The organism is Ensifer sp. Root31 (assembly GCF_001424825.1).
In the GTDB taxonomy this organism is placed as follows: domain Bacteria; phylum Pseudomonadota; class Alphaproteobacteria; order Rhizobiales; family Rhizobiaceae; genus Ensifer; species Ensifer canadensis.
Genome location: NZ_LMCO01000012.1, coordinates 172114 through 402799 on the forward strand (window position 1 = coordinate 172114; position 230686 = coordinate 402799).

General features: G+C 60.6%; 198 protein-coding genes, 1 tRNA gene and 7 pseudogenes (2 of these 206 running past the window's edge). 110 read left to right on the top strand and 96 right to left on the bottom strand.

What is annotated here, in order from left to right; translation table 11 throughout:
- Positions 1–1017, top strand: the 3' portion of a protein-coding gene (locus ASD00_RS12770; RefSeq protein WP_057206931.1) for an amidohydrolase. Its footprint begins 510 nt before the window's first position; 1017 of the gene's 1527 nt are visible here — the last part of the coding sequence; the start codon falls outside the window, past its left edge; it ends in the stop codon at positions 1015–1017.
- Between the two features lie 345 nt (positions 1018–1362).
- On the opposite strand, the gene ASD00_RS12775 is transcribed toward ASD00_RS12770, so the two are convergent.
- From ASD00_RS12775 to ASD00_RS12810, 8 genes are all read right to left on the bottom strand, one after another.
- Positions 1363–1707, bottom strand: a complete 345-nt coding sequence (locus tag ASD00_RS12775; protein ID WP_057206933.1) for a RidA family protein — start codon at positions 1705–1707, stop codon at positions 1363–1365.
- Complete coding sequence (locus ASD00_RS12780) at positions 1704–3221, bottom strand: NAD(P)/FAD-dependent oxidoreductase (protein ID WP_057206935.1); 1518 nt, start codon at positions 3219–3221, stop codon at positions 1704–1706. The genes ASD00_RS12775 and ASD00_RS12780 overlap by 4 nt, the downstream gene beginning before the upstream one ends.
- Positions 3218–3523: a (2Fe-2S)-binding protein gene (locus tag ASD00_RS12785; protein WP_057206937.1), complete on the bottom strand. Its 306-nt coding sequence runs from the start codon at positions 3521–3523 to the stop codon at positions 3218–3220. Before ASD00_RS12785 ends, ASD00_RS12780 begins: the two co-directional genes overlap by 4 nt.
- Entirely contained in the window at positions 3504–4628 is a 1125-nt protein-coding gene (locus tag ASD00_RS12790) for an FAD-dependent oxidoreductase (RefSeq protein WP_057206939.1), read from the bottom strand. The genes ASD00_RS12785 and ASD00_RS12790 overlap by 20 nt, the downstream gene beginning before the upstream one ends.
- 65 nt (positions 4629–4693) lie before the next feature.
- The gene (locus ASD00_RS12795; protein ID WP_057206940.1) at positions 4694–5527 is read right to left on the bottom strand and encodes a lysine/arginine/ornithine ABC transporter substrate-binding protein; all 834 of its coding nucleotides are present in this window, start codon (positions 5525–5527) and stop codon (positions 4694–4696) included.
- 86 nt (positions 5528–5613) lie between these two features.
- Positions 5614–6405, bottom strand: coding sequence for an ATP-binding cassette domain-containing protein (locus tag ASD00_RS12800; protein ID WP_057206942.1), 792 nt, complete (start codon positions 6403–6405; stop codon positions 5614–5616).
- A complete protein-coding gene (locus ASD00_RS12805; protein WP_057206945.1) occupies positions 6398–7135 on the bottom strand; it encodes an ABC transporter permease in 738 nt (245 codons plus the stop codon). The genes ASD00_RS12800 and ASD00_RS12805 overlap by 8 nt, the downstream gene beginning before the upstream one ends.
- On the bottom strand, positions 7135–7830 hold the full coding sequence (locus ASD00_RS12810) for an ABC transporter permease subunit (protein WP_057206947.1): 696 nt from the start codon (positions 7828–7830) through the stop codon (positions 7135–7137). Before ASD00_RS12810 ends, ASD00_RS12805 begins: the two co-directional genes overlap by 1 nt.
- A gap of 259 nt (positions 7831–8089) precedes the next feature.
- Between ASD00_RS12810 and ASD00_RS12815 the strand changes: the two genes are divergently transcribed.
- Entirely contained in the window at positions 8090–8992 is a 903-nt protein-coding gene (locus tag ASD00_RS12815) for a LysR substrate-binding domain-containing protein (RefSeq protein WP_057207308.1), read from the top strand.
- Positions 8993–9066: 74 nt separating this feature from the next.
- Here ASD00_RS12815 and ASD00_RS12820 read toward each other — a convergent pair whose 3' ends face one another.
- Positions 9067–9882: a nickel-binding protein gene (locus tag ASD00_RS12820; protein ID WP_057206949.1), complete on the bottom strand. Its 816-nt coding sequence runs from the start codon at positions 9880–9882 to the stop codon at positions 9067–9069.
- Between the two features lie 371 nt (positions 9883–10253).
- Here ASD00_RS12820 and ASD00_RS38685 point away from each other — a divergent pair, with 371 nt between their 5' ends.
- The 3 genes from ASD00_RS38685 (at position 10254) to ASD00_RS12835 (ending at position 12346) form a co-directional block, all read left to right on the top strand.
- On the top strand, positions 10254–11330 hold the full coding sequence (locus ASD00_RS38685; protein WP_162249724.1) for a LysR substrate-binding domain-containing protein: 1077 nt from the start codon (positions 10254–10256) through the stop codon (positions 11328–11330).
- A gap of 102 nt (positions 11331–11432) precedes the next feature.
- Positions 11433–11903 carry a BA14K family protein gene (locus ASD00_RS38690; protein WP_082523535.1) on the top strand — a complete coding sequence of 157 codons (471 nt, stop codon included), beginning with the start codon at positions 11433–11435 and terminating at the stop codon, positions 11901–11903.
- A 370-nt stretch (positions 11904–12273) separates the two neighbouring features.
- A tRNA-OTHER gene (locus tag ASD00_RS12835) sits at positions 12274–12346 on the top strand.
- 541 nt (positions 12347–12887) lie between these two features.
- On the opposite strand, the gene ASD00_RS12840 is transcribed toward ASD00_RS12835, so the two are convergent.
- A complete protein-coding gene (locus ASD00_RS12840; RefSeq protein ID WP_244496042.1) occupies positions 12888–13823 on the bottom strand; it encodes an AraC family transcriptional regulator in 936 nt (311 codons plus the stop codon).
- 201 nt (positions 13824–14024) lie between these two features.
- Between ASD00_RS12840 and ASD00_RS12845 the strand changes: the two genes are divergently transcribed.
- The 4 genes from ASD00_RS12845 to ASD00_RS12860 all read left to right on the top strand — a co-directional run bounded on the left by ASD00_RS12845 (position 14025) and on the right by ASD00_RS12860 (position 18111).
- The gene (locus ASD00_RS12845; protein ID WP_113567855.1) at positions 14025–14825 is read left to right on the top strand and encodes a DUF2092 domain-containing protein; all 801 of its coding nucleotides are present in this window, start codon (positions 14025–14027) and stop codon (positions 14823–14825) included.
- Between the two features lie 11 nt (positions 14826–14836).
- Positions 14837–15148, top strand: coding sequence for a hypothetical protein (locus ASD00_RS12850; protein ID WP_244496043.1), 312 nt, complete (start codon positions 14837–14839; stop codon positions 15146–15148).
- 364 nt (positions 15149–15512) lie between these two features.
- Positions 15513–17546 carry a mechanosensitive ion channel domain-containing protein gene (locus ASD00_RS42480; protein WP_057206959.1) on the top strand — a complete coding sequence of 678 codons (2034 nt, stop codon included), beginning with the start codon at positions 15513–15515 and terminating at the stop codon, positions 17544–17546.
- A 112-nt stretch (positions 17547–17658) separates the two neighbouring features.
- Positions 17659–18111, top strand: coding sequence for a DUF2721 domain-containing protein (locus ASD00_RS12860; RefSeq protein WP_025430469.1), 453 nt, complete (start codon positions 17659–17661; stop codon positions 18109–18111).
- A gap of 58 nt (positions 18112–18169) precedes the next feature.
- Here the strand turns inward: ASD00_RS12860 and ASD00_RS12865 are convergent, their stop codons facing one another.
- The gene (locus ASD00_RS12865; RefSeq protein ID WP_057206962.1) at positions 18170–19180 is read right to left on the bottom strand and encodes an AraC family transcriptional regulator; all 1011 of its coding nucleotides are present in this window, start codon (positions 19178–19180) and stop codon (positions 18170–18172) included.
- Between the two features lie 140 nt (positions 19181–19320).
- On the opposite strand from ASD00_RS12865, the gene ASD00_RS12870 reads away from it, so the two are divergent.
- From ASD00_RS12870 to ASD00_RS12885, 4 genes are all read left to right on the top strand, one after another.
- On the top strand, positions 19321–19845 hold the full coding sequence (locus ASD00_RS12870) for a hypothetical protein (protein ID WP_063963253.1): 525 nt from the start codon (positions 19321–19323) through the stop codon (positions 19843–19845).
- 162 nt (positions 19846–20007) lie between these two features.
- Positions 20008–21441, top strand: coding sequence for a DUF1254 domain-containing protein (locus tag ASD00_RS12875; protein ID WP_057206965.1), 1434 nt, complete (start codon positions 20008–20010; stop codon positions 21439–21441).
- A gap of 300 nt (positions 21442–21741) precedes the next feature.
- A complete protein-coding gene (locus ASD00_RS12880) occupies positions 21742–22533 on the top strand; it encodes a hypothetical protein (protein ID WP_057206967.1) in 792 nt (263 codons plus the stop codon).
- Positions 22534–22732: 199 nt separating this feature from the next.
- The gene (locus ASD00_RS12885; protein ID WP_156585570.1) at positions 22733–23494 is read left to right on the top strand and encodes a transporter; all 762 of its coding nucleotides are present in this window, start codon (positions 22733–22735) and stop codon (positions 23492–23494) included.
- A 212-nt stretch (positions 23495–23706) separates the two neighbouring features.
- On the opposite strand, the gene ASD00_RS12890 is transcribed toward ASD00_RS12885, so the two are convergent.
- The 3 genes from ASD00_RS12890 to ASD00_RS12900 are packed head-to-tail and all read right to left on the bottom strand — an operon-like array spanning position 23707 to position 26655.
- Positions 23707–24378 (bottom strand): ABC transporter ATP-binding protein, encoded by a 672-nt coding sequence (locus tag ASD00_RS12890; protein ID WP_057206971.1) that lies wholly within the window; start codon positions 24376–24378, stop codon positions 23707–23709.
- Positions 24375–25616 (bottom strand): ABC transporter permease, encoded by a 1242-nt coding sequence (locus ASD00_RS12895; RefSeq protein WP_025430462.1) that lies wholly within the window; start codon positions 25614–25616, stop codon positions 24375–24377. Before ASD00_RS12895 ends, ASD00_RS12890 begins: the two co-directional genes overlap by 4 nt.
- A 7-nt stretch (positions 25617–25623) precedes the next feature.
- Positions 25624–26655 carry an efflux RND transporter periplasmic adaptor subunit gene (locus tag ASD00_RS12900; protein ID WP_057206973.1) on the bottom strand — a complete coding sequence of 344 codons (1032 nt, stop codon included), beginning with the start codon at positions 26653–26655 and terminating at the stop codon, positions 25624–25626.
- 119 nt (positions 26656–26774) lie between these two features.
- On the opposite strand from ASD00_RS12900, the gene ASD00_RS12905 reads away from it, so the two are divergent.
- Positions 26775–27461: a TetR/AcrR family transcriptional regulator gene (locus ASD00_RS12905; protein ID WP_057206974.1), complete on the top strand. Its 687-nt coding sequence runs from the start codon at positions 26775–26777 to the stop codon at positions 27459–27461.
- 187 nt (positions 27462–27648) lie between these two features.
- Positions 27649–28248: a dihydrofolate reductase family protein gene (locus tag ASD00_RS12910; protein ID WP_244496053.1), complete on the top strand. Its 600-nt coding sequence runs from the start codon at positions 27649–27651 to the stop codon at positions 28246–28248.
- Between the two features lie 257 nt (positions 28249–28505).
- On the opposite strand, the gene ASD00_RS12920 is transcribed toward ASD00_RS12910, so the two are convergent.
- Both ASD00_RS12920 and ASD00_RS12925 read right to left on the bottom strand, forming a co-directional pair.
- Positions 28506–28919, bottom strand: a complete 414-nt coding sequence (locus tag ASD00_RS12920) for a helix-turn-helix transcriptional regulator (RefSeq protein ID WP_082523536.1) — start codon at positions 28917–28919, stop codon at positions 28506–28508.
- Positions 28920–29187: 268 nt separating this feature from the next.
- Positions 29188–29850 carry a response regulator transcription factor gene (locus ASD00_RS12925; RefSeq protein ID WP_057206980.1) on the bottom strand — a complete coding sequence of 221 codons (663 nt, stop codon included), beginning with the start codon at positions 29848–29850 and terminating at the stop codon, positions 29188–29190.
- 426 nt (positions 29851–30276) lie between these two features.
- Here ASD00_RS12925 and ASD00_RS12930 point away from each other — a divergent pair, with 426 nt between their 5' ends.
- From ASD00_RS12930 to ligD, 5 genes are all read left to right on the top strand, one after another.
- On the top strand, positions 30277–37521 hold the full coding sequence (locus ASD00_RS12930) for a peroxidase family protein (RefSeq protein WP_057206982.1): 7245 nt from the start codon (positions 30277–30279) through the stop codon (positions 37519–37521).
- A 70-nt stretch (positions 37522–37591) separates the two neighbouring features.
- Positions 37592–39343 (top strand): type I secretion system permease/ATPase, encoded by a 1752-nt coding sequence (locus ASD00_RS12935; protein WP_057206984.1) that lies wholly within the window; start codon positions 37592–37594, stop codon positions 39341–39343.
- Positions 39340–41838 carry a cadherin-like domain-containing protein gene (locus tag ASD00_RS12940; protein WP_057206986.1) on the top strand — a complete coding sequence of 833 codons (2499 nt, stop codon included), beginning with the start codon at positions 39340–39342 and terminating at the stop codon, positions 41836–41838. Before ASD00_RS12935 ends, ASD00_RS12940 begins: the two co-directional genes overlap by 4 nt.
- A gap of 109 nt (positions 41839–41947) precedes the next feature.
- Positions 41948–43189 (top strand): HlyD family type I secretion periplasmic adaptor subunit, encoded by a 1242-nt coding sequence (locus tag ASD00_RS12945; protein ID WP_244494270.1) that lies wholly within the window; start codon positions 41948–41950, stop codon positions 43187–43189.
- 496 nt (positions 43190–43685) lie between these two features.
- Positions 43686–46340: a DNA ligase D gene (gene ligD / locus ASD00_RS12950; RefSeq protein ID WP_057206990.1), complete on the top strand. Its 2655-nt coding sequence runs from the start codon at positions 43686–43688 to the stop codon at positions 46338–46340.
- Between the two features lie 91 nt (positions 46341–46431).
- Here ligD and ASD00_RS12955 read toward each other — a convergent pair whose 3' ends face one another.
- Together ASD00_RS12955 and ASD00_RS12960 are read right to left on the bottom strand one after the other, a co-directional pair.
- The gene (locus ASD00_RS12955; protein WP_057206992.1) at positions 46432–47238 is read right to left on the bottom strand and encodes a Ku protein; all 807 of its coding nucleotides are present in this window, start codon (positions 47236–47238) and stop codon (positions 46432–46434) included.
- Between the two features lie 15 nt (positions 47239–47253).
- Positions 47254–48153, bottom strand: coding sequence for a Ku protein (locus ASD00_RS12960; protein ID WP_057206994.1), 900 nt, complete (start codon positions 48151–48153; stop codon positions 47254–47256).
- A 269-nt stretch (positions 48154–48422) separates the two neighbouring features.
- On the opposite strand from ASD00_RS12960, the gene xth reads away from it, so the two are divergent.
- Positions 48423–49193 (top strand): exodeoxyribonuclease III, encoded by a 771-nt coding sequence (gene xth / locus ASD00_RS12965; RefSeq protein ID WP_057207311.1) that lies wholly within the window; start codon positions 48423–48425, stop codon positions 49191–49193.
- A gap of 100 nt (positions 49194–49293) precedes the next feature.
- Here xth and ASD00_RS12970 read toward each other — a convergent pair whose 3' ends face one another.
- Positions 49294–49521 (bottom strand): hypothetical protein, encoded by a 228-nt coding sequence (locus ASD00_RS12970; RefSeq protein WP_057207312.1) that lies wholly within the window; start codon positions 49519–49521, stop codon positions 49294–49296.
- 423 nt (positions 49522–49944) lie between these two features.
- Here ASD00_RS12970 and ASD00_RS12975 point away from each other — a divergent pair, with 423 nt between their 5' ends.
- The 3 genes from ASD00_RS12975 to ASD00_RS12985 all read left to right on the top strand — a co-directional run bounded on the left by ASD00_RS12975 (position 49945) and on the right by ASD00_RS12985 (position 53555).
- The gene (locus tag ASD00_RS12975) at positions 49945–50445 is read left to right on the top strand and encodes a hypothetical protein (protein WP_200951453.1); all 501 of its coding nucleotides are present in this window, start codon (positions 49945–49947) and stop codon (positions 50443–50445) included.
- A gap of 32 nt (positions 50446–50477) precedes the next feature.
- Positions 50478–51041 carry an OmpA family protein gene (locus ASD00_RS12980; RefSeq protein WP_244496044.1) on the top strand — a complete coding sequence of 188 codons (564 nt, stop codon included), beginning with the start codon at positions 50478–50480 and terminating at the stop codon, positions 51039–51041.
- A 540-nt stretch (positions 51042–51581) separates the two neighbouring features.
- Complete coding sequence (locus ASD00_RS12985; protein WP_057206998.1) at positions 51582–53555, top strand: TetM/TetW/TetO/TetS family tetracycline resistance ribosomal protection protein; 1974 nt, start codon at positions 51582–51584, stop codon at positions 53553–53555.
- A 44-nt stretch (positions 53556–53599) separates the two neighbouring features.
- Here ASD00_RS12985 and ASD00_RS12990 read toward each other — a convergent pair whose 3' ends face one another.
- From ASD00_RS12990 to ASD00_RS13000, 3 genes are all read right to left on the bottom strand, one after another.
- Positions 53600–54178, bottom strand: a complete 579-nt coding sequence (locus tag ASD00_RS12990) for an Isoquinoline 1-oxidoreductase subunit (RefSeq protein ID WP_225968653.1) — start codon at positions 54176–54178, stop codon at positions 53600–53602.
- Positions 54179–54254: 76 nt separating this feature from the next.
- Positions 54255–56408, bottom strand: coding sequence for a xanthine dehydrogenase family protein molybdopterin-binding subunit (locus ASD00_RS12995; protein WP_057207001.1), 2154 nt, complete (start codon positions 56406–56408; stop codon positions 54255–54257).
- 3 nt (positions 56409–56411) lie between these two features.
- The gene (locus tag ASD00_RS13000; RefSeq protein ID WP_025430442.1) at positions 56412–56870 is read right to left on the bottom strand and encodes a (2Fe-2S)-binding protein; all 459 of its coding nucleotides are present in this window, start codon (positions 56868–56870) and stop codon (positions 56412–56414) included.
- A gap of 237 nt (positions 56871–57107) precedes the next feature.
- Here ASD00_RS13000 and ASD00_RS13005 point away from each other — a divergent pair, with 237 nt between their 5' ends.
- The 7 genes from ASD00_RS13005 (at position 57108) to fabI (ending at position 67698) form a co-directional block, all read left to right on the top strand.
- Positions 57108–58805, top strand: a complete 1698-nt coding sequence (locus ASD00_RS13005; protein ID WP_057207314.1) for a SulP family inorganic anion transporter — start codon at positions 57108–57110, stop codon at positions 58803–58805.
- A 965-nt stretch (positions 58806–59770) separates the two neighbouring features.
- Positions 59771–61150, top strand: a complete 1380-nt coding sequence (locus ASD00_RS13010; protein ID WP_057207003.1) for a DUF3300 domain-containing protein — start codon at positions 59771–59773, stop codon at positions 61148–61150.
- Between the two features lie 21 nt (positions 61151–61171).
- Positions 61172–62131, top strand: coding sequence for a DUF2950 domain-containing protein (locus ASD00_RS13015; protein WP_057207005.1), 960 nt, complete (start codon positions 61172–61174; stop codon positions 62129–62131).
- Between the two features lie 247 nt (positions 62132–62378).
- Positions 62379–64622: a DUF3141 domain-containing protein gene (locus ASD00_RS13020; protein WP_057207007.1), complete on the top strand. Its 2244-nt coding sequence runs from the start codon at positions 62379–62381 to the stop codon at positions 64620–64622.
- A gap of 10 nt (positions 64623–64632) precedes the next feature.
- The gene (locus ASD00_RS13025) at positions 64633–65589 is read left to right on the top strand and encodes a phosphate acetyltransferase (RefSeq protein WP_057207009.1); all 957 of its coding nucleotides are present in this window, start codon (positions 64633–64635) and stop codon (positions 65587–65589) included.
- A 3-nt stretch (positions 65590–65592) separates the two neighbouring features.
- Positions 65593–66771 carry an acetate/propionate family kinase gene (locus ASD00_RS13030; protein WP_025430436.1) on the top strand — a complete coding sequence of 393 codons (1179 nt, stop codon included), beginning with the start codon at positions 65593–65595 and terminating at the stop codon, positions 66769–66771.
- 141 nt (positions 66772–66912) lie between these two features.
- Entirely contained in the window at positions 66913–67698 is a 786-nt protein-coding gene (fabI, locus tag ASD00_RS13035; RefSeq protein WP_025430435.1) for an enoyl-ACP reductase FabI, read from the top strand.
- A 46-nt stretch (positions 67699–67744) separates the two neighbouring features.
- On the opposite strand, the gene ASD00_RS13040 is transcribed toward fabI, so the two are convergent.
- The 3 genes from ASD00_RS13040 to ASD00_RS13050 all read right to left on the bottom strand — a co-directional run bounded on the left by ASD00_RS13040 (position 67745) and on the right by ASD00_RS13050 (position 70742).
- The gene (locus tag ASD00_RS13040; protein WP_025430434.1) at positions 67745–68149 is read right to left on the bottom strand and encodes a response regulator; all 405 of its coding nucleotides are present in this window, start codon (positions 68147–68149) and stop codon (positions 67745–67747) included.
- 73 nt (positions 68150–68222) lie between these two features.
- On the bottom strand, positions 68223–68855 hold the full coding sequence (locus ASD00_RS13045) for a response regulator transcription factor (RefSeq protein ID WP_057207011.1): 633 nt from the start codon (positions 68853–68855) through the stop codon (positions 68223–68225).
- A 3-nt stretch (positions 68856–68858) separates the two neighbouring features.
- Positions 68859–70742, bottom strand: coding sequence for a sensor histidine kinase (locus tag ASD00_RS13050; RefSeq protein WP_057207012.1), 1884 nt, complete (start codon positions 70740–70742; stop codon positions 68859–68861).
- 336 nt (positions 70743–71078) lie between these two features.
- Here ASD00_RS13050 and ASD00_RS13055 point away from each other — a divergent pair, with 336 nt between their 5' ends.
- The 3 genes from ASD00_RS13055 to ASD00_RS13065 all read left to right on the top strand — a co-directional run bounded on the left by ASD00_RS13055 (position 71079) and on the right by ASD00_RS13065 (position 76411).
- Positions 71079–72743 (top strand): arylsulfatase, encoded by a 1665-nt coding sequence (locus ASD00_RS13055; RefSeq protein ID WP_057207015.1) that lies wholly within the window; start codon positions 71079–71081, stop codon positions 72741–72743.
- Between the two features lie 85 nt (positions 72744–72828).
- The gene (locus ASD00_RS13060) at positions 72829–73842 is read left to right on the top strand and encodes an HAD family hydrolase (protein WP_057207017.1); all 1014 of its coding nucleotides are present in this window, start codon (positions 72829–72831) and stop codon (positions 73840–73842) included.
- Positions 73843–74209: 367 nt separating this feature from the next.
- Complete coding sequence (locus tag ASD00_RS13065) at positions 74210–76411, top strand: tetratricopeptide repeat protein (RefSeq protein WP_156585574.1); 2202 nt, start codon at positions 74210–74212, stop codon at positions 76409–76411.
- Positions 76412–76538: 127 nt separating this feature from the next.
- Here the strand turns inward: ASD00_RS13065 and ASD00_RS13070 are convergent, their stop codons facing one another.
- Positions 76539–76988 carry a group III truncated hemoglobin gene (locus ASD00_RS13070; protein ID WP_057207019.1) on the bottom strand — a complete coding sequence of 150 codons (450 nt, stop codon included), beginning with the start codon at positions 76986–76988 and terminating at the stop codon, positions 76539–76541.
- Between the two features lie 296 nt (positions 76989–77284).
- On the opposite strand from ASD00_RS13070, the gene ASD00_RS13075 reads away from it, so the two are divergent.
- Together ASD00_RS13075 and ASD00_RS13080 are read left to right on the top strand one after the other, a co-directional pair.
- Entirely contained in the window at positions 77285–77491 is a 207-nt protein-coding gene (locus ASD00_RS13075; protein WP_128090348.1) for a hypothetical protein, read from the top strand.
- Between the two features lie 145 nt (positions 77492–77636).
- On the top strand, positions 77637–77966 hold the full coding sequence (locus ASD00_RS13080) for a DUF6522 family protein (RefSeq protein ID WP_057207022.1): 330 nt from the start codon (positions 77637–77639) through the stop codon (positions 77964–77966).
- Positions 77967–78007: 41 nt separating this feature from the next.
- On the opposite strand, the gene ASD00_RS13085 is transcribed toward ASD00_RS13080, so the two are convergent.
- The 7 genes from ASD00_RS13085 to ASD00_RS13115 are packed head-to-tail and all read right to left on the bottom strand — an operon-like array spanning position 78008 to position 86859.
- Positions 78008–79012: an FAD:protein FMN transferase gene (locus tag ASD00_RS13085; protein ID WP_025430425.1), complete on the bottom strand. Its 1005-nt coding sequence runs from the start codon at positions 79010–79012 to the stop codon at positions 78008–78010.
- Positions 79005–79529 (bottom strand): nitrous oxide reductase accessory protein NosL, encoded by a 525-nt coding sequence (locus ASD00_RS13090; RefSeq protein WP_234907795.1) that lies wholly within the window; start codon positions 79527–79529, stop codon positions 79005–79007. Before ASD00_RS13090 ends, ASD00_RS13085 begins: the two co-directional genes overlap by 8 nt.
- Before the next feature lie 26 nt (positions 79530–79555).
- Positions 79556–80383 carry an ABC transporter permease gene (locus ASD00_RS13095; RefSeq protein WP_057207023.1) on the bottom strand — a complete coding sequence of 276 codons (828 nt, stop codon included), beginning with the start codon at positions 80381–80383 and terminating at the stop codon, positions 79556–79558.
- The gene (locus ASD00_RS13100; protein ID WP_025430422.1) at positions 80380–81291 is read right to left on the bottom strand and encodes an ABC transporter ATP-binding protein; all 912 of its coding nucleotides are present in this window, start codon (positions 81289–81291) and stop codon (positions 80380–80382) included. Before ASD00_RS13100 ends, ASD00_RS13095 begins: the two co-directional genes overlap by 4 nt.
- Complete coding sequence (locus ASD00_RS13105; protein ID WP_025430421.1) at positions 81288–82658, bottom strand: nitrous oxide reductase family maturation protein NosD; 1371 nt, start codon at positions 82656–82658, stop codon at positions 81288–81290. Before ASD00_RS13105 ends, ASD00_RS13100 begins: the two co-directional genes overlap by 4 nt.
- On the bottom strand, positions 82658–84577 hold the full coding sequence (gene nosZ / locus ASD00_RS13110; protein WP_025430420.1) for a TAT-dependent nitrous-oxide reductase: 1920 nt from the start codon (positions 84575–84577) through the stop codon (positions 82658–82660). The genes ASD00_RS13105 and nosZ overlap by 1 nt, the downstream gene beginning before the upstream one ends.
- A 23-nt stretch (positions 84578–84600) precedes the next feature.
- The gene (locus ASD00_RS13115; protein ID WP_057207025.1) at positions 84601–86859 is read right to left on the bottom strand and encodes a NosR/NirI family protein; all 2259 of its coding nucleotides are present in this window, start codon (positions 86857–86859) and stop codon (positions 84601–84603) included.
- Positions 86860–87056: 197 nt separating this feature from the next.
- Here ASD00_RS13115 and ASD00_RS13120 point away from each other — a divergent pair, with 197 nt between their 5' ends.
- From ASD00_RS13120 to ASD00_RS13145, 6 genes and pseudogenes are all read left to right on the top strand, one after another.
- Positions 87057–87917, top strand: coding sequence for a ferritin family protein (locus tag ASD00_RS13120; RefSeq protein ID WP_225906217.1), 861 nt, complete (start codon positions 87057–87059; stop codon positions 87915–87917).
- Between the two features lie 98 nt (positions 87918–88015).
- Positions 88016–88687, top strand: a complete 672-nt coding sequence (gene ric / locus ASD00_RS13125; protein WP_348272065.1) for an iron-sulfur cluster repair di-iron protein — start codon at positions 88016–88018, stop codon at positions 88685–88687.
- Between the two features lie 688 nt (positions 88688–89375).
- A complete protein-coding gene (locus ASD00_RS13130; protein ID WP_025430416.1) occupies positions 89376–90524 on the top strand; it encodes a mandelate racemase family protein in 1149 nt (382 codons plus the stop codon).
- An 18-nt stretch (positions 90525–90542) separates the two neighbouring features.
- Entirely contained in the window at positions 90543–91172 is a 630-nt protein-coding gene (locus ASD00_RS13135) for an SGNH/GDSL hydrolase family protein (RefSeq protein WP_025430415.1), read from the top strand.
- An 88-nt stretch (positions 91173–91260) separates the two neighbouring features.
- Complete coding sequence (locus tag ASD00_RS13140) at positions 91261–92859, top strand: ABC transporter substrate-binding protein (protein WP_057207030.1); 1599 nt, start codon at positions 91261–91263, stop codon at positions 92857–92859.
- A gap of 382 nt (positions 92860–93241) precedes the next feature.
- Positions 93242–93590, top strand: a pseudogene (locus tag ASD00_RS13145) (VOC family protein).
- Between the two features lie 306 nt (positions 93591–93896).
- Here the strand turns inward: ASD00_RS13145 and ASD00_RS13150 are convergent.
- The 9 genes from ASD00_RS13150 to ASD00_RS13190 all read right to left on the bottom strand — a co-directional run bounded on the left by ASD00_RS13150 (position 93897) and on the right by ASD00_RS13190 (position 101863).
- Complete coding sequence (locus ASD00_RS13150; protein ID WP_057207032.1) at positions 93897–94658, bottom strand: ABC transporter ATP-binding protein; 762 nt, start codon at positions 94656–94658, stop codon at positions 93897–93899.
- Positions 94658–95494 (bottom strand): ABC transporter ATP-binding protein, encoded by an 837-nt coding sequence (locus ASD00_RS13155; RefSeq protein ID WP_025430412.1) that lies wholly within the window; start codon positions 95492–95494, stop codon positions 94658–94660. The genes ASD00_RS13150 and ASD00_RS13155 overlap by 1 nt, the downstream gene beginning before the upstream one ends.
- Positions 95495–95498: 4 nt before the next feature.
- Positions 95499–96386 (bottom strand): ABC transporter permease, encoded by an 888-nt coding sequence (locus ASD00_RS13160; RefSeq protein ID WP_025430411.1) that lies wholly within the window; start codon positions 96384–96386, stop codon positions 95499–95501.
- Complete coding sequence (locus ASD00_RS13165; protein ID WP_025430410.1) at positions 96386–97408, bottom strand: ABC transporter permease; 1023 nt, start codon at positions 97406–97408, stop codon at positions 96386–96388. Before ASD00_RS13165 ends, ASD00_RS13160 begins: the two co-directional genes overlap by 1 nt.
- A gap of 109 nt (positions 97409–97517) precedes the next feature.
- The gene (locus ASD00_RS13170) at positions 97518–97832 is read right to left on the bottom strand and encodes a cupin domain-containing protein (RefSeq protein WP_057207316.1); all 315 of its coding nucleotides are present in this window, start codon (positions 97830–97832) and stop codon (positions 97518–97520) included.
- A gap of 62 nt (positions 97833–97894) precedes the next feature.
- Positions 97895–98644: a FadR/GntR family transcriptional regulator gene (locus tag ASD00_RS13175; RefSeq protein WP_057207033.1), complete on the bottom strand. Its 750-nt coding sequence runs from the start codon at positions 98642–98644 to the stop codon at positions 97895–97897.
- A gap of 83 nt (positions 98645–98727) precedes the next feature.
- On the bottom strand, positions 98728–99465 hold the full coding sequence (locus tag ASD00_RS13180) for a FadR/GntR family transcriptional regulator (RefSeq protein WP_057207317.1): 738 nt from the start codon (positions 99463–99465) through the stop codon (positions 98728–98730).
- Between the two features lie 82 nt (positions 99466–99547).
- Entirely contained in the window at positions 99548–101065 is a 1518-nt protein-coding gene (locus ASD00_RS13185) for an aldehyde dehydrogenase (NADP(+)) (RefSeq protein WP_057207036.1), read from the bottom strand.
- 3 nt (positions 101066–101068) lie between these two features.
- Positions 101069–101863 carry an NAD(P)-dependent oxidoreductase gene (locus ASD00_RS13190; RefSeq protein WP_057207038.1) on the bottom strand — a complete coding sequence of 265 codons (795 nt, stop codon included), beginning with the start codon at positions 101861–101863 and terminating at the stop codon, positions 101069–101071.
- Between the two features lie 248 nt (positions 101864–102111).
- Between ASD00_RS13190 and kduI the strand changes: the two genes are divergently transcribed.
- The 4 genes from kduI (at position 102112) to ASD00_RS13210 (ending at position 105855) form a co-directional block, all read left to right on the top strand.
- Positions 102112–102936 (top strand): 5-dehydro-4-deoxy-D-glucuronate isomerase, encoded by an 825-nt coding sequence (gene kduI, locus ASD00_RS13195; protein ID WP_057207039.1) that lies wholly within the window; start codon positions 102112–102114, stop codon positions 102934–102936.
- Positions 102933–103676 carry a 2-dehydro-3-deoxy-D-gluconate 5-dehydrogenase KduD gene (kduD, locus tag ASD00_RS13200; RefSeq protein ID WP_057207041.1) on the top strand — a complete coding sequence of 248 codons (744 nt, stop codon included), beginning with the start codon at positions 102933–102935 and terminating at the stop codon, positions 103674–103676. The genes kduI and kduD overlap by 4 nt, the downstream gene beginning before the upstream one ends.
- A 107-nt stretch (positions 103677–103783) precedes the next feature.
- Positions 103784–104695, top strand: coding sequence for a 5-dehydro-4-deoxyglucarate dehydratase (kdgD, locus tag ASD00_RS13205; RefSeq protein ID WP_057207043.1), 912 nt, complete (start codon positions 103784–103786; stop codon positions 104693–104695).
- A 23-nt stretch (positions 104696–104718) separates the two neighbouring features.
- Positions 104719–105855 (top strand): mandelate racemase/muconate lactonizing enzyme family protein, encoded by a 1137-nt coding sequence (locus ASD00_RS13210; protein ID WP_057207045.1) that lies wholly within the window; start codon positions 104719–104721, stop codon positions 105853–105855.
- A gap of 138 nt (positions 105856–105993) precedes the next feature.
- On the opposite strand, the gene ASD00_RS13215 is transcribed toward ASD00_RS13210, so the two are convergent.
- On the bottom strand, positions 105994–106920 hold the full coding sequence (locus ASD00_RS13215; protein WP_025430400.1) for a helix-turn-helix domain-containing protein: 927 nt from the start codon (positions 106918–106920) through the stop codon (positions 105994–105996).
- A gap of 202 nt (positions 106921–107122) precedes the next feature.
- Here ASD00_RS13215 and ASD00_RS13220 point away from each other — a divergent pair, with 202 nt between their 5' ends.
- The 6 genes from ASD00_RS13220 (at position 107123) to ASD00_RS13245 (ending at position 114034) form a co-directional block, all read left to right on the top strand.
- Entirely contained in the window at positions 107123–108004 is an 882-nt protein-coding gene (locus tag ASD00_RS13220) for a sugar ABC transporter permease (protein WP_025430399.1), read from the top strand.
- Positions 108005–108010: 6 nt separating this feature from the next.
- On the top strand, positions 108011–108895 hold the full coding sequence (locus ASD00_RS13225) for a carbohydrate ABC transporter permease (protein ID WP_057207047.1): 885 nt from the start codon (positions 108011–108013) through the stop codon (positions 108893–108895).
- 2 nt (positions 108896–108897) lie between these two features.
- A complete protein-coding gene (gene ugpC, locus ASD00_RS13230) occupies positions 108898–109992 on the top strand; it encodes a sn-glycerol-3-phosphate ABC transporter ATP-binding protein UgpC (RefSeq protein ID WP_025430397.1) in 1095 nt (364 codons plus the stop codon).
- Positions 109993–110032: 40 nt separating this feature from the next.
- Entirely contained in the window at positions 110033–111298 is a 1266-nt protein-coding gene (locus ASD00_RS13235) for an ABC transporter substrate-binding protein (RefSeq protein WP_057207048.1), read from the top strand.
- Between the two features lie 73 nt (positions 111299–111371).
- Positions 111372–112937: a glycoside hydrolase family 28 protein gene (locus ASD00_RS13240; protein WP_057207050.1), complete on the top strand. Its 1566-nt coding sequence runs from the start codon at positions 111372–111374 to the stop codon at positions 112935–112937.
- Positions 112934–114034 (top strand): glycoside hydrolase family 88 protein, encoded by a 1101-nt coding sequence (locus tag ASD00_RS13245; RefSeq protein ID WP_057207052.1) that lies wholly within the window; start codon positions 112934–112936, stop codon positions 114032–114034. The genes ASD00_RS13240 and ASD00_RS13245 overlap by 4 nt, the downstream gene beginning before the upstream one ends.
- Before the next feature lie 10 nt (positions 114035–114044).
- Here the strand turns inward: ASD00_RS13245 and ASD00_RS13250 are convergent, their stop codons facing one another.
- Positions 114045–115061, bottom strand: a complete 1017-nt coding sequence (locus tag ASD00_RS13250) for a LacI family DNA-binding transcriptional regulator (RefSeq protein ID WP_057207054.1) — start codon at positions 115059–115061, stop codon at positions 114045–114047.
- Positions 115062–115197: 136 nt separating this feature from the next.
- On the opposite strand from ASD00_RS13250, the gene ASD00_RS13255 reads away from it, so the two are divergent.
- The 6 genes from ASD00_RS13255 to ASD00_RS13280 all read left to right on the top strand — a co-directional run bounded on the left by ASD00_RS13255 (position 115198) and on the right by ASD00_RS13280 (position 121525).
- Complete coding sequence (locus ASD00_RS13255; protein ID WP_082523539.1) at positions 115198–116232, top strand: Gfo/Idh/MocA family oxidoreductase; 1035 nt, start codon at positions 115198–115200, stop codon at positions 116230–116232.
- Between the two features lie 9 nt (positions 116233–116241).
- Positions 116242–117144: a sugar phosphate isomerase/epimerase gene (locus tag ASD00_RS13260; protein ID WP_057207058.1), complete on the top strand. Its 903-nt coding sequence runs from the start codon at positions 116242–116244 to the stop codon at positions 117142–117144.
- Between the two features lie 59 nt (positions 117145–117203).
- A complete protein-coding gene (locus ASD00_RS13265; RefSeq protein WP_057207060.1) occupies positions 117204–118436 on the top strand; it encodes a sugar ABC transporter substrate-binding protein in 1233 nt (410 codons plus the stop codon).
- A gap of 295 nt (positions 118437–118731) precedes the next feature.
- The gene (locus ASD00_RS13270; protein WP_057207062.1) at positions 118732–119634 is read left to right on the top strand and encodes a sugar ABC transporter permease; all 903 of its coding nucleotides are present in this window, start codon (positions 118732–118734) and stop codon (positions 119632–119634) included.
- A complete protein-coding gene (locus ASD00_RS13275; RefSeq protein ID WP_025430388.1) occupies positions 119631–120458 on the top strand; it encodes a carbohydrate ABC transporter permease in 828 nt (275 codons plus the stop codon). Before ASD00_RS13270 ends, ASD00_RS13275 begins: the two co-directional genes overlap by 4 nt.
- Positions 120455–121525, top strand: coding sequence for an ABC transporter ATP-binding protein (locus tag ASD00_RS13280; RefSeq protein ID WP_057207065.1), 1071 nt, complete (start codon positions 120455–120457; stop codon positions 121523–121525). Before ASD00_RS13275 ends, ASD00_RS13280 begins: the two co-directional genes overlap by 4 nt.
- A gap of 76 nt (positions 121526–121601) precedes the next feature.
- Here the strand turns inward: ASD00_RS13280 and ASD00_RS13285 are convergent, their stop codons facing one another.
- The 6 genes from ASD00_RS13285 to ASD00_RS13310 all read right to left on the bottom strand — a co-directional run bounded on the left by ASD00_RS13285 (position 121602) and on the right by ASD00_RS13310 (position 128472).
- Positions 121602–122483: a dihydrodipicolinate synthase family protein gene (locus ASD00_RS13285; RefSeq protein WP_057207066.1), complete on the bottom strand. Its 882-nt coding sequence runs from the start codon at positions 122481–122483 to the stop codon at positions 121602–121604.
- A gap of 27 nt (positions 122484–122510) precedes the next feature.
- Positions 122511–124130, bottom strand: coding sequence for an ABC transporter ATP-binding protein (locus ASD00_RS13290; RefSeq protein WP_057207068.1), 1620 nt, complete (start codon positions 124128–124130; stop codon positions 122511–122513).
- Entirely contained in the window at positions 124123–125046 is a 924-nt protein-coding gene (locus ASD00_RS13295; protein ID WP_057207070.1) for an ABC transporter permease, read from the bottom strand. The genes ASD00_RS13290 and ASD00_RS13295 overlap by 8 nt, the downstream gene beginning before the upstream one ends.
- Before the next feature lie 11 nt (positions 125047–125057).
- Positions 125058–125969 carry an ABC transporter permease gene (locus tag ASD00_RS13300; protein WP_057207071.1) on the bottom strand — a complete coding sequence of 304 codons (912 nt, stop codon included), beginning with the start codon at positions 125967–125969 and terminating at the stop codon, positions 125058–125060.
- A gap of 91 nt (positions 125970–126060) precedes the next feature.
- Positions 126061–127560, bottom strand: coding sequence for an ABC transporter substrate-binding protein (locus ASD00_RS13305; RefSeq protein WP_057207073.1), 1500 nt, complete (start codon positions 127558–127560; stop codon positions 126061–126063).
- A gap of 27 nt (positions 127561–127587) precedes the next feature.
- The gene (locus tag ASD00_RS13310) at positions 127588–128472 is read right to left on the bottom strand and encodes a DMT family transporter (protein WP_057207075.1); all 885 of its coding nucleotides are present in this window, start codon (positions 128470–128472) and stop codon (positions 127588–127590) included.
- 237 nt (positions 128473–128709) lie between these two features.
- Between ASD00_RS13310 and ASD00_RS13315 the strand changes: the two genes are divergently transcribed.
- From ASD00_RS13315 to ASD00_RS13325, 3 genes are read left to right on the top strand one after another with little or no spacing between them, the layout of a single operon-like run.
- On the top strand, positions 128710–129906 hold the full coding sequence (locus ASD00_RS13315) for an exo-alpha-sialidase (protein WP_057207077.1): 1197 nt from the start codon (positions 128710–128712) through the stop codon (positions 129904–129906).
- Positions 129903–130859, top strand: a complete 957-nt coding sequence (pdxA, locus tag ASD00_RS13320; RefSeq protein WP_057207080.1) for a 4-hydroxythreonine-4-phosphate dehydrogenase PdxA — start codon at positions 129903–129905, stop codon at positions 130857–130859. Before ASD00_RS13315 ends, pdxA begins: the two co-directional genes overlap by 4 nt.
- A 7-nt stretch (positions 130860–130866) precedes the next feature.
- On the top strand, positions 130867–131982 hold the full coding sequence (locus ASD00_RS13325) for an iron-containing alcohol dehydrogenase (protein ID WP_057207082.1): 1116 nt from the start codon (positions 130867–130869) through the stop codon (positions 131980–131982).
- A 178-nt stretch (positions 131983–132160) separates the two neighbouring features.
- On the opposite strand, the gene ASD00_RS13330 is transcribed toward ASD00_RS13325, so the two are convergent.
- From ASD00_RS13330 to ASD00_RS13380, 11 genes are all read right to left on the bottom strand, one after another.
- Positions 132161–132862 carry a FadR/GntR family transcriptional regulator gene (locus ASD00_RS13330; protein WP_057207083.1) on the bottom strand — a complete coding sequence of 234 codons (702 nt, stop codon included), beginning with the start codon at positions 132860–132862 and terminating at the stop codon, positions 132161–132163.
- 2 nt (positions 132863–132864) lie between these two features.
- Positions 132865–133893 (bottom strand): four-carbon acid sugar kinase family protein, encoded by a 1029-nt coding sequence (locus ASD00_RS13335; protein WP_057207085.1) that lies wholly within the window; start codon positions 133891–133893, stop codon positions 132865–132867.
- 293 nt (positions 133894–134186) lie between these two features.
- Positions 134187–135533: an adenylate/guanylate cyclase domain-containing protein gene (locus ASD00_RS13340; RefSeq protein WP_057207087.1), complete on the bottom strand. Its 1347-nt coding sequence runs from the start codon at positions 135531–135533 to the stop codon at positions 134187–134189.
- Positions 135534–135733: 200 nt separating this feature from the next.
- Positions 135734–136648 (bottom strand): LysR family transcriptional regulator, encoded by a 915-nt coding sequence (locus ASD00_RS13345; protein WP_025430374.1) that lies wholly within the window; start codon positions 136646–136648, stop codon positions 135734–135736.
- A 70-nt stretch (positions 136649–136718) separates the two neighbouring features.
- Complete coding sequence (locus ASD00_RS13350) at positions 136719–138263, bottom strand: ABC transporter ATP-binding protein (protein ID WP_057207089.1); 1545 nt, start codon at positions 138261–138263, stop codon at positions 136719–136721.
- Positions 138264–138268: 5 nt separating this feature from the next.
- Positions 138269–139201: an ABC transporter permease gene (locus ASD00_RS13355; RefSeq protein ID WP_057207091.1), complete on the bottom strand. Its 933-nt coding sequence runs from the start codon at positions 139199–139201 to the stop codon at positions 138269–138271.
- Positions 139202–139252: 51 nt separating this feature from the next.
- Positions 139253–140347, bottom strand: coding sequence for an ABC transporter permease (locus ASD00_RS13360; RefSeq protein ID WP_057207093.1), 1095 nt, complete (start codon positions 140345–140347; stop codon positions 139253–139255).
- A 76-nt stretch (positions 140348–140423) separates the two neighbouring features.
- A complete protein-coding gene (locus tag ASD00_RS13365; protein ID WP_057207318.1) occupies positions 140424–141350 on the bottom strand; it encodes a BMP family protein in 927 nt (308 codons plus the stop codon).
- A gap of 118 nt (positions 141351–141468) precedes the next feature.
- Positions 141469–142641: an amidohydrolase family protein gene (locus ASD00_RS13370; RefSeq protein ID WP_057207319.1), complete on the bottom strand. Its 1173-nt coding sequence runs from the start codon at positions 142639–142641 to the stop codon at positions 141469–141471.
- A 314-nt stretch (positions 142642–142955) separates the two neighbouring features.
- Positions 142956–143756, bottom strand: a complete 801-nt coding sequence (locus ASD00_RS13375; RefSeq protein WP_025430369.1) for an aldolase — start codon at positions 143754–143756, stop codon at positions 142956–142958.
- Positions 143757–144083: 327 nt separating this feature from the next.
- Positions 144084–144980 (bottom strand): LysR substrate-binding domain-containing protein, encoded by an 897-nt coding sequence (locus ASD00_RS13380; RefSeq protein ID WP_057207095.1) that lies wholly within the window; start codon positions 144978–144980, stop codon positions 144084–144086.
- Between the two features lie 160 nt (positions 144981–145140).
- Between ASD00_RS13380 and ASD00_RS13385 the strand changes: the two genes are divergently transcribed.
- The 10 genes from ASD00_RS13385 (at position 145141) to ASD00_RS13430 (ending at position 156640) form a co-directional block, all read left to right on the top strand.
- Positions 145141–146532, top strand: coding sequence for a nucleobase:cation symporter-2 family protein (locus ASD00_RS13385; RefSeq protein ID WP_057207097.1), 1392 nt, complete (start codon positions 145141–145143; stop codon positions 146530–146532).
- Between the two features lie 73 nt (positions 146533–146605).
- Positions 146606–147469, top strand: a complete 864-nt coding sequence (locus tag ASD00_RS13390; RefSeq protein ID WP_057207099.1) for a xanthine dehydrogenase family protein subunit M — start codon at positions 146606–146608, stop codon at positions 147467–147469.
- Complete coding sequence (locus tag ASD00_RS13395; protein ID WP_025430365.1) at positions 147466–147948, top strand: (2Fe-2S)-binding protein; 483 nt, start codon at positions 147466–147468, stop codon at positions 147946–147948. Before ASD00_RS13390 ends, ASD00_RS13395 begins: the two co-directional genes overlap by 4 nt.
- Positions 147945–150251: a xanthine dehydrogenase family protein molybdopterin-binding subunit gene (locus ASD00_RS13400; RefSeq protein WP_057207101.1), complete on the top strand. Its 2307-nt coding sequence runs from the start codon at positions 147945–147947 to the stop codon at positions 150249–150251. The genes ASD00_RS13395 and ASD00_RS13400 overlap by 4 nt, the downstream gene beginning before the upstream one ends.
- On the top strand, positions 150248–151393 hold the full coding sequence (locus ASD00_RS13405) for a GTP-binding protein (protein WP_057207103.1): 1146 nt from the start codon (positions 150248–150250) through the stop codon (positions 151391–151393). Before ASD00_RS13400 ends, ASD00_RS13405 begins: the two co-directional genes overlap by 4 nt.
- Before the next feature lie 400 nt (positions 151394–151793).
- Positions 151794–152717, top strand: a complete 924-nt coding sequence (locus tag ASD00_RS13410; RefSeq protein ID WP_025430362.1) for an amidohydrolase family protein — start codon at positions 151794–151796, stop codon at positions 152715–152717.
- Positions 152718–152735: 18 nt separating this feature from the next.
- Positions 152736–153680, top strand: a complete 945-nt coding sequence (locus ASD00_RS13415; RefSeq protein ID WP_057207105.1) for an amidohydrolase family protein — start codon at positions 152736–152738, stop codon at positions 153678–153680.
- 61 nt (positions 153681–153741) lie between these two features.
- A complete protein-coding gene (locus ASD00_RS13420; protein ID WP_057207320.1) occupies positions 153742–155115 on the top strand; it encodes a UbiD family decarboxylase in 1374 nt (457 codons plus the stop codon).
- A 3-nt stretch (positions 155116–155118) separates the two neighbouring features.
- A complete protein-coding gene (locus tag ASD00_RS13425; protein ID WP_057207107.1) occupies positions 155119–155706 on the top strand; it encodes a UbiX family flavin prenyltransferase in 588 nt (195 codons plus the stop codon).
- 1 nt (position 155707) lies between these two features.
- On the top strand, positions 155708–156640 hold the full coding sequence (locus tag ASD00_RS13430; RefSeq protein WP_057207109.1) for an XdhC family protein: 933 nt from the start codon (positions 155708–155710) through the stop codon (positions 156638–156640).
- A 44-nt stretch (positions 156641–156684) separates the two neighbouring features.
- On the opposite strand, the gene ASD00_RS13435 is transcribed toward ASD00_RS13430, so the two are convergent.
- Complete coding sequence (locus ASD00_RS13435) at positions 156685–157689, bottom strand: substrate-binding domain-containing protein (RefSeq protein WP_025430357.1); 1005 nt, start codon at positions 157687–157689, stop codon at positions 156685–156687.
- A 133-nt stretch (positions 157690–157822) separates the two neighbouring features.
- Here ASD00_RS13435 and ASD00_RS13440 point away from each other — a divergent pair, with 133 nt between their 5' ends.
- The 3 genes from ASD00_RS13440 to ASD00_RS13450 are packed head-to-tail and all read left to right on the top strand — an operon-like array spanning position 157823 to position 161288.
- On the top strand, positions 157823–159187 hold the full coding sequence (locus ASD00_RS13440) for a uracil-xanthine permease family protein (RefSeq protein ID WP_057207111.1): 1365 nt from the start codon (positions 157823–157825) through the stop codon (positions 159185–159187).
- Positions 159184–160584, top strand: coding sequence for an amidohydrolase (locus ASD00_RS13445; protein ID WP_057207113.1), 1401 nt, complete (start codon positions 159184–159186; stop codon positions 160582–160584). Before ASD00_RS13440 ends, ASD00_RS13445 begins: the two co-directional genes overlap by 4 nt.
- Positions 160581–161288, top strand: coding sequence for a sulfite exporter TauE/SafE family protein (locus ASD00_RS13450; RefSeq protein ID WP_057207115.1), 708 nt, complete (start codon positions 160581–160583; stop codon positions 161286–161288). Before ASD00_RS13445 ends, ASD00_RS13450 begins: the two co-directional genes overlap by 4 nt.
- A gap of 446 nt (positions 161289–161734) precedes the next feature.
- On the opposite strand, the gene ASD00_RS13455 is transcribed toward ASD00_RS13450, so the two are convergent.
- From ASD00_RS13455 to ASD00_RS13480, 7 genes are all read right to left on the bottom strand, one after another.
- Complete coding sequence (locus ASD00_RS13455) at positions 161735–162439, bottom strand: GntR family transcriptional regulator (RefSeq protein WP_025430353.1); 705 nt, start codon at positions 162437–162439, stop codon at positions 161735–161737.
- Between the two features lie 188 nt (positions 162440–162627).
- Entirely contained in the window at positions 162628–163824 is a 1197-nt protein-coding gene (locus tag ASD00_RS13460; RefSeq protein ID WP_057207117.1) for a cyanate transporter, read from the bottom strand.
- Between the two features lie 138 nt (positions 163825–163962).
- Complete coding sequence (locus ASD00_RS39955; RefSeq protein ID WP_156408056.1) at positions 163963–164100, bottom strand: hypothetical protein; 138 nt, start codon at positions 164098–164100, stop codon at positions 163963–163965.
- Positions 164097–165836, bottom strand: coding sequence for an ABC transporter ATP-binding protein (locus ASD00_RS13465; RefSeq protein ID WP_057207119.1), 1740 nt, complete (start codon positions 165834–165836; stop codon positions 164097–164099). The genes ASD00_RS39955 and ASD00_RS13465 overlap by 4 nt, the downstream gene beginning before the upstream one ends.
- A 1-nt stretch (position 165837) precedes the next feature.
- Positions 165838–166734, bottom strand: a complete 897-nt coding sequence (locus tag ASD00_RS13470; RefSeq protein WP_057207120.1) for an ABC transporter permease — start codon at positions 166732–166734, stop codon at positions 165838–165840.
- Entirely contained in the window at positions 166734–167699 is a 966-nt protein-coding gene (locus tag ASD00_RS13475) for an ABC transporter permease (RefSeq protein WP_057207122.1), read from the bottom strand. The genes ASD00_RS13470 and ASD00_RS13475 overlap by 1 nt, the downstream gene beginning before the upstream one ends.
- A 160-nt stretch (positions 167700–167859) precedes the next feature.
- Positions 167860–169434, bottom strand: coding sequence for an ABC transporter substrate-binding protein (locus ASD00_RS13480; protein ID WP_057207124.1), 1575 nt, complete (start codon positions 169432–169434; stop codon positions 167860–167862).
- Between the two features lie 164 nt (positions 169435–169598).
- Here ASD00_RS13480 and ASD00_RS13485 point away from each other — a divergent pair, with 164 nt between their 5' ends.
- From ASD00_RS13485 to ASD00_RS13535, 11 genes are all read left to right on the top strand, one after another.
- Positions 169599–170975 (top strand): amidohydrolase family protein, encoded by a 1377-nt coding sequence (locus ASD00_RS13485; RefSeq protein ID WP_057207321.1) that lies wholly within the window; start codon positions 169599–169601, stop codon positions 170973–170975.
- 26 nt (positions 170976–171001) lie between these two features.
- Positions 171002–172198, top strand: coding sequence for an amidohydrolase (locus tag ASD00_RS13490; protein ID WP_057207125.1), 1197 nt, complete (start codon positions 171002–171004; stop codon positions 172196–172198).
- A gap of 213 nt (positions 172199–172411) precedes the next feature.
- Entirely contained in the window at positions 172412–173128 is a 717-nt protein-coding gene (locus tag ASD00_RS13495) for a GntR family transcriptional regulator (protein WP_057207126.1), read from the top strand.
- Positions 173129–173888: 760 nt separating this feature from the next.
- Positions 173889–174530, top strand: a complete 642-nt coding sequence (locus tag ASD00_RS13500) for a flavin reductase family protein (protein ID WP_057207127.1) — start codon at positions 173889–173891, stop codon at positions 174528–174530.
- A 14-nt stretch (positions 174531–174544) separates the two neighbouring features.
- Entirely contained in the window at positions 174545–175360 is an 816-nt protein-coding gene (locus ASD00_RS13505) for an aspartate/glutamate racemase family protein (RefSeq protein WP_082523568.1), read from the top strand.
- Between the two features lie 102 nt (positions 175361–175462).
- Positions 175463–176860: an amidohydrolase family protein gene (locus ASD00_RS13510; protein WP_244496045.1), complete on the top strand. Its 1398-nt coding sequence runs from the start codon at positions 175463–175465 to the stop codon at positions 176858–176860.
- Between the two features lie 553 nt (positions 176861–177413).
- Entirely contained in the window at positions 177414–178991 is a 1578-nt protein-coding gene (locus ASD00_RS13515) for a nickel ABC transporter substrate-binding protein (RefSeq protein ID WP_025430341.1), read from the top strand.
- Between the two features lie 12 nt (positions 178992–179003).
- Positions 179004–179939 carry an ABC transporter permease gene (locus ASD00_RS13520; protein WP_025430340.1) on the top strand — a complete coding sequence of 312 codons (936 nt, stop codon included), beginning with the start codon at positions 179004–179006 and terminating at the stop codon, positions 179937–179939.
- Positions 179930–180838, top strand: a complete 909-nt coding sequence (locus ASD00_RS13525) for an ABC transporter permease (protein ID WP_025430339.1) — start codon at positions 179930–179932, stop codon at positions 180836–180838. The genes ASD00_RS13520 and ASD00_RS13525 overlap by 10 nt, the downstream gene beginning before the upstream one ends.
- The gene (locus ASD00_RS13530; RefSeq protein ID WP_057207128.1) at positions 180831–181826 is read left to right on the top strand and encodes an ABC transporter ATP-binding protein; all 996 of its coding nucleotides are present in this window, start codon (positions 180831–180833) and stop codon (positions 181824–181826) included. The genes ASD00_RS13525 and ASD00_RS13530 overlap by 8 nt, the downstream gene beginning before the upstream one ends.
- Positions 181823–182839 (top strand): ABC transporter ATP-binding protein, encoded by a 1017-nt coding sequence (locus ASD00_RS13535; protein ID WP_057207129.1) that lies wholly within the window; start codon positions 181823–181825, stop codon positions 182837–182839. Before ASD00_RS13530 ends, ASD00_RS13535 begins: the two co-directional genes overlap by 4 nt.
- A 178-nt stretch (positions 182840–183017) precedes the next feature.
- On the opposite strand, the gene ASD00_RS13540 is transcribed toward ASD00_RS13535, so the two are convergent.
- Complete coding sequence (locus ASD00_RS13540) at positions 183018–183950, bottom strand: LysR family transcriptional regulator (protein WP_057207130.1); 933 nt, start codon at positions 183948–183950, stop codon at positions 183018–183020.
- 91 nt (positions 183951–184041) lie between these two features.
- Here ASD00_RS13540 and speB point away from each other — a divergent pair, with 91 nt between their 5' ends.
- The 5 genes from speB to betA all read left to right on the top strand — a co-directional run bounded on the left by speB (position 184042) and on the right by betA (position 190007).
- Positions 184042–185013 (top strand): agmatinase, encoded by a 972-nt coding sequence (gene speB / locus ASD00_RS13545; protein WP_057207131.1) that lies wholly within the window; start codon positions 184042–184044, stop codon positions 185011–185013.
- A 27-nt stretch (positions 185014–185040) separates the two neighbouring features.
- Positions 185041–186549, top strand: coding sequence for an aldehyde dehydrogenase family protein (locus ASD00_RS13550; protein ID WP_057207132.1), 1509 nt, complete (start codon positions 185041–185043; stop codon positions 186547–186549).
- 120 nt (positions 186550–186669) lie between these two features.
- Positions 186670–186840 carry a hypothetical protein gene (locus ASD00_RS40925; protein ID WP_107027011.1) on the top strand — a complete coding sequence of 57 codons (171 nt, stop codon included), beginning with the start codon at positions 186670–186672 and terminating at the stop codon, positions 186838–186840.
- Between the two features lies 1 nt (position 186841).
- Positions 186842–188305 (top strand): cytosine permease, encoded by a 1464-nt coding sequence (locus tag ASD00_RS13555; protein WP_082523542.1) that lies wholly within the window; start codon positions 186842–186844, stop codon positions 188303–188305.
- A 16-nt stretch (positions 188306–188321) separates the two neighbouring features.
- On the top strand, positions 188322–190007 hold the full coding sequence (gene betA, locus ASD00_RS13560; protein ID WP_057207133.1) for a choline dehydrogenase: 1686 nt from the start codon (positions 188322–188324) through the stop codon (positions 190005–190007).
- A 132-nt stretch (positions 190008–190139) separates the two neighbouring features.
- Here betA and ASD00_RS13565 read toward each other — a convergent pair whose 3' ends face one another.
- Positions 190140–191624, bottom strand: a complete 1485-nt coding sequence (locus tag ASD00_RS13565; protein ID WP_057207134.1) for a PLP-dependent aminotransferase family protein — start codon at positions 191622–191624, stop codon at positions 190140–190142.
- Between the two features lie 223 nt (positions 191625–191847).
- On the opposite strand from ASD00_RS13565, the gene ASD00_RS13570 reads away from it, so the two are divergent.
- From ASD00_RS13570 to ASD00_RS13595, 6 genes are all read left to right on the top strand, one after another.
- Entirely contained in the window at positions 191848–192966 is a 1119-nt protein-coding gene (locus ASD00_RS13570; RefSeq protein ID WP_057207135.1) for an ABC transporter substrate-binding protein, read from the top strand.
- 71 nt (positions 192967–193037) lie between these two features.
- A complete protein-coding gene (locus ASD00_RS13575) occupies positions 193038–193922 on the top strand; it encodes an ABC transporter permease subunit (RefSeq protein WP_025430329.1) in 885 nt (294 codons plus the stop codon).
- Positions 193919–194707, top strand: a complete 789-nt coding sequence (locus tag ASD00_RS13580; RefSeq protein ID WP_057207136.1) for an ABC transporter permease subunit — start codon at positions 193919–193921, stop codon at positions 194705–194707. Before ASD00_RS13575 ends, ASD00_RS13580 begins: the two co-directional genes overlap by 4 nt.
- Positions 194708–194709: 2 nt before the next feature.
- Positions 194710–195768: an ABC transporter ATP-binding protein gene (locus tag ASD00_RS13585; RefSeq protein WP_057207137.1), complete on the top strand. Its 1059-nt coding sequence runs from the start codon at positions 194710–194712 to the stop codon at positions 195766–195768.
- A 63-nt stretch (positions 195769–195831) separates the two neighbouring features.
- Entirely contained in the window at positions 195832–196854 is a 1023-nt protein-coding gene (locus tag ASD00_RS13590) for a TIM barrel protein (RefSeq protein ID WP_082523543.1), read from the top strand.
- On the top strand, positions 196851–197642 hold the full coding sequence (locus ASD00_RS13595) for an inositol monophosphatase family protein (RefSeq protein WP_057207139.1): 792 nt from the start codon (positions 196851–196853) through the stop codon (positions 197640–197642). The genes ASD00_RS13590 and ASD00_RS13595 overlap by 4 nt, the downstream gene beginning before the upstream one ends.
- 125 nt (positions 197643–197767) lie before the next feature.
- Here ASD00_RS13595 and ASD00_RS13600 read toward each other — a convergent pair whose 3' ends face one another.
- Together ASD00_RS13600 and ASD00_RS13605 are read right to left on the bottom strand one after the other, a co-directional pair.
- Positions 197768–198142, bottom strand: a complete 375-nt coding sequence (locus ASD00_RS13600) for a VOC family protein (RefSeq protein WP_057207140.1) — start codon at positions 198140–198142, stop codon at positions 197768–197770.
- 319 nt (positions 198143–198461) lie between these two features.
- Complete coding sequence (locus ASD00_RS13605) at positions 198462–199166, bottom strand: SDR family oxidoreductase (protein ID WP_057207323.1); 705 nt, start codon at positions 199164–199166, stop codon at positions 198462–198464.
- A 107-nt stretch (positions 199167–199273) separates the two neighbouring features.
- On the opposite strand from ASD00_RS13605, the gene gcvA reads away from it, so the two are divergent.
- On the top strand, positions 199274–200173 hold the full coding sequence (gcvA, locus tag ASD00_RS13610) for a transcriptional regulator GcvA (protein WP_057207141.1): 900 nt from the start codon (positions 199274–199276) through the stop codon (positions 200171–200173).
- A 234-nt stretch (positions 200174–200407) separates the two neighbouring features.
- Here the strand turns inward: gcvA and ASD00_RS13615 are convergent, their stop codons facing one another.
- The 4 genes from ASD00_RS13615 to ASD00_RS13630 all read right to left on the bottom strand — a co-directional run bounded on the left by ASD00_RS13615 (position 200408) and on the right by ASD00_RS13630 (position 202652).
- Positions 200408–201277 (bottom strand): DMT family transporter, encoded by an 870-nt coding sequence (locus tag ASD00_RS13615; protein WP_051509330.1) that lies wholly within the window; start codon positions 201275–201277, stop codon positions 200408–200410.
- Between the two features lie 321 nt (positions 201278–201598).
- A complete protein-coding gene (locus tag ASD00_RS39965; protein ID WP_057216906.1) occupies positions 201599–201790 on the bottom strand; it encodes a hypothetical protein in 192 nt (63 codons plus the stop codon).
- A 187-nt stretch (positions 201791–201977) separates the two neighbouring features.
- Positions 201978–202223 carry a DUF982 domain-containing protein gene (locus ASD00_RS13625; protein ID WP_025430319.1) on the bottom strand — a complete coding sequence of 82 codons (246 nt, stop codon included), beginning with the start codon at positions 202221–202223 and terminating at the stop codon, positions 201978–201980.
- 126 nt (positions 202224–202349) lie between these two features.
- Complete coding sequence (locus ASD00_RS13630; protein WP_057207143.1) at positions 202350–202652, bottom strand: DUF982 domain-containing protein; 303 nt, start codon at positions 202650–202652, stop codon at positions 202350–202352.
- Between the two features lie 653 nt (positions 202653–203305).
- Between ASD00_RS13630 and ASD00_RS39970 the strand changes: the two genes are divergently transcribed.
- Positions 203306–204037, top strand: coding sequence for a hypothetical protein (locus ASD00_RS39970; protein WP_156585547.1), 732 nt, complete (start codon positions 203306–203308; stop codon positions 204035–204037).
- 99 nt (positions 204038–204136) lie between these two features.
- Entirely contained in the window at positions 204137–204487 is a 351-nt protein-coding gene (locus ASD00_RS13640; protein ID WP_057207145.1) for a hypothetical protein, read from the top strand.
- A gap of 55 nt (positions 204488–204542) precedes the next feature.
- Here ASD00_RS13640 and ASD00_RS13645 read toward each other — a convergent pair whose 3' ends face one another.
- Positions 204543–204911 carry a hypothetical protein gene (locus tag ASD00_RS13645; RefSeq protein ID WP_057207146.1) on the bottom strand — a complete coding sequence of 123 codons (369 nt, stop codon included), beginning with the start codon at positions 204909–204911 and terminating at the stop codon, positions 204543–204545.
- 428 nt (positions 204912–205339) lie between these two features.
- The gene (locus ASD00_RS13650) at positions 205340–205804 is read right to left on the bottom strand and encodes a MarR family winged helix-turn-helix transcriptional regulator (protein ID WP_057207147.1); all 465 of its coding nucleotides are present in this window, start codon (positions 205802–205804) and stop codon (positions 205340–205342) included.
- 74 nt (positions 205805–205878) lie between these two features.
- Between ASD00_RS13650 and ASD00_RS13655 the strand changes: the two genes are divergently transcribed.
- On the top strand, positions 205879–206751 hold the full coding sequence (locus ASD00_RS13655) for an SDR family NAD(P)-dependent oxidoreductase (protein ID WP_057207148.1): 873 nt from the start codon (positions 205879–205881) through the stop codon (positions 206749–206751).
- A gap of 139 nt (positions 206752–206890) precedes the next feature.
- Here the strand turns inward: ASD00_RS13655 and ASD00_RS13660 are convergent, their stop codons facing one another.
- Positions 206891–207853 carry a LysR family transcriptional regulator gene (locus ASD00_RS13660; protein WP_057207149.1) on the bottom strand — a complete coding sequence of 321 codons (963 nt, stop codon included), beginning with the start codon at positions 207851–207853 and terminating at the stop codon, positions 206891–206893.
- Between the two features lie 139 nt (positions 207854–207992).
- Between ASD00_RS13660 and ASD00_RS13665 the strand changes: the two genes are divergently transcribed.
- Both ASD00_RS13665 and ASD00_RS13670 read left to right on the top strand, forming a co-directional pair.
- Positions 207993–208595: an NAD(P)H-dependent oxidoreductase gene (locus ASD00_RS13665; protein ID WP_025430311.1), complete on the top strand. Its 603-nt coding sequence runs from the start codon at positions 207993–207995 to the stop codon at positions 208593–208595.
- 61 nt (positions 208596–208656) lie between these two features.
- A complete protein-coding gene (locus ASD00_RS13670) occupies positions 208657–209484 on the top strand; it encodes an NmrA family NAD(P)-binding protein (RefSeq protein ID WP_057207150.1) in 828 nt (275 codons plus the stop codon).
- Positions 209485–209686: 202 nt separating this feature from the next.
- Here ASD00_RS13670 and ASD00_RS13675 read toward each other — a convergent pair whose 3' ends face one another.
- The 4 genes and pseudogenes from ASD00_RS13675 to ASD00_RS38715 all read right to left on the bottom strand — a co-directional run.
- Complete coding sequence (locus tag ASD00_RS13675; RefSeq protein ID WP_057207151.1) at positions 209687–210361, bottom strand: YoaK family protein; 675 nt, start codon at positions 210359–210361, stop codon at positions 209687–209689.
- Positions 210362–210617: 256 nt separating this feature from the next.
- Positions 210618–211016: pseudogene (locus ASD00_RS41175) on the bottom strand (isochorismatase family protein); the annotation flags it as partial.
- A gap of 51 nt (positions 211017–211067) precedes the next feature.
- Positions 211068–211649 (bottom strand): annotated as a pseudogene (locus tag ASD00_RS41180) (hydrolase); the annotation flags it as partial.
- Positions 211615–211854: pseudogene (locus ASD00_RS38715) on the bottom strand (hydrolase); the annotation flags it as partial. The pseudogenes ASD00_RS41180 and ASD00_RS38715, both read right to left, overlap by 35 nt.
- 162 nt (positions 211855–212016) lie before the next feature.
- On the opposite strand from ASD00_RS38715, the pseudogene ASD00_RS13690 reads away from it, so the two are divergent.
- Positions 212017–212325: pseudogene (locus ASD00_RS13690) on the top strand (LysR family transcriptional regulator); the annotation flags it as partial.
- 354 nt (positions 212326–212679) lie between these two features.
- Here the strand turns inward: ASD00_RS13690 and ASD00_RS40930 are convergent.
- The 9 genes and pseudogenes from ASD00_RS40930 to ASD00_RS13725 form a co-directional block, all read right to left on the bottom strand.
- Positions 212680–212853: pseudogene (locus ASD00_RS40930) on the bottom strand (hypothetical protein); the annotation flags it as partial.
- Positions 212854–213052: 199 nt separating this feature from the next.
- Positions 213053–213202, bottom strand: a pseudogene (locus ASD00_RS41640) (helix-turn-helix domain-containing protein); the annotation flags it as partial.
- A gap of 194 nt (positions 213203–213396) precedes the next feature.
- Positions 213397–214086, bottom strand: a complete 690-nt coding sequence (locus ASD00_RS13695; protein ID WP_244496046.1) for a helix-turn-helix domain-containing protein — start codon at positions 214084–214086, stop codon at positions 213397–213399.
- Positions 214087–214390: 304 nt separating this feature from the next.
- A complete protein-coding gene (locus tag ASD00_RS13700; RefSeq protein ID WP_082523547.1) occupies positions 214391–216238 on the bottom strand; it encodes a patatin-like phospholipase family protein in 1848 nt (615 codons plus the stop codon).
- 359 nt (positions 216239–216597) lie between these two features.
- Positions 216598–217788 carry a serine hydrolase gene (locus ASD00_RS13705; RefSeq protein ID WP_057207155.1) on the bottom strand — a complete coding sequence of 397 codons (1191 nt, stop codon included), beginning with the start codon at positions 217786–217788 and terminating at the stop codon, positions 216598–216600.
- A gap of 28 nt (positions 217789–217816) precedes the next feature.
- Positions 217817–218737 (bottom strand): MurR/RpiR family transcriptional regulator, encoded by a 921-nt coding sequence (locus ASD00_RS13710; RefSeq protein ID WP_239637612.1) that lies wholly within the window; start codon positions 218735–218737, stop codon positions 217817–217819.
- A 5-nt stretch (positions 218738–218742) separates the two neighbouring features.
- Positions 218743–220203, bottom strand: a complete 1461-nt coding sequence (locus ASD00_RS13715) for an amidase (RefSeq protein WP_057207156.1) — start codon at positions 220201–220203, stop codon at positions 218743–218745.
- Positions 220190–221845, bottom strand: coding sequence for an ABC transporter ATP-binding protein (locus ASD00_RS13720; protein ID WP_156585549.1), 1656 nt, complete (start codon positions 221843–221845; stop codon positions 220190–220192). The genes ASD00_RS13715 and ASD00_RS13720 overlap by 14 nt, the downstream gene beginning before the upstream one ends.
- On the bottom strand, positions 221842–222447 hold the full coding sequence (locus tag ASD00_RS13725) for an ABC transporter permease (RefSeq protein WP_244496047.1): 606 nt from the start codon (positions 222445–222447) through the stop codon (positions 221842–221844). Before ASD00_RS13725 ends, ASD00_RS13720 begins: the two co-directional genes overlap by 4 nt.
- A gap of 437 nt (positions 222448–222884) precedes the next feature.
- Here ASD00_RS13725 and ASD00_RS13730 point away from each other — a divergent pair, with 437 nt between their 5' ends.
- The 6 genes from ASD00_RS13730 (at position 222885) to ASD00_RS13755 (ending at position 229130) form a co-directional block, all read left to right on the top strand.
- On the top strand, positions 222885–223511 hold the full coding sequence (locus tag ASD00_RS13730) for a cupin domain-containing protein (RefSeq protein WP_057207158.1): 627 nt from the start codon (positions 222885–222887) through the stop codon (positions 223509–223511).
- A gap of 386 nt (positions 223512–223897) precedes the next feature.
- Positions 223898–225484: an ABC transporter substrate-binding protein gene (locus ASD00_RS13735; RefSeq protein WP_057207159.1), complete on the top strand. Its 1587-nt coding sequence runs from the start codon at positions 223898–223900 to the stop codon at positions 225482–225484.
- Positions 225485–225571: 87 nt separating this feature from the next.
- Positions 225572–226621 carry an ABC transporter permease gene (locus ASD00_RS13740; protein ID WP_057207160.1) on the top strand — a complete coding sequence of 350 codons (1050 nt, stop codon included), beginning with the start codon at positions 225572–225574 and terminating at the stop codon, positions 226619–226621.
- 9 nt (positions 226622–226630) lie between these two features.
- Positions 226631–227533 (top strand): ABC transporter permease, encoded by a 903-nt coding sequence (locus tag ASD00_RS13745; RefSeq protein ID WP_057207161.1) that lies wholly within the window; start codon positions 226631–226633, stop codon positions 227531–227533.
- Entirely contained in the window at positions 227530–228381 is an 852-nt protein-coding gene (locus ASD00_RS13750; protein WP_057207162.1) for an ABC transporter ATP-binding protein, read from the top strand. Before ASD00_RS13745 ends, ASD00_RS13750 begins: the two co-directional genes overlap by 4 nt.
- Complete coding sequence (locus tag ASD00_RS13755) at positions 228378–229130, top strand: ABC transporter ATP-binding protein (protein WP_057207163.1); 753 nt, start codon at positions 228378–228380, stop codon at positions 229128–229130. The genes ASD00_RS13750 and ASD00_RS13755 overlap by 4 nt, the downstream gene beginning before the upstream one ends.
- Before the next feature lie 276 nt (positions 229131–229406).
- Here the strand turns inward: ASD00_RS13755 and ASD00_RS39985 are convergent, their stop codons facing one another.
- Complete coding sequence (locus tag ASD00_RS39985; protein WP_156585553.1) at positions 229407–229781, bottom strand: hypothetical protein; 375 nt, start codon at positions 229779–229781, stop codon at positions 229407–229409.
- 21 nt (positions 229782–229802) lie between these two features.
- Between ASD00_RS39985 and ASD00_RS13760 the strand changes: the two genes are divergently transcribed.
- Positions 229803–230000: a hypothetical protein gene (locus ASD00_RS13760; RefSeq protein WP_156408447.1), complete on the top strand. Its 198-nt coding sequence runs from the start codon at positions 229803–229805 to the stop codon at positions 229998–230000.
- On the opposite strand, the gene ASD00_RS42485 is transcribed toward ASD00_RS13760, so the two are convergent.
- On the bottom strand, positions 229980–230372 hold the full coding sequence (locus ASD00_RS42485) for a hypothetical protein (RefSeq protein ID WP_348272064.1): 393 nt from the start codon (positions 230370–230372) through the stop codon (positions 229980–229982). The two genes, ASD00_RS13760 and ASD00_RS42485, sit on opposite strands and share 21 nt — an antisense overlap.
- Positions 230305–230686, bottom strand: the final stretch of a protein-coding gene (locus ASD00_RS13765) for a LacI family DNA-binding transcriptional regulator (protein WP_057207324.1). The gene runs 641 nt beyond the window's last position; only the last 382 of its 1023 coding nucleotides appear in the window; its start codon lies beyond the right edge, outside the window — the gene reads right to left on this strand; the stop codon is at positions 230305–230307. Before ASD00_RS13765 ends, ASD00_RS42485 begins: the two co-directional genes overlap by 68 nt.

Consider the following 230686-nt stretch of genomic DNA (forward strand, 5'->3'; position numbering starts at 1 on the left):
GAGGTGATGCCGCCCGAGTTGCAGGCCCTTCTCGATTTTGGCCCGCCGCTGACGGCGAATGCCTATATCGACTATTGCAGGTCGGCCTTCGCCAGCCTGCACGGCAAATCGGGCCGGCTGCATTTCATGATCGCCCCCTCCGCGCCGCAGCGTTGTTCGCCGGATCTCATGGCGGCGTGCATGGATCTTGCGGTCGAAAAGCACGTTCCGTTCCACACGCATATTCTCGAAACCAAGACCCAAGCCGTGACCGGCCACATGCTGCATGGTAAATCCCTGATCGCCTACATGCACGATCTCGGTCTTTTAAAACGCAACACGACGATCGCGCATTCGGTCTGGGTGAGCGACGAGGACATGCGGCTGATGGGCGAGGCCGGCGTGTCGGTCGCCCACAATGCCGTCTCGAACCTGAAGCTCGGGGCCGGTATTGCTCCGATCCGCCGCCTGCTCGATGCCGGAGTGACGATCGGCCTCGGTACCGACGGCGTCTCTTCGAACGACACAGCGCGCATTTTCGATGTCATGCGCGTCGCCGGCCTCGTCCACAGCGCCGCCGGGCCCGACTATGAGAGGTGGGTGGCAGCGGACGAGATTCTCGCCATGGCGACCATCGGCGGTGCGAAGACGGCCTTGCTGGAGCAGGTGACCGGCTCGATCGAGGTTGGCAAGGCGGCAGATCTCCTGATCCTTGATCTCAGCAGCTATCCCTTCATGCCGCTCAACGACGTCGCAAAGCATCTGGTTTACTCGGAAAACGGCTCCTCGATCGAGACCGTGATGGTCGCTGGCCGGATCGTGGTGCAGAATGGGCGCCTGGCCACGATCGACGAACAATCCGTCTTCAATGAGATTGCCGAACTGGTGCCGGCTTACCTTGCCGAACATGCCGACCTCGAGCGCCGCAACAAGATTTTCGAGCCGGTCATGGCGGAAATCCATCGCAGGGCGACCCAAATGGATATCGGTCTCAATCGTTATCAGGGAGACACTGCTGACGTGCGCCTCAAGTCTTGAGCAGTTTGCTTGTGCCGGATGATCTCGGGCATCGCCGTTGACGAGAAGTCGCGTGTGATCGGCGCGGACGGCGTTGCCAAGGAAGGGCTTCTAGCCGTCGGGCAACTGACGGGTCGGTCGTTTCCGGGAACGGCCGTACTCGATATCCGTGTTCAAGCCAGAGACATAGTGCTTACGCTTGCGCATCGGCTTTGACAAAGCGCGAAGCGAGCGGGGTGGGGGGCAGCGGATTTTGTTCTTGTTGAAACGGTTCTTTCCACCCGGCACGTGGCGATGCTTGCCATCATTGCGTCGGGTCCGCCTTATGGTTTGACGGACCCCGGAGTGTGAAGATGGTCGGATCAATTACCGATGTGCCGTCACCACGACCTCGATCTTGGTGTCGCCGCCGAGATCAGCAACGCCGACGGTTGCGCGTACCGGAAAGGTCTCCGGTGCCAGCCATTTCTTCCAGACTGCGTCCATCTCAGGCTTGAGGTTCATTTCGGTGATGAAGATCGTTACCGACAGCAGCTTTGTCTTGTCCGACCCGGCTTGTGCCAGATAGCTCTCGATCTTCGCAAGGATCTCCTCAGTCTGTCCCGCCATGTCGAGGCTTTCGTCGTCGCAGGTCGTGCCACCGACGAACACAATGCCATTGTGCTCGACGACGCGATGCATGATCGGGGTGGGGACGTGGCGTTCAGTCATGGGGCATTGCCTTTCTCTGTTTGTAAATTGCTTGGTTCTTCAGGGACGCGGCCGGTCACGGCGACCACCGCATCTCGGGTTTGGGGAAGGGCCGCAAGTTCGCTAAGGCGAAGCGGCTTGACCGGCGCGCGCAGGCGATAGGTGCCGATCTCGCTTGGGCTGACGCGTCGTTCCGCCGCCATCATCTCCGTGACGGTGGAGGCGCAGAGGCGGCCCTGACAGGGCCCCATGCCGCAACGCGTGAACGTCTTGAGCTGGTTTGGGCCCGGTGGGCCCAGGGCGATTGCCTGGCGTAGCGCTCCGGCGGTCACCTCTTCACAGCGGCAGACGATGGTGCCTTCGTCCGGTGGCGCTCGAAATTGCTGCGCCGGTCGATAAAGCACGTCGAGAAAGTCCCTGCCGCGAAGATATGTCTCGCGCTCCGCTTCCAGCCGACCGGCCCTTTCACCTACGCTGCTGGGTGTGGTCAGACCGAGGTCGCATAGGGCGGCAAGTGCAGCGATCCGTCCACTGACCGCAGCATGCTGGGCGCCGCCGATGAAGGCGCCATCGCCGGCGACAAAAATCCCCGTCGTGGTCGTGCGTCCCTGGCGATCCGTCCGCGGCTGGAAGGCGCGCTGTCGATCGTTCCATTCGATTTCGCAACCTGCCGCACTTGCAAGGTTGATGTTCGGAATGACACCCTGGTGCAGGAGCACGCAGTCGGCGGCAATCGTTTGGTGGCGACCGCCGGCGCGAAAGGCCACGCCTTGCGCTTTGTCTGTGCCGTTGATCGACAGCTGCGAGACGTTCGAGATAATCCGTGTGCGCCTGCGGACCTTGATGAGAAGAGCCAGTCCCTTTGCGACATAGGGTGAGCGCAGGAAGTCCGGCAGATGGCGCAGCGCCGGTAGCCGCTGTCGTTTGTCGGTGGTGTCGACGAGAGCGGTTATATCTGCCCCGGCATCAAGCAGTTGCGCCGCGAGCAGATAGAGAAGCGGGCCGCAACCGGCCAGAACGGTCCTGCCCTTCGGGATGCCCGCGATGGATTTGAGTGCAATCTGCGCCGCACCCGCGGTCATCACGCCGGGCAGCGTCCAGCCCGACACCGGCATCGGCCGCTCCATGGCGCCGGTTGCAAGGATGACCGCGCGCGCCTCAATCCTGCGGGTCGTCCCGCCGATCGACAGACCCACCACGGCATTATCGCAGGGCCTGGCTCCATCGGCAGGCACAAGATCCCAGACGGTGGTCGATGGTGCATAATCCACCGCCATGTCGTCCAGGAAGGCTGCGGCGATCGAACGGCCCTTCCAGTAATCCTCGCCGAGGAACGGCTGCCGCTCTGGCGTGTTGCGGGTGATTGCGCGATAGATCTGCCCGCCGAGGCAGCGATTTTCGTCAACGACGAGCACGCGAGCCCCGGCGGTCGAGGCTTCTATCGCGGCCGAGAGACCCCCGGGGCCGGCACCGACGACCACGAGGTCATACCGCGCGGCCAACTGCTCGGCATGGGTGACGGTATGTGCGTTCATTTGCACTCTCTTTCCGTCAAAGTGCGTGCACCCTGTTGGCTGGCAACGACCATGCCTTCACGCACTTCAATCAGGCAGCTTTGCCGGTTCTGCACGCCGTCGACTGTCACCAGGCACTCGAAGCAGACGCCCATCAGGCAATAGGGCGCGCGCGGGACGCCGCCGACGGCGCTCTTGCGGAAGACGTCGACGCCGGCTGCCAGGAGCGCGAGTGCCAGCGTGTCGCCGCGCTCGGCCCAATGCGTCTCGCCGTCGAAGGTGAAGGATAGTTTGTCGGTGATTTCACGCGTTCTTAGGAGCATCGAACCTCCGCGAATGAAAGGGAGACAGGGCGCTTGAGAGTGTCCCCGCCGCGATTTGCGGGGCCACGGCGAGTGCATGATTGGCGGCCAGCGTCACGCCGGAATGGCAGATGGCGATGAAGGCACCCGGATGGGTCAAAGACTGTTCGTAGATCGGCAAGCCGTCTTGGGTCTTGACGCGAAATCCGGTCCAGCTTCTGACGACATTGGCGTCGGCCAGCGTCGGGAAAACACGGATCGCGCGGCTTGCCAGCACGGCGGTGATGTCCTGATTGGTGGTTAAGGCAGAGCTCGTGCACTCTTCGCTGTCACCGATCATCACGCCACCTTCGTCGGCCTGGCGGATGGTCGTCGATGCAAAGCTGAAAAACGGCGCGCATTTCTCGGTCACCAGAATCTGGCCTTTGCTGCGCTTGAGCGGCGCGCGAAGGCCGACCATCGGTGCGAGGCGCTCATTGTCCACACCAGCGGCAAGGATGATGCGGCGCGCGCGCACGCCACCCCATTCGCCCGTCAGGCGAAAACCTCCCGCTATCGGTTCGATGTGGTCCACGCGCCGATGGGCGCGATACTCGACGCCGCGATGTTTCATGGCCGCATGAAGGGCGCGAAAGAGCCGTAGCGAGTTCACATGGCCATCGGTCGGCGAATGGATCGCACCGACGACGTCGCGACCGATCAGGGGAAGGCGTTCACGAAGGGCCTGCGGCTCGAGTATGTCATAGCGGGCGGGTTCTCCGATGGATTGCGCGGCGATCGTTTCGAGCTCAATTCGCCAGTCTCTGAGTTCTTCAGCCGACAGCGCGAAGGAAAAGCCGCCGCGCTGGCTCAAGGCCACGTCGATGCCGGTATCTGCGGCAAGCATTTGCGCGAATTCGGGCCAGAGCTCGGCCGAAGTCTTCGACCAATGCGCATAATCCGGCGCGCCCAGACCTTTGCCCTGCACCCAGATCAGCGCAAAGTTGGCGCGCGATGCTCTGAGATCCAGGTCTTCCCCGTCCAGCACCATGGTTTGGGTGCCGGATCGCGCAAGGCCCCAGGCCAATGCTGCGCCGACGAGGCCGCCGCCCACGACGGCCATCTCGCATTCGTCCAGAAGTGCCATGAAGTATTCTCGATATTGTCAGCGAGTTGGGTGCGGCTAAGGCCGCCGCACCCGGTTCGGGTCCGTCAGAGCCGGGGGGTGATGTCGATCTTGAACCACTTCATCGACAGCTCCTTCACGGTCCCGTCGGCAAGCGCGCCCTCGATCGCTTCGTCGAATTGCATCTTCAGTGCGGTGTCTTCCTTGCGCAACCCGACGGCGATGAAGCCGCAGATGCCACCGGAAAAGAGGGGGCCGGATATCTTCGCACCTTGCATGTCCGGCTTTGCCAGCGACTCCGTAAGAACCGTCGCGTTGGCGAGCACGGCATCGACCCGGCCGTTCACCAGGTCGAAGTTGTGCTCTTCCGTCGACTTGTATTCCTTGATGTCGGCCGCATCCTTGAAATAGCTCTCCATGAATGCCGATGCCGTCGTCGACCCCTGTACGCCCACGGCCTTGCCGTCGAGCAGTTTGGCGATTTCGTCGATATGAGCCTTGGCCTCGTCCGCCTGGCTATCCAGCGAGTAGCTCTCGCCCGTGCCCGGCATTTCGGCAAGCGGGCTGTCGGCGGCGACGGCGAACGCGTTGATGCCCGCGGCATAGGGGGTTGAAAAGGCGATCACTTCCTCACGCTTGGGCGTGATGCTCATGCCGGCCATGATCGCGTCGTATTTCCTCGCCGTCAGCGACGGGATGATGCCGTCCCAATTCTGGGCGACGATCTCGCACTTCACCTTCATGCGCTCGCAAAGCACCTTGGCGAGATCAATCTCGAAGCCGTCGAGCGTGCCGTTGGGCCCGGAAAAGTTCCACGGTGCATAGGCGCCCTCGGTTGCGATCGTCAGCACCTTGTCCTGGGCCGCGGCAGTTCCGCCAAGCGCAACAAGGAGAGTTGTCAGGATCGTATGCACTTTCATCAGTTCACCTCTTATCTGTTTTCTGGTTGGTATTTCTGTCGACGGCAGATCCGCTCGGGCATTGCCGCCGCCTTTCCTGAAATGCTCTAGCCGGCGGCTCTTTCCTCCCGTGAAATGAACTGCCGGAACCGGTCGGAACGCGGGTTGGAAAAGACTTCGGCTGGCGGGCCGTCTTCTTCGATGACGCCCTGATGGATAAAGACCGTGCGGGTCGACACGTCGCGGGCAAACGCCATCTCATGGGTGACGATCAGCATGGTGCGCCCCTCCGCCGCCAGGTCGCGCATGACCTTCAGCACTTCGCCGACCAGTTCGGGGTCGAGCGCCGATGTCGGTTCGTCGAACAGCATTACGCTCGGTCGCATCGCCAATGCGCGGGCAATGGCCGCACGCTGCTGCTGGCCGCCGGAGAGATGGACGGGATAGTGATGGCGTTTGTCGGCAATGCCGACACGCTCCAGCAGGGCTTCCGCCTCCGCCAGACATTGCTTGCGGTCCCGCTTTTGCACGTGCACCGGGGCCTCGATCAGGTTTTCGAGAATGGTCAGATGGGACCAGAGGTTGAATGACTGGAATACCATCGCGGCCTTGGCCCGCAAACGGTTGACCTGCTGGCTGTCTTCCGGGCGCGGCGTCACATCTTGGCGTTGATGGATCCGGATGGTTTCACCATGGATCGCGACCGAGCCGGCGTTGGGAACTTCGAGCATGTTGATGCAGCGAAGCAGGGTCGACTTTCCGGATCCCGATGAGCCCAGAATGGAGATCACGTCACCCTCGTTGGCAGTGAGCGAGATGCCGTGCAGAACTTCCAGCGGGCCGTAGTTTTTACGGATTCCCGATAGTTCGACTGCCGGTACACTTCCATGGTCAGACATGACATTCCTTCCGTGTTTCGGAGGCGCAACCCATCGCGGACGGGGTCCGTCGCTCCGGCGTCGAGACGTATTCCAGGCCAGCGAACAGCCGTGCGACGATGAAGTTGATGGCGAGATAGATGGCGCCGGCGCAGATGAAGACTTCGACGGGGCGATAGCTTGCGGAAATGAGCTTGGCGGCGATGCCGGTGATTTCCATCAGCGTGATCGTCGAGGCGAGCGCCGTCGACTTCGTCATCAGGATGACCTCATTGCTATAGGCGGGCAGCATCTGCCGCAGGGCGAGCGGAAGCACGATGCGCCGGAACAGCATCGTGTTCGACATCCCGCAGGCGCGCGCCGCCTCCACCTGGCCGGCAGGAACCGAGATCAGGCCGCCCCGGATGATTTCCGCGCTATAGGCAGCGGTGTTGAGCGCAAGACCGATGACGGCGCACCAATAGGCCTCCCGCAAGAACGGCCACGCGAAGCTGTGGCGTAGGGCCTCGAACTGGCTGAGGCCGTAATAGATGATGTAGATCTGCACGAGGAGTGGGGTTCCGCGGAAGATGAAGATGTAGATCTGCGCCGGTCCATCGAGCCACCATCTCCCGGATACCCGCATCAGTGCGAGGCCGAAGGCAAGGATGCCGCCGGCGATGATGGACGTTGCTGCGAGCTGAAGCGCCAGTGGGATGCCTGTCAGAAGCGCCAGGAAAGTGTCCGCGAGGAAAGGAAGGTCGAGCGCCATCACACAGCTTTCCTCACACCGCGCATTGCACGCTGTTCCGCGATACGGAACCCGCGGCCCGAGACAAAGGTGATCGTCAGATAGAGCGCTGCCGCCGTCAGGTAGAAGCTGAACGGCTGGCGGGTGGATCCGGCGCCGATCTGGGCCTGGCGCATCAGTTCAACCAGCCCGATCACCGAAATCAGCGCGGATTCCTTCAGCACCAGCTGCCAGACATTGCCGATACCGGGTATCGCGAAACGGGCGGCCTGTGGCAGGACGATGCGACGAAAAAGCAGGAATGGCGGCATGCCATAGGCCCGGCCTGCCTCGATCTCGCCCTTGGAAAGGGCCAGAACCGCTCCTCGCAGCACTTGCGTCTGGTAGGCGCCGGAAACGACGCCAATCGCAAGTGTTCCGGTCAGAAAGGCCGGTGCGCCCACGAAACCCTGGGCGCCGAACATCGCCGCTACCGTTGAGATGACCGAGCTCGAACCGAAATAGAAGAGGTAGATGACGAGCAGGTCGGGAATGCCGCGAAGCACGGTCGTATAGGACGCAGCGACGAAACGCAGCGCGGCGAACCGCGAGAACGTCGCCGCCGCGCCGAGGCACCCCAGGATGCCGCCGGCAAGAAAGCCGCTGATTGCGACCGAGACCGTCATGCCGGTCGCGGCCAGCATATCGTATCCCCACCCTTCCGGGCTAAAGCCCATGAGCTGCAAGTAACCCACCTATTCAGCCTTTCGGTTCCCTGCGCATGTTTGCATGCGTCATCGTTTCGGCGCCCGATGGAGCGCCGGTTCTTGAGGTTTTCGATTGTGATGAGAAGGTGCCGCCGCCAGCCAGACCCTGTCTAAAGTCCTCAGCCAGCCAATGGAGTGCCCTCGCTTGACAACGAAATTTGCATGGGGGATCCATGACGTCAAATTCGAAAAGTCGGCATGAGAATAAGCAAATGTTATGGAGGCCGATGTGAATCTCAGGCAGGTCGAGGCTTTCAGGGCCGTCATGCTCACTGGCCAGATGACGACGGCGGCAGAGCTCATGTCGATCACTCAACCGGCTGTCAGCCGGTTGATCCGCGATCTTGAATACACAACGAAGCTTCGGCTCTTTGATCGCCGCGGCAATCAGATCAATCCCACTCAGGAAGCCGTCACGCTGTGGAAGGAAGTCGAACGGGCCTTCGTCGGGCTGAACCGGATCGCGGCCGTCGCCGAAGAGATAGCAAGGCAGTCGGCTGGGACCCTGCGCATTGCGGCGATGCCGGCGCTTGGCAATGGTTTCCTGCCGCGGTTCCTCGCGCGCTTCCTGCGCGACAAGCCGAGCCTTCACGCCTCGCTAAGCGGCCTTCCATCGTCGATGGTCATCGAAGCGGTTGCTGCGGGCCAGGCCGACATAGGCTATGCCGATGGCCCGCTCGATCGACCCGGCTTTACCATCGAGACCCGCCCCTTGCCCGGGGTCGTCGCCATTCCCGATGGTCATGCACTGTGTGCAAGGCAAGTGATCTGTCCGGACGATCTCAAGGGACAGCGAATGATCAGCCTTGAGCCCGGTACGATTTTCGCCATGCGTGTGGAAGTGGCACTTGCCGGAATTCCCAAGCTGTCGACGCTGGAAACGAAGCTGTCCCACACCGCCCTTGCGCTAGTGGCCGAGGGTGCCGGCATCGCGATCATCGATCCGACGTCGGCCAGCGAATTCGTCGGAAGAGGCGTGACCGTTCGCCCCTTTTCGATCTTTATCGATGCCGGCTTTCTGGCCATTCGTGCTTCAGCGCAGAGTAGATCGGGCATCGTCGATCGATTCGAAAAGGAGTTTTGGGATTATCACGATCAGCAAGTAAGCCCGCTGCTTATCCGTCAGGGATGAGGCCCGGCGCCGGTCGGCGCCTCAGCTGCTTTGCGGGCCAGAAGACGCCGTTCCAGGGCTTCAAGCTATCCGCTTCACGCATTTAGCCATTCGCACTGATACGCCAGGACAGGCTTTGCAAATCCCTTCAGGTGATGGCGCATGCCATGGGTGAAGACGGCCGCGTTGTCATATTCTCGGAATATGTTTTCAGATATCAGGATCTGGTCGCTTCGCGCGGCCGCGCAAAGCCTCGCTGCCAACTGGACCGTGGTGCCAAAAAGGTCATTGCTGTCCTCGACAGGTTCGCCGCAGTCCAGCCCGATGCGAATGTGAATGGGCTCGCCATTGCCCGCGTTGTAGCGCTGAAACTCGCGTTGGATCTCCCTCGCACAATCGACTGCAAATGCCGTCGAGGGGAACGCAGCCATGATTCCGTCCCCGGTGTGCTTGACCTCGCGGCCGTCCGTTTGGCTCAGGCAACCACGAACGAGGGCGTCATGAGCTCGCACGAGTTCAGTTGCCATGCGATCGCCAAGCCGTGATGTCATTTCGGTTGATCCAACGATGTCGGTGAAAAGGATCGCCCGGTGACCGGCATCCATTTCCTTTGCGGACAGCCCTGCAGCCTCCGGATCCTGTATTCGGCCCAGAAAAGCCTCGACAGCCGACAGTGCTACCTCCACGACTTCGCCGGCTACGAACCCGTGAGCCTCGCGGTGGACGCACTGCGCGGTTTCGGCGTCCGGTGCATCTATAAGACAGAAGGTCGTTCCTCGCCGGTGGTCGAACCAGTAGGTCAGGAACTTGACGCCATACTGATCCTGTATGCTGAGATCTTTAAGGTGCGCTTCGGCGACATCCGCAGCGGAGGCGCCCGCAAGATCGTGCCGGTCCATGAAGATAGGCATTCGCTCGCTCCCGAAGGGACCGTTGCCGTCATCAATCAGTTTACGACAGCCACGGACAATCGTCTATCTCGGCCAACGCGGGCTGTCCTGCCGCCAGCCGTGGCGCAGAAAAGGGAGCCAGTCGTGGCGCAAAACATCAAGACCATCTCCGCCGATGATTTCGAGGCCGTCGCCGCCACGGTTCAACGCTACGTCGACGGTAGACGCACGCAGCACAATAGCACGTCAATCGCGTTGGAGGTGAAATCTATGCCGTTGGCGAATTGCCGGGGCAATGGCATTACGCCTCGTAGTTCGGTATCCTCATTCCCGCTATGGAGCGCCACCTAACCGTTATCCTCGCTGCCGATGTTGTCGGCTACAGCCGACTTATGGAGGTTGATGAGGAACGGACTCACGCCGCGTTCTGCATCTGCCAGACTGTTATCGCTGAGCTAGTCTCCAAACATCGCGGTCGGATATTCGCAGGGGCAGGCGACAGCGTGCTGGCGGAATTCGCCAGTGCGGTCGAGGCAGTGCGGGCTGCGGTCGATATTCAGAACGATCTGGCTGAGCGCTCTCTTGATCTTCCCGAGAACAACAAGATGAGATTTCGCATCGGCATCAATCTCGGTGACGTCCTGTCCGATGGCGGCAATCTCTTCGGAGACGGTGTCAACATCGCCGTGCGTCTGGAGGGAGTGGCAGAACCAGGCGGAGTCTGCCTGTCCAGCAGTGTCTATGAACATGTCGAACGAAAGCTGCCTCTGCCATACGTGGATATTGGACCTCAAAGGCTAAAGAACATAGCCAGGCCCATACATGCTTTTCGCGTGTCCATACCACGGACATCCGAGAACTTGCTCTCGATTACCGCGATCCACACCTTCGCGACCAATTGGCTGGCACCGCGCCTCGGGGCGTTCCAGACCGCCCATCGCGATCTTGAATTGAGACTGGAAGTTATGAGCCGCGTGGTCGATTTTGCGCGCGAGCCGTTCGATGTCGGTATTCGCGCGGGTAACGGTCGCTGGCCAGGTCTGGTATCCCATGAGCTAATGGCCGAGGAGTTCGCTCCATTCTGCAGCCCAGATTTCTTGGCAGGGGCTGGCAACATATCGGCACCTTCTGATCTCCTTGCGCTGCCGTTGCTAAGAGATGATGACTGGTGGCGAGCTTGGTTCAAGGCGGCAGGATTTGCGGATTCCGAGCCAAAAATCTCCTCGGCGGTCTTTTTCAACACGCAGATAGTGGTCAGCCAGGCCGCGCTCGCCGGACAAGGTGTTGCACTGCTTACGCCAGCCTTCTTCGCGCCGGACATCAAGGCCGGACGTTTGGTGCAGCTTTTCAATGTCATCGCCCGCAACGGAACCAGCCTTTGGCTTGTTTATCCGGAGGAACGGGAGAATTCCCGCAAGATTCGCGCGTTCAGGGAATGGCTCCTGGATGAAATCCAGCGAGCCCGGTGACTGGAGCTTTAACGCTCGATGCTGTGCCAAACCACCCGCGTTCATCCTGCGTTCATGGCAGGTGCCGGAAAATGATCCGGTAAAGAACGATCGGATGATGTCATGAAAAGAATAGGTGCGGTGTTCGTCGCAGTTGCCACGGCCCTAACGACGGTACCGGCACAGGCTCTGCCTGTATCTCCTGTGGCAGTAGCGCAGCCGAACTCCCAAGCTGTGGAACTGATCCACCACAAGCCAGGTCACTATGGTGGCCCGCCGCATTCGCGCGGGTACAACGGGTACCGTTACAATTCGGGGCCTCGATACGGCTACTATAACGGCTACAGCGGCTACCGTTACCGGCGGGACGGGTATCGTCGGCACAGTGACGGCTGGTGGTATCCTCTTGCTGCATTTGGAGCAGGCGTCGTTATTGGTGGTGCGATCGCGTCGCCGCCGCGCCGGGCCTATTCGAACGCGCCCTCAGCCCATGTCGAATGGTGCTATGACCGCTATCGTTCATACAGCGCCTACGACAACACCTTCCAGCCGTATTATGGGCCGCGCCAGGAGTGCGTGTCGCCATACTATTGATCAGCGCTGCTGTTGGGCGGCGGTCATCGGTTCCAAACCTCAATGACCGCCGGCTATGCGGTAGGGTGATCGCCTTTCACTATTTGTTCCTACTGCAAGCAGGTTAATCTCGGGGTAGGTGGACACTCTTCGTCCTGTGGATGTTCGCGGCTCGTTCGCGCGCTTCAGTTGTCGCTTGAAAGTGGCCCACCTGTTTCTGATCCAGCACTATTGGTTCCCGAGTAGTGCACCAGCTCGGCATACTCCCCGGCTAGCGACAGCGCGTTTCCGGCTAATCGGGGCTGTTTGCAAACAGAAAAGCCGACAGGCAAGGCGCTCCAATAGGGGCACATGCCTGATAACGAGGCGCGGAACGGCCATCTGACCGGTCTACGGCGTGGAGCCCGGTAGCTCGCCAGCCGATAAATTGGAGGTCGCAGGTTCGAATCCTGTCGCCGCAACCAATCTTCAACGCCAGAAAGCCCCGATCGTAGTCAACAGTCGGGAGACCTGAAAGTGATGCGGGAGATTCTAGAAGGCGGGCAGTAGCGCCAGAAGGCTGGTCCCAGAGCGCTGCGGTATTGGGCTTGGGGGCCTTCGCTCTGGGACCACTCGCGCTCACGGCGGCGGGGCGGGCCGTTGTTCCGTGGGCGCTTTGCCTGCCCGAGTATGCATGTGGAGTGAGATTCGGCAACGCACCTACGACCTTTGCCGGTGCGACTCGGACTAAGGTCCTACAATGCAGCGCGCCTTATTAGACGCGCACAGGTCGCTGTAGCACTTTGAATTACTGCGACGGGAATCAGCTTCGGCGCTGGATCTCACCTGAAGACGCGTCGAGTCGAACTGGGCCGATCTTGCTGTCGAGCTCAAGAAGCGAGGTGTCGCCCTGCTCGTCCTCTGGGAGGAGCGTCGTGGCTCGCATCCCGAGGGATCACGCCTAAGTCCATAAAACAATCATGTAAGGAGGGAAGCCAGTATTTGCACGACTTCCTTTTATCTATCTCATTGATGGTCTGGAGGAAATCGAGATGGGGGCATCCCTGTCCAACGTCTAAACGCGCGCGTGAAATGAGCGGGATCGCTGTAACCTACCCTATAGGCGATCTCGGTCATGCTGTGACCTCCTTCGCGGATCAGCCGGATGGCCTCGCTTCTTCGAGTCTCATCAAGCAGCTCCTCGAACTCGACGCCGCAGTATTTCAGGCGCCTCTGTAGGGTGCGGGCGGACATCCCAACTCTTGCTGCCACCGCTTTCAAGCTAAGCTCCCGTTCATGAAAGAGCTTGTCGCTTAGCAATCGTGCCACCTCCACCGTCGAGGTCAGGGCGGTCGTCGCCTTTGATGGTCCAGTTTCGTGCCTTTTGAGAGGCAGGTCGAGCAACTCGCGATCGATTTCGATCATGTCGTGCTCGCACCCCAATTCGATATTGGGACCCCAGCACTCTTCGAGTGCCTCGGCCCCTCGTGTTTTTGTCGCGGTCAGTCGAACCTTTATTCCGGACGCTTCTCCCGCCAAAAGCGGCACTTTTCGCAAAACCGCGAGACTGCCGAAGATGAACTGCCTGGGATCGAATTCGCAACGGTCCGTGAAGCGAAAGACGATTCGCGCGGTTTTGCCCTCCACCAGGAAGCGTACATCCGAACCGCGGTGGATCGAGGACACATTGTCGGACGCGAGCGCGCAAGCGTGGGCCACATCCCTCGCTGCCAGAACGGATTGTCCCCACCCGCCGAACTCACGCAGGTCGGTCGACGAGCCGATATGCGCGCCAGCGAACGGGTCCCCCGCCACCGCCGCCAGCTCATTGCCCAAGCGAAAGCACTGCGCGCGCGCAAGCCAGCCATCGGCATTCTGGAACACGTTTGGCGAAATGCCGAGGCGTTTGCAGAACTCAATCGCCGAGACATCGTGCTTCGCCAGATAGGGCGCGATGGCCAAGAACGTCCTGATCCTGATCGAAGGTGCAGTATTCAACACTCACAACGCTAAATTGGCGTGAAAAGGCAAGACGCAAGAGGCGTCACTATAGCAATATATTATTGATTTGGAATGCTTTCGGTCGGAAGGCGTTTTAGCAGCAAGACCGAACGGCCGTTGGTGGACGTGCCAAGTCGGAGGAGCGAGGTCTGAGGATAGCGGATGAGAAAATTGAAAATGAAATGGCCGGGTGCAACCTGGCGCCCATACACGTTGGTCATAGCGGCCACCGCCTGTGCGGCGGCGTGGTCCGCTTCGGCCCAGGACGCGATAGAACCAGAAGCTGCCAAGATTCTCGCTGTGATGAGCGACCATCTCAAATCGATGCCGTCTCTTAGCGTCACCTATGACGCAGACCAGGAAATCGTCGACCTTGAGGGGCAGAAGATCCAGTACAGCGCATCGGGTACCATTGCGCTCGATCGCACCAAGGGTTTCCTGTTGACGCGGCAAGGGCCATTCGCCGATGCGGAGGTAGTGTTCGACGGCAGCACGATCTCGCTCCACAGCAAAGGCATGAACGTCTACGCGCAGCTGCAAAGTCCGGGACCAAGTGTTGAGGAGGCAGCAGACGAACTTCGCGCCGCTACCGGTCTCGATGCACCGGGAGCCGATCTGCTCGCAAGCGACCCCTATACCGTCCTTACAGACGGGGTTACCAAGGGTACTCACGTGGGGTCGGCATTCATTGGTGGGGTCGAGTGCGATCACCTCGCCTTCAGAACAGATATCGTCGACTGGCAGATCTGGGTCAGCAAGGGCAACAAGCCGTTGCCGCTCAAATATGTCATCACGACCAAATGGGTAACCGGAGCGCCGGAATACTCGCTCAGGCTCAGCGACTGGAAGGCAGGCGCCATCGGCGGCGCTCAGTTTAAATTCACGCCGCCAGCGAACGCCAGGAAACTCGAACAGATACATGCAGACGTCACCGGCGACATATCGCTGGAGGTGGGAGAATGAAGATGCGCAAGATGTACGGAAAGATCCTTTGCGCCACAGTCGTCGGCCTCGCCCTGCTCGTCGGCGACCATCTTGTACCGATGCCGTTCGGCTCGTTCGTATCGGAGGCCCAGGCGGTCGTTGGGCATCCCGCGACCCCGGGCAGCGTTGCCGGTGTTGCGCGTCGCACCACCCGCCGCGTAATCCGCCGCTCCACTGTCTACGTCGCCGCGCTGCCCACCGGCTGTGTCAGGACCAGTGTCAACGGCGTTGTGATCTGGCGCTGCGGCGGGGTCTATTACCAGCCCTATGGTGGGCGCTACGTCGTCGTCTACATCGACTGATGCCAGAGCTTGTTTGCACCAGTTCGATTTAAATCTTCACCCTTTTCCCACTTCGTGCGTCGCCCGCGATGTTCCGAGCGACAGTAGCGCCGACTGGGCACGGCCAGTTGCCTGCAAAGGGTGGAATTTCCTTCTGCGCCTGCAGGCCGCTCGAGCCGTGGTTCGATAAGTCCTGGAAGCCAGGTGAAGTCGGGCTGGCCGAGTGAATACAGAATATTTTCGATGGACTGATCGCAACAAAGGTGTTTTCCGGTTGGTTCCGCCTGCCAAGCTGATCCGACTGATTCTGTCGGATCAGCATCAGTTCGGGGTTATTTACCGCCGTATTTGAGAACGGTCAGCGCGGTGGCTGCGACGGGGTTACATGTTCATCATTCGCTTCCTGTTACTGAGCCTGCTCATCTGCCTGTCGGTTGTTTCCCTGTCGCACGCGCAGGCGCAGGCGCCGGCAACGAGCACAGCAGAACCGCCAAAGGTGGCCGAGCTGCTGCGTCTTCTCGAAGACGCGGACGTGAAGACATGGCTGGCGCAAAGGCAAGCAGCAGTTCCCGAAAAAGGGGCCGCCGAGGTAGCGCGGGTCATCGACGACTTAGAGGCCCGCTCGCGTACCCGCCTCAACATCCTTTTGTCTGCCGTGCCGCGTGTAGGCAGCGAACTCTACCGCGCAGCCTCCTCGGTCCAGCAAGAGGCGCACGATAGTGGATTTGCCCCCGGGATACTGATGATCGCCATCATCGCGGGCATTGGCTTTGGCACGGAATGGTTCCTTCGTCGTTCAGTGCCAGCCGTGACCTTGCCCAATCAACTCTTGTCGCAGCTGCAGACGGAGTTTGCGCCACTCTTGATTTTCACGGCGACGGTTGCCTTCGTCTTTCTCATCTTTCCTTGGCCGCCACTCATGCGTGTGGTCGTGCTTTATTCGCTCGTCGCGACAGTCGCCTACCGAAGCGTGCTGGCGCTCTGCCGGCTGGCGATGACCGTTTCCGTGCCGATGGCTAAGGCATACCCCCGTGTCCGGCTGTTCGTCGCGGTGCTAGCAGCGGCGATGGCATTCTCGGCCATATGCGAGCGGCTCGCCGTTGCCGAGGACGTCTGTTCCTTGATTGCCATTGGATTTTCGGGCCTGCTTCTTCTGATCGCGATCGAAGCTATCGGCCGCAACCGCTCCAGCGATGATGCACAGCTTTTGGGCCAACGCGTGCCTCGGACAACCGGCATTGCCGGCGCCGTAACGCTCTGGCTGCTCTGGTGCGGTGGTTTCCTGGCGCTATTTTGGCTCGGCATTATGTTTGTCGTTGTGCCGCGTGTCCTGTCAATCGCTGACAAGTTGACCCACGCGTTTGCGGCTTCACGCTGGAATGACGGTGATGCGGCAGATCCGAAGACAGTGCTGCTTGTACGAGGCGCGCGAGCGATCATCATCATCATCGCAGTGGATTGGATCGCATTCGTTTGGCGTCACAATTTCCAGCCCATTACCGGTCAGCTGGCGCTCGCCAAGACAATCATAACCGGCGCCTTCAACAGCGTCGTCATCTTGCTGGTCATCGACCTCGTTTGGCAGTTGGGGAATGCTTACATTGCCCGTCAGCTCGGCCGCGTTGGCGATGGAAGAGCACTCACACCGAATGAGATCGCCCGCCAAGGCCGGCTTCGCACCTTGCTGCCTGTATTCCGCAACGCGTTGGCCGCGGGGCTTCTTAGTGTGGCCGCGCTTACGGTTCTCTCGCAGATGGGGGTTCAGATAGGCCCGCTCATCGCCGGTGCGGGCGTGGTCGGCGTGGCCATCGGGTTCGGCTCACAGACGCTCGTCAAGGACATCGTCAGCGGTGTTTTTTATCTTTTAGACGATGCGTTCCGAGTCGGGGAGTATATTGAGGCGGGAAGTTACACAGGCACAGTCGAGTCCTTCAGTTTGCGATCGGTCCGGCTGCGGCACCATCGCGGACCGATATTCACGGTGCCCTTCGGTTCGCTTGGCGCCATCAAGAACTTGAGCCGTGACTGGTCGGTTGATAAGTTCCGCATCCGTGTCCCCTTCAAAACCGATCTTGACAAGGTCCGCAAGCTCATCAAGGCAATCGGCGGGGAATTGCAGGCCGATCCGGAGCTCGGCTCGTCATTCATCGAGCCACTCAAGCTCAAGGGCGTCGAGCAAATTGGCGAGTACGGCATCGAACTCGGCGTTGGCTTCACCTGTAAGCCTGGCGATCAAACCGCGATCCGCCGCAAGGCATATACGATGCTCATGCAGGTGTTTGGCGACAACGGGATCGATTTCGCTCAGCCTGTCGTCCAGGTGAGCGGAGATGACAAAGGTTCAGCTGCTGCGGCTCACGCCACGCGGCAACTTCAAGGCACCACTGCTCCACCGGGACCGAATGGGCCAGCTTCTTAAGAGCGTTTCCGGTTTAAACGGAGCGCCGGGAAACGCTCTATCTCTTTGTTTTTGCGCATTTACCGACGGAAAACCGCTTCGCGCTTTTCCTGGAAATGCACTAAGAGGAATTATGGACACACCGCCGATCGTCAACGACCTTGCCTCTGTCATACAAACATCCCTTGCGCCGGTGTTTTTGTTGGCTGGTACCGCAGGCTTTGTCAGTATCTACACCACTCGCCTCGGGAGAGTATCGGACCGGCTGAACGAGGTCGCGGAAAGGGGTAAGCAGGGCAAATTGTTTCGCATGCAGCTCGCGTATCTGCGGCGAAGGGCACTTGCTCTGGAAGTTGCGGTCGTGCTTGGGGTAATGGCCGGCATTTGCACGGGCGGCGCAATCCTAAATCTACTTGCTGGTGCACTTGCCATCGGACTGCGCCAAGAAAATCTCTTCTGGTTTTTTGGTGGTGCCATAGTCTCGCTCATCGGATCGCTTGTCGCATTCTTGTCTGAATTGCTGATCGCCGGACGGAACTTGTTGCGGCAAATACGAATGGACCAATTTCCCATGGAGCAAGACTGACCAGGTACTTCTCATCTTGGTCGCCGTTCGCGCTGCTGAACGGCAAACGGCCGTACCTTCAACGCGAGATATTCGAGCGAAACTCCCGTGGTCCATTGCCGGTTGCCTTTCGGAAGGCCCGGGCGAAATTGGCTGGAGACGAATACCCCAACTCCGCCGACACGCGCGTGATCGAGCCGTTCGTGTGCCACAGCAGTTCAATGGCTCGTTGAACCCTTGCGGCGCCCGCCAGCCCGCGAAAATCGGTGCCGGCCCTGTTCAGCTCCCGTTGCAGGGTCCGGACGCTGGTGTCCAACGATTGAGCGGCACCATCGATCGACACGCTGCCGGTGAGAACTTGGACCCGGACCTGCTCCATGATGACTTCGAGCAGATCCCGTGGAGCGCCGCCTCGCCGGTCTCGCGCCACATCCTCGATGGTGACCATTGGCCAGGAAGCGGGCCTCGGAGCAGCGGAAAGATGATGGCGATCCGTGACGATGCTCGTCGCGGCTGCGTTGAAAAGAACCGGACACTGGAAGACGTCTTCAATAAGGCCTGTCTGGCGCGGTCTGTCGGTGTCAAGCTCGACGCGCAGCGGTCGCCAGTCAGGGGGCAGATAAGCCTTGAAGAGGCTGAGCAGGACACCCGCGGCGGCACAGACAATACTGGCATATCCTGAGTGGCCGGCCAAAGCGAACACATAGCTGTACCGTACCTCGTCGCCAACCACTGCGACTGACATCCTATCGACCGTACTATGATAACGAAGGCCAGCAATGCTGCGCTCGATGGCCTGCCCCAGGGTGTCGGCGCCAAACACATAGTGTCCGAAGCTGCCATAGTTGGCGACGTTCATCATCGGCGTGATCAGAATTCCGAAGTTGGCCTCACCGGCGACGCGTGCAGCCGCTTCGACGAAGCCGATTACCGCCGCGTGCGGGATGAAGCAGTTCTCTCCCTCGGTCAGTTCGAGATCGAAGCCGATGGCACGATTGGCCTGCAGCAGCGCCTTTTGCCCCATTTCACGCCGTATGAAGGCCGGCATGCCAGACAGGATGCGGTTGGAAATGACCGGGATTTCAGCCATGTATGCAACACTCCAGAAATAAGACAACCGTGGCGCAAAATGAGTGGTTTCGTATTGCGAATACTGTTTAGTGCCGTAAAACATGTGAGTAGCACAAGTAGAGACCCACATGTCTTGCGACCTATAGGAGGGGTGCGACTATGACAACCAGACGGAACCTACTGCTGGCAGCCTCTGTCGCGGCGGCGACGACAGTGCCGTTCATGCCGCGACTGGCGCAGGCAACCGAAGAAGTCGCCGACTTCCTGTTCGTTCAAACCGCAAGTGCTATGAAATTCGACAAGGCGTCGAGCAAGCTGACGCTCGAAGGTGTTGGCGGCGCCACGTTGTTTTTCTCTGACCGTCCCGAGCGCATTGCCGGGAACATGGACACGAAGGCTTTCGTGCCGTTCTGGAGCAAGGGCAAGGACAGCTTCCTTTCCGATCCGCCGAATGCCGACCTGTCGATCCTTGAAGGGGACAAGCTCAAGCAGGTCGTCGTCGTCCTGGAGAATCCGGAGCTGAACGACGATAACTTGACTTACACGGTCAAGGTTGTTGGCGGCGAAATGCCGGAGAAGGGCTCCGAGGTCTCTGTGTTCATCGACATCATCGGCATGCCGTTGACGCCGCTCTCCTATGCGGGCGTGGCCAGGCGCGGCTACCGGCGGGCATTTCTGTACTAGCACCTGCCGGTTGCGGCTCGGTGTGACCCCGACTGCAGCCCGCTTCAGCTCTCGCGAATACCTCACCAGCCAATGCAACCGGACGATTGCGTCCAAGGTTCCCGAGCTGCTCCACAGCCCGCGCCGTTTCGATAACTCATCGATAATCAAGGAGTACGGTAAATGTTGACGAAGAGAGATCTACTTCGATCCACCGCGGTGATTGCCGCTAGCGCCGCGATTGCGAGGCCAACCCTCCTGATGGCGCAAAGCTACCCGGGCATTATCGAGGCAAAAGACATCGCCGAGGAAGGCTTCATCTACGGCCTGCCGCTGGTGATGATTTATGCGGTTATGCAAGAGTTCGCCGTTGACAAAAACTCGGGGCAATTCAAGGCGCCGTTCAACGAAATCAACAACATGCACCATGTCGCCAGCCCGGCTGACACGGCAGTCATTACGCCGAACAGCGACACGCCTTACTCGTTCATCTGGCTGGATTTGCGCGCTGAGCCGATGGTCGTCTCGGTGCCGGTGATCGAAAAGGACCGCTACTACTCGGTCCAATTGATCGATTGCAACACCTACAATTACGGCTACATCGGCACGCGCGCCACGGGGACCGAGCCGGGCGATTATCTGGTCGTTGGCCCAGACTGGAAGGGTGAAACGCCCTCGGGGATCAAGAAGGTCTTCCAATCGACGACGCCGTTCACGCTCGCGCTTATCCGCACGCAGCTCTTCAACCCCGACGACATGCCGAACGTCGAGAATATTCAGGCCGGCTACAAGGCCCAGCCGCTATCTGGTTTTCTTAAAACTCCGGCCCCGCCAGCCGCGGCCACGATCGAGTTCCTTCCTGCCACCACCGCCGGGATCAAGGACAACTTCTTCCAATATCTCGACGCAGCCCTGCAGTTCGTCCCTGAGACGGCAAGGGACAAGGAGATTCGCGCGAAACTTGCGAGGATTGGCATCGGTCCCGGCAAGACCTTCGACTTCAAGGAACTATCGCTCGAACATAAAGCCGAAATCCTGGTGGCCATGAAGCAGGGAAATGACAAAGTCGACAAATGGCTGGCCAGCGGAAATAAGGACATCAACGGCTGGAACGTTGGCTCGTTCTTTGGCGACGAGGCCTTTTACAATGGCGATTGGGTGATGCGGGCAGGCGCCGCTAAGGGCGGTCTCTTGGGCAATGATGCCGTCGAAGCCATGTACCCCTATACCCGAACGGACGCGGCCGGTGCGCCGCTCGACGGCAGCAAGCACAACTACACGCTGACCTTCCCGGCCGGCCAGTTGCCACCAGTAAATGCGTTCTGGTCCGTTACCATGTACGACGGCAAGAGCCAGCTCCTGGTCAAGAATCCGATCAATCGCTACCTGATCAACTCTCCGATGTTGCCGGAGATGAAGAAGGATGCGGACGGCTCGCTGACGCTGTACCTCCAAAAGGACAGCCCCGGTGCGGACAAGGAATCCAATTGGCTTCCGGCGCCGGATGACAAAATCTACCTCGTGATGCGCCTGTACTGGCCGAAGACGGAAGCGCCTTCGATCTTGCCGGCGGGCGAAGGGACGTGGCAGCCGCCCGGCATCACTGTGGCCGAATAGTTCTCCCCCCATTGTGCTGATGCTCGGCTGGCGCCTCTGCTTCTTGTGGTCCTCTGACCGAGGACAGTAGGCAGCAGCCGGCATTTGCATAGGCGGTGCGTTCTCGCTGGGCGTTTGCCATTGGGCTGCGCCAAGTATCCTTCTACAGCGCTGCGTGTCTTATTAGACACCCGCGCGTCGTGTCGAACGAGACCGACCTTCACGAAAACAGCAACGGCTTAAACCGCGATCTCCGTCTGGGTCTGAATCGCGGACGCAAATCGAGTTTGGCCGCATCGGCGGCCGCTTTTAGGGGCTAGCATGAAATTATACCTACTTCGCGCTCTGGCGGCGATCGGAACATGTCTCGTTAGTAATGGAGCAATGGCCGCGGACATCTATTCGCCGATGACGCCAGAGGCTCGGCAGACGACCACGGAGAGTGGCTGGACCTTTACTTTTGCGCCTTATTTCTGGGCAGCTGGTTTGTCGGGGGAACTCGGGCAATTCGGCTTGCCTGCCGTGGACGTCGACGCCAGTTTCAGCGACATCTTCGATCACCTCGATTTCGGCGCCATGGCGATGGGCGAGGCCCGTAATGGACCTTACAGCATCTTCGGCGATGTCATGTATACCAAGATTTCGGGGCAGGCCGGCACGCCAAGAGGCATCCTTGCCACAGACGCCGAGCTCAAATCCGAGACTTTCGCGGGGATGCTCGGTGCGGGGTATGCGGTTTTTGAGGACAGCGCCGCGCGGCTCGAAATCGTCGGCGGTCTGCGCGTCTGGTCCGTCGAAAGCGAGCTTTCCTTCAGCGGCGGCATTCTCGATGGGCGTTCCAAAAGCGATGGTGCAACGTGGGTGGACGGTTTAGCCGGTCTTCGCGGCACCTATTCGCTCACTCCCGAAATCTATCTGACAGGGTGGGGGTTCATTGGGGCAGGTGGTGCCGATCTCGACTGGGACGTCGCTGCGACGATAGGCTACCGGTTTAGCGACACGATTTCGGCAGTTGCCGGCTACCGCGCTTTGGGCGTCGACTACAGCGATGATGGGTTCGTGTTCGACACCGTTCAGCAGGGGCCCATCCTAGGCCTGGTCGTAAGGTTTTAGGATGCTCATGTGCCGTTCGCCACGTTTAGCGGACGTCTATAGACAACGAGCGGACCGATCGTGGTCCGCTGACTGCGCCGTTACGCGAGCTGCACCACTGCCGTCTTGAGGCAATGCAGCACAAAAAACCTTCGAATCCAGGGGCCGAGGTCACACTATGAAGCCGCACTACAGAAGTATTTGTTTGACTTTCTCTTTGATGGCCACCGTCGGGTCAGCCTCTGCTCAAGAGTCCGGTGCTGAGCTCGCCAAGAAGCTCAGCAATCCGATTGCTTCGCTCATCAGCGTGCCCTTTCAGTTCAACTATGATCGCGGTTACGGCCCGGAGAATGGCAATCGCGAAGTCCTCAACATACAACCAGTCATCCCAATTTCGCTAAACGAAGACTGGAACATCATCTCGCGCACAATCCTGCCCGTGATCTCGCAAAATGACATAGCGGGGCAATCCGGGCACCAGTTCGGTCTCGGCGATATCACCCAGAGCCTTTTCGTTTCCCCCAAGCAACCTGGCCCAGGCGGGATCATCTGGGGCGCTGGGCCGGTCTTCCTTATCCCGACAGCGACCGATGAGCTACTTGGGAGTGGAAAATGGGGAGCTGGTCCTACGGCTGTCGCCTTGAAACAGGAAGGACCTTGGACATACGGGATACTGGCCAACCACATCTGGTCTTTCGCCGGCCAGAGTGATCGGGAGGATGTCAGTTCGACGTATCTGCAGCCTTTCGTTTCCTATACCACGCCCGATGCATGGACTTATTCGCTGAATACTGAAAGCACGTACGATTGGATCCAGGACGAGTGGTCGGTTCCGGTCAATTTTCAGGTGTCAAAGTTGGTGAAATTCGGTGAGCAGCCCGTGAGCTTCACAGCGGGTGCGCGGTACTGGGCACAGGCACCTGAAAACGGGCCGCAAGGATGGGGTTTCAGAGCGGCAGTAACGTTCCTGTTCCCGAAGTGACGATTAGGGCCCGTTTTGGCGATGAATCTATCCGGCGCCGGGAAGCCGGTGGTCTCGGTATGTTCTGGCATATACTGTTTGGTTGCAGGCGCTGAGTGGAACTTGTCGCTGGAACTGGGACAACCAACTTTCGCAATCTCGGCTTGAAAATGCGCTCCGGCTTTCGATCCGGTGGGCAAAGGTTGTTGCGGCGAGTCAAGCGAAGCGATCGCTCAATGCAATCGTCCATCGACAAGATTGAGGCGCCGGTCCATGCGCGCGGCCATGTCTAGATCGTGCGTCACGGCGACCACCGTCTTGCCCTGCTTGCGCACCAGCGTTTCCAGGATGGTGAAGACTTGTTCGGAACTGTTGCTGTCGAGGCTGCCGGTCGGCTCGTCGGCGAGGATCAGTGGTGGATCGTTGGCGAGTGCCCTCGCCACCGCCACGCGCTGACGCTGGCCGCCCGAAAGCTGATCGGGACGCTTGTCGAGATGATCGGAAAGGCCCAGTGCCTCGAGCAGATCGCTTGCTCTTTGGCGCATCTCGTCTCGGGCGAGGCGGCCAAGCTTGCGCATCGGGATCTCGACATTCTCGCGCGCAGTGAACTCCGGCAGCAGGAAGTGAAACTGGAAGACGAAGCCGATATTCTCAAGGCGCGTGGTGGCCCGCTCCTGTTCATCCATGAGATCGGTGTCCCGGCCGCGGATCATCAGCGTGCCGCTGGTCGGCCGATCGAGCAAGCCAAGCAGATAGAGAAGTGACGACTTGCCAGAGCCGGACGGGCCGGTGACCGCGACGAATTCCCGTTCGCCGATCGTCACGGACACCTCCTTGACCAGCGTGACCGGCACCGTTTCCTGGAGGATGCGTGTGAGATCCTTGGCTTCGATGAGTGAACTCATGTCGCGCCCCTGATGATGTCGACCGGATTTGCGCGGGCCGCGCGCCTTGCGGGCAGGTAGCCGGCAACGGCTGCCGAGCCGAGTGCGAAGGCGGCGGCGATGAGATAGTGAAGCATGCTCCAGGCGATCGGCAGCCGGGTCATTTCTTGCCCGGTTGCGGATATCTCGAAGCGCACCAGCGAAAGCGCATAAACCATCGCAAAGCCGAGCGCCCAGCCGAGCAGCGTGCCGGCCGTGGCGATGGCCACACCTTCGAGCACAAAGAGAATGCGCATGTCGGACTCGGTGAAACCCAGCGACTTCATGATGGCGATGTCTCGCGCCTTCTCGTGCGTGATCGTAGAGATGATGTTGAAGATGCCGAAACCTGCAACCAACATGATCGCGGCGACGACGGTGTACATGATGACATTGCGAACGACGAGCGCTTCCAGGATCGACTCGTTCGCCTCCTGCCAGGCAATCGCCTTGTAGCCAAGCTCCGCTTCGACGCGGCGCGCCACCGCGGGCGCGGCGTTCGGGTCGTCGAGTTTGATGTTGATCTGGTTGATCGCATTCGGCCGCGCGGAGAGGATTTGTGCGTTCTTCTGCAGCACGTAGGCTTCTCCTTCGTCACGCGCGGTGGTGCCCGTATGGAACAGCCCGACGATTTTGAAGCGGCGGCTAAGCCCTTCCGACGAGACCGCGGTAATCGTATCGCCGAGGCCAGCGCCGAGCCGTGAGGCCATGGTATCGCCGATGACCACGTTGTTGCCGCCGGCGGCGAGGGTCGCGAAGCTTCCCGCCTTGAAATCCTCGATGATCGGAGAGACGCGGGGCTCAGCTTGCGGGTCGATACCGAGGACTGCGGCGCCGACCTCCTGGCCGGAATAGCGAATGACCCCTTGCGCATTCAGCGTCGCTGCAATGCGCCCCGGGATCCAGGCGTTGAGCCAGGCGAGGGCTGCGGTTGGGTTGATGATGCCGCGGCGGTCGTCTCGCGGCCTGAGCCCGAAAATGGCGGCGGCATCGAACTGGTCCTCTGCCGGTTGCCGCCGGGCCGTGCGCTGCTCGTCGGTCACCTGCACATGCGGCATGGTGTCGACGAGCTGACGGACGAAATCATCCTGGCCGCCCTGCATCAGGGCCGCCATGGCAATGGAAAAGCCGACGCCAACGGCAACTCCCAGCATCGCGACGACCGTCTGCCGTCCCCGGCCGGAAATGTGGGTCAGCGCGATGTCGAGGATGAGGCGCATGGCGAACTCATTTCTCCGGCTCGGCCGCGGCCTTGACGCGAGCACCGTCGGCAAGGTCGGTCGGGAACGGCGAGACGATGCGGGCGTCGTCTTCGAGACCCGACAGGATCTCGACGCCTTCGGCGCCACGTATGCCCGTCTTCAGGGCTTGTATCTTGATACGCCCGCCGTCGAGCAGGGCGACCGTTGTCCCTTCCAGAGCCACGGTTGGAATGATCAAAGCGCCATGCGATACCCGCACGATGACGTTGACGTCCGTCGACATGCCGATGCGCAGCGGCGTGTCGTCGGGCAAGCGGAAGCGGACACGATAGGTCTTTGTCACCGGGTCGCCTTTTGGCGTGATGCTGTCGACGGTCGCCTCGAGCTTGCGATCGGGAAAAGCATCCGATCTCAATAGCGCCCGCTGCCCGACGTCGACGCGCGAAATGTCCTCTTCGTTGACGTCGGCCGTGATGATCAGCGGTTTCGGTTCCCCGACCCAAAAGAGCACCGTGCCGAGTCCGGCGACTTCGCCGATCTCGCCATCCTGCCGCAGCACCTGGCCGTTGCTCGGTGCTCGCAATACGTAGGTCGCAAGCCGCGCCTGACGACCCGCCACCAAAGCTTCGAGCTGGCCCAGTTCGCTGCGCGCTTGGTCGACCTCCTGTTCGCTGATCGTGCGCTTTTCGGCCAGCGTCAGCTTACGCCGATATTCTTCCTGCGCCAGCGTCAGGCGCGCCTGGAGTTCGCTGAGTGCTGCGCGCGCCTCCGTGTCGTCGAGGCGGGCGAGCACCTGTCCCTTGGCGACGCGTTCGCCTTCACAGTCGCATTGTTCGACGATCCGCTCGGCCACGGTCGGCGTGACCTTCGCCCAGGTGCGCGGCTCCACGACTCCGTCCGCGTATACGATCTCTGCCGCATCGCCACGTTTGGGGGCAACAACGGATACGGGAACTGGACGAAACAAATACCAGGAGACCACCACGCCGATGCCGACGACGGTGACAGCGATGGCATAACGAGCTAGCCGCACTAAACGCTCCTTGAAACCTTGCATTCGATGCAGTAAAAATAGACCGACGGTCGGTTTGTTTCAAGGGTGAACACCACCTTGCCTATCGTGGGCATCGTGGAACACATTGCAAACCGTGCTAAGGCGCAGTTCTCGGAGCACGTATGGCTAGAATAAAGAAATCGCCCGAGGTCCGATCGAAGGAGCTGATCGATTGCGCCGAACGGCTGTTCTTTCAGCATGGATACGAGGATACGACGGTCAACGACGTCATCCGTGAGGCCGATGTCTCGAAGGGTGCTTTCTATCACTACTTCGTTTCGAAGGAGGCGCTCCTCGAGGCGGTCGCGACCCGACTGGCGAAGAGGAATCTCGAGGAACTGCAGCCCCTCGCCGAAGACCCTTCGATTGATGCCGTTGGACAGTTGAATGCGCTTTTCGCCGGCTCGCGGCGACTAAAACTTGAAATGGCGCCGCAGCTGAAGAATACCTTCAACGCCCTGTTCAAGCCGGAAAACGTCGTGCTGTATCACCGCATCGACGAGGCTCTCCAGGCAGCCAGTCTGCCAATTATCACGGAGATACTGCGGCGCGGTCATGCGCAGGGAGCGCTGGACGCACCTGATCCGGAAACTGCCGCGATGATGCTTCTGCAATTGCGATTGAGCGTCGCCAAGATGATGCACAAGGCGTTGCAACTTTCGGAGGCCGGTGACCTCGACGGGGCAGCGGCGATGCTGGACAGCTGGATGCGAACCTATGGCACCGCGATCGAGCGTTTTTTGAAGCTTCCGGAGGGGTCGATCGAGGTAACGGAACCCGGCTTTTCGCGCACCTTCCTGCAAGCCTGACCCGTCGGCCTGGCGGTATGCGGGCAAGATTGACGGCGGCCGAAAAGATTTCTTGAATTGTTTGTCGAATTCCGGATCAGCCGTCCGTCTATGCAGTGAAGGCGCGTGTAACTGGCCCGATCAAACGGTGACCAACCGGAAGGAACGGCGATCATGAAATTGATTACCATGACGAATGTCTCCCTTGATGGAGTCATGCAAGGGCTCGGCCGACGAGGACCGTCGCGGCGGCTTCGAGCGCGGCGGATGGATCGCGCCGCTCTTCGACGAAGAGGCGAGGGCCGCATTGGGCCAGATCTACGCGCGCGCCGACGCGTTTCTGTTCGGCAGGTGGACGTACGAGGTCTTTGCCGGCTCCTGGGGAGCGGTCAAAGAAATCCCGCGTGACAACCCTGTCGCACTCGCCTTGTACACGCGGCCCAAATACGTGGCATCGAATACGCTCCGGAACCCGAAATGGGCGAATACCACTGTCCTTTCGGGCGACCTCGTGACCGCGATCCGCGACCTGAAAGCCAAGCCGGGCGGCGAGTTGCAAGTACATGGCGGCACCACGCTCATCCGCTGGTTGCTCGACAACGACCTGGTCGATGAGATCAACCTTTTCACCTACCCGCTGATCCTCGGCCAGGGTATGCGGCTCTTTCGCGAGACCGGCCCGGATAAGGCACTCGAACTGGTCGCATCGCGGTCCACCGCCGGCGGGGTGATCATCCAAGCCTACCGTCCCACCGGGCGTCCGCAGTATCGAACGGCCACGATGGAATCGACGGAAGCAAAGAAGTAGACATCTTCACCTTGCTGGGGTGCTGTCACGACGTCGTAGTCGAGGGTCGGCAGTTAGATGAGATCGACGCTCAGCGCCTCGATCATGTAGAACTCTTCGCCAAGGTCCGAGAGATCCCCGGCCAGGTTTCTGGCCGAGATGCCGATGCTGAACGAACCATGTTCAACTATCATTCGCAATAGTCTCTGATCGGCAGCCTTGCCAGTCTTTCGATCTTTGAGCCGTCGCGGCGGTGAGCAGGCCGGCGACATGACCGATCACGTCCCTGCGGCGATCTCCCTGCAGATCTCCTCGAGTTTCAGCTGGGCCATGACGAGACGCTCTTGCGCGATATCCGGTGTCTTGCAAACGGTCACGCGAGCCTCAACCATCGTGCCGATCAACTCCATAGGATGAGCGCCGAGCGCCTCGCACATGAGAATAAGCATCGGCACGGAGATATTGCTCTTGCCATTCTCATATTTTTGGACTTGGTGGAGCGTGACGCCAAGCGCGGCGGCAAGCCTATCCCGCGAGAACCGGTGATCAAGCCGCACGGCCCGTAGGCGTTCGCCAAGCTCTTCCGCAAGCGCAGCTGTTGTGTTGACGCGTGTTGGCATAGCACTGCACCTCCAGCGACGAATGTCTGAATTGAGCGTGCTGTTGCGCACAATTCTCTGCAATCCGTCCATTTGCGGTACAATCCTCAAACGATCGGCTGCTGTGTGCGACTTGCGGTGAGCTGCTCTGACTGGGCATTCGTCAATAGTGGTAGGGCGGAGTGAGACCCGACGCTTCCAGCGCGCGCAATCGGTGAGCGTGGTGTCTTTTCGGATCAGGTGAATCCGTTGGAGAGATAGAGCGAGTTAGCGCCTCAGAAACGTTTCGAAATACAGCTATTAATTGAGGCCGTTAATGGCAGGCGGAAATCAGATCAGGCACGGCTTTGTGAGATCACCATCAGTGGCGTGGCGCGGGCAGCTCGTCCCGATCAAGTTTCTGTGTCGCAATCAGCACTTCGAGGCGATTGCGGACATTTAACTTCTGCATGAGCGCGGTCATATGATTCTTAACGGTTTTTTCGCCTATCTTCAATTCCTCGGCGATCTGGCGGTTGGTGCATCCCCGAGTCAGCATTGCGATGATTTGGCCTTCCCTGAGGCTAAACTTGACGGCTGGCCCGGCTGCGGCACGGAGCGACGCCATTCTGTGGTGCTCAATCAACTTGCAGGCGAGATCTCGGCTTATGAAGATTTCACCTCGTTGAACGGCCCTAACCGCATCAATGAGCTCCTGTGGACTGGTCCCCTTGACGACGTAACCACTGGCGCCGGCCTTGAGCGCATTGACTGCGATGTCAGATTTCGACATGGCGCTAAATGCGAGGAACCTCGTCCTGCAACCGCGTTTCATCAGGTCCAGGATAGTATTGAAGATGTTGCCAGGCATCATAATGTCGACGATGAAAACATCCGGTGCTGTTTGTAGACCGATCTCAAGTACTTCTTCGGCGGAAGACCCGGTCGCGACGACTACAAACTCTTCCTTCGATCGAAACAGATCTACAAGACCCGCGAGCATCAATGGATGATCATCGGCCAGAGCCAACGCAATTGATCTCATATTTGATCTCCCACCCTCTGACGGGAGATATACGCCTGCGCCCATTTCCTGTCCATGCGCTTATGTAGGTAAGCCTAAATCCGTAGTGCCCAAACGGTCTGCAGCCGTCTGTTGGGCAAACCATCGCCTGAAACCGTTTGACCTCCGGAACAATGGCGATGCTGCGCCCTGTGATTAAGACCTTGGTCCCGGGGGTTAGGCGACCAATGTCATGCGCGCACTAGGCACCAAAGTCTGAAAAATGACTGGACTTAGGCAACTGGCCAAGAGGCATCGGACCAGTTGATTATTAGCAAATTAGATAAAACGAATGTTTCTGTCGACGATGTGCGGGCAACACCCCGCGCAGCGGGACGATCGACGTCATCAATAATATTTCACCGGTCACGCCAAGCCGCATTTGCCGGCTTCAAGAGGAGAGTAGAAATGGTTGCCTATATTCGTTCTGACCTCGATTTCATCTTGAAGCAGATCAAAATCGCAGAGGATCACGCGCTCTTCGAGCAGTCGGGTGGTACGCAAGGCAAGTCGCTGTTCGGCCCGAACGGTTCGGTTCCAAGCTACAATGTTTCTTGGGGCCTGCGAACAGTTGACGGCACCTATAACAACCCGCTTCACCCGGAATGGGGTGCGGCCGACAATGAATTCCCAGAGCCTTTGGGTACCGATTTCCGCACGATCATGGTCGACCCCGACGGTCCCGGTCCGGCAACGATGGTCCCCGTCACCTACCAGCCAGGCATCGACAATGATGGTCCCGGAACAGCCGGCCCCGGTGACGTGTTCGACCCCTATGTGCGTACCATTTCCAACCTGCTCGTCGACCAGACCCTTGGCAATCCGTCGGCCATTTTGACCGGCCTGCAGAGGGCAGGCATCGTTCCCCCGGACCAGCAGATGGCCGTCACAGCAGCGATTTCGGCGGCCTATGCACCGCTGATCCCGCAGTTCAGAGCTGTCGCGACCGAAGAGCGCGAATATGCGGAAGCGGCGGCGGCGGCATCGGCCAGTCCCGGCAACGCAGCCTTGCAACAGGCGGCAGCCGATGCGCTTGCGGAACTGGACGCGGCACGCGCAGCACTTGATGCTGTCGACGATGGTCTGATGACTCTTCTCACAGACAATGGCATCGAACTTGAAGGCGCGAACGTCAAAATCACCAACCTGGCGCCGGACGAAGGCTTGTCTGCCTCATTCAATTCCTGGTTCACGCTCTTTGGCCAGTTCTTCGATCACGGGCTCGATCTTGTCGCCAAGGGCGGCAACGGCACCGTGTTCATACCGCTGATGCCCGACGACCCGCTTTATGTGCCAGGTGGCACGACCAACTTCATGGTGCTGACCCGCGCGACTTTGGCCGGGCCGGGCGCCGATGGTGTGATGGGGACCGCAGACGATACGGACCGTCCGGTCAACAACACGACCTCATTCGTCGACCAGAACCAGACCTATACCTCGCATCCCTCCCATCAGGTATTCCTGCGCCAATATGTGCTCAATGCGGACGGCGTTCCGGTTGCAACCGGACGGCTGATTGAAGGCGTCAATGGCGGGATGGCCACCTGGGCCGACGTCAAGGCCCAGGCAAGAACGATCCTCGGCATCGAATTGACCGACTTTCATGTCGGCAACCTGCCGCTGCTGGCGACCGACGCCTATGGCAACTTCATCCCCAACCCGACAACGGGCTTCCCGCAGGTTGTCATGGCCGGGCCACCGCAGTCACTGCAATCGGGCACGCCAACCGCTCCACTCAGCCTGTTTAATCTTGTCGCAGACGGTCCCGACGCCGATACGCTTCCCGATGTACAGCATCTGGCCGTGCGGACCGGTCACGCTTTCCTGGCCGACATCGCCCACAATGCGGTCCCCACGGGTCTTGCCGACGGCGATCTTGAAATCGGGCTCGGCAATCCGGACCAAACGCCGACCGATGGTCAGTATGACAACGAGTTGCTTGACGCCCACTTTATCGCCGGTGACGGCCGTGCAAACGAGAATATCGGCCTGACGGCCGTCCACCACGTCTTCCACTCCGAACACAATCGCCTGGTGCAGCACACCAAGGACGTGGTGTTGGCTGACGCCGCTGCCATGCTCACCAATGGTGCTTCGCAGGCGGAGGCGGTCGCATTTCTGAACGAATGGCTGGCTGTTGACGTCACGGAAGTTCCGGCAAGCGCAACTGGGCTCATCTGGGACGGCGAACGCCTGTTCCAGGCGGCCAAGTTCGGCACCGAAATGCAGTATCAGCATCTTGTTTTTGAAGAATTTGCACGCAAGATCCAGCCCAATATCAACGTGTTCCTGGTGCCGGACGGTTTCGACGTCACCATCGACCCGTCGATCGTGGCGGAGTTCGCTCACGTGGTCTATCGCTTCGGTCACTCGATGCTGACTGAGTCCATCGACCGCTTCGACGAAAGCTTCAATGCCGACCATATCGGCTTGATCGAGGGCTTTCTCAATCCGATCCAGTTCAAGAACAATGGTACGGCCGGTGTGGTTGATGCCGATGTCGCCGCCGGCGCCATTATCCGTGGCATGACCCGGCAGGTGGGCAACGAGATCGACGAGTTCGTCACGAGCGCGCTTCGCAACAATCTCTTGGGGCTGCCTCTCGATCTGGCGACCATCAACCTGGCTCGCGGTCGTGACACGGGTGTGCCGACCTTGAATGAAGCGCGCGCTCAGTTCTATGCGGCGACCAACCAGGATGCCCTGCTCAAGCCCTATGAGAGCTGGGTCGACTTCGCTAGCCATCTCAAACACGAAGCCTCGATCATCAACTTCATCGCCGCCTACGGCACGCATCCGCTGATCACCGGCCAGACGACGATCGAAGGCAAGCGCGACGCCGCAATGACCCTGATCTTCAACCAATCCTTCGGCGGACTGGCGGTACAGGCGAACGCCGAGGACTTTCTCAATGCCACCGGCGGCTTTGCCGGAGGATCGCTTGGCGGTCTCAACGATGTCGATCTATGGATCGGCGGCCTTGCCGAACAGATCATGCCCTTCGGCGGCATGCTCGGCTCGACCTTCAACTTCGTCTTCGAAACCCAGATGGAAAAACTGCAGAGCGGCGACCGCTTCTATTACCTGCAGCGTCTCGACGGCCTGCACCTCTTTGGCGAGATGGAGAACAACTCCTTCGCAGCCATGATCATGCGCAATACCGACGCGACGCACCTGCCGTCCGACGTCTTCTCGACACCCGGCCTCATTCTCGAGGTCGATCGGACCAAGCAGTATAATCCCGGTCTCGGCGAGACGGCCGGTGCAGACGGCATCATGGATGACAATCCCGGGACCGGCGTCGACGAAAGTGCCGACAATCTGGGCAATGACCCACTCGGCGGTGGTATTCTCACACCACTCGTCCAACGCAACAACCCGGCGACACCGGGCGCGGATACCAATTATCTCAAATATACCGGCGGCGACCACGTGGTCCTTGGCGGCACCGAGCAGAACGATATCCTGATCGCCGGGATCGGTGACGACACCCTTTATGGCGACGGCGGCAATGACCGGCTGGAAGGTGGGTTCGGCAACGATATCATCAATGCCGGCGCAGGCGACGATATCATCGTCGACTCCGGCGGCGACGACAACATCAAGGCTGGTGCGGGCAATGACGTCGTCCATGCAGGACCCGGCCTCGACCTGGTCATGGGCAATGACGGCCAGGACTTCATCTTCCTCGGCACCGACATGGGATCGGAGGTCTTCGCCGGAACCGGCAACGACTTCATCTACGGCAACAAGAACGCCGAACGCATCCTCGGCAACGAAGGCAACGACTGGATCGAAACCGGTACATTTGACGGTGCGCCTGGCGATAACTTCGATGAAGTCTTTGCCCATGACGGCGTTGACGGACATGACGTGTTCCTCGGCGATGGCGGCTTTGACGAGTTCATCGGCGAGGGTGGCGACGACATCATGGTCGGCAGCGCCGGCCGCGGAAAAATGGTGGGCATGTCCGGCTTCGACTGGGCGACCTACAAGGACAACGCCCGTGGGGTAAATGCCGACCTGTCGATCCCGATCGTGTTCGACGAAGCTCCGGTGCTTCCAGAGAACGCTGCACTCGACGAGTACGAATCCATGGAAGGTCTCTCCGGGACGAGGTTCAACGACGTGTTGGCCGGCACCGAAGACGTGGCGGCCGATAGGGCGCCTCTGACCCAAGGCGGGACCACAGGGTATCTCGGGAGCGCGCTCGACGCTGAAGGTATCGCGCTTGTCAATGGCCTGCAGGCGTTGCTTGGCGCTGGCGTCACCACCTTCGACGGCGGAGACATTATCCTCGGCGGCGACGGCAGCGACCGTATCATCGGCAACGCCGGTGACGACATCATCGACGGCGACAAATGGCTGGACGTGCAGATCGGCGTCTATGCCGCCAACGATCCTGAACATACGGGCACGCCTGTACTGCACAACAGCATGACGACGCTCGCCGCCGCCATGTTCAACGGCACCATCAATCCGGGTCAGCTGGCAATCGTGCGGACAATCCGCGACAGCAACGACCAGGTGGATAGCGACGGGATTGCCGACATCGATACGGCCGTGTTCTCGGGTGCCCGTGCCGAATATGACATTACGTTCAACACAAACGGCACGGTCACAGTCGCCCATGTCGGCGGGTTGGCGACCGACGGCACCGACACGATCCGAAACGTCGAGCTTCTGGATTTCACCGACCAGGATATCTCGCTGCAGGCGCCGACGCTGGATCTGCACGGCCCCTCGACCACCACGACGACAGCGACGGTCGCGCAGGCCTATCGCGATACGTTCACCGCAGCCGCCTACACGAATAACAACGGCGCTTCGAACTGGGGAGGCCCATGGGTTGAAGGCAACGATACCGGCGGCGCCACAGGGGGTGATATCAGTGTCAGTCTCGCCGCTGGCAGACTGCAATTCATCGAAGGCACCGATGGCAATGAGACCCTTGCGCGTGCTGTCAATCTGACAGGCATTACCAGGGCGACCCTAAGCTTCAACTATGTCGCAGACGAACTGGATGGCGGCGAGAATGTCGTGGTCGAAGTTCGTAACACCACCAACGGCGCGTGGACGGAGCTTGGCACCGTCGGCGGCAATCAAACGAATGTCTTTACGGCACCAATCCCCCAAGGCTTGATCGGCGCGAATACTCAAATCCGCTTCAGAGCCGCAGGGACTTTCGACGGCGGTGAAAACCTCTACATCGACAACGTCAATATCCAGACCGAGGTCGATACGATCACGCCTGTGCCTGGCGCGCCCGGCAATAACTACCAGACGACCTATACCGAAAATGCCCCTGCCGTTGCCATTGCGCTTGGCCCTGTCATTACCGACGATGGTACGACCCTGGCTTCTGCCCGGGTGGTTCTGACCAATGCCAGCGCCGGCGATGCCCTGACGGTGCAGGGCGGCTTGCCGGGAGGCATTACCGCAGCGGTAGACAATTCCGTTGCAGGTCAGATTACCCTGACGCTCTCCGGCACAACCTCGATTGCAAACTATCGCACGGCGATCCAGCAGGTGCGCTACGCCAACACCTCGGAGAACCCGAGCACGGCCGCCCGCAGCATTCAGGTCACCGTCAATGACGGGCTTTTGACCAGCGCAATCGCGACCACGACCGTGACCGTGAACGCCATCAACGATGCTCCGTCCGTCAACACCGACACCGTCATCACCAACGTTGCGCAAGGGGTGAACTTCACCATCTCGCACGCGGCCCTGCTCGCCAACGATACCGACCCGGAAGGCGGTGCTCTTACGATCACGGCCGTCAGCAGCCCGGATGGCGTCACTACTCCGGTGATCGGGGCGGGCGTCCTTACCCTCAATGACACAGGCGGAGCAGGCGGCTCGTTCGTCTACACCGCTACCGATGGCGGCCTGACGGATACGGCCCAGGTCAACATCAACCGCGTGATCGGCAACATCACCGGCGGCGCGGCTGCTGAAATCATCATCGGCAATACCGCGGGAACGACGATCACCGGCGGTGGCGGCAATGACAATATCGATGCCGGCGACGGTGGTGACACCATCAATGGCGGCACCGGCAGTGACATCATCAACGCAGGGACCGGCAACGACATCATCAACATGAGTTCCATCGAAGGGTTCGATCGGGTCGACGGCGGCGCCGGCACCGACACCTTCCAGCTTACGGGCAATACTGATGCGGAAACCTTCCGGATCTATGCAAGAGCCGCGGCAATCGCTGCCGGGGTTCCTGTGACCGGGGCGGATGCCGAGATCATCATCACCCGCACGGTCGGGCTGAACACCACCGTCATCGCCGAGCTCGACAATATCGAAGAGATCACGGTCAACGCATTCAATACGACCGCCAACAACGGCAACAATCCAAACCAACCTGACGGCGGGGGACCTTTCTCTGGTGACACCATCCAGGTGATCGGCAACTTCAATGCGCCATTCACCAGCCTCAACTTCAGCACGATCACCATCGACGGTAACGCCGGCGACGATACGGTCGACATAACCGGACTGAGCTCCGAACATCGGATCGTCTTCCGGTCCAATGGCGGTAACGACACGCTGATCGGCCAGTTGCGTCCGCAGGACGTGATCGAGCTCGAGGGTGCGTCCGCGAACTTCGTCACCACCGAGGCCAATGGCAACGTCACGGTGAGCAACGGCACCAACTCCGTCACCTTCAAGAAGCAGGAAGGGGTTGGGCCGCAGATCAGCGGGACCGACGACGATACGACACCAACACCGACACCCACTGCGGGAACAGGTGCGCCGATCACCGGCTCAGCCAGCGCGGACGTCCTGCTTGGCACGGCAAATGCCGAAACGATCGTTGCCCTTGGTGGCAATGACACCGTCATCGGTGGCGAGGGTGCAGACGTCATCAGAGGTGATGAGGGCAACGACTTCATCACGTCTGGTGGCGGCAACGACCTGGTCTTCGGCGGCGACGGCAACGACGACATTCTCGGCGGCGAGGGCAACGACATGCTCTACGGCGATGCCGGATCGGACCGCATCTTTGCCGATGCAGGCAATGACATGATCCAGACCGGAGCCGGCAGCGACTTCGTATCCGGGGGATCCGGCGACGATATCATTGTCGCCGCCAAGGATGATGGTGACGACATCTACTACGGCGATACCGGCAACGACACTTTGGACATGTCGGCCATAACCGCCAATCTGACCGTCGATATCGGCTCCGGGTTCATGAACCAGGGGAGCGTGTCCAGCAGTCAGACCGGGCAGGATACCCTGTGGGGGATCGAAAATGTCGTGACCGGTTCGGGCAATGACACGATTGTCGCCAATGCCTTCGTCAACGTCATCGAAGGCGGGGCCGGCAACGATACCTTCCGGTTCACTTCGGAAGCCAATGCCGATGGCGATACGATCACCAGCTTCCAGGCCGGTGACAAGATCGATCTCAGCGGCACCGATGCCAATAACGGGGTGGCGGGAAACCAGTCCTTCACCCTGGTCTCGGGATCGAGCCTGAGTGGCCCGGCACAACTCGCCGTGACCCATGAAACGAGGGCGGATGGCGATTACACCGTCGTCTCGGGTAGCGTCGACAGTGACGGAGCCGCAGAGTTCCGCCTGAACATCAAGGGGAACCACAACCTCACCGGTTCTGACTTCAACTTGTAACCAGCGTTTTCCGGCGCGCCGACCAAGGGCGCGCCGGCCTTACTCCATCAAACGCGGATTGGTGAGTATCATGCGCAAGACCCCACTGACTGGCACGAAACGTAAGAACGCTGAGAAGCTTACGCAGAGATTTAAAGGAATATTCCTCTTTCTTTTCATCACCTCCGGAATCATCAACATTCTGGCGCTGACCGGATCCTTCTACATGCTGCAGATCTACGACCGGGCTTTGACCAGCGGCAGCATCCCAACCCTTCTGGGGCTCTCGATCCTGGCGATCGGGCTCTATCTGTTCCAGGGGCTCTTCGACATCATCCGCTCACAGATACTGGTGCGCGTCGGCGCAAGGCTGGATGCAAAGATCGCCCCGCTGGCGCATGAGGTTGCGATCGACATGCCCCGTTTCGGCTTCTCCACGGCAGAGGCCCTCGAGCGCGGCCGCGACGTTGATACGGTCAGGGGATTTCTCGGCAGCCAGGGGCCGATCGCCTTTTTCGACCTTCCCTGGATGCCGCTCTACCTGATCTTCGTCTACATGCTGCATCCCTATCTCGGCGCCCTGACATTTGGCGGCGCCTTTGTCCTCACGATCCTTGCCATCCTGACCGAGGTGATGACGCGCAGATGGGCCGCCGCCACGCACAAGGCCGGTATTGAGCGAAATGCCATTGCCGATTCAAACACCCGCAATGCCGAGGTGTTGAAGGCCATGGGCTTTGCGCCGCGTGCGGTCAGCCGGTTCAATGTTGCCAACAAGGAGCATCTGGCGCTTCAAACCCGGACAAACGACATCAGCGGCACCTTTGGGGCGATTTCCCGGGTGCTTCGGATGGTGTTGCAGTCTGCGGTTCTGGGGCTGGGGGCGTGGTTGACGATCCAGGGGGAAATGTCTGCCGGCGCCATCATCGCTGCATCCGTTGCCTCGGCGCGCGCCCTTGCTCCGGTCGATCTTGCCGTCGGCAACTGGAAGAGCTTCGTCACGGCACGAACCGCCTTCGGTCGCCTCAAGGAAACGGTGGTCGCATTGACGGGTACCGTTGCACCGATGGACCTTCCTGCGCCCGCCAAGACCTTGAAGGTCGAAAAGCTCACGGTCGCAGCGCCCGGTTCCGGCCGCGTTCTTCTGAGCGACGTCAGTTTCGACATCGAAGCCGGCCAGGTGCTGGGCATTATCGGTCCAAGCGGCGGCGGCAAGACAACGCTTGCGCGCGCGCTGACCGGGATCTGGCCGCCCCTTCGCGGTGGCGTTCGGTTGGATGATGCGGAACTGACGCAATGGTCAGACAGCTGTCTCGGGCAGCACATCGGTTATCTCCCGCAGGACGTGGCGCTCCTGGATGCAACGGTCGAGGAAAACATTTCCCGCCTTGATCCTGATGTCGACGCACGGGCAATCGTGGAAGCGGCACAAACCACCGGCATTCACGAAATGATCGTGCGTCTGCCGGACGGTTACCGTACGGCGCTCGGGCCTCAGGGGGCATCCCTGTCTGCCGGTCAGAGGCAGCGGATCGCGCTTGCACGGGCGTTGTACCGCAATCCGTTCATCGTCGTCATGGACGAGCCCAACTCCAATCTCGACGGCGAGGGCGAGTCCGCACTGACGCAGGCCATACAAGCCGTTCGCGCCCGCAATGGCATCGCCATTGTCATTGCCCATCGCCCGAGCGCGCTTACCGCCTGCGACCTGATTGCCGTGGTTCAAGGCGGCAAGCTGGTGGCTTTTGGGCCCAAGAGCGAAATCCTGAAACCAGCCGCGATAGGGGACGCCGGTGGCCGACCCGCACTGCCCGCGCGCATGACGTCAAAGGTGTCGGAATGATCGAGGCGAAGGGAACAAAAACGGTCAAAGAGGAAGACCCGCACCAGCGCTACAGCCTGAAAAACGAGGAAGCGCCGTCAAGAGCGCCGGCTGTTATCGCGATGTTTTTGACGGGCTTTGCGCTTTATCTGAAGAGCGCCTTCAGCACGGCGTCGGAGCCGGCGGAGGAGCAGCCTCCGCAAGCAAGGGAGCCGCAGGAAGATATGGCCCCTCCGCAGTTGGTGGCGGAGAACAAGCCGGAAGAAGTCAAGGAAGAGGAAGCGCCTGCCAAAAAGAAGGCTGGCGGCGCCATGCGAAACTACAGTAGCCAGAACGAAGAAATGGATGCCGTCGACATTCGATCGCCCTCATTCCGGCCGGATGATTTCTCGACCTCGATGTCTGAACGATGGGAGCTGGAAAGTCCGTCGCCTGTCTTGAGGGCGTCGAACGACAATGTCGCGTCGGCGCCGTCTGTTGCCGGCTCTCCCGTCAAATCTTTCCCGGTAAAGGATGGGGAAGACGACAAACCGGGCGATGACGACGATGACGATGATGACGACAACGAAGATAACGACCCCGTTAACCGCGCACCGCGCGTGAACGGCTCAGTCACGCTGAAGGATGTTTCCGGTTGCGCTGCGGTCGTCATCGGCCTTTCGGATCTATTGCGCGGTGCATCCGACCCGGACGGCAACTTGCTTTCCGTCAGGGATATCACGGTGACATCCGGCACAATCACGAGGACCGCAGAAGGTTGGCTCTACGATTGGACCGAGCTTGGTCCGGTCACGATTACCTACCAGATCACAGATGGCCAGCTTTCGATTACCCAGACTGCGTCTTTTTCCGTGGTCAACGCCCCGCCGATTGTCGGGACCCTGGGTGACGATCTGCTGCTCGGCACCAATTGCAGCGATGCCATCGACGGCAGGGCAGGCGATGACAGCATCGATGCCCGAGGTGGTGCCGATACGGTGGATGGTGGCGACGGCAACGACAACATCGTCGCGGGCGGGGGCAACGACATCATTTTCGCAGGGATCGGAAACGATGTCGTCTTCGGCGGCACCGGCGACGATCAGATACATGGCGGCAGCGGCAACGACCGTCTGTTTGGCGAGGAGGGGCGCGATATTCTGTCTGGGGACGAGGGAGACGACGCCCTGCATGGAGGCGCTGACGACGATCTGGCCTTCGGCGGCGACGGCAACGATTTGGTTGCCGGCGATGAAGGCAACGACGCCATCGACGGAGGCAGCGGAGACGATCGCCTCTCCGGGGGTAGCGGCAACGATACCCTGCTCGGGCAAGCGGGCAAGGATCGTCTTGTCGGGGATGAAGGCGCCGACGTTCTTGTGGGGGGCGCCGACGAGGATATCGTCATGGGGGGGGCTGGTAACGACACGATTGCGGGCGAAGGGGATCTCGTATCGGACCAATATGACGGCGGCGACGGCTCCGACACACTCGACTATTCCAGCGTGTCACAATCAATCACCATCGACCTCAGCGAAGGCAAAGCATCTGGTGAAGAGATTGGCGACGATACCATCTCGAATTTTGAGGTGGTCCTAACCGGTCAAGGCGATGACAGCGTGACCGCCAGCCTTGAGGCCGAGACAATCGCCACCGGAGCCGGCGACGATACGGTTAAAGATGCAGGAGGGGATCTTCTCCCCGATCTTTACGATGGCGGAGATGGCACCGACACGCTCGATTATTCCAGCTTGTCACGGTCGATCGAGATCGACCTCAGCGAAGGCCAAGCCTCGGGCGCAGAAATCGGCGAGGACACCGTCGCGAATTTCGAGGTGGTCCTGACCGGTCAAGGCGATGACAGCGTGATCGGCAGCGACAACGCCGAGACGATCGTCACGGGGGCCGGCAACGATACCATTCACGACGGAGCAGGCGCGGATGTCGTTTCGGCCGGAGCGGGAAACGATACCGTCATGGCCGCGGCCGACAGCGCCGATGACCATTATGATGGTCAATCGGGTCTGGACACCCTGGATTATTCTGCGGCAACGCAGGGGGTTGTCATCGACCTTGAGACCGGCATCGCGACCGGTGTCGATATCGGAACCGACATTGTCACGAGCTTTGAACAGATCGTGGGCAGCGCCCAGGCGGATGTCTTCCACGTCGGTCAAACCGCGTTGATCCTTGAGGGAGGCAGCGGCGATGACGTCTTCCGTTTCAATATGCCTGCCGGCTCGTCGACTAGCGACGCCATCCATCACATCCTCGATTTCATGGTCGGGGACCGCATCGAGATGTCGAGGTATCAGATCTTCGAGGAGATCGTCGATAACCTCGAGGACCATTTCGAGGCTGTCTATGGCGAAGATGTCGATGAAGACGCGCTTCCCATCAGAATGCGGCATGAGGGGACAGAGGAACATGGCGTAACGCGGATCGAATTCGATACCAACAACGACCAGGAATACGAGGTGGCTGTCACTTTGAGCGGTCATCACATGTTGGTGGTCGTCGAGACCGCTCAAATATAATCCCGGGGGGAAAAACAAAATGCTCAAATCACAACGAAATCCTCCAGCCATCGGCGACGATGAGGCAGACGCCGCGTTCCCGGTAACCTTCCGGGTTATCGTCGGCGCCATGCTTGGCGTTCTGCTTTTTGCCGGCGCCGGCGGATGGGCTGCCACGGCCCAGCTTACGGGCGCGATCGTTGCGGCGGGAATGGTCAAGGTCGATCAGAACCTGAAGGCAATCCAGCATCGTGACGGCGGCATCGTCAGCGAGATCCTGGTCAAGGAAGGCGACGCCGTCAGAAAAGGCGACATCATGCTGCGGCTTGACGACGTGCAAACCCGAGCGGAACTGTCCATCGTCAAGAACCAGCTCGTCGAACTGGCGGCGCGAAAAACGAGGCTTGTCGCCGAACGGGACAACGCGGCGGAATTGCAGTTTGGAGCAGAACTCAGTGAGGCAATGAGTGTGGTTCCGACGGTCTTCATGGGCGAGGCGCGGCTTTTCTACGGGAACCGCCAGAACCGGGAAAGCCAGAAGCAACAGCTCCAATTGGGAATTTCCCAATTGGAAGAGGAGGTCAATGGCTTGAGGGTTCAGCTCACCGCAAAGCAGGACGAACTGGCGCTGATCAAAACCGAGCACAAGAAGATCAAGCGCCTCACCGACAAGAACCTGCTCGAGACCTCCCGCAAGTACATCATTGATCGCGAAATGGCGAAGATCACCGGCGAGTACGGCGAGATACAAGCCAACATCGCGCGCTCCAAGGCCAGAACCAGCGAAATCGAGCTTCAGATCATCGCCATCGACGAGGCCGCTCGGACCGAAGCACAGCGTGATCTAACGACCGTCGAACAGAAGATCTCGGAGTTGAGTGAACGAAAGGTGGCTGTCGAAGATCGATTGCAACGCACCGATATACGCGCCCCTTTGTCGGGAACCGTGAACGAGCTTTTCGTCCACACGATTGGTGGGGTGATCACGCCGGCGGAAAAGCTGGTCACGCTTGTCCCGACCGACGCTGCACTTAAGATCCAGGCCCGGCTTTCTCCCACCGATATCGATCAGGTGTTCTCCGGTCAGGTGGCGAAGCTTCGCTTTTCGGCTTTCAATCAGCGCACTACTCCCGAACTCTCCGGACACGTCACCTATGTGTCGGCCGCTACGAGCAACGACCCAAGTTCCGGTGAGACATACTACTTGGCGGATATCGGGGTTGCCCAAGTGGAGTTGGCCAAGCTTGGTGACAATAAACTCTTGCCCGGCATGCCGGTGGAGGTCTTCGTTTCAACGGAGCAAAGAACGGCACTGTCGTTCCTATCGAAGCCGCTTACCGACCAATTCAGCCGGGCCTTTCGAGAACAGTGAACAAATTCGCATCTTCCGCACAGAGACATGATGTGCCTCGTGCGCGAACGGGTCATCCCAGGGCTGTTTCCGCGACATCCTTGGGATGACCGTCTGTCGCCGGACGGGACGCTTAAGAAACTCCAAAGTGGCCACCCACAAGCAGGCAGGGCGAAGCCGTCAGTGCCACTGGTAAAGCTGCTCTGCATCTTGATCGTTATCCAGACTGCTGTCTGACGTTCGGGCAGTGTGCAAAGTCCGGCTGACAGGGTAGCGGCTTGCTGAAGATCGAAACTCCGCAGCTTCCCCCCACTCGCCGACATCGGTCAACCGCGAGAGGAACCAAACGCGCCCGAAAATGGTTTTGTCTCGCGAGGATGCGAGCCGTTCACGTGACAGCACGGTGAACACGGGCGCGTTATCCTTGTGTTGCCATGAGCAACGAATTGGCAGGCGAGCCTGCACGCACCTGATCTAAGGAAGTCGGTGGGGATAGCGGACGAGACCGGGGACAGCGATGGCCAGCGACAAGCTTTCGACCTACAAACAGAAGCGCGATTTCAAGGTCACCAAGGAACCAAGCGGAGCGGGCAAGCTCAGCCCTTCCAATCGACGTCGCTTCGTCATTCAGAAACATGACGCCACCCAGCTGCACTACGATCTTCGTTTGGAGCTCGACGGTGTCTTCAAATCCTGGGCTGTGACCAAGGGGCCATCGCTCGATCCGCAAGACAAGCGCCTTGCGGTGGAGGTCGAGGATCACCCGCTCGACTATGGCGATTTCGAAGGCACCATTCCGAAAGGCCAGTATGGCGGGGGCACTGTCATGCTGTGGGATCGCGGTTATTGGGAGCCGGAAGGAAATCGGACGCCGGAAGAGGCGCTGGCCAAAGGTGATTTCAAGTTCACCCTTGAGGGCAAACGGCTCCACGGCAGCTTTGTGCTCGTGCGCATGCGTCATGATCGCGATGGTGGAAAACGAACGAATTGGCTCCTGATCAAACATCGTGACGATTTTTCGGTCGATGAGAACGGAGCGGCTGTCCTTGAGGAAAACGACACCTCAGTCGCCTCCGGACGCTCGATGGACGCGATCGCGTCGGGCAAAGGCAGAAAGCCAAAGCCCTTCATGGTGGAGGGCGGCGCTATTGGGGCCGACGCGGTGTGGGACAGCAACCACGGTCTTGCCGCCGAGGAACGCCAGGCGGGAGCGGGGAGCCGAAAAAAGTCTGTGTCCGCCAGACGCCCGAAATCCAGAATGCCTGATTTCATCCCACCGCAGTTATGCGAAACACTGGAGCGCCCTCCGAACGGCGGTGGCTGGATCCATGAGATCAAATTTGATGGCTATCGCATTCAGATGCGGGTCGAGAATGGCAAGGCGACTTTGAAGACCCGCAAAGGTCTCGACTGGGCAGCCAAATTTGCCGCCATCGCCAAGTCGGCAGCAGCTCTGCCTGATGCCATCATCGATGGTGAGATCTGTGCTCTTGACGAAAAAGGAGCACCCGATTTTGCTGCCCTTCAGGCAGCACTTTCCGAAGGCGAGACCGATGCCTTGGTCTACTTTGCATTCGATCTCCTGTTTACCGGCGATGAGGACCTGCGAGAGCTCGCGCTGACACAGCGGAAAGAACGGCTCGCAGCGATCCTGGAGGATGCGGGCGACGATCCGCATCTGCGCTTCGCCGAGCATTTTGAAACCGACGGTGATGCCGTGCTGCGATCTGCCCGCCGTCTTTCCCTTGAGGGCATCGTTTCCAAGAAAGCGGATGCGCCGTACCAGTCCGGCCGCTCCGACACATGGGCGAAATCCAAATGCCGCGCAGGTCATGAAGTCGTCATCGGCGCCTATGCAACGACCAACGGCAAGTTCCGTTCTCTCCTTGTTGGCGTCAATCGTGGCGAGCATTTCGTCTATGTCGGCCGGGTCGGGACAGGCTATGGCGCAAAGACCGTCCAAACGCTGTTGCCGAAGCTGCAAAAGCTAGAGGCCTCCAAGTCACCCTTCACTGGTAACGGGGCGCCAAAGAAGGATCGGAATATCGTTTGGCTCAAGCCGGATCTCGTTGCCGAGATCGAGTTCGCCGGCTGGACGGCCGATGGCCAGGTGCGGCAGGCCGCATTCAAGGGCTTGAGGGAAGACAAACCCGCGGGCGAGGTGAAAGCGGAAAAACCGGCGTCACCGTCAAAGGCTGCCGTGTCCGATCCTTCGACGGTAAAGCCAGTACCAAATCGTATTCGCAAGGGCGGGAAGGCCGAGGTCATGGACGTGCTGATTTCCAGCCCGGAAAAACCTCTATGGCCGGATGGTGGCGATGGGAAGCCGGTGACCAAGGTTGAGCTTGCCCAATATTATGAGGCGGTCGGGTCCTGGCTGATCGATCATATCAAAGGGCGGCCCTGTTCGATCATTCGCACTCCCGACGGGATTGGCGGCGAGCAATTCTTCCAGCGACATGCCATGCCGGGAACATCGAACCTGCTCGAGCTGGTCACCGTATTCGGGGACAAGAAGCCCTACCTGCAGATCGACCGCGTCGAGGGGCTTGCGGCGATCGCCCAGATCGGTGGTGTCGAACTGCATCCCTGGAATTGCGAGCCCGGGAAACCGGAGGTGCCCGGCCGCCTGGTGTTCGATCTGGACCCGGGCCCCGAAGTCGAGTTTTCCACCGTCATTGACGCGGCGCGGGAAATTCGCGACCGGTTGGCAGAACTCGGGCTGGTAAGCTTCTGCAAGACGACGGGTGGCAAGGGACTGCACGTCGTAACGCCGCTTGCCGTGTCGCGACGGAAGAAATTGAGTTGGGAAGAGGCGAAGGCTTTTGCCCATGATGTCTGTCAGCGGATGGCCCGCGACAATCCAGATCTTTACCTGATCAGGATGGCGAAGAGCCAGCGCGAGGGCCGCATCTTCCTCGACTACTTGCGCAACGACAGGATGTCGACCGCTGTTGCGCCCCTGTCGCCGCGGGCGCGCCCCGGCGCCCCGGTGTCGATGCCGCTCAACTGGACGCAGGTCAAAAAGGGTCTCGATCCCAAACGCTTCACGATCCGGACCGTGCCAGAGCTTCTGAGAGCGGGGACCGCTTGGCAGGATTATTGTGAAGGCCAGCGCTCGCTGGAGCAGGCGATCAAGCGCCTGAGCAAAACGAACAGGGCTGCGGCGTAGTCATCCGCCGAAATTGCGGATGCTTTTTACCTCGACATGGATCGTGGGCGATGCCTGTAGCGGACCGGAAGCCTCGGCAATGGTGCGCGGCTCATTTACGGGGTCGGGTTTCGGCGGCCACAGATTTGCGCAGCGCATCCATGATGTTGATGACATTGCTCGGTTCCGACGCTGGCGATTTCGCTTTGCCCTTCTGGGGTTTTTTCAGCTGTTTCTTTCTCGCGTTGATGATGTCGAGCAGCCGATCCTGGACCGGGTCGACGACCATCTTCGGGTTCCAGTCCTGGGTCTTCCTTTCGATCAATTGCTGGACGAGCGGCATCATGTCGGAATCCGCTTTCTCGTTGCCGATATCCTCAAAATAGGCTTTCTCGTCCCTGACCTCATCCCCGTAGCGCAAAGTCCACAGGATGATGCCTTTACCACGCGGCTCCAGCAAGACGGCGCGTTCGCGACGCGAGATGACCAGTCGCGAAATGCCAACCACCCGCTTGGCCTCCATCGCTTCACGAATGACGGAAAAGGCTTCCTGACCGACAGGGTCGTTCGGGGAGAGATAGTACGGGGTATCGAACCAGATCCATTCGACGCTGTCGCGGGGTGCGAAGGTGGATATGTCGATGGTTTTGGTGCTGTCCAGCGCGACATTTTCGAGCTCGTCGTCCTCGAGCATGACGTACTCGTCTTCGGCGCGTTGATAGCCCTTGACCTGGTCGTCCTCCTTGACTTCGTGCCCGGTGACCGCATCGACGTAGTGGCTGATAACACGGTTCTGTGTCGCGCGGTTGAGCGTATGAAAACGGACCTTTTCTTCGTCGGACGTTGCCGGCATCATCTGCACGGGGCAGGTGACCAGCGACAGCTTGAGATAACCTTTCCAGTAGGGCCGAACGGCCATGAAAGCGTCCTCCGACTAGCTGGCGCGCCGTTTTTGCGCGGTAGCGGGCTTGGATTTGGCAGTTGCAGATTTTGCAGCTGGCTTGCGAGCGGCGCCCTTGTTGACATTCGCTGCGGTGCGCTTTGCTTTTGTTTTCTTCGCAGCCATGCCCGCACTTTCGCGCAGTGCCTGCAGCAGATCTCCAGGCTTCGACGCAGCGGGCGCCTTCCTTTTGGGAAGCGAGCGTCCTTCGATTTTGGCTTTGACCAGTTCGGCCACGGCAGCCTCATATCGATCGTCGAAGCTGCTGGCGTCGAAGCTACCCATCTTGGTTTCGATGATATGTTCGGCAAGATCCAGCATCTCGCCTTCGATCTTGAGGTTGGGGAGATCCTCGAAAGCCTTGTCGGCCGAACGGACCTCGTAATCAAAGTTGAGCGTGGAGGCGATCAGCCCCCTGCCATGCACTCGGATAAGGACGGTGCGCACCCGTCGGAACAGCACCGTTCGCGCAATCGCGGCGACCTTTTCCTGTTTCATCCCGTCGCGCAGCAGCACGAAGGCATCGGTGCCCAGCTTGTCGGGAGCGAGATAATAGGGCCTGTCGAAGTAGATTGTGTCGATCTGGGAGCAGGGGATGAAGGCCTCTATCTTCAGGGTCTTGTCGCTGTCGGGAACGGCTTCGGCCATTTCCTCGGGTTCCAGGACGACGTACTGGCCATTCTCCATCTCATAGCCTTTGATCTGGTCGTCACGCTCTACCGTATCTCCCGTCTCGCCATCGACGAATTCGCGTTTGACTCGGTTTCCCGTCTTGCGATTGAGAGTGTTGAAGGCGATGCGGTCAGAAGTTGATGCCGCCGTATAGAGCGCCACGGGACAGGTCACCTCGCCGAACTTGATGTAGCCTTTCCAATTCGCTCTTGGGGCAACCATGATACAAGTTCTCCTGACGCGGCCAAAGGAACTCAACCGCTCAGCCGGCGTTTCGTTCCCGACCGTTCTCAATCGAATGCATCTTTTGCGCCGCAGCCGCGTTTGTGGAGGGGAAAATCACAAGGGAGGTCTGCCATGAGAATGCGCGAGCCAATCGATACCGGCAGCGGTGAACGCCGTCGGCGGCGCGAGGAGGATCGCGAGTCCAAGAAGGGCAACGGAGCTTCGTCGTCGCTGCCCATCGCATGCCGGCAGCGCAGATCATTCTGGTGAAACTCGCCACCTACAATGTCAACGGCATCAACGGTCGCCTCGACGTGCTGCTGCGGTGGCTCGAGGAGAGGCAGCCGGATGTCGTGTGCCTGCAGGAACTCAAAGCGCCCGACAGCAGGTTTCCTCATCGGGAAATCGAGAAAGCCGGCTATGGCGCGATCTGGCACGGACAGAAATCATGGAATGGGGTGGCCATCCTGGCTCGAGGAAGGACCCCAATGGAGACGCGTCGCGGTTTGCCGGGCGATCCTGATGACAGTCACAGCCGCTACATCGAGGCGGCAATCGAGGGGATAATCGTCGGATGCCTTTATCTGCCGAATGGCAATCCCGCCCCTGGACCCAGGTTTGACTACAAGCTGCGTTGGTTTGACCGGCTGCAGCACTATGCGGCGCAACTGATAGAACTGGAGATCCCGGTTGTCTTGGCTGGCGACTTCAATGTCATGCCAACCGATCTGGATGTTTACAAGCCGGAGCGGTGGCGAGACGATGCGCTCTTCAGACCGGAGGTGAAAGCGGCCTACGCCGCACTTCTTGATCAGGGCTGGACGGATGCGGTGAGGCATCTCCATCCGAATGAGCGGATCTATACATTCTGGAAGTATTTCCGAAACGCATTTGCCCGCGACGCCGGGCTTCGCATCGATCATTTCCTGTTAAGCCCGGCGCTTGCTGGCGATCTCAAGCGGGCCAAGGTGGACAAGTCAGTGCGAGCTTGGGATCACACGAGTGACCACGCGCCGGCTTGGATCGAGCTACTTTAACCCGCAACGATCTTCTCTGCCGTAAACCTCTATTCTTTTATCGATCCGTCCTACTATGGGCCGTCTCATTTCGGAGGAACTCTCCGTTGCAGGTCAAATCCTATGCGTAGGCGATCAATATTGCCATGCCGATCGCGATCATGCCTATACCGAGCCAGTTCCTCACCAAACCAAGAAATCTAAGCCCTTGTCCTCTGGGCTCCAGGGTCGGCTTGGCATCTGAAATGGATCGGTGAGGATCGCTGAGAGGTCGACGCCTGAGCGCACCCCAAAACAAATCGAGTACACCGGCGATCACGAGGGCAGCACCGATCAGGATCGCGGTTATGGACATGGTTTTCTCCATTGTGCGCCAGGGTCGCGTGCGCAGCTGTGAGAACAGCCAATACGATCACCTGGTGCCTGTGAGCCTGACACCGGGACAGAGTAGCGCTGCACTTCAACGAACGAACTCTGCGCAACTCCCTTGGTTGATTGACCAACCGCAGGGAAAAGTAATGGTTCCAATCACAATTGCGTAAGCGGTTTGACAGACCAGCGATGACATCACCGAATTGCAGGGAAACTGTGTGGGATCCCAACAGTTCATCAGTGAAAGAGAACAGGCCCTCGGTCCTGCAGCGAATGAAAGCGGGGCGAAAATGTGGGAATTTCAAGACTTCGCCACATTTCTCCCATGCGAGAAAGTTACTGGAGGTTGTTTTGTGATTCGTATGCACTGCCTGCAATTTTGTAAAAATCGAGGATTGATATGGTAAAAGTGACCAGAATTGCCACGACTGTCTGTGCTCTTGGTGCCCTCCTAGCAACAACTGGATTGGCTCAAACGGCCTTCGCCCAAACTCAGGCTGAAACCACTTCTGTCGCACCCTTAGCCACAGGCTTGACCGATGGCGGGGCCGCGGAAGCGCAGGTCGTCGAAGCTGTCCGCGCCGGGGACGTTTTAACAATCAAACTCCGCTTCAAGCCGCTCGCGACGAACCAGCTGGAACGAATATATGATTCGATTAGCCAGGACGCGTATGAAAACAGCTTCTACGTTCTTGCTGGCAATAAGAAATACCTGCTGCTTACGGACAGCAGTGATAAGCCGCTGACAAATCCAAACCTCGTTATCAAAGCTAACAAGGATTCTCTGATCGCGGGTTCCTGGCATGGTAGGTTCCCTGCTCCGCCAAAGGACGTCACCGAGGTGTCACTGACGATCCCGGGCGTCGAGACACTCGACGCGATCAAACTTACCGACCGATAGCCATGGCTGGTCCAGCGAAATGTTCCCTCGCGATGGTCGTGATCATGATAGCGGCCAGCGGTTCTTATGCGCAGGTGTCACCTTACGATCGCGAAATACGTGATCTTAAGGCCACGGTTCTTGATTTGAAGGGGCTACCCTCCGATCTGAACAGCGCCGTGTTTGATCTGTCTGCGAAAGCCGATGGGCTTACCGCTCAGCACGGTGGTCTTTCCGTACGACAAGACGCAACGACCGTCAGGGTGTCCATGACGGGCGATGTGCTGTTCGATTTCGACAAGGCCGACATCCAATCGGCGGCCGAACCGACACTCATGGACATCGCGCGTCTCATCACATCCGTCCCCGCCGGCACGATCATCATCGAGGGTCATACCGATTCCAAAGGGTCGGCTCAGTACAATAAGGAACTGTCCCTTCAGCGAGCTAGTGCCGTCATGCAATGGCTTGTGAAACATGGAGCAGATAAAGCGCGGCTATCGGTCGAAGGGCTAGGTGATAGCCGTCCGATCGAACCCAATACGAAAAACGGAGCGGACAATCCCCAAGGGCGCGCTCTCAACCGGCGCGTCGAGTTCGTTTTTCCAAAGCGGTAGAAAAATGGGTCCTGCGGGCCGATGAATTGACGCACGCCGGCTACTTAGGGCCGACGTGCGACCGCTATGGCGTTTGCTGTTGGCCCGACCGGCCGACGCTATCCGTACGGTGACGTATGCGCCTGACCGAGCCCGAGGTCGCCCTTGTGGAATGTTTGGCCCACAAGTAACCAGTGCACCATCAGGCGGTGTCTTCAACGACGAACAGATCGACGGACCGCCGAGGCACGACTACGCAAAGCCGCCGGCGGCAAACACAGCAAGCGCGCATCCATCCGGCATTCGGATAATCAACCGTTGTCTGTGAATTGCCGACACAACGGGAGGTATGGCGGTTCTTGACATGTATTCAGATACGGCTTTTAAGTTTGTTGAGCGGCTCTGCAAAGCAGCAGAGTTGTGCGGAAACCCTACTGCATGGTTCCTTAAATCCTATCCGATTCAAGGATCAAAACATGCGGCATCAGCTCTTAGAGGTCCCAATGCGCCGAGTCCCTTCTCACGAAAATCACGTTGGAATTTCTGAGAAGTTGAGGATTCATGCGCACCTTAAATCTGGGCGTCCTGGCCCATGTGGATGCAGGCAAAACTAGCCTTACCGAACGACTCCTTTTTGACGCCAGTGTCATCGACAAGCTAGGCAGCGTCGACGCCGGCAATACACAGACAGATAGCCTCGCTCTGGAGCGGCAGCGTGGCATCACCATCCGAGCTGCCGTCGTTTCATTCACGATCGGCGACACGGTGGTGAACCTCATTGATACGCCCGGTCACCCCGACTTCATCGCCGAGATCGAGCGCGTGCTTGGGTTGCTGGACGCTGCAGTCGTCGTTGTTTCTGCAGTCGAAGGCGTGCAAGCGCAGACGCGAGTGCTGGTGCGGGCGTTGCAGCGTGTTGGGGTTCCCTTCCTATTCTTCATCAACAAGGTCGATCGTCTCGGTGCGCGCTACGACGAAGTGCTGCAAGCCATTGCCGGCCAACTACCGGTTCGACCCATCGCCATGTCGGCCGTCATTGATGCCGGTAGTAAACTCGCTCAGGTAAAGGCGTTCGATCCGGGAAGCGAGCCGCTTTTCACCGCGCTGTGCGAGACCCTGGCGGAAAACGATGACGAGCTGCTGCGCGATTATCTGCAAGCGCCGGATCGTCTTACCGACGAAAGACTTGACCGCTCGCTGCGGGATCAGGTTTCTCGCGGTCTGTTGCAGCCGGCATTTGCTGGCGCGGCGGTAACCGGCGTTGGCCTGCCAGCTCTGACATCGGCAATTGCGACCCTACTGCCCTGCCGCGACCTCGATCCTGATGCTGCTGTCACCGGCAGGATCTTCAAGATCGAGCGTGGATGGGGCGGTGAGAAGCTCTCCTATCTCTATCTCTCATCTGGCACGGTCCGCGTGCGGGAATATCTCGACCTGCCTCAGGGGTCGGCAAGGGTGACCGGAATCCAACTTTTCGACGCCGGCAAAATTCACAGCGCAAACAGCTTCAAGGCAGGCCAGATTGCTCGGGTCAGCGGCCTTGGCAGCGCCCGCATCGGCGACGTGGTCGGCACCACCCGCCTCGCAGACGTCCCGCACCATTTTGCGCCTCCAACGTTGGAATCCCGGGCCCAAGCGCAGCGTCCCTCCGAGCGTGCGGCGCTCTGGCTGGCGCTAAACCAGTTGGCCGAACAGGACCCGCTGATTGACCTGCGCAAGAACGAGGACACGAACGACATCTTCGTGTCTCTCTATGGCGAGGTGCAGAAGGAGGTGATCCAGTCGACACTGTTGACGGATTTCGGTCTCGAAGTAACGTTTGAGGATAGTACAGTCATCTGCGCCGAGAGGCTCGCCGGAATCGGCACAGGCCTTCAGGTCATCTTCAAGGAGCCGAATCCATTCCTGGCGACCGTTGGTTTGCGCGTCGAACCGCGACCGGAAGGGGCGGGCAACAGCTTCACGCTGGAAGTGGACGTTGGCCAGATGCCGGCAAGCCTCTACCGGGCAGTCGAGGAAACCGTATTCGAGACGCTTAGGCAGGGCATCTTCGGCTGGCAAGTCATCGATTGCCACGTTGCCATGACCGCTGCGCGGCACAGTTCCCCGTCGAGCACCGCTGCAGACTTTCGGCAGTTGACGCCGTGGGTCCTCGCAACGGCCTTATCAACGGCAAAAACGGTCGTCTGTGAGCCGATCGACCAATTTTACCTCGAAGCACCTTCGCAGACTTTGGGTGGCTTGCTGACCCTGCTTGCCAAGTCGGGCGCTGTCACCAAGGAATCGATTGTGGCCGATGGCGTAGCGCGGCTGGAAGGGCATGTCGCCTCCGAGAGGGTTCAAGGCATTCAGCAGCAATTGCCGGGACTGACAAGCGGCATGGGGACCATGGAAACCTCCTTCCACCACTATGCCCCGGCAGCCGACCCGCAGCGTTCGCGCAAGCGTTCCGGTGTCGATCCATTCAACGGCCGCGAATATCTACTCCGATTGTCCCGACCTGCAGACCGTGCGAAAACTCGGGATGAAATTTGAGCCGCAGAATGTCGTTTCCCTTGCCTCGGGCTGAAGGTCGACCTTCAGCCCGACGGACAAGCAGCCCCGGCATCCACCCAGGCTTGAATGATCTTGCCGAATTCTTCCTGTGTGCCGGGCACCGGTTCGCGGCCATCGCCGGGGTGCCACCCCCACCCAACCAGCTCGTCATGCGCCATGTGTTCCACCATTTCAGCCATGGTCTTGTCGCCGTTGCGAGCTGGGTCCTTCAGTTGCTCACAGATCTGGGCAAGGGTCTTGCCCTCCCAGGCCATTTCGATCGGGGCGAGATGCCAGGCGGGATTGCCTGGAATGCTCTTCAGTGTGTCCGCCTGGCCGATGACCGGCGTGTTTTTTTCGCTGTGGCAGGTGTTGCACTGCATGCCCACGAGACCCATGCCGCCATCGCCGCGGAACACCGGCGGTTGATGCGGATGCATCGACATTCCTTGCAATGGGCGTTCCGTTGCCGGGTGACAGTTGACGCATCGCGGATGCTGGATGACTTTTCCGGCTTCTTCGAAGAGGGCGACCGAGCGCGCCTGCTTGTCGGAAATCGACTGGAACGACTCTGCAGAGCGTAGTGCGTTGGCGTTCTGGGCCACGGACGTCGGGGCGAGCATCACGCCCGCCCCGACGATAAGACACTGCACTGCTATGCCTGCAAACAGGAGCTTAATTGTCATCTGACGATATCCCTCACGATGAGATGACACTGACGATGGGAAGCTGCCGCACGGGGGTGCCGGTCAGCTTTCGCCACGCATTGGCGACCGCCGGCCCTATGGGCGGCACGCCGGGCTCGCCGACGCCAGTCGGTTTTTCCGCAGATTTGATGATCTCCACCGCCACATCGGGCATTTCATTGATGCGGATCGAGCGGTAGTCGTGGAAATTCGACTGCACGATCCGTCCGCCTTGGCCGAGAGTAACGGCGTCGAACAGCACAGCACCGAGCCCATAGCCGATGCCGCCTTCCATCTGTGCCTTGATGATGTTGGGATTGACCGCGACGCCGCAATCGACCGCACACCAGACTTTATGGACACGCGGGGCGCCATCGGAGCCGACCGAAACTTCCGCGACCTGACCGACGAACGAACCGAAGCTTTCGACGACGGCGACACCACGGGCGCGCCCGTCGGGAAGCGTTGATCCCCAGTCCGCCATTTCCGCTGCCTTGCGTAGGACGCCGGCGTGACGCGACCCCTTGTCAAGCAGCGCAAGCCGTCCTTCGACCGGGTCCCGACCGACGCGGGCCAGCAGTTCGTCGACAAAGGTTTCGACCGCAAAGCCGGTATGGGTGTGGCCGACCGAGCGCCACCACAAAGGCGGGATCGGAAGCACGATGTTGTGTGAAGTGACCTTGAGATTGGGGATCTGATAGGGAAGGTTGGATGCGCCCTCCACCGATGTCTGATCCAGGTCCGCCTTGGCCATGATCGACTGTCCCACGATGATCTGTTCCCAGGCGGTGATACGGCCCTCGGCATCGATCGCCCCACGCATCTTGTGGGCATACATCGGCCGGTAGAAGCCGCCCTGGATGTCGTCCTCCCTCGTCCACATGTGCTTGAGTGGTCGATCGCCGCCGATTGCGGCATAGGTCGTTGCCGCCTCCTGCATATAGGGCGAGCCGAATTGCGCCTTTCGGCCGAAGCTGCCGCCGGCGAGCTGGGTATTTACGCGGACTTTCTTTTCGTCGAGGCCGAGAATCTTGGCCGCCACCTGCTGGTCGAAGCCCGGAAACTGCGCACCGTTGTAAATGTCGACGGAGCCATCCGCGGCCTTGATGAAAACCGCGTCGAGCGGCTCCATCGGGGCGTGTGCGAGAAACGGGAAAACAATCTCCGCCTCGATCGTCTGGAGGCCTTCTTTCCGGAAGGCCTCGTCGACATTTCCGGTATTCACCGCCTCGAGGCCCGGCTCGCCAAAGTGTCTGATGTATTCGGCAGCGAGCTCCTGCGATGAGCGGGTTTCCGCCTTTGCAAGATCCCATTCGACCTTGAGGGCTTCGCGGCCCTTCAGTGCCGCGAACGTGTTGTCCGCATAGACCGCGACGCCTTGAGGGATCTGTTTGACATCGACCACACCCATGACCTTGCGCGCCTCGCTGTCATCGAAGGTTTTCACGGTGGCGCCGAAATGCTTCGGGTGGGCGACCACGGCAACCAGCAGATTGTCCGGCGTGATATCGAGTGTGAAAATCGCCGTTCCGTTGATCTTGCCCTGGGTGTCGAGCTTCGGCAGCTCGGTTCCGATCAACACGAAGTCCTTCGGATCCTTGAGTTTGACATCTGCAGGCGGAGTTTGCCGTGCGGCACTGTCCGCTAGCGCGCCGAAGCCGCTCTCCTTGCCGGAAGACGCATGCTTTACGCGGCCCTTTTCGACGGTGATTTCGGCGACCGGTACCTTCCATTCTTCGGCAGCCGCAGCAACCAGCATGGCCCTTGCGGTAGCGCCGGCCTTGCGCATCTGCTCGTAGGCGTTCGCAATCGAACTCGACCCGCCGGTGCCCTGCAGGCCGAAAGCGAGATTGGCGTAGATCTTGTTGTCAGTCGGCGAGTGGACGGCGCGCATCTGGCTCCAGTCCGCATCGAGTTCTTCGGCAACCAGAGTGGCAAGGCCGGTGAAAGGCCCCTGGCCGAACTCGATGTGCTTGGAAAGCACGGTGACGGTGTCATCCGTACCGATCTTGACGAAGGCGTTCAGCGGCCGGAGTTCGCCGCTCCCACCGGCCGGCACCCCGGTCTGTGCCGCCGAGAGGAATTTCGGCGCGATCGCCACGCCAATGATCAGGCCGGTGCCGGCGAGGAAGCCACGACGGCTGGTTTTGATGTCATGGATCGTCATTGCTCAGCCCTCCATCGAATTGGCAGCGTTGTGGATCGCTGCTCGAATGCGATGATAGGTGGCGCACCGACAGAGATTGCCGGTCATGGCGCCATCGATCTCGTCGTCCGTCGGCTTGGGCACCATCTGCAGCAGCGCCACCGCCGACATGATCTGGCCGGACTGGCAGTAGCCGCATTGCGGCACATCTAGCCCCGCCCATGCCGTCTGGACAGCCTCGGCTTCCTTGCCGGCAATGCCCTCGATCGTTACCACGTCGGAACCATCGATCATGGCAATCGGTGTGATGCAGGACCGTCGCGGCATGCCGTCCAGATGCACCGTACAGGCGCCGCATTGCGCGATGCCGCATCCGTATTTTGTGCCGGTCAGCTTTTCGAAATCTCGGATCACCCAAAGGAGAGGCGTATCGGGGTCGCCGTCGAACGTCCGATTTTTACCATTGAGCGTGAAAGTCACCATGTCCATGCATCCTTCTCATGGAGCCGCTGGGGCAGGCTCATAACCAAGACTTATGGCACCAGTCGAGGATGGAAAGAGACTGGGCAAAATAGGCGATTAAGCCAGTCAACCGGACAGGTATCGGTTGATCAAATCAATTGCCTGTGACGTGACGACCAGCGGGTTGCGCGATCCACCGGGTCCCTTCCGATGGTTGCTGTAGGGGATCCTGCCATGAGCGATGGCGAAGATCCGATCATGAGGTATAATTGGGCCATGCCGACCTTGCCGTTAATCGCGAGTTTGAAAGAGTACCGCGCCGAGTGGCTTCGCTATGATCTGACGTCGGGTCTAGCGATTGCAGCGGTCGGGTTGCCGAGCGCCATCGCCTATCCGGCCATTGCCGGGTTGCCGCCGGAGGTGGGCCTTTATTCCAGCATATTGCCGCTTCTGGGCTACGCTCTCCTCGGATCTTCGCGACAACTCATCGTCGGCCCAGACGCCGGAACGGTTACGGTGCTGGCCGCCGTGCTATTGTCGCTCAATCTTCCGACCGCAGAAGATCGGCTCGTCGCGACCGCAGCAATCGCTGTCATCGTCGGCGGGTTGTGCTTTGCCGCTTACGCGCTACGGCTGGGCTTCATAGCAAACTTTTTATCGCGGCCGATCCTGACCGGCTTCATGACCGGTATTTCCCTATCGATCCTGATAGGCCAGATCGGGCGCCTGACGGGCGTGAAGATCGAAAGCGAAGGCGTGCTTCGACCGATCATGGAACTGTTGGACAAGGCCGACCAGATCCACTGGCCGTCGCTCACCCTCGGCGTTGGCCTTTTCATCCTCCTGCGTTTGCTCAACGCCTGGCGACCCGGCATTCCTGGACCTCTGGTGGCCGTGGCGATTGCAACGGCCATGTCGGCCGCCTTCAATTTTTCCGCCGCGGGCATTCGTGTGGTCGGCGAAATCCCGTCGCGCCTGCCGACGCCGATGCTGCCGATCACCACCGGGGTCTCGATCAGTGATCTCTTCTTGGGCGCTGTCGCCGTGTTGATCGTCAGTTTCGGCGCGGGCATCGTGACGGCTCGCAGTTTCGGTGCGAAGAACAAATATCCGGTCGACGCCAACCGAGAACTGCTGGGCTTCGGCGCAGCAAACATCGCCTCCGGGTTGTTCGGGGGCTTTGCCGTCACGGCATCGGATTCGCGCACGGCTATAAATGATTCCATGGGCGGCAAGACTCAACTGGCCGGTATTTTCTCGGCTATCGCCCTGGCGTTGACGGTGCTGTTTCTCACCGGCGCTCTGTCCTTGCTGCCGACCCCCGCGCTCGGCGCCATCCTGGCGTCTGCAGCCATCGGCCTTATCGATCTGCGCGCTCTACGAGAATTGTGGCGCATCAGCCCGATCGAATTCGTCTTCGCGCTCATCAGCATCGCCGGCGTGTTGACCCTTGGGGTGCTGCATGGCGTGATTTTCGCTATCGGAGCGACGTTGCTCTACATCCTGATGAAGGGGCTGAAGCCGCGCGATGCGCTTCTTGGCCGCATTCCCGGACGTGAAGGCTTCTACAAGCTGCATCGCTACAAGGACGTAAGACCGATCCCTGGCGTTGCCATCTATCTTCTGCAAGGCAGTCTGTTGTTTTTCAATGCCGACCATGTGCGCGGCCGCGTGGAAGAGATCGTCAAGAACCTGCCTGCCGATACGCGATGGTTCATTTTTGATGCTGGCGCGGCAGCGCAGATCGACAGCACCGCAGCGGCGATGCTCGATGATCTGCGGGATTTCGTCGAGGGGCGCGGCTTGAAGTTCGGCATTGTCGAGCTCCATAGCGAACCTCGGGAAACCTTGCTGCGCTCGGGCGTCATTGACAAGATCGGCAACGGCATGATCTTCGACGACCTGGAGGACGCGATCGCCGCTTTCGAAGCTGGCAACGCCAAGACCGCAGCCTAGAAGGTTACGGCTCCTCGCCATTCAACGACATCGTTAATACCCCGGATTGACGCCGCCTGATCGGATCGCGGCGAAGCTTGGATCGGGGTAAGAACCCTGCCATTGAGCGTAGGTGGTATTGCCTCCTCCACTCGTTGCACAGCCCGAGATCGCCATAAGCGCCAGCATTGCGATAACCAGGGAGATATTAGGCAAAGTCGTCCTCCTCCACACTGAGGTTTCGAACAATACGTTAAGACTTATTTGTATGATGCGCAAATCAACATTTTCAGGGTGCATTCGTACCGTATTTGCAAATCTACACAACAGTTTTCAGGGAAGTTAACTGCGCTACGCAAATAATAGGCCGAATTTCATCGGAGAAGCCGCGAAATGTATTGCGGCGTTGCTCGAACGCCAAGAAGAAGTCGATCAATCGGGTGAGGTCGATTGTTGTGTCGCTCGCCCGGCAAGGCCCGCCATCACAAAACGACGCCGGAGCAAAAACAATCGGGGCGACCCGCCGCCCTGACAGATGGCGTGGCGGTGTCTTTGCGGTCCTTACTTCGGACGGACCAGCGAACGCTAGGCGGCAATCAAAAGCCAGTGAGTGGAAAAAACTGAACGCAATGAATTGAAAATGGACTATTCTGATCTCTGTGCTAGTTTATTCTACCGCAAGGCTCACATACCTGTCCTTTATCTTTGGCAGACAACTGTTCTGGTAATGACGGCGAAGGACGCCGACAGAAATCGCAGCTATATAAATGGGCACACGAGCTCATTGGCGCGTGTCTACTCTAGTGTTGAAACGCTCTATCAAGTTCGGATTCTGGGGTGCGCGCAACATTGCCTCGCCACAGCATCCGTTATGGGGACGACAGCTTCAAGTGCTCGATCGGGACCCGGTTCAGAAACGGGGGCGTTGATCCTGCGCCCGCAAGTGTTTTGAGCAAGAGGCCTTCCAGCCTCTTTTGGAGGAAGAAATGGCGATTGAGCGGGTGTTTACGTTTTTCCGCGCGACGGCGATCGTTTTGTCGATGCTTGTGCCCTCTGGAGTTGTGCTGGCCCAGCAGACCGCCACAGCGCCTTCCACGCCCGCGGAGGCGGCTCCAGAACCGCTGAGCGACGATGAGCTCGAGATCCTCGTTGCCCGGATCGCGCTTTATCCCGACGAGTTGGTCGCGCTCATCTCCGCTGCATCGCTCTATCCTTTGCAGGTGGTCGAGGCCGAACGTTTTCTTCAGGAGAGTTCAAAAAATCGCGATCTGAAGCCGAAGGAAAGCTGGGACGGCAGCATCGTTTCGCTGCTCAACTATCCCGAGATCGTCAAGATGATGAGCACCGACCTCGAGTGGACGCAAAGCTTCGGCGAGGCGATCGCCAACCAACAGAAAGATGTTCTCATAGCGATACAGCAGCTGCGTGACGAAGCCGTTGCTAAGGATATAATCAAGACCGACGACAAGATTAAAGTCGTCGAGGAGGGTGACAACGTCATCATCCAGTCGGCAAATCCCGAAACGATCTATGTGCCGCAGTATGCGCCGGAAATGCTCTACCAGCCCGATTATGCGCCGGTACCGATCGGCTATTATGACGACCCCTATCCTGCCTATTGGTACCCGGGCGCCGCCTTTTTCGCCGGAGCAGTCACCGGCGCGGCCTTCGCGGCCATCGTCGACTGGGATGACTGGGGCGTCTGGGGTGGCAATTGGGGCGGCGACATCGATGTCGATTGCAATAACTGTTTCAACAACATCGACTTCGACGGCAAGATGAAATGGAACGACGTCGACTGGAAGAATGTCGATCGCAGCAAGATCAACTTCGACCGCAATCAGTTGCAGAAGTTTGATCGCACCAACATCAAGAACAACATCAAGGCCAACGGCAACAACAACATTCGTAACCGCGCCGCCGAGATCAATCGCGACCGGCCGCAGGCGCGACCGGGCGGTGCAGGTGGCGGTCAGCTCAACGACGTGCGCAAGAGCACGCTCGATGGGCTGAAGGCGCAGCAGCGACCGGCGGCACGCCCAGGCGGCGGTCAGGCGGTAGCGAAGGCCAGGCCAGGCGGCTCGAAGCCCAGCGTGAACAGGCCCAAAGGCAACAAGCCCTCGCAGGCAAACCGACCCGCCGGCAAGAAGAAGATGGCCGCCAAGGCACAGAACCGGCCCAAGAAGCCGTCCGGCCTCGGCAACGTCAACTCGGGTCGTCGCGAGGTCGCCTCTTCGAAGCGTGGCGGACAGAGTATGGGCGGCGGTCATCGCGGCGGCGGGCGGCCTCAGATGAGAAGTGGCGGTGGAAGGCCATCGGGTGGCGGGGGCCGTGGCGGTGGCGGCCGTGGCGGTGGCAGGCGTTAACGGAGCGACAGGAGCACGATCATGAGCAAGCTTTCTCAGACTCTTCTTCTGGCATCGGCCATTTCCTTCTCCGTTGCTGCATTTCCGCTCGCTGTCGACGGGGCCCGTGCCCAGGCGGTACCAGACGCCGGCGACATCGAGAACTATGCCGCGGCGGAGGATCCGCCGCTGTTCGACGACCCGGCCAAGGCGGTGGAAATGTTCAAGTCGGCGCTCGCCGCCAACGACCTCGATGGTCTTGCAAAGCTTCTGGGCCTTGACGTCGCAAAGCTGAAAACGGGCGAAGGGACGATGGAAACCTTCGCGCTTATTCGCGAAGGTGTGGCACGCAATGTCGTGGTGCGCGACCTCGGCGAAAGCAAGATTCTCGAAATCGGTGATCGGCTCTGGCCGCTGCCGTTTCCGATCACAAAGGGTCGGGACGGCAAGTGGGCTTTCGACACCTATGTCGGGCTTGAGGAGATCGTGAACCGCCGCGTCGGGGAGAACGAACTTGAGGCGATAGAGACCGTGCGCGCCTATGTCGAAGCACAGAAGGATTATGCCTCGCAGGACCGCGACGCCGACGGCGTGCTCGAATATGCCCAGAAGCTGATCAGCAGCCCAGGCCAGACCGATGGATTGTACTGGCCGGCCGAGCAGGGCGATGGTGAGAGCCCGGTCGGCGACGAGATCAGCGAAGCTGCTCTGGAGAAGGCGAAGGCTGGAGAGGGTTATTTCGGCTATCGCTTCCGCATTCTGACGTCACAAGGCGATAATATTGCCGGCGGGAAATACGACTTCATCATCAATGACAATATGATCGGAGGCTTCGGGTTGATCGCCTGGCCGGTGAAATATGCTGAAACCGGTGTGAAGACTTTCGTCGTCAACCAACAGGGCATTGTCTATGAAGCGGATTTGGGTACGAGCACCGAAGCCATCGTGCCGTTTATCGACCGCTTCAATCCGGATGACAAGTGGAGTGTCGTCCTGGATTAGTTACCAGAAACGCGAGGAAATTCTCCCGGTCTGTCGCATAGGCGGCCGTTTGATCGAAATCAACGTTGCTAACGGATGGTGGTTACACCAGTGACACGATCGAGCGGTATGCTGCAATTCTTCTGACTGCACGAAAACCTCGCCTTAGCGCGTGAGCATCATCGCAGGGCATCGGGCACGACGGCAGGCAGTCGTTATTGGCAGCATCAAGAACTAGTCCCTTGAACCGTCTAACGGAGTGGGCGCGATGTCCAAGCTTTCCAGTTTTCCGGCCTCACCCATGTCTGGCAATGCATTGACGGAGTACTCCGTGGATGCATGGCAACGGTGGGTCCTGTTCCTTGATGTAATGCGCAGGCGCGGCGAGCAATATGAGGAACACGCTGCACGCAGCGCGCCCCATGTGCTGGACTATGAAGCCGAGCTCATCTTAGACGGCAGGACCCTGAAAGAGCCGGTCAACTACGCTCTCGTGCGCATCATACCTCCCGCCGACTGCGCGATCGATCTCGTCAAGAGGCCATTCATCGTTGTGGATCCACGGGCAGGACATGGACCAGGCATCGGTGGCTTCAAGGCCGACAGCGAAATCGGCGTGGCCATGAAGGCCGGTCATGCCTGTTATTTTGTCGGTTTCCTGCCGGAACCAATGCCCGGACAGACGATCGAGAAGGTCCTGCACGCGGAAGCGCAGTTCCTGGAGATCGTCATGTCCCGCCACCCCGAAGCGGATGGCAAACCCTGCGTCATCGGCAACTGTCAGGCGGGATGGGCTGTGATGATGCTGGCCGCGCTCAGGCCCGAGCTTTTCGGGCCTATCATTATCGCCGGCTCACCACTTGCCTATTGGGCAGGTGTCCGCGGGCAAAACCCGATGCGTTACTCGGGAGGACTTCTCGGTGGGAGTTGGCTGACAGCATTGGTCAGCGATCTTGGCGCGGGAAAATTCGACGGCGCCTGGCTTGTCCAGAATTTCGAGAACCAGAACCCAGCCAATACTCTGTGGACCAAGCAGTATAATCTCTACGCAAAGGTGGATACGGAAGCCGAACGCTATCTCGGCTTTGAGCGTTGGTGGGGCGGGCACGTCACTTTGACGGCGGATGAGATGCAGTTCATCGTCGATGACCTGTTCGTCGGCAACAAGCTTGCAGCAGGGGAGATCCGCACATCTGATGGCATGGCCATCGACCTTCGCACGATCCGTTCGCCGATCGTGGTCTTCTGCTCCAAGGGGGACAACATAACACCACCTCAGCAGGCCCTCGACTGGATTCTCGACATTTACGACGGCGTCGATGAAATTCGCGCGCTTGGCCAGACGATTGTCTATGTCGTCCACGAAAGCGTCGGCCATCTGGGGATTTTTGTCTCCGCCGGGGTTGCTCGCAAGGAGCATGATGAATTCGCGTCAAACATCGATCTGATCGATGTGCTGCCACCTGGCCTTTATGAAGCGGTTCTCGAGCCGAAAGCAGATGCGCTCGATCATCCGGAACTGGTCACCGGGGAGTGGATCATGCGTTGCGAGGCACGGACCCTCGACGATATTCGTGCTCTCGGCGGTAACGATCTTGACGATGAGAAGCGATTTGCGGCGGCGGCTCAGCTTTCGGAGATCAATCTTGCACTTTACCGTGCGTTTGCCCAACCTTGGGTGCGCGCTGCCGTGACCCCTTCATCGGCAGAGACAATGCGACGACTTCACCCCCTCCGCCTGGGTTACGAGATTTTCGGCCCCTCCAATCCTTTTCTCGACTGGGTTCCCCAGGCAGCAGAGCGCGTTCGCGCCGACCGTCGCCCCACCTGGACGGACAATCCCTTCAGCGCCCTCCAAGAGCAGGTTTCCGGCCAAATCGTCGAAGGGCTGGAGACCTGGCGTAAAATGACGGAACGGCTGGCCGAGCAAACCTTCGGTGCGATCTATGGCTCGTCTGCGCTTCAGGCCGCCCTTGGCGTCGATCCAAAGTCAAATTTGCCACCACGCAAGGCGCCGAAGAGCAAGCTGATCAACGCGCTTGTCGAAGCTCGCACTGCGGCGCTGAAGGAGAGAATATCCGTTGGCGGTCCTCTGGAGGCTCTCGTTCGATCGCTGCTGTTCGTGGGGATGGCCCGTGGCGGGGCCGACGAACGCGGTTTTCAGGCCATTCGCGTGCTTCGGCGTGGCAATCGAGATGCTCGGCAGCTGAATCTTTCGGAGTTCAAGGCGCTGGTCCGGGATCAATACTACATCCTCCATGTTGATGAGGCGGCAGCGCTCGCAGCCATTCCAGCGATGCTGCCGAACGAGCTTGAACAGCGTCAGGCCGGCTTGCAGAGCCTGCGTGGCGTGCTCGAGGCCTCCGGCGCGTTGACGGAAGCTGCGGCGGAGCGCTTTGCCCACGTGACCGAGCTTTTCAGCCTGGATAAGGGGCGCGTGGGCGTCAAGCCGACGCCGATGGCTGTTAGACCTGCCGCGCGCAACCGCGGCGCCGTGCGATCAAGATTGTAGGAGATTATCAGTGGCTTTCTCTAGCGCGACAACTCTGGAGCCATCAAAATACGACCGCCTGATTGCGGCTGCACAAGAGGTTCCTCCCGCAATCACCATCGTAGCGCATCCCTGCGACGAGACCTCACTGCGTGGTGCCTTGGAAGCAGCCCAGCACCGGCTGATTGTTCCGGTTCTGATTGGGCCCGAGGCGAAGCTCCGCAAAGTCGCAGCCGAGGGCGAACTTGATCTCAAGGCATGCGAGATTATCGATGCGCCACACAGCCACGCCGCAGCGGCGAAAGCCGTGGCACTCATTCGCGAGGGGAAAGGCGAGCTCTTGATGAAGGGTAGCCTGCACACTGACGAATTGATGCGGGAAGTAACCGCTTCTGCCACCGGTCTTAGAACGGAACGCCGCATCAGCCATGTGTTCGTGATGGACGTTCCTGGTCACGCGGACACGCTGTTCATCACCGATGCGGCGATCAACATTTTTCCCGACCTCGATGTCAAGCGCGACATCGTGCAGAACGCGATCGACCTCTGGGTCACCATTGGCCTCGGCGAACCCCGCGTCGCGATCGTGTCAGCAGTCGAGACAGTGACGACCAAGATCCCTTCGACCCTTGATGCAGCGGCATTGTGCAAGATGGCAGATCGCGGTCAGATCACCGGCGGCCTGCTCGACGGCCCGCTTGCGTTCGACAACGCGATAAGCCCGGAGGCCGCCCGTATCAAAGGGCTCAACTCGCCCGTAGCCGGCAGGGCGCAGATCATCGTCGTGCCAGATCTTGAAGCCGGCAACATGCTTGCCAAGAACCTGACGTTCCTGGCCCATGCGGACGCCGCGGGGATCGTGCTTGGTGCGCGCGTTCCCATTATTCTTACCTCGCGGGCAGACACAGTGCGCAGTCGCCTGGCATCATGCGCAGTTGCGACCCTTTATGCGACGGCCCGCCGTCGCTCTACACAAGTGGCGGCTTGAAGCGTGGACGCGATCCTTGTCGTCAACGCCGGCTCATCCAGCCTCAAGTTCCAGATTTTCGAGATCGTGGGCAAAGAGTTGGAGCGGCGCATCCGTGGTCAGATCGACGGGATCGGGGCGCGGCCCCGCTTGCGTGCGGCGACCGCTTCGGGCGAGGTCCTCGTCGATCGCAGTTACGAGCAGGCCACGATGGGCGATCTGCCCGCTGCCATCGCTGAAGCTGGTGACTGGCTGCGGTCACTTGATGGTTTCGTCCTGCGGGCGATTGGCCACCGCGTCGTCCATGGCGGACCCAACTATGCGCAACCGATCCTGCTCGATCACGACATCCTCGATAAGCTCGCCACGTTCCAAGAACTTGCACCTTTGCATCAGCCAAACAACCTCGCGCCGATCCGCCTTGCCATGGAGATTAATCCGCTGGTTCCGCAGGTCGCCTGTTTCGACACGGCTTTCCACCGTGGCCATGCTCCTCATACGGACTGCTACGCCTTGCCGATGGCTTTCTACGAGGAAGGTGTACGAAGATATGGCTTCCACGGGCTGTCCTACGAGTACATCGCAGACCGGATCGGCAACCTTGCACCCGATATCGGACAGGGAAGGGTCGTAGTCGCTCATCTCGGCAGCGGCGCTTCTATGTGTGCAATGAAGGCGGGGCGCAGCGTCGAGACGACGATGGGCTTTACAGCACTTGATGGCGTGCCGATGGGCACCAGACCGGGGCAGATGGATCCGGGTGTCGTGCTCTACTTGATTGATCAGAAAGGCATGACAACGGGGGAGGTTACAGATCTTCTTTACCGTGCGTCCGGTCTCAAAGGTCTTTCGGGCATCTCCGGCGATATGCGCGATCTTCTGGCGAGCGATGATCCGCGCGCAGCCTTCGCGATCGATCATTTCGTCCATCGTTGCGCGCTCAGCGTGGGGATGCTTGCTGCCGCCCTCCAAGGTCTCGACGCGTTCGTCTTCACGGGCGGGGTCGGTGAGAATTCGGCGCCAATTCGCGCTCGTATCAGTGAGCGCCTTTCGTGGCTCGGCGTCGAGCTTGATGACGCAGCAAACAACGCGGGTAAAACCCTTATATCGACGCAGGCGAGCCGCGTTGCGCTCTATGTCTTGCCGACGGATGAGGAGCTGATGATCGCGCGCCACGTTCATACGCTTATCACCAGGCCCTGACCACTACAGCGCCGCGCGTCTTAATAGACGCGCAAAGGTCGCTGTAGCACTTTGAATTTACTGCATGTTTCCTTAAATCGAATAGGATTTAAGGAAACATGCAGTACGCCCTGAAACCCGATCTCACAGGAGCAGCAAGCCATGTCCAGCCCGGTCGTAAAAGCGGAGCTTCTCAAAGGGAAAAAGGGGCTGATAGTCGGTATCGCGAACGATCGTTCCATTGCATGGGGTTGTGCGCGGGCCTTTCGCGCCTTTGGTGCCGAGCTGGCCGTCACCTATCTGAACGATAAGGCCAAGCCCTATGTGGAGCCTCTCGCGCGTGAGGTGGGGGCGTCGATCTTGATGCCGGTGGATCTGGCCATTCCCGGACAAATCGAGGCTGTATTCGACCGGATTGAAAGGAGCTGGGGCGAGCTCGATTTCGTCGTCCACTCGATTGCCTTTTCGCCAAAGGACACGCTCGGTGGCCGGGTCGTCGACGTGCCGCGCGATGGTTTTCTGACGACCATGGATATCTCTTGCTGGTCTTTTATCCATATGGCTCGCCTCGCCGAACCGTTGATGAGGAATGGAGGCACACTTTTCACAATGACCTATTACGGCTCGCAGATGGTCGTCGAGAACTACAACATCATGGGTGTGGCGAAGGCAGCACTCGAAAGCGCCGTGCGATACCTTGCCGCAGAACTCGGGCCGAAGGGAATTCGCGTCCACGCGATTTCGCCGGGCGCGGTAGCGACGCGTGCTGCGTCGGGCATTCCAGAATTCGACGAACTTCTGGAAAAGACCATCCGGAAGTCTCCAGCAAGAGAACTTGTCAGTATTGACGATGTTGGCGTCGCTACGGCCTTTCTTGCCCACGATGCCGCGCGCCTGATGACGGGGCAGGTGCTCTATGTCGATGGCGGCTATCACATCATTGATTGACAGAGCCGAGAAACGGCGACGCTGCGGAGCCGAGATCGCAACGTATTCAAGCCCTCAATGCTCTGTCGACAGCATTGATCAACAAGGCGGCCGGGAACGGCTTGCGTAGATACGCGATGCAGCCCGCCTTGACCGCTTCCAGGTGAAGCGCCTCATCCTCAACGGCGGTGATAAAGATAACCGACAGGTCGCTGCCGGAAGCCTTTAGGCGGTGCCATAGTTCGATGCCTGAAATGCCACCCAAGTGAATATCGAGGACGATACAGCCAAACTGACTTGCGTCTGTATGGCTTAAAAAGGCCTCGGCAGATGCAAATGCTTCGGTTGCAAAACCATTTGCGTTCAACAGTCGCACGACGCTCCGGCGCACGCTTGCGTCGTTCTCGACAACGGCCACTGTGCGTTGTGGGCTTTCCACTTGAGGCCTTTCTGGAGCCAAGAACAGGAGCAGCCCCGATCATGACGAACGTAGGACCAACATTGGAGGCTGGCTATTGACCTTTGGTGAAGCGCCGCGTTCCAAGCTATCGTGGGAGCGCATCCGACGCTGGAGCGAAAAGGCGCAATCTCTCGGCGATCGACACGGTCTCGGCCAGGGATCGGGCTTCAAGCTTTTCCATGACGTTATGGCGGTGCGCCTTGACCGTCCGTTCGGATGTGCCGAGAGCATGAGCGATCTGCTTGTTGAGCTTGCCGCGGACGATGAAGCCGAAAACCTCGAACTCACGTGGTGTCAGGCTCGCAAGACGTGCCCTAAGGGCGTGGATACGACCCTGCTCGACACGCTGCGTCTCGCACCGGCGCAACGCCCGCTCGACGGCCTCCAGCAGTGCCCCCCTGGGGGCCGGCTTTTCCAAGAAATCCTCGGCACCCGCTTTCATCGCCTGAACGCTGGCTTTGACGTTGCCACGTCCCGTGAGAAACACGACAGGCAGAAGCGGCGCTTGCTCGGCGACCCTGCCCTGTAATTCCAGTCCGCTCAGCCCAGGTAAATCAAGGTCAAGGAGGACGCAGCCAGGCTTGTCATGCGGAAACTGCGCCAGAAACTGATCGCCTGATTCATAGAGAGACACGCGGTACCCGGATGCCGAAAGCAGCCGCCCGACTGCGGTGCGGAAGGATCGATCATCATCGACGATGTGAACGATAGGTTCCATGGTTCATCCAGTTTGCGCGAGAGGTAATAAAACTCGGAAAACTGCTCCGCCTTCTGGGCGGTTGTCGGCCCAGATCGTGCCGCCGTAGGTTTCGACTATTGCGCGCACGATGGAAAGGCCAAGCCCCGTTCCAGAGGGCTTTGTAGTATAGAACGGCTCGAAAATGCTGGCGAGCTGTTCGTTTGGTATTCCACGGCCGGTGTCCGAAATCGACAGCTCGACCTTGGAATCCTTCGTCAGAGTTGTCGCAAGCATAAGCCTCCGCTCGGTCGCGACCACGTCGAGCATTGCATCCATTGCGTTGGTTGCCAAATTGAGAATGATCTGCTGGACGTGGACCCGGTCGGCTCGGACCGGCAGTTCCCGCCGGGCCCAATTGGAACTCACGACGACGCCCCGCTGCTCGGCTTCGCCGCGGAGAATCCTGATCGCACTTGTGATGACCTCATTGAGGTCGAACTCCTGCCAGTCGATCTCTCCTCGCTTCTTAAGTAGACCTCGCATCCGCGAAATGACGTCATGGGCACGCTGATCGTCGTCTTGAATGTCTATGAGGATCTGCCTGATCAGCTCGAGATCGGGCTTCTCGGACATCAGAATTGCCTCCGCCGCCTCGGCGTTGCTGCGGATTGCACCCAGCGGCTGGTTAAGCTCGTGCGCGATTGAGGCTGAAAGCGCGCCCGCTGTTGCGGATTGATTGAGGTGAACCACTTCGAGCAGACGGAGGCGCGATTCGACTTCCGCCGCCTGGCGGCGGCGGCGTTCGACAAGAAGCCCGGCAATGACTGTGCCCTGTAGAGCAACAATGGCAAGAGCGACGACGGTCGCGAACCAGTATTGTTCCCAGAAAGTAGGCTCTTTGAACATCTGGACCGTGCCTGCAGGAAGATCCTTCTCCGACAACCCCCAGTGTCGGAGCTGCCTCACGTCTGCGACATATGTTTGGGGCGACCGGAGGCTGGAAATTGGCTTGCCAGCGATGGCATCGAGCGCGAGGTTGGCCGCCGTCACGCCCAGTGACCCAAACGTGACCACGTTGCCTCCAACAATGCCATAGTCGATGTAGGTCGGGTACGGACCGTAGATCGGCGCACTGGCAGTCTTCGATATTTGTTTGATGGCTTCGCGCGGAACGAAATTGCGCCCGGTAGCGTCCTTGAAAATCGTCAGCGCCAGTACAATGCTGTCTGGAGGTAGCTCGGCGGCTCGTCTGGTGAACTCTTCGATCGTCAGGTCTTCCAGATATGTCGTTTCCAACGTTCTTGAGAAAACCGCAAGATCGGCTCGCGCGGTAGCAAGCCATGAACGGTCGAATTCGGATGATCCTCCAACTATGAAGAGATGCCGCGCATCAGGCTGGAGACCGCGGGCCATCTCAGCGGTCTTTACGATGTCAAATTCGCTGAAAGCTCCGATCACGTCGCTGGGCAAGTCCATTGCTTCGGCAGCGGAACTGCTGAAGCCCGCGACGATTATCCTTGCATCGCCCGAGATTTCCTTGCGGTTGGCAGAGATGAACCGAGCCGACTCCTCGCCGAGCGCAATCACCACGTCAGGGCGGCGATCGCCGTACTTGGCCGTAAGATATTCAGCCATACGGCGCATGTGCTTCGGCTCAGGAAATCGCGAAAGGTCGAGAAATTCGGAGAAAAGATCGATCCGGCCTTTGGTTGCGTCGAGAAGCCGCGACCTGACAGCCTCCCCGGCTGCGGTGGTCGCCGCGATCCGCTCGTCATAAGGATAGAGCACCAGCACACGCGGCACACTGTCAACAACTGCCTGACCGGCCGTCGCCGCTGACGCAGTCGCCAGGAATGCACACAGGCCCGGAACCACACCCCTGATCAGCCAGTGCGATTGCCTGGTCCGGTTACCCAGAACGCCCATGACTTCCCCCGACAGATAGGCGCAATCTACCAAGGCGAACTTGCTAATACAACCAGAGCTTTAGAATTCAAGCGCAAGCTAACGAAGTGCGGTTTTGCCCGATGGTACAATATCCCCGCCGCAAGACGTCCGATAGTTTCACCGTCGTGGGTGGCCTCGCGCTGGCCACAGGCATCCAGACGAGAGGCCCCTCGATCGAGGGCGTTCAGGCTACAGCATTGCTTCAATTTGCTTCGTTTCGATTCAGCAAGGACAGGCGGCGGATCCCCTTAGACGCATCACAACTCGTCCGTTTGGTGAACCCGATCCGCCCAAGCCTTCGGAGGAGTAGTCAATATGAATTTTCGCTTCATGTGCTCTGTCGGAGCCTTGGCGGCTTCGACATTTCTCGTTGGGGCCGCATCCCAAGTGCAAGCCCAGTCGCCGTCAAAACCCAACATTCTCTTTATCGTTTCCGACGACACGGGCTATGGCGATCTGGGCCCCTATGGCGGCGGCCAAGGACGCGGCATGCCGACGCCGAACATCGACAAGCTGGCCGATGAAGGCATGACCTTCTTCTCCTTCTATGCCCAGCCGAGCTGCACGCCAGGCCGGGCTGCAATGCAGACCGGGCGCATTCCGAACCGGAGCGGCATGACGACCGTGGCTTTCCAGGGGCAGGGTGGTGGTCTGCCGGCAGCGGAGTGGACGCTGGCGTCAGTGCTGAAGCGCGGCGGCTATCATACGTACTTCACCGGAAAGTGGCATCTCGGCGAGGCGGACTATGCGCTTCCGATCGCCCAGGGCTATGACGAGATGAAATATGTCGGCCTTTACCATCTCAACGCCTATACCTATGCGGATCCGACCTGGTTCCCGGACATGGACCCGGCACTGCGGGCTATGTTCCAGAAGGTGACGAAAGGCGCGCTTTCGGGCAAGGCCGGCGGCGAGGCGAAGGAAGACTTCAAGATCAACGGCCAGTATGTCGATACTCCGGTGATCGACGGCAAGGAAGGCGTTGTCGGCATTCCGTTCTTCGACGGCTATGTCGAGAAAGCGGCCATCGAATTCCTCGATGAGGCTGCAAAGAAGCCGGATGAGCCGTTCTTCATCAATGTCAACTTCATGAAGGTGCATCAGCCGAACATGCCGGCACCGGAGTTCGAGCACAAATCGATGTCCAAGTCGAAATATGCCGACTCGGTCGTGGAGCTCGACACCCGTATCGGCCGGATCATGGACAAGCTGCGCGAAACCGGAATGGACCGGAACACGCTGGTGTTCTACACAACCGACAACGGCGCTTGGCAAGACGTCTATCCGGACGCGGGATACACTCCGTTTCGCGGCACCAAGGGCACATTGCGCGAGGGTGGAAATCGTGTTCCCGCAATCGCCGTTTGGCCGGGCAAGATCAAGCCCGATACCAGGAACCACGAACTCATCGGCGGTCTCGATCTCATGGCGACGTTCGCTTCGGTCGGCGGTGTCCCACTGCCCGAAAATGATCGTGAAGACAAGCCAATCATTTTCGACAGCTACGATATGACACCGGTCCTGACGGGTAGCGGCCCATCGCCACGCAAATCCTGGTTCTACTTCACGGAGAACGAACTTTCACCCGGCGCAATCCGCGTAAACAACTACAAGTTCGCGTTCAATCTTCGCGGCGACGATGGAGCCCAGACCGGCGGACTGGCCGTTGACTCAAACCTTGGATGGAAGGGCGCGGAGAAATACGTGGCCACCGTACCTCAGGTGTTTGACCTTTGGCAGGACCCTCAGGAACGCTACGATATCTTCATGAACAACTTCACTGAGCGGACTTGGATGGGCGTTGTCATGGGGGAAGAACTGAAGAAGATCATGGCGACATACGTGAAATATCCTCCACGCAAGCTGCAGAGCATGGGATATACGGGCCCGATTACGCTTTCAAACTATGAGCGTTTCCAATGGGTGCGGGACTCCTTGGCGAAGGAAGGTGTTAGTATTCCGATGCCAACCGGCAACTGACCCTGGCGCGGCGGCTCCGTTCGTTCGGGGGCCGCCGTTTCTTTAACGGTCTGAGATTGCACACAGTTAGTCGACGGAGGCTCTGATGATTGCAACATGTATTTTCTTTAAATTCACCCGCACCGTGCTGCTCGGCATGGCAGCCTGCCTGTTTGTCACGACATCCGTGCTCGCCCAGACAGATCCATTGCCCTCGTGGAACAACACCGGGGCCAAGGCGGCCATCGTTGCCTTTGTGGACAGGGTAACCGCGGAAAATACGCCTGGTTATGTGCCCGAGGTCGAACGCATCGCGGTCTTTGACAATGACGGCACACTGTGGACCGAGCAGCCGATGTACGTGCAACTCGCCTTCGCACTTGATCGTGTCAAGACGGAAGCTGCCACCCACCCGGAATGGAAGGACACGCAGCCGTTCAAGGCCGTGCTCGACAACGACATGAAAGCCCTTGCCGCAACGGGAGAAAAGGGACTTGTAGAGTTGGTCCTGGCGACCCATAGCGGGATGACAACGGAGGAATTCCAGAAGATCGCCTCCGACTGGATCGCCACGGCGCGCCAACCGAGGTTCAATAAACCCTATACCGAGCTGGTCTATCAGCCAATGCTCGAACTGCTCGCCTATCTGCGTGAAAACGGCTTCAAGACGTTCATCGTCTCCGGTGGAGGCGTGGAGTTCATTCGCCCCTGGGCCGAGCAGGTCTACGGGGTCCCACCTGAGCAAGTCATCGGGTCGACCATCAAAACGCAGTTCGAGATGCGTGAGGGCGTGTCGACCTTGTTTCGCCTGCCACAGATCGACTTTATCGATGACAAGGCCGGCAAGCCTGTTGCGATCAACCAGTTTATTGGCCGCCGGCCGATCGCCGCCTTCGGAAATTCTGACGGCGACCTCGAAATGCTCCAATGGACCACGTTAGGCGGCACGACCACTCGCTTCGGCCTGATCGTCCATCATACCGATGCGGAGCGCGAATACGCATATGACCGCGACAGCCCGTTCGGCCGCCTCGACAAGGCACTGGATGCCGCGGCCGACAACAATTGGACGGTGGTCGACATGAAGGCAGACTGGAAGCAGATCTTTCCCGCGAAATGAAGCCGAGCGTTTCGCACGCGGCATCGCCGATATTTCCAATGGGGAGGAGAAATCACAATGAGGATCAATCGCATCGCGGGTTTGATAGGCTGTGTCGTCTCCCCCTTCCTCCCTTCTACTAGCCGGAAGCCTATTCCAGTAAACAGAAGAGCAATTGGTCCCGAGAAACGTGCCAAGCATCGCTGACCAAGGCTACCTCGGTTCGTTCCTTTGCCGATGCTTCGGCTGCGCCGCTCCGTGCGTCCTGATCATTTTTGGAGTAGTGGGAGGCGTGAGATTGAAGATTGCATTCTGTCTAGCGGCTGTTTCTCGGACGGCACTGCTGACTTGCGGATTATCGGTGTTCGCCGCCGCCGCTACGGCGGAAATGGCTGTGCCGCCTGCCGCGGACCCGCAGATCGAAATTCACGATAGCTTCGTAGATGAGAAGGCGTGTGCTTCCTGCCACGCTGGTCAAGCCGCCGCATTCGCGAAATCCCACCATGCAAAGGCGATGGCTCTTGCCAACGAGAAGACGGTGCTCGCCGATTTCAACAATACCCAGTTCGAATGGAACAGCGTCAAGGCAGTTTTTTCCCGCCGGGATGGCCGCTTCTTCGTTAGCACCGAAGGGCCTGACGGCAAACCGGCGGACTTCGAGGTGAAGTACACGTTTGCCTACGAGCCTCTGCAGCAGTACCTGGTCGATCTTGGGGGTGGCAAGCTGCAGGCTCTCGACATCGCCTGGGACACGCAAAAGCAAAAATGGTTCTGGCTCGGCGAAGGCTCCTCGGCGAAACCTGGCTCGACGTTTCACTGGACAGGCCCGTTCTATCGATGGAACCGCACCTGCATCGACTGTCATTCCACCGATCCCCAGACCAACTTCCAGCCGCAGACGGACGAGTATCAATCATCCTATGTCGCGACCAGCATCGGCTGCCAGTCCTGCCACGGCGGCGGTGCAAAACATGTCGAATGGGCGAGAGCCAAGGTCGGGAATGCTCAAACGGCAGCAATTGCGGGCCTCGGCCTGTCGAAGGTCGATGCGAACACTTGCTTCGCCTGCCACGCGCGGCGCGCCCGGCTTGTCGATGGCTATCAGCCGGGAGGCACCTTTCTCGACAATTTTTCCCCGGCGTTGCTGCGTAGCGATCTCTACTTTCCGGACGGACAGATTCTGGATGAGGTCTTCGAATACGGATCGTTCCAGCAGAGCAAGATGGCGAGAGCAGGTGTGACGTGTTTCGACTGCCACCGTCCGCATGAGGGCAGCGTCAAGGCCGTTGGAAACGCGCTATGCACCCAATGCCACACCCAGAATGCGCCAAAGCGCTTTGCCAGCACCGATCCGGGCGGCGCTTTCGACACTCCAGCCCATACGCATCATCCGGAAGGCTCCGCTGGCGCGCTCTGCGCCAACTGCCATATGCCCGAGCGGACATACATGAAGGTCGATCGTCGGCGTGACCATTCTTTCGTGATTCCGCGCCCAGACCTTTCCGACATGTACGGAACGCCGAACGCCTGTACGTCGTGCCACGACGGGAGGTCGAACAAGTGGGCATCGGAGACCCTGGATACTTGGTTTGGTGCAGGCTGGCGCAAGCGGCCGACGATCGCACATGCGTTCGCCGCCGCGGCGAAAAACGACGCTGCCTCGATCGAGGCCTTGCGGGCATTCGTCGGGGACGAAAAACAAGCTGGAATAGTCAAAGGAAGCGCCATTGCCGAGATGAGCAGGCTCGCTGGAGCTGACGTCGCCGCAGACGTGACGGCGGCGGCGGAGAGCCCCGATCCGCTGGTGCGTCTGGGGGCAGCCGAGGCCGCTGCCAACCTGCCGCGGGAGTATCGGCTTGATGCCATCGGCGGACTTGTCAGCGACGACGTACGCGCCGTGCGGGTGGCTACTGCCAGGGCACTAGGAAGCACGCAGTCGCTGGACTTCCTCGGTGATCGACGTCGTGATTTCGACCGTGCGGTGGCCGATTTGAAAGCGTATGTTCAAGCGAACGCGCACGTTGCCGAGACACAAAGCAGCTATGGAACGTTTCTGCTTGAACAAGGACGTCCAGAGGAAGCGGAGAAAGCGCTCCGTCAGGCGATCCATCTCGATCCAACCCTTGCGGGCGCGCGCATCAACCTCGCCGAACTCTACCGCGCAACAGGGGAGGGCGAGAAATCCGAACAAACCTACGCTGAAGCCGTGGCAACCGATCCGGATCGAGCCGACCTTCGCTACGGGCATGGCTTGTCGCTTGTGCGTCAGAAGGCAATGGAGGAGGCGATAGAAGAACTGAACGCGGCCGTGCGCCTGGATCCCGTCAATCCCAGATACAGGACGACAGCGGCGATTGCCCTGGATTCAGTCGGGCGAACGGAGCAGGCGTTTGCGCTCTTCGATGCTGCTGCCTTAAGCGGAGCAACTGACGCCAGTCTGCTCGGCACGGCAATTCAGATCGGTCTCAAACTCCGCCGTTATGCCGAGACGCTCCAATTTGCAGAGGCCTTGGCCCGTCTGCAGCCGGACAATTTACAGATTGCAGAACTCATCAGGCAATTAAAGGATGCAGTTGAGCATGGTAGATAAGCTCTGAGCTTTGCATTCGTGGCGGTCGGATCGTGCGCTAGCCTTCTTGCGACGTGACGGGATGCCGGCCAGGCTTGGTTGACGACGGTTGTCACCGAGCATTGGCCGCGGATTGCCAGCTTGCTCTCTAAACCTGCCCGGCGGTGTGGGCTAGCGGCAGCTTGATGGCATGCGGTCCGATGTTCAGGCCAATCTGCAGGCTGTCGGCGATGCGCCTCGCGCGGTCGAGAAAGAAGGCTGCGGCCTCGCCCTTGCAATGTTTGCCGACAGTCCCTTCGAAGATTTCCAGCCAGTGATTGAAATGCTCGGGAACAAGATCGAGACCCTGGTGGGCGACATGGGGCTTCCCGCCATAGCGTCCCGTTTTCAGGGCTATCGACGACCAGAAGTCGACCAGCGTTGAAAGGTGCAGATCCCAATGTTCGCCAATGCGGGCGTTGAAGATCGGCCCGAGCATGGGATCGTGGCGGATGCGGCCGTAGAAGTCGTGAACGACCGCTCTTATCAGTTCTTCGGACATGCTGGCTGGAAGCAGTGTCGCACACATGGTCTTCACCGATGCTTTGTGGTTCACCATTCCCTACAGCGCCGCGCGTCTTATTAGGCGCGCAAAGGTCGTTGTAGCACTTTGAATGGCTGCATGTTTTATCCTTAAATCGAATAGGATTTAAGGAAACATGCAGTAGGCCACGAGGTCGGCGCTGTAAATCCGCGGCCATGCGGCATGGTGTCGTCCTGACATAGGCCGTTCGGGTGGTCGAACGATGATCGCTTGCGTCAGCGCAAAGAGGCTCCACCGCTTTGCGCCTACCAAGGACGTGGACGAGCTCGCGTGGAGAAACCGTCTTCACGGACTAGGCGGAGATGCAGGACATGATCGAGTTTGGGATGAGGGATGAGACATTGTGCGATTGCACGATCGAGGTCGCCGAGTGGTTCGCCTGCATGCCGGGGTATAATGCTGAGGCCGGGCAGTTACTCGATCTTCTGGCGCACCGCCTCGAGAGAATACGCGACCGCTCGGAACGGGCGAGAACCATGCCGGACGCGCGCCTGTCGACCTCGACGACACTCGTTTGAGGGTGGCCATTGAGATCATCGCTAGATGCTGTTTGCATACCAGAACGTCTCGACACGCCGTCAATGTCGGGCCCCGGCTTGAGATATTTGCGAATGGCGCTCTATCCTTCATGACGAAAACCTGGTCCTCAGAGAGATCCGTTCAATGCTGACATTGACCAATAGGCGGGTTATCCGCGTCGAACGCGACCCCGAGGGCGATTTTTCCGTGCCGGCGCCAACGATGTCATCGGCACTCCGCCTGCCCCCGGCGGAGTTGAAAAACCGCCTGAGCCGAGGCGAGGTCAAGAGCCAGGTCGAGGTCGGTCAGGGCGAGCACGTTGGAACGTTCAGGCTAACGCTGCGATGTGGCGGTCGCTGCTGGACTGCGACGGTGTCTGCGGACGGAACGGTCATCGACGAAGTCTTTTCGTTTGATCGCGAGCGCTTGGCGAACTGGCGCCGGCGTCACCTGGACGCAAGCCAGCGTCGCTGACAGGCGCCAGGTTTGTCTTGGCATCGGGTGCGTCGGCCTCGTTACGCGCCGAGACCAAAGCGCCTCCGAGTGCCTGCCTGGCTCAAAAGATCCGCGCCAAGATCGGTCCGGGTATCGATCAGGGCCTTTATCTCTTGCGGCTCCATGAGGCTGAAGGCTGTCGACAGCGCATCCGCTGTGACCGCGTCATCGGCGACAACGCTCACGCGCCGATAAGACTGCATCGTCAAGCCGGTGCGGGGATCGAGAATATGCGACAGCCGTCCCGCCTCATCAAAACTGAAGCCTGCAATGCCAGACGTCGCGACCGCCCTGTCGACGAGCGGTAAAACGATGTCTGAGGCAGCGTCCACGTCGCTTGCCGCCAGCCCAACCTGCCATGGGCTGCCATCTGCGCGGGCCCCGATCGTCCGGCTTTCCCCCATATGGACCAGGCTGCTCGCCACGCCGTTTTGACGAAGCAGATCGACGATGCGATCGGTAATGTAGCCCTGTGCTATGCCGTTCAGAGTCAGAGCCATGTCAGGCATTGCAAACGCGATCCGGTCGCCATTGAACCGGACACGGGTGAGGTCGACGTAAGCCAGTGCCTGTCGGATTGCGCGTGCCGACGGACCGCGCTGATCGGAGGACGGTTTGGCGAAATGATCGGCATAGAGCGTCCAGAGCGGTTGAACCGTCGGATCGAATGTGCCGCCGGTCATTTTGTGAAAGGACGCGCAGATTTCAAGAAGATGTACCAGTTCCGCCGGCGGGGCGACGAGCGCGCCCATCCTGTTCAAGACCGAAAGGGCTGAATCACTGCGGTAGAGGCTGAATATCGCCTCCAGACGGTCAATTTCGACCACGACTCTGTCCAGCAGTCGGCGTGCCACTGCTTCGTCTTCATGATTAAGGATCAGTGTTGCCGATGCCCCAAGCGCCTGGCCACTCCACGTGACCGGACGCAGGGCCGCTCTGGCTGCGCCGGGTAATGGCAGCAGAGGCAGGCCTATGGTCGCCCCGATGATAGCGATTGCACGCCGCCGCCCGATAATCCTAGTCATGACTAGCCTCCGCCGGTTCGGAAAATGATGTCAACGCAGGCGATGCCCCATCTGCTCCCAGCACATAGTCTTGCGGTATGTTGCCAAAGCCGACGATTTGGCCGCCATGCCTTTCGGTGAAGCTGAGCGCATCTTGCCTTGAGGAGAAGGGAACGGCCTCGGCTGCCCCCATGCCGCCACGCAATCTGCTGCCGACGACATAAAAGGCGCTTTTGGCGTCGATCCAGTTGTCCGCTCCGGGCTTCTCCCAGGTCGGCGCCTTGCCCATGTCAGAGACGTAGATAGCGGCGATCTCCTTTGGTTCTTCTGGCAGCAAGGTGAAGGCGACTGTGTCGCGGGCCGACGAAAACCAGATCGGTTCGGGTATCTGCTTGAGGATGACCTGACCCTTCGGGCCGGGATGTTCGAGCACGTTCATGCCGCAATAGCGCCCCATGGCGTCGTCGGTCAGTGAATATGGAAGAGGCGGGCTGTCTGCTTCTTCGGCGGCACATCCAACCAGCACGAAGGCACTCATCGCCACGGCGACGAGGTTGCGCGTTTTCATAGCTCTCTCCTTGAGAATATCGCAGTGGCTACCGCAAGCGGCGCAAATGTCCATGACACCAGCGCCAGGATGAGCCCGGTCTTGCCGAGTGCCGATTGCTCGGCCACGCCACCCATCCCCGACAGCGACGCTGCGTCGCCCGAGCCCAGATTGAGCAGTCGATAGGCGTCGGTCGGATTGAGCAGCAGCAAGGTATCGAGCAGGCCCGCCGGCAGTGCCTGGCCTTGCCCTGCCACAAGCGCCCCGAGCAGGGCCATGTCATAGATCAGAACGAAAAACAGCCACACCGCGATTGCGATGCCGCCAGCAGTGCTGCGTTCGCTGGCAACGGTGCTTGCGAGGTAGCCGATCGCGATGAAGACCGCGCCCAACAGGACGGACGAGCCGATCATGGAGGCGAAAGCAAGCCAGCTTGAGCGCGCTATGTTGCCATCGACGACTGCAAGTGCAACGGCGGCAGCGCCATAGCCGCAAAGCGTTGCAAACAGCAGGATCGTCAGGTGACCTGTAAACTTCCCAATGAGAATCTGCCTGCGGCCGATGGGATAACTGAGCAACAACAACATCGTGCCACGCTCGGTTTCGCCGACGATCGCATCGTGCGAGAGCAGGAGCGCGATGAGCGGAACAAGAAAAATGGTCAGGCTCGAGAGGCTGACGACGACAATATCAAGCCGGCTGGCACCGACATTGCCTGTCGGCACACTACCGAGGAACGACAAGGTGAGCGCCAGAGCCGCCAGCAGAAGGGTCGTCGCCACGACCCAGCGGTTGCGCATGCCCTCCTGGATCTCCTTGCGCGCAATGATCATGATGTTGTTCATCGGCTATCCTTTTGACCCTGAAGGAAGTGTGCGTAGAGTTCGTCGAGGGTCGGCTCCAGGACGACGAGGTTTGCAATCCCCAATGCGGCGGCGCTCAAACGGTGCAGGACGGCGAGCTTGTCCTCCTGCCTGACCTCTATTTCCAGATCGCCGTCGTGGTGTTTGACGACCTGGCCCGCGATTTCCTCCTCAAGCGACTTTCCAGCCTTGGTGGTCACGCGAATGCGGGTTGGCAGCCTTGCAAGCTTGCGAAGATCATCGAGGGTGCCGTCTGCGATCTTGTTGCCACCGTTGACGATGATGACGCGATCGGCACGTCCCTCGAGTTCCGTCAGCGCGTGCGACGAAAGCAGGATCGTCGTTCCCTTGGCGCGCAAGGCCTCGATGAGTTCGTAAAAATTGTGCCTCAGCGCCGGGTCAAGCCCGCTCGTGGGTTCGTCGAGAAGCAGGACATGTGGGTCGCCAAGCAGAGCCTGGGCCAAGCCGAGACGCTGGCGCATCCCCTTCGAATAGGTTCGCACCGGCCGGTCAACTGCCGCCCTGGAAAGGCCGACGCGATCGAAAAGTTCGGTCGCAGTGGTCGTGTCAGCGCGCTTCAGGCGGGCATAAAAGGCAAGCGTTTCCCGACCGGTCAGGGCGAGGTGAAAGGACACGCTCTCAGGCAGATAGCCAAGTCTTGCGCGAACGCCGAAATCGCCTGAGGCCGGGTCTTCGCCAAGGACGCTGACCCGGCCCGTCGTCGGTCGGATAAGGCCGAGCATCAGTTTGATCAAGGTCGTCTTGCCGGCGCCGTTATGGCCGACAAGGGCGATCGTTTCACCGGCACCCAGCTCAAACGAGACGTCTCGAAGAGCCTCCGTCTTGCCATAGTTCTTGCCTGCATTGGTGACGCTCACCGTAGGTGTCATGGTTGCTGGTCCTCGTCGTCCGGGCGCATCATCAGGGGATGGCTGTCGATTACGCCGCCCGGCAACAGCGCCGGAAAGCGCGACTGGGCAAAGCGAATGACTTGAACGGCCGGGCTTGTGATCAGAACCTTGGCCTGCGGTGCGGTCCAAAGTACCCGGTCGATCAAGTCGTTCGGCCGGTAGGGATTGTCGCCGACCCCGTCACCATTGAGATCGAAGGCCGGATTGTCGCTCCAGTAATTGCCGCGGCCATTTTCGGACCAGTCGAGATACCGGGCGCCGACATATTTGACCTGGTTTCGATTGTTGATGAAGGCATTGTCGGACAGTGCATTGCCCTCCGAGCCCGCCGTGAAGTGAATGCCGATCGAGCAGCCCTCAAAGACATTGCCGCGGAAGCGGTTCTTGTTGGCGTTGTAGATGAAGACGCATTTTTCCGGCCCCAATCGGACGGCCGTCCCCTCGGCAAACGTGTCTTGCGCGGCCGGCAGCCCGTGTTCGGGTTTTTCCTTGGCTCCACCGTTCGCCATCCAACGGTCGGAATTCTGAAGCCGCCCGCGTACGACGTTTCCGGTGATCTTGGAGCTGTTGGCGTAGTTGAGGAGCAGGCCGTGATCGCGATCGCCGTCCGAGACATTTCCGATGATCTTCAGGCGGCTTGAAAACATGATGGCGTAGCCGACAGAATTGCCGGTGGAGATGTTGCCGCTGATCTCGCTGTCGTTGGTGTACATGTAGTGGATGGCAAAGCGCAGGTTCTCAAACCTGTTCCCGTTGAACACGTTGCGTTTGCTGGCGTTGGTCGCGATCCCATCGCGTCCGAAGCTGATAGTGTTGTCGATGACACGTGCCCCGGGAGCGTTCCAGACCGTGACGCCGTTGCCGGTTTCGCTGAAGCGCCTGTCCTTCGTCCCGACAATGCGATTGCCGCGCGCCAGGGATCGGGCGGCGCCATGCAGGTAGATGCCATAGAGATTGCCGATGATCTCGTTGTCTTCAACGGATGCACCTTTTGCCGTCGCGGCAACGAAAACACCGGAGTCCATGGTTTCAAGGTTGCTGCCCGAACCCTCGATCCGAAGCCCGCGCAGGATCGTGTCAGCGGCGTTGATGGTGACGACGCTGCCCTTGCCACTACCGAGAATGGTCGCGCCAGGCTCGCCGATCAGCGAGATCGCGCTGTCGATCGTAACTGGCCCCAGAAAGCGCGCCGGTGGCAATATGAGCGTGTCGCCGGGCGTTGCGGCTTCGATGACATCTTGCAGCCTGGCATCAGCGTCGACACGGATCGTCGCAGCGCAAGCGGTGCCGATGGCGGCGCAGAGCGCCGCCATCGAAACACCGAGCATGAGAGTGCGCGCGTGCATCAGGCCTTCTTCGGCTCGACGAGCATGCGGCCCTTCATTTCCATGTGCATCGCATGGCAGAACCAGGAGCAGTAATACCACCACACGCCGGGCTTATCGGCGCGGAATGTGACGGAGGCTGTCGCCTGGGGCGCCACTTCCATATTGATGCCATAGTTGATGATCGAGAAGCCGTGCGTCAGATCCTCCACCTCATCGATGTTGGTGATGTAGACGGTCACTTCGTCGCCCTGCTTGACCGTGAAGCTTTCGAGGCCAAAGGCCGGTGCGGCCGAAGTCATGTAGACACGCACTTTGTCGCCATCCCGAATGACTTCGGAATCAATCAAAAGATCGATACCGTCCTTCTTTGCCTGAGCCACGGCATCGGCAAAGAAGACATCGTCCCGGCTCCAGACGCTCACCGGATTGATCTTGGAATTGTGGACGATCGTCGCGTCATGCGGCTCGGCGAAGGTCGGATTATCGTGCACCAGAACCATCTGGTCGCCCGAAATGTCGATCAGCTGATCGTTTTCCGGCTTCAACGGACCGACGTTCAAATAGCGGTCCTTGGAGAACTTGTTCAGCGAGATCAGCCATTTGCCATCGGCGTCTTTTGTCTGTCCCATGGACGTGTGGTTGTGTCCGGGCTGGTAGTGGACATCAAGCTTCTGGCGGATCGGGTCTACCTTTTCGCCGGCAAAGGCTCGTTTGGCGTCGTCGATGTTCCACTTGCAGATCTGGCTGTCGATGAACAGCGTGGTATAGGCATTGCCCTTGCCGTCATAGGCCGTGTGCAGCGGCCCGAGACCAAGCTCCGGCTCGGCAACAACGGTGTCCCTCGGCTTGATCTTGTCGGCGAAAAGGTCGTCGAATTTGCGCACATCCATGACCGTAACAGTGGGCGAGAGCTTGCCGTTGGCGACGATGTGAATACCGTCAGGCGCAGTGTTCATTCCATGCGGTCCGTTCGATACGGGGATGTAGCGCGTATAGGGTGAGCCGTGGCGACCATCGAGGACGGGGACGCCGCCCATCTCCTTGAATTCGCCCTTTGCGACGGCCTCCTCGATCCGCTTGAGGTCAAAGACAACCACCCAATCCTGGTCCTTGGCCATCATCTCCGCAAGATTGACGCCCTCTTCGGAATTGTAGCAGGTGGCGAAGGCATATTTGCCCTGGTAGTCGGCATCGACATTGTCGAGGTTGCCGTCGATCATGACCTGCCAGGCGACCTTCATGGTCTCGCCGTCCACGGCGGTGAATATGGCGTGATACTGCTTGTGATCGTCGAGAACCGAGCCGTCGTTCGGCACTGGTACACGGTCCTCACCGTTGCAGAAGACATAGCCCGTCTTGGGATATTTCTGTACGCGCAGACCGTGAACCGTATGCTGGTTCGGCAATTGGATGATCTTGTCGCAGCGCATCACGTCGAGGCGAATGCGGCAGACGCGGGTATTTGCCTTGTCGTTGGCAAACAGGTAGCGCCCGTCATAGGTTCCCTCCGTGAATGAGGGGTGCGGATGATGCAGGTCGCCATTGAGATAGATGCCGCCCTTGTCTTCCAGATATGCTTTCGTTTCGGGCAAAAGTCCTTCGGTGAGCACCTTGCGGCTTTCATTGGTCTGGCCCCAGCCGGTGGCGCTGTCGCGATTGAAGACCGGGATACGCATCAGCTCGCGCATGGATGGCAATCCGAGAATGCGCAGTTCGCCGCTGTGTCCGCCGGAGAAGAAGACATAGTATTCATCGAGCTCGCCTGGCTTTACCTCGAAGGGCAAGCCGCCTGTGCCTTGAGCGAATGCCGGTGATGCGGTTGTGCCGGACAGGGCAAGCGCCCCACCAACACCTGCCGCCCCGGCGACGGCCGCCGCGGCTGTCGTGCCGAGAAGCTGACGTCGATTGAGGCGCACTGCTTTGTCTTCTGTTGCCATTTCGATTTCTCCTTGTGTGGATTTCAGATGGGTGTGGCTGGCGGCGGCTCGTCGCGCACGATCGGTTTTCCCTTGTGCGTAACCGCCGTCCTGCTTGGCGCTTCGCCTCGCGATGTGGGGGTCGAAAGGGCCTGAAACTTTTCTCTCTTGAGCCGGACCTGGATCATGTGCGGACAGCGCGTATCGTCCTGGTAGAGTTCCTGGCAGTGCATGCAGTAGATGCACTCGTTGACATTGATCTGCCCTTCAGGGTGGATCGACTGAACCGGACATTCCTTGGCACAGCGCTGGCAGGGCGAGCCGCATTCGGGCCAACGCTTTAGCCATTCGAACATGCGGATGCGTCCTGGAATGGCGAGGGCTGCCCCCAGCGGGCAAAGGTAACGGCAGTAGAAGCGCTCGATAAAAAGACCGGCCGCCAACAGCGTCAGTGCAAAGACGACGAAGGGCCATTCACGGGCGAACTTAAGGACGATCGCGGTCTTGAAGGGCTCGACTTCGGCAAAGACTTCGGCGAGCGCCAGTGAATAGAAGGACAGACCGAAAAGGCCGAGAAAAACGATGTACTTGATCGGCCAGAGACGCTCGTGAAGGCCCCAAGGAACCTTGATCTGCGGTACCTTGAGCCACTTCGCGATGTCGTTGGTCAGTTCCTGAAGGGCGCCGAAGGGGCACAGCCAGCCGCAAAACGGACCACGCCCCCAAAATAGAAGTCCTGCCGCCACGGCGGCCCACAGCAAAAAGATGAGGGGTGCCGACAGGAAGAACTCCCAGCGGAAACCGGTGATCAAGGCGTTTGTGAACGTCAGGACATTGACCACTGAAAGCTGCGCATTGGCGTACCAGCCGAGCCAGACAAGTGCATAGACAAGGAAACCGCGGCGGATCCAGGCAAACAGAATGGGGCGTCGGACGAGCCAGTCCTGGAAGAAGAAGATCGCAGTCAGAAACACAAGTGCCGTTGCGGTGAGGGCGACCGAGACACGGTTCATCTGCCAGATGCTGACCCACAGTGGTTGGCCGTCTGCTTCCTCGCTAACAATTGGCGCTGTGCCGTCAGAAGGGCTGACCTCGAGCGGGTGCGTGTCGGCAACCAGATACTTCTGTGGCAGGGCATAGCCGAGGTTGAAAGGCAATGTCGCCTTGTCTCGCCCACCGGCGCTTCGCTGCACCAGAAGTTGTACCTCCCATGGTGCCGTGACATCGAAGGCGAAGTCGGGCGACACGACAAAAAGGGCGATCTCGCGAAGATGAGGCGCACCTTGCGCTGCAAGCGATGTCAGGCGCATGTGGTCGCGGTCGCGAAACCGCATGCCCTGGCCGTCCTGGAGCAATTCAATCCGATCGAAGATGCCGCCGCGCACATAGCCCGAACCCTTGAAGGAGTAGGCTCCATCGCCCGCGACGAGCAATGCGCTCTGACCGGGTTTAAGGCGTTTGACAAGGCGACCGTAGCCTTCCTCACCGAGCAGGCTTTTGCCGATGGCCGGAACGCTCACGGGCGCTGTGTAAAGGTCGATGAAGCGGTCGTTGGGCGTTACCGTTTCCGGCCGTTCTGCCGCTGTCGTTTGATTGGCCTGGCGAAATGCATCCGACACTTCGCCGACCGTCATTCTAAGGCTGCGGATCGAGCCGTCGCCGAGCAGGCTCTGCCAGTCGGCCGTCTCGTTCATTGCCGGATCGAGCTTGCGGACGGGAGGCGCAGGCTCTTGGGCGACGCTCGCCTTGGTACCAAGGCGATTGCTGCGGATCAGGCGAACGGCCGAACGAACAACACTGTCGCCCATGACCAGAACGGTGACGGTCGCGCCGCTGACGATATCGACCTGTGGCGGTCGCTCCTGTCCCCTCGCAACGCGACCGAGGTCGCGGCCGATGATGGCGTTCAAGGCGGCGACGACCTTGCGTTCCGGAATGCCGATCAGGACGATCGGTTCCTTGTGATCGACAAGTTTGATCCCCTTGACGATGCCGTTTGGATCGATGCCGACGGCGATGTGAATGGGCTTGCCGGAGTAGCCTATAGCGCTGGTGAAATCCGAGTTGAGATAGGCATAGCCGAGCAGTTCGGTACCCCGAAACACCGGCGCGATCGGTGGTTCGCCGACAGTGGCGCCGAAGCGATCTGCACCCGCAAAGAGCTCGGCGGGCACTATCTTTGAAAGATAGTCATCGAGCCCGCCGGCGGCATAGGAGCCGTGTGCTCCAAGCAAAACAAGGAGCGTCGCGAGCATCATGCAGAGCAAGCGGAGACGGTGGCGGTTTTTGTTGTTGTTGCGCATTTCTTGTCGTTCCGTCCCGACAGACTGGCTGCTCGGTTTGGCGGGCATCCTTGTTTCCGGCGAATTGACCGGCAACCTACGCAAAGTCCGATCACCTTCTTTGCGCTGCAACAAACGGAGGTGCGTTTGTTCCTGTAAAACAGTCGCATAGCGCAAGCGAAGGAGCCGTCATGCCGACACTCAGGATCGATCCGCCGTTGGTCGCAACGCTTGGGGAACTTCTTGAACTTGCCGTCAGGCTTGAGCGCGAAGCCATCGACGGCTACGTCATGCTCGCAAAACGCATGCGCCGCGAAAATCGAGCCGATCTAGCGGATCTGTTCGAAGGGCTTGCAGCTGATGAGCGCGGACATCTCGATATGGTTTCCGCTTGGATTGAAGAGGCGAACCCACCTGTAGGTCCGGCACGGATTTTCGCCGCGACAGACAATGCAGGTATGTTTGACGATGGGGATGCGCTTATCGTGGCCCCGGAACTGCTCAACGCCTACAGGGCTTTTTCAGTCGCCGTGCGCAACGAGGAGCAGGCGTTCATGCTTTGGAGCTATGTGGCGGCGGATGCGGCTTCCACCGAAATCAGACAGGCAGCAGAACGCATGGCGCTGGAGGAACTCGGCCATGTCCGCATCCTGCGCAAAGCCAGGCGAACAGCGTTTCACGACCTGCGGAGCCATCGATTAATCGTTGCTGACGACCTGGCGGCGGTTGAAACGCAGCTTGCCGATTGGCTGGAAATGAACGCAGGCGATGCAAGGGCAGAGGGCACCGCGTCATGGTCGTCCCTTTCAACTGATGCCCGGCAAAGAGCCCGCCAGATGATCGATGTTCCCTTCGCCGCCCCCTTGGGTTTAGCGCCACTGCCTGAGGGGGGCACGATTTCGGCGATGGTGCTCTGCGAGTTCCTGCTTGAGCGTTATCTCGACCTGTCCGAGCGTGAGGGCGACGATGGTCTGCGGCAACGCGCGCAGACCTTTGCAGCAGCCACGATCGATTGTTTGCAGGCCCTCCGTGGCAGAGCGAAGAAGAATGCGGCAACGCTTGCGACCTCGCCACAATGAACTTGCGTTTCGACAAAGAACGATCGGCCGAACTACCGCAACGTCTCTCCTGACATAACCTTCCGGGCATTGAGGAGAGCACATTGACGGAATTGAACTTGAACTTGGACGCCACCGTCGGGACGATTGCATGCGAACTTCCGGGTGCAGCCGAACTCTTCAGACAGCATGGAATCGGTTTTTGCTGCGATGGCGATGTCTCGCTTGGTGATGCGGCGGCCGATGCCGGAGTTGTGGCGAGCGACCTGCTTGACCGCCTTCGGGCACTCGAGCAAGCTGCAAGGCGCGATGCGCCGGACGGCACCAACGAGCTTATCGCTCATATTCTGGAGCGATATCACCAGACACACCGAAACGACCTCGAATGGCTGATCCCGCTTGCGCAGAAAGTGGAACACGTTCACGCCGCCCATAGCAGCGCGCCGATGGGCCTTGCGAAGGCGCTTGTCGACCTTCAAGACCAACTGATCCCCCACATGGCCCGCGAGGAACTCGCCCTCTTTCCGATGATGCGCCACGAGCCGGACCCCGATATCGAGCACTTGATAGGCAGAATGCGAGACGATCATGCGTGCGAAGGCCAAAGCCTAGCCACCATCGAGCATCTCACCCACGGGTTTGCACTTCCAGACGGCGCCTGCCGATCCTGGACGGCTCTTTACGTCGGTCTTCAAAAGTTTTCCGAGGACTTGGTCACGCATATGCATCTGGAAAACAAGGTTTTGTTTCCGCGCTTTTCCAGCGTTGAGGACGTAGCGTCTCCGTCATGACATCTTCCATCGGTGGACAGATGGTCGCGACCGATATCGGCGTGGCGCTGTTATCGTTGCGAATTCGTTGTCGCTCTGCCTCGCTCTACCGGGCGGGGCGGCAGTTCTGGTTGAGGTGTCGGGTGGACCGGTCCTAACGAACCGGAGACTTTGGTTTCCTCTGGCTCCCGTTGCATTAAATTCCAGGCAACTGGCAGGGCTCGGTGTATTGTTTCACAAGCTCGCCAAGTGCAATTCTCCGCGGTCGGGATGACTGTATCAAACGCGCAAAATGGATCTGCTGGAAACGGCAGCATGAGCGATCTTTGAAGCAGGGGTTGCCGGCATTGAGCGGCGTAAATTGCGAAAACAGCTGGTGATCGCAATACCTTTGGGTCGCTCGACCGATTACGTCTCGGTTTTCTTCCGCTTTCTTTGAGATATCTCTTCTACCGGCTACCGGACCGAACTCTCTCACAACTGCAACTGAACTCGGATCATTTGAGCCTCGTCTCAAATGGCCAACGTTCGTTGCGAACTTGCCGCCGGGGGCCAGTATTCTCGCCGCTGGCCGTACGGCATCGGGCGAACCTGTCCGTCATTTTTAATAATCTGTCATACAGATTTGACAAAGCTGTGATGATCTGTCTAAGTATGTGTCATACAGAATGGTGCGGGGAGCCGGCCACTTTCGCATACCGGAGGAACAATGATCATCACCGACGTCGATGTGCGAGTCTTCCGCACGACCACGCGCCGCCATTCGGACAGTGCTGGCCACGCGCATCCAGGCCGGCCGCATCAGGTGGAGCAGGCAATTCTGACCATTCGCACGGAAGACGGCCATGAAGGGCACTCCTTCACCGCGCCGGAAATTGTTCGTCCGCACCTGATCGATAAGTTCGTGAAGAAGGTTCTTATCGGCAAGGACCATCGTGATCGAGAAAAGCTGTGGCAGGACCTCGCCCACTGGCAGCGGGGCTCAGCCGCGCAGCTCACCGATCGCACGCTTGCGGCTGTCGATTGTGCGCTGTGGGATCTTGCAGGCAGGACGCTCAACCAACCTGTATACAAGTTGATCGGCGCTTACCGCGACAAGGTACTGGCCTATGGCTCCATCATGTGCGGCGATGAACTGGACGGCGGCCTGGCGACGCCGGACGATTACGGCCGTTTTGGCGAAACGCTGGTCAAGCGCGGCTACAAGGGCATCAAACTACACACCTGGATGCCGCCGGTCAGTTGGGCGCCGGATGTTAAGATGGATATCAAGGCCTGTGCTGCCGTGCGCGAAGCGGTGGGTCCGGATATCCGTCTGATGATCGACGCCTTCCACTGGTATTCCCGTACGGATGCGCTCGAACTTGGGCGGGGCTTGGAAAAGCTCGGCTTCGACTGGATCGAGGAGCCGATGGACGAGCAGTCGCTGTCTTCCTACAAGTGGCTTGCCGACAATCTCGACATTCCTGTGGTCGGGCCGGAAAGTGCCGCGGGCAAGCATTGGCATCGCGCCGAGTGGATCAAGGCCGGTGCCTGCGACATACTTCGCACCGGCGTCAACGACGTCGGCGGCATAACCCCTGCGCTCAAGACCATGCATCTCGCTGAAGCTTTCGGCATGGAATGCGAGGTGCACGGCAACACTGCGATGAACCTGCATGTGGTCGCCGCCACCAAAAACTGCCGCTGGTACGAACGCGGCCTGCTGCACCCGTTCCTCGAATATGATGATGGCCACGATTATCTGAAGTCACTTTCCGACCCGATGGATGGGGACGGCTACGTCCACGTGCCTGATCGCCCCGGGCTCGGCGAGGATATCGATTTCGACTTCATCGACAACAACCGCGCGCGATGACAGTGAGGTGATTGGGCAATGAAGACAGTTCTCGCCTTTGGCGACAGCCTGACCTGGGGGGCGGACCCTGCAACTGGGCTGCGTCATCCGCCCGAGGGCCGCTGGCCCGAGGTTCTCGACCGGGAACTTGGTGACGCGGCGGCGATCATATCGGAAGGGCTCGGTGGCCGCACCACCTGCTATGACGATCATGCCGGGCCCGCGTGTCGCAATGGCGCCAAGGCGTTGGAAGTGGCGCTTGCCAGCCATATGCCGCTCGATCTCGTGATCATCATGCTTGGGACCAATGATATCAAGCCGGTGCACGGAGGTCGTGCGGAGGGTGCAGTTTCCGGCATGCGCCGCCTGGCGCAGATCGTGGACACATTTCCGTACAAGCCGAGTGGCGCGAAACCGAAGCTTCTGATCGTTGCGCCACCACCCTGTTCGCCCGGTCCAGATGGACACCCGGCGGCTGGCAGAAGCGTAGCAGAATCCGAGCGGCTTGCCCCGCTTTACCACAAACTCGCCTGCGAACTCGGGCACGCGTTCTTCGATGCCGGCGCGGTTGCCCGTGGATCACAGGTCGATGGTGTGCATCTGGAAGCCGCGGCGACCGCAGCCGTTGGCCGGGCGCTCGCCGCGCCCGTCGGCGCAATTCTTGGCTGATCCGTCCCAACACCTGCGGAGGAGCAGGCAGGCGGATCATGAAACTGGTAGGCCGAAATCCGCATGGACGGCCGCAAAAGGAGGAAGCATGAGACACTTTTTTGCAACGGCCGCCCTCGGCGTGCTGCTCACCACAGCCTCGCCGATTGGCGTGTTCGCCGAGACACCGGCCGACCAATTGGTCGTCGCCACGACCATGAGCAACATCCTGACGCTGGATCCCGCTGCCATTACCGGCCGCGAGACCGTACAGGTGCTCAACAACATCTATGACACTTTGGTCGTCCTTTCGCCGCAAGACCGTAGCGTTCAGCCTCGCCTCGCCGAACGCTGGGAGATCGCCGAGGATCGCAAGTCGATCCGCTTCCACCTGCGCGGCGATGCAAAATTTGCTTCGGGCAATCCTGTCACGGCCGGCGACGTCGCCTGGAGCCTGAAGCGGCTGCTTGCCCGCAACCTGGCGCAGTCATCTTTCCTCAAGTCGCGTGGCTTCACGCTTGAGAATGCCGACAAGGCGTTGGTCGCTGAAGACGACCACACCTTCGTGATTCATCTGCAGAAGCCCGACGACCCGAACCTGTTGCTGATGATCCTTGCGCAGAATGGCCCTGGCTCCATTCTGGACAGCAAGGTCGCGCTCGAGAACGAGAAGGACGGCGACCTCGGTGCTGGTTGGCTGACGCTGAATTCCGCTGGTTCAGGTCCCTTTACACTGACGCAGTGGAAGTCGAACGAATACATCATCCTCACACGCAACGATGACTATTGGGGTGAAAAGGCCGCGATGAAGCGCGTGTTGATGCGCCACTTGCCGGAATCCCAGTCGCAGCGGCTGCTGTTGGAAAAAGGCGACATAGACGTCGCCTATTCTCTGCAGGCACCGGACCTCAAATCGCTGGAGGCCGACAAGGCGATTGTCATCGAATCGACGCCGGGTTCAGGTTTCTACTACCTCAGCGTTTCGATGAAGGATGAGCGTTTTGCCAACAAGAAGGTCCGCGAGGCGCTGCGCTACCTCATCGACTATGAAGGCCTCGACAAGGCGGTCATGCCCTATTACGGCAAGCTGCATCAGCGTCCGTTGTCGTCCGGCGTGCTCGGCGCCCTTCCGGACGAGGGCTACAAGTTGGACGTGGAAAAGGCAAAGGCGTTGCTCGCCGAAGCCGGCTATCCGAACGGTTTCAGCACCACGCTGCGGGTCCTGTCCGAAGATCCGTTCATGAAGGCGGCGACGGCGATCCAGAACACGCTCGGCCAGGCCGGCATCCAGGCGGAGCTCATCAGCGGTTCGGGTGACCAGATTTACGGCGCAATGCGGGAGAGAAACTTCGAATTGCTGGTCGGCCGCGGCGGCGGCGGTCAGCAGCCGCATCCGGACAACAACCTGCGCTCCATCGCCTACAATCCTGACAATTCCGACGAGGCGAAGCTGACCAACTACCAGAGCTGGCGCACCAGCTTCTACGACGAGAAGCTGAACAAGCTGATCGAGGAAGCACTGGTCGAGCGCGATCCCGCCAAGCAGGCCAAGCTCTATGAAGGCGTGCAGGCCTACATGGATGAGGCGGTGATGTCGATCCAGCCCTTCTCCGAAGTTGTCGACACTGCGGCCTATCGCAGCGACGTCAAGGGTATGATCGTCAGTCCGTGGCTTTCACGTTTCGAGGGCGTGACCAAGGAGCGCTGATACCACCACCCGTCTCATTCTCCAAAACCAAAAGGCGCGTGCTGGCACGCGCCTTTCTCGCGTTTCAATGAGGTTTGGCCCCATAATGGCTCCAGAGGTGTGGCGTTGCTCGACGGACAAGCATCTCCCCCATGCAAGTGGTTTTCCCACGGGCCGGAGTGGCCCGATGGGGCGCCTTTTTACCTGTCGGGAGCCGCCCGACATCCATCGGCAAGCAATGACGCCAGGACACGCTTTTCCATCCGAGGCGATGTTCCAGACTCAGCAGTACTAAAAGGTAACCGATGTTCTGCAACCTTGCGGACGTCACGTCGAGCTTGACCTTTAGGTTGCAGGTGAGCCCCTTCGCCGGAATTGTCCTCCCTCAAGCCAAGGGGGGCTCATGCCAAAGGTCGTTGGAATAGGCGGTGTGTTCTTCAGGGCAGCGGACCCGGCTGGGCTGGCCGAATGGTATTGGTGTTGATGACCTGCACAAGTCCGTGTGGCAGCAAGAGGCAGGAATGACAATTTTTGGGCCCTTCTCTGAGAACACCGACTATTTGGGACGAAGAGAACAACAATGGATGATCAATTTCAGGGTAGATGATCTGGAAGGGCTCATTTCAAACCTCACGGCGAGCGGGATCGCGGTGGAAACGCGAGCCGAGTGGAACTCGGAAGTCGGTCGCTTTGCCCGGATCCACGATCCCGAGGGCAATCCGATCGAGCTCTGGGAACCAACGAAGGAGTGATGGCGAACAACCCGCCATTCCATGCTCGGTGAGTGTCCTGACGTTTGATTTTGACCAGGGCCTGCTGCCGTGACTGCTTGTGGCGCGTGGATGCCACGGAGCTTCACGCGCTGGCATCTCATCCCGTCGGCCTGTATTGCCCACGGCTTGCGCTAAGCCACGGGCCGTTGTGGGTTGTCATGTGAAGAATTGGGCTGCTGCCGATCGGCAGCGCTCTGGGCTTGCTTATGCCGCTTTCGCGTGACCGGGGAGCTGGCACGTCGAGGGCAATTTCAGACGGAGTGCCCGAGCTTCAGTTAGTCGAGCTCAGTGCGCGCTTTCGTATTCGAGTGAGGCGCCGATGAGTTCTCGGGCATAGGGGTGGGTCGCTCCGTTTCCGGGGATCGCATCGCGTGGAAGCACCTCGGTGATCTCTCCGTGGAGCATGACAGCAAAACGATCGCACATGTGGTCGACCACCGCGAGATCGTGCGTGACCATGATGTAGGTGAAACCGCGCTCCTCGCGCAGGCGCTGCAGCAGGTTCAGGATTTCCGCCTGGACGGAGACATCGAGCGCCGACGTGGGTTCGTCCAGTAGCAACAAAGAGGGCTCCAGGATGAGCGCGCGGGCAATCGCCACCCGCTGCCGCTGGCCACCGGAGAGCTGGTGTGGAAAGCGGTCGAGGAAGGAAACGGGCAGGCCGACATCGGCAATGGCCTTGCGCATGCGATCCTCGCGATCGCCGAGCTTGTGAATGACGAGTGGCTCGCTGAGCACGGTGCGTACCGACTGGCGCGGATGCAGCGAGCCGTACGGATCCTGAAACACCATCTGCAGCGTGCGGCAGCGCTCGATAAGCGGCATCTCGCGCACAGGCTTGCCGCCGATGAGGATGTCGCCCGTCCAGATATCGGTCAGCATGGAGATGCAGCGCAACACGGTGGATTTGCCCGAGCCGCTTTCTCCGACGAGACCGAAGCACTCGCCCGGGCTTACCGAGAAACTGACACTCGGCAAGACTTTGGTGGCGGTTGGTCCAGCGCCGAAGGTGATGGACACATCGCGGGTTTCGACGGAAACGGACATCAGGCTTTCTCCTCCAGCCATTCGGGTTGGCGGTCGAGCACGGCGAGAGGTGCACGCCCGCCACCGATCCTTGGTTGGGCTGCCAACAGGCCGCGAGTATAGGGGTGTTCGGCCCTGTCGAGGTCGCGGGCGGCGAGTGTTTCAACCACGCGACCGGCATACATGATGAGAACGCGGTCGCAGAAATTGCGCACAAGGTTCAGGTCGTGACTGATCATGATGAGGCCAATGCCGCGGTCGCGCACGAGGCCGTCGAGGATATTCAACACTTGAAGCCGGACGGTAACGTCGAGCGCGGAGGTGGGTTCGTCGGCGATGACGAGATCTGGGTCTGCCAAAAGCATCATCGCGATCATTACACGCTGACCCATGCCGCCGGATATTTCATGCGGGTATTGATCATAGACCCGCTTCGGGTCACGAATCTTGACGGCTTCCAGCATGGTGAGCGCCTTGTCACGGGCCTCTGCCTTCGAGCATCTGAAGTGGCGCAGATAGGTCTCTGCCACCTGGTCGCCAACACGCCGGATCGGGTTGAGCGAGAATTTGGGATCCTGGAGGATCATTGACATCCGCCGGCCACGAACCTTCAGCATCTCTTTTTCGGAGAGCGTCAGGAGGTCGAGGTTCCCAAAGCGCAACGTGTCGGCCGTGATTGTCGCGCCGGGCAGAAGACGCAAAAGAGCGCGTCCAACCGTGGACTTGCCTGAACCGGATTCTCCGACGATCCCCAACCGTTCCCGGCCAAGCGTGAAGGAAACCCCACGCACGGCCTCTGCCGGCGCGCCGCCATAGCGAATGCGGAGATTTTCGACCTCGAGTATGGATTTTTCCACGGGGCTACCTCCGATTTATCTGCTTGGGATCGAGCGCATCGCGCAATCCATCGCCGAGCAGGTTGAATGCGAGGCTGACAGACAGGATCGAGATGCCCGGGAAGGTGACGAGCCACCAACTGTCCAGCATGTACCGGCGGCCGGTTGCGATCATCGCGCCCCATTCGGGCAGCGGCGGCTGGGCGCCGAGGCCGAGGAAACCGAGGCCAGCAGCCGTGAGGATGACGGTCGCCATGTTGAGGGTCAGACGGATGAGGACCGAAGGCAAGCACATGGGCATGATCGACTTGAAGATGATGCGCGCCGGCGATGCCCCCTGAAGTCTTGCGGCAGAAATGTAATCTGCCTTGCGGAAGGTCATTGCCTCGGCGCGGGCAAGCCGTGCGATCGGTGGCCAGGAGGTAAGCGCGATGGCGACAATGGCGTTGTTGAGGCTTGGGCCTAGCGCCGCGACGAAGGCGAGCGAGAGAATGAGGCTCGGAAACGACAGGAAAATGTCGGTGATGCGCATCATCACCGTATCGATCTTGCCACCGAGATAGCCGGCGGTCGTACCGATGATCAGGCCGATGGGGCCGACGACGATCGACACGAGGAAGATGATTGTCAGCGTGATGCGGGCGCCCCAGACAAGGCGGCTGAAAATGTCGCGGCCAAGCTCGTCGGTACCGAAGACATGCCCGTTGCCCGGCGGCTGCAGCGTTTTGGCAAGATCCTGCACATAAGGGTCGTGGGTGGCGATCAAAGGTGCAAAGGCAGCTACCAGAATGAGCAGCACCAGGACGGCGAGGCCGAATGTCGAGGTCGGGCTTTTCAAAAGGAACAGCACGATGTTCTTCAATGCGTGCAACGGAGCCGGCAGGCGGAACGTAGGTTCGGTGCGGGTAGACATCAGCGTGTCCTTGGATCGAAGATGCGGTAGAGAACGTCGGACAGTAGATTGAGCCCGATGAAGATGACGCCGACGATCAATACGCAGGTCATGACGGCATTCATGTCGCCGGTGATGAGATTGTTGGTGAGATACTGACCAAAGCCCGGCCAGGCAAAGACGGTCTCGATAAGGACCGCTCCTTCGAGCAGTGAACCGTAGGCGAGCGCGATGATGGTGACGAGCTGCACCCGGATATTGACGAAGGCGTGCTGCCAGATCGTCTGATTGCGCGAAAGCCCCTTCACTCTCGCGGTCGTCACATATTCCTGCCCGAGTTGATCGAGCATGAAACTGCGGGTCATGCGGGTGATGTAGGCGGAGGAGGAATAGCCAAGTAGCGCCGCTGGCAGGATGATGTGGTTCACCGCGGACCAGAAGACGTCCATCTCGCCGGCGATCAGGCTGTCGATCAAGAGAAAGCCGGTACGCTCTTCGACGAGACCGATGTAGAACTGGTCCATCCGCCCGCTGCCGCCGACCAGCCCGAGATGGGCGTAAAAGACGATGAGCGCAATCATACCTGTCCAGAAGATCGGCATCGAATGGCCGAAAAGGCTGAAGACACGCACCACATGATCCGGCCAACGATCCTTGTTGACGGCGGCAAAGACGCCAAGCGGCACACCCAGGCCTGCTCCAATAAGGATTGCGAAAGTGGCCAGTTCGATCGTCGCCGGCATGACATGAAGGATGTCCTGTATGACCGGCTGACCGGTGCGAATAGAGGTACCGAAATTGCCGGTGAAGACATCGCCTAGGTAATATATGAACTGTTCCCAAAGAGGACGGTCCAGGCCGAGCGCGTTGTAGACCTGTTCATAGGTCTCGCGGGTCGCATCTTCTCCGACTATGGCCCGCACCGGATCAGCGGGCATGAGCCGGCCAATGAAAAAAGTCAGGAGAAGCAGGCCGAGAAGCGTGACCGCAATGGTCCCGATCTGCCCGGCCGCTCCGTAGAAGCGTATGCGACGTAAAGACATGAATCCTCCGTTTGTCATCCGCCGGAAGGTGAGGCGGTACAGGCTCCCGTCCTGTATGACAAGTTAAGGAAATCTGTCACAGGTTATGGGTACTGTCAAGCTAATCTGCTCACAGGAAGTCGTCTCGGCGGGGTGTGAAGCAGTCAATAAGTTCGCCGGTCTCCAGGCATTGGCACCCATGCTCAGTGTTTGAGGGGATGACGAGACTATCGCCGGCCTTCAATTCATGGGCTTCGCCGTCACGGAAAAAGCGGAAACGGCCACGCGAGACGTAGGTGGATTGAACGTGCGGATGGCTATGTAGTCGGCCGCTAGCGCCGCTTTCGAAGCGGAAAGATACGACCATGATCTCCGGTGAGTGCGAAAGAACTTGCCGGGTAACGCCAGTATCGGTCGAGATCGCGGGATAGGTGGGAAGGGTCATGGATGCCTCGTTGATGATGTACGACATCTCCAACATACATGCATTGCAGGCTGTATGACAAGCTAAGACAGGTTGACCTCTTCGGGGGCCAGTGTGCGCGAGCGCAGCAATACCTTGTAGCGATCCAGGCTGCCGCGAAGATGGGCGCGCATGCGCTCGCGCGCAGTGTCGCTATTGCCTTCGATAATGGCATCCACGATCAGGCCGTGCTCTTCCTGAAGGTGAAGGTTATAGTCCTTCGGGCGCGAGCCGGGAGCGGAGCCTTGCAGTTCGCCTCGAGGAATGATGCCGGACCGGATGAGCTGCAGGAATTCGGGAAAGCGACGGTTCTGCGTAGCCTCCGCGATGGCGAGATGCAGTTCGAAATCGGCGTCACGGGTGGGGCTCCCGGTGGCGAGGCATTCGCCAACGTGGTGATGGGCCTCGAGGATCGCCTCGATCTGTGCAGCAGAACGGCGCGAGGCCGCAAGCCCGGCGGACTCCACCTCAAAGACTGTCCTAAGCTCCAAAAGCTCTATGACCGAGGAAATGCGCTCGGTGGTCAGGTCCTTGAATGGTTGTTTCTTGTCTTCGAGCGTCTGCAGCGCGAAGATGCCGGCGCCCTTGCGCGCTTCCACCAGGCCGTCGGCGCGAAGGATTGCAATTGCTTCGCGCACTACGGTGCGGCTCACGGAATATTCGCGTGTGAGCGCACTTTCGCTCGGAAGCCGGTCGCCGGGCTGGAAGACGCCTTCGGTCAGGTCGCGACGCAGATCGGCGCTGATCTTTGCCGCCAGCGACGTGCCTCTCGCGTGATTGTTTTGGGCTTCCATTGCTGCTTCACCTGCATTGAACCTGTCTGGCATGTTATCGGTTATCTGTCCGAATGCAAGGGCAGGCTGTCTAAACCTGTACCTCAGCGAAGCACTCGTAGCATGGCGCGGTACCGCGCCTGACTGTTCTTCAGGTGAGCGCGCATGGCTGAGCGGGCCTGTGTCTCGTCGCCATTTTGAATGGCGACGAGGATCGCTTCATGTTCGTCCACGAGCCGCTCGATATCGACCAAGGGCAGCGTCGTCTCCTCACCGTTCTCGGTCACCGCCCGGCGCGGAATAAGCGTCGGACCGAGCATCTGCAGGAATTCTGCGAAGCGCGGGTTGTTGGTGGCCTGAGCAATCGCGAGGTGGAAGGCAAAATCGGCCTCTGCGCTCGGTCGGCCTTCCGCGGAACTCGTGCGGAAAGCATCGAAGGCCTCGATGATCTTTTCCTCCTGCCCGGGCGAGCGGCGAAGCGCCGCAAGGGCTGCAGCATCTCCTTCTACGGCGGTGCGAAGTTCGAGCATCTCGATCAGCGAAGATACGCGCGCCAGATCGACATTTTGAAACGGACGGCGGGTGGCAAGCGTTGGAGCGAGAACAAAGACGCCCGCTCCTTGGCGTGGCTCCACCAGTCCGTCAGAACGTAGTGCTGCAATTGCCTCGCGCACGACCGTGCGGCTCACACCGAATTCCTGCGTCAGTTGGGCCTCGGAGGGCAGCCGATCACCCGGCTTGTGATGACCCTTGGACATGCGTGCGCGAAGCGCGTCTGCAACCTTGACCACCAGCGTCGTGGTTGGCAGCGGAGCCGGTTCGTGGGTGGTCACTTTCGTCATGCGTGCCGCCATTCGGTGAATAAGGCGGGAATCCGCCGTTGATTGTGGATACGCCATTGCCCCACAACGGCGCAATCCGTGCCTAGATCGATTTGAGGTCGTCCGGCTGCAGCTCCTCAGGCAGGTTCTGGTAGCAGACGGGCCTGAGGAACCTTCGGATGGAAAGGGTTCCAACGGACGTTGCGCCGAAGTTTGTGGATGCCGGATAGGGGCCGCCGTGGACCATGGCATCGCAGACTTCGACCCCGGTCGGGTAACCATTTGCCAGAACACGACCCGCCTTGCGCTCCAGGATCGCCAACAGACTGCGTGCAACTTGAGTGTCGCCCGCATCAAGATGCAACGTGGCGGTAAGCTGGCCATTGAAGCTCTTTGCTACGGCAATCATCTCCTCGATAGTCTCGACCGTCACAATAAGGCCGAGCGGACCGAACACTTCTTCGGAAAGTAGATGGTTGGAGAGCCAGTCCTCGGCGGAAACGCGGAAGAGGAAGGGTGTGGCGTCGCGCTGGTCGCAGGTGGTGGTCAAGACCTCGCGCACACCGGCGCCGGCAGCGATGCGCATGCTTCCCTCGCGATAGGCTTTGGCCATGCCGTCAGTCAGCATCACCTGCGGACCGACCCCTGAGAGCGCGGAACGGGTCGCTTCGGCGAACGCGTCGGCCTGATCGGAAAAGATAATGGCGATGCCCGGATTGGTGCAGAATTGCCCGGCGCCGATCGTCAGCGAACTCGCCCACCCTTTTGCGATTTCCGCGCCGCGGGCTTTCAGCGCTTCCGGCAGGATGAACATCGGGTTCACCGAGCCCAGTTCGCCGAAGAAGGGAATGGGTTCGGGACGTGAGACGCAGAGATCGAAGAGCGCGCGACCGCCGGCAAGCGAACCGGTAAAGCCGACCGCTTTGACGAGCGGATGCGTGACGAGTGCGGTGCCGACATCGCGACGACCGCCTTGGATCAAAGAGAAGACGCCCGGGTGGAGGCCAAGTCTCCTGATGGCGGCATCGGCGGCTTCCGCCACGATCTCACTTGTGCCGGGATGGGCGGAGTGACCCTTGACGATGACCGGACACCCGGCGGCAAGCGCAGAGGCGGTGTCGCCGCCCATCGTCGAGAAGGCAAGCGGGAAGTTGGAAGCGCCGAACACGGCGACCGGGCCGATTGGGCGCTGCATCAAACGAATATCCGGTCGGGGCAGGGGGGTGCGGTTCGGCAGCGCCTCGTCATGGCGCCTGTCCAGATGTTCGCCCTTGCGGATGTGGGAAGCGAAGAGGCGCAGCTGACCCGTGGTGCGGCCGCGCTCGCCTTCGAGGCGGGCGGCGGGCAAGCCGGTTTCCGAGGCGCCGATCTCAGTGATCTTGGTCCCACGGACCTCGATTTCGTCGGCAATGGTGTCGAGGAGGGCAGCGCGCGTCTCGCGGGACGAATAACCGTAGGACCAGAAGGCTTCCTCGGCGGATTCGGCCGCCGTGTTGACCAGTTCGACGGTGCCGACGGAAAAGTCAAAGGCATCGCCGTGGGCGGGCTCGCTGCGGAATTTGATCTGCGCTGCGCGCCATTCGCCGGCGATCAGGTGTTTGCCATGTGGCTCATAGGTCATTTCTTACTCCTTGAATATCGGATTGTTTACGAAGTCGCCGCCCTGGAAACGTGTCGTCGGGTCGCTCGGGTCGGGCCTCGGGGTGAGGGCCTCAATGTGGGTGCGATGGGCCTCGGCATTGTCTTTGGGCTTCCAGCCCAGCCAGCCAAGATGCGAGTTGTCCCACCAGCCGGCGTCGTTGGCCGAGCTGCCCCAGATGACCGGGCAGCCAAGGGTCGACACGCGGAAAATTGCCTCGATCATCGAAGCGAAATCGTCGTGAGAGAGAAAGGTCGACAGCATTCGATAGTTCGTTGGCTCGAGCGTACAGGAGCCGATGCGTACCAGGGCGGTTTCTTGGCCAAATTTGTCGAAGTACAGGCGAGCGAGGGCCTCGCCGAAGCATTTGGAGACCCCATAGAGTCCGTCCGGGCGGTATGGGGCGTCTGGCCCGAGCCGCTCGGTCTGCGGATAGTAGCCGATCGTGTGGTTGGAACTCGCAAAGACGATGCGGGGCTGACCGTGAGAGCGTGCAGCTTCATAAAGATTGTAAAGGCCGACAATATTGCCGGCAAGGATCTGGTCGAAGGGCCGTTCGACGGAAACGCCGCCAAGGTGGACGATGCCGTCGCAGCCGGCGACCATCTCATGGACTGCTGCTGCGTCAGAAAGATCGCAGGACATGCACTCCTCATCGCGCTCGGGCGGGTCAAGCCGAGCAAGATCCGCAAGGCGAATTGTATCGGCGAGAGGCGCAAGCCGTTTGCGCATGACCCGGCCCAGCTGGCCCGCCGCGCCGGTGATCAAAAGGCGTCTCATTTGGGGTATTCCTTTGCGAATTGCCGCATTGCCAGGCACGGCACCGCAGCCATTTCGACCTGCCAATGGTGTGAACCGGCAGAGCCTCAACCTTCTAGCGGTCTTCGTGTCCGAAAAAGCTGCCATCGTTTCACTCGAAACCACATTCGGTCTCGCGTCATTCCTGCGGGCACCTTGACCTCCGCTGACATATCATACAATAACGGTAACACATATTATATGTTGTCGACAACTTGAAGGAGGAATTTATGCTGACTGTTGAAACAAGGCAGGCGGTCAACCCGGAATACGCCAAAACACTCGATACATCCGGACTTCGAAAGCATTTCTTGGCCGAGGATATGTTCAGGGTCGGAGAGATCCGACTGGTCTACACCCACTACGATCGTTTCGTGATGGGTGGAGCGGTGCCGGGTGATGCGCCCCTAACGCTTGACAAGGTGGAGGAAACGAAGACCCCGCTGTTTCTCGATCGCCGTGAAATGGGCATCGTCAACATTGGCGAGACCGGTACTGTCGCCGCCGGCGGGCGGACCTATACCTTGAACCGGGGCGATGTGCTTTATCTCGGTGCCGGATCGGGGGCGGTCACCTTTGCTGGCAAGGGCCGGTTCTATATCACGTCCTGCCCGGCTCATCGCAGCCTGCCGGCGCGCCTCATCACGGCCGCCGAAAGCAAGGAAGTGAAGATGGGCGCATCGGAAACCTCCAACAAGCGCACCATCAATCAGTTCATCCATCCGCTCGTGATGGAAAGCTGCCAACTGGTGCTCGGCTATACCACGTTGGAGGACGGTTCCGTCTGGAACACCATCCCTTCGCATATCCATGACCGTCGCATGGAGGCCTATCTCTATTTTGGTATGGATGAAAAATCCCGGGTGCTTCACCTGATGGGCGAGCCCCAGGAGACCCGCCACCTGTTCATCTCGAATGAGCAAGGCGCGCTTTCCCCACCCTGGTCCATCCACTCCGGCGCGGGCATCGGCTCCTACACATTCATCTGGGCCATGGCTGGCGACAACGTCGACTACACCGACATGGACTTCATCCAACCGGAGGATCTGAAATGATAAATTCCTTTTCACTTCAAGGGCGTAAAGCTCTTGTCACGGGATCGAATACCGGACTTGGTCAAGCGATTGCGGCAGGACTTGCTGCCGCAGGCGCCGAGGTGATCTGCGCGGCCCGCCGCTCGCCCGACGAAACTCTGGATTTGATCGGCAGGGCCGGCGGCAAGGCGAGTGGCATGCAGCTCGACTTCAAGGATCCCATGGCGGCACGAGACATATTTGTCGGCCGGGACATCGATATCCTCGTCAACAACGCCGGCATCATCCGACGGGCGGATGCGGTGGATTTCACCGAGGAGGACTGGGACGCGGTCGTCGATGTGAACCTGAAGGCATTGTTTTTCACGACCCAGGCGTTCGCAAAGGAGTTGTTGGCCAAGGAGCGGTCTGGAAACGTGGTCAATATCGCTTCGCTTCTTTCCTTCCAGGGCGGTATCCGCGTTCCCTCCTACACGGCCGCAAAACACGGCGTCGCCGGTCTCACCAAATTGCTTGCCAACGAATGGGCGGCGAAGGGCATCAATGTCAACGCAGTTGCCCCCGGCTACATCGAGACCAACAATACCGAGGCGCTACGCGCCGATGCCGCGCGCAACAAGGCAATCCTCGATCGCATCCCTGCCAATCGTTGGGGTCGCCCCGAGGACATCGCAGGGGCGGTGGTCTTCCTCTCCTCGCCAGCGGCGAATTACGTCCACGGTGCGGTCCTCAATGTCGACGGCGGCTGGTTGGCGCGTTAATCGACGGCTCGTGGCAATTTGTCATTTAACTTGTATGATGACTTATTGACATATGTATGATGTCTAGCTATGGCTACGGTCAGTTGAATGCACAGAGGAATACTGAAATGACCCCCGAACAAATCAAGGTTGCTCTTGGCTCCGGCCTTCTTTCCTTCCCGGTCACGCATTTCGATGCGCAAGGCCGCTTTGCGCCAGAAAGCTACAAGGCGCATGTCGAGTGGCTCGCGGGTTACAAGGCCCCGGTGCTTTTCGCAGCCGGTGGCACGGGGGAGTTCTTCTCGTTGCGGCCAGATGAAATCCCAGGCATCGTCGCATCCGCCAAGGAGGCTGCAGGCGAAACCGCCATCGTGTCGGGTTGTGGCTACGGCACCGAAATCGCTGTCGATATCGCCCGATCGGTCGAGAAGGTTGGGGCCGACGGCATCCTGCTACTGCCGCACTATCTTATCGATGCGCCTCAGGAAGGGCTCTATGCCCACATTAAGAAAGTCTGCCAGTCGGTCGGTATCGGCGTCATGGTCTATAACCGTGACAATTCGGTGCTGCAGGCCGATACGCTTGCCCGGCTGTGCGACGAATGCCCGAACCTGATCGGCTTCAAGGACGGCACGGGTGACATCGGGCTTCTGCGCCAGGTTACCGCAAAGATGGGCGATCGCCTGATGTATCTGGGCGGCATGCCCACGGCCGAGCTTTTTGCCGAAGCCTATCTCGGCGCCGGCGTCACCACCTATTCATCCGCCGTGTTCAACTTCGTACCGGGCCTTGCCAACGAGTTCTACGTGGCACTGCGCGCCGGCGACCGCTCTACTTGCGAGCGCATCCTGGTGGATTTCTTCTATCCGTTCATGGCGATCCGCAACCGGGTGAAGGGCTACGCCGTCTCGGCGATCAAGGCCGGCGTGCGGCTACAGGGCTTCGACGCGGGACCGGTGCGCGCGCCGCTGGTGGACCTGACGGATGAGGAACTGGGCATGCTCGACAAGCTCATCGGCGGGCAGAAACGCAAGGTCTGATACCGCGACTTCCGGAGGAATGCATGAAGATCACCGCCGTTCGCACGCATCTCTTGGAACACCGGCTCGACACGCCGTTCGAAAGCGCCTCGATGCGCTTTGACCGCCGTGCTCATGTCCTGGTGGAGATAGAATGCGATGATGGAACGATCGGCTGGGGCGAATGTCTCGGTCCGGCAAAACCCAACGCGGCGGTGGTCGCAGCCTTTTCGCCCTGGCTTATCGGTCAGGACCCGCGCTCAACCGAGAAAATCTGGGCCGTGCTCTACAATGCACTGCGCGATCAGGGACAGCGTGGTCTCACCGTCACCGCACTGTCGGGCATCGACATCGCGTTGTGGGACATCAAAGGCAAGCACTACGGCGCCTCGATCTCCATGCTGCTTGGTGGACGCTGGCGGCAAAGCGTGCGCGCCTATGCCACGGGTAGCTTCAAGCGTGACGGCGTCGATCGGGTTGCCGACAACGCCAACGAAATGGCGGAGCGCCGCACACAGGGGTTCCACGCCTGCAAGATTAAAATTGGTTTCGGCGTCGACGAGGATCTGCGCGTCATCCGCGCTGTTCGCGAGGCGATAGGCTCCGAAATGCGCCTGATGATCGACGCCAATCACGGTTACACCGTCACCGAAGCGATCCGGCTCGGCAAAGCAGCAGCGGAGTATGATATCGACTGGTTCGAGGAGCCGGTGGTGCCCGAACAGCTGTCGGCCTACCTGGAGGTTCGCACATGTCAGCCGATCCCCGTTGCGGGTGGCGAGACCTGGCATACAAGGTTCGGCATGTGGCAGGCGCTGGAGGCCCGTGCGGTCGACATTCTCCAGCCCGATCTCTGCGGCTGCGGCGGCTTTTCCGAAGCGCAGAAGATCGCAAGCCTGGCGACACTTCATGGTATCCGCGTCGTGCCACATGTCTGGGGGACAGGCGTGCAGATCGCCGCGGCACTGCAATTCATGGCAACGATGGTGCCCGATCCGGTCCGCGCCAATCCGATCGAGCCGATCCTGGAATTCGACCGAACGGAGAATCCATTCCGGCAGGCGGTGCTTAAGACACCACTGGAGGCGGTCAATGGCGTCGTCACTATTCCAGATGGTCCAGGTCTCGGGATCGAGATCAATCGTGATGCCCTCGTCGAATTCAAGATGCTCCAATCGTGAAACGAACGAGCGCAGTCTTCCAGCACGCATACCGCGTTTGCAAAGCGGCGCTTTAGACGCAGCGTGGCCGTGAACTAGGCTGACTCCGATGGATCTAAGGGGTCCTGGCCCGCTAGCTTCATAATTTCGATCGTCCGTTTATCGCTTCTCGATCGTGCGGGCGGTTGCAAGGCGTATTTCCTGCTCTGGTTCGTCGAGTTGCATCAAGTCGCCATGCCGGCTCTGATGAACCTTGTTCAGGTGGTCGCGGGGGCTGAGCCCAAGTGTGCGCTTGAACATGCGCGAGAAGTAATAGGGGTCTGCATAGCCGACCTCCGCAGCCGCTGCCGCAACCGAAAGCCCTCCTTCCAGAAAATGCATCGCGCGCTCCATTCGCTTGAGCTCCTGGTATTTGCGTGGCGTGCGGCCGACGCGCTTCTGGAATTCGCGCAGAAAATAATCGTAGTTGTAGGGTGCGGCATCGACCGCCCTCATGGCGATGTCGGTTTCAAGCGGATTGGCCGAGATCATCGTTGCTGCCTTCATCACCGCAAGGTCAATCGCATCCGCGCCCTCCGGCTGGTAGGTCGCGTGGTCGCGCCACCCGAGAAACGCATCCTCGATGAAGGCGATGAGAAGGACCATGAAAAGATGGTGCTGGCCGAGCGATACCGAGGAAGGGGGCGCGCTCTGACGGTAGTGACGGGCAATCGGTTCCAGAAACGGCCAGCGGCTCAGTTGCAGTTTGGGCCTGAGTTGCATCTGCTCGATGAGATTGTGACGACCATAGATGTCTAGCGTAAAGTGCTGCGCCACGCCGATATAGGTTTCGCGCCCTTCATTCCAGCCGATGAAGTGTTGGCCGCCGCTGATCAGCATGGCGTCGCCCCGCTCCATCACGCGTGGTTCGCCGTCGATTAGATAATGACCGCGGCCCTCAAGGCAGATGACGAGATCGTCGACCGGATTGGATTTGTCGATCCGCCAGGTTTGCGAATGCTCCATGCGGATCGCCGCGCGCGTCAGGTTGAGCGTCAACGCCGCGGCGGGAATCGCCGATAGAATACCACCTTCGATTTCGTCCATCTTTTTCCTTCCCTTTGTGAATTCATTCTGATCTGAGAATAGCCCAATGTCACCGAATAAACCGTGTCTTCTGGGGAGGAGATCGGTTCGTGGTATAGAAACGTGGCATTCCGCCCATTCTTCCTGCACCGAATTGGGAGCCAGATTTGTACAAAATTGCATCTATGCAGGCTGCGCTCAAGGGCTGCCCGGGAGGGATGTCATGAAGATGCAGCGCCTTATGGGGCTGGGCTATCTCGCCCCCTATATCATTGGTCTTCTGGTCTTCACGGCGATCCCTTTCATCGGGTCGCTGTACCTGAGCTTTACCAGCTATGACCTTATGAGCGAACCTCGGTGGACAGGGATTGCCAATTACGAACGGCTCTTCACACGCGATCGCACCTTCACGAAGTCGCTGAACGTCACACTGCTCTATGTGTTCCTGACGGTACCGTTGAAGCTTGCCTTCGCGCTCTTCATCGCCGCGATCCTAAATTACAAGCTGATGTTCATCGGTCTCTTCCGAACCGCCTTCTACGTTCCCTCCATCCTCGGCGGCTCGATCGCCATTGCCGTTCTGTGGCGCTACATCTTCGCCACGGAGGGACTTGCCAACATGGCGCTGACGACGGTCGGTTTTTCTCCGGTTGACTGGTTTGGCGATCCGACGAACGCGCTGTTCACCATCACGCTATTGCGATGCTGGCAGTTCGGATCTGCCATGGTGATTTTCCTCGCCGCCCTGCAGTCGATAGACAAGTCGCTTTACGAGGCAGCAGCCATCGACGGCGCGGGCAAGGTGCGCACCTTCTTCTTCATCACGTTGCCACTGCTGACCCCCGTCATTTTCTTCAACCTCATCATGCAGATGGTTCAAGCCTTCCAGGAGTTCAACGGACCTTACATCATCACCCAGGGTGGTCCGCTGAAGGCGACGTATCTGCTGCCACTCTACATCTACGACGAGGCCTTCAAGAAGTTCAACATGGGCTATGCCTCGGCCATAGCATGGGTGCTCTTCACCATCGTCACCGCCCTGACCCTCGTTGCCTTCTGGTCATCGAAGAAATGGGTCTTTTACGCTGGCGACAAGAGGAGCTGACCGCAAATGACCGATCTTGCAATCTTCAACGATCTCCAGGCCGCCCGCAGGGCAAGGCTCCGTCTCGTCTCGACGGCAGTCCGCTACGTCCTGCTCTTTGCAGTCGGCTTCGTCATGCTCTATCCGCTCATCTGGCTGGTTGGCGCGAGCTTCAAGACAAATTCCGAAATCTTCGCAGGTGCAGGCTTCCTGCCGGAGAACCCGACTGCCGAAGGTTACATCAAGGGCTGGCAGACATCGACACCCTATACGTTCGGCCGGTTCTTCTGGAATTCCTTCCTGATCATCCTGCCAAAGGTGATCGGGACGGCCATCTCCTGCACGCTGGCGGCCTATGCGTTCGCCCGGTTCGATTTCCCATTCAAGAAGATCCTTTTCGGCTCGGTCATTGCAATCCTGCTGTTGCCCAATGTCGTCACCCGCATTCCTCAATATATCCTGTTCCGTGATCTTGGCTGGCTCGACAGCTTTCTGCCGCTCTGGGTGCCGTCAGCGCTCGCTGGCGACGCCTTCTTCGTTTTCATGTTGGTGCAATTCCTGCGCTCATTGCCAACAGACATGGAGGAGGCGGCACGGGTGGATGGTGCCAATAGCATCCAGACGCTGATCTATATCGTGGTCCCGATGCTCGCCCCGGCACTGATTTCGGTGTGCCTGTTCCAGTTCATGTGGACCATGAACGATTTCCTCGGGCCGCTGATCTATCTGTCCTCGGTGGACAAGTATCCGGTCAGCCTCGCCCTCAAGCTTTCGATCGACACGACCGAAGCTTTCGAATGGAACCGCATCCTCGCGATGTCGGTGCTCACGATCGCCCCTGCTCTGATCGTGTTCTTTGCTGCGCAACGTTACTTCATTGAAGGGATCTCCTCCGGGGGGATCAAGGGCTGAACATGGCTAAGGTTCAACTGAAAAATCTCGAAAAGGTCTATGGCAACGCCTTCAAGGCGGTCCATGGCATCAATCTCGACATCAACGACGGCGAGTTCATGGTTTTCGTCGGCCCGTCGGGCTGCGCCAAATCGACGACGCTGCGCATGGTGGCGGGGCTCGAGGAGATTTCCGGCGGGGAAGTCCTCATTGGGGACCGGCGCGTCAACGATCTGCCGCCGGGCAAGCGCTCAATTGCCATGGTCTTCCAGAACTACGCTCTCTACCCTCATATGAAGGTTCGCGGAAACCTGGCCTTCGGGCTCAAGATCGCCGGCAAGCCGAAGGCGGAGATCGAGGCCGCGATTAAGCAGGTGGCCGAGATCCTCGAAATCGAGCCGCTTCTCGACCGCCTTCCCAAGCAGCTTTCAGGCGGTCAGGCCCAGCGCGTGGCTCTCGGTCGCGCGCTCATCAAGAAGCCGGGCGTCTTCCTGTTCGATGAGCCACTATCCAATCTCGACGCCAAGTTGCGAGCCTCGATGCGCGTCCGCATAACCGACCTGCATCGCCAGCTCAAAGCGGAGGGCTTGTCGTCGACGGTCATCTACGTGACGCATGATCAGACCGAGGCCATGACGATGGGGGATCGCATATGCGTAATGCAGGCGGGTCACATCATGCAGGTGGCCACGCCCAAGGAACTCTACGATCGCCCGGCGAACCTGTTCGTGGCCGGCTTCATCGGCAGTCCGGAAATGAACCTTGTCGACGCCCGGCTCGACGGATCGTCCTTTTCGATCGGCAGCCAGACCTTGCCGCTCGGACCACACCTTGAAGGCCGGCTTTCGGCCCGCCCGACAGAAGCCGTGATCGGCACCCGACCACAGCATCTATCGCTGGCGGCGGACGGGCCGGCGCTCACCGCGAAGCTCACTAATGCTGAGTTCATGGGGCACGAGGTCTATCTCCACGCTGATCTCGAGGGTCGCAAGGTGGTGAGCGTCGTCGGCGCAGCCGAGTTCGAGGCACTGGGAGGGTCGGAGATCATCCGCCTTCGTCCCGATCCGGAACGATTGCACATTTTCGACAAGACTGACGGTCGCAACGTGTCGCTTTGAGGAGGCGGCGTTGGGCCATACACCAAGAAGGAGGAGAACCATGAAGACTGCGAAAACCTTGCTTGCATTGACCGGCGTCGCCTATGGCGCGCTCACGTTCGGTGCCACCGCTGGCGCCGCCGAACTGCGCATGGCGTGGTGGGGCGGTGATAGTCGTCACGTAGCCACTCAAAAGGCGACAGCTGCCTGCGGCCAGAAATACGGCCACACGGTCAAGGGCGAGTTCACCGGCTTCGACGGCTACCTCGAAAAACTGACGACGCAAATGGCCGGCAGGACCGAAGCTGATATCGTTCAGGTCAACTGGCCGTGGCTGCCGCTGTTTTCCAAGAATGGCGAGGGGTTCGCCGACCTTCGCACGCTGAAGGCAATCGACCTGTCCAACTGGACGGAAGGCGATCTCGCGGCCGGTTCGATGAATGGGGTCCTGCAGGGGCTATCCGTCTCGACGACGGGTCGTGTCTTCTTCTTCAACGCGACGACCTTCGAAAAGGCAGGCGTCGAAATTCCGAAGACCTGGGACGAGTTCTTCGCCGCAACCGCGACCATCAAGGACAAGCTCGGCAAGGACCACTACACCTTCAACGCGGTGAAGGAGACTGCCCAATTGCTGGTGACCCTTGCCGTCGTGCAGAAGACTGGCGAGGATCTCGTCGATCAGACGAGCAACCGCGTAGCATGGACGCCAGAGGAACTCGCCGAAGGCATCTCCTTCCTCGGCAAGCTGGTGGAAACCGGCGCGATCCGCTCGCAGAAGGAGGAGGCCGCCGACGGCAACGTCAATCTGTTTGAAAAGCCCTCCTGGGCCGAAGGCAAGGTCGCCGGCTCCTACGAATGGGATTCAACTTACTCCAAGTATGCCGACCCGTTGAAGGATGGTCAGGTTCTCAAGCCTGTACCAATGCTGAAGCTTTCGGATGCGGTTACCGAAGGCGTCTATCGCAAGCCTTCCATGGTGTTTTCGATCTCCAAGAACTCGAAGAACCAGGATGCGGCGGCGCAGATCGTCAACTGCCTCCTGAACGAGCCGGAAGGCATCGATGCTCTAGGCACCTCGCGCGGTCTTCCCGCGTCGAAAGCGGCCGCCGCCAGGTTGGGTGACAAGGGCGAACCCGAGGTTCGCGCCGCCAATGCGATCGTCATGGCCGCCACGGGGCCGATGGTTTCGCCCTTCAATGAACACCCAGAAATTCGTGCCGCTTTCATCGATACGCTTGAGGAGTACGCCTATGGCCAGATCAGCGCAGAAGATGGCGCCAAACAGATCATCGACACGGTGAACGACGTCCTGGCCGAGTTCGACTGACCATTGATACTGCCCGCCGCGGATGCCGCGGCGGGTCCTCCGTCTCTTGGCGGCACGCAACACGAGGCACGACATGACCCGACCTTCCATCATCGCGCGCTCGGCGCGAACGGCGGCGCTATGCCTGCCGCAGCCCGGAGCCCTCTACCGTTTGAAATCGAGGACGGTCTGGCGGCTTTCATCCCCGGATGAGACCGGCGTCCTGCAACACGGAGAAGCCCTAACGGTCGTCACCCTTCTGCACGGGCTTCGCCCGGCTACCCGTTATCTTTTCGAGGCGGAAGGATTTCAGCCGCTGTCGTTTCAGACTGCGCCCTGCGCAGGTGTCGTCGAAGCAACCGATTTCGGACTCGTCGCCGATATTGCGCCTGACGATATCGACGGCGCGCGCAGCAATGCTGCGGCCCTTTGCGAAGCGGTCGCAGCCGTTCCAACCGGAGGCACGCTCCATCTCGGTCCGGGCCTGTGGACGTCCTTTCCACTTAGGCTCAAAAGTCAAATGACCTTGCATCTCGCTGAAGGGGCGACGCTCCAAGCGCCGTCGTTGCGCGCGGGCTGGCCTGTTCTCCCTTCCCACGATCACAACGGCAGCATGCTTGGAAGTTGGGAAGGTCTGCCGGCGGCCTGCTTTAATGCCCCGGTAAACGCGGTGCAGGCGGATAACCTGGTGATCGAGGGCAGGGGCGTCTTCGACGGATCTGGCGACAGGGGCGATTGGTGGAGTTGGCCGAAAGAGACGCGTGATGGTGCGCGTCGCCCGCGTGGCCTGCATCTTATCAACTGCCGTGATGTGACACTGCTCGGTTTTACGATCCGCAATGCACCGTCCTGGACGATCCATCCGCAAGGCTGCGCTCGGCTGACCGCTGCCGGACTAACCATCGTTGCCCCAGCTGACAGCCCGAACACCGATGGGTTCAACCCTGAGAGCTGTCGTGAGGTCGTGATTGCGGGCGTGCGCTTTTCAGTCGGCGACGATTGCATTGCCGTCAAGGCAGGAAAACGCGGCCCGAACGGCGAGGCTGATCACCTTGCCGAAACGCGCGGCGTCCGTGTCAGTCACTGCCTGATGGAGCGTGGCCACGGCGGCTTGGTAATTGGCTCGGAGATGTCCGGCGGCGTCGATGACGTCTCCGTCGAGGATTGCGAGATGATCGGCACCGATCGCGGCCTGCGGCTGAAGACCCGTCGCGGTCGCGGCGGGTCGATCACCAATATCGCAATGCGCCGCGTACTGCTCGACGGCGTCGAAACGGCGCTCTCGGCCAACGCTCACTATCATTGCGACGCGGATGGCCACGATGACTGGGTGCAGTGCCGTGAGCCGGCGGTCGTCAATTCTGGAACGCCGCTCATCGACGGCGTCATCATTGAAGACGTCGAGATCCGCGGGCTCGCCCATGCGGCGGGCGCATTTCTCGGACTGCCTGAAGCCCCGATCCGCAACGTTCGTATCCGCCGCCTTAAAATCACCTCGAGCAATCCCGCGGCAGTCGCAACGCCACCCATCATGGCCGATCGCGTGCGAGCCATGCGCCATGAGACGATTGTCAGCGAGCGGGCAGAGGTCGATTGCGACGATCCCTCCTTGTTGAGCGCTGCCCCCGTGTCCCTTCCTTTCGATGAGATGCTCTCGTGAACCCGACAGAATATTTCGACGAATTCGCCAAGCGTTATAACCACTATAAGGGCGGTAGCTGGTGCTACGAGGATGGATGCGTCTATCGCGGCCTCAGTCTTCTTTTTGATGCGACAGGCGAAACGCGCTGGAAGGCGCATCTTCATCGTCTCGCCGATCAGCAGATCGCGGCCGATGGCGCACTTTCGGGCTACGACCCCCAGGAATACAATATCGATAATATCCTGGCCGGGCGCGCCTTGTTCCCGTTGGCTGAAGGTGCCGATGATGTGCGCTACCGGTTGGCAGCCGATCGGCTGGCCGGGCAGCTGGAGACGCACCCCCGCATTCCCGCCGGCAATTACTGGCACAAGAAGCGCTATCCGCACCAGGTCTGGTTGGACGGGCTGTATATGGGACTGCCCTTCCAGATCGAATATGCGACGATGACCGGCCGCAAGGACCTGATCGCCGATGCGCTGCAGCAGTTTTCAACGGCTTTGGCACTCACGGCGACTACACGCGGCCTCTATGTTCATGGCTATGATGACAGCCACCAGCAGCGCTGGGCTGACCCTGTGACAGGCAAGTCTCCCGCTGTCTGGGCCCGGGCCGTGGGCTGGCTGGCAATGGCAGTGGTCGATGCTCTGGCGACACTTCCTGTTGACCAGGCGACCGCGTCGTTGCGCCAGCGCGCCCGCTTGCTGCTAAAGGAGATCATGGCCCGTCAGGCAGCCTCGTCCGGCCTCTGGTATCAAGTGCTCGACGCGCCGGATCTGAAGGGCAACTACCTCGAAAGCTCTGCCTCGGTCATGTTTGCCTATTCGCTCTTGCGCGCCGCTCGTCTTGGTCTAGTCGAAGCGGACACTGCTGCGGGAGCGGCTGCGGCCGGGCAGCGCGCCCTTGACGCGCTGTTGAATACCCGGCTCGTTGCCGATGCCGAAGGGACCACCCGCTTCACGACCATTGTCCATGTCGCCGGTCTTGGAGGTTTCGAGGGCAGCTATCGCGACGGTTCACCGAGCTACTATCTCACCGAACCCATCGTTTCGGATGACGCCAAAGGTGTGGGGCCCTTGATGATGGCATATGCGGAAAGCCTGATGGCCGCTTCGTGAAGCCGCTTGATCAGTCGCTTTCACCAGGAACGAGATCCATGGGCCACAGGCATCGCGCGGATCGCTCGCGGTAGATCTCGGCAAAGGCCGGCATCGTCGCGAGCAGGGATTCGGCAAGTGCAATGCCAAGGTCGCGTAGCGACAGGCTGAACGATGTCAGTCGTGGCGACAGAAACTGCGAATGCGGGCTTTGACGCCCGATGATCGCCAGGTCGCGCCCGGGTTTTATTCCGGCTTCGACCAGTCCGCGATAAAGCCCGACGGTAATGGCCTCGTTGATGAGGACGATTGCCGTCGGACGTGTCTCAAGCGCGCTCAGTTCCCGGGCGATCTGGTACCCCCCGGCCTCGTTGGGCGTCGAGCGGAAGACGTGACGCGCGTCGAGATTAAGGCCGTGCCGGGCGAGGGTGGCGCGGCACTGGTCCTCGAACACATAGCCAAGGTTCATGTCGTCGTGCGGACGGGTAACGGCGATATGCTTGTGTCCGCGCGCAACCATCCGGTCGATAGATGCCTCGGCCATGCCTTCGAAATCGAGATCCAGCCAGGGCTGGCCGACATCGGTCAGGCTTCGTCCGAGCGTGATGAAGGGGATCTTGCGCTTTGCCAGCAGTTCGAAGCGGGCATCGTGGCGCCGGGTGGCCGACAGGATGATGCCGTCGGCAAAGCCGCGGGCGACGACGCGCTTCAGATAGTCGTTCGGGTCCTCTTGCGAGGAGCAGAGCAAGGCGACCAGATCGAGCTTGTGACGAGCAAAGACGGTCTGAACGCCGTCGAAGACGCTCATGAAGAAGGTGTCGCCCTGGCCGGTGATTTCGGACCCCGTCTGCATCATGAAGCCGATGACGCCGGTCGTCCCCTTCCTCAGCGCACGGCCCGATTGGTTGGCGACATACCCGAGGGATTCCGCTGCTTCGAGGACTCTTTTTCGCGTCTCTTCGTTGACGTCGGGTTTGCCGTTCAGCGCGCGGGAGACCGTGCCGATCGAGATATCGAGGTGTTCGGCAAGTTGGCGAATCCCCTTCATTTTTCCGCGTTCCTCCCCAGACCCGCGACTGGCCATTTTCACACCTCTTGACACAAAAACCCTTTGCCGCATAGTATCGTAAACGTTTACGGAAGCCAACTGAGGAGTTTCGGCTTTCGTTCCTGGAGGAAATCACGTGAGACACAGGGCCGTTTTGTGCGGGTGCGGAGCTATGGCCAAAGGCTGGCTGAAGGCTCTGACGGAGAGCGACTTTCTGAGAGGGAAGGTGGAGGTTGTGGGCCTCGTCGATCTCGATCAAACGACGGCGCAAGCGCTCGCTGCCGAGTTCAAGCTTCACGACATCATCATCGGTACAGACCTGCCGGCAGTCCTTCGCCAGAGCAGGGCCGATCTGCTGTTTGACGTTGTCGTTCCAGCCGCGCGGCGCGCGGTCGTGGCAGCCGGTCTGGCCCATGGTTGCCACGTGCTCAGCGAAAAACCGATGGCCGCCACGCTCGAAGAGGCGCGCGAACTGCGCCGGCTCGCAGCTGACGCTTCACGTATTCACGCGATCGTCCAGAACCGCCGCTTCATCGACGGTGTTCGCCGGATCCGCCGCCTCATCCAATCCGGCAGCCTCGGTGAACTGACGGCGTTGCATTGCGATTTCTTCCTCGGTCCACACTTCGGCGGCTTCCGCGAGCAGATGGACAACGTCCTGCTGCTCGACATGGCCATCCACACCTTCGACGCTGCGCGCTTCATGTCAGGCAAGGATCCCCTTGCCGTCTATTGCCACGAATACAATCCGCAAGGCTCCTGGTACCGCCACGGCGCGGCAGCCAATGCGATCTTCGAATTCTCCGACAATGTCGCCTTCACCTATCGCGGATCCTGGTGTGCGCAAGGCGCCAATACCAGCTGGGAAAGTGCGTGGCGGATAACCGGCTCAAAGGGCACTCTGCTCTGGGATGGCGGCGAGCGCTTCGAAGCCAATGTCGTCAGCGGTCGCGAAGGTTTCCTGCGGGCGGTCGAGCCGATCACGGTTCCCGAGGCTGAAGACCGTGCCGACACGCACGGCCATGCAAGCGTCATCGAGCGCTTCATCTGCGCAATCGACACGGGAACCGTGCCGGAAACGGACGGTAGCGACAACATCAAGAGCCTTGCCATGGTCTTCGGCGCGATCGACAGCGCCCGGGATGGCAAACGCGTCACCATTGCAGCCTAGGAGCCCATCTTGACGAACCCTGCAAAATCCATCCGCATCGGCACAATGATCTCGGCCACCAAGGGCGGTGCCGACAAACGCATCGACCAGATCGCTCAAATGGGCTTCGAAAGCTTCGAACCCTTCTTCTGGCAGACGACCAATGGCCAGGACCTTGCCGAACTCGGCAAACGTTGCGTGGAGGCGATCGGCGGCCGCGACATCACCATCTCGACGCTCGGCATGTTCGGAAACCCGCTTGAGACCACCGCGATCGACGAACAGACATTGCAAGGCTGGCGAGACTGCATCGACAATGCCCATCATTTCGGTGCTACTTGCGTTGCCGGTTTCACTGGCCGCATCCGCGGCAAGCCGTTGACCGACAGTCTGCCGCGCTACAGGGAAATCTGGTCCGAGCTGTCAAAACGCGCGGCCGACAAGGGTGTGAAGATTGCCTTCGAGAATTGCGCCATGGACGGCAACTGGCAGACCGGTGACTGGAACATCGCCCATAATCCGGATGCCTGGGAACTGATCTTCAACGAGACGCCGGACGACCACATCGGGCTCGAGTGGGAGCCCTGCCATCAGATGGTCTATCTGATCGACCCACTGCCGCAGATCCGCAAATGGGCGACAAAGATCTTCCACGTGCACGGCAAGGACGCGACCATCCGCTGGGACGTCATCCGCGAACACGGCATCTTCGGCAAGGAGAAATTCGTCTTCATGCGCACGCCGGGCTTCGGCGACACCAATTGGACCGACGTGTTTTCCGAGCTTCGGCTGGCCGGCTGGTCCGGCTCGATCGACATCGAGGGCTGGCACGATCCGGTCTACCGCGACGCATTGGAGATGACCGGCCAGGTCCATGGCCTGAACTATCTCAAGGCTTGCCGGGGCGGCGACTTCGTCGCCGATCCGGTCTGAGGTGTGCATATCGGCCGGCATGGAGGATGCCGGCTGCGGGATAACCAAAGGAGGAGAAAATGGCTATCCGCGGATCCGCAATCCTGGGCGTTCTCGCCCTTGCAGGTGTCTCTTTGTTCGGGCTCTCGGCCAAAGCCGAAGACGTCACGATCAACGTCTGGTCGCTCGATCGCGACATCCAGCCGGCACCGAACCTGATATCGGACTTCAACAAGTTGAACGCCGGCATCAAGGTCGAATATCGCCAGATCCAGTTCGATGATGTCGTCAGCGAGGCGATGCGAGCCTATTCGACCGGCCAGGCGCCGGACATCATAGCCATCGATAATCCCGAGCATGCGCTGTTTTCGTCGCGCGGCGCCTTCCTTGATCTCACCGACATGATCGCCAAGTCGACGGTGGTGAAGACGTCGAACTATTTCCCCGGGCCGCTCGCTTCCACCATGTGGGACGGCAAGAACTACGGCCTGCCGAAGGCAACCAACACGATTGCGCTCTACTACAACAAGGACATGTTCAAGGCGAAAGGCCTTGATCCGGACAAGCCGCCCCAGACCTGGGACGAATTGGTCGATGCGGCGCGCAAGCTGACGGATCCTGCAGCCAACGTCTATGGTCTCGCCTTCTCGGCCAAGGCAAACGAGGAAGGGACATTCCAGTTCCTGCCCTGGGCGCAGATGGCTGGCGGCAGCTACGAGCACATCAACTCGGACGGCGCGGTCAAGGCGCTCGAGGTCTGGAAGACGATCATCACCGAGAAACTGGCCTCGCCGGATACGTTGACGCGCGGCCAATGGGATTCGACCGGCACCTTCAATTCAGGCAACGCCGCCATGGCGATCTCCGGGCCATGGGAGCTCGACCGCATGGTGAGCGAAGCGAAGTTCGATTGGGGCGTGGCGCTGCTACCGGTCCCTGAAGTCGGTGCGGAGCGCTCTTCGGCGATGGGCGACTTCAACTGGGCGATTTTCTCCAACACGCAACATCCGGCCGAAGCCTTCAAGGTGCTCGAATATTTCGTCTCCCAGGACAACCGCATGTTCAAGGACTTCGGGCAGCTGCCGGCCCGCTCCGACATCGCCATTCCTGAAACCGGCGTGCCGCTCAAGGACGCCGCCCTCAAGGTGTTCAACGAGCAGCTCAAATTCGCAAAGCCGCGCGGTCCGCACCCGGAATGGCCGAAGATTTCCAAGGCGATCCAGGATGCGATCCAGGCGGCCCTGACCGGGCAGATGGCGCCGAAGGAAGCGCTCGATCAGGCGGCCGAAAAAATAAAGGCGGTGCTTGGTTAAAGCATATCCGAAGCGGTTTTCCGTCGGGGAATGCGTGAAAACAAAGAGCTGGAGCGGTTCTGTGGCGCGTCAAAGCCGGAAACGCTCTAACCTCTTGAATGGGGCGAACGTGCTTCTGGGCGTGCCTTGAAGTGCGTTCGCCACCCCGATCAAGCAATGCTCCATCGCACTTAGGCGCTGGAGCGGAAAGCCAGGAAATTTGTGCCGGCTGTCGGCATCAGTTCGGTCGTTCTAGTTTTGCAGGTCGAGACGCGTGCCGCCGATGTCGGCTGCCATCTCGGCGGCGGAGGAGCCCATGAAACGATTTTTGTCCAGCATGATCGACGGTCGCGGTTTCGATATCGGCCTCGTCAGCCTGCCGCTTGCGTTCCTGCTCACTCTGTCCGGGCTGCCGCTGCTCTACAATATCATCATGAGCTTCCAGGAAGTCGACATGTTCAGCCTTGGCAGTTTCTGGCGCCCTTTCGTCGGCCTCAAGAACTACCGGGATTTGTTCGCCCAGCCGGAAACTTGGCCGATCCTTGCCAACACGGCGACCTTCGTCATCGCCTCGATTGCCGGCCAGTTCCTCGTCGGATTTGGCCTGGCATTGTTCTTCTGGACGAACTTTCCGGGCGCCTCGTGGCTGCGCGGCCTCTTTCTGGTCTCGTGGGTGATGCCGGGACTTGTCGTTGGCGCGATCTGGAACTGGATCCTCTCCGGCGACTTCGGCGTGCTCAACTTCATCCTGCGTGAAACCGGTCTCATCAGTGGCAATATCTTCTGGCGCTCGGACCCCGATTTTTCCCTCTGGGCCGTGATCATCGCCAATATCTGGCTCGGCACCTCGTTCAACATGATCCTGATGTCCGTTGGCCTTTCGGCAATTCCGCGCGATCTCTACGAGGCGTCCGAACTCGATGGCGCCAATGTCTGGCAACGCTTCTGGACGATTACGCTGCCGATGATGCGTTCGTCCATCGGCGCGATCATCGCGCTGGGGCTGATTTTCACCCTGCAGCAGTTCGATCTTTTCGCGGCAATCACCTCGGGAGGGCCGAACAATGCCTCGAACGTCACGCAATATTGGGCCTGGGACCTCTCTTTCCGGCAGTACGACTTCGCCAAGGGCGCGACCATTTCGGTGATCATGATCGTCTTCGTAATGATCGCCTCGGTCGTCTACGTGCGCTCGACACGGCATGAGGTGCGCGGATGAATACCGTATCCCGCGACCGGTTGATGCTGGCAATCGCAATCGTTCTGGCCGGCATCTATCTGTTCCCGCTCTACTGGATGTACATCACCACGATCAAATCCGGTTCAGAGATGTTCGCCACCCCGCCGACCTTTTGGCCGACGGATCCTCAATGGCACATTTTCGGCGACGTCTGGCTAAGTCGGAACATGGGCCGCTATATCTGGAATTCGCTGGTTATCGCCTGCGGCGCCGTCGCGGTCATCACCGTGCTCGGTGTCGGCTGTGCCTATGTCCTGGCGCGCTATCGCAACATATGGGTCGATATCGGCCTTTTCCTTGTCCTCATGCTGCAGGTGCTTCCGGCATCGCTGATGGTGACGCCGATTTTCGTCGGCTTTTCTCAGGTCGGGTTGCTCAACTATCCCAGGCTTGCGGTCATCCTGGCGATTGCCGCCAAGAGCATGCCGTTTTTCGTGGTGCTGGTGCGCGCGACCTTCATGAGCGTGCCGCAGGAACTGGAGGAGGCCGCGCTTGTCGACGGCAATTCGCGCGTCGGTGCCTTCTTCAACATCGTCCTGCCGCTCGCGCGCAATGGTATTCTCGTCAGCGCCATCCTGATCTTCATGCAGGCCTTCGGTGAGTTCGTCTATTCGAAATCCATGATCCAGGCTGTCGAACTGCAGCCGGCAAGCGTCGGGCTGAATTCGTTCATGGGGCCGAACACCAACGAATGGAACAACATCATGGCCTATGCGGCGATCTACGTGACCCCGATCCTCGCCATCTTCGTCCTTCTGCAACGCCGCATCGTCTCTGGCCTTACCTCGGGAGCGCTCAAATGACCGCCCAGATCGAACTGACCAACGTCAACAAATACTATGGTGCCTACCACGCGCTGAAGGACATCGAGCTTTCGATCCGCAAGGGCAGCTTTACAGCGCTGGTCGGTCCATCTGGCTGCGGAAAGTCGACGCTGCTGCGGTCCCTCGCAGGGCTCGAGAGCATATCGTCCGGCACCTTGAGGATCGCCGGCGAGGTGATGAACGCCGTGCCGCCGCGCAAGCGCGATGTGGCGATGGTGTTTCAGTCCTACGCGCTCTATCCGCATATGACGGTCGAGGAGAACCTGACCTACAGCCTGCGCATCAGGGGGGTTGCGAAGGCCGAACGCAAGAAGGCCGCAAACGAAGTCGCAGCCGTCACCGGGCTCACCCATCTGCTCGGGCGCTATCCGCGAGAGCTTTCGGGCGGCCAGCGCCAGCGCGTGGCGATGAGCCGGGCAATCATCCGCCATCCCAAGGCGTTTTTGTTCGACGAGCCGCTTTCGAACCTCGATGCAGCACTGCGCGTTCACATGCGCAAGGAAATCCGTGCGCTGCACGATCGGTTGGGCGCCACATCCGTCTACGTCACCCATGACCAGATCGAGGCCATGACGATGGCTGACCACGTCGTCATCATGCGCGATGGCGTCATCGAACAACAGGGGAGCCCGCTTGAACTCTACGATCGGCCGGTCAACAAATTCGTCGCCGGGTTCATCGGATCCCCGGCAATGAATTTCATACCCGCCGTGGGGGGCCAGGATGGACGCTCGGTCATCCTCGACGTCGGTGTCAAACAGGCGATCGTCCTCGATCGGCCTGTGCAACCGGGGCAGGCCCTCACCGTTGGATTGCGTCCAGAGCACATCGAGGTTGCCGAGCCCGATAAAGGCGCTCTCTCTGTCCCGGTCGCGCTGCTCGAATCGACAGGGGCGACGTGTTTCCTGACGATGGCAACGACGCCGGAGCTTTCGGTGGTCTTCAATGGTCGATCGAGTGTGACTGCGGGCGACAAGGTCGGCCTGACCTTCGCGCCCGCCAACATTCACCTCTTCGACGCGCAAACCGAACGGCGGTTGCCCTAGCGCCTATGCGGCGAGGGCATGGCTCCGGCCGCTCGGGGGAAACGCTTATGCGTGTGGTGCTGTTTCGGCACCCGCTTCAAAGGAGCCCATACCGGTGCAGGATCTCCTCGATCTGGTCGTCCTGGGTCTTGTTGGGCAGCAGGGCCGGCTCGCGGCTGGCACCAACGGAGCTGTCCTGTAGAAAGAGCGATCGCTTCACCATCGCAGGCGCAAAGCCAAGCGCGTAGAGATCCGTGCGGAAGGCCGAATAAATCGCCTGCTGTCTTTCGGCTTCGGCAATGTCGCCTGAATTGAAGGCGTTCAAAATTCCCGCCAGCACGTGCGGCATGGCATTGCCGAGGCCCGATATGCAGCCGGCCGCACCGTTTTGCAGCGCCCACAGCACCAGATGATCAGGGCCTGAGTAGACTTCGAAACCCTCAACGTCCCTGGCCACTTCGAGATAGGCTTCGAGCGTCTCTTTTGCTCCGCCGGAATCCTTGATGCCGGCGATGTTGCCGTGCCCGGAAAGCCTGCGCGCGGTCTCCGGCTCGATATGGTTCTGGGTGCGGGCCGGAATATCGTAGAGATAGATGGGGGTTTCGACCGCGTCCGCAACGGTCGAGAAGTGACGGATCAGACCATCCTGGGTGCAGGCGATGAAGAACGGGGTTATCACGGCAATACCATCGACGCCGATGCGATCGAATTCGCGTGCGAGTTTCAGCGTTTCGAAGGTTGCGGGCATGCCGGCATTGACGATGACCTTGACGCGGCCGGCGACCTCATCGACGACCTCCTCGGTCAGGCGCACTTTCTCGTCGTAGGTCAGGGCGCTGAAATCACCGTTCGTACCGGCGCACATGATGTTGTTGCCGGCGTCCACCTGTCGGCGGACCTGAGCGCGCGTCGCGTCGTAGTTGATCGTCTCATCGTCGTTGAAGCAGGTAACGAGCGCGACAAAGGCTTGCTTGGACATTGTTATCTCCAGTGATGGGAGCGCTCTCTAGGAGGCGCATTCGAGGCGGGCGGCGCGATTGGCCGCCTGGACGTCGGGATCCGGATCAAGTCCGGCAGCCAGAAGCGCGCGCGTATAGTCTTGGCGTGGGGTCTCGAAGACCTCACGCACGGTGCCGAGTTCGACGACATTGCCCTTCTGCATCACCATGACGTGGTCGGCGAAGTCGCGAACGACCGGAAGATCGTGGGCGATGAAGATGAAGGCAATGCCAATGTCCTTGCGAAGCTTGTCAAGGAGGGCAATGACCTGGGCCTGAACCGAGACATCGAGCGCCGAGACGGCCTCGTCGCAGATGATCAATTGCGGCTCGAGCGCCAGCGCTCGGGCAATGGCGATGCGCTGGCGCTGACCGCCGGAAAACTGATGTGGATATCGCCCCATATGTTCCGGCCCAAGGCCGACCTGAACCAGAAGCTCGGCGACGCGCTCTCGCCATTTCGCCTTCGGCAGGATGTCCGGATGGATCACCCATGCCTCGGAGATCAGCTGGTAGACGGTCATGCGCGGATTGAGCGACTGGGTGGGGTCCTGAAACACCATCTGCAGGTCGCGCCGCAATTTGTAGAGTTCCCCCGGCGACAGCAGGAAAAGGTCACGGCCCTTCCACAGCGCGCTGCCGCTGTCGGGCTCGTCCAGCCTGAGCAGGATGCGGGCGAGCGTGGATTTTCCCGAGCCGCTTTCGCCGACGACGGCCATGGTCTCGCCGGGCATGAGGTCGAAGGAGATGCCTTTCAGAGCTTCGAAGCTGCCATAGTGCTTGCGGACATCGCGGACCGACAGGACCGGCTCGCCACGCGTTCCCGGCGAATGCATCTTGCCCTTTCCGGGGGCGGCGGCGATCAGCTTACGGGTGTAGGGATGTTGCGGGTTCTTGTAGACATCGCGAACCGTTCCCGCCTCGACCAGTTCGCCCTTTTCCATCACCACGACGCGGTCGGCAACCTCGGCGACGACGCCAAGGTCATGCGTGATGATCAGCACCGCCATGCCGGTTTCCTGCTGCAACTCCTCCAGAAGCGCCAGCACCTCGGCCTGAACAGTCACGTCGAGCGCCGTCGTCGGCTCGTCGGCGATCAGCAGATCGGGGCGGAGTGCAAGCGCCATGGCGATCATGACGCGCTGGCGCTGACCGCCGGAGAACTCGTGCGGATATTTGTCGAGCGATTTCTCCGGGTCGGGAATGCCGACGCGGGTCAACAGCCGCAGAGCTTCCGCCTGTGCCTCGGTGCTTCCCGTGCCGTGGGTCGTCAGTGCCTCGCGGATCTGCCAGCCGACCGAATAAACCGGGTTCAGGTGGCTGAGCGGATCCTGAAAGATCATTGCGATGCGGCGACCGTTCACTTCGCGGCGCTTGTGTGTCGGCATCGTCAAGAGGTCGACGCCGTCAAGCAGGATCTCGCCCGAGCTGATACGGCCGGGCGGCATGTCGACCAGGTTCATGATCGCCGACGACGATACGGACTTGCCTGATCCGCTTTCGCCCAGGATCGCCAGCGTCTCGCCGCGATCGAGGTGATACGAGATGTTGCGGACCGCTTTGACGACGCCCATCACGGTGTGAAATTCGACCGAGAGGTTGCGGACTTCCAGCAGATGGTCAGCCATTCTTGCGACCTTTCATTTCCAGGCGCCAGCGCTGGACGGGATCAAGGGCGATGCGCATCCAGTTCGAAAGCAAGTTGAGCGACATGGTCGTCAGGATGATTGCAAGGCCCGGCCAGAAGGACAGCCACCAGGCATTGGTGAGATATTGCCTGCCTTGAGAAATCATCAGGCCCCAGGTGATTTCAGGCGGCTGAATGCCGATGCCGAGGAAGGAAAGCGCGCTTTCCGCCAGCATCACATAGGCAAAGTCGAGGGTCGCCAGCGTCGTCAGCGTTGGCAGGACCACGGGCAGGATGTGCCGGAACAGGATGCGCTTGCTGGAGGCGCCCATGACGCGCGCAGCTTGCACGAACATGCGCACGCGGATCTCCAGCACCTCCGCGCGGGTGGTGCGCAGATAGACCGGAATGCGGGTGATCGCGAGAACCAACATCAGGTTCAGGATCGACGAGCCGAGGACATAGAGCACGATAACCGCGATCAGCAGCGACGGGAACGACATGATGACGTCGGCCAGCCGCATGATGACCTGGTTGACGCGCTCGGAGGAAAAACCTGCGATCAGGCCAAGCGTGGTGCCGACGATCGCGGAGATCGCGACGGCGCCGGCGGCAACCATCAGCGTGTTTTGCGTTGCCACGATGATGCGGGCAAACAGTGGGCGCCCGAGCGCATCCGCCCCCATCCACCAGACCCAGCCGCGTTCCCATTCGAACGGCGCTGCATTTCGGCCGCGCAGGTTTTGCTTCGTCGCAAGGTCGCCAAGCCAGCTCGGCCCGACGATCGCCAGAATGAGGACTGTGATCAGAAAGATTGCAGCGCACAGGGCGAACTTGTCCGCCCACAGCATGCGCGCCATGCGAACGGCAAAGGTCGGTTCCTGGGTTATCGCCGTATCTGTCGTCTGTAAGGTCATGGCTGAACTCTTCAATGACGGATGCGTGGATCGAGAAGCGTATAGGCAAGGTCGATCAACAGGTTCATGACGAAAATCGCCAGCGCGGTCACGAGAATGGCGGCCAAAATGACGTTGAAGTCACGCTGCAGGATGCTGTCGATCATCAGCTTGCCGACGCCGGGAAAACCAAAGATGGTTTCGACGATGACCGCACCGTTCAGGAGGCTCGCGGCCTGGTCGCCGATGACGGTGATGACGGGAAGCATGGCGTTTCGCAGCGCGTGGATGAAGATGATCGGTCCGGACTTCACGCCCTTGGCGCGTGCCGTCTTCACGTAGGCAGACGAAAGCGCGCTGATCATCGAACCGCGAACGACCTGGACGATGATCCCGAACGGGCGGACGAACAGCACGCTGATGGGCAAAATCCAGTGCAGGAGCGAGCCGGTGCCGGATGTCGGAAGCCAGGCAAGGTTCACCGAGAAGACGACGATCGCGACAATGGCGAGCCAGAAGTCCGGGACGGCCGCGCCGATCAGCGATATCACCGAGGAGAGGCGATCGAAAAAACCGCCGGCGCGGAACGCGGCCAGTGAGCCGACGACGATGGCAGCGCCCGTCACCAGCGACATGGTGATAGTGGCAAGCCAGAGCGTCCACACGAAAGCTTCCAGAACCACATCGAGTGCCGGCCGTGCCTTGCGCAGCGACTCGCCGAAATCGCCGGTTACGACGTCACCGACATAGCGGGCAAACTGAACCATGATCGGATCGTTAAGGCCGTGGATCTCGCGAAACTGGTCCTTCATTTCCGCCGAGGCTTCGACGGGAAGGAACAGGGCGGCGGGATCTCCCGTCAGGCGCGAGAGGAAAAAGACCATCACGATCAGCCCGATAAGGGAAATCAGGCTGGCCAGGGCCCGTTTGCGAATGAAGCTCATCTTTGTGCCTCTCGATTGCATAGGGCGGCGGGATCCTCCCGCCGCCTTGATTGCGTCTGTCACTGGCGGATTTCATCATCGCCAGAACGGATCACTTGATGCCGATCTCCGAGAGCTGAAGCATCGAGTTGGTCGCCATGGTGGGCTTGAAGTCCAGGCGTTCGGAAACGCGCGAGAAGCCAACCATGTGGAAGAGCAGCACGTCAGCCACCACTTCATCATGCACATAGGCAATGGTTTCAGACCAGAGCTTGGCGCGTTCTTCGCCGACAGCCGCCGAGGCGCGCTTGATCAGATCGTCGACCTTCGGGTCTGAAAAGCCCGACTGCGTGCCATCGGTTGCGTATTTGAAGAACATCGAGAAGGACGGGTCACCCTTGGAGTTGTCGTGCATGGCAGCAACGAGCTGCGGCCCGCGACCTTCCTTGAACGGCTTGGAATAGTAGCCTTCATGTTCGGCCACTTCGACGAACTTGAGATCGATCTTGAAGCCGACTTCCTGCAACTGTGCCTGGATGGCTTCCATGATCTCCGTCACGTTCGGGAAGTTTGCCGAGCGCGCGATGATGGTGATCGGCGTATCGACCTTCACGCCTGCGGCCTTGGCCTCCTCCAGAAGTTTTTTCGCGGCCTCCGGGTCGAAGGGGAAAACCTTCACGTCAGGGTTCCAGCCGAGCGTCGGGGGCGGCACGATCGCGGTGGCAAGCAGCGCGCTGTCGGGCACCAGAGTACCCAGGAACGCCTGGCGATCGATGGCCATGTTGAGCGCACGACGGACGCGCACGTCGTTCAGAGGCTCGATGTTGTGATCGATGCGCAGATAGACGGTCTCGCTGTCGAGATAGGAGAAGTCGGTCTTCGGGTTGGTTGCGTCGAGCTGCGAGATCGAGGGCGAGAGATCGGCTTCGCCGGCCTGAACCATTGCGGCTCGGACTGACGGATCTGCGCGGAACAGGTAGGTTGCTTCCGTGACCTGCGGCTTCTGGCCCCAATAGTCATCGCGCCCTGTCAGGACGATCTGCTGGCCCGGCGTCCAGTTGGTCAGTTTGTAGGGGCCGGTGCCGATCGGCTCGCGGATGAACTCGAGTGGCGTTTCTTCCGGAACGATCGTGACGAGCGACATCAGCAGCGGCAGGATCGGCTGAACCGGATCCGCGCTGAAATCGATCGTGTGATCGTCGACGACATTGGCAGTAACCGTCATCCCGCCGAAGTATCGACGAGACTCACAGGCATTCTTGTCGCTCATGATGCGGTCGAAGCTGTGCTTGACGTCCTTGGCGTCAAAGGTCGTGCCATCAGAGAATTTCACCCCCTGGCGAAGATGGAAACGCCAGCTTCCGTCTTCATTCTGCTCCCACTTTTCGGCAAGGCGTGGCACGACGCCCTTGTCGCCGCGAACGTCGAGCTCGGTCAGGGTCTCGCTGACATTCTGCATGATGACGCGGCCGATATTCGAGCGGGTTGCCATGCAGGGCTCGAGCAGATCGGCCTCCTCGGCCAGCACGATCTTGATCGGTCCCGATGCGGCAAAAGCAGGCGACATGGCGGAGCCCAACAGGAGCGCCCCCAGGATAAGCGTTTTCTTCATTGCATTTTCCTCCCTAGAAAGTCTCGTTCAGTCCGGCGTCTTGCCAGACCTGAATTTTCCGGAACGCGCGGCGATCAATGCGGCGCAGCATATGAGTGCACCGCCGCCGATGGTGGTCAGCGCGACGGTTTCGCCGAACAGGGCAAATCCGACGAAGGCCACAAGCGGCAGGCGTAGAAAGTCAACCGGTGCCACGACAGTCGCCGGCGCTAGCGAAAAGGCATGGGTCATCAGCCCCATGCATGCGGTGCCGACCACGCCCTGAAGCGCAAGCAACCCCATTTCCCTTGGGCCAGGAATGGCGAAAAACGGGATGGCGAGCAGCAGGGCGATAGGCACGGTCAAGAGAAGGTTCCACACGACGAGCGTGGACGTGGCGTCGCCTTTCGACATGGATTTCAAAATCAGCTGGATCGCTGATTGAAGCACGGCGCCCGCAAGCGCCAGCAAGATCGCCAGCGTGAAGCCCATCGCGGACGGGCCGATCACCAGCATGGCGCCGGCAAAACCAAGGGCGACCGCTGCAATCATCGCCGGGCCCGGTCGTTCGCCCAACGTCAACGCTGCACCCAGCACGACAAAAATCGGAGAGGTGAAGGCGATGGCGGTGACGTCGGCGAGCGGTCCCCAACTGAAGGCGGCGAACAGCGCGATCATCGCCAATAGTTTGAAGCCGGCGCGCAGGGCGTGCTGGCGCACCGGATGCGTGGTGCGAAGAACGGATGGGCGAAGCGCAATCCAGGGAAGAAGGATGAGTGCGCCGAAGAACGCCCGGAAAAATCCGATGACGAACGGGTGCACGGCGCCGCTCAGCGCACGCACGATCACGGCATCTGTCGCGGCGAGCGTTGCTGCTCCTGCTGCAAAGACGACGGCCGTCGTGGCCTGGTGGCGACTGCTGGCGCTGTACATGAAGGTCCTCCGTCCCCGGCATCCTTGCGCCGTGTTGTCATGACAATCTATCTTTCGGCAAAGTTTGTCAAATTGTTTTCTTATGTAAAATTATTGAACGCAGCTATCGTCTGCAAATAATAAGTAATTTCAGATAGTTGTGTATGATTATATGGTCGATAAGCGAAACCAAATGACATTAAAGAACTTGACAACTTCGAAATTTGGATGCTTTTCGAACCTGACAGGAGGGCCTAAATGCATCCCGATGAAATCGCTCGCAACATGAACGGCGTGCTTCGATCCGTGTCCCCGGGGCGCGACGAAGCCTTGTTGCCTTCGTCAATGATCCAGAACCATGCGGCATTCCTGCACTTGCTCGATGACGGTGCGCTCGTGTGCGCCTGGTTCGGCGGCACGCTGGAGGGCAAGTCGGATATCTCGATCTTCGCGTCTGTACTGACGCAAGGCTCGACCGCTTGGGGACCGCCGCAGCGACTGAGTGACGATCCTTCACATTCGGAACAGAACCCGGTGTTGTTTTCCGCGCCGGACGGCACTCTCTGGCTGTTTCATACCTCCCAACCATCAGGAAATCAGGATGAATGCCGGATCCGCATGACTGAGGTGGTGCGCGATCCCGCCGACCCACTGAAGCTCGCAGCGCCAAAGGGGCGCTACCTCGACCTGCCGCGCGGGTGTTTTGTCCGCGCCCCTGTCGTCGTGCGCGACGATGGTGCGTGGCTGCTGCCGATTTTCCGATGCGTGCAACGCCCCGGCCAGAAATGGAACGGCAGCCATGACACGGCCGCAGTGGGTGTCTCCCATGATGCAGGCAGGACGTGGCGGCTCGAAGATATTGAACAGTCCACCGGCTGTGTGCACATGTCGCCGGTCTCGCTCGGAGGGGAGCGCTACGCCGCCTTCTTCCGGCGTCGTCAGGCCGACTTTGTCTACCGGAGCGAGAGCGTCGACGGGGGGCGGTCCTGGTCCGTGCCTCATGCCACGGAAGTGCCGAACAACAATTCGTCGCTAGCGGCAATCCGCCTGCGCGACGGCCGCATCGCCATGATCTGCAATCCGGTGAACGCGCTTCTGTCGTCCGACCGACGCGCCTCGCTCTATGACGAATTGGGCGAAGATGATGGCCGGCCCGATGCGGATCCAAGCGGAGGCTGCGTTCCCGTCTGGGGGGTGCCGCGCGCACCCGTTGCACTTTGCCTCTCCAACGACGGTGGGCATTCCTTTGCGCTTCGCCAGTCGATCGAAGATGGCCCGGGAACCTGCCTGTCCAATGACTCGACCGATGGCCGCAACCAGGAAATGTCCTATCCCTGGCTGCTTGAAGGTCCCGACGGCGCAATGCATCTCGCCTACACCTATCATCGGCGCGCGATCAAATATGTCCGCCTGGCTCCCGGTTGGGACAGTGCGGCTCGACGGAGTGTTTCATGAGCAATATCATTGGCATAACCATGGGCGATCCCTGTGGGGTCGGCCCCGAGATCTCGGTGCGGGCCCTGGCTGAAATGTCCAGTGCAGATCGCGCACAGACGCGCATCTATGGCAATCTGGCGACGCTTGAGGCCGCTCGGTCTGCGCTCGGCCTGGACATCGACCTCAGCCCTCATGTCGTTGATCTGCCGATCGAGGGCGCGCCGCTGCCCTGGGGCCAACTGAGCCCGGTCGCCGGCGATGCTGCCTTTCGTTTCATCGAGAAAGCGGTGCGCGACGCCGAATCCGGTGCGATCGGCTGCATCGTCACCGCACCGATCAACAAGGAAGCGCTGAACCTTGCAGGCCATCACTACGATGGCCATACCGGCATGCTGCGCAGCCTCACCGGATCGAAGGCCGCCTATATGCTGCTCGCTTCCGAGCGGCTGAAGGTCATCCATGTGTCGACGCATGTCTCGCTGCAGGAGGCAATCAGAAGGGCGACGACGGAGCGAGTTCTGGCAACGATCAGGGCCGGGGACGCGCATCTCAAGCGCACCGGCTATGCCGCGCCCAGGATCGCTGTTGCCGGCATCAATCCGCATTGCGGCGAAAATGGCCTGTTCGGCACCGAGGATGACGACCAGATTGCGCCTGCGGTTGCGGCCGCGCGCGCCGAGGGCATCGACGCCTATGGGCCGATTTCGGCGGACACGGTTTTCTATCGTGCCTATTCCGGCGCTTTTGATCTGATCGTCGCGCAATATCACGATCAGGGACACATCCCGATCAAGCTGGTGGCCTTCGATACCGCGGTCAACGTCTCGGTCGATCTGCCGATCGATCGTACCTCGGTTGACCATGGCACGGCCTTCGACATCGCCGGAAAGGGCATCGCCGACCACGGCAATATGAACTCCGCCATCGCCTACGCGCGCAAGCTCGTGGCCGGCAGCGCCAAGCAAGGATGACCAGGCCATGACAATTGCTCAAATCACCCTTCATCAACCACGCCGGCTAATAGTCGGCGCAGGCACGGTCGGCGAGGTCGGTGCCTGGGCCGAAGTCGGCTCTGCACTCGTGATCGCAACGCCGATCACGGCAGGCTTTGCAGATCGATTGCGGCTTTCCGGCCGCGTCACTGTATTCGATGCGATACCCGGAGAGCCAGACATCGCAACGCTGGACGCAGCGCTCGAGGCCGCAAGGCGGTGCAAGCCGGACCTGATTGTCGGTCTTGGCGGCGGATCGGTGCTCGACGTCGCAAAGTTGGTTGCCGCGCTTTGGGATTCGGATCAAACGCTCGTCGATGTCGCGGGCCCCAATCGCGTCGCCGGCCGCAACACTCGCCTGGTTCAAGTCGCGACGACGGCTGGAACCGGCTCTGAAGCGGGCATTCGCTCGCTGATTACCGATCCCGGCAAAGGTAACAAGATCGCAGTGGAAAGCCCGCACATGATCGCGGACTTTGCCGTTCTCGATCCGGAGTTGAGCTATTCCGTGCCGCCGGCCGTCACAGCGGCGACGGGTGTCGATGCGATGGCCCATTGTGTCGAGGCCTTCACCAATCGTCGGGCGCATCCGATGATCGATGGGTTTGCGCGAATGGGCTTCCATCTTGTCGGCAAATATCTGGCACGCGCGGTCAAGGACGGGACAGATACCGAGGCCCGCGAAGGGTTGATGCTCGCCTCCTATTATGGCGGCATATGCCTTGGCCCGGTAAACACGGCTGCCGGCCACGCCATCGCCTATCCGCTGGGAACCAGGCTCCGCCTGCCGCACGGGCTGGCCAACGCCATCATCTTCCCACATGTACTTGCCTTCAATCGTTCCGTTGCAGCAGAAAAGACGGATGAGGTCGCACAGGCGCTGGGACTGGGCGAGGCTCTTTCGGCGCCGGAACTTCTGAGCGCTGCTCGCGGATTTTGCAGTGATCTCGGCATCGAGATGTCGCTTTCAGCCCACGGCGCGACGTCGAACGATCTGCCGCTCTATGCCAGCGAGGCGCATGCCAACCGTCGCCTGATGGACAACAATCCTGTTGATATGAGTGTCGACGAGGTGCTGGAGGTCTACAGGGCGGCTTTCTAACGCATGTCGCGGAAATGTGCGCAGCGGTTTTGCGAGAACGACATGCGCAACAAACAAGTGCCTAACGCGCAGTAGGCGAACCTGAGAGGCTACTGCGCTTTAGGCGCCTTGGGCCATCGCCCAATTTCAAGCGCCTCGGCCAAAGGTCGGGGCGCTTCGCGTTGCGAGTGTCGCCGATTTACCGGGTCGTCTGAAACAACCGCTCGCGCGAGCCGGTCAAGTGATCGTGCATCAACTGCTTTGCCTTCGTGCCGTCACCGGCAGCGATCGCATCGCAGATTGCTTCGTGCTCGGCGAAAACACGCGTGAGGCCGGTTGTCTCGCGCTTGACTGACGCGCCATGGAATTTCATGCCGACGGCAATATGGTCCTTGAGGGCTTCCATCGCGGTCGAGAAATAGCTGTTCTGGGCAGCGCGCGCGATCGCCAGATGGAATTGGAAGTCCGCGTCCTCGCGATGCGACTGTCGGTTGGTCGCGTCCCGCATCAACTCCAGCGCCTGGCGAATGGCGCCAAGACTGGCGTCATCATGGCGTGCCGCTGCTGCGGCTGCTGCTGCCGGCTCGACCGTCAGCCGGAACTCGTAGCAGTTCAGCAGATCCGCGACATTCTCGAGTTGTCCGAAGCCAAGTGGCTCCTTCATGCCGACGGCACGAACAAAACTGCCAGCGCCTCGGCGAGAATAGATCAGGCCCTGGTCACGGATGCGGCGAAGCGCCTCGCGGATGACCGGTCGGGACACTTCGAATTCGGCGGCGAGGTCGTGCTCCGTCGGCAAGCGTTCATCGGGCTTGTAGGCCCCCGATTTAATGGCGCGATGCATCCGCTCGAAGACGAGGTCGGCCAGGCTCTTGCGTGTCGTTCCGTTCTCCAGTCCCATTGTCATCCCATGTTGCGGAGCATTCTGCCCGCAATCTCCCTCAGCGTCCCGGCGTGACCGAATCCTCCGGATTTCGCGATGATGCAATGTCCGTTGGCGAAGGCCAAGCCCAGACCTGGCATGCACTCACCCATTAGCCGGAAACGTTTAATCCCCATCTTGTCCAGCACGGCTTGTGCAGTGGCACCACCGGAAAGAAGCAACGTCGAGGCGGCCTGTGTCAAAGCTGGAAAGACGCTTTCCGCTAGAAGACGGGAGACTTCCTGCGAGGTAATTGCGACATCTCCGTCAACTGCCTGCACAAGAGTGATCAAGCTGCCACCCGAAGACGTGTCGCTCAGGCGGCCATTTGGTGCCGGCAGATAACGCGGCTCGAGCGTGGCACGCAATTCTTCGATCTGCGCTAGCGTGATCGGATCACGCGAGCCGATGACAAAAAGTCCGGGCCCTTCTGGGATCTCGGCAGCTAGCGCCTTTGCGTCGCCGGTCATTTGGCGTGCCAGTGCCTCGGCCAATCCGCGTGCCCCGATCAGCAGGTCCACTCCCGATTCCTGGGCCGATTGAAGCGAGCGGCTCATTTCTTCCGCGGTCGCGATATCCGGGATCGTCATGTTCCCCGCGTGCCGGCCAAGTTTTTCGGCAATCGATATCGGCGTATCCACCCCAAAGCCCTGTACATGGCCGGCCCTTACCATCCGTCCGAAATCCGGAATGGCGGGAGCAACCAGCGCTGAGCGAAAAGGGATTATGTCGAGCTCGGCAGCGATGTGGCCCTTGAGGCGCGAGTCGATCTTCTTGAAAAGGCGCGAGCCCGGCGGCAACGCGGCAAGCGCCGCAGCAGTTGCTTGCTGCGCTGATACGACATCCATTTCCCGCGAGCCAATATTGACGGACATGACCTGCGGGTGCTCGCTCAACGCCCCGGGGATGGCTTCGACGGTAAGCGCAATCTCAGTATGCAGGCCCCTGCTGGCGAATGGGGCGGCTGCATCCAGGGCGCCGGTCAGATCATCGGCGACAATGGCCAGCATGAAACAAGCTCCAAGAATTTGTTGTTATCTTAATTCCTTCGTTTTTGATTGAAATGTCAAGGAGTTTTGGCTTGCTAATTACAAATAGTTCCTGATGGACCCGGCAGTTTGAAGGCCGTCGAGGAATGACGCGGTGACACGAAATCTAAAGCAGCGTTCGTCAGGTGATCGCGGTCCAGATGGAACCCAGATCAAGAATGCAGTGGCCGGCAGTGGCGCGTGCCAATCGATCTTTGGCGAGTCTTTGCCCGACCGATAGATGAGCTTGTCAGGACCACCGCGAGAGGGATTGATTATCCAATCCCGACGTCTGGCGCTGTAAACGGCGAGGACTGGAGGGAAGGCCTCTGGAGGGGTGTCTTTGCACCGCCGGCTACGGGGGAAGGGACACTGCTATCCACCTCGGTCTGCAAGTACCAGATGTCAATCGGCAACCGCCGGCCAGCGAGCGCAACCTCATTCTGTACCGTCCACAGTGCAGATGGCGCAGGTTTGCGCAATTGTTTGACCAGCGCCGATGAGACAACAAGCGGTGAGCCCAGAACCTTCGTAAGGGCTTCAAGTCGCTGGGCGACATTGACCGCATCCCCTATGACTGTGAATTCGCTATGACACCCGCTGTCCAGGACGCCACCGACGACGGAGCCATAGTGCAAGCCTATGCCAGCGCTTAGGGCAGGATACCCGCCAACCAAATTCTGGTGCTTCCAGTCATTCAACGCATCGACCAGGTCGAGAGCGCAAGCGAGCGCACGGTCTGCGTCATCCTTCATTGCTGTAGGTTGGCCGAACACGGCCATCACGCCGTCTCCGATGAACTTGTCGACGGTTCCGCCGTGGTCGAAAATGATCCCCGAAACGAGATGACGGTATTGAGCCAGCACCGCTGCCAATTGGCGAGCGGGTGCTGTCTCGGCAAAACTGGTGAAGTCACGCAGGTCGACAAACATGATCACGGCATTGCGCCGTTCGAGTTCGAGAGCCGAACTTCCTTCCTGAAGGTCGGCGACAACGAGTGGCGAGAAGAACCGCGACAGATTGAGGCGTCGCCTGTCTGCCACCAGAGCCTCCTTCCGCGTCTTATCGTGATCCTTGGCGAGGAGATAAATTGCAAAGGCGGTGAAGCCATAACTCACCGTCAGACCAAGATCCTGATTGAAAAAGTAAGCAACGAACGAGACAGCGTCAGCCGTGTGATGCCTGGCGGCGGTAACCGCGAGCATGCCGATCCAGGCAACAAGGACGATGCCTGAAAAGACAAGAACCAGCCGACGGTCAAGCTTGAGGCCAACATGATTGAGGAGAATGAAAGCGACGACGAGGCTGCTCGTCGTAACATTGTGGTTCTCTGTGACCGGGCCGCCAAGGATATGGGCATAGAGGATCAACGCGACCAGCAGTGCGTCAAGAACGACAAATAGCGTTTTCAGCCAGGATCGTCCGGGCAGGAAGCGGGCGCTCATCACAGATGCGATGCTGATAACCAGATAGCAAATAATGACGGCGAAATGGGTCCCTTCAGCCTCTGCACCCCCGCCCAGCAAGAGATTAGCGAGAAGTATGGCGAAGGCGACGAACCGCAGAAGGATTGAACGGGTTTCCCGCTCGAAGTCCCAGTCAGCGCTGAGTGAAGATCTCATGTTTTCCTCTGGACATGCGGGCAGGCTTCGGGACCTCTCACGGTCAGCCGAGCTCGCATGCTCTCGGTACCATGAAGGGTAACGCGACCCTTATGGGGCTTCCAACGATGGTAAGGTCAAGAGCTTGTGGGATCGCGCTAGGGGCTTTGCATCTGTCGTGCGCATGCATTGCATTGCGGGTTGGGAGACTTGCCGTGGTTTCAATCGCGGACAGAGGATCCAGTACGGTCAGCAGCCCAAGCGACGAAGGCCGCTTTGAGATGCTCGGCCGCGGGCGAAAGGCTGTGCTGGCGCCGCTGCAATAGCGAGACATCTCGCATCACGTCCGGTTCGATCAGGTCGATGGTCGTGACGTGTACGGCGGATGCGAGTTGGCTGGAATTCTCCGGCAGGACGGCGACGCCCATGCCGGCGGCGATCATGCTGATGGCGGTCGTTGAGAAGCGCACTTCGTACTTCGGCCGGAAATTCGGAGCGACGCGGATGAGGTTATGCTCAACGATGCTGCGCAATGGGTTGGCGGCGGCCAGCGTGATAAGCGATTCGTCTTTCATCTCCTCCCACCGCACGGACTTCCGTTTGGCGAAACGGTGGTCCTCCCGGCACACAAGCATCAGCTTGTCGCGCAAAAGCGGGGTGGCCGTGATCTCCGGATCCTCTTCAGACAGTGTGCCAACGGCGATGTCGACCTCGTTGCGCTTGAGCGCCGGGCTGATCGCCTCCTCGGGCATGTCGCGGATGCTGACGGAAATCTCCGGATACATGCGCAGGAACCGGGCGATGATCGGCGGCACGATGGTTGCGGCGAGCACGATGGCCGCAGCGACGGTGACCTGGCCGCGCTTCAGCGAGGCATTGTCGCGCACGTCGCCGACGGCGAGCTCCAGGTCCTTCAATATTTTGCGGGCCTGCGGCAGGAATTCCTGCCCGACGAGCGTCAGCGACACCATGCGCGTGTGGCGGTCGAACAGGCGCACACCGATTTCCGACTCCAGGTCCCGGATGAGGATGCTGACCGCCGACTGGGTGAGGTGAAGGTTCCTTGCGGCGATGTTGAACTGGCCGAGTTCGGCCACCGCGATGAAGGCCCTGAGTTGCCGCAGGGTTATATTCATGGACGCGACGCCCTCCTTCGAACATGCCGGTTGTGCGGTTTACATCAAACGATGGCGCGGCCTCTCCTGTCTAGCCCGCAGGTGTCGGTTGCTCAAGGCGATCCGCAGCTTTCCCTGCCATCAGCAGTCCCAGCTCCTCGAGGCGAGAACGGTCCGGCGGCAGTTCCCCAAGGATTTCGCCGTGGCACATCACGAGGATCCGATCGCAGATCGCGAAGAGTTCTTCGAGTTCCGTCGAGATCAGCAGGATCGCTCTGCCGCTGTCGCGCTGCTTCAGCATCTCCTCCATGACGAATTCCATCGCGCCGATGTCGATGCCACGGGCGAGCTGGTTGACGAGAATAAAATCGGGATTGCGCGCCAGTTCACGCGCGACCACCAGCTTCTGCTGGTTGCCGCCGGAAAGGTCGCCGATCCGCTGGTTCTCATCGCGGGACTTGATGCGGAAGCGCTTGATGAGATCGCGGGTATGCGTGCCGATCGTGCGCCGATTGAGCATGCCGCGGGCGGCAAAGGGCGGTTGGTCGTATCGCTGGAGGATGGTGTTCTCGCTGAGCGAGAGCGAAAGCACGATGCCATGCTTGTGCCGATCTTCCGGGATGTGGGAAAACCCACAAGCATTGATGCGGGCGGGGTCCAGGCCGGTAATGTCCTTGCCGTTGAGTACGACGCGGCCCGAATCCACCGGCAACAGGCCCGCAAGCGCCAGTGACAATTCGCTCTGGCCGTTACCGGAAACGCCGGCGATGCCGACGATCTCGCCGGCGTGCACATCAAGGCTGATGCCGCGCACGGCCGGAAGCCCGGTTTCGCTACGACAGCTGAGGTTTTCGACCGACAGCACGAGCCGACCGCGGGCGGCAGCGTCGCGGACCAGCTCCATGCCAACGTCGCGCCCCACCATCATGCGGGCAAGGCCTCGCGCATCCGTGTCGTCGACGCCGACGGTATTGACCACGCGCCCGTCGCGCATGACGCTGATACGGTCGCTGACCCGCATCACCTCGTCGAGCTTGTGCGAGATGAAGACGACAGTCTTCCCGTCGGCGGCCAGGTCACGCATCAGGCCAAGCAGGCGGTCGGTCTCCTGCGGCGTCAGCACAGCGGTGGGCTCGTCGAGGATGAGGAGATCGATGCCGTTGAACAGAGCCTTCAGGATTTCGACGCGCTGCTGCTCGCCGACGGAGAGATCTTCGATGAGGGCGTCAGGGCGGACGTCGAGCGCATAGCGATCGCTGAGCTCGCGGATTTTCGCATGGATCTTGTCCATGTCGTTGATGATCCGGAACGCTGATCCCTGGCCGAGGATATAGTTTTCCGCGACGGTGAGGTTCGGCACGAGCATGAAGTGCTGGTGTACCATGCCGATGCGCTGGCGGATCGCCTCGCGCGGGCTGTTGAAGCGAACGGGCGCGCCTTTGTAGACGATCTCGCCCGCGTCGGGTCGCACCATGCCGCAGATCATACTCATCAGCACGCTCTTGCCGGCGCCGTTTTCACCGAGCAGCGCGTGGATCTCACCCTCCTCGATTTGCAGCGACACGCCGTCGCTGGCGATGATGGGGCCGAATCGCTTGTGGATATTATCGATGCGCAGGAATGGTTTGGGGGACATGTCCGTTACCTCATCTCGTAGGGCTGGCCGAGCTTGCTCGGCGCGGCGCCCTTGCCGCGAACCACGACCAGCGTGATGATCGTCATGATGTAGGGAAGGGCTTGCAGGACCTGGTAAGGCACCACGATTGACGCCTGTGCCTGGAGCATCAGTTGCAGGGCATAGAATAGGCCAAACAGCAGCGAGACGAAGAAGGCCCCCATTGGCGACCACCTCGCAAAGACCACGACGGCAAGCGCGATGAAGCCGCGCCCGGAGGTGATGCCCTCGACGAACTGGTTGGAATGACCGAGCGTCAGGAATGCGCCGCCGAGACCTGCAAGACCTGTGCCGACCATCACTGCGGCGTACCGGTAGGTCGCGACGTTGCGGCCGGCGACGTCGACGGCCTTGGGGTGTTCCCCCACAGCACGCAGTGTCAGTCCGAAGGATGTTCGATTGAGCACGAGGGTGGCGAGGATTGCGACAAGGATCGTGCTGTAGACGATGAGGTTCTGCCGGAAGAAGGCTTCTCCCAGGAAGGGCAGATCGCTGAGCCAGGGGATATGGACCGGCTGGGCGATCTCGATGCCCTTGCCGGTCGAAACATAATAGGTGCGGAACAGGAAGGCGGTGAGGCCCATGCCAAGCAGGTTGAGTGCCGCGCCTACCACGATCTGGTCTGCCTTGATGGTAATTGTGAAGAAGGCGAAAACCAGCCCGAACAGCATGCCGCCGCCGACGCCGGCAAGAAGGCCGAGCGGGATGCTGCCGGTGGCGAAGGCGGCCGCGAAACCGCAGAACGCGCCGACCAGCATCGTGCCTTCCAACCCGATGTTGAGCACCCCCGCCCGTTCGGAAAAGACCTCACCGATCGAGGCGAAGATGAGGGGCGTCGCGAGCCTCCAGGCCGCGCCCATCAGCGCCGCGAGGAAGGTGAAAAACATCATGTCGTCCATGGTTGCGGACCTCTCTTGATCATCTTCATCCCTTGCGGGGGAGCGGTTTGGCTAACGCAGGCTCGTCAGCACACCGCGGAACTTGGCGAAGGCCACGACCGACAGGATGACGATGCCCTGAATGACGAGGACGAGAACCTGCGGGACCTGCGATGTAATCTGGAGGACCTCAGAGCCGGACCGGAGCATCGCGAAGAGCCCGCCCGACAGGATCGCGGCCAGGGGATTGTTGTTGGCGAGCAACGCCACGGCAATGCCTTCGAAGCCGTAGCCCGGTGAGATGTTCTGATAGAGCCGGTGGGTGACACCCGCGACCTCGAAGGCGCCGGCAAGCCCGGCCATCGCGCCGCTGATACAGATGGCGATCATCACGTTGCGGCGGACGTCCATGCCTGCATAACGCGCCGCATGCGGGTTGAGGCCGACGACGCGCAACGCAAAACCGCGGCTGCTGCGTTGGAGGAAAATATAGAGTGCGACCGCCAGCACGATGGCGACGAGGATGCCGATATGGAGGCGCATGTCCGAGACGATGCGCGGCGTCCAGGCCTCGCGCACCAGCCGGGCCGATTGCGGATAGGCGGCGCTTGCGTCCCTCATCGGCCCGGTGACGAGATAGCTCGTCAGGATGAGGGCGATGTAGTTGAGCATGATCGTGGTGACGATCTCGCTCGCCTGGAAGCGTACCTTGAGATAGCCGGCGATGCCGGCCCAGGCGGCGCCGGCCAACGCGCCCGCCAGCATGACGAGCGGGGCATGGATCCAGACAGAGAGGCCATCGATGCTGGTGCCGACGAAGGTGGCGGCGATCGCACCGACATAAAGCTGCCCCTCAGCGCCGATGTTCCAGATGCTGCACCGGAAGGCGACACAAAGCCCCGCGCCGATCAGGATGAGCGGCGTCGCCTTCAGCAGGATTTCGCCGATCGAGCGCGCATCCTGGAAGGAGCCCATGATCATCACCGTAACCACGTCGGTCCCAGTGAAGCCGTTCAGCCACAAAAGCGCCGCGCCGAACGAAAGGGCGACAAGGACCGCGGCGATCGGGGTCGCAGCGCTGATAACCGCCTGCGAGAGCGTCCGGTAGAGAGCGTGGGCTGCTTGAGGATACACGTGATCACGCGCTCCCTGGTTTACCTGTTCCATGGATCGGTCCCGATAATGGTGTGGCATTGAAATGGTTCGCTGCGACCAGGCATGGCCGGTCGCAGCGAAAGGCCCGTCACTGAGTGTCTGTCTTGATCTCTCCGGCGGCGATCTTGGCGCTGATCGCTTTCACTTCAGCGCGGATGTCTTCCGGCACCGAGACTGGGCCGTCATCGCGGAAGGTGAAGGAGATGACCTTCGGGTCCTTCAGCCCGAAGACGACGTTTTGCGTGGGCGGGCTGCCGTCGTGAATAGAGCGCACAACTTCCACCACGCCCTGCGCATAATCGGCGACGTAGAGGCCGAGAATGTTGTTGGGCGCAACTTCGGTAAAGTCGCTGAAGATCGAGAATGAGCGCACGTCCGGCCCGGATTCCGAAATCGCCTGGTAGCCGCCGACGGTGGCCCCGGAGGCGTTCGGCACGACGAAATCGGCACCCTGCGAGATCATGCTAAGCGCGGCCTCCTTGGCGGCCGTCGTATCGGTGAAGTTACCGATATAGGCCTCGCTGATCGGGAAGTCCGGGTTCACACTCCTGGCGCCGTTTTTAAAGCCGGCGAAGGCCTGCTGGATCGGTGGGATCTCCATGCCGCCGACGAGGCCCGCTTTTTGGCCCATCTTCGCGGCGATGACGCCCATAAGGTAGAAGGGCTGGCTCGTATCGGTGTTGAGGCCGATGACATTGCCTTCATGGATACTGCTCGACGAGATCAGGAAATAGGTGTCCGGATAATCGAGTGCGACTTCGAGTGCTGCGTCCTGGAATTCAAATCCGTGGCCCAGGATTACCTTGTAGCCCTGGCTCGCGTAGTCGCGAAAGGCCTTTTCGAAGGATGCCGGATTCTGTTGCAACTCGACATAGCTGATCTTGGCGCCGAGCTGGTCTTCAACGCCCTTCAGCGCATTGTAGCCGATCCGGTTCCATCCCTCTTCCGAAACGCTACCGGGCACGAGAAGGCCCATCTTGAAGTCTTCGGCATGCGCAATGTCCGGCCGGATCATTCCGGCGAGGGCCAATCCGAAAATGGACGCAAGCAGCGAGCGACGTGAAAATGCAGTTTTCTTCATTTCATTCCTCCCATTAGATTGTCGTTTCAATCCCCCCGGAGTCGCCGATCGGTTATGCGTCCTCCTTCAAGCGGCTGTTTTCGACGCGCATGAGCGCGGTCGTCGTTTCTGAGACGAGGCGTCCCCTTGAGAAGACAAAGGCCTGATCCGGCCCGCCGGCAATCAGCGTGTCGGTGTCGAGGCAATCTGTGACCACGAAGTCGGCCCGGGCGCCTGCGCGCAGCCCATAGTCCTTGCCTAGCCCCATCAGACGGGCTGGCGCCGTGGTGATCATGCGGTGGGCCGCGGCAAGCTCGTCGCCGCGCAGGTGCCCCGCAAGCAGCGTCCAGCGGGCGATTTCGAGCATGTCGCCCGAGCCGGTCGGCACGAACGGGTCCTGGATGTTGTCCGAGGCCGTGGCGATTGTGATACCGGCGCGATGCAGTTCGGCGACCCGGGTCAGCCCGCGCGGCGGCAGCATCTCGTAATCACGCCCCTGCAGGTAGAGGTTTGCGGCCGGAAGGGTAACGACACCGACGTCGAGGGCAAGGATGCGCTCGATGATGCTTTCGAATTTCCGGCGAGGCAGGGCGCTCAAGACCGAGACATGGCTGAACACGGTGCGTCCCTGCATGCCGAAGCGCTCGACCCGGTCGAGAGCGGCCTCAATGAGGTGAACACTGGCGTTGAGGTGCTCGTCGAGATGCAGATCGACCGGCTTGCCCGCCTTGACGGCGGCCGAAAACAGCATGTCGAGATAACGTGGCGGGTCCTCGGAAACGGCCGGCGTTCCGCCGACGGCATCGGCGAGCGCCACCGCGCCGTCGATGTTTTGGCCCAGCCAGTCGAAGTCCTGGCCCGGGTGCGGCGTCATGAACGCAACGAGCTGGAGGGTGATGCGGTCTTTCGCGCCATCGCGGATGCCCGCCAGCGTCTCGATGCCGTGGAAACCGGCATCCTTGTCGACGTTGATATGGCTGCGAATGGCCGTCGTGCCGCGGGACAGGCATCGCTCAACCGTGCGCGTTGCCCGCTTGTGAATGTCGTCGGGACCAGCGGTGCGAGCATACTTGGCAAAAGCCTCGCGGGCGCCCTGGAGCGTTCCTGATGGATTGGGCGTGAACCGCAGCACGCCGGTCTTGTCGAGATGCTGGTGCGCATCGACGAAGCCCGGCGAAACCAGCATGCCGCTGATGTCGACGCAGGTGCTGCATGTATCCGTGTTGAGGAAGGGTTCGACGACCATGAACCGCCCGTCGGCGCCCACGATGATGTCGCTGATCGATTGCGAGCCATCGTCATGGATGATGGTGCCGCCAGTGAGCGCAAAGGACTGACCGGCGGCCAGGTTTGCGAGCGACGCAATTGAATTGTCCCGTGCCATTCGTCCCCACCTTTTTGTTGTGAGGCGAAACTAAACACGCACCGTTAATTTAAACAAATTCATTATTTCAATGTTTTAATGAATAATTCGTAACAATCGGGGGCGCCTTGCCCGTTCGCTTCGCGGTCGGGGTCGCACGCCCACCTATCCAGGCCAAGACGTGCGACGTCCGATGTTCAATGTCGATATTGCGGTTCTTCCGCGTTGAGCTGTCGACGGATGGCGGCGAGATGCGCACGCGCGGAGGCGGCATCTCCCTCCCGTATCTGCCGATAAGCGGCTTCAGCGATTGCCGGATCGACGGGGCAGACCGTGCGGCCCGTGGACATCGCAAGGACCTGCACTTGCGCCGCCCGTTCGAGGTAGTAAAGGTCATCCCAGGCCTCGGCGATGGTCGGTGCGAGCACCAGCACGCCGTGATGTTTCATGAACAGGATGTCCGCATCGCCCAATGTTCCGGCAATGCGAGCGCCTTCGCGGTGATCGAGCGCAAGGCCGTTGTAATTTTCGTCGACGGCGGTGCGGCCATAAAACTTCAATGCCGTCTGCCCCGCCCAGATCAGCGGCGGACCGTCCGTCATCGACAGAGCCGTCGCATAGGGCATGTGCGTGTGGAAGACGACCTTGGCGCGCGGCAGGCGCCGGTGGATCTCGGCGTGGATGTAGAAGGCCGTAGCCTCCGGCTCGCCTTCACCCTCGACGACGGTGCCATTTAGATCGCAGATCAAGAGTTTCGAGGCGGTCAGCTCGCGGAAGGCGTAGCCATAGGGGTTGACGATGAAGAGATCGTCGTGCCCCGGGACAACTGCAGAAAAGTGGTTGCAGATGCCTTCCTCAAACCCATTGCGCGCCGCCATGCGGAAACAGGCGGCGAGCTCTTCCCTGGCGGTTCGGATGGTGTCTGTGGAAAGGTCGGGGCGGTTCGGTCGGCCGGAGGCCTCAGAATGGTCGGCACGGTCTTTCAGGGAGTGGGCCATGGGTGCTCCTGATCTGGTGTGGCTGGGAGCGGCGGCTGGCCGGGGCACGATGGTGCGCCGGACACCGCGCGCAGAAAAAGACCACAAGGCCCTCTGCGCCCTGCCTGCCCGCGCAATACGCAGTCCAGCAGCGATACCAGATAGCGCTGAATATTTTGTCCGGTCAACCACGGTACTTGCGCCGCGCCAGATGATGAATTGCTGCTTACTCCAATGGATTTGCTTCAAGCATGTCGCGCAAAAGTGTGCAGCGGTTTTGCGATAACGACATGCGCAAAAACAAGAGCCTAAAGCGCAGAAAGCGAATCTGAAAGATCGCGACGCGCTTTAGTGCACGGCCTTCAGAAGGAAGTCGCGGAAGCGTCGGGCGGCAGGCGAGAGCGAGCGGGCCTGTTTCTGGATGAGGCTGACTTCGCGCCGGATGAGTGGTTCGGTTGGCGTGCGCACGATCAGCCCCATCGATGTCGCCAGCCGCACGACCGCCGAGGTCATGATCGCGACGCCGAGGCCGGCTTCGACCATGCCGATAATGGTCAACGGCAGCGCCACCTCCTGCATCGTCTTGTCGAGCGGCAGCACGATGCCGTTACGCGCCAACTCGCTTTCCAGACGGTCGCGAATGGGGTTGCCGCGTTGCGGGCCGATCAGCTTGCGCTCGGCAAGGTCGGTCCAGCGAAGCTCCGGGAGTTTCACCAGCGCATCGTCGCAATGCAGTACCACCAGGAATTCGTCAGTCGTCAGCCGGGTGCCGACCAGGTCGGTGTCTTCCTCCGGCACCGTGCCGACGCCGAGGTCGGCAGTTCCGTTGGCGACATAGTCCAGTACCGCCTTTTCGGCAACGTCATGCAGGGCGACGGTGATTTCGGGGTAGAGCTTGCTGAAGGCATTGATCAGCGGGGGCAGCAGCAGCGCGGCCTGCACGGTACCCGCCGCAATCGAGACCTTGCCCCGTCGAAGCGCGTTCAGCTCCCGCGAGCTTTCCACCATGCCCTCGATGTCCGCCACGGCGCGCGACGCGACCGGCAGGATGTCGATGCCGGCCTGGGTGAGGCGCAGGAGACGGGTATGTCGGTCGAAGAGGCGGAGATTGAGATTGGTTTCCAGTTGCCGCACCAACGTGCTGACGGCCGACTGTGATGAGCCAAGCTTGTCGGCGGCCAGCGTGAACTGCCCGAGATTGGCCACCGTGACGAAAGCCCGAAGCTGCTTCAGCGTAATGTCCATGCCGCCTCATTCATTCAGTTACTAGATGAATAAATATAATTATGCCGATTGTTTGCTGATTTGGCCAGCCGCATGATCCTCCTCGTACGGCGTGCGGTGACATAACCACGAGGCCACGAAGCCCCACCGCGCCGGAAGCTATTCGCTGGGAGGAAAGCGAATGTCCAATCCTGCAACGACGGATCCCGTCGAAAAGATGTATCCGATCCCGAGCCTTTTTGCTCTGGGCCTGCAACACGTTCTCGTCATGTATGCCGGCGCAGTTGCCGTGCCGCTCATCATCGGCAGCGCCTTGCATCTGCCGAAGGAACAGATCGCCATGCTGGTCAGCGCAGACCTGTTCTGTTGCGGTCTGGTAACCATCATCCAGGCTGTCGGCATCGGCAATGTCGGCATTCGCCTGCCGATCATGATGGGCATCGCTTTTACCGCGGTTCCCTCGATCATCGCGACGGGTACCAACCCGGAGCTCGGAATGCCCGGCGTCATCGGCGCCGTGATTGGATCCGGCGTCTTCACGCTTCTGGCAGCACCCTATTTCGGTCGATGGGTGCGGTTCTTCCCGCCGATCGTCACCGGAACGGTCATGCTGATCATCGGGCTGTCGCTGATGCGCGTCGGCGTGAACTGGGCGGCCGGCGGGCAGCCGATGATCAAGGGGCCGGACGGAATGATCCCCAACCCGGCCTACGGTGCGCCTTTCGCGCTAGCCGTCGCAACGATCGTGCTCGTCGCGATCCTGCTCATGACGCGGTATCTCAAGGGCTTCCTGTCCAATCTCGCCGTGCTGCTCGGCATCGGCGTCGGTTTCGCCATCGCGATTGCCGCCGGCAAGGTCAGCTTCAGCGGTGTGGGGGATGCCGATTGGGTCCGGATCATTCATCCGCTCGCATTCGGCTGGCCAATATTCGAGTTCTGGTCGATCTTCTCGCTCTGTGCGGTCATGACGGTGATGATGGTCGAATCGACCGGGCAGATCCTTGCGGTCGGCGACATGACGGGCCGCAAGATTTCCCAGGCGGATCTGGCGCGCGGCCTGAGGACAGATGGTGTCGGCAACATCATCGGCGGCATCCTCAACACCTTCACCTATACGACCTACGCGCAGAATGTCGGCTTGTTGCAGATCACCGGCGTCATGAGCCGCTGGGTGGTGGCGACGGGCGGCGTCATCCTGATCCTGCTCGGCTCGCTGCCCAAGGTCGCCTTCATCAGCGCATCCATCCCGAGTTATGTGGTGGGCGGTGCGGCTATCGTGATGTTCGGCATGGTTTCGGCCACCGGCGTCAAGATCCTGAGCAAGGTGGATTTCACCAACAACCGGCGCAATCTCTATATCGTGGCGGTCAGCGTCGGTCTCGCCATGGTGCCCGTGGTCGCCGACAAGATCTTCGACCAGCTGCCGCAGGCGCTCGAAAAGTTCCTGCATAGCGGTGTTCTCGTCGGCACCTTTGCCGCGGCACTTCTCAACATCCTCTTCAACGGCATTCCCGCCAAGGAGCCGGAGGAGCCTGAACTTAAGAACGCTGCGCCCGCGCCCGACGCGATTTGAAGAGCACCCGACACATGTCCGGCGGCATCGCGTCGCCGGAACCCCGCCGGAACCCCGAACGAAGGGAAATCCCATGAGACGCTTTGAATACCATCGGGCGGAAACGCTGGAGCATGCCTCTCGTCTACTCACCGAGCTCGGCGACGACAGCTTTTTGTTCGCCGGCGGTACGGACCTTCTGGTTGAGATTAGGGAGAGGCTGCGGCGCGTGCGCAACGTCATCGATATCAAGCATATCCCCGGCCTTTCCGAGATCACATATGACGAAACCCGGGGCCTGACCTTTGGCGCGCTGGTGACGGTCGGTCGCCTCGAGCGTCTGCCGTTGGTGGGCGCGCGCTATCCGAACCTTAGGGCCGCGTTCGCTTCGCTGGGCTCCATCCAGGTGCGCAACCGCGCCACCGTGGTCGGCAATATCTGTCGCGCCTCGCCCTCGGCGGACACGATTCCGCCGCTAATCGCCGACGGGGCCTTCGTGCACATCTACAGCCGCACGAACATCCGTGTAATCCCGCTTTCGGAATTTTTTACAGGCCCTGGCAAGAGCGTGCTCGCCAAGGGCGAGATAGTCACCGGCATTACCGTGCCGCCGGCGCTCGAAAACAGCGGCAAGGCCTATCTGAAACACGGCCGCCGAAAAGCGATGGAGCTCTCCACGGTCGGCGTCGCCGTCAGCCTGACCATGGAGGATGGCGTGTGCAACGACATCCGCATCGCGCTCGGCGCCGTGGGCGCAACCGTACTGCGTGCGCGACAGGCCGAAAGCGTGCTGCGCGGCACGGCGCTCGACGCTGCAACAGTCAAGAGTGCCGCCGCGAAGGCGATGGAGGAGTGCACGCCGATCAGCAATGTGCGCGCCAGCGCCGATTACCGCCGCGACATGGTCGGCGTGCTGACCGGCCGCGCCATCAAACAGGCATTGGAGGCTTTCGCATGAAACGGATCGTCGAACTCACCATCAACGGCGAGCCGCGCGACATGGCGGTTGATCCCTGCCGCTCGCTCCTGGACGCGCTTCGCGACGACGTCGGTCTCACCGGCACCAAGAAGGGCTGCGACGTCGGCGACTGTGGCGCCTGCACCGTGCTCGTAGACGGCGAGCCGGTCAACGCCTGCTTGATGCTTGCCGTCGAAGCGGAGGGCCGCGCGATCGAGACGGTCGAGGGGCTTCAGCCGGGCGTCGATACGCTGCATCCCCTGCAGGATGCCTTCATGCGGCACGGAGCCTCGCAATGCGGCTTCTGCACACCGGGCATCCTGATGATGGCCAAGAAGCTGCTCGACGACAATCCGCGGCCCACCGACGAAGACATACGCTTCGGGCTCAGCGGCAATATCTGCCGCTGCACCGGCTACACCAAGATTTTCGACGCGATCAAATCCGCCGCGCGCGAGATGGAGGCAGCAAGATCATGAACATGACGACCCCAATCGAAAAGCGCGACTTCAAGATCGTCGGCAAGAGTGTTCGCCGCGACGACGTGCTCGAAAAAGTGACGGGCGAGGCGCAGTATACCGGCGACGTCAAACTGCCCGGCATGCTGCACGGCAAGATCAAGCGTGCGGCAATCGCCCATGCTCGCATCAAGAGCATCGATATCAGCAAGGCGCTCGCCTATCCCGGTGTCAAGGCGGTGTTGACGCATGAGACCGTGCCGCGCGTTCTGCATTACGGCTCGCCACACCCGCGTTCGGCCTCCTGCACCAAGGACCAGTATATCCTCGACGACCGTGTGCGGTTCTGGGGCGAGGGCGTCGCCGCCGTCGCCGCGATCAGCGAGGAGATCGCTGACGAGGCGCTGGACCTGATCGAAGTCGAATACGAGCCGTTGCCGGCGGTGTTCGAGCCAGAGGAGGCCGCACAGCCTGGCGCGCCACTGATCCACGAGGTCGGGCCTGGCGGTAACCTGGTGCTCGATCCGGTGCGCGTCAGCCGCGGCGATGTGGAAGCCGGTTTTGCCGAGGCGGATTTCGTGCTCGAAGGCGTCTTTTCCGGCGGGCGACCACATCCGGCCTACATGGAGCCCAATGTCTGCATTGCCGACTGGGACGGTTCGAACAAGCTCACCTTCTGGACCTCGACGCAGACCTCGTTCATGGTGCGCGGAATTCTTGCCGAAGTCCTCGGCCTGCCGCTCACCAAGGTGCGCGTCATCGTCGACCATATGGGCGGCGGCTTCGGCGCCAAGCAGGACCTCTTCCAGCACGAATTCCTCTGCGCGCTGCTCGCCAAGGAAACGCGCAGGCCGGTGAAGATGGAATTTACCCGGCACGAGACCTTCGTTGCCGGCCGCGCCCGCCATCCCTGCAAGATCTGGCTGAAACAGGGTTTCCGTAACGACGGCACCATCGTCGCGCGCGACATGAAGCTCGTCTACGACTCCGGCGCCTACGGCTCGCACGGGCCGGGAGTGACAATCGTCGGCACCACTGCTGCCACCTCGCTCTATCGCTGCGAGAATGTGCGGCTGGAGGGACGTTGCGTCTACACCAACACGCCGATCAACGGCGCCTTTCGCGGCTATGGCGTTGTGCAGAGCTATTATGCGCTCGACATCCAGATGGACGAGGCGGCCGAGCGTCTGGGCCTGGACCCGGCCGAGCTGAAGCTGAAAAACGCGGTGCGTGCGGGCGACATTGCGCCCTCCGGCCACCCGATCATCGGCCACGGGCTGGAAATGTGCATCAAGCACGGCGTCGACGTGGTCGACTGGAAAGCATTGCGCAATCTCGACCGCACGCCGGACCCGAAGCGCCCGCACATCCGCAAGGGCTGGGGCATCGGTTGCGAGATGCACGGGTCGTCTGCATACCCGGGCATCAAGGAACAGGGCAATGCCACCGTGAAGGTCAACGAGGACGGGACCATGACCCTCCTGACCGGCGCTGCAGGCCTTGGCACCGGTGCCCATACCGCGCTGGCACAGATTGTCGCGGAGGAACTTGGCGTGCGCTTCGAGGATGTCGGCATCATCCACGGCGATACCGACGTGGTGCCGTGGGATATCGGCGCGTTTGCCAGTCACACGACCTATCTCGTCGGCACAGCTGCGAAGATGGCCGCCAGCAAGGTCCGCGCTGCTGTTCTGGAGCGGGCGGCAATGAAGCTGCAGGTTTTGCCCGCCGACGTCGATCTCAGTGAAGGTAAGGTCTTCCTGATCACGGATCCCACCAGCGTTATGACAGTGGCCGAGGCGATGGGTCCCTCGCGCGGCATTCCTGCAGCCAATATCGTTGCAAACGGTACCTATGAGCCGACCAAATCCTACTCCTTCGCCGCGCATTTCACCGAAGTGGACGTGGATATCGATACTGGCATCGTCGAGGTCAAACGTGTCGTGCCGGTGCATGACGTCGGTCGCGTCATCCACCCTATCGCCGCGCAAGGTCAGATCGAGGGCGGCATCCAGCAGGGTATCGGCCATACGCTCACCGAGGACTACGTGATCGACAAGACGACCGGCCGGTCCCTTAACGCCGGCCTCGTCGACTACAAGATGCCGCTGTCGATGGACATGCCGGGGATCGAGACGGTCATCCTCGAGGCGGCCCCTGATCCGGGCGGCCCGTGGGGGGCAAAGGGCGTCGGTGAGGACCCGATCATCGCGATCGGTCCGGCCATCGCCAACGCCATCCATGACGCCATCGGCGTTCGCTTCCGCCACTATCCGATCACTCCGGAAGACATTCTGAAAGCCTTGAGGGAGAAGGGCGCATGAACATCCATATCGAAGCTGCGAACCAGCAGAAGCTCCCGATCACGATCCTGACAGGGTTCCTGGGATCGGGAAAGACGACGCTGCTCAACTACATCCTCACCGAACGGCACGGCCACCGCATCGCCGTGATCGAGAACGAATTTGGCGAGGTGGACGTCGATAGCGACCTGGTGCTTGCCTCGGACGAGGAAATTTTCCAGATGCAGAACGGCTGTATCTGCTGCTTCGTCGACGTGCGCAACGACCTGATCGACGTGATGAAGAAGCTCCTCAGCCACAAGGACAAGTTCGACCACATCATCGTCGAAACCTCCGGACTTGCCGATCCGACGCCTGTGGCCACCGCCTTCTTCGTTGACCGCACCGTCGCCGACGAGGTGGAGCTGGATGCGGTGGTGACGCTGGTGGATGCTAAACATATCGACCAGCACCTCTATGATCCGGTGCTGGACGGCAGCGACAACCAGGCGGTCAACCAGATTGTCGCGGCCGATCGGATCATCGTCAACAAGATCGACCTTGCCGGCGAAGAGGCGCTTGGTTCGCTGGAGGGCTCGCTGCGCAAGCTCAACCAGACTGCGCCGATCCTGCGGTCCAGCTACGGTGTCGTCGAACTCTCCAACATCCTCGGCATCAACGGCTTCCGGCCGTCCTATGTTCGCGACCGTGCGGAAATCCTCGACATCGACCTGGACGAAGACCACGACGCGCATCACCACATCCACGCGGACTGCCACGATCCAGCCTGCGACCACCCCGACCATGACCACCCCGACCATGACCACCACCACCACCATGATCATGGCCATGCGCACGAGCCCGTTCGCCGCCCGCACCAGCACGACACGACGGTGAAATCCCATTCCTTCGTCTATCCGGACCCCTTCGACCGCGAAAAGCTTGCGACCTTTCTGAAGGGCTATCTCGGTGCGCACGGCGACGACATCTTCCGCACCAAGGGCATCGTTTCGGTCGCCGATGATGATCGCTTCTTCGTCCTCCAGGCGGTGCACAAGCTGGTCGATTTCCGCCCGGACCACGCATGGGGCGAGGACAAGCGGAAGTCGAAATTCGTCTTCATCGGCCGCAATCTCGACCGTGACGGCATAGACAGAAACTTGCGTGCATGCCTGGCGATCTAGCGGCACTTCTCCCGCCGCGAACACCGCTTGCGCAAGTCCCTCTGTCTGAACCGCCCGCGCGCCCTCCAGCGCGCGGGCGGTCGCTGCCGTTGTCGAAAAAATCATTTAAAAACAATATGTTAGATTAATTTTTTTATTGACATAAAGCCCGTCCCGTGGTTTCCTCGACAGCGAGTAGAAGCACCGACAATTGCTCACCGTCTGTTGGAAGATGAGGCCGCGATGTCGATGCTCACGAAGAATGGAATACCCGTTGGTTGCAGCCGCCCTGCGGCATCCGCACCAGCTTTCCTTCCCCGTCATCGGCATTTCCTGAGATCGCGGATCCACGCCCGCTTCGGCCGGCCTGGTTCACTGCGCGGCCCCGCATCGACCGGACCCTCTACGACAGGAGAACGCAATGATAATTGACCTAAGCTGCTACCCCACCGACCTGGTGGACCTGGCTTGGCGCCACGACGGGGCGCCGTTCACCGGTGAGCGGCTGCTGCAGATGATGGACGGCCCCTATTACGTCAACGGCAAGCCGCGCCGTATCGACAAGGCCTTCATCCAACCGCCGCAGGGCAACACCATTTACACCCACGAGGTCATGGACCTGGAAGGCAAGGCCGCCATCCGCCAGTACATGGCCTATACGGAAAAGATGGTGACGGAGCATCCCGACCGTTTCCTCGGCTGCTTCGTCTACAACCCGCGCTACGGCACGGCAAATGGTGCCGAAGAGATCGAACGCTACGCCAAGGAGTTCGATTTCAAGATGGTGCAGCTCCAGGCGAACATGCACGCCTACCGCCCGGACCGCGCGCTCGACTGGTTACGGCCGGCCATGAAGAAATGCGCCGATCTCGGCCTGATGGTGAAGGTGCACACCGGCGACGGTCCCTATTCGATCCCCACGGAGTTCTACCCGATCATCCGTGAGTTCCCGGAAGTGAACTTCATCCTGGCGCATTTTGGCGTGCAGACGGGCGGCGTCTATGTGTTCGAGCCGATGCAGATGGCGCTCGACACGCCGAGCGTCTACGTGGAATCCGGCTGGTGCCTTCAGTCGCGTATCGTCGAATTCGCCAAGGTCCTGCCCAAGCACAAGATCCTCTTCGGCTCCGATACACCGCCGAACGAGCCGGGCATGTGGATCAACCTTCTGGAGGTGCTGTGCCACGAACCGCCCCAGGGCCTCAACCTCGATGAGGATACGCTCGAAGATTATCTCGGCAACAACGTCGCCCGGATGATCGGGCTGGAAGCGACGAAACCACCGGCCACCGTCGAGGAAGCCGAGGCGTATCTGCGCCAGCACGGCGTAGCACTTGCCGCGTAAATTTGAACGGAGTGAACAATGATCATCGATACCCATCTTCACCCGACCAACCTCGTCGACGAGGCGTGGCGTCACACGGGCGAGCCCTTCACGGGCGAGCGGATGCTCAAGCTGATGGACGGCCCCTATATGATCAACGGCAAGCCGCGCCGGATCGACATGGGCTTCATCCAGCCGCCGCCGGGTAATACCGGCTACCGCGACGGCAATCGGAAGGGCCGCGACGGCATTCGCGACTACATGGCCTATTGCGCCGAGCTTTGCCAGAAATACCCGGACCGCTTCATCGGCAACTTCAACTACAACCCGCGCTGGGGGCCTGAAAACGGCGCAGCGGAGCTGGAATTCCATGTCAAGGAATACGGCTTCAAGATGCTTAAGCTGCACGCCAACATGCACGGCTATCGCCCCGACCGCGCGCTCGATTGGCTGCGTCCAGCAATGAAGAAGTGCGCCGAACTCGGCGTGGTTGTGCTGATCCACACCGGCGACGGGCCCTACACGATCCCCACGATGTTCTACCCGATCATTCGCGAATTCCCGATGGTCAACTTCATCATCGGCCATTTCGGAATTCAGACGGGCGGCAACTATTCGTTCGAATCGTTCTGGATGGCCATGGACACGCCCAATGTTTATTGCGAATCCGGCTGGTGCTTCCAGTCGCGCATCGTCGAGTTTGCCCAGCAACTGCCGAAGAACAAGATTGTCTTCGGCACGGACAGCCCACCGAACGATCCGGGCATGTGGCTGCGCGAACTCGAGGTGCTTTGCAAGGACCCGCCGCACGGCATCAACCTCTCCGAGGACGATCTGGAAGGTTATCTCGGCAATAATATTGCAAAGCTCGTCGGCATCGACCCATCGCCGCCGCCACGCGACCTGAGGGACGCCCGGGCGCGCCTGAAGGACAGTTATGCCGGTGTCGATCGTGCCACCGGCCGGCATCTGGAATTCGCCTGATTTGACGACAGCGGCGCCCTTTGGGGGCGCCGCCACCCATCCGCAGCATCGAGGCCGAGACATGACCAAGTATCACAAGCAAGACGTTCGCCGTTTCCTAGCCGACTACCGGGAAGACCATGGCCAGGACGTCATCACCATCGACCGGCCCGCCTCGGACGATCAGGACGTGACCGCGCTGATCTGGACCCTTGCCAACAAGGGCCAGCATCCGATGCTGCACCTCACGAATGTCAGCGGCATCGGAGCTGAGGTGCTCTCGAACATCTTCGCCTCGCGTGACCGCATCGCCCGTCTTCTGGGCTCTACCGCCGACGCCCTGCATGAAGCCTATCAGGCGCGCGCCAACCGGCCGTTCACGCCGGAGCTTCTGGAAAGTGGCCCGGTCACTGACGAGATCATTTCAGGCGATGCCGTCGATCTCCACGCGCTGCCCATGCTCAAGCACTTCGACACGGACCGCGCGAAATACATCACCAGCGGTATCATCATCGGCGAGCATCCCAAGACCGGTGCCGGCAATCTCAGCTATCACCGCGCGATGATCCATTCGAAGAATTCGCTCGCGACCTCGCTGCATTCACGTGGCCATCTCTGGCGGTTGATGAACATGGCGAAGGAGAGGGGCGAGCCCATGCCGGTCGCCATGGTGATCGGCGGCCATCCGCTGTTCATGCTCGCCGCCTCTGCCCGTCTTGCCTTTGGCGAGGATGAGCGCGATGTGGCGGGCGGCCTGATGGGCGAACCCCTGCAGGTGGTCCGCACGCCGAAATATGGTATCCGCGTTCCCGCCCATGCCGAAATCGTGCTGGAGGGTGTGCTGGATCCTGAAGCCCATGTGGAAGAGGGGCCGTTCGGCGAATTCACCGGCTATTCCTCCGACCGCTCGACGAACAATCTCTTCACCGTCGAAACCATTATGCGTCGGCGTGATGCCATCCTCATCAGCGTTGCGGGCGGCAATTCCGCCGAACACCTCAATCTCGGCCGTGTGCCGCGTGAGGCGGAAGTGGTGGAAAAGCTGAGGGCTCGCTTCCCTTCGATCACGGCAGTGCATTACCCGTCCTCGGGTACCCATTTCCACGCCTATATCGCGATGAACCAGATGCGCGAGGGTGAGGCCCGACAGGTGATGCTCGGCCTCCTCGGCTGGGACCAGTATCTGAAGACTGTCGTCGTCGTGGATGCAGATGTAGACATCACCCGCGACAGCGAGGTGCTCTGGGCGCTCGCCACCCATTTCCAGCCCCACAAGGACGTCGTCATCATCGAGGGCCTGCCGGGCAATGCGCTCGATCCCTCGGCAAGCGGCATTGGCACGACCTCGCGCATGGGCCTCGATGCCACGCGCGGGCCGAATTTCCACGGCGTGCGCGCCCGCATCAGCGACGAGGCATCCGCCCGTGCTGCGGCGCTCCTCGAAAGTGTGGGGTAGGCGATGACGACGCGGCCCAGACGTATGATCGTCGGTATTTCGGGCGCTTCCGGCGTGGTCTACGGCAAGCGCATCCTCGAAGTGCTGCGCGACCTCGACATCGAAACGCACCTGATCATGTCGCGTGCGGCCTGCATCACGCTTGCGGCCGAGGCGGATTTTTCGAAGCAGGATCTCGAGGCGCTCGCCACGACCACCCATTCCAACAAGGATATCGGAGCCGTCTGTTCCTCCGGCTCCTACAAGACGCTCGGCATGATCGTCGCGCCCTGTTCGGTAAAGACGCTGGCAGAGATCGCGACCGGCACGACCGACAACCTGCTCTCGCGCGCCGCCGACGTGGTGCTGAAGGAGCGCCGCCGCCTCGTGCTGATGCTGCGCGAGACGCCGCTCCATCTCGGCCACATCCGTAACATGGCGCAGGTCACGGAGATGGGCGGTATCATCTATCCGCCGGTGCCGGCCTTCTACGCCAAGCCCCAAAGTCTCGGCGAGATGGTCGACCATACGGTTGGCCGCGTGCTCGACCTCTTCGACCTCGACCCTGGCATCGTACGGCGCTGGCAGGGAACGCAGGCAGGGGCCGAATAGCATGACCGCCCGCATTGCTCCCGACCTGGAACCGATCGCGCAAGTTCCCTGCGCCGCTTTCCTGTCGGACGATGCGATCGACATCCTGCGCTTTGCCGCAAAGTCTCTTGAAGACGGCTACGTTGCCGCCCTGGTTACGCTCGTTCAAATCCACGGCGGTGCGGCCCGCGCTATCGGCGCGCAAATGGCGGTGCGGCAAGACGGCCTCTATTGCGGGTTTGTTTCCGGCGGCTGCACCGAGGCGGCGGTTGCGGCTGAGGCCGTGATCGCCCTGCAAAATGGCACGGACCGAAATCTCCGGTTCGGCGAAGGTTCGCCCTTCCTCGACATCGTGCTGCCCTGCGGCGGTGGCATCACGCTCGCGATCCACGTCATCCGCGATGCAGCCGTTCTGCTCCGGACACTTGCGGCCTTACAGCAGCGCACGCCCGTTCGCCTGCGCTACCATCCCCGCCAACGGACGCTCGTCTTCGAGCCGGGCGAGGGGGCGACCGGTTGGCAAGGGGATTGCTTCGTGCGCGCCTACCGCCCACGGCAGAGGCTTCTCGTCGCCGGTACGCCGATGGAAGCCGGCGCCGTGGCACGCGTCGCAGCCGCGTCCGGCTACGAGATCATTGCCGCCGAGTGGGGCCGGATGCCTCCGCAGGATCAATTGGACGGGGATACCGCGGTCGCGCTCCTGTTCCACGATATCGACCGGGAATTGGCATTGCTCGAGCGTGCCTTGGCATCGCCGGTCTTCTACATCGGAGCACTCGGAAGCCGGCGCACCCATGCCAAGCGCTGCACGGTCCTACGGCAGCGCGGTTACGGTGAGGCCGACCTTGCCCGCATCAAGGCTCCAATCGGAATCTTCGACAAGGCAAGGGACGCGAATTCGCTTGCCCTTTCGGTCGTTGCAGATGTCGCGAAATCACGCGTTGCGTCCGAGTAGTCAGGGAAATGTCCGGTGCCCCTCCAGGATTGCAATGTACAAACCTACACCGGTGACGCCCCCGACGAAGCTCGCGGCACCAGCGTTGGTGGCGACACAACACCTGGTTCGTGGTCGTGGTGGCCCAGACGGGCCAGGAGCAGATCGACCGCCGCCGCCGCCACCTGATCGAGATGAAGATTAACCGCCGTGAGGGGCGGGGTGGCCAACTTGGCACGCATGCCGTCATAACGGGTCGCAAGGCGGAGGTCCTGGGGAACCTTGCGTCCGACGGAGCGTGCCGCGTCCAGAACGCCGGTCGCAAAGGCGTCGACCGGCACGCATAGGGCAGAAATGGTGGGGTCCGCCCGCAGGAGAGCTTCGGCGGCCACGGCCGCGGCCTGTTCGCCCCCCCGTTCGTCAACGCGAACGGCAAGGGGTGAGAGCCCGGCTTTCGCCATGCGCTCCGCATAGATGGTTTCCATCTCGATATAGGAATTGCGTCTTTGCACGCCGGTTATCAGCCCGACGCGACCGCCGCCTGCGAGCAGGTGATCGAGCATTAGGTGGGCCGTTGCCCCACTCTGCAGATCCACGAAGGGAAGGTCGTCCCGACCGGGCGCGCGTCCGATGGAGACGACATCCACGCCCCGATCGAAGAAGAAATCCAGCACCGGATCATTGAGTTCCGGCTCGACGACGATGGCGCCATCCACTTCAAGCGCGTCCAGGCTGTCGCTCGGACCAAGTGGAGGCACGAGGCACAGCGCGATGCCGCGCGAAAAGGCTGCGACGGCGGCGGCCGCGGCGATCTCCATCAGGAAACCCAGGCGCGAGGGACCAGCAGCAACCGCGAATGGCATCGATGAGACGAGCGCGATCGATCCGGCCCTTCCGGTTCGCAAGCGTTGCGCACGGTGGTTGGGCCTGTAGCCAATTGCGTGTGCGAGTGCCTCGATGCGCTTGCGTGTTTCCGGCTCAACATAGCGGCGCCCGCTAAACGCGTGCGACACGGTGGTGACAGACACGCCCGCCGCCTTGGCTAGGTCGGCGATAGTAGGTTTTCCCATGATGCCTCCAGTTTGCCCGTCTTAGCATGTCGCCGGCACTCTGCAAAACGATTTGCATTCCCGAGATTCCATGGTACGGGTCGCGTCATGCAAAACGATTTGCATGACGGCTTGAGGAGGCCGGGAGGAGGAAATGATGCAAAATGAAATGAATGGAGTGGTCGATCCGGCCGATGAAAGGCTGCCATTGCGCAGCCTGGTCTTGTTTGGCGTTCAGCACGTCCTGGTGATGGCGGCGTCTCCTATCACCGCCGTTTTTCTGGTGAGCAAGGCTCTTGGCTTTTCCGAGGCGGTGACGGTCTCGCTCATCAGCGCAACCTTTTTTGTCTGCGGCCTCGGTTCGATGCTCCAGAGCTTTGGTCCGAAGGGTTTTGGCGCGCGCTTGCCCTTTGTCATGGTACCGGGCGGCGCGCCGATCGCCATCTTCCTGGTGATTGCGCAGCAGACCGATGTCCAGACAGCGGTGGGCGCTGTCATTGTGACGGCCATCTTCTATTTTCTCGCGCTGCCCGTCTTTCGCCGGCTGCTGCGCTACTTTCCGCCAATCGTCGTCGGAACGATGCTGCTCTTGGTCTCTGTCAACCTCGTGCGCATCTATGGCGTGACGATCACCGGCAAGCCCGGAACTGAAGGCTTCGCGGCGCCGATCGAGGTTGGTCTGGCCCTGATCACCATCATTCTGACGGTCGTCGCTGCGCGCGTCTTTCGCGGTACGCTTCAGCGGCTTGCCGTCATGCTCGGTCTGGTAGGCGGTTCACTCGTCGCTCTCACCCTCGGCCATATGGATTTGTCCGGCGTCCTCGTCGGCCCGGTCGTCGCCGTTCCGCAGCTGTTTCCGTTCGGCATGCCGAAGTTCGATCTTATCGCCGCCGTGCCTCTCATCGTCTTCTCGATCATTTCGATGGCGGAGGCGACCGGTCAGACCATCGCCACCGCCGAGATCGTCGGGCGTAGGGGAGATGTGCATGCGATCGTTCCGGCAACCATTCGCGGCGATGCGTTGATGTCTCTCGTCGGCGGCCTGTTCGGCACGTCCTTGATCATCACCAGCGGCGAGAACGTCGGCATCGTGCGCGCCACCAATGTCAAGTCGCGCTACGTAACCGCCATGGCGGGCGCAATTCTCGTCCTGATCGCTCTCGTCGCGCCGGTCGGACGCATGGCCACGGCGTTGCCTGGTGCTGTCGTCGGCGGCACGGCGGTCATCGTCTTCTCGATTATCGGCGTCATCGGGATCGACCTTTTGCGTCGTGTCGATCTGCGCGAACACGGTCCGATGTTCACCCTGGCCTCAGCCCTGTCGATCGGCCTTCTGCCGATCCTGGTGCCGGGCGTCTACAGCCAGTTTCCGCAATGGACGCAGATGGTCCTCGGCAACGGGCTTGCCGCTGGCACCATCACGGCCGTCGTCGTCAACGCCTTCTTTTCCCACTATGGCGCCGGCACTGCGGCATCGGCGCCATCACTGCAATCCACTGCCCAGGGAGCAAACGAGTGACCGCAATCCGCCCAAAACTGTCGACAACCGATGATTTGCTTCTGCGTCCAGGTTACATCCTGCTGCCGGAAGGGCCACGAGCCGGTATGGCCGTCGTCATACGCGCCGGCAAATTTCACCGGGTCGACACGGCGCAGGCGATAACCAGGGACTATCCGGAGCTCGCGCCGACCGACCTGCCGGGTCATCTCCTGATGCCCGGCTTCGTCGACACCCATACGCACCTGACCCAGTCACTCGGCAAAGCCCTGGTATTCGGGGAGCCGTCCGAGATCTTTCGACGGATCTGGGTGCCGCTGGAAGGCAGTCTGGACGAGCGAATGGTCTATCTCTCTGCCAAGCTCGCCGGACTGGAGTGTCTGCGCGGTGGCTTCACCACCGCCGTTGATGCCGGCACCCGTTCGCAGGGCTATATCGGCGCGCTCGTGCGCGCCGCGCGCGAAGTCGGGCTTCGCAGCGTCGTCGGCTTTATCTGCAATGATCTTGGCGGCGCCGCGCACATCCCTGAACCAGACGTCATCCTGCAACAGGCCGAGGAGCACCTGTCGACCTTTAGCGGCGATCCGCTGATCCATCCCTCTCTGGCGATATCCATTCCGGAAGCCGCCAGCGATGCGATGTTGAAGGCGGTTTCCGACATGGCGGCCGCGGCCGGGGTCGTGTTCCAGACCCATGTCAACGAACATCTCGTTGCCGTGGAACGTTCGCTGGTGGCGAGGGGCCGCCGGCCAATCGAACACCTGGACCACCTGGGGGCCCTCGGCCCCCAGGTTCTGCTGGCGCATTCAACGCTCGTCACACCGCATGAACTCAACCTTTTGCGGAAAACCGACACCGCCGTCGCCTACAATCCGGTGGCAAGTCTGTGGAAGGGCAACGCGGTGGCGCCAGCGCTGCATATGGCAGCCCTCGGCATCCGCTTCGGGCTTGGCACCGACGGTACCCGCGCCGACGGGTTTCGGCTCATGGATGCGGCCGAAGGCTTGCAGCGCGCGGGCATTGGCCTTGCTACGGGAGATTCGTCCTGCGGTGGCGGCTCACTCTGGCTGGATCGTGCGACATCCGGTGCTGCGAACGTGGCGGGCCTATCGGCGGTAACCGGTTCGATTGCCGAAGGCCTTGCCGCCGACTTCCTGCTCGTCGATCTCGACCGGCCGGAGTTTACCCCCTCGCACGATCTCATGTGGGAGCTTGTCCGTTACGGCAATCGCGACCAGATCGATGCCGTCTTCACCGGCGGGCGCCTCAGGCTTTGGCAAGGCTGGCCCATCGACTGGGATGCGCGGGCATTGTTGGCGGAGATAAGGGGGGAGGCTGCTGCTGTTATCGCGGCGGCGCCGATCCAGAGAATTCACCCGCTCTCCGAAACGCATCGCGGTCTTGGGCACTATCAATGAGCATTAGCCTTATCGCCATTCTGGCCATCGTGACGTTCGTCTCCGCGTTCATCCAAGGCGCACTCGGGATCGGCTTTGCCCTGATTGTCGCGCCGGTCGTCGGGATGTTGAAGCCTGAACTGCTTCCAGTGACACTGCTCCTGTTGATGCTGCCGCTCAATCTGCATGTCGCGCTGCGCGAGCGCGCGCACGTCGACTGGTCGGGCGCGACCTGGATCACCGTTGGCCGGTTTGCTGGAACGTTCGCCGGTCTCTGGTTGCTGGCCGCGCTTTCACTCGACCAGCTGGACCTTGCGGTCGGTATTTTCACGGTGATTGCCGCCGCCGCCGCTCTTGTTGCCCCACCGTTTACGCCGAACAAACCGAGCGCCCTCGGTGTCGGCCTGTTCACGGGGGTCACCGAAACCGCCACTGGCATCGGTGGCCCACCTCTCGCCTTGCTCTACCAACATGCCAAGGCACCGGTCTTGCGCGCAACGGTCGCCTTTTGCTTTCTCGTCGGGGAGGTGATGTCGCTGGTCGTGCTGGCTATCTCCGGACGACTGGGTTTTGAGCAGCTGCTTGCGGCACTCTATCTGACACCCGCGGTCCTGCTTGGAAGCGCTGTCTCCAGATTGGCGCATCATCGTATCGGCGGACGTGGTCTTCGCGTTGCCGTTTTGAGTTTTGCCATCGTCAGCGGAGTGTTCCTCATTGTGCGCTGAGGCAAGGAGCACATGCGCATGGGGGCCGGAAGGCGCTCGCTGGGTCTTGCAGCATGCTCTTCATTGGCTACGGGCCGCCCGGGAAAGGTTAGGGTATTGGCTGTTTCGGCGGAGAGTTCCGTACTTTTCGGTGGCTTTGTGCGGATTGAATACAAGATTATAGGAGAAATGCATTCAATCTGGTTGGAGTTGCACGCCAGGCTACGTTGCGAGGAGGATGCTTGGCGTGGCGCCGGTCATCCTCGTCGTCTTCCTGCTCTTGCGGCTCAGTCTGGGTGATCCGGCGATCCTGACGTGTCGGAGCGCAGCGCTCAGGGATACGAGGTCGTCACCCGTCTCATCGTCTAGAGCGCTTCCGATTTAGACGGAACCGCACAAACGCTCTATCTCTTTGTTTTTACGCATTTCCTGACGGAAAACCGCTTCGCACTTTTCCTGGAAATGCTCTAGGCAAGGCCCTCCGCCGCAGCGTAGGCGGACAGCACCTCCTTGATGTTTCGGTCGCCATCCGTGGGAAGGAGTGCGCGTGTCGTAACCGACTCGAGGTGATGCCCCATAAGGGTGGTCGCCTCGTCGGTCTTGCCAGCAATCAAGTTGTCCAGAAGGTCCCGGTGTTCCGATACGGCGCACTCCGAAGAATGCGGTCGGCCATAGAGCGCGAGGATCAGCGAACTTCGGGCGACCAGTTCGTTCACGTAACGAATTAGGCTCGTGTTGTTCGTCATCTGCGCAAGGAGGGTATGGAACTCGCCCGCCAGCCGGATCGACGGAGCCCGCTCCTTCTTAGCGGCTTCCTCGAGCGAAATATGCGTGGAAAGCACGTCGATTTGCTCGCTGGTCAATTTGCCCGAAAGTGTTTCCACCACGAGCCGTTCCAGCGCCATCCGAGTAAGGAACAGATTGCGCCCTTCTTCGAGCGTCGGCCGTGAAACCATCGCCCCCTTGTTCGGGCGTAACTCGACCAATCCCTCCTGGCTAAGGCGAACCAGCGCCTCGCGGACCAGGGTTCGGCTGACACCAAGCCGTTCGCCGATAGAATCTTCCGGCAGTTTTGATCCTGGCGAAAGCGCCTGGTCGAGGATTGCGCGTTTCAGGACACGATGAACGGCCTGAGCGCGGCCACCGCCTACATCGCTCTCTTTCTTTGCCATTCTGATTTCTCCAAATCCTGGTGATTGTCACCTCGAATTGCATACAAAATGGCGGCATGTCCAGTGCCTTGGTATCTCGAGAGGCAAGCTGTTTCGACACCCGTCCTGTGCGAGGTCCGAGGCATCAACGTCGACCGAACGTGACGAGGCCAAAGTGCCACCGCCGATTCAGAGCAAATCATTTTCGCTCAGATCGGTGATTGCATCGCTTGCGCATAGCGTGATGGGTTGAAGCGCATGTAAAGGAAGAACACGCTGGCGACGCAGAGAAGATGCATCACCCAGCCAGGGGCGAAGCTGCCGCTGACGTCGTGCAGGAATGCGGTGGCGAAGGGGCCGAGGGACGCGATCAGGAAACCGCCACCCTGCATCAACGCCACCAGCACGCCCGCCTCCTCCGGCCGCGGCAGATGATCGAGGGCGGTGACGATCGCCAACGAGAAGCTGCTGCCGAGGCCGGCGCCGCACAAGGCTGCCCAGACGGCGGGCGCTGCCTGCGGCATGAAAGCGAAACCGGCAAAGCCGACTGCCTGCATCGCCAGCGTCATGCGGAGGAACGCTCGCCGGTCGATGCTGCGGCGGGCAAGAACCGGCAGGGCGAGGGCCGCCGCTGCCTGACAGATTGCCATCAATGCCACGAGATTGCCGCTGTCGCCGCTGCTCCAGCCAAGAGATTGGTAATAGGGGGCCAGCCAGGCGACGGCGGAGGAGTAACCGGCGTTGACCAACCCGAAGGCGACGATAAGCGTCCATGTACGCGGCCGGCGGAGCAATCTGCCGGTGAGCGCTTTGTCTGGACGGTCGCTGCGCGAGTCCGACAGGATGAAACATGCGGCGCAGAGAGCGACAAGTGCGGGCGCCGCGAGCCAGGCCAGCGCTGGGCGCCAGCCATAACCGTGATTGACGAGAAGTGGCGTCAGCCGCGCGCCTAAGGCCCCGCCACCCATCAGGAACGCGGAATAGAGTCCAGTGACAACCGGGATGCTTTGGGGAAACTCCGCCTTGATGATGCCGGGAAAGGCCGCCTGGATGAAGGCGGCGCCGGCGCCACAAAGGGCGGCGGTTGTCACCAACGCTGCGCCGCCGGGCGCGACCAGCCGCAGCAGGGAGCCGGCGGCTAGCACAAGCAGGGCGATGAGAATACCGCGGCGCGTGCCGATCCTGGCCTGCAGCGAGGGCGACACGAAGGCGCCGACGCCCATCAGCATCATCGGCAGCAGCGTCAGCAAGGCCAGACTGCCATATCCCATTCCGGTTTCGGCGACGATCTCGGACAGCACGGGCCCCGGTGCGGTGAGAAACGGCCGCAAATTGACAGCAACCAGCAAGACGAGGATGAGCAGCATCCATTGCCGGCCTGTCGCGGGCTGGGTTGATTTCGACATGATCGGGTGTTTCCTTTACGTCTTCTTTTTATTGCGGTGACCCGAAAAGGCATGCGCGCGGTGGTGCACCAATTCGTTCGCGACGTGCAATAACTTCGGCACAGCAGCAAAGCCACGCCGTGCACGGGATTCATTCAATCAAATCCGTATCTCGGCTGTGACGCGGAAGACGCGCGGCGTTTCCAGCGTATCGCGCAAACCTGACCAGTCGATCATGAGATCGGCTTCAAGCTGGGCGGCATCGAGAACGGCGTGCCGGCAAGGGGAGATTCTCATCCGTTTTGCCATCCACGGCCAGGCCGAGGCGAGTTCGCGCCCAGGATGCGCTCAAGTGACGGGGCAAGACGAAGAAGCTCACGGGTATATTCGTGTTTCGGCGCGGTGAAGAGGGTTTCGGTATCGGCAAGCTCGACGATCTGCCCTGACTTCATGACGGCCACGCGGTCGCACATCTGACGGATCACCGCGAGGTCGTGGCTGATGAACAGCATGGAGAGGCCGGCGAGATCGCGCAGATCCTTCAGGAGGTTGAGGAGCTGCGCCTGTACCGAGACGTCGAGCGCGGAGGTCGGCTCGTCGCAGATGAGCAGCGAAGGGCGCGGCCCGAGCGCGCGCGCAATGGCGATCCGCTGGCGCTGACCGCCGGAAAAAGCATGCGAGAAGCGCGCGCCGGCGTCGGCGGGAAGGCCGACAGCTTCGAGCAACGTCCTGGCGTCCTGCCGGGCTTCCTGCGCATTGGAAGCGAGCTTGTAGAACAGGATGGGCTCGGCAATCGCGGAGTTGATGCGCAGGCGCGGGTTGAGTGCCGAATAGGGGTCCTGGAACACCATCTGCAGGGACTGGCGCACCGATTTTTCACGTCGGGCGCCGAGCGCCGTTCCCTGAAAATCGATGGTGCCCGAACTCTGGGTGACGAGGCCGGCTATGGAGTTGGCGACGGTGGTCTTGCCGCAGCCGGATTCGCCGACGAGGCCGAAAATCTCGCCGCGCCGGACGTCGAATGAGACGCCCTTGACCGCCTTGAAGACCGACGCCTTGCGGCCTGGGATCAACGAACGGCTGCCATACTCCACCGCAAGGTCGCGCACGGAGAGTACCACGTCGTCGCGGCTGCCCGCCTCGCTCTTTGCACTCTTGCGGCGCACGGTGGCGCGGGCGTCGAGCGACACCTGCGTTTCCTCACTTGGGACCGGTAGACGCTCAAGGCGTGTTTCGATGGGCGGCACGGCGGCGATCAGCGTGCGGGCATAGGGCGCCTTCGGCGCGGTCAGCACCTCGCGCGTCGGCCCGCTTTCCACCACCGCGCCGTTCTGCATGATGGCGACGCGGTCGGCGATCTCGGCGACGACACCCATATTGTGCGTGACGAGCAGAATGCCGACGCCGCGCTCGTCCGCAAGATCGCGGATGAGCTTGAGGATCTGGGCCTGCACCGAGACGTCCAGCGCCGTCGTCGGCTCGTCGGCGACGATAAGCTGCGGATTGCATGCGAGTGCGGTGGCGATGACCACGCGCTGGCGCTGTCCGCCGGAAAGCTGGTGCGGATAGCTGCTGAGCCGGCGTTCGGGCTCCGGAATACCGACGGCCTTCATCAGTTCCAGCGCGCGGGCCTTCGCCTCCTTGGACGAAAGCTTTAGATGGGTGAGCATGCCTTCGCAGAGCTGGCTTTCCACCGTGAAGAGCGGGTTGAGGCTCGTCATCGGATCCTGGAAGATCGCGCCGACATCGCGCCCGGGCACAATGCCTTCGGTGCGGCCGGTGCGTAGGTCGATGTGCTTGCCGGCGATGACGATGGAGCCGGATGCGATTCTGCCGGGGGCCTGCAAGAGACCCATCAGCGCGTTGCCGACAGTGGTCTTGCCGGCGCCGGATTCACCGACGAGGGCGTGGATTTCGCCGGGCCGGATCATCAGATCGGTGTTCTTGACGGCCTTAAGCGTGCTGCCGTTGGCCAGCGGATACTCGACGCAGAGATTGCGAATGTCGAGGACGGGGAGCGTGGATTCGGTCATCTCAGCGAACCATCAGTTTCGGGTTGAAGTGGTCGCGCAAATAGTCGCCGATCACGTTGACGGCCAGCACAAGGACGACCAGTACAGTCGCCGGCATCACCGCAATCCACCAGAGGCCGGAGAACAGGAACTGATTGCCGATGCGGATCAACGTGCCGAGCGAGGGATAGGTCGGCGGCATGCCGGCGCCGAGGAAGGAAAGCGTCGCCTCCGTCAGGATCGCGCCCGCAAGGTTGATGGTGGCGATGACCATCACCGAACTCATGATGTTTGGTAGAATGTGGCGGCCCATGATGCGGCCGGACGGCAGGCCGATGACCTTGGCGGCGCGCACGTAGTCGCGCGCGACTTCCACCATGGTCGAGGCGCGCACGGTGCGGGCATATTGCACCCATTCGTTGACGGCAATGGAGAAGATCAACACCAGCGGCGCCCAGGCAAGCATCGTTTCGGCGCTGAGCTGCGCGCGGGCGATGCCGCTGATGAGCAGCGCGACGAGGATGGTGGGGAAACTGACAAAGACATCGGCAATGCGCATGACGATGCCATCGATCAAGCCGCCGAAGAAGCCGGCGACGAGACCGAGCACGACGCCGACCACGGCCGCGAAGACCACCGCGCCGACGCCGATGACGACGGAGATCCTGAGCCCGAACAGGATGACCGAGACGAGGTCGCGGCCCTGGTTGTCGGTGCCGAGCAGGAAGCGGGGATCACCGCCCTCCATGAACGCCGGGGGGATTTCCATGTCGATCAGCGAATAGGATGAGACGTCGCGAGGATCCATCGGCGCGATCAGCGGGGCGAAGATGACGAGGGTCAGCATGATGAAGAGCACCAGGCCGGCGATCATCACGGAAACCGGCGGAAGCCGGCGCATCAGGGATTGCGTAGCCATTATCGTGTCCTCAGGCGCGGATCGATGAAGGTGTAGAGAATGTCGACGATCATGTTGATCATGACGAACAGGAAGCCGACGAACAGAAGGTAGGCAGCCAACACCGGCACGTCGGGATAGCCCACGGCATTCGTGAAGAGCAGGCCCATGCCCGGCCACTGGAACACTGTCTCGGTGACGATGGCGAAGGCGATGAGCTGGCCGATCTGCAGGCCCGTAACGGTGACGACCGGCATCAGCGCGTTGCGTAGAGCGAGCCGCCCATAGATATAGGCGCGCGGCAGGCCGCGGGCGAAGGCGAAGCGGATATAGTCCGACGACAGCACGTCGATCATCTCCGAGCGCACCAACCGCATGATCAGCGTGAGTTGGAACAGCGCCAGCGTGATCGACGGCAGGATCAGCGACTTCAGGCCCGAAAGGGTGAGGAAGCCGGTCTCCCAAAAACCGATATCGACGAGGTCTCCGCGTCCGGAGGACGGCAACCAGCGCAGGTTCACTGCGAAAACCAGGATCAGCAGCAGGCCGGTGACGAAGGTGGGCATCGAAATACCGACAAGTGTCGCAGACTGGGTCAGCCGGGAGAGAAGGGAACGCGGTTTTAGCGCGCAGAGCACTCCGAGCGGAATGCCGAGCGACAGGGCCAGCACGGTGGCGACGACAACCAGTTCCAGCGTGGCAGGAAGACGGCTGAGCAACAGGCTGGTCACAGGCTGCTGGTAGCGGTAGCTCGTGCCGAGATCGCCGGTCAGCACGTGGCCGACGAAATCGACGAACTGCACCACGACCGGCCTGTCGAGGCCGAGCGCGACACGGACCGCGTCCTTTTCCGCCTGGGTTGCGCCTTCGCGCACCATCGAGGCGACAGGATCGCCGACGAAGCGGAACATGACGAAGGCAATGGCAGTCACTGCGACCATCACGAGGATGGCCTGAAGCAACCTGACTGAAAAGAGTCTGATCATCGGATAGTCCTTGAGGGAGCGACCTTGCCCGAAGGGGCGAAAACCGGGCTGTTGCGCTCCCGCGTCCCCCGCGCCGCCAGCGACGCGGAAGGGTTGACCCGGTTTGAGCGCAGTCCCGGCAGGCTTCGCTTGCCGGGACTGCGCCTTGGGAGAATCCCGACTACTTCTTCATCTGTGCGAACCACGGACGCACGTACTCGTCCGGGAACTGCGGCATGTCGAGCTTGCTGCTCATCGCCCAGGCGACCGGCTGCTGGTGCAGCGGCAGGTAGAATACCTGATCATGGGTGATGCGGAAGGCTTGCTTCAGCATCTCGATGCGTTTGGTTTCGTCGAGTTCAACGGCTGCGGCATAGGCCAGCTTGTCGATCTCGGGATTGGAGAGCCCATCGGCGTTGCTGCCGCCGAAGGTGCCGTCATTGGTCGCCAGCAGCGCTTGCAACGGGCTGAAGCCGTCCATCGGCGGCAGCGAAGCCCAGCCGAGAAGATAGACGTCGAACTCACCCTTGTCCGTACGCGGGAAATAGGTCGTCTTGCTCTCGACACTCACATTGGCCTGGACGCCGATCTGCGCCCACATGGAGGCGACCGCAAGGCAGATCTGCTCGTCGGCGATGTAGCGGTCATTGGGGCAGGCGAGCCCCGTTTTGAAACCATCCGGATAACCGGCCTCAGCGAGCAGCGCCTTGGCCTTGTCGACATCATAGGGGAGCGGCACGTCGATGGTTTCGTCGTAGCCGGTCACCGCCGGTGCGACGAGCATCCCGGCCGTACGCGACTTGCCGCGCATCAGGCGCTTCTGGATCGTGTTGGTATCGATCGCGTGCCACAGGGCCTGGCGCACCCGCACATCGAGCAGCGGATTGGGCTTGCCGGGGGTCGCATGAAGTTCCGGCCGGTAGCTGAAAATGAAGAATATGGTGCGCAGCGACGGGTTCTCGACGACCTTCAGCCCATCGGTGGCGGCGATGCGGTCGACGTCCTGCAACGGAACGGGCGCAATCATGTCGACTTCACCCGATAGCAGCGCCGCGACGCGGGTCGCGTCGGAGGCGATCGGACGGAACTCGACCTCGTCCAGATTGTGCTGCGGCTTGTCCCACCAGTCCTTGTTCACTTCGAAGACCGAGCGCGAATCCGGTTCGTAGGTCTTCAGCTTGAAGGCGCCCGTGCCGTTGGCATGGTTGCTGGCATAGGTGACGACTCCGGTCGAAGCATTGCCCGGCTTCAGCGCGTCATGCTCCTCCATCCAGGGCTTGCTCATGATGTAGATGGCGGCAAGGTCGTTGAGGAGCAGCGGATAGGGTCCGCGCAGGATGAGGTCGACGGTGTACTCATCGACCTTCTCGACGCCGACGACGGTTGAAAGGTTCTCGCGGTTGCGCGCGCCGGGGTCGATCTGGCGCTGGATGGTCGCCACGACGTCGTCGGCGTTGAAGGGCTGGCTCTCATGGAATTTCACGCCCTGGCGCAGCTTGAAGCGCCAGCGGGTCGGCTCGATGACCTCCCAGGAGGTGGCGAGCGCCGGCTCGAGCTTCAGGTCCTTGTTACGGCGCACCAGAGGGTCGAAAACCATATGGTGCACGCTCTGGGTAAAGCTGTCGACCTGTGCGTTGGGGTCGTAGGAAATGACATCGCCGGATGAAGCCCAGCGCAGTGTCTCGGCGAGGGCGGGGGCGGAAAGCGGCGCCACAAGGGCGAGACCCGCCAAGAGGGTCTTCAAAGAGGTTTTCACTGGTTTCTCCCGTTTAGCGTATACATATTATCTGTCTTATTGGATACGAATGTTCCCAGTAATAGTGTACATCTGATGCAAACAATATCAAGATGGCAAAAGTGGTTTTGGCGACGCTTCTCAAAAAAGAACGCCAGGCCCGGCAGCCGGAAAGGGAACTTCCGATGACGAATGCACTGCTGATTGAAAACGCCACGATCGTTACTATGGACGCGGACCGTCGCGTTCTTGAGCGCGGCCATGTTCTGGTCGAGGACGGGCGCATCGCCGGCATCGGCGAGGGAAGCTTTGCCGGAGAATGGCAGGCCGAGCGCATCGAGGCTGCCGGCATGGTCGCGATGCCTGGGCTGATCGACACACACGCTCATGCCGGACATATGCTGACCAAAGGGTTGGGCAGTGCAGCCGAGGACTGGATGGACGTGACCGGCCGCATTTACGCGACTGCGACCGACCCTGAGTTCTGGGCAGCGGAAGCGGCGCTGTCGGCGGCAGAGCGGATCAAGTGCGGCACGACGACTGCGGCGCTGCTGTTCGGCGGCGGCCCGGATATCATGCGCACCGAGGCACCGGAGGCGGCGGAGGCGCATCTCGCTTCGGTTGCCGCCATGGGAGTGCGTGAGGTTCTGGCCGTGGGGCCGAACCGATCTGGGCAAAATCACGTGTATCGCCAGTATACGCCGACGTCCCACAACGACATCGTCGTCTCCCCAGACCGGCAGATAGACGTGGCCACCGAGTTGGTCGATGCCTGGGCTGGACGCGACGCCCGGCTGCAGGTCGTGTTTTCGCTACCGGTTTTCGATGAGCAGGAACTGCGCGGGGAAACGGTATACAGGATTGCATGCAAGGTCCGCGACCGCGCGCGTGAGAGGCGAAGCCTTCTGGTGCAGGACGGTCATCGCGACGGATCCATCGCCGCCAACGATGCGCGACTTGGTCTCTTTGACGAGCGGTCGCTCCTTGCCCATTGCATAGACCTGACCGAGGCCGACCGGGCGGTCCTGAAGCGGACCGGTGCCAAGGTTGCGCACAATCCGAGTGCGCTGATGTCGGTCTATGGCCGCTGCCCGGCACCGGAGCTGATGGAGGACGGCATAGTGGTTTCGCTCGGCACCGATGCCGCGGCGCCCGATCGGTCCTTCGACATGTTCCGCAACATGTTCCAGGCCCATCGCTACCACGCGCGCCATTTCTCAGATGATACCGTGCTGCCGCCGCTGCGGCTGCTGGAGATGGCGACGATCGGCGGCGCGCGCGCCCTGTTGATGGAGGATGAACTCGGTTCACTCGAAGTTGGCAAGCGTGCCGATATCGTCCTTGTGAATATGCGTCAGCCCCATCTCTGGCCACCGCACGAGCCGGTGCAGCGCCTTGCCCGATACGCCAATGGTGCGGACGTGGACACCACCATCGTCGGCGGGCGTGTTCTGATGCGCGGGCGACGCCTCGTCGGCCAGGACGAAGACGCGATCCTCGACCGTGCCCTGCGCGCATTTCGGCTGGCGATGGCGCGGGCCGGACTTAGTGATCGCACGTAAGGCGCTTGGACAATCGAGGATCTACAATGACTGCAGACCTTCTTATCCGTAATGTCCGCCCCTTCGGTGGGCCTGTTGAGGACCTTCTCATCCGAGACGGTCGCTTTGTTGCGGCAGATTGTCCCCGTCCGGTGGCCGAGATCGACGCGACCGGACATGTCGCCTTGCCAGGGCTTGTCGAGGCACATACGCATCTCGACAAGACACTTGTCGGCATGGACTGGTTCGAGAACCGGGTCGGTCCGACCCGCAACGACCGAATCCTGGCCGACCGCAATGCCAAGCGCGAGCTTGGCATCAACGCCCGTCGGCAATCGGCCCGTCAGATCCTTCAGACGCTCGCCCATGGCGTTTTGAGCATTCGCAGCCACGTTGATGTCGACACCGAGATCGGCATCGCCAATGTCGAAGGCGTGCTGGAAACACGCGAGGCAATGCGCGATCTGGTCGATGTACAGATTGTGGCTTTCCCGCAAAGCGGCATGCTGCCGCGCGAGGGGACGCTTGAGTTGATGGATGCGGCCCTGAGGGCCGGTGCCGACATCGTCGGCGGCATCGACCCCGCCACGATCGAGCGCGATCCGGTGCGTCACCTCGATGCAATCTTCGCGCTCGCGGACCGTCACGGAAAACCTGTCGACATTCATCTGCATGAACCGGGCGACCTCGGTGCCTATTGTCTTGAACTCATCGTCGAACGGACCCGCGCCTTGTCGCTGCAGGGGCAGGTGATGGTGAGCCACGCCTATTGCCTCGGGACGCTCGACGCCTCACGGCAAAACGCGTTAATCGGCCAGCTCGCTGCAGAACGCATCGCGGTGATGACCGTCGGCAGTCCCTCTGCCCCGGCATTGCCATTGCGACTGATGCGCCAATGCGGTCTCACGGTTGCCTCCGGCTCTGACGGCATTCAGGGGACCTGGGAGCCGTTTGGAAATGGTGACATGCTGGAGCGCGCGAAGTACCTGGCTCAACGCAACGGTATGACCAACGATGTTGATCTCGAAGAATCCGCCCGCATCTGCACTTTCGGTGGTGCTGAAGGTATCGGTCTCGGCGGTTACGGTCTCTCTGAAGGCTGCTTCGGCGACCTGGTTCTGGTACCCGCGCGCACGTTGGCGGAAGCCGTCGCCCTGACGCCGCATAGGCGCACCGTCATCCGGCGCGGCCGCGTGGTTGTGAATGGCGGCGAATTGGCTGGCGATTTGCCGGCCATCGAATGAAGCTTTTTCGATGAAAGGCGAAAAGTCGGGAATTTGGTGTTCGCAGTGGCGGGCCGCGATCGGTCGAGCCGTCAGTATGCAACGGCCCAACCTGCCGGTTCAGCGGGCCGCCGACCGCGGCTTTACGGTTCGGCTTGTGTGGTGATAGTTGTTTGCGATCCAACGCTTGGCAATCGCTATCAATCGCACGCTTGGCTATTTTCGAGGAAAATCATGACTACCAAACCCAGCGACAGCAATGCAAGATCGGCGGTCCCCAAGTCAGATGCGGTCTATCGTATCTTGAAGCGTGCCATCCTCGACCAAGCATTCGCTGCGGGCACGAAACTTCCCGAGGATTCGATCGGTGAGCGGCTGGGCGTTAGCCGCACGATCGTGCGGCAGGCTCTGGCGCGACTGAACGGTGAGGGTCTGATCGAATTGCGGCCGAACAAGGGAGCATGCGTCAGCCACCCCAGTCTGGAGGAAGGGCATAATATCTTTGCCGTGCGCCGAGCGTTGGAGACGTTGGTCGTCGATAGCCTGATCGGCAGTCTGACGGCCCCGAAGATCAAGGAGCTTGAAGCGCACGTCGACGCCGAAGACAAGGCAAGGCTCGACAATCCGTCGGCCTCGATCCAACTCGCCGGTGAGTTTCACGTCCTGCTCGCACAGCTGACGGAGAACGCCATCCTATCGCGATACGTTACCGAGCTCGTCTCGCGCTCGTCCATGATTTTGTCGCTCTATGGTCGCCCTCATTCGTCCGATTGCGCCGTGTCGGAGCACCGCGAGTTGATTGCCGCACTTGCACGGAACGATCGCGAAAAGGCGTGCAAATTGATGGACCATCACATCGGGGCCATCACAACGCGCGCTCTGCTGAAAAGCAACTCGGAAAACGACTTGCCGGATCTCCTGGCTGCCTACGCAAAAGAAGAGGGCCTTTAGACCGTTTTGCCGCCTTGTGACCAGCGTGATCACTGGCGCTCCCTGCTGGACGTCAATGCCCGTTTTCCATGCGCGGACGAAAGTCAGGACTCCTACAGCGCCGCGCGTCTTATTGGACGCGCAAAGGTTGCTGTAGCGCTTTGACGGCTGCACTCATAAGATAATACAATATTCGGCATATATAGTATACAACTGGCCGCCAGCAGATTGGGCGGAAGGTGAGCAGATTTCGGCGCGCGCCGTATGCCACTCTCGCTTATACCCTCGCGTCGAGCAGCGCACCTACAGCGCCGCGCGTCTTATTAGACGCACAAAGGTAGCTGTAGAACTCTGAATTGCTGCATGTTTTTACATCGAATACGATTTAACGAAACATGCAGTCGGTGATTGGCAACATCGTTGCGACCTTTTTCGCGGCAGCGCATTAGTTAAAACGTCTTCCCAAACATTCCTTTGTGCCAGCGGTTCGCGCCGGCAATGTGGCGCAGGCACGCCTGAGATTGATTGATAATATTGTATGCATTAATTGGATGCAATATTGACACAAAAATGGATGCGATATAAATCAAAGATGGTATTCGCCGACGCCGGGAGCGCAACGTGCCAGATACACCGGTTTCCGTGCGGAAGCTTGGCGAGGTTCTCCTGTGCGTGGGTGTTTGCCGTGCCTGCGACTGCACGCTGGGACGTCCCAGCCGGTCGACGCGCCGTGCGTCGGCGCAGTGATAAGCGGTTGAACGGTCATGGAGGAGAACCGGACATGAATATCGATTTCACCACGCTACCCCCTCCCGATCGTTATCGATTGCTGACCAATTTCATTGGTCCGCGCCCCATCGCGCTTGTTGGAACCCGGTCGCCGGCCGGACACAACAATGCGGCGCCAATGAGCTTCTTCAACGTGTTTGCCCACGAGCCGCCTTTGGTTGTGCTCGGCATCCAGAACCGCGGCAATGGTGATGAGAAGGACACTGTCTCGAACATCCGCCGAACCGGCGAGTTCGTTGTCAACATGGTCGACATGGCGCTCGCCGAGGCGATGATCGTCTGCGGCGTCAACTTCGCCTCAGAAGTGGATGAACTCGATTTCGCCGGTCTGACACCGGTGCCGTGTGACCAGATCGACGTCGCTCGCATCGCCGAAAGTCCCTGCAGCTTCGAATGCAGGGTCGATCGCATCCTCGACTATCACAAGCGCGTGCTCGTCATCGGCAAAGTCGTGCACATGCACATCCAGGACCGCTGCCTTGATGCCGAGGGGCGCTATGCGAATCCGGAAACCTACCAGCCGATCGCCAGGCTGCATGCCGACAACTACATCACTTCAGATCGCCAATTCGAACTTAAAAAGCCGGAAGAGCTACTGCGCTTCGAGTTTGCACAAGTGAACCCCAGGCCATAGAGAGCCACCCGATGATCCGCATACACGTCATCAATCCGAATTCGACATCCTCAATGACCGACCAAATCGCACGTGCGGCCGAGGCAGCGCGATCGGAGGGCACAGTCATCGAGGCGGAGACCGCAACGGACACGCCCGCCTCGATCGAAGGCTACGCGGACGAGGCGATGGCCGTGCCTGCGATGTTGGCCGCGATCCGTGCCGCCGAGAAGCGGGGCGCATCGGCGCACGTGATAGCCTGCTTTGATGATCCCGGCCTTGCCGCTGCGCGCGAGGTTGCCTCCGGTCCCGTCATCGGTATCTGCCAGGCGGCGGTGCAGGTCGCAGTAACCGTAGCGACCCGCTTCACAGTGATCACCACGCTGCCGAGGTCGGTGCCGGTGATTGAGGATCTTGTCGCGCACTACGGCGCTGCCTCGCGCTGCCGCCGTGTGCGCTCGGTCGACCTGCCGGTACTAGCACTCGAAACCGACCTGGCAATCGCGCGCGCGAAACTCCTCAATGAGGCGCGCGCTGCGATACGCGAGGATGGTGTCGATGCCATCGTCCTTGGGTGCGCCGGCATGGCAGAATTGTGCAATTGGCTATCGCGCGAAACGGGGGTCCCCGTCATCGACGGCGTGGCGGCAGCTGTCAAGCTCGCCGAGGCATTGGTGAGCGGTGGCTTTCGGACCTCGAAGGCTGGCGCCTACGCTTATCCCCGCGACAAGTCCGGTGATCTCGTATCGGCTTGCCACCCCATCATTGATCAACGGATGGTTCACACGCCCATTTCCCAAGAAGTGATCAATTCGGCCGAAACGGCAACGTTTTGCAGTCTGCAACCGTAGCACATCTTGTCCCGTAGCTCGGCAAGATGCGACAGCTACAGGCTGTCCGTGCAAATCGAATTGTCATCATTACGCAAACTCCAAACCCATGATGAGGGAACGATGTTGGAACAGACACTGTCGCAAAGCCGCCGGGCATTTCTCGGCCAAACGGGGAAGCTGACCACCGCTTGCGCGGTCGTCGGGCTGACTGGCGGACTGGCTCACGAGGTATCTGCGAATACGGCCGAACCTGTTGCCGAGATTGGAGCAAACATGCTGACGGATCGTCACTACCTGCTGGCTGACGTGCGGCTGGAAGAAGGTTTCGAATATGACGGCGACACCGTCATCGGCACCCGCACCGCGCTGTACACCGTCGAGATCAAGGACGGCAAGATCGCCGCGCTTCATCCCGCGAACGCAACGCTGCCCAGCGGTGTCGCGCGCTATCAGGCGCATGGCCAACTGATGCTGCCGGCCATGCGCGATATGCACATCCATTTGGACAAGACCTTTTACGGTGGTCCCTGGCAGGCGCCGCGGCCGCGCCAAGGCAAGACCATCATGGACATGATTGCGCTGGAAGAAAAGCTGATCCCCCAATTATTGCCCACCTCGCAGCAGCGAGCCGAGGGCCTGATCGCGCTGCTTCAATCCAAGGGGAGCACCGTCGCGCGGAGCCATTGCAACATCGATCCGGTCAGTGGCCTGAAAAGCCTTGAACACCTGCAGCGCGCGCTGGAAAATCACCGCGACGACTTCGTTTGCGAGATTGTCGCCTTCCCACAACACGGTTTGTTGCATTCCAAAGTCGACGGCTTGATGCGCGAAGCGATGCAGATGGGCGTGCACTATGTCGGTGGGCTGGATCCGACCAACGTCGATGGGGCGATGGAGAAGTCACTCGACTCCATGTTCCAGATTGCCCTCGATACCGGCAAAGGGGTGGACATCCACCTGCATGAAACCAGTCCGGCCGGGATGGCGGCGATCAACTACATGATCGAGACCACGGAGAAGAATCCCGCGCTGCGCGGCAAGGTAACCATCAGCCATGCCTTTGCCCTGACTACACTGGCTCCTGAAGCATTGGAGGAGACTGCCTCCCGCTTGGCGGAAAATCAGATGACGATCGCCTCCACGGTCCCGCTTGGTGCTCTAATGATGCCATTGCCACAATTGAGCAAGGCAGGCGTGTTCGTGATGACCGGAACGGATAGCGTCATCGATCACTGGTCGCCGTTCGGCAGCGGCGACATGCTGGAAAGGGCCTATTTCTACGCGCAGCTTTATCGCGGGTCGGATGAGTTCCACTTGTCACGGGCCATGGCCATCGCCACCGGCGGCGTTTTGCCGTTGGATGATGAAGGCAAACGTGCCTGGCCAAATGCCGGAGATGACGCCGCCTTCACGCTTGTCGGTGCGAGTTGCTCCGCGGAGGCGGTGGCTCGCGTGCCGGCGCGCACCGCCACCTTCCACCAGGGGCGTCTGGTGTTCGGCAGTATCGGCAAAGCCTGAGGCCGACCCGCCGTTGCGAGCGCTCTCGCGTTCTGCACCGGCTGCGATACGCTTGATTACATCAACGGCGGCCGCATACGCAGGCCGCCGTTGTCGAGATTCCATCCAAAACCACACATGAACGACTGCGGCGACCGAACTCGGCCCGCGCATTTATCTTGGGCCTGCCTATCGCGCGGGCCACGCCGATCAACGCACCCTATTGTGCGGCCTCCTTCTTCCGGAAGCCGATGGTCTCGTCAGCATTCAACTCCACTCGCATTGTATACAAGTTCTGCCGATATTGTTGAGGTGGAACGGCGTCGCAGCTGCCAGGATTCGCGCCAACAGCGTTTCGTCGCGGGCGAAACGCGACGATAACGTCGGTTGTGCCAGCGCATTCTCATCCCAATTCTCGTCTGCATACCGCTTTGTCGGCTAAAATGTCGACAATCTAAAATGCGATCTTGACGCAAGATTGTATACATGAGACAGTCAATTTGTCTATACAAAACGGCGTGGAGGCCGCGATGTCTAGGCGGGCGCAGGGAGCGCCAAAGAGGAGAAAAAACTCATGTCAGTAAACAGACGTACGTTCCTGCAAGGGGCGGCCGGCGCTATCGGCTTGGCCATGGCGCAGGGTGCTTTGTCGAAAATCGTTTATGCGCAAGGTGCCGCCGGCACGCTCCGAGTTGCCATCGCCAAACCTGCCGGCAATCTCGATCCGCAGAGTCACTACGCGATCTGGGCCATTCAGGACCTCATGTTCGAGCCGCTCGTGAAATACGGCAAGGGCGGTCAGATCGAACCTTGCCTGGCAACCGACTGGAAGATCGAAGACGGCGGCAAGACGCTGCATCTGACGTTGCGCGAGGGCGTGACATTCCAGGACGGCACCAAGTTCGACGCTGCCGCGTGCAAATGGAATCTCGAGCGCTGGATGGGCATCGACCAGTTCAGCTGGATGAATTGCTCAAAGCACTTCCAGTCGCTCGACGTGGTCGACGACTACCACGTCACCCTGCATTTCAAGGAGCCGGTGCTCGCGCTCATGCAGGAACTTTCCTACACGCGGCCGACGCGCTTCCTGTCGCCTAAATCCGTAGGTGCCGACGGCAAGTTCAAGGAGCCTGTGGGTACCGGGCCGTGGCGTCAGATCAGCGCGGACGACACCCAGAGCGTCTTCGAGCATCACGAAGGCTACTGGGGCGAGTTGCCGTCCTATGAACGCCTTGAAGCCAAGGTTATCCCTGATGCCCGTTCACGGGTTGCGGCATTGCGTGCCGAGGAACTCGACCTGATCGGCGGTTTCTGGATCGCGCCCTTGACCCCGGAAGAGGGCAAGCAGCTTGAGGCGGCCGGTTTCAACGTCGTCGTCGATCCGGGCAACGTCACGCTGGTGATGGCCTATAATCCCGACCGTGCTGAGGCGCTCAAGGATCCGCAAGTGCGCAAGGCCGTCAGCATCGGCATCGATCGCGCTGCGATTTCCAAGGTGCTTTACCATGGCTACGCCAAGCCCGCCGGCAACATGTTCTCGGGCGCCTTGCCTTATGCCGGAACGCAAAGTGATGCCCCTGTCCGGGATGCTGCGGCCGCATCGGCGCTGCTCGAAAAGGCCGGCTGGACGGGAAGCCCCATCCGATCCAAGAACGGCAAGCCGCTGACGCTCGAATTGGTCGTCAGCCCGGACGCCGTGCCGGGATCACGTGTGATTGCCGAGGTCATCCAGTCCGAGATGAAGGAGATCGGTATCGACCTCGTCATCCGCTCGGTTGACCATGCCTCCAAGCACACGGACATGCTCGAACAGAAGTACGATCTCGGCTTCTTCCTGACCTATGGCGCACCTTACGATCCGTTCGGCTCGATCGTCGGACTGTGCCTGTCGACCTTCCACAACGACGTCGAGGGCAAGCTGGTCACCGATCCGGTCAACCTCGATCCGTTGATCAATGCGGCGATGGCCGCGACCGGCGATCAGATCCAGCCGACCATTCAGAAGGTCTATGACTGGCTACGGGACAACGACGCGATTGCGCCGCTGGTCTACGTGCCGAGCATCTGGGCGCATTCCAAGCGGCTCCATGGCTTCAGCAGCCCGGTCACCGAATACGACATGCCCTACGAAAACATTCTGCTGGCCGAGTAGGAGGAGGGTACCTTGATCCACTTCATCAGCAAGCGGCTGAAGCATTCCCTGGTCCTTCTGTTCATGGCGTCCCTGGTTTGCTTCACACTCGTGGTGTCGGCACCCGGCAATGTTGCGGTTCTGATCGCGGAGCTTCGCGGGGCGGTCGCTACACCGGGCTATGTCGAACAGGTCGCCGAAGAGATAGGACTGCACAAGCCACTGCTGATGCGCTACGTGGATTGGCTTGGCGACGCTGTTCGCGGCGACTTCGGCATTTCCTACAGAACGGGACAGGACGTCAGCGCAGACCTGGCGAACCGGATGCTCGTGACCGGGCTACTGATTGCAGGCTCGGCTGTGATCGCCGCCCTCATCAGCCTGGCTTTGGGTTTCCTCGGGGCCTTCTGGCCCTACAAACTGCCGGACCGCGTATCGCGCGGTCTGGCGCTCCTCGGCGCATCGACGCCGACGTTCTTCGTCGGGGCGCTGATGATCTATGGCTTTTCCGTCACCTTCCAGCTTCTACCGTCGTTCGGTTTCAACGGCCCCAAAAGCTGGATCCTGCCATGGCTCACCGTCGCCGTTCTGCCGGCCGCCGTCCTCAGCCGCGTCGTGCGGGTAGGGCTGGAGGAAGCGATGACGAGTCCCTTCGTTCTGACCGCCAAGAGCAAGGGTCTTGGTCGCACAGCCATATTGCTCCGCGAGGCGTTGCCCAACATCACGCCCCTCTTCATCAACGCGCTCGGCACCCAGGTCGGGCTGATGACGGCCACTGCGATCATCGTCGAACCGCTTTTCGCCTGGCAGGGTCTTGGGGATTACTTCCTCGCCGGCGTCCGCTTTCGCGACTTCATGGTGGTGCAGGCATGCCTGCTCATCTTCCTGACCTTCTTTATCGTGGTGAATCTGATCGTCGATCTAGCGGTTCTTTTGACCGATCCGCGCATTCGCCGCCAATGGAGCTGATCATGAACATGCTCAATCCTATCCTGGCCCGATTGAACAAGATGCCGCGGGCGGCCTTGATTACCATCGGCCTATTCGTTGCTCTGGGTACTTTCGCGCCCTGGCTGGCGCCCCAGGACTCGAGCGCCCAAAACCTGCTGGAGGCCGGTCTCGGGCCAACGGCCGCACACTGGCTCGGAACCGATCACCTCGGTCGTGATACGTTTAGCCGTCTGATTATCGCTGCGAACACGTCGCTGGTGAGCGTCGGCTCGGTTCTCGGTATCGCCATGACCATCGGTATCGTGCTCGGAACGATCGCTGGTTACCACCGGGGCTGGGTGGACGACCTCCTGATGCGCATCGTTGATGTGGGCCTGTCCGTACCGAGCCTGATCATCTCGCTGGCCGTGATCGGGATCGTCGGTCCCGGATACTGGACGATGGTGCTGGCGCTGGCACTTGCCTGGTGGCCCATGAGTGGGCGTATCAGCCGCGCCGTGGCAGTCAGCATCATGAGTAAACCTCATATCGAGGCGCTGCGGGTGCTGGGAGCCAGTCCCTGGCGCATCTATTTCGGCCATCTCCTCCCCGGTACGATCGGTTCGGTGATGGTCTATGCGACGGCAGACGCCGGCACTGCCGCTCTGGCGGTTGCGACGCTGAGCTTCCTTGGCCTCGGCATTCAGCCGCCAACGCCGGAATGGGGCCAGATGCTCGTCGACGCGTTGCCCTATCTCGAATCCGACCCGCGTCAGGTTCTGCTGCCGGGGCTTGCCCTCACGGCCGCCGTCATCGGCTTCAACACCCTCGGGGAGTCCATCGCTCTCAACCGCATTCCAAAACCGCTCACTCGGCGCATGCTCGCAGCGCGTCGGCTTGAGGTCGCAAGCTGGGGCAAGGAGAATTCCGATGCGTGACGAGCCGCTCCTGAACGTCAGCAATCTGACGGTCGACCTCCTAACCGCGAAATCGGCGGTCCGCCCCGTCGACGGTGTCAGCTATTCGGTCCGGCAGGGTGAATGTCTCGCCATCGTCGGCGAAAGCGGCAGCGGCAAGACGGTGATGAACTTCGCACCGCTTGGCCTGATGCCGACGGGCGTGTCGACGATGCTATCCGGCTCCGTCAAGCTGGAGGGGCGCGAATTGATTGGCCTGCCTGAGCCCGAGATCCAGAAGCTTCGTGGCAAGTCCGTCGGCTTTATCTTCCAGGATCCGATGAGCGCTCTCAACCCGGTGCGCCGGATCGGGCGGCAGATTGCCGAGATGGCCGAATTGCATCTCGACATGACGCCGAGGGCAGCCGAGGCACGTGCCCTCGAGCTCGTGAAGCTTGTCGGGATCTCCGATCCCGTGGCCCGGCTCCGGCAATACCCGCACGAGCTTTCGGGCGGGTTGAGGCAACGCATCGTCATCGCCATTGCCCTTGCGGGCGAGCCGAAGCTGCTGATCGCCGACGAGCCGACGACAGCCCTCGACGTGACGGTTCAGGCGCAGATCTTGCGGCTGCTGAAGGACGTGCAGCGTCGTCTCAATATGGCGATGGTGCTGATCACGCACGACATGGGGGTGGTCGCGGGTGCCGCCGACAACATCGTCGTCATGTACGCGGCGCGTGCCGCCGAATGCGGTCCGGTGGACAAGGTCCTCGTCAGCCCGCGTCACCCCTACACCAGGGGGCTGATCAACGCGATACCGAGGCGGGAGGATCCAATTGGGTCGGAGTTTCGAGGGCTCCCCGGCATTCCGCCGACGCTCGGCGCGCCGATCAAGGGCTGCGCCCTTGCGCCGCGTTGCGAGCTTGCCGTCCCCGCATGCAGCAATAGCCGCCCCCCTTTGGTCCGGTCGGACGACGGTGCGGTTCTCGTGGCTTGCCCCGTCGTCAATCAAGGAAAGGCTGCCGCATGACACACGCACCGGTTCTTAAAGTCGAAAATCTCCAGACGCGCTTCAAGAGCGTTCAGCGGGGCAAATTTGTCCATGCCGTCGACGATGTCTCGATCGAACTCTATCCCGGTGAGATCGTCGGGCTGGTCGGTGAATCCGGCTGTGGCAAGTCGACGCTCGGGCGCACCATCGTCGGCCTCGAGAAGGCGAGCAGCGGACGGGTGTTGCTCGACGGCGTCGACCTCAGCGGCCTTTCAGGCGCGGCCCTGCGCGATAGCCGTAGGGCGCTGCAATACGTCTTCCAGGATCCCTATTCGTCCTTGAACGATCGCCAGACGGTGGGGGAGGCCATCGATGAAGCGCTTGTCATCGCCGGCACCAGATCGCCCGAGGAGCGGGATCGTCGCACGAAGGAGCTTCTGGATCAGGTCGGTCTGGCGTCCGCGGTCAGGGACCGTCACACGCGCGAGCTCTCGGGTGGTCAGCGCCAGCGCGTGGCAATCGCCAGATCGCTCGCCGTCAACCCGCGAGTGCTGATCTGCGACGAGCCGGTGAGCGCACTTGATCTTTCCATTCGTGCGCAGGTGATGAACCTGTTCCTGCGCCTGCAGAAGGATCTGGGCGTGGCATGCCTGTTCATCGCCCATGATCTTGCACTGGTGCGGCAGGCGGCTTCGCGGGTCTATGTGATGTATCTCGGCAAGATCGTCGAGCATGGTCTGTCCCAGGAACTTTACGACCATCCGGGCCACCCCTATTCGCAGATGCTGCTGGCGTCAGCACCGGAGGTGGATCCGCGTGTCGAGAAGCTCCGCAAGGGGCCGTTGATGATTGGCGAAGTCCCCAGTCCGACAAACCCACCGTCCGGCTGCCGGTTCCGAACGCGCTGCCCCCTGGCGGTGGACGACTGTGCCAAGGCTATACCGCCGTCCCATGGCCTTTCGCCGGGCCACAGCGCCGCCTGCATTTTTGCGCGGGATCTTCATCGAGGCAAGCGATCGGCGCTCCTTCAGCCCGAGGCATCGGTCGCGTGAAGCGCGAGGGCTGCTCGCCGACGAAGCGTTGTCGGCGGCGCTTTCTGCGACTTTAGAAGTTGCCATTCCCTCGCGTCCCCCTGATCAGGACGCGCGCCTGCCCCGCCATCAGGCGGGGCTTTTTTTTGTCCGACAATCGCTCAATCCAGATCCGCCATTTCCCAGAACGTCATCGGTGTCAGCTCGGCTTACGCACGCTTTCGGTAATCGCCTGCGCCATGGTCTCGGCTGCCCGGGAGGGTTTGTTGCGCGGGTAGGCGATGTGGAAGAGGTCTTCGAAGCTCATGCGCTCGGGGGCGAGCAGCCGCAGGCGGCCATCGCGCACCCATTCGTCTGCGTAGTGGTCGGGCAGGAAGCCGATATAGGCGCCGGATAGGAGCAGCAGCAGGGTCCCTTCCATATGCGGGGTCGCGGCCGCCCAGGTGAAGTTCACGCCGCAGATCGTCTCGTTCAGCATGTAGGTGCGCCCGGCGAAGGATTGTGTCTCCAGAACGGCGTCGGTTAGGTCGCCATCGGGTGTCGCGAAGAGCGGATGCCCCTCGGCGCAGTAGAGCTTCTGCAGCTCGGAAAACGCCGGCTGGCTGCGGAAATGCGGCGTGACGCTGCCGACGGACGGCATGAGCACGATCTGGTAGGTGCCGTTCAGCAGGCCCTGATGCAGTACCTGCGGCGCGGCGACGTCGATTTCCAGGTGCACCCGCGGCGCCTTGGCATGAAAGGCGGCGAGCGCGCCCTGGAGGTCGAGGTTGCGGTTGGTGATCATGGCGTCCACGGTGCCGAAGCTGAGGCTGCCGGTAAGCTCTCCCTGCGCCTCGCCGATACGGCCCTGGAATTTTTCCAGCGAGCCGAAGAGTTCGAGGGCCGCTTCGTAGACGAGCCGCCCCTCGTCGGTGAGCAGGAAGCCGCCGCGTCCACGGCTGCACAGGCGCAGGCCGAGACGTTCTTCCAGATGGCGCATATGGGTGGAGATCGTCGCCTGCGTCATGCCCAGCGCTGATTGCGCGGCGGAAAAACCGCCGTGCTGCACGACCGAAGCGAAGACGCGCAGGAGCCGAAGCTCGGCATCGCCGAGCGAGAGATGGAGGACGCGGTGGCGGACCTTGTTGATCATTCATTGATTAATGCACAAGTGAACATGCAATCATAGATGCTTTTAAATGTATCTCCCTCCGGCACACTCCTTCCACCTATGGAGGGGTGACATGGCCAGCAATTCCTACGAAACCGGACGTTTGAACCTGCCGTTCGTCGGCATCTGCACGTTCGGCAAATATCCCTATCAGCCGGACTGGGACGCCATCGACGCCGATGTGGCGATCCTCGGCGCGCCGTTCGACTGCGGCACGCAGTGGCGGGCGGGCACCCGCTTCGGTCCACGCTCGATCCGCGAAGCTTCGACGCTGTTTTCCTTCGGCCACGGCGGCGCCTACGATCACGAGGACGACGTCACCTATCTGCCGAGCGGTGAGGTCTCGATCGTCGATATCGGCGATGCTGACATCGTCCACACCGACACGATGAAGAGCCACGCCAATATCGAATTCGGCGTGCGCAAGATCCTCACCGCCGGCGCGCTGCCGGTGGTGCTGGGCGGCGACCATTCCGTCAACATCCCCTGTATCAATGCCTTTGCCGAGGACTGCGAAAAGAACGGCCCGATCCACATCGTCCAGATCGACGCCCATCTCGATTTCGTCGACGAGCGCCATGGCGTGCGCTACGGCCACGGCAACCCGATGCGCCGCGCCGCCGAAAAGCCCTATGTCAGCGGTCTGTCGCAGTTCGGCATCCGCAATGTCTCCTCTACCGCCAGGGAAGGCTACGAGGATGCCCGCAAGATGGGCTCCGACATCCTCTCGGTGCGCCAGATCCGCGCGCTCGGCACGGATGCGGTGGCCGAACGGGTGCCGCCCGGCGCACGCTACTACGTCACCATCGACATCGACGGCTTCGATCCGTCGATCGCGCCGGGCACCGGCACGCCGTCGCATGGCGGATTCATCTACTACGAAGTGCTGGAAATTCTCGCCGCGCTTGTCAAGCGCGGCACGGTCGTCGGCATCGATCTCGTAGAGGTTGCACCGGACTACGATCATTCCGGTTCAACATCCACTTTGGCCGCACAGGTGCTCATGAACCTCATCGGTCGCGTCATGCATGCAAGGGGAACGTGAGGCCCAGGCCTACGAGGAGGACACGACATGGACGAAAACGTCCGCAATTATCTGGATCAATACGGCGTCAGCGACGCGACCCGGCGGTTTCTGGCGAAGCCCCAGAAGATGTTCATCGACGGTGCCTGGGTCGACAGCGGCAACGGTGCAACCTTCGACGTTTTCGAACCTTCCACGAGCGGCCTGGTAACCCGGGTGCCGTCAGGCACGACCGAGGATCTCGACCGCGCCGTCAAGGCCGCGCGCCGCCAGTTCGATGGGGGCGCCTGGCGCCGCCTCAAGCCGCTCGAACGCGAGCGCCTGATCCACCGCCTCGCAGACCTGATCGAAGCGCACGCCGACGAACTGGCGGAGATCGAAGCCATCGACATGGGCAAGTCGGTGACATTCGCCAGAGAGGTCGACGTTCAGGGCACGATCGATACCTTCCGATATTTCGCCGGCTGGGCCTCCAAGTTGCATGGGCGCACGGTCGAGCCGTCCCTGCCGGGCAATTACCTGGCCTATACCCGCAAGGAGCCCCTGGGCGTCGTCGCGGCCATCGTGCCGTGGAATTTCCCGCTCCAGACCATGGCCTGGAAGCTTGCAGCTGCCCTTGCAGTCGGCTGCACCACTATCGTCAAGCCGGCCGAGCTGACCTCGCTTGCGACCCTGCGCTTCGGCGAACTGGTGCAGGAAGCCGGCATTCCGGACGGTGTGGTCAACATTGTAACGGGCCGGGGCAGCGTGATCGGCGCGGCCATGTCGGCCCACCCCGGCATCGACAAGGTCACGTTCACCGGCTCGACGCCGGTCGGCCAGGAGGTCGGGCGCACGGCCGTCGGGCATCTCAAGCATGTGACGCTGGAACTGGGCGGCAAATCCCCCGTCCTGGTGCTCGACGATGCGGATCTGGCAAGTGCGGCCCGCGCGGTGGTCAACGGCGTATTCTTCAACTCCGGACAGGTCTGCGACGCCGGCACGCGCGTCTATGTCCAGCGCTCGGTCCATGACGCCTTCCTCGACGAATTGGTCGCCGTCACCCGCACGCTGAAGGTCGCGCCCGGACTGGACCGCGACTGCTATATCGGCCCCCTGGTGTCGGCGCAGCAGAAGAAGGTCGTTTCTGCGTATATCGAGGCCGGCCGCCGCGAAGGCGCCGAACTGATCCATGGGGGCGGCAGCCCCGATCGGCCGGGCCATTTCATCGAGCCCGCCATCTTCGCCCGCTGCAAACCCGAGATGAGCATCGTGCGGGAGGAGATTTTTGGCCCGGTGCTTGTGACCGATGCCTTCGACGAACTGGACGACGCGGTCGCGCTGGCGAACGACTCCGCTTTCGGCCTCGCCGCCGCCATCTACTCGAACGACTTGTCCCGTGTGCATGGGCTTATTCCGCGCCTTAACGCCGGCTCGATCTACGTCAACGCCCACAGCACCATCGATCCCTCCATGCCGTTCGGCGGCTTCAAGGCATCGGGCTTCGGCAAGGATCTGGGGCCGGAGCAGCTGGATTACCTGATGGAAACGAAGGCTGTCTGGATCACGCTGCCATGAGGCCCTGACCCATCGCCCGGCCGTCGCCCATGGGCGGCCGGTTCCAAGGATCGGCGGCTGATGGAGCCGCATTTCTCGCGGAAAGACGCCAGAAGGCGCGACGCGACAAGGGGAACGACAATGGAAGACAACGATACCGCCTGGCAAAACGAGCTGGCGCGCCGCGCCCGCATCTATGAGGATATCGAGGCGGGGCACCGCTTCGAGGGCACGATGACTGCGCTCGACTATACCGGCATGACCGTGTTGACGGTCGTGCTCGTCGCCGCCTTCTGGATCTGGGGGGCCTGAGATGACCGATCATGTCGCCCGTGGCGGTCTCTCGGCCGCAGAAATCGAACGCGAGGACGCCGCCCGCCACAGCGCCGCTGCCGAGCGCGGTGATGCGCCGCTCCTGCCCTCCGAGAGGCTCTGGGGCTTCTGGGAATTCACCTATGCCAATTCGGCGCTTGCCATCGCCACTTGGGCCTTCCTCATTGGCGGCGCGATTGGCCTGTTCGTCGGGCCGAAGGAAGGTATCGCCGCGATCGTCATCGGCAACATCGTTGGCGTGGTGCTGACGTCGCTCGCTACCACCTGCATGTCCGGGCGCTACGGTGTCGAACAGTTCATCGCGCTGCGCAGCCAGTTCGGCTACAACGGTAGCCGTGTTGTCTACGTTCTGGCCGTGGTGCTGCTCACCATGGGCTGGCTGGCGGTGCTCGCCATGATGTTCGGCCGCTCGATCGACGGCCTGATGGCCCTCAGCGCCGGTGAGGCGGCCAACCCGACTGGCGTCAAGATGGTCATTGCCGCGATCGGCGCCATCCTCGTCACCTGGTTCATCGTCGCCAAGGGCCCAACCTCGATCAAGTTCTTCAACATGGTCGTGTCACCGGCCCTGGTGATCCTGATGGGCGTGATGCTCTACCTCATCCTCAGTCAGCGGTCTTTCAGCGAGCTTCTGGCGCTGCCGGCGCTCGATCCGCCCTTCGAGGACAACACGCTGAACTTCATCGTCGCGGTGGAGGTCAATCTGGCCGCCGGCTTCTCCTGGTGGCCCTATATCGGCAACCTGGCGCGCCTCACCAAGAACGAACGCACCGCCTTCTGGCCGAACATCCTCGGCATCTTCGGGGCGGCTGCCCTTGGCGAAATCGTCGGTCTGCTTGCGGCCGTCTCACTCGGCGAAAGCGATCCGACGATCTGGATGACCAAGATCGCCGGCCCGGTCATCGGCATCATTGCCCTGCTCTTCGTCGCCTTCGCCAACATGACCTCGATGGCGAACATCCTCTACACCTCCATCGTCGGGCTGCGCCAGGTCGGCACGGCGTCAGTGCGCCGCATTCCCTGGGGCACCGTCCTCTTCCTGTTCTGCCTCATCCCGCTCGGCCTGGTGGTGTTCTATCCGCAGATGTACGACGGCTTCTTCATTTTCCTCGTCTGGACCTCGGCGCTCAACTCTGCGCTCGCCGGCATCGGCATCGTCGATTACTTCTTCCTGCGCGGCCAGAAGCTCGACATGCGCAGCCTGCATGGCCCCCAGCAAAACGGTCCCTACCGCTTCTGGGCCGGCTTCAATCCCATTGGGCTCCTCGCCCTTGCCGTCGGCTGCATCGTCTACGTCGTCATCTTCAATCCGCAGACGCTCGCGAGCCTGCCGGCCTTCAAGTACCTGACCGCCTCCATACCCGCCTGTGTCGCTGCAGGTGCGGTCCACTACGTCCTGACCCGGCTCTTCGCCCGCGGGCGCGGCTGGGGCCAGTATCCGTAACCTTGGGAAAACCGTCATGACCGACACATACGACTACATCATCATCGGTGCCGGTTCGGCTGGCTGCGTGCTCGCCAACCGGCTCTCGGAAGACCCGGCCACGAAGGTCCTCGTGCTGGAATACGGCGGCAGCGACAAGTCGATCTTCATCCAGATGCCGACGGCGCTCTCCATCCCGATGAATGGCACGAAGTACAACTGGAAATACATGACCCTGCCGGAACCCGGCCTCGACGGTCGCCGGGTACACTGCCCGCGCGGGAAAGTCATCGGCGGTTCGTCCTCGATCAACGGGCTCGTTTACATGCGCGGTCACGCCCGCGACTTCGACGAGTGGGAGGAGCGCGGCGCGCGCGGCTGGCGCTATGCCAATTGCCTGCCCTATTTCCAGCGTGCCGAAAGCTGGCAGGACGGGGGCGACGCCTATCGCGGCGCTTCCGGTCCGCTCGCCACCAACGCCGGCAACCGCATGCAGAACCCGCTCTACCGCGCCTTCGTCGATGCCGGCCGCGAGGCCGGCTACATCGCCACCGACGACCCGAACGGCCATATGCAGGAAGGCTTCGGGCCGATGCACATGACGGTGAAGGACGGCGTGCGCTGGTCGACAGCCAACGCCTATCTGAAGCCGGCGATGAGCCGGCCGAACCTCACGGTCATAACCCACGCCATGACGCGTCGCGTGATCCTTGAGGGGAAACGCGCCGTCGGTGTCGAATATGAGTTTGGCGGCACGCGCGTCGTGGCGAAGGCCAGCCGCGAGGTGCTGATCTCCTCCGGTCCGATCGGCTCTCCGCACCTGCTGCAACGCTCTGGCATCGGGCCGGCGGCGGTGCTGCGAAAGGCGGGTGTCGCGGTGCTGCACGATCTGCCGGGCGTCGGCGAAAACCTGCAGGACCATTCCGAGGTCTATATCCAATATGCCTGCAAGGAGCCGATCACGCTCAACGGCAAGATGGGCCTTCTCAGCCGTGCCCTGATCGGTGCGGAATGGCTGCTGTTCAAGAAGGGACTTTCAGTCTCCAACCATTTCGAGAGCGGCGGTTTCATCCGTTCCGATGTCGCGCTCGAATGGCCGGACATCCAGTTTCATTTCCTGCCCGCCGCCATGCGCTACGACGGCAAGAAGCCGCTCGAGGGCCACGGCTTCATGGTGCTCACCGGGCCGAACAAGCCGAAGAGCCGGGGCCATGTCCGTCTGCGTTCGCCGGAGGCGCACGAGCAGCCGGACATCCTCTTCAATTATCTCGACCGCGAGGAGGACCGCGAAGGCTTCCGCCGCTGCCTGCGACTGACGCGCGAAATCATCGCCCAGCCGGCCTTCGACCGCTTCCGTGGCGAGGAGATCGCTCCCGGCACCAATGTGCGCAGCAATGACGAGATCGACGCCTGGGTGCGCGAGACGATGGAAAGCACCTATCACCCCTGCGGCTCCTGCCGCATGGGCGAGGATGCCATGGCGGTGGTCGACAGCGACCTGAAGGTGCGCGGCATCGCGGGACTGCGGGTCATTGACAGTTCCGTCTTCCCCACGGAGCCGAACGCCAATCTCAACGCGCCGACGATCATGCTGGCCGAGCGCGCCTCCGACATCGTGCGCGGCAAGCCGATGCTCGCCGCCTCCAATGCGGACGTGGGTATTGCGCCCGGCGTCGGGGTGACCCAGCGCAGCGGTACGCCCGTGCGCGCCGTCCGGCACTGAGATCGGGGGCGGAGATGTTGCGCGGCATAGGCTATGTCATTGCCCGGCGGGATTGCGATGACCCAGCGGAGCCGCAGGATTGGGCTATCGCCATCGAGGCGTTCCTGAGCCGCTTGGTCGCCCGTTGCGCCGTCATGTGCGGGCGATCGCCTCGGCGAGGCGAAGAAGGTGAGGCTTCATGCGGTCTGTCGGAACGCCCGCATAGCCGAGGATGAGGGCGCCCGGCCGGGGTGTTGCGATCGTATAGTCGGACAGTGGGTAACATTGCAGCCCGGCATCGCGGACGGCGGCGTGCACGGTCCGGTCGTTGCGGCCGTTTTCCAACCAGGCAAGCGCGTTGAGCCCACTGTCGGAGCAGTCGATGCGCGCAAGGCCGGCGAGCGTCGCCCGTCCCGCCTCCACGAACGCCGCGCGGCGCTCCGCATAGAGGCCGCGCATGCGGCGCAGGTGGCTGGCAAAGTGGCCGCCGCCGATGAATTCGGCAAGGGCGAGCTGGGTTTCCACCGGGACGCTGCGGTGGATCAGTCCCGAGAGGCTGCGGAAGGAGCCGACGAGCTGCGGCGGCAGCACCAGATATCCGACACGAATGCCGGGATAGAGCGCCTTGCTGAAACTGCCCGCATAGATGACCCGGTCATGGCTGTCGATGGACCGCATGGAGGGGAGTGGTGCACCGTCGTAGCGGAATTCGCTGTCATAATCGTCCTCGATGATCCAGCTGTCGTTCGTTCGTGCCCATTCCAGGAGCGTGAGCCGGCGCGGCAGCGACAGCGTCACCCCGAGCGGGTGGTGACGCGACGGCATGACGAAGGCGAGACGCGCGTCGGGATGGCGCGTCATGGCGCCCGCGACGTCCATGCCGTCGGCGTCGATATCGGCAGGGCAGAGGCGCAGCCCGAGCGTTCGGAACAGGTTGCTGGTGGTCACCGGGCCGGGATCCTCGAACCAGATGCCGTCGCCGGGATCGGCCAGCGCGAGCGCAGCGAGCGTGAAGGCGGCATGCCCGCCAGGGGTGATGACGATCTGTTCCGGATCGCAAGGGTCGCGCCGGTGAAGCGCCAGATATTCGGCGATCCTCTGGCGCAGCACCAGCTCGCCGGCGATATCGCCATAGCCCATGGCCACCGCCTTGCCGCTGCGCGTCACCGCATTCCAGCACTTGCGCCAAACGGCGAAGGGAAAGCGGTCGAGCGCCGGTTGGTTGGGCAGGAAGGGCTTATGCTCCATCTGGCCGATTTCGGCCGACACCTCGCGCGACAGTTCGCCGATCCGCGACAGCCGGGGCGCTGCGATATCCGATGCGTCGCCACGGACAGGTGTGAGGCGCGGTTTCGTCAGTTGGCGCGGCAGGGCCGCCGAGACGAAGGTGCCGGCGCCCTGCCGCGCTTCCAGATATCCCTCCGCCCTCAGGTTCTCCAGCACGCGCACCAGGGTCTGGCGCGACAGGTCCAGTTCCTCGGCAAGGATGCGGCTTGCCGGCAGGCGCGTCCCCGCGCGCAGGTGCCCGCGCAGGATCGCCATGCGCAATTGGTCCTGCACCTGGCGGAATTTCGGCAGGGCGCTTGCAGCGTCGAGGCGAAGGAAGGGCAGGATCGGGCCTTCGAACTGTTTGGCCAAGGCGTGCCTCCGAAAATTGGTACAGTCAAATGCACCATAATGGACGTTTGATTGTTGTCCAATTGTTACATCCTGCCCTTACATAAAAACGCACCGATGCAGCTCCCGAGGACGCAGACAGGTGCAAGGGGAACCGGACGGGCGGCGACGCCGACGACCGGATGCAAGGACAGCACGCAGCCATCGCCCACGAACCGTCGCAGACGGTCAACAGGAGGACTCCATGAAACGCTACGTATCCCGCGCCGCGAGCCGCGCGTTCGTCTCCACGCTTGCTCTTGCGGTCGCGCTACCGGGGCTTGCCCGTGCGGAAGCCCCGCAGGACCTCGTGGATGCCGCCACCAAGGAAGGCATGCTGACGGTGATCGCGCTGCCACATGACTGGTGCAATTACGGCGAAGTCATTACCGGCTTCAAAGCCAAGTATCCGGGCATCACCGTCAACGAACTGAACCCCGACGCCGGCACAGCCGATGAGTTGGAAGCGATCCGGGCCAACAAGGGCAATACCGGTTCGCAGGCGCCCGATGTCGTCGACCTCGGCCTCGCCTTCGCGCCGGCCGCAGCAGAAGAGGGCCTGCTTCAGCCCTACATGGTGGCGACCTGGGACGAGATCCCGGCCAACATCAAGGACGAAAAGGGCTATTGGTACGGCGACTACTACGGCGTCATGGCCTTCGGCGTGAACAAGGACCTGCTTGCAACCGCGCCGGCCGACTGGTCGGATCTCGCCAAGTCCGAATACTCCGGCGCCGTGGCGCTGACGGGCGATCCGCGCTCCTCGGCGCAGGCGATCCTCGCGCTGATGTCGGCGGGCGTTTCGCGCGGTGCCAAGCCCGGTGCCGATTCCGGCGCCAAGGGGCTGGAACTCTTCGCGGAGCTGAACAAGGCTGGCAACTTCGTGCCGGTACTCGGAAAGGCCGGCACCATCGCGCAAGGCCAGACCCCGATCGTCGCGGCCTGGGATTACAACCTGCTCGCCTGGCGCGACGGCCTGAAGGGCAACCCGCCAATGGACGTGGTCGTTCCGGCAAGCGGCGTGGTGGCCGGTGTCTATGTGCAGGCGATCTCGGCCTATGCGCCGCATCCCAACGCCGCCAAGCTCTGGATGGAGTATCTCTATTCCGACGCGGGCCAGATCGGCTGGCTTAAGGGCTACTGCCACCCGGCGCGCTTCAACGCCATGCTGAAGGCCGGCAAGTTCCCCCAGGCGCTTCTGGACAAGCTGCCGCCGGCGGAAGCCTATGAGAAGGCCATCTTCCCGAGCGTCGAGGAGCTCTCCGCCAACAAGACCGCCATCGTCGAAGGCTGGGACAAGGTCGTCGGCGCCAACGTGAAATAGGGTTCGCGTTTGCTACAGAGGCTCCGCTTGCCGCGGAGCCTCTCGCGGCTCCACCCTCAGGGAAAAATCCGATGACGACAAGCGCCGCATCCCTGCCGGCCGCCCTCAGGCCGCGGCAGGTTCGCAATTGGTTCGGGGTTGCCCCCTTCTTCATCTTCGCTCTGCTTTTCCTGATCCTGCCGACGTTCAACATCGTCGTCGGCGCGTTCCGCAACACGGACGGGCAGGCAACGCTGGAAAACATCGGCAAGCTCTTCTCGCCGTCGATCCGGGGCGCCTTCTGGATCTCCATCGAACTCAGCCTGCTGACGGCGGTGCTCGGCTGCGTGATCGGTTTCCTCATCGCCGCCGCCATCTCGCTCGGTGACCTGCCGCGCCCACTGCGCAACGGGATACTCACCTTTTCCGGCGTCGCCTCGAATTTCGCCGGCGTGCCGCTCGCCTTTGCCTTCATCGCCACACTCGGTCGCCTCGGTTTCGTGACGATGCTGCTGCGCAACTGGTTCGGCATCAACCTCTACGGCTCCGGCTTCAACATCGTCTCGTTCCTCGGCCTGGCACTCACCTATCTCTATTTCCAGATCCCGCTGATGGTGCTGATCATCACGCCGGCGCTGGACGGGTTGCGGCGCGAATGGCGCGAGGCGGCCGAAAGCCTCGGAGCGAGCGGCTTCCAGTATTGGCGCCTGGTGGCGCTGCCGGTGCTCTGGCCGTCGCTGCTCGGCACGCTGGCCCTGCTCTTCGCCAATGCCTTCGGCGCCGTTGCAACCGCCATCGCGCTCACCGGCTCGTCGCTCTCCATCGCGCCCATCGTGCTCTTCGCCCAGATCCGCGGCGACGTACTCAACGATCCGCACCTCGGTTATGCCATCGCCTTTGCCATGATCGTTTTGACCGGCATCGCCAACGGCATCTACATCCTCCTGCGCATGCGCGCCGAACGGTGGGTAAAATGACGGGAAAACGCCTCTGGTCCTGGCTCGCCGTTGCTCTCGGCGGGCTCTATTTCCTGCTGCCGCTCCTCGGCATGTTCGATTTCTCGATGCGCATGACGCGCGGCGAATACAGTTTCGAGGCCTACCGTGTCGTGCTGGCCGATCCGCAGTTCCAGCAGACCTTCGGCTATTCGGTCGTACTGGCGCTCCTGACCATCGTGCTCGGCATCCTGATCGTCGTGCCGACGGCCTATTTCGTCAGGCTGCGCCTACCGGGCCTGCGCCCGGTTGTGGAATTCATCACGCTGCTGCCGCTGGTCATTCCGCCGATCGTCATCGTCTTCGGCTATATCCGCATCTACAACACTTCCTCGATCCTGCCGCTGACGGGAAGCTGGTGGGGCACGAACATCCTGCTGCTGTTCGGCTACGCGACGCTGTCGCTGCCATATATGTACCGCTCGGTGGACACCGGCCTTCGCACCATCGACATCGCGAGCCTCACCGAGGCGGCGCAAAGCCTCGGGGCCGGCTGGGCGCGCATCCTCGCCGCCGTCATCCTGCCGAACGTCTTCGTCTCGGTCATGTCGGGGGCATTCCTGACCTTCGCCATCGTCATCGGCGAATACGTCTTCGCAGCACTCCTCAACGTCAATTCCTTCGGTCCCTACATGGTGTGGATGGGCGGCAACCGGGCATACGAGCCCTCGGCACTCGCCGTGGTCGCCTTCGCCATCACCTGGGCCTGCATGGGATTGATGCAGCTTTTCACCCGCTTTTCCAAATTCTCCACCGCGAGGCGCTGACCATGGCCTTTCTCGACATTCATCATCTGGAAAAATCCTTCGGCGCGGCGCGCGTCGTCAAGGATTTCAATCTTGGCATCGAAAAAGGCGAGTTCGTCTCCTTCCTCGGTCCTTCCGGCTGCGGCAAGACCACGGTGCTGCGCATGGTGGCGGGGTTCGAAACGCCGACTTCCGGTTCGATCCGCATCGACGGGCGGGACGTGACGCGCATTGCCGCCAACCGGCGCAACATCGGCATGGTGTTCCAGGCCTACGCGTTGTTCCCCAACCTGACGGTGGCCGACAATATCGGCTTCGGCCTCAAGGTGGCGGGCGAGGGCAAGGCCGCGATCCGCACCCGGGTCGCCGAGATGCTTGAGCTGATTGGCCTGCCGCAGCTGGGCGGCCGCTATCCCTTCCAGCTGTCCGGCGGCCAGCAGCAGCGCGTGGCGCTGGGCCGCGCGCTTGCCGTGCGCCCGCAGGTGTTGCTTCTCGACGAGCCGCTCTCGGCGCTCGACGCGAAAATCCGCGTCAGCTTGCGCGAAGAGATCCGCCGCATCCAGCGCGACCTCGGCATCACCACCATCTTCGTCACGCACGACCAGGAAGAGGCGCTCTCCATGTCGGATCGCGTCGTGGTCATGCATCAGGGCGTGGCCGACCAGGTCGGAACCCCGTTCGAGATCTACAACCGGCCGACAACGCGCTTCGTAGCCGAGTTCGTCGGCACGCTGAACCTCATCGACGCCGAGCTCACGGACGCCGCTGCCGGCCGGATCCGGCTGGGCGACGTGCCGGTGGCGCTGAACCGGACGCTGGCGGGGCGTTCCGGCGACCGCATCAGCCTGGCGCTCAGGCCGGAAACGGTGGCGTTGGGGCGCAAGGAGGACGGCAATGTCGTTCTCTCCGGCCATATCGCCGAGGTGCATTTCCTCGGTTCGGTGATCCGCGTCCGCGTCGCGGTTGCCGGCCAGCTCCTCTCGCTCGATACGTTCAACCAGCCCGACAGGCCGCCGCCGGCGATCGGCGCGCCAGTCGAGGTCAGCGTTTCGGATCGCGACCTGCTGGTGCTGGCCGCCTGACGGCGGCGGATCGCCCGTCAACCAACACGATTATCTTGCGGAGGAACCGGCACCGTGACGGATATGCCATGGAACGCCATGCCGCGCCCGGACTGGCGGGCGAGAATTGCAGCCCTTGCCGCTGAAAGCCGCGGCCGACTTGCCGCGCGGGCGAGGAGCGCCCCGCTGTTTGCGCATGCCTATGCCTTTCATCTCAACATGCGCTTCGGCGGCATGACGCCGCTGCATCTCATCGAATTCGCCCATGCGCAGCAGCTTTGCGGCATCAAGATCCATATTGAGGACGGCGAAGAGGCAAGCCTGAGCCGGATGCCGGACGCGGCTCTGCAAGCCTTTGCGGGGGCTGTCGGGCGCCACGGGCTGGAACTGCATGTCGAGACCAGCACGACGGAAGCGGCCGGGCTTTCGGATGCCGTGCGCATCGCGCTTGCCGCCGGCGCCACCTCGCTGCGCTGCTATCCGCGTTACGAGGGTCGCATTTCGGAGATCGTCGAGTGGACGATCGCAGACCTGCGGCGCCTTGTCGACTTCGATCCGCAGGCACGGCTGCGCTACACGCTCGAACAGCACGAGGACCTGACATCCGGGGAGCTGATCCGTATCCTGCGGGCCGTCGACAACCCGCGCCTCGGCCTGCTGTTCGATTTCGGCAACATGATCAACGCCTACGAATTGCCGCTGCCGGCGCTGGCGCTGCAGGCGCCCTACATTGCCGAAGTGCATGTGAAGGATTGCCTCGTCCAACCGGATCGTGGCGGCTGGGCTCATCTTGCCTGCCTGTCCGGCGAAGGGCATCTGCCGATGGCGGCGATGTTTGTGGAATTGCTGCTTCTGGGCGAAGACCGACCGCAGGTTCTGGCCTTCGGGCTGGAGGAGGAAGAAGGGTATTTCGCGCCCGCCCTGCGGTTGCCTTCGGATGAGCCGGACCCGTTCATTGCCGCCCGCCCGGCGAGCTTCACCGATATCGGGCCAGGCAACCTGACGGCGCGTCTGCGGCAGGAGGCCGCCGCCGCCCAAAGACAGGTCGAGACCGTCAGAACCCTGTTGCGCGAGATCGCGACCGAAGCCGAAAGGAACCAAGCATGACGCCTGCACAGACCTGCCCGCCGGCCTTTCTGGCGCTCGCCCACGCCATGGCGGACGCTGCCGCCGATGTCATCCGCCCGTATTTCCGCCAGCGCCTTGCCATCGACGCCAAGGCCGATGCCAGTCCCGTAACCATCGCCGACCGCGATGCGGAAGCAGCGATGCGGCAACTGATCGAGGTCCATTTCCCCGATCACGGCATCAGGGGCGAGGAGTTCGGCGCCTGCCGGACGGATGCCGAATGGATCTGGGTGCTTGATCCCATCGACGGCACGAAATCCTTCGTCTCCGGCTCGCTCGCCTTCGGCACGCAGATCGCCCTTCTTTATCGCGGTGAACCCGTACTCGGCATGATCAATCAGCCGATCACGGGCGAACGCTGGCTTGGCCTATCCGGCACGCCGGCGACCCTCAACGGTGACCCGATCCGCACCAGCGATCGAGCGGCTATCGATCAGGCGCTTCTCTACACCTCTGCTCTGGAACAGTTCGACCGCGAGCGGCACAGCCAATTCGCCGTGTTGGCCGCAAAGGTCCACTTCACCCGGTTTTCGCACGACTGCTACGCTGCCGGCCTCCTGGCCCTAGGCGGCATCGATCTCCTCCTCGAAAGCAATGTCTTCGACTACGATATTTTGCCGCAGATCCCGATCGTGCTCGGCGCCGGCGGCATTGTGACGGATTGGGAAGGCAGACCACTAGCGGACGCGCGCCGATATGATGCGGTGCTGATGGCGGCGAACGAAAAAATCCATCGGGCAGCGCTGGAGGCTCTTTGTCGAGCGTGATGTCCGACGCGGAACTCAGCCAAGGCGTTGATCCGGTCTCGGTTTTTGGGTCTGGAAGCAGACGGTCAACGCTTGGCATGAGCGGTGGCGGCCGGTCGCTTGTGGACGTCGCCGCGATGGAGGGGTTAGGCCCCCGGTTCGTGGCAAACCACTTCGATATTGTGCCCGTCGGGGCCAATGACGAAAGCTGCATAGTAGTTCGCGTGGTAGTGCGGGCGCAGACCGGGCGCACCGTTGTCTTTGCCACCGGCCTGCAGAGCCGCGCGATAGAAAGCTTCGACTTGCTGGCGATTGTCGGCCGTGAACGCCAAATGAAGATGCGCCGGCTTCTCCTCGGTTTGGTACAGGCACAGTGAAGCCTTACCCTTTGGGCTAAGCTCGACACCGTATGTCGGCGGTCCCTCCGCGACGACAGCTACACCGAGCGGTTCGAGTGCGCTCAGGAAGAACGCTTTGCTCGCTGCATAGTCGCTCACTCCGAATTTGACGTGGTCAAACATGAGTTCTCCTGAAATGTGTCGGCCTGCCTCACGGAGAAGCAGCCGGAGCGTGCCGCCTGCTGCGCCTTGCGCTGCAAAGCGGTCCTTCGCGGCCGTTTTGCGTGTCAGAGCTTAATGGCATGGCTCAGCCATCAATGGCAAGGAACAGGGGCGGGGTGCCCAGAAGGGTAGCGCCCCAATGAGTGAGCCCGCAGGGCACGCAGACTGAGCCGGCCATTGAGGTAGGATACCGGTCTCTCAGGCCTGGATGGAGGAAATCGGGATCCCACCCAACAATCGTTGACCCCAACCTTCTCACATGACGATCCGACAGCAGCGATCACACGGAGCGCGTGATGCCGCCGTCAACACGAATGTTCTGGCCCGTGATGTAGGCCGCACCATCGGAGGCAAGAAATGCCACCGTTGCGGCGATTTCGTCGCTGGTGCCATACCTCTTCATAGGCACGCCCTCGCGCCGTTCCTCGGTGGCCGGAAGGCTGTCGATCCAGCCGGGCAGGATATTGTTCATGCGGATATTCTCGGCCGCATAGGCGTCGGCAAACACCTTTGTGAAGGAGGCAAGGCCCGCGCGCGCCACCGCCGAGGTCGGAAACATGGCGCTTGGTTCGAATGCCCATGCGGTGGAGATGTTTATGATCGAGCCGGATTTCTGGCCTTGCATTATGGGCGTTACCAGCCGTGTCGGTCGCACGGCATTCAGGAAGTAAACGTCGATTCCGGTGTGCCAGTCCTCATCCGTAATCTCAAGGATCGGCTTCCTCGGCCCATGCCCTGCGCTGTTCACCAGCACGTCGATCCGGCCCCAACGGTCCACCGTACCATCCACTAGGCGCTTCAGGTCGTCGTTGGATTGGTTCGATCCGGTGAGGCCAAATCCGCCGAGTTCCTGCGCCAGCGCCTCTCCCTTGCCCGAGGATGACAGGATGGCCACCTTGAACCCGTCAGCGGCCAGACGCCGGGCCGAGGCCGCACCCATACCAGAACCACCCGCCACGACGATCGCCACTTTTTCTGCTGACATATTCGTTTCCTTCATCGGGATTTGCGTTAATTACCCACAGTGATAGCATCTTTCGTCTAGGCTCACGAACCAGAACAACACTTATCATCCAGTAGAAAAACTATCGCATGGCTGACGGTAATCGGCGACTTCCGCCGCTGAACGCATTGCGTGCCTTCGAGGCCGCATCGCGACATCTGAACTTCCGCCTCGCCGCTGAAGAGTTGGGAGTGACGCAGGGTGCAGTCGCGCAGCAGGTGCGCGGTTTGGAAACCTCCCTCGGCCTGAAGCTATTCGAGCGCCATACGCGGACGCTTGCGCTCACCGACGTTGGGCGCAGCTATGTGGGCAATATCAGCCGCGCCTTCGAACTGATTTCCGATGCGACGGAAGCCCTGAAACCCGAACCACGCCATCTGACCATCAGCGTGACGCCAACCTTCGCGTCACGCTGGCTGATCCCACGGTTGCCGGACTTCACGGAGATGCATCCCGACATCGGCCTGCGCATTCTGGCGACCGACCGGATCTCCAATTTCCAAACCGACGCGGTGGACTTGGCGGTGCGCTACGGGCGTCCGCCATTCGGACCGGGTCTGATCGCCGACCTCCTGTACGAAAACGTGATCGTTGCTGTCGCAAGCCCTCTGTTGATCGAGAAGCTTGGACCGCCAACACAGCCTGAAAATCTCAGGCATTATGCGTTGCTACATGATGCCCATGATTTCTGGCCCCAGTTTCTGGATGTTGCCTTTCCCGCAGGGGTCGCCACCTCGGGCAAGAACATCCGGTTCAACCAAACCTCGCTCGCGATCGAGGCAGCGGCGGCCGGGCAGGGCCTCGCTCTCGCCAGCCTGTTCTTCGTGACGGACGATCTGGGTTCCCGTCGTCTTGTCCGCCCGTTCACGCCAGAATTGCGCGTTGGAGCGGACTTCTATCTGGTCTCGCCTCGCAAGCCGCGCCACCCGGCCGCTGTTCTGGAGGTTCGAGAATGGATGAGCGCGGCCAAGGCGGGTAGGATGGGCTGAGACATCGGATCAATCACAGCGGTTATGTGATTGTGTTCCCGCCATCGCGGTTGGACGTTTTGCGACGTCGCGGCACAGGGACTTTTGCCGCCGCCGATTGTCTCTCTTGCTCCGCTCCTCTCGTTGTTATGCCTTTCTTGGAAAAAGGTATAACTCGAATGAAAACATACCAACGTCGAAGTCACCCGCCGCGAGGCACTGGCCTTTGGACGCGGATGGCGTCCACAATCCTGCCTACGACCGCTTCGTCAATTGATGTTCTCGCCAGATGGTGAAAAGGCCCGCGCCGACGACGATGAGAGCGCCTGCGATCATGTTGTGCGTTAAATTCTCGTCGAACAACATCACAGCTACAATGACATTGAGAACCAGCTGAAAATAGGTGACAGGCTGAACTTCGGCGGCAGGCAGCAGCCCATACGCCCTGATCAGGAAGTAGTGACTGAGCGTACCGCAGACGCAAAGCGCTGCCAGCGCAAGCCAGTCGAAAGTCTGGACTTCGGTCCAATAGAAGGGGCCAATGAGCGAAATCGCCAGAGCTCCGACGACCCCGGCATAAAAAAGGCTTGTGACTGCCGAATCCTCATGGCTGACCGCGCGGGTGGCGATGCTGTAGAGCGCAAACAGCACGGATGCTGCAAGCGGCAGAAGAAGCGACATGTCGAAGTGAACATCTACGGGATTTATGATCACCAAAACGCCAATCAGCCCAACCAGTACCGCGGTCCCGCGCCGCCATCCTACCGTCTCTCCCAGCAGCGGAATTGACAGGACCGTGATGATCAGCGGCGTTGCCTGGAAGATCGACTGGCTCATCGCGAGCCCGGCATGAACGTAGGAAAAGACGATGATGACGATTTCCGCGACGAGCAAAAGTCCGCGTGCGATCTGTAACCAAGGATGACGCGTCTGAACGGCGCGGCGATATCCGCCCGGTGACGATGCGGCGAAACAGAATACGAAGAGCGCAAACGCCCAGAACCGTATCATGGTTATGAAAAGCGCCGGGTAACGATCACCAAGGTACTTGGTGATGGCGTCCTGGGCGGCGAAAATGCAGATCGCCAGAAAGGCGAAGAGGTAGCCGCGGGTCTTGGAGCTCATCTCACATACACTCAGAATCGTTGACGATCCTGAGTAGCATAGTCCTTGGGTCAAAGTCCGGTGCAAGCCGGCATGTTGTCGACGGCGCGGTGATGAAGCCAAGGTTTGCAATCGTCACTCGGTCGCGTGCGGCCGCGCCGGTCGACGCCAAGCCCTCCCTTTTCTCGCATAAGGTTCGAGGGGAGGCGTCGCGGACCACTTTTCACACTACTGCCTGTTTCCCTAAATCCAACGATAAAAACATGCAGCAATTCAAAGTGCTACAGCGAACTTTGCCGTCTTAAGCGGCGCTGTAGCCAGACGATCTGCACAGCAGTTGGGTTAACGGAAGCGCGGTCGTTTGGGCGGGGCGTTGGTTTCGAGCTCATGCCTGCTCGCGAACTTGCCCAACAGGGAAAGGAGCTTGCCCTGATCCTTGCTGCTTATGCTGTGGCGGATACAATGCTCCACGACGTCGAACACAGGTTGGTGGGGCTGTGAATTCAGCTTTTGATCGTTAATATGTTTGGACATGATCGTACCTCCGGCCAAATAACGCCGGGACGGGCAGACAAGTTCCCTGCGGGCGGCCGCTTTCGACGCCTCGCCAACGCCTTCGGCCGCCAGGGCTGGTCGCATCGGGCCCCGCATTCCAATTGAACCTGCGGACATGTGTGGGACATGGTCGATCGCGGTGCGAGCGCGGGGCGACAGCGTGATGTCAGTGCAGTTTTGTAATCTTAGCCTCGGCAATTGCCTCCACAAACGCCTCGCGGGCTTGTTCCCAAGGGTAGGTACCAAGCATTGCGTCCGTGCACTTGTTGAGGGCGTCGGTGAAGGCGACACCATAGTCTACCGGCCAGCTGTCGTTAAGCAAAGTAGCTGCCCGCGCGGGCGTCCAAACCATCTGCACGCCGTCGAGGTCGGGAAGCTGGATGATGACGCATTCGTTCCAAGTTTCGATCATCGCCCTGTCCTTTTCTTCGCAGGGATAACGATCGGATGCAGCCTTCGTTCCGAAGCGGTCCCGGCAGAAGCAGGGCCCCGGTTTGCGTGGATCGCCGGAGGTCGTTCCGTGATCGCCAGTGTAACCTTAGGCGGCCCTTTGAGGATTACTGCCTCCGGGCACCTTCACCTGTTCAAATGCCGCTGTGGCCGGCAAACCGGCTTCAAGACAGGCTGCGATGAACGCTTCGCGCGCGACGGCGACTGGTGTCGCCCGCTGAAGTGCACCGCGGCAAGTCCTGACCGCGCGCTCGTAGCGCTGTCCTCGACGAAGCGGCCACTCATTTTCCAGGAAATCAAGAGCCTCATAGACGGACGAGAAGACGTGATGCGTGCCGTTCTGAAACTTTACCAAGAGCGGCACAGACCATGGCATTTCCGCAATGAACATGGGTTCCTCCTTCACATGCAAGTGGATGAAGAAAGACAGGTTAAATTAGGTGCCGCGAATGGATGTTCAAGCGGGCAATTGACGCCCGCAGTGTCCATAAAACGCGGGCGCTGGCGAATTGTTCCGAACTTGCTGACCTCGCACCGGGCTGCTCCAGATATCCCTCGCGCGCATAAACATCTAGCGTCCGTGACCTTGCCCCTTTGAAATCCATCTTGAATTAAGCTCCGGCCGATAGCGGGTGACGGTGCCTGGCGAAATTAAGAGATTCTCACATCACCATCATGTGCAGCGGTGGACGGGGCTAACTCCCGTCTGCAGGGTCACCGTTTGGGTTCGGCGCTGGCATCTCTCTTATATCTCGCGCGGGATGTTTGCGGTCGTCGGGCTCCGATGGCGCTTCCTTGTTGTCGGGACGGCGGATTGGCTGTGCTCTAGGGTCGACCCTCTTGGGTGGGGCAGCAGTCTTCTTGGACATGTCCAGTACTCCAGGTTCAATGAGAAGAACCGATTGACAAGACTGAAGGTTCCGGAACCGCCACGGACGTGACTAAAGACGGTTGTATTGGTCACGGAAGGATCTCCGCGGGCGGCGTCTGCAAGAGACACGACGCAGTCTTTTGTCGCCATTGGGAACCGGAAGTCAGACCTGAATGTCGCCGGTCTGCGAACGGTCGCTCCTGTCGTTTGTTCCGCTCATTCGTTGCCACATTCGTGATCGATTTCTTCTGAGCGATCGACCGATAGTCGATTTTGAGGTTAGGGTGGGTCGCGAGGTCCATGAGGTTCATTATGCCGACGCCGATCCGGTTCGTTATTTTGAACGTGAGCGTGGGGTTTTTGCTTGGGGCAGCGCTGCTCTGATCGTAAAAATCGCTCCGGTCGCCCTCGGGCACGGCCAAAGTCTTGATCCGCTTGCGTTCGGGTTGCAGATCTACGCTTTCGGTGCATCTTTTGGTCTCGGTGCACTGGCGACGGCTTTGATCATGATTGCCGAGGATTTGATAGACCCAAGTGTGATCGACGAAATTGTGAAGCGGCTTTGGCCCGAGATGACCGTTGAAGGAGATCACGTTGAAAATCCCAAGCCCTTTGAGCCAAACGAACAAATGCGGGCCGCCGATCCATGTCCCAAGGGAAAATCGCCGGCATTGTGGTGCACGACTGGCATCCCTTGGCTTCGGGTAGATCCAGCGGGCAACCAATGCGGACGATCACGCGCTCGGTTACGGCAATCTCCTCAGCCAGCGTATAGAAGCCAGGAGCGCGGCTGCGTCTGCGCTACATCCATGAAGTCTGCCACCATCGGGCGCGATCAGGGCCATTGCGAAACTCTTTTCACTGTCACATCAGCAAACCCTAATCTTCAAGGAAGTTTCGTCTGAGCGTTCTGAAGTTTCTTAAGCGAAGCACTGGGCGGGCATGCAAGGGAACCGAAATCGGGCAGGCAGTATTTTGCTGCTCATTGCACTCAGGAGGTGGTTATGATCGACAATGACGCCTGGACAATGGAAGAGCGTCTCTGGCGTGAAGGCGAGAGTGCCTACAGGGATCTTGTGCACCCCGGCTGCATTATGGTTTTCGTGGCGCCTCTCGGCATTCTTCAAGGGTCCGAAATCATCGAAAGCATTCGACAGTCGCCGCGTTGGGATTGGATCAGGATGACGGAAAAGTGTTTTGCGCAGCCGTCGGACGACGTCATGGTCTTGGCCTATCGTGCGTTAGCGAATAGGCGCGAAACGGAGGCTTATCACGCCTATTGTACGTCGACCTATCATGCTTGCGAGAACGACTGGAAACTCGTTCAGCATCAGCAAACGCCACATGCCATCTGATGATGCATTGGATCAGTTTGGAACGGTCTCTCTTCGCAGACGTCCGGGGGCCGGGCTATTTTTGTGATCGCTCCAAAAGGATACGCATCTCATCGAACCGCCTTTTTCGCGCAGCGTCCTCCTCCTGGGGCGAATAGCAGGTGTTCGATTGGCAAAACCGGACCAATGAAAAGGGCGGCTTCGCGTTACTGAATTCACATTCAAACGTGTCCGACATTTCCGATTTTGCCACGTTGGCACGCGTCGAATAGGTCAGCCGCACGCCCGGCGGCTTCAGTTCCGGGAAGGACTGAACAATTCCAAGATGCAACACATCGGTCAGAAGGAAGTTTTTTGCGACCGTGGCGCATATCGCTTCCAGATCCCCTGACTGGGCGAAAGCTGGAGATGCGACCAGGTTCAGCAAAAGCACATACCGTATCATGTAGTTCCTCCGGGGCTTTACCTTGTAGGTAACTAGAGGCGGAACAATAATATCAATTGGTCGTTGCGCGAAATTTCGATCGCCACGAAGAAGTCGGCAGAGGGTTTGACGCCGGTAGGCGAGAAGCCCTCGCGAGCCGATCGTTGGATGGGAACAATCCTGCGCTTTCGCCATTATATTAGTGCACGCGCAAAAGCGATCCCGAAACTAATCCCTCCGGATCGTGTGCAGGATGGCCTCCTCGAAAGGAGGCCATCTGTCTAATGCAGCGGCCGACACGCCCATGGCCGGATGATTTGCGAGATTGTCCATCACCGACACGGTGCGTGCTACAAGGCCGGCTGACGTTCCCGAATGACCGTTCTCGTGCAACCACGGCGGCTTCCACTAAGGCCGACCACCATGTCTGTGCCCTTCGGGGGCTGGTCCTAGTTTGCTTTGCCGGAGTTGAAGCGACGAAGCAGGGCCGTAAAGAGGCGTAGATCCGCCTCGCTCCAGCCGTCGATACGACGGTGAAAAACCTCGCCCTTGTACTTGATCGCTGCGCGCATCTTGGCGGCGCCCTGGTCTGTCAGGGACAGTATTACGCCACGCTTATCGGCCGGATCGGGACGAGACTCGACGATTCCGGCTTGCTTTAGCTGTCGCACCAGGCGGCTAGTCGCGCTACGGTCCATAGCCAAACCATCTGCAACATGGCTCGCCTGAGCCGGCCCGTACGCGTGAAGCCACTGGATGATGTGATAGGCGGCCGGTTGCAAATCGGCGTCGAAGCTGGCGGCCATTTCAGTCGCAACCGCGCGGGACGCGCTCAGCAGTGCATTGAGCTGTTCGCCGAGCGATAGCCACAGCAGGGGCGTCTCATTTGTTTCGTCTTCGGTGAGGGACGCCATGCAGTCGCTCCCCTTTCCATTCCTTGGCGTTATCGATATGATGGATATATATCCACTATATCCATGAGGTGTCCATGTCCGAGATTTCCGCGCCCATCGTCGTCATGACCGGCGCTACGAGCGGAATCGGGCGTCTGGCGGCGATCGAGCTGGCCAGTCGTGGCGCGCATTTGGTGCTGATTGCACGCTCCGAGGTCAATGCGGAAGCCACCGGTAATGCAATCAGGACGGTCGCGCCGCAGGCGCAGATCGACATTCATTATGCGGACTTGACGCGATTGGAGACAGTCTCCGCAGTCGGCCAGACGATCGCGAGGGAATATGACAGGATCGATGTGCTGATCAACAATGCCGGCATTCACGCCTTCGCGCCGCGCACCACGGTCGACGGCTACGACGAGATGATGGCGGTCAATTATCTCGCACCCTGGCTGCTCACGAGCACCCTGCGCGAGACGCTGATCCGGTCTGCACCCTCGCGCATTGTGACCACGGCATCGGAAGCGTCCCGCCATCACGGAAAAATCGAACTGACGGGCGATATGTTCGCGCCCACGCGGTTTTCCTGGCTAGGCTCCTCACGGATCTACGGACGGACGAAACTGCTGGACATCATGTTATCCCTCGAACTTTCGCGGCAGCTGGAAGGAACCGGCGTGGCAGTGAACTGCCTGGACCCAGGTTTTAATGTCACTGATCTGGGGCGCGAGCTGAGCTTTGCGCCAATGCTCGAACGGATCCTGACGAGGCTGAAGATTGGCGATCCCCGTCGAGGCGCGGGCATCATCGTTCGTCTCGCCATGGATGCTGAGTTCGGGACCGCTACGGGCGGATATTTCTCGGTGAAGGATGCAACGCCGCTGGAGCCTGTCTCGCCCGCCGACGACCCGAATGCGCGGCAGGCATTGTGGGCCATAACCCACGAGGTGCTTGGGGCGATTTCCTGAGGCGGACGAGGCTTCGCGGCTGAAAGGACCCGACGAGCGTGCCTGGAGTCCTGCAGGAGCGCGTACGAAGCGGAACACTGACAAAGGCCCCGGAAAACCGGGGCATTTTGACGTCTATTGCCGACCTACCGATGCTATATCAGAGCCGTGGGTCCGGCCCTTCTGAAGTTGGATCGGCAATTGGCGCGAATTGCTGCGATCCTTCTGCGCTCAACAATTCGGCACGTATCTTGCCGACGACGGAGTCGATGAAAGCAGAAACCGCCAGTGGCAAGTGAGCCCGGTTGGGGTAGACGACGCTCATGCCGAGATTGCGGCGCATGTATTGGGGCAACACCGGCACCAGTCGGCCAGCCGCGAAATCGGCTGTGCCCAGGATTGGTGTCAACGCGATGCCGAGGCCTGCTATCGCCGCCTTTCGGATCGCCTGTGCGGTATTCGCCATCACGCGGCCGGTGACGGTCACCTCCTCCTCGGGTCCGTCGGGACCTTGAAGGCGCCAGGTCGCATAGTCCCGGGCCTGTGGCATAAACAGACAATCATGACGGGTCAGCTCCTGCAATGTGGCAGGCGTCCCGCGCGCGGCAAGGTAGGAGGGGCTGGCGACAAGTCCGAACGAGCGGGTTTGGATCTTGCGCACAACATAGTTCGGACCACGCGTTGCGTTCCCTCGGAAGGCGACATCGATGCCTTCTTCGATAAGATCAACCGTGGCGTCGCTTAACACGAACTCGATACGCACTTGTGGGTGCGAGGCCAGGAACTCGGCTATCCATTCCATTTTGTAGAAGTCGAAGAAGTCGGCGGGCATCGCCACACGTATCAGCCCCCTCGGCACCCGCGCGCCGGCAATCAGATCCTCTCCCGCTTGTTGCAGTCCGTCCACGGGCGCAGCGCTATTATCGTAGAGTTCATGTCCGGCATCGGTGAGTTTCAGCTTCCGGGTGGATCGCTGCATGAGCCGGGCGCCGAGCTGCTCTTCCAATTCCTGAATGCGCCGGCTGACCGTATTGGCGGGAATCCCCAAACGACGTCCGGCCTCCGCGAAACTGCCAAAGCGAACAACCTGCACGAACAGGCCGATGTCGTTCAGGTCGAGCATCGTCGATATTCCTTCTAAAAATGGGGGAGTTAAATCCGATAGCCCCGCCTAGTCAATTAAATATGCGGCGAGCATTTTAGGGGCAGCGGGAATTGCACGCAGTCCCGATTGTTCGACAAGCCTGAAAGGAAGCACCCACATGTCCAAGAACCCACATATCGGCATCGTCGTCGGCTCGACGCGAGAGGGCCGCTTCAGCGAGCGGGCGGCCGCATGGTTTCACAAGATTGCCGCTCGGCGCAGCGATCTCAGCGTCGAAATTGTCGACCTGCGCGACTACCCGATGCCATTCTTCGATGAGCCGGCATCGCCGGCCTGGATGCAGCCGAAGGATCACGTCGCAGAGCGTTGGGCGGCGAAGCTGGCCGCGTTGGACGGGTTCGTCTTCGTCACGCCGGAATACAATCACGGATACAGCGCAGTGCTGAAGAACGCGCTGGACTATGCCTTCCAGCAATTCAACCGCAAGCCGGCCGCCTTCGTCGGGTATGGCGGCGTCGGGGCCGCACGCGCCATCGAGCAACTGCGCATGGTTGCCGTCGAACTTCAGATGGCGCCGATCCCCAAGTCCGTGAACATCGGCATGGCCGAGTTCCTTGGCATCTGGCAGCAGGGCAAGGATTTCGCGGATTTTCCGCATCTCGAACAGGCGGCGGGCGTTCTGTTGGATGACTTTTCCTGGTGGAGCCACACGCTGCAGACAGGGCGTCAGGCCACATCCGCACTGGCTTCAGTCGGCTGAACGCGTTGGGTCGCCGCTCGGCCCAACCGGCGGCGGCCCAATCTGGTCCAGTGAAAGGGGATTGGTCATCAGTCGGAAGCTTGCTGTCGTCGTCACGGGAGCCACAGGCCAACAAGGCGGCGCTGTCGCGAAGAACCTGCTGGAGCGCGGCCACGAGGTTCGCGCCGTCACGCGCAATACCGACTCCGCGAAGGCAAGGAAGCTCGCAAACGCTGGCGCCACGCTCTTCCGCGCCTCACTCGAAGCCACGGCCACGCTCACCAAGGCGCTCGAAGGAGCGACCTCTCTCTTCGTGAGGACGACGCCATTCGAAGGAGGTCCGCAAGCCGAGACGCGGCAGGGCAACTCCGCCGCGGACGCATCCAAGGCCGCAGGCGTACACCTCGTCTTCAACTCGGTCGGCTCTGCCAATCGACAGACGGGCGTCCCGCACTTCGACAGCAAGTACGAGGTCGAAAAGCACATCGCCGAGATCGGCGTGCGTGCCACGGTCCTGACAGCGTACACGTCCCTGCGCGCCGTGCTTGCCGAGCACACTACCTTCGACCCGAAGGTGGGTGCGGCCCTCACCCTCGCGGCTGCGGCCGGGGTCGGCAACGCCTACATGACCCGTATCGCCAGTCGGCTCGCCCAGATGAATGGCTGGACCGAAGAGCAGGTCGGTGCCTTAAAAACGGGCACCTCGACAAACGACGTCAAAATCGATGTGCTCGCCGGCCTGGCCAGGGAAGCGGCTGCCAATTCGGGAAACGTCGCCGACGTCACCTGGAAGGCCGCTCAATTCGCCGGCTGGAGCGATGAGCAACTAGCCGACGTGTTTGCTTACGTGGGGGCGACGGTATTTACGGGGTACTTCCTCAATTACGCACAAACGGATTTGGATGTCTAAGTGCGTCAAGGGGTCTGCGGAAGGTCATTCCTTCAACCGCGGTCGATGACATTGTTGAGAGATCCAACAGAGTAGCGACATGGTGAGGCCACTCATTCGCATAGGGGGTAGGTCCAGACGTCTGCCCGACGAGCGGTCGTGCGGTCTCCGTCGAGCCGCAGCGATCGCACCTTCGGGCGACAAAATGACAGCGACCATCCGCTTAGCTCGACTTCTGTGCGCTCTGAGGCGAATAGAAAAGGCCGATCAGGAGCAACAAAGAGGCTGGCAAGAGCATGCCGGCAACGCCAACCGTGACTTGCGCAAACGCGCCGGCGGCGCACCCTAGCACAAAGCCAAGCACCAGGATGAGCGACGTCAATGATTGCCCCCACTCTTCCGGCTTCTCGGTGTAGCCGATGAGGCGACGAGCAGCGGCGGTGGCGAGCCCGGCGATGTTGCCTGTCATCAGCGAGAACGGCGGGCCGAGCCTGGTGTCGAGACGCTCGATGGCCGTCAACATCCCCATCGCGACGACGGCGAGAAGTGCACAGGCGGATACCGGCCCGGCATCGAAGATTGCAAGAAGAGCGGACATCGCGAACGCGGCTGCGGCGACCATGAGCGTCCAGAACGTCGCGCGTTCGAGAGGCTTGATCGAGGTGACCATGATCGCCGCCAAACCCGCGCCCACCATGAAGAGAGGGAATGACATGATCTGAAGACCACGCAAACCACCTTTTTCGTGACCGACCAGCCCCAGCCCGAGGAGCACGACATTGCCGGTGACCAGTCCAACGAAAAGGCCGCCCAAATGAATGAAGAAGAGCGCGTCCGCGAATCCGGAGACGAATGCCAGTACCAGTGAATTGCTTTTCCCGCGAAGTATATTCAGCATTGTCTGCGGTGACCTCTATTGGTTGAGACTGATTCCGGCCCTTCTTGCAAAGCGGGCGCAGCAAGCGATCCACGCTTGTCCTCCGACGACGGCCGGGTGAGGCGATTTAACGACGCTATTCAGGTGCTGCGTGCTTTCTCCTTAATACCGGTCCGGTGCTCCAACGTGTGCTCGAAAGTGAAATCGAACCCTGTGGTCAGGGCCTCCACCTCCCTGGTGCGTCTCGACGACAAACCAGGGAGGCGACCGGTGATGATTATTTTGCGGGGTTCGGGCCAATCCGCTTGCCGTGGGTGACGCGTTCAGCGGCCTTGTGGACCATGGTGTAGGCATAATCGATGCCCATTCCGTAGGCGCCGGAATGCTCCTTCACCAGCGTGGTGACGGCGTCATAGGTTTCCTTCCGCGCCCAGTCGCGCTGCCACTCAAGGAGGACCTGCTGCCAGGTCACCGGAATGACGCCGGCTTGAACCATGCGGTCCATTGCGTATTTGTGTGCGTCGGCCGAAGTGCCGCCGGAAGCATCGGCAACCATGTAGATTTCGTAGTCCGAAACATCGCGGAGAGCCGAGAGTGCGAAGGTCGTGTTGCAGACTTCGGTCCACAGACCTGACACGACAATCTTCTTGCGGCCGTTCGCAGCATTCTTCGCCATGCCCATKCCGTAGGCGCCGGAATGCTCCTTCAMCAGCGTGGTGACGGCGTCATAGGTTTCCTTCCGCGCCCAGTCGCGCTGCCACTCAAGGAGGACCTGCTGCCAGGTCACCGGAATGACGCCGGCTTGAACCATGCGGTCCATTGCGTATTTGTGTGCGTCGGCCGAAGTGCCGCCGGAAGCATCGGCAACCATGTAGATYTCGTAGTCCGRAACATCGCGGAGAGCCGAGAGTGCGAAGGTCGTGTTGCAGACTTCGGTCCACAGACCTGACACGACAATCTTCTTGCGGCCGTTCGCAGCATTCTTCGCCAGCGCATCGCGGACGTTCTGATCGTCCCAGGAGTTCATCGAAGTGCGCTCGAGGATGTCGTTTTCCGGGAAGACGGCGAGCAGTTCGGGATAGGTGTGGCCGGAGAAGGATTCGGTCTCGACGGTGGTGATCGTCGTCGGAATATCGAAGACCTTGGCGGCCTTGGCGAGGCCCACGACGTTGTTCTTCAGCACTTGCCGATCGATCGACTGGACACCGAATGCCATCTGCGGCTGCTGGTCGATGAAAATGAGCTGGCTGTTGACGGGGGTCAGGACTTCGAGTGTCGTTTTCCGGGAAGACGGCGAGCAGTTCGGGATAGGTGTGGCCGGAGAAGGATTCGGTCTCGACGGTGGTGATCGTCGTCGGAATATCGAAGACCTTCGCTGCCTTTGCGAGGCCGACGACGTTGTTCTTCAGCACTTGCCGATCGATCGACTGGACACCGAATGCCATCTGCGGCTGCTGGTCGATGAAAATGAGCTGGCTGTTGACGGGGGTCAGGACTTCGAGTTTGCTGGACATGGATTATCTCCTCTTTGAGTTGGTGGGAAGCAGGGCGTCTGCCGCCGCCTTCGCCGGTTTCTGCGGTAAACTTGTTTGGTGAGAATAGGTGTAGTCCCGTTGATTGCGTCGAGTAATTGCAATAAAAATTGCGAATGAATTGCGTTTTTGGAAATAATCAAGATGAACGACTACAAGGCCCTGCGCATCTTCCTGCTTGCCGCCGAAAAACGAAATTTTGCCCAGGTAGCGCGGGAGCTCAACTTGGCGCCCGCCGCGATCACACGGGCCATTTCCACTCTGGAAGACGATCTCGGCATCCAGCTTTTCGTGCGCACGACGCGGCAGGTGTCGCTGACGACGGACGGGGCGATCTTCGCCGCACAGGTCCAGCCCGCCATGCCGGCGCTCGAAACGGCGCGCAATGACGTGATCGACGCCCACAAGGCGGATCAGGGGCGGCTTCGCATCAGCGCGCCGACCTGGTTTGGCAACAGTATGTGCCTGCCTTCGTGGCGACGCTGCAGTAAGCCACGCAAACTCATGGGCAGCCAACCCTCCTTCTCTGGCGGTCATCATCTTAACGTGGGGCGAGTGCCACCACCCTCATCGGATCTGCTGCCATTCGAAGCTGCGAACGCGGTCGAGGATATCCCCTTGTAATAGGCGCCACGCTTCGGCGTCGGATGGTTCACAACGACCTTCGCCCAAGAGGGGCGGGCCTTGCCCGTTGCTGGGGCACGGTCATCGCCGAGAGCGACAGATGAACAGATCAAGATTGAGACTGCCGCTATTGCGGCAGGTCCGGCCATGTTTTTCATTCTTTGATCCTTTGCGGGAGTTTAACTAACGATGCCGTGCGTTCCTCTGTCGCTGAACGGCCCTGCAGGCGCAGCCGAGCGCGCCGAAGAAGCCCTTGAGATCGGCGATCGGCAGGCGTGATGTCCAGGCGCCGGCGCCTTCCGGACCGCCCCAGGCGGCATAGCCACCGAAGGTCCTGACCGGTGACCAGTCGGGCATGACGGCGGCGTGACTGTCAGGATCATCGGCTTCTCCCCGAGTAATTGCCGGTTGCGGAAGTGGTTCCCCGATATTGCTTCTATCCCGCTGCAGGTTCTTGTCCGGAATGTCTGCTTTTTGAAGATTCTCCCGTTTACCCGCAACGAAGGGAAACTCGGCGGACGGCAGGGATACACCGTTCACATAACGGTGATTGCGCTCAACGCTGATGGCGCTGCCGGCATTCCGGCGTGGTGCCGACCACACGCGAGAAGGCGCGCGTGAAGTGGCTTTGGTCGGCAAAGCCACACGCCATTGCAATCTCGGCGATTGGCAGCGGTGAGGAGACGAGCAGGTCGCGAGCCTTATCGCGCGCGTTGGCCGGGCACGGTGCCAAGTCTTCGCGATCGGATCTCCGTATGATGGAGATTGGGGATGCGCCGACGATCGATCGGCGAATGGCGTTCGGCTCCTGGGTGCTTTCCGGGGCGGCCTCCCTATCGTACGACTCCCAACTAACAGGCGAACGAAAGACTGGCCAAGTTCTTCGTTCAAGCAATTGGACTAATGGAGGCACCCCCGCCGCCAGACCGAAGGCGTAACGCCCGTTTCGCCGACAAATGCCTTTGCGAAATGTTCAAGGCTGCCGAATCCGCACGCGCAGGCAATGTCCTCCAGCGAGAGGGTATGATTGGCGAGGTACGCCTTCGCCCTGTCGATCCGTGTGGCGATTGGCAATAGCGCGGTGCCGAGATCTTCCCGCAGGAACACCCTTGCCGCCTTTCCACCGCTCGCCTCAATCGGCTCGCCATACCGGTGCAGGAGGTGGGCGCAGATAGCGACTGCTACAGGCCCCAGGGGCGCCGGTGAAGGCGCTTTTCCGCTACCGGCGAAAAATGCCAGCAGCGCCGTACCGAGATTGCAAAGCACCGAATCCGGTTCGCCACGACGGCACACCAGGCGGCGTGGTCCGGTGTCCGGCGATAGCTCCGCCGTCTCGCCGAACAGGGCCTTGGGTAGCACGAAGGCCAGCGAGCGCAGTCGACTGTTGAGGCGAATGGCCGCCCCGTCCCCGAGATCGACGATGCAGATCGTGCCACGCCCAAAGCGGCGAACCGGAGCGCAGGAGCCGTCCGACCGGATGTCTGCGTGTTCGGCGTCCTCTAGATAGAGCATGAGGAAGTAGGACTCGCAGGCCGGAAGTCGAACGTCGTTTGCGTCACCCGCCCAAAGCTCCCGGCAAATGCTGGTCACGGAAAAGCTCGCGGCGCGGATTGGTACGGTGGTCAGGCACGGGGCTTCAGGCGTCCCGAAGCAGACGCCCACGCATGCCATGTCTTTACTATATAAGCTCAAACGACAATCTCTTCGCGACTTCTATGGAACGAACCTACCGAAACAAGGCCGGATCTATTCCTAGACTTTATTCCAGCCTGTGTTCGCGTGCAACGTGAACGCGAATCGGATTCGCATTCTGCGGGTTTCACACGAGCGCGCCCAAATGCGGCTTTCAAGCTCGGCGACAGTCGGCGCAACCGTGCTGCCGTAGCGGATCGCGCTACGTGGTGGACTTGTCCATGCTGTCGCCACGGACTTGGGTCGGGCCCTTCTGAGCTGAGGTGCCCAGCACCGCGTGGAGTGCCGGGTCGTTCTGGCGCAGGCGTTCGTCGATCCATCGGATGGCCCAGTCGTAGGCCCCGGCAAACAATTCGGAATGCCGGCTCCAATCCATGAAGCTCACCGCGCTCGAACCCGGCGGACAAACCAAGACATCCTCTGGGCCAATGGCAATGTCCTGCGGCCGGTGTGCCAGCATGCTCGCAGCAATCACCTGAATCATGCTCGGCACCTTTGGCAAGCTGGCGCGACCGAAAGGGTTTAGCCAGGCGAGCGCCAACTCGGAAGCTCCGGGGATGCGGTCATAGTCGATGTGGTATTTCTGTGGACCACCTGACTCCAAGCTCGCGACGACATTGGGCCCGGTCTTGAGTTCCTTCATCTGTTCGAGCGGCAGATTGTTCATGATCGCGCCATCCACGAGCATATCGCCGTCACCCGTAAAGAATGGCGGCAGGACACCGGGGATCGAGCCTGACGCGCGAACCGCCTGCCAGAGCTTTCCGCGGCGATGAACATGAGGCTGACGAGTGCTGAGATTTGTCGAAAGCGCAAAGAACGGAAGCCACAGATCCTCAATCAGAACGTCGCCGTACTCGGCCTGAAGGGCCCGATCGAACACCTTGTGATCCAGGAGAGCGAAATGCGGCAGGGTGGGACGACGAAACGCTCGACCCTTGATGAATATGTTGTGCGTGCCTTGGTCGATCTCATCGGCATTCAGCCCTCTGGCGAAACCGGCCATCATTGCCGCTCCGGAACTTGTCCCACCGAGATAGTCGAAGCAAGCGCCCGCCTCGACGAAGGCCTTGCAAACACCAAGATGCGTACAGCCGAGGGACCCGCCCCCCGCCGCTACGAAGCCCCTTGCCTTGCCGGAAAAGAATCGGACCAGGCGTTGGATGTCAGACCCGTCCCCCAGTGCAACATGGTGATGATGGCCAACATCCGTTGCCGAGCGTTTGTCGTGAATAAGGATGAGCCGCGCGGTCGAGGGTGAATGAACCGATAGCGCCAGTTCCTCGGACCGGTTCAGGCGGGGCGAGCAGGACGCGTCGGCGAGCAGCAGGACGCTATCCGCCTGGCGAATGCAGACCCGTGTCCATTCACTGGGCTCTTCATCGGCAACATAGACGATGATCTCGGTCTTGGCCTCGAGTTCGTTCAACCAGTTGAGAACCGACTGATCGTCGATCGGACGACCGGCGAACCGCGCTTCAATGTCAGGCCGGGCAAGGAACTCAGCGCGCATTCCCGCCGCGAACGCCGCTCGCAGGTGATGGACGAAGACTGGTGAAATGCGACTTCCGCCAGCTGGAATGATCGCAAGCGTTCGGATCTTGGCAGGTTCCTTTGGGCGCGATGAATTCGGAGACTGCATGGCGAACCGGCGCGCGAGAAACGTGGTGACCGCCTGCCGCAGGCTTGGCAAAGCCTTGGCCGCTTTCTCGAACTGGCTGCCGCGGATTTCAAGGACGATCGAATCGCGGGCAGCCAGCACGGTCGCCATGCGGGGCAGCCCTGCAAAAAAACCGACCTCACCGACGAGCTCGCCCTGGCCGATCTCAGCGACCGCGCCAGCATAGTCTTCCTTATGCACCGTAAAGCGGCCCGATAGCACGATAAAGAACCGATCCGATGGCTCACCTTCGAGAACCAGAGCCTCCCCACGTCGCAATATCCGCCTGTCGGATTCGGCAGCCAAAGCCTCGAGTGCCGCCAAAGACGCCCGATCGAACATCAATGTCGCTGACAATAATCTCGCTGCAAAGGACTCGACGGAAGACATTTGCACCACTCCACGAGACGCGATCGCTCCCACCAACAATAATGCGTTTCGCTCAAATGCGCTTCAAGGCGCAGTGGCTCAAAAAAAGCGATGCCACCCCTGTGGCAGCCAAGTTTGTAATCCGTCCTACCGCAAAGCAGACGGGTCGATCGTTGATGTCAGCCTCGTGATTGATGGACGAATGACGTCGTCGGCCGAGGGGAGACTGCTGGCAATGTGATGAAGCTGCCGGTCGTGGAGTTGCACACAATCGGCGCAGGAAGCCGCCGCTACAGGCGTGCTTGCCGTCGCGAAGGGCACGATGACCAAGGCCATCAGAACGCTTACCATGCGCCGCGGCTGCCCTCGTCCGAGAGCACTTAATTCAAGGCATCACGGATGGCATGTATCGCACTTAGTGCCGTCCGCGTCCGATCCGTGCTGAGGAACTGTGGCCAACTTGAGAGGATCACAGCGGCGAAGTCGCCTTCCGGGTCGATATAGATCAACTGACCGAACACGCCGCGTGCCATATAGGCGCGTCTTTTCTGGTCCTCGATCCAAAACTGGTTATGATAAGTGCCGTGCGGCAAGGTCTCGCAATAGTTGTCTCCAAGCGGGTACGATTTTCCGTAGCGAGTTTCTTCGATCCATCTTGAGGGAACAACCTGCCGACCACCAATGTTGCCTTGCCCGAGGTGCAACAACGCGAAGCGTCCGTAGTCACGCAGCGTGGCATTGAAGCCACCGTCACCAAGCGCATAGCCTGCGGGATCCACCGTGAAATAGGCATCCTCCTCAGCCCCCATACGCGACCACAATTCGCGGCTTACGAGCTCAGATAGCATCAGACCGCTTACCCGCTGAAGAACGAAGGCGAGTGCGTCTGTTTCGATTGATCGATAGCGGAACGAAGCCCCGTGTGGGCACTCGGCCTCCTTCAGCGTGAGGATCAGTTCCCAAACGTTCGTCGGCCAGTCTGGCTGATGTCCGTCTTTCCAACCGCTTGCGACATCCAACTGCGCCATGTGGGAATCTTGGGCAGTGTAGGTCTCGTCGAATACCACGCCACTGGTCATATCCAGCACATGTTGAACGGTAGCACCCCGGTACGCCGTGGTTTCGAGTTCGGGGAGATACTGGGTGAGTGGAGCGGCCGGATCGATTTCACCGCGTTCGATAAGAATGCCCGCCACGGTGCCGACAATGGATTTGGCCACCGATTGCGAGAGGTGCGGCGTCCTGGCGGTCATGCCGCTGAGATACCTCTCCGCGACGACTTTCCCGCGGTGCAGAACGAGAAACGCGTTGGTATACTGCGCTTGCATGAAGTTTGCGACCGTCCGGCGGGTTCCGTCCAGCTCGAACTCCAAGCGATCAATATCCTGATGCGCACTGAGCATTTCCGTTGGTCCACCCTGACCTCGCCAAACCTGTGCTGTGGGCACGATCGAACGCACGTTCTGGAAGGTCCAGCGATTCCACGGCGCGCGATCCCACTCCGCCCGCGGGACAAGGGGTGCGCCGGGTTTGCTGGGATCACGGAAGGTTGGCGTAGAGCTCGATGTCATCAGTACTTCTCGCATTTCCTTGATACTACTAGTCTTTTCGCCTTAGGTACGATCCGCCGACGAACTCGCCGAACAACTGACCCATCTCGCTCATTGTCGCAAAATTGCGCTTCGCCTTGGGGCCGAGCTTCACAGCCACAGAGTCGATCATGAGGTTGAGGATCACTCCAAGGCTCGCCGTCGAGTCCCAGAAGGTTTTCACGTGTGTGTGCCCCTCAAAGACAAGCGGCGTGTAGGTGAAGCCCCAATGACTGTAGCGGTCGGTCACAATGATAAGTGGAATTCCGAATGCTTTGAGCTTGTCAGCCAGCTTGATCCCTCGGGCGGCGTAGGCGGCAGTATCAACCAGTACAACCACGCTCTGTTTGGGATCGCTTGAGAGGACTTCGCCAAAGGTGCCTGTAGCGTTGTCGGCGAAGAGAACGTTTGGGCGCGCCCATAGCAGGCGGCTCGAGAAATCCATCGCCAAACCTTTGGACGCCTGGAATCCGACGACATAGACGTGGCGGGTCTTGGCAAGAAGCGTTGCTGCCTCATCCCATTGTTCAGTCGCAGTCAGCCCATACGCCTTCACGATCGCGTCCAGCTCAAGTTTCAAGCTCTCTTGGAGTTCCTGCTGTCGGCTGTTGCGGACCTGGAAACGCGCCATGTAGTCATCGACTTCTCCGTCTCTCTCTACAACAGAGCTGCGCATCCGGTTCTTCAGATCGCGAAGATTTTCAAAGCCAAGAGATCGTACGAAACGCGTCACCGTCATCTCGCTCACGCCTACTGCGCGCGCGATGGTGCTGCCCGTCTCAAAGGGCAACAATTGAACATTATCGAGCATGTAGACAGCGAGGCTCTGCTCCGAGGGAGAGAATTCGTTCATGCGCGCGCGGAGGATCGCTTCAATGTCGATCTTCTCCGCACCAGCCTCGTTCGAGCTTTCGTCATTGGCAAATGTCACTGTCATCACTCCCGCATGCTACCTGCAAAGACAGGGGGAAATCCTTGCCCCCATATGCCGTTGTTACGATCCAGACCTTCTTCGAGCTGGCGTCCGACAGCAAGCAGCAAGTCCTCGCGCCCGAACCGGGCCACCAGCTGGCTGCCGATAGGGATTCCGCCTGAGGATGTTCCCGTCGGAAGCGAGATTGCTGGCTGACCAGTGCCATTGAAAAGAGCTGTAAACGTTTCCTTCGGTTCGAGGTCGGCGAAGACATCGTCCGCATCGATTTCCGGCCGCGCGGGGTCAAATGTCCCCACGATCTCCGGCAGAATGGCGCTGGTCGGCGTCAAGAGGAGATCGTATTGATTGAAGAAGCGGCCGATTTGGCGCGTCACATCGTCATAAGTGGCAAGCGCACCGATCAGTTCCGCGCCGCTAAGCGTCGTTCCGTAGCGATGCAAGGCCAGGACAGTGGTGCCAACAGTTTCAGGGCCGAGCTTCCTTTGCATGTGTTCTGCAATTTTCGACAATCCCGAAGCGCTATCGGCTGCCCAGATGATTTTCTGTGCATGGAGAAACGCGGCGTAGTCGAATTCTGGCCGCGCTTCCACGACGTGATGACCAAGGGCAGCTAACAGTCCCGCCGTCATTCTTACAGCGTTCACGACTTCGGGATCACATTGGAACCCCGACCAGGAGTCTGTGCAGAGTGCGATGCGCAAGCCCTTCGGCGGACGCTGAATTGTCTCGCTATAGCTGCTGGTCGGCCTGCAAATCTCGTATCCATCCCCAGCGTCAGGGCCATTGGATAGATCCAGCAGGAGGGCCGTGTCGCGAATTGATCTTGTCAACATGAATGCCGTGGCGAGTCCCAGAAGCGGAGCGTTGGCGCGTGGAGATCCGGTAATGCGCCCGCGTGAGGGTTTGAGCCCGATCAGTCCACAGAAGGAGGCGGGATTGCGGATCGATCCGCCACCGTCGCTGCCCTGCGCGAATGGCACAATGCCCGCTGCAACTGCCGCGGCCGCACCGCCGCTTGACCCCGCGACGCCGCGCTTGGGATCCCATGGATTAGAGGTGTTGCCGTAGAGCAGCGTTTCTGTCGTTGCGGCCACGCCGAACTCCGAGCTGGTCGTACGGCCGACATTGACCAGGCCCGCGTTTCTAAGTCGTTCCCAATAAACGGCGTCCTGCGTCGCCCGGTTTCCCTCAGCAAGCCGACTGCCGAACTCGGCAGGGCGCCCCGCCTCGACCGGAAAGTCCTTTGTCAGTGTCGGGATCCCGTAGAACGGGCCCGGGCCCGGCTTCTCCGGAAGGCAATCCAAGGCGTCGGAGTACAGTTCTATGACGGCATTGATCTTTGAGTTCACTGCCGCCACCGAGCTCGTAATGCACCGCCCCAAATCTCTCGGGCTTACGTCACCCTTTGCCAAGAGTTGCGCAAGGCCGACGCCATCGTAGGTGACGTACTCATCGAGGCGCATGGCACATTCCTTGTCTTGCATGGGGCTTTAGGTGGGTGACTGAACCGACAAGCTCGCGGGTGTAGCTATCTTGTGGCTTGTTCAGGACCTGTTGTGTCGGGCCGCTCTCAACGATCCTGCCTCCCTTAAAGACATAGACCCGTTGGCAAATGCTGTTGACGACGCCGAGATCGTGGGAAATGTAGAGCAATGCGAGTTGCCGCTCGCGCTGAAGTCTGCCCAGGAGTTCCAGGATTTGTGCCTGTGTTGTCACGTCCAAAGCGGACGTGATTTCGTCTGCGATCAACAATTCTGGCTCTAGCGAGAGTGCCCTGGCCAAGCCGACACGCTGGCATTGGCCGCCAGATAGCTGTCGGGGGCGACGCTCTCGCAACGCCCTCGGCAGCTCGACCATCTCCAGAAGGTCGTCTGCGCGCATTAGAGCCGAGCGTCGGTCTGACAGGCCGTGCCTCCATATCGGCTCGGCGACGGCGTCCCGGACACTCATTCGGGGGTTGAGGGAATCGTACGGATTCTGGAAGACCATTTGCACGCGCCGTTGGAAACGCATGAGCTCCGCGCCGCTCAACTCATGCACATCGCTGCCATCGAAACTGATCGCGCCATTGCTCGGCTTGTTCTGCCGTACAATCGCCCGCGCGAGCGTGCTCTTGCCCGATCCGCTTTCGCCGACGATGCCCACCGTTTCTCCGGCGCTGACCTGAAGATCGACTTCGTTCAGGGCAAGGAATGGGATTCGTTTGGATGCCGAACCGGTTAGGAGATTGCCTCGCGGCACGAACGACACGGAAAGCTTGTCAACGCTGATCAGGGGGGTGGACCGCGATGCAGGCGCTTGATCACCGGTGTTGCTCCAGCCGTTTGGCTGCGACGCGATCAGGAGCTGTGTGTAGCTGCTTTTGGGGCGGTTAATGATTTCCTCAGTCGGGCCCTGTTCAACAATTTCTCCGTTGCGCATGACGATCACGCGCGAGCAGGTGCTGGCGATTGCGGCCAGATCATGAGAAATCAGGATGATCGACAAGCCGCGATTTCGGTTCAGATCGCGCAGAAGCTTAAGGATGCGCGCCTGGACAGTAACGTCTAGTGCTGTGGTCGGCTCGTCGGCGATCAGTAGCTTCGGTCCACAGCCGATTGCAGCGGCGATCATGGCCCGCTGTTTCATTCCACCGGAGAATTCGTGCGGATAAGAACGCGATCGCGCGTGCGCATCGTCGATGCCAACATCCTCAAGCAGCTGGATTGTCCGCCGCTCTCCTTCGCGCTTCGATATTCCCAGATGCCGCACCATCGGTGCTGCGACTTGCTTGCCGATGCGACGGAGCGGGTCGAGATGTGAAGCGGGGTTCTGGAAGATCATACCGAGTTCGCGGCCGCGGATCGAGCACCAGTCAGGCTCGCCAAGTTCGAGAAGGCTTCGCCCCTCCAACCGGACAGCGCCCGTGGTTGTTGCTGTCCTCGGAAGAATGCCCATGAGCGCGCGGCAAGTGAGGGACTTCCCAGACCCGCTTTCCCCGACGATGCCGAGGATTTCGCCAGCATTGACACTAAACGACACGCCTTTGACAGTATCGAGGGATCCGAAGGAGATCGACAGGTTTTCAACCTCCATCAATGGTGAGAGCTTGCTTGCCATGCTCATGCGGCCACCTCCCGACGCTGCCATTGGCCGAGACCGTCTCCGAGAAAGGCGAAGCCCAGTCCGAGTGAAATTGCCGCGAGACCTGGGAAGAGGCAGATCCACCATGCTTGCTGGATGAACGCCTGTCCGTCGGCAATGATGACGCCCCATTCTGCGAGCGGCGGCTGAGCGCCCATGCCGAGATAGCCAAAGCTCGCCCCGGCCAGCATGACCAGTACGGCGTCGCTTACGGCATAGGCAATGACTGGTCCGATCGCGTTCGGCAAAACGTGTTGGAAAAGGACCGCTCGTCTCGGGTAGCCGAGGCATTCGGCGGCGCGGACGAATTCGCTTTCGCGAACCGTCAGGACTTCGGCTCTGACAAGACGCGCGTAGCTGACCCAGCCGACGATCGTCAGTGCGATGATAAAATTGACGAGGCCCGGTCCGATCACGCCGACGATTGCCAGAACCAAGACAAAAAATGGAAAGGCGACCGTAAGGTCATAGACCCGCATGAAGACGCTATCGACCATGCCTCCGAAGTAACCGCTGAAGAGCCCGACGATGGTGCCGATTACAAGCGGAGGCAGGACGCCGATGACACAAAGAAACAGGTCCACGCGCGCTGCGTAACGCCTAGATATAAAGTTGCCGCAACGAGCGGTAGTCTTGTTGCTGTTCCCATTTCCGCGCCTCCCAGCGTCGATCGTTTTTGGTGGTAGTCGGGCTTGTTCGGGTGAGAGTATGTTAGCAATCCAACATTGGTCAATATGAACGATAAAAAAATATCAAATCTTGCGATGAACAGGCATTCAGTAGACTGAACGAGAACGCGTGTTGGAACCGTTCCACCGCCCAAAGCCGCTGAGCAAAGGCTGTTACGGCGCGCGCACGGGTCGCTGTTAGCCCAGGCGCCTGTCTTGTTGACGGAAATGAAACCTGCGCGAAATCCCGCGTGAATGAATGTCGAATGCGGCCACATGTCGTTTTGGCTTGCGCAGGTGACTTTAGTGAAGCTAAAGTTTTTCCTCAAATCAGGACAAAGCGGAAAGACGATATGAGCTTCGACGAACGGGTGACGCGGCAGAAGGGCGTCGGGCAGTTCCCCATTTCTCCACAATTTCCGCCCGCCGTTTCACTTGGCCGCGCGCTTCGGCAAAGGCGCAAGGAGATCGGCAAGACGATGCGACAGGTCGCGTTTGAGGTTGGGCTCAGCGAGGGCTTCATCAGCCAGATCGAGCGCGGTCTTTCGACGCCCTCGCTGATCTCGCTCTACAACCTTGCCTCTGCCCTCGGCGCCAGCGTGGAGGCCTTTCTGCAGCAGGTGCCACATCCCACCTATTCCATGGTCTCGCATGCCAGCGAACGGCACGGTTACAGCATCGAGGCGGAGGAGCGGGTATATCAACTGTTGCAGCGCGGCTTTCCCGATGCTCGGCTCAACAGCTGCATCACGCACATGCCACCCGGCTATGTCTCCGAGTTGACGCGTCACGAAGGCGAGGATTTCCTGTATCTGATCGAGGGCGAGATGCTCTACGAGGTCGGTGACAGGCAATACCGACTGACGGCGGGGGACACGCTGCACTTTCCCGCCTCGCTGCCGCATCGCGCCTGCAATGTCGGTCCCGGCGAGGCGAGGGAACTATGGGTTGGAACGACGCGGATCATACCGGAGCGGTGACTGGCCGTTACTGCATGTTTCCTCAAATCCTATTCGATTTAAGGATCAAAACATGCAGCAGTTCAAAGTGCTACAGCGACCTTTGCGTGTCTAATAAGACGCGCGGCGCTGTAGGTGTCGGATTTGAGCTTGTTTCAGACGAAATTCTCACGAAGGCGATTGACAAGCGACCATCATAAACTTTAGCCTGACTAAAGTATCGGAACGGGAGGTGGAGGTCGCCCGATCCGGTAAACGCTGCCTTGCCGGTTCCATGCCTCGTGACAGGGCCAGCCCGCAAGGTGGGACGATCAAGGCCCGTGCAGCTGCGCGGGAATGCAATTCCAGAACAATAACACGGGAGCAGGCGGCACCAGGTGAAATCCTGGCCGGCTGAAGGAGGAAACATGCGCGTACAAAGACTGGTAAGCGGAGCGATGGTGGCGCTGGCGCTGGCGACGACTCATGCGCTGGCCGAAACGCCGAAGAACACGCTCGTCGTGGCCGACACCATCGACGACATCATCACGCTCGATCCTGGTGAAGTATCGGAACTCGGCGGCGTTCTCGCCGCGAACCAGATTTATCAGCCGCTGGTGAGCGTCGCGCCCGACGATTCCAGCAAGATCATCGGCGTGCTCGCCGAAACGTGGACGGCCTCGCCCGACGGCAAGACCTATACGTTCAAGATGCGCCCGGGGCTGAAGTTCGCCTCCGGCAATCCGGTGACGGCGAAGGATGCGGAATATTCGCTGCGCCGCGTGGTCCAGATGAAGTCGCGCTCAGCCTTCATCCTTACCCAGTTCGGCTTCACGCCGGAAAACGCCAACGAACGCATCAAGGCGACCGACGACATGACGCTGGTCATCGAGATCGGCGACACCTATGCACCCTCGTTCCTCTACTACTGCCTGTCTTCCTATGTGGGCGGCATCGTCGATTCCAAGCTTGTGCAGGAGCACGAGGTCAGCGGCGACTTCGGCAATGCATGGCTGAAGGCCGAAAATTCCGCCGGCTCTGGCCCCTATGTGCTGACGCGCTGGGAGCCGAAGCAATCGATCCTACTGACCCGCAACCCGAACTATGCCGGCGAAACCGGTGGGCTGGAGCGCATCTTCCTCCAGCACATTCCGGAAAGCGCGGCCCAGCGCCTGCTGCTCGAAAAGGGTGACATCGACATCGCCAACAAACTCGGCCCCGATGATTTCGGCGCGCTGGAGGACAATGCGGATGTCGGCTTCGTCGACGGCCGTTCGGGCACGATCTACTACATGGGCCTGAATGTGCGGAACGAGTATCTGGCCAAGCCCAAGGTCGTCGAGGCACTGAAGTATCTCGTGGACTATCAAGGTATCGTCGACACGATCTCACGCGGCACGATGGAGGTGCACCAGACGCTGGTGCCGAAGGGCTTCCTCGGTGCGATCGACTACAACCCCTACAAGCCGGACATCGAGAAGGCCAAGAAGCTGCTCGGCGAGGCCGGCGTTTCCGGCGAGTTCACGCTGGATTCCGTCGTCTGGAACACGCCGCCCTACACGGACTTTGCACAGGCCATCCAGGCGACCATGGCGCAGGCGGGCGTCAAGCTCAATCTGGAGGTGGTCGATGGCCAGCAATGGCTGGAGCGCTACCGCTCGGCAAGCCTCGACATCTGGTTCGGCCTGTGGGGACCTGACTATCCCGACCCGCATTCCAACGCCAAGGCTTTCGCCGTCAACAAGAAGGACGCGCCGGATGGCTCCACCGGTCTCGCCGACCGTTTCGGCTGGGATGCCGGAAAACTGTCGCAAGATGCGATGGCGGCTGTTCGCGAGCAGGATACGGTGAAGCGGCAGGCCATGTATCAGGCAATGCAGAAGGCCCATACCGACACTTCGCCCTTCCTCTACATGTTCCAGCAAGTCCGCAAGGTCGGGGTGCGCAGCTCGGTCAAGGGCCTCGTCCTGGGGCAGACCTTTTCCGACGACCGCTACTGGAACGTGAGCAAGTAAACGTCCGAACAGCACTCGGCCGCGAATGGGATTCGGTCCCGGTTCGCGGCCGAGCGTCGATCGCAAACAATCAAACCGGAGTGGGTCGTGCCGGCAGTTCTCTTCAACCGGGTTCTCGGCTTCACCGGCCGGATCCTTTTCCTGTTCGTGACCGTGGGCATCACCCTGCTCGGCCTCGTGGCGCTCACCTTCTGCATCGGCCGCATGGTGCCGATCGATCCGGTCCTCTCGGTGGTCGGCCAGAAGGCGAGCGAGGAAGTCTACCAGCGCGTCTTCCTCGAAATGGGGCTGGACAAGCCCCTCTGGCAGCAATTCCTTGTCTATGCCGGCAAGCTCGTGCAAGGCGATTTCGGTACGTCGTTCGTCACCAATCGGCCCGTGCTGTCCGACCTTGCCGGCTTCTTCCCGGCAACGCTGGAGCTGGCGACGCTCGGTCTGCTGATTGGCACGCTGGTAGGCGTACCCGTGGGGGTCGCCGCCGCCTACTGGCATGACCGATGGCCGGACTATCTCATACGCTTCGTCGGCCTTATCGGCTATTCCGTGCCGATCTTCTGGCTCGGGCTGGTCGGCCTCTTCGTCTTCTATTCCAGGCTCGACTGGGTGTCGGGACCAGGGCAGAGCGACATCTTCTTCCAGGGGATCGTCAAGCCGGTGACGGGTTCGTTGCTGATCGACTCGTTGATTGCCGGCGAATGGGAGGTCTTCGCCAATGCGTGGAGCCATATCGTGCTGCCGGCGGTGCTGCTCGGCTATTACAGCCTCGCCTATATCTCGCGCATGACGCGTTCGATGATGCTCGACCAGTTATCGAGGGAATATGTGCTGACGGCCCGTCTCAAGGGGGCGACGGAGTATCGGACCGTCATGCTCCATGCGCTGCGCAATGCCGCGATCCCGCTCGTGACGGTCATCGCGCTCTCCTATGGCGGCCTGCTCGAGGGTTCGGTGCTCGTCGAGACGGTCTTCGCCTGGCCGGGCATCGGCAACTACATCGCCTCATCGCTCTTCCGGGCTGATGTCAACGCCGTTCTCGGCGGCACGGTGCTTGTCGGCACCGTCTTCATCCTGCTCAACATGATCTCGGACGTGCTGTACCAGATGCTCGATCCGCGCTCCAACCTTCGTCGCCGGTAGGAGGCCACCATGACCGCAACGAACCTTGCCCTTGCCGACAGCCGGCGCCAGCTGCGGCGTGCCCGCGTCGGCGAATTCTGGCAGTTCGCCCGTCGCTTTGCGGGCAATCCGCTCGGCATGCTCGGCCTCGCCATCCTCGGTGTGCTGGTGCTGAGCGCCGTCTTCGCTCCGCTCCTCGCCTCGCACGATCCCTACCTGCCCGATCTCGTGCGCCGTCTCTCGCCGCCAAGCGGCGAGAACTGGCTCGGCACGGACGAGCTGGGGCGCGACATCTTCTCCCGCGTCCTTTTTGGTGCGCGCCTGACCCTTCTGATCGTCGGCCTGGTCGTCGCCACATCGGTCCCCATCGGCCTCGTCATCGGCGCGGTGGCGGGAACGTCCGGCGGCTGGGTCGATGCGGTTTTCATGCGCATAACCGATGTGTTCCTGGCGGTTCCCAAGCTGCTGCTGGCACTCGCCTTCGTCGCCGCGCTCGGCCCCGGCATCGTCAATGCGGCGCTAGCGATCACGCTCACCGCCTGGCCGCCCTATGCGCGGCTGGCACGGGCGGAAGCGCTCGTCGTGCGCGACAGCGACTATGTCAATGCCGTGCGGCTTGCCGGAGGGTCCGAATTCCGCATCGTCTTCTGCCACGTCATTCCCATGTGCCTTTCGTCGGTCATCGTACGCATGACGCTGGACATGGCCGGCATCATCCTGACGGCGGCGGGGCTCGGCTTCATCGGTCTTGGCGCCCAGCCGCCGCTACCGGAATGGGGCGCGATGATCTCGACCGGCCGCAAGTTCATCTTCGACCAGTGGTGGGTGGCAACAATGCCCGGCTTTGCCATCTTCGTCGTCAGCCTCGGGTTCAATCTTCTGGGGGACGCCATGCGCGACCTGCTTGATCCACACCTCAGGAGGCGCGCATGAGCGAGACACTTGTGAACGTAGAAAACCTGCGCGTCGGTTTTGTCGGCGAGGGCGGTGGGATCATCGAAGCGGTCAAGGGCGTGTCATTCAGTGTCGGCCGGGAGAAGCTCGGCATCGTCGGCGAAAGTGGTTCCGGTAAGAGCCTTTCCAGCCGGGCGTTGATGGGCGTGCTGCCCGGCCATGCGCGGGTGTCGGCCGAAGCCATGTCCTTTGCCGGCATCGATCTCCTGACGGCCACGCCGCGGCTGCGCCGTCACTTGCGCGGCAGCCGCATGGGAATGATCCTGCAGGACCCGAAATTCTCGCTCAATCCGGTCATGCGCGTCGGCAAGCAGATCGCGGAAGCCATCCGGCTCGGCGATCGTTCGCTGCCCCGCGCGGCGATACGCAGGAAGGTGCTGGAGGTGCTGGAAGCCGTGCACATCCGTGCGCCGGAGCGGGTGTTCGATCTCTACCCGCACGAGCTTTCCGGCGGCATGGGCCAACGCGTGATGATCGCGATGATGGTGGTGCGCGAACCGGAGCTGCTGATCGCCGACGAGCCCACGTCCGCCCTCGATGTGACGGTGCAGGCCCAGGTGCTGGAGATCATGGAGGAGCTTGTCCAACGCCGCGGGATGGGGTTGATCTTCATCAGTCACGACCTCAACCTCGTCTCGCGCTTCTGCGACCGGGTGCTGGTCATGTATGCCGGTCAGGTCGTCGAAACACTGGATGCGCGACGGATGCACGAAGCGAAGCATCCTTATACGCGGGGGCTTATCGCCTGCCTGCCGGCCATCGACGGGCCGCTGACGCCGCTGCCAACCCTGGAGCGGGACGCAAGCTGGAACGAGGTGCGTGCATGATCCGGATCGACAATCTCAGCGTCCATTTCGGCAGCGCGGTGGCCGTCCAAGACCTCAGCCTGTCGGTGGCAGCCGGCGAGAGCTTCGGCCTCGTCGGCGAAAGCGGATCGGGCAAGTCGACCGTGCTGCGCACCCTCATGGGCCTTACGCCCCGCTGGACCGGCGATATCCGCATCGGGGGCATCGACCCGCGCAAGGGGCGACGGCGAGATCTGGTGCACGTGGCGCAGATGGTGTTCCAGGATCCCTACGCCTCACTCCATCCCCGCTACACAATCGGCCGGGCGATCGCCGAGCCGATGTGGATCAACCGCATGTCGGACGTCGACGCCCGCACAGTCGAGCTCCTGGAAATGATCGGCCTGACGGCTGCGCACCGTTTCCGCTTCCCGCACGAGCTTTCCGGCGGACAGCGGCAGCGCGTGGCGATCGCCCGCGCACTGTCGCTCTCCCCCCGCTTGCTCCTGCTCGACGAGCCGACCTCGGCGCTCGACGTTTCGGTCCAGGCCGAAATCCTCAACCTCCTGAACCGGCTCCGCCGGGAGCTGAACCTGACTTTCGTGATCGTCAGCCACGACCTTGCGGTCATCTCCTACATGTGCGACCGGCTGATGGTGATGCAGAACGCCCGCCCGGTCGAAACGCTGACCCGCGCGCAATTGCGCTCCGGCGATATGCAGCACGACTATACCCGAACGCTGTTCCGGGCGAGCCACCACAGGGCGCAAGGTGCGCTAGCCAACGAATGAGGAGGCGATCTCCTTGGGCCACGGGCCCTTCCGCGCCTCCCTCAAATCAATCCCAATTCCACAAGGACGGTCGTTGGAAAATTGGCTCTCAATTTCACTAGGTCACCGGCGGCTACGACCATCTCTCCCTCGCTCCAGATATCGTATTCCATCTCTATGCGAATGCCTTCTCGTTCAAGCACCGCCCATGAATGGTCGAGACCGCCACCCATATCGAGAGACCATCCTTGGTCTCTCAGTGCAAAAATTGCCGCGTACCAGGTGTCTTTGGGTATCTCAAAACAGTGAATTCGTTCCGGCACCTTCGTCACCCGTGGCCACCATTGACGTCAACTTCGAATGCCCGGTCAACCCTGAAGCGTTATGCGCGGGCAGACTCTCGCCGCGCAAGTGGGCCTTTGAAGAGATAGAGGATCCTGTCTTGATCCTGACACGGGTGTCAATCTGCTGCGGTGCAAAGCTGGACAATATGACCAGCAGAAGCGCCGCGAAAATCGCGGTCCACACCGACAGTGCCGCTCCAAATCTTTTTCGCGTAGACTCTTTCAAAGTCTGGTCGTCGAAAGGGTCGCAATGCGCATTCTTCTGATTTTTGGCGCCCTCATCGTTGGGACGATTGCCGGCATTTACCTGTTCGGAATGATCTGGCAAACCACTGCTCCGGAAGGCGCAATGGCGATGGTCGTTGGAGGAGGCACGCCGGTTCTCCTCGGAACTTTGGCGTTTCTCGGCACGAAGAAGGCTGACGGCCAGCGACCAAGCCTTCTTAGCGCGCAGACATGGTTCGCTGTCCTGGGCATAGCGGCGGCCGCAGCCGGGCTGTTCCTGCTCTTGATTATAGCTGTTTTCCTAGCGGTTCAGCGCGGCTAGGGACCAAGCCCGGCCCACGGGTTTCAAGCAGAAACTCACCAGGAAGCGTCGTCCAACCCAGTTCTTGGCGTCGATTGGCGACCTTTGTCGCCGGGCGACTGCTCCCTGCGTCCGGTCCGGGCAAAGATCAGCTGGGCATTTCGACAGGAGCGAAAGCAAGGCCGGCTTAACATTGAGATTTTCGCGGCCGACCTCTATTTCTTGAAGCAATCCTTGTTCGGCGATCGTCTTCAGATAGGCGGATGCTACCTGTCGCGTTGCGATGTTCGACGCCACAAGAGAGTGGCACCCTCGCATCCCTCGATCACAAATTCTCCTTGAGTAAGACCTCAATACGGATCTTTTCCTGCGACGCGATCGGCTCGCGCTCATCGGTGCGAGCGCGCATGATGCGGATGGCGCTGCGCACCGCGTGCCCGGGGTCCTGTGCAATAATGGTATCGATCTGGTCGTTGCGGAGAGCTTGTTCGCTGAAGGGCGTGCGTTCGTGGACAACGATGACGATCTTTTGCGCGTCCATACGCTGCCTGATCGCCGTAACAGGCACGCGGCTTTCCGGGCTCATGACATAAGCGGCCCTGATATCCGGATTATGTTCCATGACTTGCCGTATAATCGCCGCCGCCCGCCGTTCATCCCCATAGGTCTCGAGCGACGGCAGGTTCGTCAGGTGAGGGAACTGCTGA

Bases quoted from the DNA above. Each gene is read 5' to 3' on its own strand.
- ASD00_RS12775 (WP_057206933.1), bottom strand. From the start codon at position 1,707: ATGACTGAACGCCACGTCCCCACCCCGATCATGCATCGCGTCGTCGAG.
- ASD00_RS12780 (WP_057206935.1), bottom strand. From the start codon at position 3,221: ATGAACGCACATACCGTCACCCATGCCGAGCAGTTGGCCGCGCGGTAT.
- ASD00_RS12785 (WP_057206937.1), bottom strand. From the start codon at position 3,523: ATGCTCCTAAGAACGCGTGAAATCACCGACAAACTATCCTTCACCTTC.
- ASD00_RS12790 (WP_057206939.1), bottom strand. From the start codon at position 4,628: ATGGCACTTCTGGACGAATGCGAGATGGCCGTCGTGGGCGGCGGCCTC.
- ASD00_RS12795 (WP_057206940.1), bottom strand. From the start codon at position 5,527: ATGAAAGTGCATACGATCCTGACAACTCTCCTTGTTGCGCTTGGCGGA.
- ASD00_RS12800 (WP_057206942.1), bottom strand. From the start codon at position 6,405: ATGTCTGACCATGGAAGTGTACCGGCAGTCGAACTATCGGGAATCCGT.
- ASD00_RS12805 (WP_057206945.1), bottom strand. From the start codon at position 7,135: ATGGCGCTCGACCTTCCTTTCCTCGCGGACACTTTCCTGGCGCTTCTG.
- ASD00_RS12810 (WP_057206947.1), bottom strand. From the start codon at position 7,830: ATGGGCTTTAGCCCGGAAGGGTGGGGATACGATATGCTGGCCGCGACC.
- ASD00_RS12820 (WP_057206949.1), bottom strand. From the start codon at position 9,882: ATGCCTATCTTCATGGACCGGCACGATCTTGCGGGCGCCTCCGCTGCG.
- ASD00_RS38685 (WP_162249724.1), top strand. From the start codon at position 10,254: ATGGAGGTTGATGAGGAACGGACTCACGCCGCGTTCTGCATCTGCCAG.
- ASD00_RS38690 (WP_082523535.1), top strand. From the start codon at position 11,433: ATGAAAAGAATAGGTGCGGTGTTCGTCGCAGTTGCCACGGCCCTAACG.
- ASD00_RS12845 (WP_113567855.1), top strand. From the start codon at position 14,025: ATGAGAAAATTGAAAATGAAATGGCCGGGTGCAACCTGGCGCCCATAC.
- ASD00_RS12850 (WP_244496043.1), top strand. From the start codon at position 14,837: ATGTACGGAAAGATCCTTTGCGCCACAGTCGTCGGCCTCGCCCTGCTC.
- ASD00_RS42480 (WP_057206959.1), top strand. From the start codon at position 15,513: ATGTTCATCATTCGCTTCCTGTTACTGAGCCTGCTCATCTGCCTGTCG.
- ASD00_RS12860 (WP_025430469.1), top strand. From the start codon at position 17,659: ATGGACACACCGCCGATCGTCAACGACCTTGCCTCTGTCATACAAACA.
- ASD00_RS12865 (WP_057206962.1), bottom strand. From the start codon at position 19,180: ATGGCTGAAATCCCGGTCATTTCCAACCGCATCCTGTCTGGCATGCCG.
- ASD00_RS12870 (WP_063963253.1), top strand. From the start codon at position 19,321: ATGACAACCAGACGGAACCTACTGCTGGCAGCCTCTGTCGCGGCGGCG.
- ASD00_RS12875 (WP_057206965.1), top strand. From the start codon at position 20,008: ATGTTGACGAAGAGAGATCTACTTCGATCCACCGCGGTGATTGCCGCT.
- ASD00_RS12880 (WP_057206967.1), top strand. From the start codon at position 21,742: ATGAAATTATACCTACTTCGCGCTCTGGCGGCGATCGGAACATGTCTC.
- ASD00_RS12885 (WP_156585570.1), top strand. From the start codon at position 22,733: ATGGCCACCGTCGGGTCAGCCTCTGCTCAAGAGTCCGGTGCTGAGCTC.
- ASD00_RS12890 (WP_057206971.1), bottom strand. From the start codon at position 24,378: ATGAGTTCACTCATCGAAGCCAAGGATCTCACACGCATCCTCCAGGAA.
- ASD00_RS12895 (WP_025430462.1), bottom strand. From the start codon at position 25,616: ATGCGCCTCATCCTCGACATCGCGCTGACCCACATTTCCGGCCGGGGA.
- ASD00_RS12900 (WP_057206973.1), bottom strand. From the start codon at position 26,655: ATGCAAGGTTTCAAGGAGCGTTTAGTGCGGCTAGCTCGTTATGCCATC.
- ASD00_RS12905 (WP_057206974.1), top strand. From the start codon at position 26,775: ATGGCTAGAATAAAGAAATCGCCCGAGGTCCGATCGAAGGAGCTGATC.
- ASD00_RS12910 (WP_244496053.1), top strand. From the start codon at position 27,649: ATGGAGTCATGCAAGGGCTCGGCCGACGAGGACCGTCGCGGCGGCTTC.
- ASD00_RS12920 (WP_082523536.1), bottom strand. From the start codon at position 28,919: ATGGACGGATTGCAGAGAATTGTGCGCAACAGCACGCTCAATTCAGAC.
- ASD00_RS12925 (WP_057206980.1), bottom strand. From the start codon at position 29,850: ATGAGATCAATTGCGTTGGCTCTGGCCGATGATCATCCATTGATGCTC.
- ASD00_RS12930 (WP_057206982.1), top strand. From the start codon at position 30,277: ATGGTTGCCTATATTCGTTCTGACCTCGATTTCATCTTGAAGCAGATC.
- ASD00_RS12935 (WP_057206984.1), top strand. From the start codon at position 37,592: ATGCGCAAGACCCCACTGACTGGCACGAAACGTAAGAACGCTGAGAAG.
- ASD00_RS12940 (WP_057206986.1), top strand. From the start codon at position 39,340: ATGATCGAGGCGAAGGGAACAAAAACGGTCAAAGAGGAAGACCCGCAC.
- ASD00_RS12945 (WP_244494270.1), top strand. From the start codon at position 41,948: ATGCTTGGCGTTCTGCTTTTTGCCGGCGCCGGCGGATGGGCTGCCACG.
- ligD (WP_057206990.1), top strand. From the start codon at position 43,686: ATGGCCAGCGACAAGCTTTCGACCTACAAACAGAAGCGCGATTTCAAG.
- ASD00_RS12955 (WP_057206992.1), bottom strand. From the start codon at position 47,238: ATGGCCGTTCGGCCCTACTGGAAAGGTTATCTCAAGCTGTCGCTGGTC.
- ASD00_RS12960 (WP_057206994.1), bottom strand. From the start codon at position 48,153: ATGGTTGCCCCAAGAGCGAATTGGAAAGGCTACATCAAGTTCGGCGAG.
- ASD00_RS12975 (WP_200951453.1), top strand. From the start codon at position 49,945: ATGGTAAAAGTGACCAGAATTGCCACGACTGTCTGTGCTCTTGGTGCC.
- ASD00_RS12980 (WP_244496044.1), top strand. From the start codon at position 50,478: ATGGTCGTGATCATGATAGCGGCCAGCGGTTCTTATGCGCAGGTGTCA.
- ASD00_RS12985 (WP_057206998.1), top strand. From the start codon at position 51,582: ATGCGCACCTTAAATCTGGGCGTCCTGGCCCATGTGGATGCAGGCAAA.
- ASD00_RS12990 (WP_225968653.1), bottom strand. From the start codon at position 54,178: ATGCTCGCCCCGACGTCCGTGGCCCAGAACGCCAACGCACTACGCTCT.
- ASD00_RS12995 (WP_057207001.1), bottom strand. From the start codon at position 56,408: ATGACGATCCATGACATCAAAACCAGCCGTCGTGGCTTCCTCGCCGGC.
- ASD00_RS13000 (WP_025430442.1), bottom strand. From the start codon at position 56,870: ATGGTGACTTTCACGCTCAATGGTAAAAATCGGACGTTCGACGGCGAC.
- ASD00_RS13005 (WP_057207314.1), top strand. From the start codon at position 57,108: ATGAGGTATAATTGGGCCATGCCGACCTTGCCGTTAATCGCGAGTTTG.
- ASD00_RS13010 (WP_057207003.1), top strand. From the start codon at position 59,771: ATGGCGATTGAGCGGGTGTTTACGTTTTTCCGCGCGACGGCGATCGTT.
- ASD00_RS13015 (WP_057207005.1), top strand. From the start codon at position 61,172: ATGAGCAAGCTTTCTCAGACTCTTCTTCTGGCATCGGCCATTTCCTTC.
- ASD00_RS13020 (WP_057207007.1), top strand. From the start codon at position 62,379: ATGTCCAAGCTTTCCAGTTTTCCGGCCTCACCCATGTCTGGCAATGCA.
- fabI (WP_025430435.1), top strand. From the start codon at position 66,913: ATGTCCAGCCCGGTCGTAAAAGCGGAGCTTCTCAAAGGGAAAAAGGGG.
- ASD00_RS13045 (WP_057207011.1), bottom strand. From the start codon at position 68,855: ATGGAACCTATCGTTCACATCGTCGATGATGATCGATCCTTCCGCACC.
- ASD00_RS13050 (WP_057207012.1), bottom strand. From the start codon at position 70,742: ATGGGCGTTCTGGGTAACCGGACCAGGCAATCGCACTGGCTGATCAGG.
- ASD00_RS13055 (WP_057207015.1), top strand. From the start codon at position 71,079: ATGAATTTTCGCTTCATGTGCTCTGTCGGAGCCTTGGCGGCTTCGACA.
- ASD00_RS13060 (WP_057207017.1), top strand. From the start codon at position 72,829: ATGATTGCAACATGTATTTTCTTTAAATTCACCCGCACCGTGCTGCTC.
- ASD00_RS13065 (WP_156585574.1), top strand. From the start codon at position 74,210: ATGGCTGTGCCGCCTGCCGCGGACCCGCAGATCGAAATTCACGATAGC.
- ASD00_RS13070 (WP_057207019.1), bottom strand. From the start codon at position 76,988: ATGGTGAACCACAAAGCATCGGTGAAGACCATGTGTGCGACACTGCTT.
- ASD00_RS13075 (WP_128090348.1), top strand. From the start codon at position 77,285: ATGATCGAGTTTGGGATGAGGGATGAGACATTGTGCGATTGCACGATC.
- ASD00_RS13080 (WP_057207022.1), top strand. From the start codon at position 77,637: ATGCTGACATTGACCAATAGGCGGGTTATCCGCGTCGAACGCGACCCC.
- ASD00_RS13085 (WP_025430425.1), bottom strand. From the start codon at position 79,012: ATGACTAGGATTATCGGGCGGCGGCGTGCAATCGCTATCATCGGGGCG.
- ASD00_RS13090 (WP_234907795.1), bottom strand. From the start codon at position 79,529: ATGAGTGCCTTCGTGCTGGTTGGATGTGCCGCCGAAGAAGCAGACAGC.
- ASD00_RS13095 (WP_057207023.1), bottom strand. From the start codon at position 80,383: ATGAACAACATCATGATCATTGCGCGCAAGGAGATCCAGGAGGGCATG.
- ASD00_RS13100 (WP_025430422.1), bottom strand. From the start codon at position 81,291: ATGACACCTACGGTGAGCGTCACCAATGCAGGCAAGAACTATGGCAAG.
- ASD00_RS13105 (WP_025430421.1), bottom strand. From the start codon at position 82,658: ATGCACGCGCGCACTCTCATGCTCGGTGTTTCGATGGCGGCGCTCTGC.
- nosZ (WP_025430420.1), bottom strand. From the start codon at position 84,577: ATGGCAACAGAAGACAAAGCAGTGCGCCTCAATCGACGTCAGCTTCTC.
- ASD00_RS13115 (WP_057207025.1), bottom strand. From the start codon at position 86,859: ATGCGCAACAACAACAAAAACCGCCACCGTCTCCGCTTGCTCTGCATG.
- ASD00_RS13130 (WP_025430416.1), top strand. From the start codon at position 89,376: ATGATCATCACCGACGTCGATGTGCGAGTCTTCCGCACGACCACGCGC.
- ASD00_RS13135 (WP_025430415.1), top strand. From the start codon at position 90,543: ATGAAGACAGTTCTCGCCTTTGGCGACAGCCTGACCTGGGGGGCGGAC.
- ASD00_RS13140 (WP_057207030.1), top strand. From the start codon at position 91,261: ATGAGACACTTTTTTGCAACGGCCGCCCTCGGCGTGCTGCTCACCACA.
- ASD00_RS13150 (WP_057207032.1), bottom strand. From the start codon at position 94,658: ATGTCCGTTTCCGTCGAAACCCGCGATGTGTCCATCACCTTCGGCGCT.
- ASD00_RS13160 (WP_025430411.1), bottom strand. From the start codon at position 96,386: ATGTCTACCCGCACCGAACCTACGTTCCGCCTGCCGGCTCCGTTGCAC.
- ASD00_RS13165 (WP_025430410.1), bottom strand. From the start codon at position 97,408: ATGTCTTTACGTCGCATACGCTTCTACGGAGCGGCCGGGCAGATCGGG.
- ASD00_RS13170 (WP_057207316.1), bottom strand. From the start codon at position 97,832: ATGACCCTTCCCACCTATCCCGCGATCTCGACCGATACTGGCGTTACC.
- ASD00_RS13175 (WP_057207033.1), bottom strand. From the start codon at position 98,644: ATGGAAGCCCAAAACAATCACGCGAGAGGCACGTCGCTGGCGGCAAAG.
- ASD00_RS13180 (WP_057207317.1), bottom strand. From the start codon at position 99,465: ATGACGAAAGTGACCACCCACGAACCGGCTCCGCTGCCAACCACGACG.
- ASD00_RS13185 (WP_057207036.1), bottom strand. From the start codon at position 101,065: ATGACCTATGAGCCACATGGCAAACACCTGATCGCCGGCGAATGGCGC.
- ASD00_RS13190 (WP_057207038.1), bottom strand. From the start codon at position 101,863: ATGAGACGCCTTTTGATCACCGGCGCGGCGGGCCAGCTGGGCCGGGTC.
- kduI (WP_057207039.1), top strand. From the start codon at position 102,112: ATGCTGACTGTTGAAACAAGGCAGGCGGTCAACCCGGAATACGCCAAA.
- kduD (WP_057207041.1), top strand. From the start codon at position 102,933: ATGATAAATTCCTTTTCACTTCAAGGGCGTAAAGCTCTTGTCACGGGA.
- kdgD (WP_057207043.1), top strand. From the start codon at position 103,784: ATGACCCCCGAACAAATCAAGGTTGCTCTTGGCTCCGGCCTTCTTTCC.
- ASD00_RS13210 (WP_057207045.1), top strand. From the start codon at position 104,719: ATGAAGATCACCGCCGTTCGCACGCATCTCTTGGAACACCGGCTCGAC.
- ASD00_RS13215 (WP_025430400.1), bottom strand. From the start codon at position 106,920: ATGGACGAAATCGAAGGTGGTATTCTATCGGCGATTCCCGCCGCGGCG.
- ASD00_RS13220 (WP_025430399.1), top strand. From the start codon at position 107,123: ATGAAGATGCAGCGCCTTATGGGGCTGGGCTATCTCGCCCCCTATATC.
- ASD00_RS13225 (WP_057207047.1), top strand. From the start codon at position 108,011: ATGACCGATCTTGCAATCTTCAACGATCTCCAGGCCGCCCGCAGGGCA.
- ugpC (WP_025430397.1), top strand. From the start codon at position 108,898: ATGGCTAAGGTTCAACTGAAAAATCTCGAAAAGGTCTATGGCAACGCC.
- ASD00_RS13235 (WP_057207048.1), top strand. From the start codon at position 110,033: ATGAAGACTGCGAAAACCTTGCTTGCATTGACCGGCGTCGCCTATGGC.
- ASD00_RS13240 (WP_057207050.1), top strand. From the start codon at position 111,372: ATGACCCGACCTTCCATCATCGCGCGCTCGGCGCGAACGGCGGCGCTA.
- ASD00_RS13250 (WP_057207054.1), bottom strand. From the start codon at position 115,061: ATGAAGGGGATTCGCCAACTTGCCGAACACCTCGATATCTCGATCGGC.
- ASD00_RS13265 (WP_057207060.1), top strand. From the start codon at position 117,204: ATGGCTATCCGCGGATCCGCAATCCTGGGCGTTCTCGCCCTTGCAGGT.
- ASD00_RS13270 (WP_057207062.1), top strand. From the start codon at position 118,732: ATGAAACGATTTTTGTCCAGCATGATCGACGGTCGCGGTTTCGATATC.
- ASD00_RS13275 (WP_025430388.1), top strand. From the start codon at position 119,631: ATGAATACCGTATCCCGCGACCGGTTGATGCTGGCAATCGCAATCGTT.
- ASD00_RS13280 (WP_057207065.1), top strand. From the start codon at position 120,455: ATGACCGCCCAGATCGAACTGACCAACGTCAACAAATACTATGGTGCC.
- ASD00_RS13285 (WP_057207066.1), bottom strand. From the start codon at position 122,483: ATGTCCAAGCAAGCCTTTGTCGCGCTCGTTACCTGCTTCAACGACGAT.
- ASD00_RS13290 (WP_057207068.1), bottom strand. From the start codon at position 124,130: ATGGCTGACCATCTGCTGGAAGTCCGCAACCTCTCGGTCGAATTTCAC.
- ASD00_RS13295 (WP_057207070.1), bottom strand. From the start codon at position 125,046: ATGACCTTACAGACGACAGATACGGCGATAACCCAGGAACCGACCTTT.
- ASD00_RS13300 (WP_057207071.1), bottom strand. From the start codon at position 125,969: ATGAGCTTCATTCGCAAACGGGCCCTGGCCAGCCTGATTTCCCTTATC.
- ASD00_RS13305 (WP_057207073.1), bottom strand. From the start codon at position 127,560: ATGAAGAAAACGCTTATCCTGGGGGCGCTCCTGTTGGGCTCCGCCATG.
- ASD00_RS13310 (WP_057207075.1), bottom strand. From the start codon at position 128,472: ATGTACAGCGCCAGCAGTCGCCACCAGGCCACGACGGCCGTCGTCTTT.
- ASD00_RS13315 (WP_057207077.1), top strand. From the start codon at position 128,710: ATGCATCCCGATGAAATCGCTCGCAACATGAACGGCGTGCTTCGATCC.
- pdxA (WP_057207080.1), top strand. From the start codon at position 129,903: ATGAGCAATATCATTGGCATAACCATGGGCGATCCCTGTGGGGTCGGC.
- ASD00_RS13325 (WP_057207082.1), top strand. From the start codon at position 130,867: ATGACAATTGCTCAAATCACCCTTCATCAACCACGCCGGCTAATAGTC.
- ASD00_RS13330 (WP_057207083.1), bottom strand. From the start codon at position 132,862: ATGGGACTGGAGAACGGAACGACACGCAAGAGCCTGGCCGACCTCGTC.
- ASD00_RS13335 (WP_057207085.1), bottom strand. From the start codon at position 133,893: ATGCTGGCCATTGTCGCCGATGATCTGACCGGCGCCCTGGATGCAGCC.
- ASD00_RS13340 (WP_057207087.1), bottom strand. From the start codon at position 135,533: ATGAGATCTTCACTCAGCGCTGACTGGGACTTCGAGCGGGAAACCCGT.
- ASD00_RS13345 (WP_025430374.1), bottom strand. From the start codon at position 136,648: ATGAATATAACCCTGCGGCAACTCAGGGCCTTCATCGCGGTGGCCGAA.
- ASD00_RS13350 (WP_057207089.1), bottom strand. From the start codon at position 138,263: ATGTCCCCCAAACCATTCCTGCGCATCGATAATATCCACAAGCGATTC.
- ASD00_RS13355 (WP_057207091.1), bottom strand. From the start codon at position 139,201: ATGGACGACATGATGTTTTTCACCTTCCTCGCGGCGCTGATGGGCGCG.
- ASD00_RS13360 (WP_057207093.1), bottom strand. From the start codon at position 140,347: ATGGAACAGGTAAACCAGGGAGCGCGTGATCACGTGTATCCTCAAGCA.
- ASD00_RS13365 (WP_057207318.1), bottom strand. From the start codon at position 141,350: ATGATCCGGCCGGACATTGCGCATGCCGAAGACTTCAAGATGGGCCTT.
- ASD00_RS13370 (WP_057207319.1), bottom strand. From the start codon at position 142,641: ATGGTCGTCGAACCCTTCCTCAACACGGATACATGCAGCACCTGCGTC.
- ASD00_RS13375 (WP_025430369.1), bottom strand. From the start codon at position 143,756: ATGGCCCACTCCCTGAAAGACCGTGCCGACCATTCTGAGGCCTCCGGC.
- ASD00_RS13380 (WP_057207095.1), bottom strand. From the start codon at position 144,980: ATGGACATTACGCTGAAGCAGCTTCGGGCTTTCGTCACGGTGGCCAAT.
- ASD00_RS13385 (WP_057207097.1), top strand. From the start codon at position 145,141: ATGTCCAATCCTGCAACGACGGATCCCGTCGAAAAGATGTATCCGATC.
- ASD00_RS13390 (WP_057207099.1), top strand. From the start codon at position 146,606: ATGAGACGCTTTGAATACCATCGGGCGGAAACGCTGGAGCATGCCTCT.
- ASD00_RS13395 (WP_025430365.1), top strand. From the start codon at position 147,466: ATGAAACGGATCGTCGAACTCACCATCAACGGCGAGCCGCGCGACATG.
- ASD00_RS13400 (WP_057207101.1), top strand. From the start codon at position 147,945: ATGAACATGACGACCCCAATCGAAAAGCGCGACTTCAAGATCGTCGGC.
- ASD00_RS13405 (WP_057207103.1), top strand. From the start codon at position 150,248: ATGAACATCCATATCGAAGCTGCGAACCAGCAGAAGCTCCCGATCACG.
- ASD00_RS13410 (WP_025430362.1), top strand. From the start codon at position 151,794: ATGATAATTGACCTAAGCTGCTACCCCACCGACCTGGTGGACCTGGCT.
- ASD00_RS13415 (WP_057207105.1), top strand. From the start codon at position 152,736: ATGATCATCGATACCCATCTTCACCCGACCAACCTCGTCGACGAGGCG.
- ASD00_RS13420 (WP_057207320.1), top strand. From the start codon at position 153,742: ATGACCAAGTATCACAAGCAAGACGTTCGCCGTTTCCTAGCCGACTAC.
- ASD00_RS13425 (WP_057207107.1), top strand. From the start codon at position 155,119: ATGACGACGCGGCCCAGACGTATGATCGTCGGTATTTCGGGCGCTTCC.
- ASD00_RS13430 (WP_057207109.1), top strand. From the start codon at position 155,708: ATGACCGCCCGCATTGCTCCCGACCTGGAACCGATCGCGCAAGTTCCC.
- ASD00_RS13435 (WP_025430357.1), bottom strand. From the start codon at position 157,689: ATGGGAAAACCTACTATCGCCGACCTAGCCAAGGCGGCGGGCGTGTCT.
- ASD00_RS13440 (WP_057207111.1), top strand. From the start codon at position 157,823: ATGATGCAAAATGAAATGAATGGAGTGGTCGATCCGGCCGATGAAAGG.
- ASD00_RS13450 (WP_057207115.1), top strand. From the start codon at position 160,581: ATGAGCATTAGCCTTATCGCCATTCTGGCCATCGTGACGTTCGTCTCC.
- ASD00_RS13455 (WP_025430353.1), bottom strand. From the start codon at position 162,439: ATGGCAAAGAAAGAGAGCGATGTAGGCGGTGGCCGCGCTCAGGCCGTT.
- ASD00_RS13460 (WP_057207117.1), bottom strand. From the start codon at position 163,824: ATGTCGAAATCAACCCAGCCCGCGACAGGCCGGCAATGGATGCTGCTC.
- ASD00_RS39955 (WP_156408056.1), bottom strand. From the start codon at position 164,100: ATGAGAATCTCCCCTTGCCGGCACGCCGTTCTCGATGCCGCCCAGCTT.
- ASD00_RS13465 (WP_057207119.1), bottom strand. From the start codon at position 165,836: ATGACCGAATCCACGCTCCCCGTCCTCGACATTCGCAATCTCTGCGTC.
- ASD00_RS13470 (WP_057207120.1), bottom strand. From the start codon at position 166,734: ATGGCTACGCAATCCCTGATGCGCCGGCTTCCGCCGGTTTCCGTGATG.
- ASD00_RS13475 (WP_057207122.1), bottom strand. From the start codon at position 167,699: ATGATCAGACTCTTTTCAGTCAGGTTGCTTCAGGCCATCCTCGTGATG.
- ASD00_RS13485 (WP_057207321.1), top strand. From the start codon at position 169,599: ATGACGAATGCACTGCTGATTGAAAACGCCACGATCGTTACTATGGAC.
- ASD00_RS13490 (WP_057207125.1), top strand. From the start codon at position 171,002: ATGACTGCAGACCTTCTTATCCGTAATGTCCGCCCCTTCGGTGGGCCT.
- ASD00_RS13495 (WP_057207126.1), top strand. From the start codon at position 172,412: ATGACTACCAAACCCAGCGACAGCAATGCAAGATCGGCGGTCCCCAAG.
- ASD00_RS13500 (WP_057207127.1), top strand. From the start codon at position 173,889: ATGAATATCGATTTCACCACGCTACCCCCTCCCGATCGTTATCGATTG.
- ASD00_RS13510 (WP_244496045.1), top strand. From the start codon at position 175,463: ATGTTGGAACAGACACTGTCGCAAAGCCGCCGGGCATTTCTCGGCCAA.
- ASD00_RS13515 (WP_025430341.1), top strand. From the start codon at position 177,414: ATGTCAGTAAACAGACGTACGTTCCTGCAAGGGGCGGCCGGCGCTATC.
- ASD00_RS13525 (WP_025430339.1), top strand. From the start codon at position 179,930: ATGGAGCTGATCATGAACATGCTCAATCCTATCCTGGCCCGATTGAAC.
- ASD00_RS13530 (WP_057207128.1), top strand. From the start codon at position 180,831: ATGCGTGACGAGCCGCTCCTGAACGTCAGCAATCTGACGGTCGACCTC.
- ASD00_RS13535 (WP_057207129.1), top strand. From the start codon at position 181,823: ATGACACACGCACCGGTTCTTAAAGTCGAAAATCTCCAGACGCGCTTC.
- ASD00_RS13540 (WP_057207130.1), bottom strand. From the start codon at position 183,950: ATGATCAACAAGGTCCGCCACCGCGTCCTCCATCTCTCGCTCGGCGAT.
- speB (WP_057207131.1), top strand. From the start codon at position 184,042: ATGGCCAGCAATTCCTACGAAACCGGACGTTTGAACCTGCCGTTCGTC.
- ASD00_RS13550 (WP_057207132.1), top strand. From the start codon at position 185,041: ATGGACGAAAACGTCCGCAATTATCTGGATCAATACGGCGTCAGCGAC.
- ASD00_RS40925 (WP_107027011.1), top strand. From the start codon at position 186,670: ATGGAAGACAACGATACCGCCTGGCAAAACGAGCTGGCGCGCCGCGCC.
- ASD00_RS13555 (WP_082523542.1), top strand. From the start codon at position 186,842: ATGACCGATCATGTCGCCCGTGGCGGTCTCTCGGCCGCAGAAATCGAA.
- betA (WP_057207133.1), top strand. From the start codon at position 188,322: ATGACCGACACATACGACTACATCATCATCGGTGCCGGTTCGGCTGGC.
- ASD00_RS13570 (WP_057207135.1), top strand. From the start codon at position 191,848: ATGAAACGCTACGTATCCCGCGCCGCGAGCCGCGCGTTCGTCTCCACG.
- ASD00_RS13575 (WP_025430329.1), top strand. From the start codon at position 193,038: ATGACGACAAGCGCCGCATCCCTGCCGGCCGCCCTCAGGCCGCGGCAG.
- ASD00_RS13580 (WP_057207136.1), top strand. From the start codon at position 193,919: ATGACGGGAAAACGCCTCTGGTCCTGGCTCGCCGTTGCTCTCGGCGGG.
- ASD00_RS13585 (WP_057207137.1), top strand. From the start codon at position 194,710: ATGGCCTTTCTCGACATTCATCATCTGGAAAAATCCTTCGGCGCGGCG.
- ASD00_RS13590 (WP_082523543.1), top strand. From the start codon at position 195,832: ATGCCATGGAACGCCATGCCGCGCCCGGACTGGCGGGCGAGAATTGCA.
- ASD00_RS13595 (WP_057207139.1), top strand. From the start codon at position 196,851: ATGACGCCTGCACAGACCTGCCCGCCGGCCTTTCTGGCGCTCGCCCAC.
- ASD00_RS13600 (WP_057207140.1), bottom strand. From the start codon at position 198,142: ATGTTTGACCACGTCAAATTCGGAGTGAGCGACTATGCAGCGAGCAAA.
- ASD00_RS13605 (WP_057207323.1), bottom strand. From the start codon at position 199,166: ATGTCAGCAGAAAAAGTGGCGATCGTCGTGGCGGGTGGTTCTGGTATG.
- gcvA (WP_057207141.1), top strand. From the start codon at position 199,274: ATGGCTGACGGTAATCGGCGACTTCCGCCGCTGAACGCATTGCGTGCC.
- ASD00_RS13615 (WP_051509330.1), bottom strand. From the start codon at position 201,277: ATGAGCTCCAAGACCCGCGGCTACCTCTTCGCCTTTCTGGCGATCTGC.
- ASD00_RS39965 (WP_057216906.1), bottom strand. From the start codon at position 201,790: ATGTCCAAACATATTAACGATCAAAAGCTGAATTCACAGCCCCACCAA.
- ASD00_RS13625 (WP_025430319.1), bottom strand. From the start codon at position 202,223: ATGATCGAAACTTGGAACGAATGCGTCATCATCCAGCTTCCCGACCTC.
- ASD00_RS13630 (WP_057207143.1), bottom strand. From the start codon at position 202,652: ATGTTCATTGCGGAAATGCCATGGTCTGTGCCGCTCTTGGTAAAGTTT.
- ASD00_RS39970 (WP_156585547.1), top strand. From the start codon at position 203,306: ATGTCGCCGGTCTGCGAACGGTCGCTCCTGTCGTTTGTTCCGCTCATT.
- ASD00_RS13640 (WP_057207145.1), top strand. From the start codon at position 204,137: ATGATCGACAATGACGCCTGGACAATGGAAGAGCGTCTCTGGCGTGAA.
- ASD00_RS13645 (WP_057207146.1), bottom strand. From the start codon at position 204,911: ATGATACGGTATGTGCTTTTGCTGAACCTGGTCGCATCTCCAGCTTTC.
- ASD00_RS13650 (WP_057207147.1), bottom strand. From the start codon at position 205,804: ATGGCGTCCCTCACCGAAGACGAAACAAATGAGACGCCCCTGCTGTGG.
- ASD00_RS13655 (WP_057207148.1), top strand. From the start codon at position 205,879: ATGTCCGAGATTTCCGCGCCCATCGTCGTCATGACCGGCGCTACGAGC.
- ASD00_RS13660 (WP_057207149.1), bottom strand. From the start codon at position 207,853: ATGCTCGACCTGAACGACATCGGCCTGTTCGTGCAGGTTGTTCGCTTT.
- ASD00_RS13665 (WP_025430311.1), top strand. From the start codon at position 207,993: ATGTCCAAGAACCCACATATCGGCATCGTCGTCGGCTCGACGCGAGAG.
- ASD00_RS13675 (WP_057207151.1), bottom strand. From the start codon at position 210,361: ATGCTGAATATACTTCGCGGGAAAAGCAATTCACTGGTACTGGCATTC.
- ASD00_RS13700 (WP_082523547.1), bottom strand. From the start codon at position 216,238: ATGTCTTCCGTCGAGTCCTTTGCAGCGAGATTATTGTCAGCGACATTG.
- ASD00_RS13705 (WP_057207155.1), bottom strand. From the start codon at position 217,788: ATGACATCGAGCTCTACGCCAACCTTCCGTGATCCCAGCAAACCCGGC.
- ASD00_RS13715 (WP_057207156.1), bottom strand. From the start codon at position 220,203: ATGCGCCTCGATGAGTACGTCACCTACGATGGCGTCGGCCTTGCGCAA.
- ASD00_RS13720 (WP_156585549.1), bottom strand. From the start codon at position 221,845: ATGAGCATGGCAAGCAAGCTCTCACCATTGATGGAGGTTGAAAACCTG.
- ASD00_RS13730 (WP_057207158.1), top strand. From the start codon at position 222,885: ATGAGCTTCGACGAACGGGTGACGCGGCAGAAGGGCGTCGGGCAGTTC.
- ASD00_RS13735 (WP_057207159.1), top strand. From the start codon at position 223,898: ATGCGCGTACAAAGACTGGTAAGCGGAGCGATGGTGGCGCTGGCGCTG.
- ASD00_RS13745 (WP_057207161.1), top strand. From the start codon at position 226,631: ATGACCGCAACGAACCTTGCCCTTGCCGACAGCCGGCGCCAGCTGCGG.
- ASD00_RS13750 (WP_057207162.1), top strand. From the start codon at position 227,530: ATGAGCGAGACACTTGTGAACGTAGAAAACCTGCGCGTCGGTTTTGTC.
- ASD00_RS13755 (WP_057207163.1), top strand. From the start codon at position 228,378: ATGATCCGGATCGACAATCTCAGCGTCCATTTCGGCAGCGCGGTGGCC.
- ASD00_RS13760 (WP_156408447.1), top strand. From the start codon at position 229,803: ATGGCGATGGTCGTTGGAGGAGGCACGCCGGTTCTCCTCGGAACTTTG.
- ASD00_RS42485 (WP_348272064.1), bottom strand. From the start codon at position 230,372: ATGAGCGCGAGCCGATCGCGTCGCAGGAAAAGATCCGTATTGAGGTCT.